Origin of the sequence: Acinetobacter sp. VT 511 (assembly GCF_001077515.1) — a bacterium.
GTDB lineage: Bacteria > Pseudomonadota > Gammaproteobacteria > Pseudomonadales > Moraxellaceae > Acinetobacter > Acinetobacter schindleri.
In genome coordinates this window covers 57,672-285,453 of the sequence record NZ_LFRE01000059.1, presented here as the reverse complement: position 1 = coordinate 285,453, position 227,782 = coordinate 57,672, and the positions used below count along the sequence as shown (strand labels likewise).

The window sequence follows — 227,782 nt, the reverse complement described above, 5'->3', positions numbered from 1 at the left end:
TGGTGGGTCTGACAAGACTTGAACTTGTGACCCCACGCTTATCAAGCGTGTGCTCTAACCAACTGAGCTACAGACCCTCAGATACATCGTCATGAAGAACAACTTGTTGTGGATTCTTACCAATCGTCAATCTTTCGTTAAGGAGGTGATCCAGCCGCAGGTTCCCCTACGGCTACCTTGTTACGACTTCACCCCAGTCATCGGCCACACCGTGGTAAGCGTCCTCCTTGCGGTTAGACTACCTACTTCTGGTGCAACAAACTCCCATGGTGTGACGGGCGGTGTGTACAAGGCCCGGGAACGTATTCACCGCGGCATTCTGATCCGCGATTACTAGCGATTCCGACTTCACGCAGTCGAGTTGCAGACTGCGATCCGGACTACGATCGGCTTTTTGAGATTAGCATCCTCTCGCGAGGTAGCAACCCTTTGTACCGACCATTGTAGCACGTGTGTAGCCCTGGCCGTAAGGGCCATGATGACTTGACGTCGTCCCCGCCTTCCTCCAGTTTGTCACTGGCAGTATCCTTAAAGTTCCCGGCATGACCCGCTGGCAAATAAGGAAAAGGGTTGCGCTCGTTGCGGGACTTAACCCAACATCTCACGACACGAGCTGACGACAGCCATGCAGCACCTGTATCTAAGTTCCCGAAGGCACCAATCCATCTCTGGAAAGTTCTTAGTATGTCAAGGCCAGGTAAGGTTCTTCGCGTTGCATCGAATTAAACCACATGCTCCACCGCTTGTGCGGGCCCCCGTCAATTCATTTGAGTTTTAGTCTTGCGACCGTACTCCCCAGGCGGTCTACTTATCGCGTTAGCTGCGCCACTAAAGCCTCAAAGGCCCCAACGGCTAGTAGACATCGTTTACGGCATGGACTACCAGGGTATCTAATCCTGTTTGCTCCCCATGCTTTCGTACCTCAGCGTCAGTATTAGGCCAGATGGCTGCCTTCGCCATCGGTATTCCTCCAGATCTCTACGCATTTCACCGCTACACCTGGAATTCTACCATCCTCTCCCATACTCTAGCTTTCCAGTATCGAATGCAATTCCTAAGTTAAGCTCAGGGATTTCACATCCGACTTAAAAAGCCGCCTACGCACGCTTTACGCCCAGTAAATCCGATTAACGCTCGCACCCTCTGTATTACCGCGGCTGCTGGCACAGAGTTAGCCGGTGCTTATTCTGCGAGTAACGTCCACTCACTTTAGGTATTAACTAAAGGAGCCTCCTCCTCGCTTAAAGTGCTTTACAACCAAAAGGCCTTCTTCACACACGCGGCATGGCTGGATCAGGCTTGCGCCCATTGTCCAATATTCCCCACTGCTGCCTCCCGTAGGAGTCTGGGCCGTGTCTCAGTCCCAGTGTGGCGGATCATCCTCTCAGACCCGCTACAGATCGTCGCCTTGGTAGGCCTTTACCCCACCAACTAGCTAATCCGACTTAGGCTCATCTATTAGCGCAAGGTCCGAAGATCCCCTGCTTTCCCCCGTAGGACGTATGCGGTATTAGCGTTCCTTTCGGAACGTTGTCCCCCACTAATAGGCAGATTCCTAAGCATTACTCACCCGTCCGCCGCTAGGTCAGTTACCAAGCAACCTCTCCCCGCTCGACTTGCATGTGTTAAGCCTGCCGCCAGCGTTCAATCTGAGCCATGATCAAACTCTTCAGTTTAAAATCAATAGTGCTTTATTCAAAACACCAAATCTGGCTCATCAATTTTCTGACATCAATTTCTCAAATAAACTTCGAGTAATTTCTACCATTCAATCAATGAAAATAATTTCGATCAATCAACCAGTAAAAATCCACACAAGTTGTTCTTCATAATCTCTTAATGATCTTCTTGCTACTTCGTCAGCAGCAAGCTAGGTCGGCTATATTACTCTCTATCTCTAGAAAGTCAACCAGTAAATCAGATTATTTTTAAACTTACTAAATAAAACCTAACTCAACCAATCTTAACTAAGTTACTGTTTTATCAGAAGTTTTAATCTTCATCACCGCCGATGGATGTGCATTCTACAGTATTTCAGAGGGCTTGCAACCCCCTTTTTCAACAAAAACCACCGTCTGTTTATTTATTCTACAGAAATCAGCTTTTTCTCTATCTTTTGACTAAAAATGGTACAGAATCAGGCACGTTACTTAATATTTTTTCTTCTTTGCTGAGTTCCTGGAAGCGCAAAGCTCGGCAATCAATGTATTCAATATAGCCCCCTTCCCCATTTTCTTGCTGATCATTAATCTTTACCTGATAGCTAAAACTACCCACATAGCCTGCCCCAAGACCAAATTTAAAATCACCTCGACTTTGTCCTTGAATTGAAATCTGAATTCCATCTTTACTTTCACAGTGCCATTCGAATTCACGTGGTAAATACATTTTCTGGCCATTTGGTGTGGTCACACTTGGATAGACCCGATGCACTTTAAAAATTACCTTTTCATCCAGCATTTGGGTCTGCTGGCTTTCCAAATCTTTATAGTAAATGCGTGACTGAATAATCTTATTAAAGCTATCTCGTACCTGAACCAGGATAATCTGTCGGTTTTGACTCAGGTTAATCATCTGATAAGTCAAGAAAGCAAATGGCAAATAGGGAAACTTGAAACTACGGGCATATTCAAAGCTACCCAGACTTTCGATTTGGTATTGTTGATCTTTATATTGAATGACACCTTCACACCAGCATGGAATCGACCAATAATCAGCCAGAGAAAATCGAAGCTGGGTAAAGTGGGTAATCAACTCGATAGCTCTAATTTTCAGATCAACACTGAGCTCGTCATCCTGGCGGGTGAAATGAAATTCCGGAAATATACTGCTCAATTGCTCACGTGTATGAAAATTAAAGTTACAGCTTTCAAAGCGACACTCATTCTGGATGGAATAATGATTCAACTGACCGACCATGTGCGGACTGGTACTACAGATTACCGTTGCTGTATCCAAGGCATCCGTATGAATGGCATCGGGATTACATAGCATCGGCACATTCGGCTGACCGATCATGCTAAAAAAATTGAAATAATGCAGTGGCGCAGGCAGATTGGGAATAACAAAACGATGGTGAATATATTTATATTTTTTATTAGGACCGTGACAGGCCAGATCGGCTTGGGCAGCAGGAGTCTGATTCAGCTGTTTCGAACGATCCAATAAATCCTGAAGAAACGCCATATCAGACTCTCCTGCATACTAGCTCACTTGTCGTTTCGCCATAAAAGTTGTAACAAAACCAGACAAAGCATAAATTACAGAGATAACCAGAATCCCGACCGGAATATTGTAAGTCATCGCTGCAAAGATAAATACGGCAATTGGCAAGACAAAAAATGGAACTCGTTTACGCTCTACCGTTTTAAAAGAATAGTATTTGATATTGGAGATCATCAGCAAACCGGTAATCACAATCGCAACGGCATTGATGATCTGAACCACTGAATCTTTAATATCGAAAATTTCCGGGAAATCTAAACCGACCCAGACCAGCGAAATAATCATTACGGCAGCAAGTGGACTCGCGACGCCAATGAAGTAGCGTTTATCAACCACACCGATCTGCACATTGAAACGTGCCAGACGGAAAGCGGCACAAGCGGTATAAACAAAACATGCCGCCAGACCAATCCGGCCCAACTCACTTAAGCCCCAGCTGTACATCAAGATAGCAGGCGCCACACCAAAGGCCAGCATATCCGATAGCGAATCAAACTGTTCACCGAACGGACTTTGCGCACCAATGGCACGTGCAACACGTCCATCTAGGCCATCAAGTAATGCTGCAATAAAAATCGCATAAATGGCTTGCTGAAAATTGCCATTCATACTGGCAATAATCGAGTAAAAACCTGCTAACAACGCTGCGGTTGTAATCAGGTTAGGCCATAGATAGATACCTCGACGCTTAATTTTCTGCCCTTCCTGAGTATGCTCTTCTTCTTCCACCTCAAAGGTGATGCCATCAAAAGGCGCTTCGGTGGAAGAGTCACGTTCCGGTTTGCTTATATTTGTCATTCTTGTCGATCCTAGCTATGACCTGATCTTTAAAAAATTATTCGCCTACTAACCAGCGAACTGCGGCGTGACCACCAGTTTCCTGCATACGTAAATGCGGGAATAACCATTGAAGTGCTTCATCAGCATCTTCAGAGAACTTCCAAGGTGGGTTAATCACCAACAGACCACAACCATTTAAACCAACAGGAGTGTCGTCTGGCCATACACATATTTCACAGATCAGCTGACGGCGAATACCGGTCTTGAACATTTTTTTCTCGAAACGCTCAATCATGGCACGGTCTTTAATTGGATACCAAACAGCAAATACGCCTGTCGGCCATTTTTTATAAGCTGCTGCAATCAACTCGACTAACTGAGGGAAATCTTTACGTTCCAGCTCATACGGCGGGTCGATCATTACCAGACCGCGTTTTTCTTTCGGTGGAATGACTGCGAGCAAACCTTCATAAGCATCACGCTCATGCAGACCAGCACGCTTGTCAAAAATATTCTGATCAAGCTGCTGGAAGACATCACGCTGCATTTCAAAAATGGTGGCTTTGTCGATTTCACGCATGCCTTCAAGGGCAAACCACGGGGAACCCGGATACGCGCCTTTACCAAAACTTTCACGCATTTTTTCAACAATTTTTAAATATTGCTGTATGCCTTCAGGGGCATTGCGCTTAATCGAATCATCCAGTTTAATCAGGCGATGAATACCGTTTAAGAACTCACCAGACTTCTGCGCTTCTGAAGTCGACAAGTCATATTTACCTGCGCCGCCATGCGTATCAATATAACGATATGGCTTGTCTTTATTATTAAGGCGAGACAAAATCTGAAGCAATAACACGTGCTTCATGACATCGGCAAAGTTGCCTGCATGGAAGTGGTGACGATAATTCATGTTTCAATTATTCCTAAGATCAATAGCTATTTTAACATGAAAAACTGATTCGTTCAGAAACGATTATTGCTCTAAAATAGCAAACCTTTTTTACCACACGCTCGAGAATTGAAAAATGGAAGCAGTTGTCATCCCAGGGGATTGGAATGTTGATCAAATCTTAGATGATTTAGATCAACATGGCTTTAGTGTTATTGACGGTGCTTATTCAATTGAATATCAACATGCGGTCAGTCAAGAATGCCTAAGTCACTTAAACGAATTTCGTGATGCCGCGATTCAAAATGGCGTAGTAAGCAACATCCGCAGTGATCATATTCTTTGGTTACAACCTAAATTTCAAATCTCTCACCAACATACCGAAACCCTGCAACAATTTTCTCAAGTTTTAAACCGCGCATTTTATTTGGGTATTAAAGATGTCGAAGCACATTTTGCCTGCTATAACGCAGGTGAATTCTATGCTCTTCACCGCGATAACCCGCAAGGTAAGAATGGCCGTATGATTTCCTCGGTATATTATCTGCATGAAGAATGGCAAGATGACTGGGGGGGTGAACTACATTTACAAGATAAAAATGGACAGTGGCATACGATTTCACCTAAGCCCAACCGTTTAGCATTCTTCCAAAGTGACTTATTGCACGAAGTATTAGTAGCCAAACATCAACGTTTATCCATTACCGCGTGGTTACGCTCAGATACCTCTTTAATCTAGTCTTTAAAAGCAGACAATCATCCTCATATACCAATCATTAAGACACGAGGACTGCGTTCATGCGACCAACCACCAAAGAGATCATTGCACGCATTGGTGAAACAGATCAGCTATTTTTAAATGGCAATACCCCTGAGCTGGCGCTTGAACGGGCTGACCTTCGCCTGCAACTGGTAGCGATCAGTCAGTTACGTCAGGAACAGGTACATTTCCTGCAAGAAGCGATTGTTCTGCTGGAACAAGGCCGAATCGAGTTTGAAGAAATGCCTCTCGATCTGTATATCAATCTGTCATTGCATTTGGCTAAAGCCTACATGATCTATTTTGAACTCACAAAAGAAAATCGCTATGCACTGATTACCCAGCAGATTTTAAAACCGATGAGCCGTTATGAGCATGCAGATATCTATTTCTTCCTGGCATATGCCTCAGCAAGCAAAAAAGAACCGGCTATGACCCGTCACTGGTTAAATAAATACAGTAAATTGAACAATTTTGATCTGGAACTGGTAGATCAACATCCAGCATTTGAAGAATACCGTCAACAGGACTGGTTTATTCAAATTCTACACAGCCGGATGCATTAAAACTGCGAAATTATTCTCATAAAAAATGCCTCATGAATGAGGCATTTTTTATAACTAGTTTTATTTTCTTAAGCCAGTCGACGGCGATCGGCATCTAAGTGTAACTGTTGATTCAGTTCATCAACCCAAATTGCCCAGTCATCGTCCTGCACCAAATGACTAATTAACAATGAACGCTGTGCTTTATTCCAGAAATGCGCATCATGCAATGAGATTTCCTTAGGTAACTGATGAGTACGTACATATAGCTCAATGGCAGCAGGACTATTCGGCAAACCAAGTTGCGAAAATAATAGGGGTAAGGATGGTTGCATTGTTCCGAGCATCTCGCCCTCCTTATATCAGTTAATTTGTAATTCTTTATACAACTAACTTATAAGATAAGACAAAAAAAACCTAGTCCTGTGACTAGGTTTGTTTGTATCTTTTTGTATAAAAGTGGACTAAGCGCTTTGCTTGTCACTCTCTACATGCAGTAATTGATTGAGCTTATCAATAATTACAATCCATTCATCATCTTGATGCCAATGTTCACGAAGAAATGCACTCTGCCCCTCACTCCAAAATTCCGCGTCTGGCAGAATAACTTCAGATGGAAGCTGATGGGTGCGGGTAAATTCATCAATCGACCTTTCGTCTGCTGGCAGGCCGAGTTGTTCAAATAATAATTCTAAAGTAGGTTGCTGTTCCAATACCATTTGATTGCTCCGTAATAGAAATAAAAAATAATTTGCTGCTAGTTTTTTAACGTTCAAGGATGTGAGGAGGTCGGCAGATCACAAGTACCTGAACCCTCTGCTTCTATATGCAATTGTTCATTCAGTACATCGACAAAAATGGCCCAATCATCATCTTGCTTCCAATGCCCAATTAGAAAGTCATGTTGGTTCTTGGTCCAAAAAGGTGCTTTATGTAATGGCACATCCATCCCGATCTGATGGGTTCTGATAAATTCATCGATTGCTTCAGGGCTTGAATCCAAGCCGAGTTGCTCAAAAAAAACTTCCATGGTAGGTCGCTGCTCTAACATCTCAGTACCTCCTCTTTTATTGATGACTCTGCTTACAAATTAAACGACTTATATACAAAGTTCAGTTGTCGCTCTTTGACAGGATGTTATTTTTTGTTCTTAGGATATTCTGAAATAAAAAAAGCACTCCATTTGGAGTGCTTTTTTTATTTAATCTTAAAAGACTAAATTAGTTAAGCATGTCAGCCACTGCTGCGCGCTCTTCTTCAAGTTCGTTCAATGTAACATTGATACGTTCACGGCTGAATTCGTCGATTTCAAGACCTTGAACGATTTTGTATTCACCGTTTTCAGTCGTTACAGGGAAACCGAACATTACGCCTTCAGGGATACCATAAGAACCGTCAGAAGGAATACCCATCGTTACCCATTTGCCGTTAGTGCCAAGAGCCCAATCGCGCATATGATCGATTGCAGCGTTTGCAGCAGAAGCAGCAGAAGACAGACCACGTGCTTCAATGATCGCAGCACCACGTTTACCAACTGTTGGAAGGAATACGTCTTTGTTCCATGCAGCATCGTTGATTTTGTCTTTCAAGCTTTCGCCGTTTACGTTTGCAAAACGGTAGTCAGCATACATCGTTGGAGAGTGGTTACCCCAAACAGTCATGTTTTCGATGTCAGAAACTGCAACACCCGCTTTTTGCGCAAGTTGAGTCAACGCACGGTTGTGGTCAAGACGTAACATTGCTGTGAAGTTTTTCGCTGGAAGATCTGGCGCAGATTTCATTGCGATGTAAGCATTTGTATTCGCAGGGTTACCCACAACAAGCACTTTAACGTCACGGCTAGCAACTTCGTTCAGTGCTTGACCTTGACCGATAAAGATTTCGCCGTTTACCTTAAGAAGGTCAGCACGTTCCATACCAGGACCACGTGGACGAGAACCTACTAACAATGCATAGTCAGCATCTTTGAATGCAACTTTAGGATCATCAGTACCGATCATGCCTGCCAATAATGGGAAAGCACAGTCGTCAAGTTCCATCATCACGCCTTTAAGCGCTTGTTGAGCTTTCTCAACAGGAATTTCTAATAATTGAAGAATAACTGGTTGGTCTTTACCCAACATTTCACCGCTAGCGATACGGAATAATAGGCTGTAACCAATTTGACCAGCAGCGCCAGTAACGGCAACGCGAACAGGTTGCTTCATGTAATTATCTCCAATTGAGAGGATAGTCAATGCGGATTAAATAGCTGTTCTATCTAATCTTAATAATCATAAACGGCAAAGATTGTACTCCAATCCTTTCGGAGATGCATGTAAAAGCGAATGAATTCCAACAAAAGTCTGATAGGAAATATAAATTAATTTGGCTGAAAAGCTTAGTATGTACCTTTAATTGTAATGTTCTGAGGGCAGGTATTTACTATACTGCTCGGACATTGCTTATATTGGCCATTGCTGCGATAGCACACCTTAACCGCAGTCAGCAGGCTGACACTACGGTTGGTCTGGCAGTTAAACCGGATGCCGCTGGCGGGTAATTGCGGATTAATCTTAAGGAATTTTGTACGCAATGTATTAATCGACATGACCATGTTTTCTTGGTCTGTCAGTTCCTGTGGTACTTTCAGACGATCCGCATAATTAATAATGGTCCGAAAATACTGGCTGGCACTCATGGGAATACACCCTCCAATACTCTGCCATAAGCGTGCCCGTGAAGCCTCGTCCGGCATGACACGAGCAACCACCTTGGCTTGTAAAGGTGGAAGTGCGGATGAAGTCTGCGTGCTGCAATCCTGTTGACTGGTTTCAGGAAATAAGCCGGAGATATTCAAGGAATAACCTTCCAGACATTTTCGCTTTTTGGCCAATTCAGGATACAGACTGCAAAGTGCGGGAACCATCTGCACATCCATGATATAGCCCGTCGGTGCCGCAAGCGCAGGAAAACTTCCTCCTGCGACTATACAAGCAGAAAGCCATACTGATACTCGACGACTATTCATTAACTTCATGAATAATTCACTATCCCTAAATCATTAATTTTTATTGTGTACTACGTAGCGGAATTGCTTGCATACGTTTCCCGATTGATTGTGCTCCCTGGCCCAATAGGATGCCATAATGTGTCGCATTGGTCATGACATGTTTCACATAATCTCGTGTTTCTAATAAAGGAATGGTTTCCGTGTACTGATCTGCTGCTAGATTCTGGACGTCTGGCTGCCAACGGCGTGCACGATTCGGTCCGGCATTATAACCTGCCGTTGCTAAAACAGGACTGTTGCTGAGCTGGCGTTGAATCGTAGACAAATAGAAGGTGCCATAACGAATATTGGTATTCATATCGCTTAATGCTGCCGGATTATAGGTTTCGCCCATCTGACGCGCGACCAGTTTGGCCGTATCTGGCATGATCTGCATCAAGCCACCTGCCCCGACATGTGAACGCGCCACAGTATTAAATCGGCTTTCCTGACGCATCAAACCATAAGCCCATGCCGGATCAACACTGGCATTCTGGCTATGGCTGACCACATAATTTCGATATGGCATTGGGAAACGGTAATCATAGTTGTGCTTATTCACTGTACGATCTGCAGCATAAATAGCACGGTCATGCCAGCCCATATCATGCGCACGTTTCGCTGCGGCAAGCAGTAGATCATCATCATGTTTCAAGTAAGCCTGACGCACGGCCCAGTTCCATTCACGGTTTACATACGCAGCTGAAGCATTGATATTACGCAAGGCAAAAGCACGGCGGAAATGAATATCCTGATTCAGGCGTTGCATGGCCTGAGCAGAAGGCTGTGCGGATTTCGGCGTACCTAAGGTTAACTGTCCTAAGCGGTCACGTGCCAGCAGGTTATGATAATCATCACCAGTGGCCAGTTTTCGATAAATATCTTCAGCTGCTTTTTTTGATGCTCGGTCTGAGCGCTGTTCACTTGCACGAGCCAGCCAGTATTGCCAGCGGTCTTCCTGTTTCTGGGTCACACTCATCGCATCAATCGCCCGAATCAGACTTTCCCAAGCGCTAAAGCGAATCGCCTGACGTGCATAAATTTCTGCTTCTTCCGGACTAAATGGCAGGCCATAACTCAGATCCAGATAATTCAGGACTTCACGATTAAAGTTGTTTTTCATCACCGTGGTGCCACCGATATAGCCGACTACACGGTACAAAGCTTTTTGGATCTGTTCAGGAGTGCCTTCAGCAGTACGTCGCACACTCGAAAATGCTGTATTCAGATCACTATCCGCCAGTCGCCCCATGGCATAAACCAGATAAGCATGATCAGCAGTGGTCGCTTTGGGTGCCGTCCATAAATAGGCTGTCGGATTGGCCTGAATGCTATTAAGCTGCGCCAAAGAAAGGTTGAGGCCGATACTCTGGGCGGTCGCAATCGCCTGTCCAGACTGACCGGCACGCAATTGTGTCCAGAGTCGTTGCTGACGGTCTTCAATGGTTAATAAGGGACTGGACAGCATCATTCGACCTAAACCGGCACAGGATTCCGGTTGAGAATTGGTGGTCAGCCAGACATCTTTATATTCGGCATAGACCAGAGGATCACCACTTTTGGCACGTACCTGAGCAATCGCGCAGCTTTCTGCCTGATCTGGATTGGTCACATATTGCAAGACTGGCTGTGCTGCTGAAAAATCGGCCTGCTTTACTTTTTCTTCAACATAGTCTGCTGCCAGCTTCTCTGCCATGGCAGATTGCGGATAACGCTGGGCAAAATTAATAATCTGACTAGCCGGCTGCATGCCAAGATTTTGATTCAGAATCCAGTATTCCGGGTAGTAACCCAAGGCATCATTTTGCATGGCTGCACGATACTGTTGTAATAATTCAATATTTCCAGCATTTGCCGCAGTGAGTGCGTCATTAAATTGTTCTTCGGCAGCTTGAACGCCCATTGAACTCAGACAGGCCATCCCTACAGTGAATAATCTTGAATATTTATGTGTACTTATAATCTGTTTCAACATTAACTTAACTTCTATCATGTAGTTCGTGCCAGACAATTTTGTTCAACATCGGTGCTAGTTTATAAATTCTAGACCGACTCTACTGTTCTCTTATGTAACCTTATGATTCAGCAATATTAATTTTCAAACATTTTCTGTCCATAAATCAATATTTTCAGGCCACCAATAAAGGCTATAAGTTTAAGCGACTTTCCTGCTAAAATATGCGACTTCCAAAAAATTCATTCTGTGAATTGAATTCTAATTGACCTGATTCGCAGATTAATAAGGTCGTCCGTTCACAATTTAAACGTATTATCCCTAGGAGCCTTCATGACGGTTCAAACCTTCATTCCGAAGAGTGCCCCAGCTGCCTCAGAAAACACTGTTACCCAGCCAGCGCACACCCCAGCCCACGATGCTACAGTCAAAAAACTGTACATTGAAACGCAAGGGTGTCAGATGAATGAGTATGACAGTCATCGTATGGCCGACCTTTTGGGCGACTCACATGGCTATGTGCTAACCACTGACCCTAAAGAAGCAGATATTCTTCTGATGAATACTTGCTCAATTCGTGAAAAAGCACAAGAAAAAGTATTCTCTGAATTGGGTCGCTGGCGCAAACTAAAAGAAAAAAATCCGGATCTGATTATTGGTGTGGGTGGCTGTGTTGCTTCACAAGAAGGTGACAACATTCAGAAACGTGCCAATTATGTTGACATGATTTTTGGTCCACAAACCCTGCACCGTTTGCCGCAAATGCTGGATCAGCATTTTGAGCAAGTAGAAAAGCCAAAGAAAGATAAAATTAAACTGGTCGATATTTCCTTCCCGGATATTGAAAAATTCGACTTCCTGCCTGAACCACGTGTTGAAGGTTATAAAGCCTTTGTATCAATTATGGAAGGCTGTTCAAAATACTGTTCTTTCTGTGTGGTGCCGTATACCCGCGGTGAAGAAGTATCACGTCCGCTGGATGATGTCCTGGCAGAAATTGCAGGTCTGGCAGAAAAAGGCGTACGTGAGATTTCACTATTGGGTCAGAACGTAAATGGCTATCGTGGTGAAACCTTTGATGGCAAGATCTGTACTTTTGCCGATCTGTTACGTTTAGTTGCAGAAATTCCAGGTATTGGCCGCTTACGTTATACCACGTCGCATCCACTCGAATTTAATGATGACCTGATTCAATGCTACCGTGACCTGCCACAAATGGTGTCACATCTGCATTTACCAGTACAAAGTGGTTCCAATGACGTCCTTCAAGCGATGAAGCGTAACCATACGATTGATGTCTATATCGAGAAAATTGCCAAACTCCGTAAAGTCCGTCCGGATATGCACTTATCTTCAGATTTCATTATTGGTTTCCCGGGTGAAACCGACGACAACTTCGAAGAAACATATCAGTTTATTAAAGATATGGACTTTGATCATTCGTACAGCTTTGTGTATTCAAAACGTCCGGGTACGCCTGCTGCGGAACTTGAAGACACTACACCTGAACAGGTGAAAAAAGAACGTCTGGCAAAAGTTCAAAAATGGATCAAGCAATCCAGTATTGAGAAAACGGATGCGATGCTTGGCACCATTCAACGTGTTCTCATAGAAAAAGTTTCTGACAAGGATCCAAATGTCCTGGTAGGCACCGCAGATAACACACGTTATGTGACATTTATCGGTGATCCTGCATGGGTTGGACGTTTTGCCGAGATTGAAATCACTGAAATAAAAACACTCAATTTAGTTTACGGTGAGCTATTGAATCTTGAGCCTGACGTGGCGTAATGTAGGGATATAAGAACCTATCTCTATAAGGAACTCTCTTTGACAGCAGCGATTCGACGTACAGTAGCTTTTCCTGGAATTTCAATGGACCGTTTACAGAGCATGCTCGGTGCTTATAACGGTCATTTGAAGCAAATTGAACAACGTTTAGACGTCAAAGTTTCCCATCGAGGCGATAGCTTTTTTATTGATGGTGAGATCGATGCCGTTGAGAGAGCGGAGTTGCTCCTACAGCGACTTCATGAAGAATCTGAACAGAGCGGTCAGATCAGTGCAGATACCCTGCACCTGATGATCCAAGGCAGCCAAACCGACCGTGAATTGCAGGACAACCTGCATGATCAGGAACATACTGGTCTGGACAATGTCTGGCTGCAGACTCGCAAAGGCCGTATCAATCCACGTGGTGCCAACCAGAAACGTTATGTACAACGCATTCTGCAAAGTGACATTTCTTTCGGTATTGGTCCTGCCGGTACAGGTAAAACCTATCTGGCGGTAGCAGCTGCAGTGGACATGCTGGAACGTAATGAGATTCAGCGTATCCTCTTGGTACGTCCTGCGGTAGAAGCCGGTGAAAAACTTGGCTTCCTGCCGGGTGATCTGTCACAAAAAATCGATCCATACTTACGTCCGCTTTACGATGCCCTGTATGAAATGCTGGGTTTCGAAAAAGTAGCCAAATTGATTGAACGTCAGATCATTGAAGTGGCACCACTGGCTTATATGCGTGGTCGTACCTTGAATCACTCCTTTGTGATTCTGGACGAAGCACAGAACACGACACCTGAACAGATGAAAATGTTTTTGACCCGCTTGGGCTTTGGCTCTCGTGCAGTGATTACCGGTGACGTGACCCAGGTCGACTTGCCACGTGGTCAGCAATCTGGTTTGGCCCATTCACTTCGTGTATTGGAAAATGTGAAAGAGATTCATATCACCCGCTTCCATTCCCGTGATGTGGTACGTCATCAGCTGGTTCAGAAAATCGTTGAAGCCTATGAGGGCTGGGATAGTGAACAACAACGTTTAAGTGCCGAAGCACGTGCCGAACGCAAAGCACGTCAGGAAGCTTTGGTCGCTGAAAATGATGCGGCAGCTGACGCCCAGCATTAATATTTACTTTTAAGGATTTGTTTTGAAACTTAGTCTTAGTCTACAACAGGATTTTCAGGCACCTGAACTCGTGATTAAGCGTGCCTATATCAAGAAAGTTGTAGAAACTGCTTTACGTCATATCGGTACGCAAATTGATTGTGAAATTGGTATTGCCTGTGTCGACAATGATGAAAGCCACAAACTGAATCTGGAATATCGCGGAAAGGACAAACCCACCAATGTGTTGTCTTTTCCAAGTGATCTTCCGGATGAAATGGCAGAAGTTTTGGATGCTTTTCCGATTGGAGACTTGGTCATCTGTATCCCAGTGGTATTGCGTGAAGCCATTGAACAAGGCAAAGCGCCTTTGACTCACTTTACCCATATGCTGGTTCATGGCACCTTGCACCTGATGGGCTATGATCATGAGACTTCAGATGAAGATGCAGAAGAGATGGAAGGCATTGAGATCGAGATTCTGGCAAAATTCGGTTTTGCAAATCCATATCTGGAAAGAGACTAAAATTTTCCGACTATAAAAAGTGAGCTTCGGCTCGCTTTTTTGTCATATATAACTGTATAAATTTACTTATATTTTTAAAATTAGAAGAATTATATATGTTAATAAAATCCCAAAAAATAACTTTATGGACTATACAACATTAAGATTTTTATAAAACACTAATTCAAGAAAAAATAGTTTATGCAGCTCTAAGTCCTGAAATTGATTCAGAATATTTAACTGGTTATGAGTGGTTAAGAAAACAAATGGATCATAAAATTGGTAAAAGACCTTTTCCTACATGTTATCCAATTTGGGCATGGTATCAATGGAATGTATTCAACAAGCAAAACCAGACTTACGATATTCATGCCACTTAAACAAAGGTACACCTGGCGTACGCCTTACTCTTCAAAAAAGATCAGAGAGGTTCTATTATCAGATTTCATCTTGTGGCATTCCCCTTATTGTTATCAATATTATATTGCTGTCGATGAATTACAAGATGAACGCTTTGAACAAAAGTTAAAAGATCTCAATTTAACAGAGAGTAACTTTGAGCAATTCCCCCATTATTTACAAAGAGAAATTGAACAAAGTTGGCAGCACATTTTCGATCTTGACTACAATTTTCCGGCCTGTACTCAGCCTTATGATTTAAAAAGTATTCAAGCTACTTTTTGGTCATTAAGTCTAGATGAAGTACTTAAAGTAGAAAAATTCATTGCAAGATAAATCTAATTCTTACCTCACTTCAAACTCTGCCTCTGCCGGATCAAAACGCCAGGTTCGGATAATTCGTAATTCTGAAATATCTTTCATGTTGGCATCAAAAGCACCAAACGGCGCAGCCTTACGTAATGAGGTTCGAGCAGCTTCATCCAATACAGTATGACCAGAAGATTCCAACAATCGAATCGCTCGAATACCCCCATTTTGATTCAGAATTACCATTAAGCGGACGTCACCCGCCAAGCGCTGTATACGGGGAGATTCAGGATAAAAACGATTCCCATAAAATTCGACTTTTTGACGGAATTTTTCCAGATAAGCTGCAGATACATCCTGCTTGGCTTGGATACCGTCAACAGTTTTAATTTTCTGCTGACGGCTAAAGTTTTTCTGGCGCTGCGTATATTGAGCTTCCAGACTCGCGACCATAGCAGCTTTGGCTTGAAACTGGCTGTTGAGTTCTTCCTGACGTTTCTTGCGCTGATTTTCTTCTGCCTGTTTCTGCCAGCTTAGGGTTGTCATCAGAACTTTTTCTTCAAAGCTCAACTCTTGTTTTTGTTGCAGCATATCTTGGCTGTTTTGAAGCATTGCCTCTTTTCCAGCTGTCTGATCCGGCATCGGCAATGGAGCATCACTGGACATACGATGCGCTTCACGGAACTGACCGGAACCTTGCTGATCTGTCTGGGCAAGAAAATCGGCATGCTCGATTTTGTCATTACTGACGCGCAGGCTAACTGCAATTTCCTTGGTCGAAGTATCCTGTTCCGATGGCATTCCAAACTGCAGCATTAAAATCATGATATGTAATAATGCAGCAATCCCTACAGCACTGCTAAAAATTGGATCTTTCCACCATGATTTAACCAAGGGCATCAGGGTCATTCTAGTCACATTTTCAGGCTCAGCCAGGAGCCTTTATCCTTAATATCTTGCAAAGAAAATTTTTCAATATACAAATATTGATATATCTTTCACTTTGAGTAGATAGTGAGAGCTATATCAAATCTTCTACGTTGTATAAACAAAACACTAAAAATGGTGCAATTTATTTTGCTAAACTGCAAGCACACGCTCTTGTATTTTTTATACTTTTCGACAAGATACATGCTATCAAAAATATAGTTGCCAGGATGCTTCCATATGCAAACCATCATTTCCAATATTTCCAGACGCATTCGCCAGGTGTATCAGAAGGCGGAAGGGTTTATTGAAGATGAACGCGAGTTTCCCCTCTCTCAGGTATTTTTGAATGCAACTTTTCAGCGTTTTGTGACTGATAACGTCAAAGCCTTAAAAGATCTGCATGCGGATCTGCATGATGACTGGTTACGCTTATATGCAACACTTGATTACAATGGCATGGTCATTACTCTGTCTGTTGACCTGAAACTGGTACAGATGGAACTGAATAAAGACCGCCAGCTGATTGTTTTTGAACAGATTAGCGATACCCAAGTAATTGATGCTAAATACCCAAATGTGTTCTATAAAATTGGCGTACGTTGTGCCCTATTTTTCTATCAGCGTATCCTGAATAAAGATCCTCTCGGTATGATTCTGGAAAAGCTGGGTGTAATTAAAGTTGTTGATGACCTACTACATTTAGATCTTAACCGCTGGCTCGGTAAAAGCCGATCAGTGATTGATACTTTGTCTAAAGTACATGTCAATCATGCTGTATTACGTGAGGCTGAACTGGTCGTTATTGGAAATGTGAATCTAGCAGCCTTGTTCAGAAAGCTGTCTCAAGAAAAAGAAGAAAGCTGGGATGATACAGATGAATTCAGTGAAAATCAGGTCACACCGATCAAGCAGAAACAAGATTCGTAAAGTGTTTAAGTTATGAAACAACAATGAAAAAAATGACATGAATGATACACTTCTGCGAATTTTATCAGTTCATTCTCCCTCCACATTTTAGTCTGATAATAAAAGCTTGGCAGAAGTGACTGACTGCCCTTTCATACAGGAAAATTCACTTATGGCACAACACTTAATTAAAACTATTGGTATGACTGCAGGACTGACTACAGCACTGGTATTCACAGGCATGTCCAGTCAAGCGTTTGCCATGAGCCCATTCCAGGCGACTTATCAGTTTAGCTATAATGGTAAGAACATGGGATCAGCAACACGAACCTTAACTAAGTCAGGTAATAACTGGACTTATGTATTTGCAGCCAAGGCTGCCGCGATTGCTTCTGCAACAGAAACTAGTCATTTTACTTTTAATAATGGCAAGATTAATTCTAGCAATTTTAGCCGTAGCAGTAAGGTATTGGTTAATAACAATACCATGAGTATCAAGTTCAATCCGTCTTCTAAAACTATTCATACTAAAAAAGATGACAAGGCACGTTCATTTGCCTGGAGAGATGGTGCCTTGGATGAATTAAATGCCGAGTTACAGATCCGTGAAGACCTAAAAGCTTCTGGTTTAAAAAGCAATTATTACATTGCAGATGCTAAAGAACTGGAAACACGTAAATTTGTTAAGCAAGGTACAGAAAATATCAGAACCAATTACGGCACCTTTAGCACCATGAAAGTCGTAATGAAACATGACAAGCCAGGACGCGAAACCATCTTCTGGTTAGCCCCAAAACTTGATTATTTACCAGTCAAGGTAGCGCATGTCGATAAGAAAACTTCCTATGGTTTGTTACTCACTGGCTATAAAGGTCCAACGAACTAAGCATTTTTAACGATTTATGCTTGATTTTTTCCGGGTGCTTTTTAAAATACGCTTTTGCTTGAAAAAGCATCTGGTCTTGAGGATTCTCCCGTGCACGCACTAGAACAGAAAATCTTAGCTGAAGGTATCGTTCTATCTGAAGAAGTTTTGAAAGTTGATTCTTTCTTAAATCATCAAATCGATCCTGTTATGATGCAGCAAATTGGTCAGGAATTTGCGCGTCTATTTAAAGATGCTGGTATCACTAAAATCATCACTATTGAAGCATCAGGGATCGCACCTGCTGTAATGGCTGGCCTTGAGCTGGGTGTTCCAGTGATCTTTGCACGCAAATATCAATCATTAACTCTGAAAGATGATCTGTATCGCTCTAAGGTATTTTCTTTCACCAAGCAAACTGAAAGTACCATTGCAATTTCTAAAAAGCACATCAACGCTGCTGATAAAGTACTGGTAATTGATGACTTTCTTGCAAATGGTCAAGCGGCTCTTGGCTTGGCAGACCTGATTCACCAAGCAGAAGCATCTGTCGTGGGTATTGGTATCGTGATTGAAAAATCATTCCAGCCGGGCCGTGACATTCTGCTTGAAAAAGGTTATCGCGTAGAATCATTAGCGCGTGTGAAATCACTAGCAAATGGTACGGTTGAATTTGTTCAAGACTAAAATTTCTCGAATTAAATTAAAGAAGAGTACTGAGGTGCTCTTTTTTTATATCCGTTTTCTTGAATTGAAATATTTTTAAGACAACTATATTCTTCTATTGCTTCGTTTTTTCCTAAAAAATTTCAATTAAAAAATAATCATTAATAGAAATTGCTTTACTTTCCGACAAGTAGACAATTTTTTTAAAAATTTTTATATAAAATAAGAGGCCTAACTATCTGCCAATAGTTAGACCTGTAAAAAAATCAAGCACAGTTATATTATTGTCCTACTGTAACAGTAATACTTCCAGTATTTACAGCACCAATCGCAGTAGTAGTAATGGTGTTGGCCACACTATTATCTACACCTTCTGCAATTGCACTTACAGAGGCATCAACTGCTCCAGCATTATAAGCAATATTCGCTACACTATAATTGCTTAAAGTTTTATTAACTTCCTCATCAAAAGTCCTATCCAGCGTTGTGCTCAATGTATCTGAAATATCCGCACTCGTTGTACTCTCCGAAATATCTTCTCCAATTGTTTCGTTATTGATTTCACCAGTTACATCAGTATATGCCCAATCTAGGGTTTCATTAAGTGTATTTGAAGTCACTGTACTCAAGCTACCTTGCGCGATTTCAATACTACCTGTATTAGCTGCACCCATTGCTGTAGTTTCAATTGTATTTTCAACTGAATTGACCACATCTTGAGTATCTGTTCCAAGATCTGATCCTAAATTGGCATAAGCCTCTGTATTAACACTTGCATTAATATCAGCACTATTGACAGCCAGATTCAGGGCAGATCCATTTTCGACCTGCTGGGAAATTGCATCCAGAGATGCCTGTAAACCGGTATCTACCTCTACATTTGTGTCTTGAGCATATGCCATACCTGCACCAGACAGGAAGGTGACGGATAAAGCGATTGTTTTGATCGTGTTTTTCATCTTTGTTTTTCCTTTTCTAGTTTTGAAGCACTCCTCGCTAAGTACTTCTTTTACTAATGGGAGCGAGCCCACTTATGAAACTATTAATCACGCAATGTGCTTGACCAATAGTTTTCAACAACTTCAGGATTGGCATCCCACAGCATGGATGTTTTCTCCTCGTCTTTTTCTTTGCTGTTTTTTTCCTGCTTCTCTTTTTCCTCTAGCATTTTGTCTGAAGAGTCTGGAGAGTGTTTTTTACTGATATATTTAATGAGATCCTGTTTACTTATTTCAGGTTCTGGATCAGGATTTTGGATTACCTCGGATTCTTTGTTTTTTGGTGCTTTGGTATCTTTACTCGGTGTATTGGTAGATTTGTTTTTCTCTTGAGATTGCTGAATATCGTCTGAGGTTAATTCCTGAACCGGGATACTTGAATCTAGATTATTTTGTTGCTGATTTTTCTTATACTTATGCAAAGCCACCGAACTTCGGGTTAAGTTTAAACGTCCAAATTCTGGTGGAATTTCTGCACGACATTTCTCGAATACTGGTGGTGGAACGACCTGGCTCAGTAATTCAAAAGTGGCCAGATTCAACATCTGACGTAAAGCAAAATTCGTCGCTTCACGCTCACCTTTTCCGATCTGAATATTTAATAAGGTACGACCGGTAAATCTTCCAGCGCTGATACCATAATCCTGTGCAGCAATCTGTTTCTGTAATGAGACATTCGCGACAACTTTACTGCTGCGTGTATCAGTTAGGGATAGATCCAAACCCACTATAATTCGGGTTTGACTGTAATTCGGTCCAACACCTGCAATCTGCATGTCCAACCCGCCACCTGGAATAAAATCCAGGCTATTAATACTGCCTGTCACATAATAATCAGAGGCCTGGATTTGTCTTGGATCACGAATCCCCCACTTGGCCTCACTCTCAATAATACGAGGATCACGCCGGTTCATTACACTGACCCCAGACTGAAATAAGGCAGATTGCACCATATCTCCTGCGCCTTGGGTCACCATTTTTCCACTACCACCATTGGTTACGACATCTTTACCTGTCTGGTCTAAAATTGCACCTACAGAAAAGCTGATGTCATTGCGTAATTGCCCCTTTAAGCAAGATAAGGCCATATCAAATGGAGTAAAAATATCAGTAATTGGCGGACCTTGTACCAGCTCTACCGGCTTTGAATTTGAAGATGCCAGGCCGGTACATCCTGTCAAGGATTGAGTAAAAATCAAAATGATACCGGCGGAAGATAAAGACCTTCCATACGGGAAATTCAGCATAGTGTTTCTCCCGGCTGATTACTCACATTTGGGCAACGTGGTGAATTCCGATTGGAATTAGAACTCACTGGAGCTTCATTGAATAATTCACTGGAAATATTTACACCATTATCTGAGCCCTCCACCGTAATATTATTGGTTGGAGTATTCACAGTGCCGATAGAATTTGAAGAGGTGTTATATACGGTAGTCCTTGCTTTTCCAAAACTTTCATAATAATCAGACTCTCTGAGTTCAATCAGATTTGCCTGTGCCAGATGCTCATTAGAACGTGCAGGTGATGTTTTCCAGCGCTGAGTCCACTCATCTGATGTAGCATAAGCGTTGCTCAAAAAAAACAAACACAATAAACCCGCATTGATGACCAATATTTTCATACCTTTAGTATCCTCTGATTTAGTATGTTTATTCGTTTTCTGCTTAATTAAGATTTAATTTATCTGACAAAAATTAGATCATATAAAAATTTAAAAATTACATTTAATTATTATTCACATACTTTCTTATTTTTAATTAAATTCAAGTTATTGTTTTAATTTAAAATAGAATTTTTAATTAATTCTATTATTTATAAAAAATATTTTATAAATATTTTCAAACTATAAATTTATTTTTTAAAAAATATTTAAAATAATATTTTAAAAGTATTTATAAAATTAGAAAAAATACTTTAATCGAGGAAATATTTATAGTGATTTTTACGATCATTTATTAATAATTTTTCATTTTATAAAAGTTTATATTTTAATCACTCTTAATAAATCACTTTATTAAGAAATATAATTAACCGATTATATGAAAGCTATTATCTAAATACATTTTTTTACTTCTTAAAAAATCTAAAAACAAAATACTCAATATAGATACTTAATACCTCTATTAAACAGTCCTTAATTTCAATTTATGATGGTCATGTTATTTAGTGTAAAAAGGTGACAAGTAAATTATTTTTTATAAGAAATAGAAAAGATGCTTTGAAGATATTATTTTTAGTATCTGTAAATTATGTGACAGCTAAAAATTTAAAAGAATTCCAAGATGGATTTCGATATAAAATAATTTACAGCACAAATACAAAGCCTTATCAAAATCTCCTCTACAATCAAATTTGCAGGAAATGTCCCTGACATCAAAATATAAGACAGACATACTGTAGAGCTGTCATATATCCACCTGATTAGGCAAAATGACAAATCATAAATAGGCTGAATATCAGCCCATAACAATCATTGATGGAATACCTTATGCAATGTCCTAAATGTGGCTCAACAGATATTGAACAACGTGATCATGAGCAAAATCTGAAAAAAATTGGCGGTCTACTCATGACCTCTGCAGGCGCAACGGCGGGAACTGTAGGTGGCGCAGCTTCAGGTGCGTCGATTGGTGCTGCGATCGGGACTGTGGCAGGCCCACTTGGTGTAATTGTCGGCGGAACAGTCGGGACTTTCGTTGGCGCAATTAGTGTTGGGATTACTGGTGGTGTAGTCGGTAACTTCTTGGGTAAAAAAGCTGGTGTAACCGTGGATCGCAACCTGTTTCTGGATTATCGTTGCCTGAAGTGCAAATATCGCTTTAATATCCAGGCAACAGCTGCTCAGGCACTAGAAGTGAATAAAGAAGATTCTCGGGAATCGAGTGATCAGGACAATAAAGCTTAAAGCTTATTGTCCTGATTGAGAATTATTAAACCTGATTTAACTTTAAAGCTATTTCTGCCAAGCGCTTACCCTGTGCTTCACATAGTACCTTTTCATCCTGGCTTAGTGCCTGATCATGGCGTGCACCACTGACATGGCTGGCGCCGTAGGGTGTACCACCCGTTTTAGTATTTGATAATGCTGGAACAGCATTACTTAGTCCCATGATCATCATACCGTGGTGGAACAACGGCGGAAGCATACTCAGTAATGTACCTTCCTGGCCGCCATGCATTGCACCAGAGGCTGTGAACACGCATGCCGGCTTAGCATGCAAAGCTCCATTCAGCCAAAGACTGGTGGTCTGATCCCAGAAATATTTCATTTCAGCAGCCATATTGCCAAAACGTGTTGGCGAACCCACTGCCAAAGCAGAACAGTTCGCCAATTCATCTAGTGTACAGTAGATATCCCCTTCCGCTGGAATACTCGCCTCTGCTTCTTTTACCACAGTGGAAAGATTCGGCACCGTTCTGATCTTCACTGCCATACCTGCGGATTCAACCCCATTGGCAATCAGATGTGCCATCTCTTTGACTGAACCATATTTGCTGTAATATAAAACAAGGACATAAGGTTGCATATGATGAATGTTCGATACTAAAAAAAGAAAACTATACGGTATTTTTCTGTTTTTTTGGGTAAGCTGAACCAGAAAATTCATGATGTATAAGAAATTGAGACAACAAGCGCATGATCGTTGAATACTTAAAGAAATTACCTTTTTATGAAAAACACTGGTTTCAATTTATTTTATTTGTACTTAGGCGCTTTGAGGCGGATCGTTGCCGTGAACAGGCAGGCTCATTAACTTATACTACTTTGTTTGCTGTAGTACCAATGCTGACGGTTTTTCTGGTGATCATCTCTTCAATTAAGGCACTAGAACCTGCACGTCAGCAACTTCAGGAAATGATCTATACCAATTTCCTGCCCAAGACCACCATTGCCTTTGATAAAGCCCTGAGTGCTTTTACTGACAAATCCAGCAATCTGACCATCATCGGGATCCTGTTCCTGTTTATTACCACCGTGATGATGCTGACCAGTATTGAGACAGTATTTAACCGGATCTGGCGTGTCACGGAAACACGTGGCGGGATTATCGGCTTTATGCGCTATTGGACCATTATTTCTTTGGGTCCAATTTTACTCGGTAGCGCTTTCGTGATTTCTTCAACTGTAGCGTCCATGAATGTACTGAGCAATAATTTTGCCGGCTACGAATTGAATGGTGCTTTTATACTGTGGCTCATTTCATTTTCTTTGACGATTATCGGCTTCTTTATCCTGAACTGGACCATTCCTAACCGCAGTGTACCGATCAAATCTGCATTCGTGGGCGGTTTATTTAGTGCAGTGGTCTTTGAACTCTTAAAGAACCTGTTTGGCTTTGTTATGTCCAATTTTACCAGTTATGAAATTGTCTATGGTGCTTTTGCAGCGGTTCCTATTTTCCTGCTCTGGATTTATCTGTCCTGGAATATTGTCCTGCTCGGGGTTGAGATCAGTTATGCAATCACTGCATTTGAATCGGGCCAAGATTGCAAAATCCATCCAATTCTGATGTTACTGGATTTACTGGAGCTGTTTTACCGCAAGCAGAAAACTGGAGAAAGTATCAGTGAAGCACAGGCACTCGAAGTTTTAGGACGAGATGAAATTGGCCGTCTGCCAAGCTATATCAGCATGTTTGAAAAACAGAATCTGATTAAACGTACGGAGGATAATGAATATGTCTTGGTACGTGATCTGGATCAGGTCAATTTCTGGGATTTCTACCTCAAACTTCCTTATGCCTTGCCACACACACATCAAATTGAAAATCTTCAGATCAATGACCTCTGGATGCAGCGACTACAACCCAAATTACGAGAAGCAGATCATTATTTAGCGGAAAATCTGGGCATTCCACTTTCAGAGCTGTTTAAGCAAAAGGAAATGCAGAATGAAACTCAAACTCCACCTAAGCCTTAAACACTTCAATAAAAATCCTCTCTTATGAGAGGATTTTTATCGGGAATTATATAAGTAAGTTTTTCAGTAAAAATTTTCACTGTGTTATTCACGTTTTTTTAAACACTATCGATAACCAATATTTTAAGGAACTACTTTTATATTTTTCGGCTTTAGCCATCCCTGCAAACTTACTAACACGACACCCAGCATGACCATGATCGTACCGATAATAAAGTTCATCTCAATTTCTTCATCCAGTAACACAATTCCAAAAATCATACCAAAAACCGGTGTTAGAAAAGAAAATACACCCAGACGTGAAGCCAAATATTTTTTCAGCATCCAGAACCAGATCAGATAACTGGCAAAAGAAATGACCACTGTATGAAAAATCAGACTAGAAATAGATAAGGTTGTCCAGTTCACCGTTGCTTGTCCTGTCATCCACGCAAGTGGTAACAGCACCATGCCGCCCATCAAGAGCTGATAGAACAAGGTTTGTGTTGCTGGAGCTTCAGCTAATCGTGTTAATCGAACACTCACAGTGGTAGCAGCCCAAAATATACCAGCCATTAAAGCCAACAAATCTCCCCAAAGCATACTGGCTTGCATAGCCTGACCAGTGTGGCTACGAAATAAGAAACTCACCACGATCCCGCTAAACGCAACGAGAATTCCACCCCACTGTAATGGAGATAAATGTTCTGAAGGAAGTTTCCAGTGCAATCCCAATGCCACAAAAATTGGTGCGGTATATAGTAATACGATGGTATGTGAAGCAGAGGTATAACGCAGTGCTTCAGCGACCAGGTAAAACTCTAAAGCGAACAATACCCCGACCAGCAAACCTGCCGGAAGATAGCTACGGCTCCATAGCTGGCGCCTTACACCTGCTTGAATCAAAAGATAAACCATTAATGCAGATAAGGCTGAACGTAATGCAATCTGCATCAAGGCTGAAATATCTGGTGCTGCCAGCTTGAGCACTACCTGCTGTAGTCCCCATAACAGACACAGGACAAACATGATTAACGAAGCTTGCGCATCAAGCGCTTTACGCTGCTCCACAATTTCAACTCTACGCAAATTATCAAAGATGCACACTATAAATCTGTCAGAAATAAAAGATATAATTTAAAACAGACAAATAATCGCATTATTCAGGCAATCTAACGTGAGAAGCAATAAAACAGTCGCTCAAGATATTAAGCAACTTAGAACCAATGATGATATTGACGCAGCTCTGTGGATTAATTTTCGTGAAGACCCGGCCCTGTCAGTCTATCCATTGCATGGTCATGCCTGGGGAGAGTTTATCTATGCTTTTAATGGCGTCATGGAAGTAAAGATTGGGCATATTGATTATATTACCCCTCCGCCTTACGGTGTATGGCTACCACCTAACTTACAGCATAGCGGTTTAAATCGTACCGATGTTTCACATGGAACTTTTTATATTCATGAAAGTTTATGTACAGCTTTACCAAATCAGCCGGGGATATTATTAACCAGTCCTCTGGTCACTTCACTCTTGCAGCATTTAAAATTACATCCGACTGATGTAAGGTCAGAAGAGCATCAACGTTTATTACACGTGCTGCTTGATCAGCTTAAACAGGCACAGGTGATTGGCAGTTATTTGCCGCATACTGAACATCCTCAACTCAGGCAAATTCTGGATTACCTACATCAAAATCCAGAGAATAACAGTACCTTGCAGCATTTGGCAGCTATGCATAACCTGACTGAACGCACCTTGGCGCGCTACTGCCAGAAGGAGCTGAGAATGTCACTCAATGAATGGCGGCAGCGTCTGAAAGTCATCAAAGCCATGTCGATGCTGAAACAGCAAAAAACTGTAGAAAATATTGCCTTTGATCTGGGCTATGCCAATGCCTCAGCCTTTATTCAAATGTTTAAGCGCTGGATGGGCTATACACCTGATCAATTCAGGAAGATTCATCAAGCCAGTTAAAAATTTTAAATAAAAATAAAGGAGCCTTTCGACTCCCTTATTTCCACGCAAGACTCAGCTTATTTCACAAAGGTGGTCCAGATATATTCCTGGTTTTTACCCTTTAAGGTCATTTTCAGCTGTTCACCGGAGTGCAATGCTGCTACACCCGCTGGTGTACCAGTCATTACCACATCCCCTTCTTCTAGGGTAAATACCTGACTGATATCTGCCAGCAATGTTCCCACATCAAAGATCAGTAAAGCAGTATCGCCTTTCTGACGCAGTGCATCATTTACATGCAGCGTATAGTGTACATCTTTCCAGTCATTTACTACGTCTTCAACTGACACCCAGTCAGAGAGCAGGCAAGCGCCATCGTAAGCCTTGGCACGTTCCCATGGCTGGCCTTTTTTCTTAAGGTCATCCTGCAAATCACGTAAAGTCAGATCCAGACCCAAAGTCACAGCACCCACTGCTTCTAAAGCTTTTGCAGGATCAGTTTCATTTTTCAGGGTACGGTCAATACGCAGGCTCAGCTCACATTCATAATGACAGCTGCCCAGATCACGATTCCATTCAATTCCTGCATCCAGATCGCCTAATGCACTTGGTGGCTTGATAAACAGGACCGGTCGATCCGGAATGGCATTACCCAGCTCTTTGGCATGATCTGCATAACTGCGGCCGACACAAACGATCTTGGATGGACGTGTACTCATGATTGACTATTTTCCCTTTTAAATATTGAAATTATTTCTTGAAAGTACGTTCGAAAATGCTTTGTTCGGTGGCATCGGCAAAGGCGCGTTTAGGTACGATCACCACAGTACGATTTTTAAGTTCCAGCATATAGGTCAGCTTGCCTTTGGCAAAGTTTTGCACTTCACTGTAATGCACGATCTTGTTGCGGCCATTATGGAAGATTTCAGCATGGTCCTGATACAGGTCAATACCCTGCTCGCTCTTGCCGAACTGGTATTTTACAAACTGGCGTTTGAACATCATCGGCAGGAACCAGTAACGCATGATGCCCTGTAAAAGCAGAAAGAATGCACCCAGTGCCACGTAATAACGCCCTACCCCATCAAAGCCCATAGAAAAGCCCCAGATGATGATTCCGACACTTACCAAAGGAGTCAGAAATCGGCTGATCTGCTTTTTGCCAAAAGTGGCCAAAGCAAATCCATCCTGAGATTCTTCTAAAGTCAGAAAATAGCGGGTCGATAAAGTCGGTGCTGACTCAGTCATAGCATCACATCAAAATATAAAAATCCTTGGCTCATACTATATCAAATTCACTGCTATCCCCATTAGCAAAATGTATTCGGAAATGAATTACATATCTTTGCTTCCGCTGGTTATAAAAATCGTTTTTAATCCACAACTATCAGAATAATAAAATGCACAACAGGACGTTGTATGAAATCACTAAAATCGTGTCTGCTTCTTTGCCTCTGCACGACTTATATTCCTTTCAGCTGGGCGAAAATTATTCCCTGGACGCCGGCACTTCCGAGCAGTATCGATGTCTTTTCCGGTAGTCCACAGCAGCTAGCGGATTTGACCGGTGACCGACTATTCATCTATGCACATCCTCGACAATCCTTACAGCTTCCGACCTTTAAGCAGGCAGCTGCTCAAAGCGTACAATTTTACAGCAGTGCGGTGGTATTACCGATTCCTGAGGCTCAGGTTAAAAAACATCTTTTAAATTATCAGGGCTATGCCGGCCTGTTTCCAGCGCTCAAATCCGCTCGGATTCTGGAGTCCCGCGGACACATCCAGCAGGTGTGTTATCAGGTACATATTCCTACGCCCATTCCAGTGCTGAATTTTAAGGAAAATGTGGTGATGCAGCATCATGTGTCAGAAAACAGTATTGAAACTTTGATTGTGGATGCCCCAATTCCTTATGGTGCTGGACGGCTGGAATGGTTTGCACTTGGAGCAAATAAAACCTTGGTCACCGTGACGCAATGGGGCGACTTAAATCAGCCGAAAGGCTTTCTGTTTAGCAAAATTTTAAATGCTTTACCTGAAGCTAAACTGGGTATTCCTGCTGGTACCAATGCGTTCCTGCTTGAAGCTTTACAGCAACGTTTTAAATCCCAGTCGAGCATTCCATTATCTGCAAGCCAGATCCCTCAAGTACATTTTAATGCCGGGCAAATTCAGAAGATCACTCAACTGAGTCAGCAGTCTGCCCAGCCTGTCAGCTTTATTCTGCCTGCACGTCAGCTCAAATATGGTCAAGCCTCAGAAAACATGCGTTTTAGTAGCAGTTTTCATTATTATCCACAACCGGTTCAGAAACTGCAGCCTTGGCTTGCAGCTGATGCCAGTCAGCAATTATTCCCACGACAGATTCGTAAAGTGGAACTCAATCCAGTGAATCGTCAGCAGATGGATGCTAACTATAAGGTATCGGTTGGGTTGGGAGTGATCCAGATTCCATTCGATTTCAAGCTTCGTTATCAACAGCCCTCACCTTTGCAAAGCCAGTTTGATGCGATTGGCGGAGATTTAAAATTTGTAAAGGCAGGAATGAAACTGCTGCCACAAGCTCATGGCACTTTATTTCAAATGACCAGCAGTATGAAGATTCATGATCAGGCCCCATTTTTATTACGTGCCATGCGCAGTATGCCTTATCACGATATTCTGCCAGCAGTTGGAGCAAATACGGTCTATACACTTAAAGTACAGCAAAAGCTGAAGTAAATTTAAAAGCAGTTATTGTTTTTTTATATCTATAAATTAAAAACTACAGACGTAAAAAAACCGCATCAATGTGCGGTTTTTTTGAGAATTTTTATCAAGATTGGTGCGCTCAGAGAGATTCGAACTCCCGACCCCTTAGTTCGTAGCCAAGTGCTCTATCCAGCTGAGCTATGAGCGCGACGTCTTGATGGGGTGCATTATATATGTTTTTCTAAACTTGTTAAGTCTTTTTTAATAAAAACCCAACCGAACGTACAGTAAATAAACGATATGGTTAAATTCAGGTTTTATAGGTGAATTTTCCTGCAGATTTATATTTAAAAGCAATTAATAGCGTATCAGTTTTCGACCTTAAGCTAGTTTAGCTATCAGATTGATAGTGGCATAGCGAAAATTAAGCGCTGGCATTTGAGCCTAATTCTAGAAAATTTCAGGCACAAAAAAACCGCAACATGTGCGGTTGATTGTTCAAGTTGGTGCGCTCAGAGAGATTCGAACTCCCGACCCCTTAGTTCGTAGCCAAGTGCTCTATCCAGCTGAGCTATGAGCGCGTAACTTGTGTGCCTAGGTTGGCAATACGTTTTTCTGCTTAACTTACTTGGTGCGCTCAGAGAGATTCGAACTCCCGACCCCTTAGTTCGTAGCCAAGTGCTCTATCCAGCTGAGCTATGAGCGCGCGACGTAAGTAAGCGTGGCGGTGAGAGAGGGATTCGAACCCTCGATACAGTTACCCGTATGCGTCCTTAGCAGGGACGTGGTTTCAGCCACTCACCCATCTCACCGTAACGTGCCGCCATAATACAAATTTCGGCATAGCACTGCAAGCAAAGCTTTAAAAAAAAGTGCAGTTTTTTGCTCAATTAAATACTTTTTAAACAATTCATCTGTTTTTCTACACTTATTGCGCGAAAAAGCTCCGCTTTCTAACCAATAGTCGAAAATCCGCCGAAAAACGGAAACTTAAACAGATTATTGCAATCATTTACGTGCAGTCTGAGCGCACATGTCTTATGCTAATCCCATCTCCTAGGAAAATTTAAAGACATGATGAAAAATTGGGTCGATCCTGAAGCAAAAGCTGAAGCTGAACGTTATGACAACCCTATCCCAAGTCGCACGCTGATTTTAGAAACCATAGAAAAGAATAATGCCCAGTCGCATGCCGACCTGGTGGAACATTTTGAAATTGCAGATCAAAAAAGTATTGATGCCCTGAGTCACCGCCTGATTGCCATGGTGCGTGATGGCCAGTTAATGAAAGATGGTTATAAATTCCAGATTGCTACTGAACAACCGGAATATGAAGCCACGGTGTATATTAATTCTAAAGGCATGGGTACAGCCAATATTTCCGGTCAGGATGATCTGTTACTGCCCGAGCGTGAATTGCGTCAGGTCTTTAATGGTGATCGCGTTAAAGTCCGCCAAACTTCAGTCGACCGCAAAGGTAAGGCCTGGGGTTTTATTACTAAAGTAGTACAACATCGTGTCAAACAGGTTATTGGTAAAGTCTGCCAGCATGAAGGTGAATATTTCGTACAACCTGCCAGCCCGAATGCGCATCAGCCGATCACCCTAGAAAAAGAACTGATTGAACATGCTCAGGTCAAAGTTGGTGATTCGATTCGTGTCGCAATTGATACCTATCCAACCAAAGAAGAATTTGCGACTGCGCATATTATCCAGTCAATGGCAGATAAAGCAGATACAGAAATCATCATTCCACAAACCATTCTGGAATATGGTCTGCCTTACGAATTCCCTGATGAAGTCATCAAAGAAGCAGAAAGTTTTAAAGAACCCAATGCTAAGGATCGAGAAGGCCGTATCGACCTGCGTGACCTGGCTTTAGTCACCATTGATGGTGAAGATGCCCGCGACTTCGATGATGCGGTGTATGCAGAAAAACGTCCTGGCGGTGGTTATCGTGTTGTCGTGGCAATTGCAGATGTGAGCCATTATGTCCGTGTTGGCAAGCCACTGGATGACGAAGCTCAGGAACGTGGTACATCGGTCTACTTCCCGCATTATGTCTTGCCGATGCTGCCTGAAGCACTCTCCAATGGCTTATGTTCCTTAAACCCTAATGTTGACCGTCTCTGTATGGTCTGCGACTTAAAACTGTCACGTGCAGGCCGTGTGACCAGTTTTGAGTTCTACCCTTCTGTGATGCATTCCAAAGCGCGTCTGACCTATAACCAGGTTGCACAGTATTTTGACGGTGACAGTAACGCGATTACTGAAGATCGTGATGTACGCAAATCACTGAATACACTGTTCCAGCTGTATCAGGTGCTGAAAGAATTGCGTGCAGATCGTCATGCAATGGAATTCGAAACTGTCGAAACCTATATGACTTTCGATGAGCTGGGTGGTATTCAAGAAATTCTGCCACGCACCCGTAATGATGCGCATAAGCTGATTGAAGAGTGCATGTTGCTCGCCAACGTGGCGGCGGCAGAATATGCGCTGAAAAATGAAATTCCAATGCTGTACCGTGTGCATCAGCCACCAGAGTTTTCCCGTATTCAGAAAGTACGTGACTTCGTCAAGCTACTCGGTCTGAAATTCCCGGAACAACCCACCCAGAAAGATTATCAGGAAGTGATTGAAGCGACCAAAGACCGTATTGATGCCCCAAGTATTCATGCAGTCCTGTTACGCTCAATGATGCAGGCCTACTACGGTGCGAAGAATGATGGTCACTTCGGTCTGGCATATGATGCCTATACGCATTTCACCTCGCCGATCCGCCGCTACCCTGACCTGTTGTTACATCGGGCGATTAAAGCACAGTTGGCACAAAAACCATATCCGATTTCGGGTGCATCGCTGGATGATGCCGGTGAGCATTTCTCTTCAACTGAACGTCGTGCTGATGAAGCTTCACGTTCTGTAACGACCTGGTTGAAATGTCACTACATGCAGCAGCATCTGGGTGAAGAATTTGTTGGCATTATCAGTGCGACTGCAGAATTTGGTCTGTTTGTTACCCTGAAAGATCTCTATGTCGATGGCATGGTACATGTCAGTCAGCTCGGTGATGATTTCTTTGTCTTTGATCAAAGCAGCCAAAGCCTGGTCGGCCAGAACCGTGGGCAAATTTTCGGGCTGGGGGATGAAGTCAAGATCAAGGTTGCCGGGGTGAATCTGGAAGAACGTAAGATTGACTTTGAACTGGTACAACAGTTAACCCATGCCGGCCGTCAAATCCGCGCCCGTGCCCCCCGTGTCGCAGAGAAAAAGCCTTTAGTCCGTCCGGAAGCGACTGAACAAGTCTTTGGCAAACATGAACGCGAGTCCAAAGCCAAAGATAATGCAGATGGAGAACAACCCATACGACGCAAAAAAGACAAAGGAAAACCCAGTTCCTACAGCAAAAAGCCTGCTAAAAAATCTGCAGGAAAGCCTGAAACAAAGGATAAAGGTAAGGTAAAGAAAAAGGCCAAAGTGAAAAAGAAAAAATCCAATGCAAAGCCAAAGGGTGAATGATTTTCACAATTAAAAAGAGCGCTACGGCGCTCTTTTTTTATTTATAATCAATATAATAACTATAAATAAAATTAGAAAAATGGATGTACTAAATATCATAACATTGGTTACTTCATTACTAGCTTTACTCGTAACCTATGCAGTATTTAAGTCAGATCAGCAACCACAAATTCTTATTTTTGCTACGCCTCATTATGGAAAAGAATCTGTAATTCAACTTCATGTTAAAAATATCGGCAAATCCATCGCTCACAATGTAAAAATCTTTAGCAATCAGCCTGTCCCTCGTGCAGCATTCGGAATTGAAAAGTTAAATTCTGATAAACAGTATTTTAATACTGGTATTTTTAAAAGTGGAATCAAAGTATTTCCACCTAAACAAAGCTACATATACGATTGGGGACAATATGGAGGCCTCAAGGAATCATTAAATAATACTCCCATCACTTTTACGGTGACATATTCTTATAAACATCCTTTAAATCTTTGGAAAACCAAAATCATTAATATCTCTACAATTGATATAAATGAACTAGAGTCGCTTCCCTCTTCCAATGGAGGCTTATTAGAACAATTGAAAAATATCAATAAATCATTAATAACCTTAAATCAAAAGATTGAGAAAAAACTATAGATATCTTGATTTCCTAGCTTAAAACCCCTACATCTAGATTTAACATAGGAAATAAATCGGCAGACCGACATGACTTTAGAAAAGGCGACTTTGCCTGTTCCACAATTTGATCAGATTACGCTAGCAGAACTGAAACAAAAGATTGAAAGCTGTATTGCTGAAGGTCAAAAATTCCTGAATGAACTTACCGAAACACCGGATTCAGCTCAGGAACAGCTTGCCATTTTGGAACATGTCGACACACTTGAAAATAATATGAGTGAGGCTTGGGGCATTCTCTCGCATCTCAATGCCGTAAAAAATAATGCGGAAACGCGTGAAGTTTATCAAGCCTTATTACCGGGTTTAAGTGAATACTATACCCAACTCGGCCAACATACGGCACTGTATCAGACTTATCAGCATGTGCATGATGCACCAGTATTTACTGATCTGCCTGCAGCACAGCAAAGCGCGATTAAATTAGCACTGCGCGACTTCAAACTTTCTGGTGTAGCGTTGGAAGGTGAAGCGAAAAAACGTTATGCAGAAATTTCCGCACGTTTATCTCAGCTGTCTTCAGATTTTTCGAATCATGTATTGGATGCGACTCAAGCCTACTTCAGACCATTAAATGAGGATGAGCTGGCAGGCTTATCGGCAAGCAATATTGAACTGCTCAAACAATATGGCAAACAGCATGAACTGGATCAGCCCGTAGCCACCCTGGATTTCCCATCCTATTTAGCCATTATGACGCATTCAGAAAACCGCAGTCTGCGTGAGGAAATCTATAAGGCCTATACCACACGTGCATCAGATCAGTCCGACAAGTCTGAATTTGACAATACAGCTGTGATGGAAGAAATCCTGAGTCTGCGTCAGGAAATGGCTGTACTCCTCGGCTTTAACAACTATGCTGAATATTCACTGGCCAGTAAAATGGCACCGAGTGTTGACGCCGTAGATGAGTTTTTACGTGATCTGGCTGAGCATGCGCGTGCGCCTGCTGAAAAAGAGATTGCCGAGCTGAAAGCAATTGCAGCAGAAGATGGTATTACCGAGCTGCAACCTTGGGATAGCAGTTATTATTCTGAAAAGCTGAAAATGCAGCAGTTCAATCTATCACAGGAAGCACTAAAACCTTATTTTCCGACCCCAAAAGTAATTCAAGGTCTATTCAGCATTGTGAACCGTCTGTATGGCATTCAGGTCATCGAACGTGAAGCTCCGCTTTGGCATCCGGATGCACATTATTTTGAACTGGAAGATCAGGGTGAAGTCATCGGTGGTTTCTACTTTGATCTGTATGCCCGTCAAGGTAAACGTGGTGGTGCCTGGATGAGTGGTTTCCGCTCTCGCATGCGTACCCATGACGGCGTACAAAAGCCCATCTGTTATATGGTCGGCAACTTTACCCCACCGGTCGGCGACAAACCTGCCCTGCTAAGCCATGATGAAGTGATTACCCTGTTCCATGAATTTGGTCATGGTCTGCATCATATGCTGACTGAAGTAGACAATATCTCTGTTGCTGGTACACATGGTGTGGCTTGGGATGCAGTTGAGTTACCAAGTCAGTTCATGGAATTCTGGGCCTGGGATCAGGACAGTCTAAATCTGCTCAGCGAGCATATAGAGACCAAGGAAGTCCTACCAGCAGATCTGTTGAAAGCGCTGCTAGATGCCCGTTTCTTCCAGTCAGGCATGCAAACCTTACGTCAACTCGAGTTTGCCCTATTCGATCTGACCATTCATCGTGCCAATCCAGCGCTGAACGCTGAACAGGTTCAGGCGACCTTGAATGAGATCCGAGACAAATATGCCGTGTTGCCAACGACACCGTATAACCGTTTCCAGCATAGCTTTAGCCATATCTTTGCAGGTGGCTATGCTGCCGGATATTATTCTTATAAATGGGCAGAAGTACTGGCCAGTGATGCCTTTGACCGTTTTGAAACAGAAGGTATTTTCAATACTGATACGGGTCATGCGTTCCGCAAGAACATTCTGGCAGTTGGTGGGAAAGACACTGCATTAGATGCTTTCGTAAACTTCCGGGGTCGTGAGCCGAAAATTGATGCCCTACTCCGTCATCAAGGTTGGACGAATACGGTAAAAAATGCTTAAACTAACGGTTTAAATTAATCAATAGGTGAGTATGATGACCATCAAGCGTCGTTTCATTGCAGGTGCTAAATGTCCAAAATGTCAGGCGATGGATCGGATTGTCATGCTGACCTCTGGCGAGAATGAATGGATTGAGTGTATTGAATGTGGCTATGAGGAAAACCGTCCAACCCACGTTGAGCAACCTGAAGTTCCTGCTGTACCTGATGAAGTGGGTGTGATTCAGTTTAAACCGCGTTAAGTATAGAAAAATAAATAAGGTTGAACATATGAGTGTAGAGCAAAGGCATAGTTCTAAACTTTTAATGGGGATTATTGGGGCTTTAGTTACTGTCGTGATTCTGGTATTTGCTTATCAGTGGTTTAGTGCATCTTCATCTCAGGGAATACCTGAACAGGAAACTGTAACAGTTACTCCTGCTCAAGAGCCTATTAAGACTGAGGCAACGGCTCAAGTAGCTCCAATTGAAACAGAAGCAAATCTTGCCAATCGATTGGTACAGGACGATCCCATTAAAGCTCCAGTACCTGAAAATCCTGCACTGGCCAAAGAGGAAATATCCCGTCTGGAAGATATCCAGTCACAGCTAGATGAGCAAAAAGCCATGCTAGATGCTCAGCACAAGGATGCCGATGAACTGATCAGGCTGAAGGAAGAACAGCTCAAGCTGCTGGAAGCCCAACTTGCAGAAAATTCATAATTTTTGATCAAAATAGTTCGCTAGAATATTCCACAATCTTCTAGCGATGCTTTCTTATGCCCAGCGCACCCCCTTCTGATCTGATTAAAGCCATCCTTCTACTCACCTGCTCGGCTTTGCTGTTCTCTATGATGGGGGTGTGTATTCGTTATGCTTCACATACGGTTGATAACGCGACTGTCGTATTTTTCCGTAATGCGGTGGGTATGTTGTTATTCCTACCTTTGCTGCTCCGTAAAGGTGTCGGTTTCTTTAAAACTGAAAAGTTATGGATGCATGTCTGGCGTTCTGTGGTGGGTTTAATGGCAATGTATGGTTTCTTCTATGCCATTGCCCATCTCAAGCTGTCTAATGCCATGGTGTTTACCTATTCCTCTCCAATTTTCATTCCGTTCATTGCCTGGCTATTTTTAAAAGAAAAGATCACCAAAGCGATGCTGCTTGCCGCTGCTATCGGATTTATTGGTGTCTTGTGTGTAACAAAGCCAGATTCGGGGCTGTTTAATCTCATGTCAGTGATTGGACTCAGTGCCAGCTTTTTAGCGGCTATGGCTTTTGTCACTGTACGTGCGCTGACAGATACTGAACCACCAGAACGGATCGTGTTCTATTTTTGCTTTATTGGCACACTAGTTTCAGTGATTCCGATGTTCTGGCACTGGCGCCCTTATCATCTGACTGAACTGGCTTATCTGATTGCAGCAGGCGTTTTAGCCAATATCAGCCAGATCCTGATGTCCAATGCCTACAAGCTGGCACCTGCCGGACAGATCGGACCTGTCAACTATGTGGCGATCATTTTTGCCGGAATTTGGGGCTATATCTTCTGGAAAGAAATCCCCGATATTATGAGCCTGCTTGGACTGGCCCTGATTTTCTCAGCCATTTTACTGTGTAGCCCCCTATTACAAAACCACTTTAAACGAAATCATCCGTCCTCTTAAAGGCAGCAATAAAAAAGCACCCGTAGGTGCTTTTTTAATATCCGATGTTAGTGATACCAGCCGAACAGCTTGAACAGGTAGGGTACATAGGCAATGATCAGCATTGCTGGCAGTAACACAATTACGGGTAGAATCCAACGCTCATAGCGGTAATAGAAGGACAAATGTCGTACCTCTGCATCTGCTTCTGCCACTTCGGCATCGCCAATCGACTGCCGGGCCAGCAGATGATTCAGTGCTACTGGTGGTGTCACATACCCCAGTTCAAAGCCAATCAGGGTAATCATCCAGAAATGTACCGGATGAATACCATATTGGTACGCTACGGGTGCTACCGTTGCGGAAATCAGAATCACGGCGCCGAACGGATCCATGATCATGCCCACAAAGATCATCAAACCAACAATCATGGTAATGACCAGAATCATGCTGTTTATATCTGTCGGGAAAGCTTCCATGATTTCCAGACGTTCCAGCAAACCGCCGACGCTGACGGACAAAGCCATCAAAATGACCAGTGCACCGATATGCCCGACCGTTTCGCTGCTGGAGATATGCATGGATTTCCAGAAACCGAACTGACGTAAGGATGAACCAGGTGACGATTCAGACTGTACCGCTGTACCACCAATTCCATTCAGATTCATATTGAGACTTTCATCCCAATGTCCTACTGGTGGTATTGGTGCAGGCTGATGGCGCAGTTTGTCATACAGTACAATCATTAACAGGATGACTGGCATCATCACTGGTGCAGTGAACTCGTTCAGATTGGTCGACAATGCGTATTTGTAGAACATCCAGATCATTACAAAGATCACGATGTATGGAATCACAGCCAGGAAGGCACGACCTGATTGTGGTGCTGCTACGCCTGCTGGGGCAATACGGAACTTGCTTTCAGCAAAAAACAGTGAAATTACCAGGAACAGGGTCGAACTTAGTAAGAATACATACACACCATAGTGATACAGCAAGTCTGTCGTTACTTCTTTATTTAATGAGGCTACAACCACAATCAATAGACATGGACGTAATACGACACCCAGAGAACCCGACATGGCAGTAGCTGCCAAGGCAAACTGACGGCGACCGCCGGCATTCCAGACTTCCTTATAGATAATCGCACCAGCAGCAATCACGAAGATCCCTGATGCCCCGGTATAAGCGGTTGGCAATGCAGCTGCCAACAGGATTAACCAGGTCAGGGTTTCCGGTGCCAGATTCCATGGACGCAGAATATTCAGGAACATATCCACGACACGGGTCTGTTTCAGCAACATGCCGGCCCAGATAAACAGCGCCAGGTTCAGGAAGATGCTAGAGAACTCGACCAGCTGACCTAGATAAATCCCTTGCCCCATTGGATAATCCATGAAGAAGGTAAAGTTAATCCCGGTACTGATGGCCATATAGGCATACAGCGGTACGCTCAGGAAAGCCAGACCAAAACTGCCGCCTTCACGGGTAGGCTTCGGCAACTTAATCACCTGGAACAAGCTGATCAGGGTTAAGGTGCTAAACAGAATCATCCACAGCCAGTAGATGTATTTCATCTCTCCCATGGCCACGCCAGAGTTCAGTACTGACTGATACTGGCTATAGGAGGAGAATGCCAGGAAAGCATTCGCGACAAGCATAGCCAGTGTATAGACCCGGAAATCAATTTTGGTGGCTGGGCTGCGCAGACCAATATGATGAGTTTTTAGGGTCGCACTAATGGCAGCAAATACCACCATAATCACCAGCAGCAACGCACGGTTTTCCACACCAAACTTGAACAGACCAAAGAAACTGGTTTCAAAGCTACGGTAAGCACGAATACTCGGATGAGCATTGATATGATTTATGGCTTGGGTATAGAAAGCATGGGACTCTTCACAAACCTGTTGCGCCTGCATGACTGCTGCACGTACATCCGCCTCGGAACGCACGCCAAAAAAATCGGCATATTCATCGGCAGCATCAGCTTTCATCTGCTGTTGGACACGGCTATCGACATCGATGTTCCGTTCACATTGCGGTCGGGTTGGTTCAGCACGTAGGAATGAATACTGCATCCCCGTAGCTGGGTCGCCATAAAGCCGTTCACCCATGCGCAGCAATTGCCCATGGATCATTTCACCCGTACCAATGACAAGAGTCAGTAACAGCAAGACCAGTACGACAAATGTCGAGATCCATTCTGTCCAGATATAACGCAACAGACCTATTCCCGATCTGTTTTCAGCATCATTTTGCATGTGTATTCCTATTGTTATTCTCTGGGAATGTCCACCATACTTGGCTTCCCTTTCCCTTTGTCTTGTAAGTCCGATTTACAGACCAATCTGATTATTATGCTTCTGACTCTGCACCAGACTGTGCAAAATGAAAATGACAATTTGCATTTTCTTTTTTGTTATTTATGCCAACTGCATCATTGATCCAGCCAGTAATTACCAATGATATATAGATTAGCTACTACAATCCCCCAGATCACACCCAGCAAATGCGCTTCAACCAGTACCGGACTACCAATCAATTGGGCCGTGCCCTCACTGCCGATGGTATTTTCCCAGACCAGCTTGGCAAAAATCAGAAACAATACCAAGGCTGCAAAACTGCGTTCTTTCTTATACAACAGATGCACACAGGCCACGGCGGCATACGCACCATGCAAGACACCCGACAGTCCAGCATAAGCCTCGATATCTGGCAGGAAATAATAAAAGCTAAGACTGATCAGCGGAGGCAAGACCAGTAGAATACTGACGAAGTTCCACACCGAAACACGTGGAAAGATAAAGGGCAAGCAGATAAAGGCCAGCATATTCAGGAAATAGTGCGTCCAGCCAACGTGCACCCAATGTGCCGTCCACAGCCGCCAGGGCTCACTTATCAGGCTAGCTTGCCAAAAGATAAAACTATCTTTAAATATCTGCAGCCATGCGCAGAAAGCAACAAAGACTGCCAGAAAGACAATCTTGTTACGAAGATAGTGATCATGCATCTGCATCGCTTAGTCCCTTAACGTATGTCAATTTAGGTCCGCCTTAACGTACGGACCTGACTGGATCAGGAATCCGCATTAAACAGATCATCAAGGTCAGATGCTGTATCCGCTTCATCCCAGAAACGTTGCATGCCATCGTCTCCAGTGCGAACGCCGGTATGCTCGGTCCAGTAACGGTCTGCAATGCCACCCACCATAATCGAAGCCATACTGTCGATCAGCTTGAATTGTGGATTGACCGGCTTTTCATCAGAACGTGCCTGTGCAAAAGTTTTCAGCGCATCACGTAACTTGGCATCATCACCTGATGCCTGAGCAGCTACGGCATAAAGTGCATGTGATAAACGCACACCTTTCTGTTCACCAATCTGGGTCGACTGTTTCAAGGTCTGATATGGATCCGGCTTGCCATCACCTGCGCCTGGCAACAAGGTCCAGATCACGGCACGTGTAGCATTTGGTGCGCCCCAGAATTTTTCATTGTTCAGACAGGTCATCCCGCGTTCTACCACAGCAGCGATGTCCTTCGGTACCTGCACCGCTCCACCCGAGTTAATATCATTGGTCATGGCTTGTAGGCCACTGAGCATGCCCAGCAGATAGACAGTCTGTTCTGTATCACCCTTCAAGGTTGGGCAACTCTCACCCAGCGCGACATTATATTTTTTCTCGTAACGCTTCTGGAACATCTGGTAACCGGTATATTGACGCTGTGCAGCCAATGCTGCCCAACGTTTCTGCTCTACGCGAGCATCCTGCGCCTCAGTAACCTGATTGGCTTTAGATGCACGCATATAGCGTAGTTCGGCATCTAGCGCTTTCTGCTCCGCACAAATACCGGCTGCAGAGTACATCAGTACTGCAACACGGGTCGGATCTGCCCCCATCTCCTTGGTTGACATGATCGCTGGTGTTAAGGCATTGCCTGAATTACACACCATTTCTGCATCATCCATCGCCAGAATTGGTGGCACTATATGTTTTTCAGTGAAACCCAGCGCCACATTGGCACCCGTTTTAACCACCTGTGAGCAACCTGTTAAAGCCGTTGTTGTTATTACTATGGCCGCCATACCCTGGCATATTTGTTGGACTTTTGACATTTTCCTGTCCTCTATAATTGTGATTATGTCCATGCTGCTAAACATAGCAGATGAACTATATGAATTAAAGAGTATTTACTCTAAATTAGATGAGTCACTTTGCCATTGATTACCGGTTCTGCAATTGACTTGATCGAAAGAAATACTGAATTTTGGGCAAAAAAAAGTAGCATTGCGACGGTTCAGCACATGCTACTTATTAACTGGGAAAGCTTTAACTTATCGTTTTAGCTTGTTAATGTGATTGAGTTGAAATTTGTTCCCTAACTATAGTGCCGAGTCGTCCAATGACCAGTGCCAGAATTACCGCGATTACTGGAAATATCCACGTTGGAAATTCCATATTAATCTCCTCTGTTGACTTCGGTGATTCAAATGTACCTGTTTAAAATAAAAGCAATTAAGAAAATTGTCAGACAATTCAAATATTTTCCAAAGAATTATGTGAATTGTCTGACAAAGGATCAGTATATAAAGATAAGAATTTGAAAAATATATAATTTTAATTTTAATTTTGATGAAAATACCGATTGTCTGGCAATCAGATCATTTTCGTAAGGACTTTCAATGACTTCCATTGTTGTGTTGGTAACTGGTCACACCAGATCAGCAATGGCGGTACTTTGGCATGCTGAAAATACACCACCAGATAAGCTTGGTGATCAATCACATGACTGATCTGGGCACGCTGTATGCGCTGATCATGATGGGTAATGGTCCATTCCCGACCATCCAAATATTCAAACTGGGCGATCTGCGGACGCTTGCGATAAAACAGATGATAGATGATCAGTCCTGCAACCAGACAGATTCCCCATAGCCATAAGGGCAATAACTGGTACATCACAAACATCAACACAATAAAAATGAAAAACTGAAACGCAAGTGCAAGCAGGCTGCGTTTCAGCTGATAACAACGATTATCCATGAACGTAGTGTTTAAGCTTGTTAATAAACTCACGTAATTCAGGGCGTGGCGGTTCGGATACTTCCATAAACCAGTCCAGCAGGTCCGGGTCTTCTTGCGCTACGAGTTCAGCAAACATTTCTTTTTCAAATGGGTCTGCTGTCAAATAGCAGTTTTTGACATAGGGATCAAAATACACATCCAACTCTTTAAGACCACGACGTGCGCGGTAAATCACTTTACGCTCTTCCAGGCTGATGTCTTCAGTCATCATATTTCCCCAACGTGTTAAAAACATGAGTAGTTTACCTAAGCGCCAAGTAATTTTCGAGGGAATTGGCGGAAAGCATCAGCATTATCTGTATTTTGTACATTTCGCACATTGTCCCCAGATAGACCCTGCCCTTATGTTCATGAGAACAATAACCAGAACAAGGAATCCTGATCATGCAATCTGCTGCGATTCGACCACTGCCGCATCTTTTACCGCGTACTTTGTTTAATGCTGAGCATGATGCTTTCCGCGAGACGGTGCGCAAATTCTATGAAAAGGAAGTCATTCCGCATACCGAACGCTTCGAACAGCAACAACACGTAGATCGCAAGCTGTGGAATAAGGCAGGAAGCCTAGGGCTACTTTGCCCGACTTTACCAGAACAATATGGTGGTTCAGGTGGGGATCGGCTTTACAGTATGATTCTGATTGAAGAACAAGCTTATGCCGGTGATTCAGCGACCGGTTTTTCCCTACATTCCGATATCGTCGCGAATTATATTCTGAATTTCGGCAATGAAGCCCAGAAACAGCAATGGCTAGCAAAAATGGCCAGTGGCGAAGTGATTACTGCGATTGCGATGACTGAACCCGGCACAGGTTCAGATCTTCAGGCTGTACGCACCAGTGCCGTGTTGGAGGGTAATGAGTATGTGATTAATGGCTCGAAAATATTTATCACCAACGGTTATCTTTGCGATATGGCAATTGTGGTGTGTAAAACAGGCGATAGTGACAAAGGCTCAGCCAATCTTTCATTGATCATGGTGGAAGCTGACCGTGCTGGTTTTAGTAAAGGCAAACCGCTGAATAAAATCGGCATGAAAGGCCAGGATACCTGTGAATTATTCTTTGATAACGTGCGTGTTCCTAAAGAAAATTTATTGGGTATGCCCGGTATGGGTTTTATGATGCTGATGAAAGAACTGGCTTGGGAACGCCTGATTGTGGCAATGATCTGTCAGGCAGGCGCTGAAGCTGCTTTTGCGCATACGGTGAAATACACTAAGGAACGTCAGGCTTTTGGCAAACCTATCTCAGCATTTCAGAATACTCGTTTTAAGCTGGCTGAACTACGTACTGAAATCGAAATCTGTCGAGCTTATCTGGATTGTTGTATGCAACAACAGTTACAGCAACAGCTAGGCGTAGATGCAGCTGCTGCCGCAAAATACAAAATTTCAGAAATGTTCAGTAAGGTAGTCGATGAATGTCTGCAACTGCATGGTGGATATGGCTATATGCTGGAATATCCAATTGCTCGTGCCTACATCGATCATCGTGCGAACCGTATATATGCTGGAACCAATGAAATCATGAAAGAATTGATCTCACGAGCAATTTAATTCAGATCATATAAACAGATAACAAAAGGAGCATTTAATGCTCCTTTTCTATAGGTTCAGATATTAAGATACCAGACGTGGTTTAACTTTTTTGCCGTTAACTTTTCCCTGTTCAACTTTAGATTTAAACTGAAGAATATCATCCTCGAAAGTTGCAGTTTTAAGATCTTTACGGTCAGCTAAATAATTATTGCTGACACGCCAAGGGCCATGCTTACCTTGTTTTGGCATGACGTTTGCGGCACGGGCAATATAACCTGAGGTCAGGCTACCCATCACCGTATCTTCGAGTAACTCTGCAGCATTACCTTCTGGTAATACCTCATCAAAACCGTTCATATCCATATAGTTCAGCAGACGGCAGATATATTCGGCTGCGATGTCTACTTTCAGTGTCCAAGATGCATTGATATAGCCAATAATCAGCGCCATATTCGGAATATCACTCACCATCACGCCACGATACAGCATATGTTTGGAAGTATCGATGGGCTTGCCATCGATGGAAGCCTGCATCCCGCCCAAAATCTGAATATTTAATCCTGTTGCTGATACGATAATATCGGCATCAAGATGTTTACCGGATTTAAGCTGAATACCGGTTTCAGTAAATCTCTCGATATGGTCAGTTTCTACCGATGCACGACCTTCACGTAAAATTTTGAATAAATCTCCATCCGGTACCACGCACAGACGCTGATCCCAAGGCTCATAGTCCGGGGTAAAGTGTTTCATATCCACCTTACCCTTAAGTTGGAACTTCACCGCATTTAAAAGCAGCTTTTTAAGCAATTTCGGCTGTTTTTGTGCCAGCGCATAAATCCCGCGCTGCATACCAATGTTTCGTGCACGGGTAAGCTTATAAGCCATATCTTCAGACAGATATTTACGCATCTTGTCATAGACCATATCAATGGAGGGTACAGAAGCAATATAGGTCGGTGAACGCTGCAACATAGTCACATGGCCTGCTCCACCTTTGACCATCGCTGGAACTAACGTAATAGCAGTTGCACCACTACCAATAATTACCACTTTTTTACCGCTATAATCGAAGTTCTCAGGCCAATGTTGCGGATGAATAAAAGTTCCTTTAAATGCATCCTGATTTGGAAATTCTGGTTGAAAACCTTGGTCATAATTATAATAACCAGTACAACCCAAAACAAAATTCGCTACCCAAGTTTCAGTCTTACCTTGAGCATTTTCGATTTTCACTGACCATTTATGCGTATGCGTATCATAATTGGCATTTAAAACACGGTGCTGATAATGAATTCTGGATTCAAGTTGGCATTCTTCTACTACTTCAGACAGATAGTTCTTAATTGATGCACCGTCAGCCAACACGCTGGCTTTTTTCCAAGGTTTAAAATTAAAGCCGAAAGTCGACATATCAGAATCTGAACGGATGCCCGGATATTTAAATAAATCCCAAGTACCACCTACGCTTTCCCGACGTTCAATAATTTCAAAAGAACGCTTCGGACAATTTTTAGAGAGATGTGCTGCTAAACCAATTCCCGAGATACCTGCACCCATAATTAAGATATCAACCTGTTTTTCCATATTCTTCTTTTAACCCAAGTTTGGAATTTATTTTATTAAAGCACAAAACTGACAATACTCCATGTCAAGTTTGTATGTTTGCCCTATTTTTTTTATCTTTTGGGGACATTTTTATAGCTAAACCGATAATCAATTTATAAAAAGATAAATTTTAGGCATTAAAAAAGGCCGGTTTATACAACCGACCTTTCCGAACAACGTTTGCTGCTCTTCACGAAATTAGTTAACTTCGCGATCTACTAGCTCAACGTAAGCCATCGGTGCAGCATCACCTGCACGGAAGCCCGCTTTAAGAACACGTAGATAACCGCCGTTACGCTCTTTGTAACGAGGGCCAAGAACGGTAAATAATTTACCAACAGTTGCAGCTGAACGAGTACGAGCAAACGCCAAACGACGGTTTGCTACTGTATCGACTTTAGCTAAAGTGATTAAAGGCTCAGCAACACGGCGTAATTCTTTTGCTTTAGGCACAGTTGTTTTGATCAACTCGTGCTCGAACAAAGAGTTAGCCATGTTTTGGAACATCGCTTTACGATGACTGCTTGTACGGCCTAATTTCACACCACTATTACGATGACGCATGGTGATAGTCCTACTTAATTAACGGCTACGATAGGCGAAACGATCGTCCATACGGAGACTAGCTGGTGGCCAGTTCTCTAAACGCATGCCGAGTTGTAAGCCTTTAGAAGCCAGAACATCTTTGATCTCAGTAAGCGATTTTTTACCCAGGTTAGGAGTTTTAAGCAACTCAACCTCAGTACGCTGTACAAGATCACCAATGTAGTAAATGTTTTCTGCTTTCAAACAGTTAGCAGAACGAACAGTTAGCTCTAGATCATCTACTGGACGAAGCAAAATCGGATCAACTTCTTCACGAGGTTCTTGAGCAACAGGAGCTTGATCTTTCTGAAGGTCAACAAAGATTGCAATTTGTTGTTGCAAGATTGTTGCCGCTTTGCGGATTGCTTCTTCAGGATCAACTGTACCGTTAGTTTCAAGATCAATGATCAGTTTATCAAGGTCAGTACGTTGTTCTACACGAGCATTTTCAACTGTGTAAGACACACGTTTGATCGGGCTGTAAGAGGCATCTAACTGTAAACGACCCACTGGGCGAGTCTCGCCTTCTGGGAAACGTGAGTCAGAAGTCTCGTAGCCACGGCCTTGAGCCACTTTCAGGCGCATCTTAAGATTGCCTGAAGCACTTAATGTGCCGATCAAGTGTTCAGGGTTAACCACTTCAACATTATGAGGTAAACGAAGGTCAGCCGCAGTTACATCGCCTGGACCTTGTTTCTCTAATGTTAAATAAGCTTCATTTTGATCGAACAGCTTAATAGACAATCCTTTTAGGTTCAGCAAGAGCTCGACGATGTCCTGCTGCAAGCCTTCCAAAGTACTGTACTCGTGCTCAACACCTTCAATCTCAACTTCAACCACAGCAGCGCCAGGCAAAGAAGACAGAAGGATGCGACGTAAAGCATTGCCCAGAGTATGACCAAAGCCACGCTCTAAGGGTTCTAGAATAACTTTTGCCGAGGTCCCGCTTGCCGCTTCGACCTTGATCGCTTGCGGAGTTAGAAACTCATTTGCAGTACGCGTCATATTGCTACCTCAAGGATTATTTAGAATACAATTCTACAATCAAGCTTTCGTTGATTTCAGCAGGTAAATCAGAACGATCCGGTGCAGCTTTGAACGTACCTTCTAGTTTAGAATGATCTACTTCCATCCAAGAAGGAATGCCACGTTGAGCAGCTAATTCAATTGCGTTTTTGATACGTAATTGTTGTTTAGCGCCTTCGTGAACTGCAATCACGTCACCAGCTTTAACTTGGATAGACGCGATGTTAACGCGACGGCCATTTAAAGTGATTGAACGGTGAGATACTAACTGACGAGCTTCAGCACGTGTAGAACCAAAACCCATGCGATAAACAACGTTATCAAGTCGGCTTTCAAGTAACTTTAACAAGTTCTCGCCAGTTGCGCCTTTAACACGAGCTGCTTCTTTATAGTAGTTACTAAATTGACGCTCTAAAACACCGTACATACGACGTACTTTTTGTTTTTCACGTAATTGTAGTGAGTACTCAGATTGTTTGCTGCCACGCGCACCACCGTGTTGGCCAGGCGCTTTAGCATGTTTTTTAGTCTTAACGTCAAATGGTTTAACGCCAGATTTTAATTGCAGGTCTGTCCCTTCGCGGCGAGAGAGTTTGCATTTTGGACCAATATAACGAGCCATGAATGTTTCTCCTTACACGCGACGTTTTTTAGGTGGACGGCAACCGTTGTGAGGAATTGGAGTCACATCGGTAATGCTATTAATTTTATAACCCACTGCACCTAAAGCACGAACCGCAGATTCACGACCTGGACCAGGGCCTTTAACAAGGACGTCCAAGTTTTTCAAACCGTAATCCAAAGCTGCTTTACCAGCAACTTCAGCAGCTACCTGAGCAGCGAACGGAGTTGATTTACGTGATCCACGGAAGCCTTGTCCACCTGAAGTGGCCCAAGCCAGTGCATTACCTTGACGATCGGTAATAGTCACAATGGTGTTATTAAAAGAAGCGTGAATGTGTGCAACACCTTCAGAGACGGTACGAGTGACCTTCTTGCGTGTGCGAGTATCTTTAGCCATCTTTTAGCTTCCAGAAATCTTATTTCTTAATTGGTTTGCGCGGACCTTTACGGGTACGTGCGTTAGTTTTGGTGCGTTGACCGCGGACAGGCAAGCTGCGACGATGACGAAGACCGCGGTAGCAGCCTAAATCCATTAAACGTTTGATGTTCATGGAAATTTCGCGACGTAAATCACCTTCGGTCGGAACCTTGGCAACTTCTGCACGAATCGCATCAAGCTGAGCGTCATCTAATTCACGGATCTTAGTCGTTGGAGCAATACCTGCAGCAGCTAAGATAGCTTTTGAAGTATGGCGACCAATACCAAAGATATACGTTAGAGAGATAACAGCATGCTTGTTATCCGGAATGTTTACACCGGCAATACGAGCCATTCAATTTTCTCCAAAAAGGCAGTAGAGATAATCAACCGCCCCACAAAAATCTTGAGGGGCGGATAATAACCTAATTCGCCTACTGAAATCAACAGGTCTTGATCAGATTAACCTTGACGCTGCTTATGACGAGGTTCTGCGCTACAAATTACGCGGATAACCCCATTACGACGGATAACTTTACAGCTACCACAAATTTTCTTTACAGAAGCTTGTACTTTCATGATGAAACCTCTAAGTGCGCTATCCCTTAGGATGAGCAGTCGTTTTTCTCATTAATGTTTGATTGTCATACTGATGCGAAGTGAGATGTGCTTGTAGCTGAGCCATAAAGTCCATCACCACCACTACCACGATTAGCAACGATGTTCCGCCCAAGCTGAATGGAATACCAAAAGAGCTCTGCAAGATCATCGGCATTAAACAGATGACAGTGATGTAAATCGCGCCAATGAAGGTCAAACGATTGAGAATATGATCTAAGTAACGAGCAGTTTGCTCACCTGGACGAATACCAGGCACGTAAGCTCCGCTGCGTTTCAAGTTTTCTGACACTTCTTTCGGGCTAAATACTAGCGCAGTATAGAAGTAACAGAAAAAGATAATTAACGCACCAAAGAGCACCAAATACAACGGCTGACCAGGCGACAACACCAATGCCAAATCTTGCAGACTACGCTTGATAATTCCTGCATCAGGATCTGCACTGCCAACCCACTGACCTAAGCTCGCTGGGAACAAAAGCAATGAACTTGCAAAAATTGCAGGAATCACACCGGCCATATTAATTTTTAATGGCAAATGTGTCTGCTGTGCAGTAAATACGCGACGACCCTGCTGCTTCTGAGCATAGTTGACCGGAATACGACGTTGCGCCTTCTCGATAAACACAATTGCTGCAAGCACGGCGATGGATAACAATGCAAATATCGCCAGACCAATAAGACTAGACTGACCATTATCGACAGAAGTCAGGGACTGCATAACCAAAGTTGGCAGACCTGCAACAATACCTGCGAAGATGATCATGGAAATACCATTCCCCACCCCACGCTCGGTAATCTGTTCACCCAACCACATCAGGAACATGGTCCCCGCAACCAATGAGGTTACCGCAGGAACATAAAAAGCCAGACCAGAGGTCAGGGTAATTCCCTGGCTGATCAAGCCCGCGCACATACCGACCGCTTGCACAAATGCAAGGAACAGTGTGCCCTGTCGTGTGTATTGATTTATTTTACGTTTGCCTTGCTCGCCTTCTTTCTTTAAAGCTTCCAGCGAAGGAACGACTGTTGACATCAGCTGCACGATAATCGATGCAGAGATGTATGGCATAATCCCAAGAGCAAGAATAGACATTCGCTCCAATGCACCACCAGAGAACATGTTAAACAAACCAAGGATCGTACCTTGGTTTGCATTAAACAAATTCTCCAGCGCAGCATTGTTAATGCCCGGTACTGGAATATGTGCTCCCAGTCGAAACACCAACAACGCACCAATGAGAAACATCATTCGACGAATAATTTCACGGTATTTCACATGAAATGGTTGGCCTTTCATCATGTTGACATGACCTGAAGAACTAGGAGACATAGACACTGGAGATTACTCCTCGACTTTACCGCCAGCAGCTTCAACAGCAGCTTTAGCGCCTTTAGTCAACACAACACCTTGTACAGTGAATGCGCGAGTAATTTCACCAGAAAGTACGATACGTGCACGAGTCATGTCTTTACGTACAACGTTCGCAGCTTTTAAAGTTTCTAGAGACACGATATCACCTTCAACTTTAGCAAGCTCAGATAAACGTACTTCAGCAGTTTTCAAAGCCTGTTGGCTAGTGAAACCGAATTTAGGCAAACGACGATAAAGTGCTGTTTGACCGCCTTCGAAACCTGGACGAGTACCACCGCTCTTACGTGAGTTTTGACCTTTGACACCACGGCCACCGGTCTTACCAACGCCAGAACCGATACCACGGCCTAGACGCAGGTTGTCACGCTTAGCACCTTCTGCAGGTGCAATAGAATTTAAACGCAGAGTCATGGCTTATTCCTCTACACTAACCATATAGTAGACTTGGTTGATCATACCACGGTTAGATGGAGTGTCTAACACTTCAACAGTATGACCAATACGACGCAGACCTAAACCTTTAAGGCTCAGCTTGTGATTTTTCAAGCGATGCGATGCAGATTTAGTCTGGGTAACTTTAATCGTTTTCATGATTATTACCCTTGAATTTGTTCTACTGAAAGACCACGTTTCGCAGCAACTTTCTCAGGAGAAGTCATGTCACGCAGACCTTTGAAAGTCGCGTTAACTACGTTAGCAGCGTTAGTAGAACCGTAACATTTAGCAAGTACGTTGTGTACACCAGCAGCTTCAAGAACGGCACGCATAGCGCCACCAGCGATTACGCCAGTACCTTCAGAAGCAGGCTGCATGTAAACACGGCTTGCACCGTGACGAGCATTCACAGGGTGTTGTAAAGTCGTACCAGCAAGATCTACAGTGATCATGTTGCGACGAGCAGCTTCAAGTGCTTTAGAAATAGCAGCTGGAACTTCACGTGCTTTACCACGACCAAAACCTACGCGACCATTACCATCACCTACCACAGTTAATGCTGTGAAAGAGAAGATACGACCACCCTTAACAACTTTGGCTACACGATCAACGGCAACCAGCTTTTCAACAAGACCTTCGTTTTGTTCAACTTTAGCCATGATTAGAACTCCAAGCCGTTTTCACGAGCAGCATCAGCCAAGGCTTTGATACGACCATGATATTTGAAACCAGAACGGTCAAATGCAACTTTAGTTACACCAGCTGCCTTAGCGCGTTCTGCGATTAAAGCACCTACTTTTTGAGCTGCTTCAACATTACCAGTTGTACCAGCACGTAGAGTAGCGTCTAGTGTAGAAGCTTGCGCTAATACTTTGCCACCATCTGCTGAGATAACTTGAGCATAGATGTGACGCGGAGTGCGGTTTACACACAAACGAGTCGCACCCAATGCACGGATGTGCAAGCGTGTGCTTTTCGCACGACGCAAACGGGATTGTTTCTTTTCGTTCATAAGAACCTCGCGCCTTATTTCTTCTTAGCTTCTTTACGAAGTACAACTTCGTCAGAATAACGAACACCTTTACCTTTATACGGCTCTGGTGGACGGTAACCACGGATTTCCGCAGCAACTTGACCTAATTTCGCTTTATCAGCAGATTTTAGGATAATTTCAGTCGCTGTAGGAGTTTCTGCAGTTACACCTTCAGGAAGGTTGTAGTCAATCGGGTGAGAGAAACCAAGGTTAAGGTTAACAATGTTACCTTTAACCGCAGCTTTATAACCAACACCGATAAGTTGTAACTTACGTTCGAAACCTTCGCTAACACCTTTAACAAGGTTGTTAAGCACAGCGCGAGCAGTACCAGCCTGCATCCAAGCGTCTTTAGATTCAGCTTTAGGAGCAATAACTAGAGTACCGTCTTCCTGTTTTAGCTCGACCAGCGCATGCAGGTTGAAAGACAATGTACCTTTAGTGCCTTTCACTTCGACCTGCCGGCCGTTCTGAGTAACTGCTACACCGTTAGGTACAGTTACTGGGGCTTTAGCCACACGAGACATGAGGAATCACCTATTAAGAAACAAAAGCAATAACTTCACCACCAATGCCTGCAGCACGTGCAGCGCGATCAGTCATGATGCCTTTGCTTGTAGAAACAATTGCAATACCTAAACCTTGCTTAACGCTTGGAAGTGCATCTTTACCGCGATACTGACGTAGACCTGGACGGCTTACGCGTTTCACAGTTTCGATAACTGGTTTGCCTTCAAAATATTTTAACGTAATTGTTAAAGTTGCTTTGCCTTCAACATCAGCAACTTCTACGTTTGAAATGTAACCTTCTTGTTGAAGAACATTTGCAATAGCAACCTTCAACTTAGAATTAGGCATAGAAACAGTTTGTTTCTTCGCCATTTGTGCGTTACGAACACGTGTTAGCATGTCGGCAACGGTATCTTGCATACTCATTTATAGTGCTCCTTACCAGCTTGCCTTAACAACGCCAGGTACATCACCTTGCATTACTTTTTCGCGTACCATGTTACGGCTTAAACCGAACTTACGGAAGTAACCATGAGGACGACCAGTTAAACCACAACGGTTACGTAGACGTACTGGAGATGCATTACGTGGTAATGCTTGTAATTTCATCATCGCTTCGAAACGTTCTTCGTCTGATGCATTTACATTAGCAATAACAGCTTTTAATTCAGCACGTTTTGCAGCGTATTTAGCAACAGTAGCTTCGCGTTTCAATTCGCGATTAATCATACCTTTCTTAGCCATTTCGACCTCTTATTTGAACGGGAAGCCGAATGCACGCATAAGCGCACGGCCTTCGTCATCGGTGCGAGCAGTCGTAGTGATGGTAATGTCCATACCACGAATACGGTCAATCTTGTCAAAATCGATCTCAGGGAACATGATCTGTTCTTTAAGACCCATTGAGTAGTTACCACGACCATCAAATGATTTCGCTGAGAAACCACGGAAGTCACGGATACGAGGAATCGCAATAGAGATCAAACGGTCTAAGAATTCGTACATGCGTTCGCCGCGTAAAGTAACTTTACAACCAATCGGCCAACCATCACGGATTTTGAAACCAGCGATAGATTTACGAGCTAACGTAAGTACTGGTTTTTGACCAGCGATAGCTTGCATATCAGAAAGAGCACCATCAAGGAGTTTCTTGTCAGCAGCAGCTGCGCCAACACCCATGTTGATAGTGATTTTAGTGATGCGAGGGATCTCCATCACATTCTTAACACCCAATTGTTCTTGTAATTGAGCTTTAAGTTCGTCGTTGTAACGTGCTTTAAGTCTGGCCATTGCCTTTTTCAACCTATTACTTCGCTACCGCCACTGATTCACCATTTGATTTGAATACGCGAGTTTTCACGCCATCAATCACTTGGTAACCAACACGGTCAGCCTTTTGGGTTGTAGCATTAAAAAGTGCCACGTTTGAGATGTGAAGAGAAGCTTCTTGAGTTACGATGCCGCCTTCAGCGCCAGTAGCTCGGTTAGGCTTCTGATGTTTCTTAACTAGGTTAAGACCTTCTACCTTCACTTGGTCATTTGAAACAGACAGAACAGTACCCTGTTTGCCTTTTTCTTTACCTGCAATCACAATTACTTGATCGCCTTTTTTAATCTTAGCCATGATTGCCTCTTATAGAACTTCAGGAGCCAATGAAATAATTTTCATGAACTGTTCAGTACGAAGTTCACGAGTCACTGGTCCGAAAATACGAGTTGCAATCGGCGCTTTGTTGTTGTTCAAAATAACAGCAGCGTTATCGTCGAAACGAATCACTGAACCATCTGGACGACGGATGCCGAATTTAGTACGAACCACAACTGCATTCATCACGTCACCTTTTTTAACACGTGCGCGTGGAATTGCTTCTTTTACAGTAACTTTAATAATGTCGCCAACAGAAGCATAACGACGATGTGAACCACCAAGTACTTTAATACATTGTACGCGGCGAGCACCACTGTTGTCTGCTACGTCGAGCATAGTTTCGGTCTGAATCATTGCCCTACTCCAAAACCGAGCATCACCGGTCGCAAATTCGAAAGGCTCAAAGAGTACTCGAATTTGACCGATGATGCAACAAGAACGTTAATTACTCAGCAGCTGCTTCAATAACTTCAACTAGAGTCCAAGACTTAGTTTTAGAAATTGGGCGGCTTTCTTTGATTGTTACAACATCACCAGTTTTAGCTGTGTTGTTTTCATCATGAGCATGTAATTTTGTTGAACGGCGGATTGATTTGCCATACAACGGGTGTTGAACACGACGTTCGATAAGCACAACAATAGACTTGTCCATTTTGTCGCTTACTACTTTGCCTGTTAACGTGCGGACTGTTTGTTCACTCATTGTCCGTTCCCCTGTTTTTCGGTAAGGAGGGTCTTGATACGAGCAATAGTCTTGCGAGTTAATTGCACTTCGTGCGATTTACCCAATTGACCAGTTGCTTTCGCCATACGAAGACGGAATTGGTTAAGCTGTTGCTCATCAAGCAAAGCTGTCAACTCTTCTACCGACTTTTCACGTAGATCTTTAGTTTTCATTACATTACCGTCCGAGTCACGATAGTGGTTTTAAACGGAAGTTTAGCAGCTGCAAGCGTAAATGCTTCGCGAGCTAATTCTTCGTTAACACCATCAATTTCGTACAAGACTTTACCTGGTTTGATTTGGCAAACCCAGTATTCCACAGAACCTTTACCTTTACCCATACGAACTTCAAGAGGTTTAGAAGTAATAGGTTTGTCTGGGAAGACACGGATAAAGATCTTACCACCACGTTTAATACGACGGCTGATAGTACGACGCGCTGCTTCAATTTGACGCGCAGTCATTTGACCACGTTCAATTGATTTAAGAGCGATTGTACCGAAAGATACTGAACTACCGCGGTGTGCAAGACCAGTGTTACGGCCTTTTTGCACCTTACGGAATTTCATACGTTTAGGTTGCAACATGGATTATTCTCCTTTTTCAGCAGAACGATCATTGCGACGACCACGACGCTCTTGACCTTCACCACGACCGCGACCGCGTTTAGCTGGACGTTCTTCAGCTGGAGCCGGGTTCATGACTTGTTTCATGCCGCCCAAGATCTCACCACGGAAGATCCAAACTTTAACACCAATCGTACCGTAAGTAGTTTCAGCACGCATAGTAGCATAGTCGATGTCTGCACGAAGTGTATGTAGAGGTACACGACCTTCACGATACCACTCAGTACGAGCGATCTCAGCACCACCTAAACGGCCTGAAACTTCAACTTTGATACCTTTAGCGCCAGCACGCATTGTGTTTTGAACCGCACGCTTCATAGCACGACGGAACATTACACGTTTTTCTAATTGAGAAGCGATAGCTTCAGCAACAAGACGTGCGTCTAAGTCTGGACGATCGATTTCGTTGATGCTTACTTGCGCAGGAACACCCATGATAGATGTTAATTCGCGTTGTAATTTCTCAATGTCTTCGCCTTTTTTACCGATAACGATACCAGGACGAGCAGTGCTAATAGTTACTTTAGCAGCGCCTGTAGGACGTTCGATAAGAATATTGCTGATCATTGCATTCTTAAGTTTTTTAGTTAAAAACTCACGAACTTGCAAATCTTTAAGCAAGTATTCAGCGTATTGTTTCGGACTCGCATACCAGTTAGCGTTATGACGTTTCACAACACCTAGGCGGATACCGATTGGATGAACCTTCTGACCCATATCAAACCCCTACCTTAACGGTAATGTGACAAGTACGCTTAGTAATACGATCTGCACGGCCTTTAGCACGTGGCATAATACGTTTCAGGCTCATGCCTTCATCAACGTAGATCGTAGAAACTTTAAGGTCGTCTACATCTAAACTGTTATTGTGTTCAGCGTTTGCAATTGCAGACTCTAACGCTTTCTTAACCAGGACTGCAGCTTTTTTGTTGCTGAAGTTCAAAATGTTAAGTGCGTGCGCAACAGATTTGCCGCGGATAAGATCTGCAACCAAACGAGCTTTTTGTGCCGAGATAGCGGCACCGCGTAATTTAGCAGTTACTTCCATCATAGCACCTATTAACGTTTAGATTTCTTGTCAACACCGTGACCACGGTAGGTACGAGTCGGTGCAAATTCACCAAGCTTGTGTCCAACCATATGTTCAGAGATGATCACTGGAACATGGTTACGGCCATTGTGTACAGAAATTGTTAAACCAACAAAATCCGGGAGGATCATCGAACGACGCGACCAAGTTTTGATCGGCTTACGGTTATTAGCCGCGATAGCCGCTTCAACCTTAGCGAACAAGTGCGCATCGACGAATGGGCCTTTTTTCAGAGAACGAGGCATTGTCAGATTCCTTTACTTGTTACTTAACGCGACGGTCGCGAATAATCATCTTAGTCGTACGCTTGTTGGTACGTGTCTTGTACCCTTTAGCTTTTTGACCCCATGGGCTTACAGGTTGAATACCTTTGCTACGACCTTCACCACCACCGTGCGGGTGATCTACCGGGTTCATCGCCATACCACGAACGGTAGGACGAACGCCACGCCAGCGCGCTGCACCAGCTTTACCCAATGAACGAAGGTTGCTTTCTGAGTTAGATACTTCACCTAACACAGCGCGACATTCAACGTGTACTTTACGCATCTCACCTGAACGAAGACGGATGATAGCGTATGAACCGTCACGACCCAACAATTGAGCAGATGTACCAGCAGAACGTACTAACTGTGCGCCTTTACCGATTTTAAGCTCGATGTTGTGAAGAGTAGAACCGATAGGCATGTTACGAAGTGGTAAGCAGTTACCTGGACGAATTGGAGCATCGTTACCAGATTGTACTGAATCACCAGCGCGTAAACCTTTAGGCGCGATGATGTAGCGACGTTCACCGTCAGCATACTTCAACAACGCAATGTGCGCAGAACGGTTTGGATCGTATTCGATACGCTCAACTACAGCTGGGATGCCGTCTTTGTTACGTTTGAAGTCTACGATACGGTAGTGTTGCTTGTGACCGCCACCAACGTGACGAGTCGTAATGTGACCGTTGTTATTACGGCCGCCAGTACGTTTTTTAGCTTCAACTAGTGGAGCATAAGGAGCACCTTTGTGAAGATGGTCGTGAACGACTTTCTCTACAAAGCGACGTCCTGGAGACGTTGGCTTACATTTTTGAATAGGCATAGTTTTCGTCCTTATTCCGCTGCGCTTTCAGCGGCATCGCCCAAGTCAGCCATTTCTACATCTTGGCCAGCTTTCAGGGTGACGTATGCTTTTTTAACATCAGAACGACGTCCGATAGTTTTACCAAAGCGTTTAGTTTTACCTTTAGTGATCGTAGTGTTAACTTTAACAACCTGAACACCAAACAATTGCTCAACTGCTTTTTTGATTTCAAGTTTAGTTGCATCAGTGGCAACTTTAAAAACTTGAACACCAGCAGTTTCACCTAAAACTTGTGCTTTTTCTGAGAAAACAGGTCCTTGCAGGACTTGATATAAACGTTCGTTGTTCATCCGAGTTCTACCTCAATTTTCTTAGCAGCAGCTACAGACATAACAACTTTATCGAACGCGATCAAGCTAACAGGATCGATTGCAGTCGCATCAACCACATCTACGTGTGGAAGGTTACGAGCAGCTAGATACAAGTTCTCATCAACAGCATCAGTAACGATCAATGCACGAGTCGCATTTAAGTCGTTAAGTTTTGCAAGCAATTCTTTAGTTTTTGGAGCTGCAACAGCAAACTCTTCAACTAAAACTAAGCGATCTTGACGAACAAGTTCAGCCAGGATGCATTGCATAGCACCGCGGTACATTTTACGGTTTACTTTTTGAGACCAGTCTTGTGGACGAGCAGCAAAAGTTTTACCACCGCCAACCCAGATTGGGCTACGAATAGAACCAGCACGAGCGCGGCCAGTACCTTTTTGACGGAATGGTTTTTTACCACCGCCAGAAACGTCTGCGCGTGATTTTTGAGCTTTAGAACCTTGACGACCACCAGCTAGGTAAGCTGTAACAACTTGGTGTACAAGAGCTTCATTAAATTCACGACCGAACGCAACTTCTGATAATTCAACAGCAGAGCCGGAAACAGTATTTAAATTCACGTTATTTCCCCTCAGGCCTTGATCGTAGGACGAACAGTTACGTCGCCACCAGTAGCACCAGGAACCGCGCCTTTAACCACTAGAACTGAACGTTCAGTGTCGATAGCAACGATTTCAAGACCCTGTGTAGTTACGCGTTCAGCACCTAAATGGCCAGCCATTTTTTTGCCTTTGAACACGCGACCAGGAGTCTGGTTTTGACCTGTAGAACCTAGAACACGGTGAGAAACAGAGTTACCATGAGTAGCATCTTGAGTACGGAAGTTCCAACGCTTAACACCACCTTGGAAACCCTTACCTTTAGAAGTACCAGTTACGTCAACGATTTGACCTACTTGGAACAACTCAACAGTAAGCGTACCACCAACTTCACGACCTTCAAGCTCAGCTTCTGAAACGCGGAATTCTTGAACCAGACGACCAGCAGCAACACCCGCTTTAGCGAAGTGACCTTTCTGAGCGTTAGTTACGCGAGATTCGCGACGTTCACCAGTAGTGATTTGAATCGCTTGATAACCATCAGTTTCAAGCGTTTTGATTTGAGTGATGCGGTTAGGATCAACCTCAATCACTGTAACAGGCACAGAAACACCAGCATCTGTAAAGATACGTGTCATACCGCACTTGCGACCGACTAAACCAATAGCCATGTGCATAAACCTCTAAAAAAGCGGCCTAATTAACTTAGAGCGTTAATTAACCCGAAAGCCTTAACCCAATGCGATCTGAACATCAACACCAGCTGCAAGATCTAACTTCATCAATGCATCTACAGTTTTGTCTGTAGGTTGAACGATGTCGATCAAACGCTTGTAAGTACGAATTTCGTACTGGTCCCGCGCGTCTTTGTTTACGTGTGGTGATGTTAAAACGTTAAAACGTTCAATGCGTGTAGGCATTGGAATTGGACCACAAACTTGTGCGCCAGTACGTTTTGCTGTTTCTACGATTTCTTGAGCTGATTGATCAATTAGACGGTGATCAAAAGACTTAAGACGGATACGAATTCTCTGGTTAGACATACCAGTAAACTCCAAGCCAAATATATAAAGAATCACTCTTGACGCATCTCACCCCACTAATTTTTGAGGTAAGTGTCAAGAGCAGTGAATTATCACTAAGGTCATGATCGATGCCACGACTGTAACGATAGTTAACTACTTTCTTCGCAGTTAACATCCTTCCTATCGAAGGGTGGCCTATTATAGCCATTGTTTAATGCATAAGCAAATGCCTTTTATGGTTTTCGTCTGCAATCAATTTGGTTGCTAAATCAAGAGTTTGTTTTTCACCCTTCAGGCAGATTTCTCTATCACATATTCGATTGCGCGATTTAGCATTTGATTTCCTTCAATAAAATTAGATTTTGGACTTTTTCTGAGCTCATGCACAGGTTGCACATATTTTCCTGAAAATTTTAGCAACTCCTCTTCATCTTCTAAAAACAGGGCCAAGGTTTCCGGGGTTATTTCTGGATGGAACTGGAAACCGAGAACATTTTTGCCCAATTGATACATCTGGTTGCGACAGGCTTCATTTTCTGCCAGATGTACCGCCCCTTTGGGAATTTCAAAGGTCTCGCTATGCCACTGCATGATCCGGAATTGCTCAGGCAAACTAAAACAGTCTGCTGGCACATTGGCCACTTTACTGACAGACATCCACCCCAGTTCCTGTTCTGGATTATAACTGACTGCTGCCCCCAAGGCATTGGCAATCAGCTGTCCGCCTAGACACAAACCAATCGCTGGCTTCCCCTGGGACAAGTAACGACGTAACCAGCGTTTTTCTATTTTCAACCAGGGGAAATTTGCTTCATCATTTACACTCATGGTCCCGCCCATAATAATGAGCAAATCTACTTCTTCTACTGCAGGTAGCGCTTCTATTTCCAAAGGACGATCCACAGGTAAAGCAAAGAATTCAGTCGCTGTAATTTGCGCCTGATGCTGCTTTAAAAAATCAATACAACTACCAAAACCTTCACCAGCAATATGCTGAAAATAATGTACTCGTAAATGCGACTTCATGCGCTCGAACCTGTTCTTGTATCTATATAGGCTAGGTTTTGCAAAAATGAAGCCAACTTTTTATTTTATGTGAGGTTTTTAAACAATTGATAACGCAAGTAGCACTAAAGCAAAGATTCTCTTAAGCTAAAGCTGTTTTTGACTCCAGATATGAGCTGCAGCATGAAAAAAAATCCTCAAACCGCCCTGATTCATGCACCACGAAAGGCCCCTCAGTACATTTCGACGGTTCAACCTCCCCTCTATCGTGCATCAACCATTATTTTTAACAATACCGATGCCCTGTTTAATCGCCATTGGACCGATGATTATGACTATAGCTATGGCACACATGGTACCCCAACCACATTTACCTTAGGCGATAACATTGCCCAGCTCGAAGGTGGGCTCTATCACCTGCTTGCACCTAGCGGTTTATCTGCGATTAATCTCGTGAATTCCTGTTTTTTAAGTCAGGGAGAAGAAGTTTGGGTACCGGACAATATTTATGGCCCAAACATGGAGCATCTACGCAACCTGGAAACACGTTATGGCATTCAGGTACAAGTTTATAATCCATTATGCCTGGAAAGCTTTAATCCTTCAGATAAAGCCAAACTGATCTGGCTGGAAGCAGCTGGCTCAGTCACACTGGAATTTCCGGATTTAAATGGCCTCGTGAAGAAAGCTCAAGCACACAATATTCTGACTGCACTGGACAATACCTGGGGCGCGGGTCTGGCCTTTAATGCCTTTGATTTTGGTGATGAACACCTAAGTGTAGATTTATCCGTACATGCGCTGACCAAATATCCAAGCGGTGGTGGTGACATTCTGATGGGTTCAGTGGTCACGCGTGATAAAGAACTGCATCACCAATTGTTCCGCGCACATGCCATTCAAGGCATTGCTGTCTCAGGTGATGACGTTGCTCAGGTGCAACGTAGTCTTGCTTCCATGCAACTGCGTTATGCACATCAATCCAGTAGTGCACTCAACATTCTCACCTGGTTAAAACAGCAAGCGGAGTTTGTGCAGGTACTGCATCCAGCCGATCCGCATAGCGCAGGTCATCAATATTGGAAAGAAATTTGCAAGGAAGGTCATAGTGCCGGCCTGGTCAGTGTAATTTTTGACAGTAAATATGAACTGCAAGATATCCGCAATTTTTGTGACAACTTAAAACTATTTAAGCTTGGTTTTAGCTGGGGTGGTCCTGTTAGCTTGGTCATGCTATATAACTTAAAAGATATGCGTGTGCTTGAACATTCACATTTGAAAGAAGGCTTCCTGGTGCGCTTCTGTATTGGATTAGAACATCCGGAAGATCTGATTGAAGACATTCAACACGCACTACAAAACATGAAAAAAGTTAAAAATGAATAAATAACAAATAGGAAATTATATGGGTACACCAATCGTAATCGCTAAAAAAACCGCCGATACCACCCAGGATATCGTGCTGCATTCTCAGCTTGCCAACCGTCATGGCCTGATTGCCGGTGCAACCGGTACCGGTAAGACCGTAACATTAAAGGTACTGGCAGAAAGTTTTTCCCGAATTGGTGTACCGGTATTTTTGGCCGATGCCAAGGGTGATGTTTCCAGCTTGGCGAAAGCCGGGGAAAACAACCCCAAATTTGATGAACGCATTAAAAGCCTGAATATCGAGTCCATCCCTTTTTCAGCGTCGCCTGTGGTGTTCTGGGATTTATTTGGCGAGCAAGGCCATCCGATTCGCACCACCATTTCCGAGATTGGCCCCCTCCTTCTTGCCCGTATTTTGAATCTGAACGACACTCAGGAAGGTGTGCTCTCAGTCATTTTCCGTATTGCTGATGATCAAGGCCTATTACTGATCGACTTTAAAGATCTAAAGGCCATGATTAGTTATGTCAGCGAACATGCCGCAGATTTTAAAGCGGACTATGGCAATCTGTCTCCTGCCAGTCTGGGCGCGATTCAACGCAATCTGCTTGCCTTGGCTGATCAAGATGGTGAGCAATTCTTTGGTGAACCAGCGCTGGATCTGATGGATTTTTTACAAACCGACAGTCAAGGTCATGGCAATATCAACTTGCTTGCTGCTGACAAGCTGATGAACACACCTAAGCTGTATGCCACTTTCTTGCTATGGATGCTTTCAGAGCTGTTTGAACAGTTACCGGAAGTCGGCGACCTGGATAAACCCAAACTGGTGTTCTTCTTTGATGAAGCCCATTTGCTATTTGATAATACTAGCCCTGCCTTGCAAGAAAAGATTGAACAGGTGGTGCGTTTGATTCGTTCTAAAGGTGTGGGGATTTACTTTATCACCCAGAATCCACTCGATTTACCAGAAAGCGTTTTAGGTCAACTCGGCAATCGGGTTCAGCATGCTTTACGTGCTTTTACCCCTAAAGACCAAAAAGCGGTAAAAACGGCGGCAGATACTTTTCGAGCTAATCCAGAGTTTAAAGTTCAGGATGCCATTACCGAACTGGCTGTCGGTGAAGCACTGATTAGCTGTCTGGATGAAAAAGGCACACCGCAAATTGTAGAACGCGGCTGGGTGATGCCGCCACACTCCTCTTTTACCCCCATTTCTCCTGAAGAACGCAAAACTTTAATGCAACAAAGCATTGTGGCTGAGATTTATGAACAGCAAGTTGATCGTGACAGTGCGCATGAAATGCTGCAAAACAAAGTCACTGAACGCCAGCAACAGCTTCAGGCTGCGGAACTTGCCAAACAGCAAGCCAAAGAACAAGAAGCGTATGCCAAACAAGTCGCAAAAGAGCAGGAAACATTTGCTAAGCAGCAAGCCCGCGAACAGGAACGTCTTGCACGCGAACAGCAGAAAGAAGCTGAACGTGCAGCGAAACAGCGTGAAAAGTTCACCCAAGACATTGTTGGCACCTTTGCTAAAAGTGCCGCACGCACTTTGGGTAGCACTACCGGCCAGAAAATTGTCCGTGGTTTATTAGGGTCATTATTTGGTAAGAGATAACCCTTCTTTCTCCGATTATTTTCTTTATTTTTATGGGATATTTTAATATCCCATAATTTTTTCATGGTTTTTACTTAAAGATGTATTGTGAATATATCTTTAAAGATGTATTTTAAATACATCTTATAAATAACAGCCATGAGAGATCTGCTATGACTCCACAGCAAATTGACCTAGTAAAAGCTACAGTACCTGTGCTTCGTGAAAATGGGGTTGCTTTAACCGGTTATTTTTACAACCGCATGTTAAACAATAACCCAGATCTAAAAGAAACCTTCAACATGGGTCACCAGCGTAGCGGTGCTCAGGCGCAAGCCTTGGCAGGTGCAGTTTTAGCATATGCTGAAAATATCGAAGATCCTTCTGTGTTATTACCTGTGGTTGAACTCATTGCGCATAAACATGTCAGCTTAAATATTAAAGCACCTGATTACGGCATTGTTGGGGAAAACCTGCTGCATTCAATCAGTGAAGTACTCAATATTTCTATGGATGATCCACTGATTGATGCGTGGGCTACTGCATATGGACAATTAGCAGACCTGTTCATTGCGACTGAAAAAGCGATTTATGATCAACATGAACAGACTAAAGGTAGCTGGTTAGGCTGGCGCAATTTCAAGATTGCCAAGAAAGTAGTAGAAAGTGAAGAGATCACTTCGTTCTACCTGGCACCAGTCGACGGCGGACCATTACCGAAGTATGAAGCAGGTCAGTATATTTCTGTACGTGTGTTTGTGCCTGAACTGAATTTGAGACAACCACGTCAATATACGCTTTCAACTTGTCCTCAAGATGAATACCTGCGTATTTCAGTAAAGCGTGAAGATCAAAAAGGTGATTTGGTTCCAGGCTGGGTATCTAATACTTTACATAGCTTGGCAGAAGGCTCAGAAATTGAAGTGTCTGCACCAACAGGTAATTTCTACCTGATTGATCCAAACAAACGTAATGTATTTATCAGTGGCGGTGTGGGCTTAACTCCAATGGTAGCCATGCTAAATCAGTTGGTAACTCTGGATATGCCACAACCTGTGACTTTCATTCATGCCTGCCGTAGCAAACAGGTGCATGCCATGAAACAGCACATTCATGATTTGAAAGCCAAATATCCACGTTTAAGCACACTGACTGCTTACGAATTCCCACACCAAGGTGACAAACTGGGTGAAGACTATGATGTAGCAGGCCGTCTGGATCTGAGTACAATTGATCGTGCTTTATTACCAGAAAATGCTGATTACTATCTATGTGGCCCAATGCCATTTATGGCAGAACAACACAAAGCGTTGGTTGCACGAGGCATTCCTGCTGAGAATATTCACAGTGAAGCCTTTGGTACTGGTGGCGTTCGCCACTAAGCAGTCAGCTTAAACTGAAATCAAGCAAGGGCTAGTCTGGCTGTGTTAGACTAGCCCTGCTTTGTATGAAAACTCTAGATTTATAATGCAGTTAAATAAATTTACCGATTACGCCTTACGGATTCTTATGTACATCGCTCAGCCGAAAGAAATGCCGTATACCATTGCGGAACTCGCGAATGAGCTGCAGGTGTCAGAGAACCATGCCATGAAAATCGTACATTTTATGGCAAAGCAGGACTGGCTCATCACTACTCGTGGGCGAGGCGGCGGCATTCGCATGAATCCGCTCACCTTAAAAATACCATTGGGTCAAGTCGTGCGTATCCTGCAACAGGATAGCCAAGTGGTAGAATGCAATACCCCACCCTGTGTGCTGCGTAAAAATTGTGGTTTAAAAGGCATTTTAGATGATGCCGTAGAGCAGTTTTATGCCAGCCTGGATCAATACACGCTCAGTGAAGTGGTAACACCACTGCAAGGCCATTACAGCATCCAGTCACCAATCGGCCTGATCAATCTATAGTTTTCACTTTCTGCTTACCAAGTCTTGCATTGAAAGTTCGCTTGCCCAAGCGACTTCCTTTATAATAGCTGCTTGTAAATTTAAGTTTGAAGTTGAGCCATGCACCACAGCAGAGGAAAATCGAAAAACAGTAAGGCAGCTGCTGCCCCAAAGCAAAAGATTAGCTATACCAAAAAAGTCGATCCTGCGATTACTGAATACTCTGTGCGCTCGCTCAATTGGCTGCGCAAAGCTGAATTTTTAATGAGTGCACCCAAACTTAACCTGTGTGTTGAAGATACAGGTTATGAAGTTGCATTCGCCGGTCGCTCCAATGCGGGTAAATCCAGTGCCATCAATGCCCTGACCAATCAGAAACAGTTGGCCCGTGCCTCCAAAAAACCAGGCCGTACCCAGATGATCAACTTCTTTAGCCTTGGCAATCCGGATCAGCGTCTGGTCGATTTACCGGGTTATGGCTACGCAGCTGTCCCAGAAGCCATGAAAATTGTCTGGCAGAAAGAACTGGAAAACTATCTGATTCACCGTAAGAGCCTGCAAGGTCTGGTGCTGCTGATGGATATCCGTCATCCGCTACAACACTTTGATGTGATGATGCTGGAATGGGCCTATTCACGTCACCTGTTCGTGCATGTCTTGTTGACCAAATCAGACAAGCTGAATCGTGGTCCTGCGTCCAAAGCCTTGCAGGAAGTCAAAGCAACATTAAATAAAATGAAGCTGAACTTCTCGATTCAATTATTTTCCTCTTTAAATAAAGAAGGTCTGGAAGAACTGGCAAGTGTGATGGCCGGTCGTCTGAACTTTACCTTGGATCAACCAACGGAATTTGATCTGGATAGTATTCCAGAAGCGTCAATCCATGATTTAAACGAAGCTGATGAACCGATTGAATCTGTTGAACTAGAAGATGAAACTGACTCAGACCCAGATCATGAAATTACTGCGAGTGAATTAAATAATCTGGATGAGCCGGTTGAAGCTGATCAAACAGAGATTGTCGAACAAGAACAGCCAAAATAAGTCTGATGTGATCTAAGTGACAAAATAATGTCTCGTATTGCCTGCAGCGATTCGGGACATTTTTTCCATACTGTATTGATCAAGCAGTGATGGATCCACCCATGTCTTTACTCTCACGATTTAAAATAACAAAAATAGGCTCTTCAATTTCCTATTTTATCCAACCACGCAAAGTTAAGTTTGAATGGCAGGCTACCCCAATTGACTGGATTCCAAATCAGCCTTTCGCCAGTTACTTTGTGAATGAAATTAATAATATTCTGCCGGCCGGTGAATTGTGGTTCTGTCGCCTGTATAACAAGGTTCTCGCTCAGATCACCGATGAAAAATTAAAGCATGATGTACAGGCTTTTATCCGTCAGGAAGCCATGCATGCTCAGGCACATAATTCGGCCAATAAAGAGTATCTATCTGAACGTCAGATTGATATCCAGCGCAATCTGGACATTATGGATTTCCTGTTCAATCAATTGCTGGCTGATCAGCCGCTTGGTCTGAAAATTCCTGAAATCGCAGAACATCAATGGGATCTGTTCCGGCTTGGTATCGTCGCAACTGTAGAGCATATGACCTGTGTCCTTGGAAAATATGCGCTCTATAACACCGAATGGGAACGGCTTGGTGCTGATGCGAATATGCTAGATCTGGTGAAATGGCATGGCGCAGAAGAAATTGAGCATCGCAGTGTGGCATTTGACTTATATCGTCATCTTGGTGGAGGTTATATTGCCCGCTACTATTTAAGTGTGGTGGTGATTATTGGAGTGATTGGTCTGTGGGTTGACGGTGCAGCACGTTTGTTGGCACAAGACCCTCGTTTTAAGCAGCTGAAACCCGCGGTGTATAAACCCTGGATCTGGAAAGAATGGTTGCGTATTTCACAGCAGGACAATCGTTTGCTACCCAATCCCCTATGGCTGGTTTCTCAGCAACTCGGCTATCTGATGCCATGGTATGACCCGGTGCATGAAGGCAGTACCGATGATGCGCTGTATTATCTTGAGCATTCCCCTGCGGCCAAACGGGCAGGTTTAAAAGTCGCCTAAGCTCTCCTCTTATTACAATTTCTAACAGCAGGGATCATTTCCCTGCTTTTTATTTGACCTAAGATAAAGCTATAGACATGACCATAAGGATGAGCTCATGCAAGCACGGATTTCAGTGATTACACTCGGTGTTCGCGACCTGGAAGCTGCACTACGCTTTTATTGTGATGGGCTGGGCTTTCCCAGTAAAGGCATTGTTGGCAAAGAATTTGAATGTGGCGCAGTCGCATTTATTGAACTACAGGCTGGATTAAAACTGGCTTTATGGCCGCAAAGCAGCATCCAGCATGATACCGGACTCGAACCGAGCCCGATGTGTCCCACCCAAATGACCTTGGGACACAATGTGTATAGCCCATTAGATGTCGATCAGGTCATGACTCAGGCTGAAAAAGCTGGAGCCAAGATTGTAAAACCTGCACAGGCCACATTTTATGGCGGCTATGCAGGCTATTTTCAGGATCCAGATGGACATCTGTGGGAGGTGGTTTTCAATCCTCAACTAGAGATGGACTGATCCAGCTGCGGTTCACGAGTATGTCGGTCAACCACGACACTGATCATCATATCACCCTGCACATTCACCACAGTCCTGACCGTATCGAGTAGTCGGTCAATCGGCAACAGGATCGCAATGGCTTCTGCCGGTAGACCCACTGATTGCAGTACCATGATCATGGTCACCATCCCGGCACTTGGAATACCCGGTGCGCCTAAAGATGCAATCATTGCTGTGGCACACACGACCAATTGCTGCCCCAACGTCAGATCAAGTCCCATGAGGTTGGCAATAAACAAAGCTGCTGCGGCTTCATACAGTGCCGTACCATCCATGTTTAGCTGAGTCCCAAGCGGAATGACAAAGCCTGCCGTATGTGGACGTACTCCCAGATTTTCTTGGGCACATTTCATGGATAATGGCATGGTTGCAGAACTGGAACTGGTCGCAAAAGCGGTAATCAAGGCTGCCCGAGTGCCTTTGAAAAAGGTAATCGGGTTCATTTTCCCGAAGATCCACAACAATAATGGTAGAACTACCAGACCGTGGAAAATGGTGGTGCCTGTTACTACCGCAGCAAACTCTGCCAGACGGCTCAGCACCGAAATATCTTCAGTGGCAATCAGCTTGGCCAGTAACGCAAAAATCCCGAATGGCGCTAGTTTCATGACCCAGCCAATCATCAGCATCATGATGTCAAAGAACTGTATACTGAGCTTACGTACCGTCCGGAACTTGTCTCCCCCTGCCACCAGTGCCACACCGACAAAGAGTGCAAAGACCACCACTGCCAGCACATTACCATCGGCAAAGGCCTTAAACGGATTGATCAGGGTATTCTGAATAAAGTTGGTAAAGAATGAAGACGGCGTTAAGGTATCCGGAGTTTTATGCTGAGCCATGGCATCCTGAAACATTACTACATCGACACCCTTGCCCACATCAAACAGATGGGCACAAGCCAATCCCAAGATTAAGGCCAAGGTGGTCGTGGTGACACAGCATGCCAAGGTAATTTTCCAGGTTCGGCTCAGCTGACCACCAGCTTGCAGATTCGATACTCCAACCACAATCGAGCTAAAGATCAGTGGAACCAGCAACATTTTTAGCAAACCAATGAAGATGCTGCTCATGATACCCAGACTATACAGGCTGAGCTCTTCAAACGTGGTTTGCGGGAAAATATTTAATAAAAAACCAAACAGGACACCCAATACTGCGGCAACTAGAATTTGCGTATTTAAGCTCATCTTCATGGACATTTTAATATTGAACTTATCCGGCACTATGCCATGCAAGTTTCGGATAATCGAGTAAAATTTTATAAACGCTTTACAGCAAAATATCTTTTATTATTCATTTAATCCATATGGTGATGTACCGAATTTTGGCACGCAATGTGCTTAATCAGTGCAATAAACTGGTTTTATACAAAGGAAATATACGTTCATGAAAAAAATGATCATTGCTGTTGCACTCATTTGCAGCATCGGGCAGGTTTTTGCACATTCTTCGGGCGGTAAAGAACAGCAAGGTTGCCATAAGCATTCAAGCAATGATGTGCCACATTGCCACTAACTTCAAATCACACCCATAAAAAAAGCCGGAACTCTAATCCGGCTTTTTTTATTTTAAATCTTACTGGGTTTCAATTTCCCGCAGACGGATGAGACCTTCCTGGGTTGTACTACAGACCAGTTCTCCATTCTGCCACATACGACCGAAGTTCAGGCCACGTGAGCTGGCACTCACTGTCGCATCCATGTCGTAAAGCATCCATTCATCGGCCCGGAATGGCTTATGGAAATACATGGCATGGTCGATGCTGGCACATTGCAGGTTTGGTGAAATATAGCTCAGACCATGTGGACGCAATGCTGTCGTCATCAAGGTAAAGTCTGAGTAGAAGGCAGCAATCGCCTGATGCAGCGAAACCTCATCAACTTCCGGAGCGACTTGGCCATGGGTACGGATATAGTGCGCATAATTTGGCGCTTCCGGTTGCGGCTGGAATGGATTCACCGGCATCACAGGACGAATTTCTACATGGCGATCACGCATAAATGAAGCACGGACATTTTCCGGTACGAATTCAACAATCTGATGCTTCAGTTCTGCCTCATTTTTCAGGCTGTCGACTGAGGGATATTCTGGTTCAGAAATCTGATAGTTCAAGCCTTCTTCTGGTTCGGCAAAAGACACCATACACATAAAGATAGTACGGCCATGCTGAATCGCACGCACCTGACGACTGGCAAAACTCTTGCCATCACGAATACGATCTACTTCATAGATAATCGGTGCATTGACATCTCCTCCAAACAGGAAATAGGCATGCAATGAATGTGCTGGACGATCTGTCGTATAGGATGCAGCACGCAAAGCCTGTCCTAATACCTGCCCACCGAATACGCGCTTGCCTACCAGGTTACGGCTAATTCCACGGAAAATATTCTCTTCCAGCTTTTCCAGGCTAAGCAATTCAACCAGTTCTTGTGTTAAGACATTCATAGGCAACCTATACGATGTTCGGGATATCCAAAATTGGAAAAATAACAATGTGCTTCATTTCTGGTAATATTCTGCCATAAATTCTGAGTAAATCCCTAGAGATTGACTGACTGACCTGTCATTCACTTTGTAGATGTTCCGATAAAAAAAACGTTTTTTCACGTTAAAATCAAAGAACTTTTGTAGAATTTGTTAGAAAATGACATATTGTTTTCAAATACAATCTATCAAAATAGATCCCCCTCAGAAATCCTGTGGTTCCGGTCAGTAAAATTAGGAGTAGGTATGTCCAAGAGTGGCTTTGGTCAAATGTATCGCAAGCTTTCAAGTAAGATGCTTGAACTTGTGGTTACCCCGCATGTACTTGGGGAAGTACCAACGGAAGTCCCTGCTCCAGCGGCTGACCAGCAAGATCAGAAAAAGATTGTCTGCTATGTTCTGCAAAACCATTCTCGCAGTAATGCGCTGGTGGTAGACGGTGAAACCCGTCGTCTCAAATTGCCTGCTGCACTTGATCCAATGGATTTAGGTACGCGCCGGGAAAAAGCTTCGGTATTGTTCCTGCAATATCATGATGAAAGCAATCTGCTGAGCTCGCCGCCACATGCTTTTCCACCACGCCTGCTGCGTCTGATTGAAGTACTGGAACAGAATCCAGAACTGGATGTGGAACTGATTCCGGTGACCGTACTATGGGGCCGTGAACCAGAGAAAGAAGATTCCTGGTTCAAATTGTTATTTACCGATACCTGGTCAACACCAAGTAAGATGAAACAGCTGGTGAATATTGGTCTGCATGGTCGTCAGTCTTATCTGGAGTTCCATGAAGCACAGTCTCTGCGTGCACTCATTGATCATGCCAAAGTGACACATCCGAACCTGTCTCCAGCAACTTATATTGTCAGCACCTTGAATGACTATCTGGATGCCCAACGAGAAGTAGTGCTGGGACCTGACCTTTCAGATCGCCGTAATGTGATGCAGGGTCTGATCAAATCTCCAGATGTGCAGGCGGCTATCCGTAATGAAAGTATCCGCAGCAAGATCAGTGTGGATGAAGCTGAACGCCGTGCCATTGGTTATTTAAATGAAATCGTATCAGATTACTCCAACTCAACCGTACGTTTTGCCGATAAGGCCCTGACCCGTCTCTGGACTCAGCTCTACGACGGCATTGATGTACATAACTTCAGTACGGTACGTGAACTGGCGAAAGACTATGAAATTGTCTATGCACCATGTCACCGTAGTCATATCGACTACCTGTTATTATCTTATGTGATTTATCGTCGTGGTTTGATGGTGCCGTACATCGCAGCGGGTGATAACCTGAACATGCCATTTGTTGGCCAGATCTTGCGTGGCGGTGGTGCCTTCTTTATCCGCCGTACTTTCCGCGGTAATGCACTCTATACGACAGTTTTCAAAGAATATCTGTATAGCGTTCTGTCACGTAATACTCCACTGGAATACTTTATTGAAGGTGGCCGTTCACGTACCGGTCGTCTGTTGCCACCGAAAACCGGCATGCTGGCAATGACCGTGCATGGTCATTTGCGTGGCAAAGCGAAGCCTATCGTATTTGTACCCACCTATATCGGCTATGAACGTCTGATGGAAGGTGCAACTTATGTGGGTGAAATGAACGGTAAGGAAAAAGAAGCAGAATCTATTTTTGGCATTCTAAAAACCTTGCGCAAGATTGAACGTATTTTCGGTAAGGTACATCTGAATTTTGGTGAACCCGTGTTTCTGGATGACATGCTGAAACAGCATGGTGCAGATGAAATCAAGATTGAAAAGAATGATGATCCAATCCCGCCAGCAGTATCTGAAGCAGTGAATAGTTCTGCACAGGCGATTCTGGAAAATATTAACCGTGCAGCCGTCATTAACCCGGTATCCCTGCTGTCACTCATTTTATTAGCAACACCAAAACACACGCTGGATGAGGCGATTTGTATCAAACAGTTAGATACTTATCGTAATCTGCTGACGTCTTTGCCATATGATGAACGTATGCAAGTGACGCCGTTGTCCGGGAAAGAAATCATTGCCTATGCAATGAAGTTGAAACTGATCAAACGCGTCAATCATGTGCTGGGCAATATTATCGCCATCGAAGATAATCAGGCGATTTTACTGACCTATTTCCGCAACAATATTGTGCATGCCTTTGTATTACCGTCACTGGTAGCCGCCCTGGTAAATCATAATGGCATTATTCGCCGTGATGATCTGGTAAATATCAGCAGCACCTTATACCCATTCCTGAAAGCTGAACTGTTCCTGAAATGGCATGAAGATGAAATCAAGGCACCAGTAAATACTTATATTGATGCCTTGATTGCAGCGAAGCTAATTGCACAGGATGGTGAAAATCTGGTGGCACCTACACCAAACAGCGAAGCGCATCATCAGCTAGAAGTTTTGGCTGCACCTGTCATGCAAAGTATCGAGCGCTATTACATGACGCTGGCACTGATTACCCAACGTGGTTCAGGCAATATCTCCACCCGTCAAGTTGAAGAATTAAGCCATCTGGTAGGTCAGCGTTTGTCTGTACTGTATGAATTCAATTCACCAGAATTCTTTGATAAGGCGCTGTTCCAAAGCTTTATCAAAACGTTAACTCAAAAAGGTTATATCAGTACTAATGAAGACAATGCAATTGTCTTTGATGAAAGCTTCAAAAATATCGCTCAGTATGCGGATCTGGTATTGGACGAAGTGAAGCTGCAAATGCTTCATAACCTTACAGCCTTTACTGATGAAGAATTGAAAGAAGCTTTAGATGCCTTGGCAGCTGAACAAGCCAAGAAGCGTGCGAAACGGAAGAAAAAGTAAGATTATTGAAGCTCCTTCTCCCTCTGGGATGAGAAGCACTGCTTCGTGAGAGGGATGAGAGAAAATATTTAAAAACTTACCTCTCCCTAACCCTCTCCTAAAAGGAGAGGGAACTCAACTTTATTCAAGATGAGTGGATAACTTCATCAATTCTAAATAATCCTCATAACAGTCCGGATGCTTTAACTCATATCCCATTTTTTGCATACGGGTAGCATATAGTTTCTTCCCCGTCACCTGCTCACTTTCTACCTTTAATAAAGGCAATCTCATCTGCTGCTGAAACCATTGCAGAACTTCATGCAACAGTTGTGGCTGGTTATTGGTCAAAATATATGAAGATTCAAGATGTTCCACGTGAATCATCTCAGCCATAAAACGTGACAAGTCTTCAATATGAATCCGATTCGACCAATGCAAATTTGGATAACTGGTCATAGATCGTGCCATTTTTTCCAAGCGTGCAACTGAAGTTCCATAAATCCCACTTGGGCGGATGATCGTACATTGGTCTGGATAAGTAGCTAAATAAGTCTGCTCCATTTGATGCAGGACTTTGCCTTGCGGATCATTCGGATAAATTGCACTGTCATCACCCACCTGCTCTCCGGCATTCTCGCCATAGACCCGGGTAGAAGATACGACAACCAGACGTTGTATCGGATGGGATTTTAGCGCAGTCACAATTGGACCGACTGAGTCCAGAGAAGTCTGCTGATAAGCTTCGAGCGTACTCTGATCAGGACTGAGCAAGACGTAGACCCAGTCAATCGGTGCAAGGCTGCTTAAATCGAGCTGATGCACATCCTGAACATGATGAGTGGCGCAGGAATGTGTTTTCGCACTGCGACTGATTGTGCTAATTTGATGACCTTGCTCAAATAATTGTTTAGCTATGCGTGCGGATGTTTTACCATAACCGATAAATAAAATATGCATTCAGCACCGAATCACAAAACCTGGTTGAGGGGACATGGCTGCAGTCCATCAGTTACAAGGTGTCGGCAATGCCGCCGCCCCATTACTTGAAAAATTAAATCTGTTCACAACTGATGATTTGCTCTTTCATCTGCCACGTGACTACGAAGACCGTAGCACGATCATTCCCATGAATCAATTGACTGTGGGACGTAGCTATTTGCTGGAAGGTATTGTCAAAGGCGTAGATTTTCCACCAGGTAAACGCAAGTCCATGGCCGTACTGCTGGATGATGATTGCGGCAAGGTGACCCTACGTTTCTATCATATCTATAAGGGCATTACCGACCGCTGCAAAGTTGGTGCAAGATTAAGAGTCTTTGGCGAAGTGCGTGTTGGTGCCCGTGGCCTGGAAATGTATCACCCCGAACTACAGGTCATTACTGAACATACCCCACTTCCACAGACACAACTTACCGCGATCTATCCGGCAACTGAAGGCCTGACCCAATCCAAATTACGTGAATATATCAAGCAGGCGCTCGCCCTACACAGTGATGATCTGCCGGAATTGCTACCGGCTCAATTCAGCAATGGCTATGACCTGAAGCAGGCACTAGAATATATCCATCACCCTCCAGTCGATGCCAATATGTTGCAGCTGGCACAGGGTTCCCACCCAGCCCAGCAGCGTCTGATCTTTGAGGAACTGGTCGCGCATCAGATCAGTTTACTGACCCGCCGTGCCTTTATTCAGCAGATTGAAGCGCCTGCATTTTCACCAAGTAAGCGCTATGCCAAACAGTTGCTCGCGGGTCTACCTTTTGAAATGACGGAGGCGCAAAAACGTGTTTCACGAGAAGTTGCCCATGACATGAAAGGCAACAAACCGATGTTGCGTCTGGTACAGGGCGATGTCGGTGCAGGTAAAACACTGGTTGCTGGTGTGGCAGCCTGTCATGCTCTGGAAGAAGGCTGGCAAGTGGCCCTGATGGCACCAACTGAAATTCTGGCAGAACAGCATTATTTAAATTTTAAAAAATGGTTTGAGCCACTGGGACTGACTGTTTCCTGGCTATCTGGCAAGCAAAAAGGTAAAGCCCGTACTGCGGCAGAACAAAGCATTAGAGATGGTAGTGCCAATCTGGTGGTCGGCACCCATGCCTTGTTTCAGGAAAATGTCGAGTTTGCCAAATTGGGGCTGGTAATTATTGATGAACAGCATCGCTTTGGTGTGGATCAGCGTCTGGCTCTACGCAATAAAGGGCTGGATGGTATGTCCCCACATCAACTGGTCATGACGGCGACACCAATTCCACGTACCTTGGCCATGTCTGCGTATGGTGATCTGGACACTTCAGTTATTGATGAACTGCCACCAGGTCGTACCCCGATCCAAACCGTCACTATCCCACTGGATCGCCGTGAAGAAGTACTACAGCGTATTGCCACTAACTGTGCTGAAGGCAAGCAAGCGTATTGGGTCTGTACTCTGGTCGAACAGTCAGAAACTTTAGATGCCCAAGCAGCAGAAGCCACTTTTGCCGAAATTAAGGAACGCTTCCCGGAAATCAATATCGGTCTGGTCCATGGCAAGATGAAGCCTGATGAAAAGCAGGCGGTGATGCAACAATTTAAAAATAATGAATTGCAGCTATTGATTGCCACGACCGTGATTGAGGTGGGTGTCGATGTACCGAATGCTTCTCTGATGGTGATTGAGAATGCCGAGCGTCTCGGACTCTCACAACTGCATCAGCTGCGTGGACGTGTTGGTCGGGGTGCCAAAGCCAGTTTCTGTGTACTTCTGTATAAGCATCCCCTTTCTCAGAATGGTCAGGAACGTTTGCGTATCATGCGTGAAACCAATGACGGATTTATCATCGCGGAAAAGGATCTGGAACTGCGTGGTCCAGGTGAACTGCTTGGCACCAAACAAACCGGAGATATGGGTTTCCGGGTAGCCAAACTGGAACGCGATGACCACCTGCTCAATCAAGCACATTATGTGGCGCAGCAGATGTTAAAGGATTATCCAAAACAGGCTGATGCGTTATTAAAACGCTGGTTACCTGAGGCACCACGATATGCCTATGTCTAAGCTGATTCAGCAAGGCAAGCATTGGCTGGGCAAGTTACAGCCCTGCCAGCTTTGTCATAACGATTATCAAACAATTTATTCAGTATGCCAGGATTGCTGGAACCAGCTACCCTGGGCACATCAGACCATCCAGCGCCAGGAAATGCAGGTACAGATTGCCTGCCATTATGATTATCCGATGGATCGTCTGATTCAGTTGTTCAAATATGAGCAGAAGCTTTATCTGGAAAACTTGTTAGCAGGCACGCTTATCAGTTTAAAACTTCCAAAAGTCAGCGCAGTCGTTCCGATGCCAATCTCCACAGACAAACTGGTACAGCGCGGCTATAACCAGTCCTTACTGCTGGCTAAACAGGTCGCAAAGCATCTTCAAGTTCCAGTATGGCAACCAGTGAGCCGGCTCAAACAGCATTCACAAAAAGGCTTAAGCCGCCTGGAACGGATTGAAGATATTGAAGCACAATTTCAGATCAGTACATCATCAAAATTGCGTTATCGTAAAGTACTGATTATTGATGATGTGGTAACAACTGGCAGTTCAATTCGTGCACTTAATCAGAAGCTCCAAGAACTTGGCTGCCAGCAAATTTATACAGCCTGTGTCGCAGGTGCAAAGCTTTAAATTAAGCTTGGGCCAATAGATTTGACTTCACCCATGGAATCACAATTTCTGTGGTTAACGGGGCCAGTGCTAAGTCTTGTTCATTGAGATCAATCCATTTCATCTCAGCAATCTCCGCCTCAATTTTTGGCATTTGATCCAGTTTGACCAGATATACATAACTGACCAGTTGGTGGTCAGGTTCATTCGCGGTCTTCGTTTCAAAACGACCCACAAATTGCTGTACTTCAGCCTGACAGCAGATTTCTTCCTGGATTTCACGAACAATCGTCTCTTCAGGTGCTTCATTCGGTTCCAGCTTGCCACCCACCTGCATAAAGCAGCTGGTGCCTTTCTTACGTACAACCAATAATTGCTGTGCTTCATTCAGTACAATGCCGGCGGCAACAGTAATAACTTTCATAACAACTCAAATTTAAAAATGATCAATCGGCTTATTTCACGAGATCTTGCTGATCAACCATCCCCCATTTCGCTTGCGGTGGTTGATAATTCTCAAAAGCATCCAGAATTGCTTCAATTTCTTCACTGACAATAAGTTTTTCGGTAAAACGTGCCTTGGTAAAACCCTGTTCAGTCGTGTGCTGAATAAAATGAATCAAACCGGTATAGAAGTTTTCTGCATTTAAAAATGCACATGGCTTTTCATGAATACCGAGCTGTGCCCAGGTCCATTGCTCAAAGATTTCTTCCAGTGTTCCTACACCACCCGGTATCGCAATAAAACCATCTGCCAGTTCTGACATTTTGGTTTTGCGCTCGTGCATATTTTCAACAATATGCAGTTCAGTCAGACCAGGATGGGCCAGTTCACGGTCTACCAGTTGCTTTGGAATCACCCCAATCACTTGGCCGCCCGCAGCCAGAGTACTGTCCGCAACAATTCCCATCAAGCCTGAACGCCCACCACCATAGACCAGTGTTTGCTGTCTAGCTGCCAGCGTCTGGCCGACTTTTTCAGCAATCTCGGTATAAACAGGTGCATTCCCCAGTGCGGAACCACAAAAAATTGCGATAGAATTCATCATTTTTCACCATTTAGTTCTAGCTGTATCGCAAGGAATCCCTGATCGAAGCTTTTTTTGAAAAAATAACTGTTCAATCAGTGTTTTTATTCAATTCCTTGTCTAAAATACACCCATTCCAATTTACATACTGCGCAAGGGAGAAAAGACAGCATGCTTGAAGCCTTTTATGCCACAGAGCGCGGTAGCCTAGAAGATGCCACTATTAATGGCGACTTTGATTTACATCAAGATTTGGTTTGGGTTGATCTGATTGCTCCTTCACAGGAAGAGCAGCAATGGATCATGGACGCTTATGAGCAAAATCTTCCTACGCTCAAATCATTAGAAGACATTTCATCCAGTGCCCGATTTTACCGCGATGATGACGGTATTTTGCATATCAGCACTTATTTTTTAACGAAAAATAAAAACTATCAGGTCGAAGAAGATACTGAAGATCAATCCAGCATTTTAGCCACGGTGCAAACCGTCGCCTTCATTCTGCATAAAGATCGGCTGTTTACCTTGCGTGGGGAAAAACTAGTCGCGTTCCGTGCCTTTCGTGCTCGTGCGCGCCGCAATGATTATGAGATTGATTATAAGGATCCGACCTGGATTCTACTTGGCCTACTTGAAGCCAAGCTGGATGAGCTGGCGGATATTCTGGAAGATGTGCACAAGGATCTGGAAAAATACTCAACCGAGGTTCTGAATAACCGCCATCGTGAACAGATTCTGGATCTGGATGACATGATTACCCGTCTGGCACAGCTCGAGGATATGCTTGGAAAAGCCCAGCTCTGTCTGATTGATTTACGCCGGGTACTGACCTTCCTGTCCCGTCCACGGGCGCTCGGTAGTCATATCTACGATGCGGACATTCGAGAGCTTAGTGAAGATGTACGCTCTCTGGTTGAGCATGATGCGTTCCTGTTCCAAAAGGTGCGATTCCTGCTTGATACTACTTCCGGATTCATTAATACCGAACAGAATGACACAATCCGTCGATTCTCGATCTTGCCAAGTATGCTTGCGCCGCCAATGCTGATTGCGAGTATTTATGGAATGAACACAGAAGTTCTGCCTTTTGCACATGGCACCACCAGCTTTATTATTGTCGGGCTGATTCTGGTCGCATTCTTCATTGGACCATTGATTTACTTTAGATGGAAGAAATGGATTTGAGCGAGCTTTGAGGCATTGCTTCAATGCAAAGCGCAAGAAATCTCTGTATTTAATTTATATCTATTTAATCCCTCGTCAACTTCTCTCTAAAAAAGTGAAGAAAATTCCCCCCCTTTTCCAAAGGAGGAGTTAGATGAGGATTTTCACCCTCTCTTTAACTCTCCCTGAGAGAGAGGACTTGCAATCTATACTTAGATCTATTTGATTTTCATTATTTTTTTAAAATCTAATCACAATAAAAAAGCACCTTTCGGTGCTTTTTCTTTTTACTGAATGATCTGTAAATCATTCTCTAGGTGACAGGACTGTATGATCTTCATCACTTTTGCAGGAACGGCTTTAAACTGCAATCCTTTGGCTTGTGGCGTCTGACGTAACCATCTGACCAATATCGCTAAAGCCAAAGTACTGCCGCTTTCAAGCTCAGCCAGATTTACCACAATAGGAAAACCTGTCTGTGACTGAATTTCACGCAGCCCCTGTTCATAGTATTGCTGCGCATTGTTATAGTCGATTTTGCCTACAACATGCAGTTCCTGATTACTGAATTTGATCACAGTTCACCTATCTTATTTTTTCTTTTCAACCGCTGCTTCTGCATCTGGCTTGAAGTTTGCAATTGCTTTATCCAAGTTACCGCCATTACGTTTTACAGTCGCTGCAAACTGGTTACGGAACTGTAAACCTAGATCAATACCAGACACGTTGATATTACGGATTTTCCATTGTGAACCTTTATCGGCCAACTGGAAAGAAACCGGAATTTTCTCGCCATTATTATGGAAATCAATGGTTACAACTGGATTTTTGCTACCCGTGTCTTTGTACGGACGCATGCTATAAGACTGGTTGGTATATTTGGCAAATGCTGAACCATAATTTTCAGTCAGCGTTTCACGGAAATTACGTTCAAACTGAGCACGCTGTGCAGCAGAGCTATACTGATTAGTTGCATACGTTCCCATCACAATGCGGGTAAATGCTTGTGAATCGATATATGGATCAAGATTCTGACGAATAATAGTTTTCACCAGTGCCGGATTGCTCTGCAACTTGCTATGGTCTGCTTTCAGACGAGCCACCAGATTGTCTGCAACTTTCTTGATAAATGCAGGTGGTGCTTCAGCCGGTGCAGCGAAAACACTTCCCATCGCCATAGTAGATAGAATGCATGCTGCAAGGGTTTGCTTTACTAAAATATTCACTCAAATTTCCTCAATCATTATTCAACAAATGCAGGTTCTGCATCTGTAGCTTCAGAAGTTACTGCATCACCAGATGCCTCCTGAGTTTCTGATGACTTACTGCCTGCTCCACCTGTCACGAATTTGGTAATTAAATCTTCAATTTCCATCGTGCCTTGGGTATTGGCAATATGATCACCACGTTTCAAATAATTCAGACCGCCGCCTGGAATAATTTTCAAATACTTTTCACCCAACAAACCATTGGTTGCTACCATAATGTAAGCATCTTCATCAATATTGGTAATGGATGTCATGTTGTCTAAGAGTTGCTTTTCCATTGCTTTTTGTTGCGCAGGTGCCGCAGCTTCATAGTCAGTGCTGTAACGTAACTCATCTAAGGCTTCTTGCTGTACTTTCTTTAACTGTTCAGCATTAAATGATGTCAGTGAACCATCTAGCGTCATATGTACAGTGGCTAATCGGGTGACTGGATCAAGTGTAATCGTATCGACCTGACCGACTTTCACACCGCTTAAAGCCACTTTGGCACGTGGCTTAATGCCATTTACATTTTCGAAAGTTGCTGTCATTTTATAGCTATCGGCAATATTGGTTCCGACCAAACCACTGACACGCATTGCCAGGAAGAAAATTGCAATTCCAAACAGAATGACAAAAACACCAACGGCCAGCTCACTGGTACGTGATTTCATTAAACACCTCCGAACATGACCGCAGTCAACACGAAATCAAAACCTAAAACACACAACGATGAATACACCACAGTACGTGTTGTGGACGTTGCAATCCCTTCAGATGTCGGTTCACAGGCATAACCCTGATAGACCGCAATCCATGTACAAATCAATGCAAATACAAAACTTTTAATGATGGTACCGTTAAAGATATCCTTGTAGAACTGCACGGTACTTTCCATACCGCTCCAGTACGCGCCTTCATCTGCGCCAAGGAAATCTACACCGACCATTTTACCGCCCATAATCCCCACGGCAGCAAAAATTACGGACAGCATTGGCAGACTGAAAATCCCCGCCCAAAGACGTGGTGAAATGACCCTTTTCAGCGGATCAACCCCAATCATCTCCATACTGGATAACTGTTCAGTGGCTTTCATCAGACCGATTTCGGCTGTCAATGCAGAACCGGCACGACCGGCAAACAGTAAAGCGGCCACAACCGGTGCCAGTTCGCGTAATAAGGTTAGAGCTACTGCGGTACCTAACATGGCTTCACTGCCAAAGGTCGCCAGAATGGTATACATCTGCAAACCGAGGACAGCACCAATAAACAGACCTGAAACTACGATGATCAGTAAAGAGAGCACCCCAACACGGTACATCTGGTAGACAAATAGCTTAAAGCCAAGCCAGGTCGGTACAGAGAAGAGAATTTGAAGCAGCATTAAAGTCGCAACCCCAATCCCGCGCACACGTTCTATGACACGTCTACCCAATAAGGCAATTGCATTCATGAACGCACCTCATCACTTAAATAAGCCGCATGACTAAACTGATAATCCACAGGTCCCTCAACTGAACCCGTCAGGAACTGCTGAACAAATGCAGAAGGATGTGCTTTTAATTCTTCAGGTGTACCTTCGCCCTGGATCTTCCCTTCTGCCACTACGTAAATGTAGTCCGCAATGGATAGAGTTTCTGCTACATCATGCGAAACGATAATTGTAGTCAGGTCTAATGCTTCACGCAGGGAACGAATCAGACGTGTTAATACGCCCATCACAATCGGGTCTTGCCCGGCGAATGGTTCGTCATACATGATCAGCTCTGGGTCAAGTGCAATCGCACGTGCTAGAGCCACACGGCGGTTCATACCACCTGATAATTCAGAGGGCATCATCTGCTCTGCACCGCGCAGACCGACAGATTCCAGCTTGAGCGCCACGATTTCTGCGATCAAGTGCTCAGGCAATTTGGTATGTGCACGAATCGGGAAAGCGACATTTTCATAGACACTCATATCTGTAAACAATGCACCGCTCTGGAATAACATACCCATACGTGCACGTGCAGCAAATAGCTCGTGACGTGACATGCGTGCGATATCCTTGCCATCCAGCAACACCTGTCCCTGATCTGGCGTTAGCTGTCCGCCAATAAGACGTAATAATGTAGTTTTACCGGTACCAGAAGGTCCCATAATGGCAGTGATCTGACCACGTCGAATGTTCAGGCTGACATTCTCATAAATCACACGTTCGCCTCGCTTGAAGCTCAAACCTTTCACTTCTATGAGTGATTGAGTCTCAAACGCTGTTTGATTTTTCATAGCTAAGCGTTTTCCTGCATTTTTTCAGCATGCGTACTATAAAGGATTAACTCTCTAAATGTTACCTTTTGATCGGAATGTTACAATGGCAAAAAGGCAATATCTGAATGAAAAAAATGAGAAAGCATGATTTATTTTTATAATTTTATCGCTTGCTTATATGTTCAATAATCATTCAATTATAAAAATTATAGAGAAAGAGAATGATGTTACATAAGATCAGGATCAGCGCAATATAAGGCATAATAACCTCATGGATATAACGAGCCAAGTGTGATTTTTGAGGATTAGTTATCATAACCGATTCAAATTCAGAAATGGCACACACTTTACCTAAAACTTTAAAAAAATGCATCCATAAAAAAACCAGCGTTATCGCTGGTTTTTTCTGGCTAGATTCAATTAGTCATTAAATTTGCGACGTGGACGGTCTTCACCGAACGAACGCTCACCACGTGGTTTGTCATCGAAGTTACGGCGTGGACGATCACCACCGAAATCACGTTTAGGACGGTCATCACCAAATGAACGTGCTGGACGGTCACCGAAGCCACCTTCACGACGTGGCGCCGGACGATCACCGAAATCACGTTTAGGACGATCCCCAAAACCACCCTCACGACGTGGCGCCGGACGATCACCGAAATCGCGTTTAGGACGGTCACCGAAAGAACCTTCACGACGTGGTTTGTAATCTACGCGGTTGCCACGGTTATCATCAGAACCTTCGAAACGAGGACGGTCGCCAAAATCACGTTTTGGACGGTCACCGAAACCACCTTCACGACGTGGAGCTGGACGATCACCGAAGTCACGTTTAGGACGATCACCGAAACCGCCTTCACGACGTGGACGATCGCTGTTGAAGTCACGACGTGGGCGATCTTCGCCACCGAACGCAGGACGTTCGCCACGAGGTTTGTCATCAAAGCTACGACGTGGACGGTCATCACCACCATCACGACGTTTGAAGTTACCTTCACCTTCAAAACGACGACCACCGCCGAAGCCACCACGGCCGCCACGACCGCCATCACGACCACGACCACGACCAGCGCCATCACGGCTACCGCGTGCAGGAGGTGGAGATGGCTCAAGACCTTCGATTTCAGATACTTCTAAACGAGCATCCAGGTAGTCTTCAAGCGCACGGATTTTACCGCGTTCACGGTAAGTCGCTAAAGTAATCGCTTTACCAGTACGGCCCGCACGACCTGTACGACCAATACGGTGTACATAGTCCTCGTTCTTCATTGGAAGACCGAAGTTGATGACGTGAGAGATTGTTGGTACGTCTAGACCACGTGCTGCAACGTCAGTTGCAACCAAGATTTTTGCACGACCTTCACGGATGCTGCGTAGACGACGGTTACGAACTGTCTGTGGCATTGCACCGTGAAGTGCTACTACTGATAGACCTGCTTCAGCAAGTTCTTCAGCCAGCATATCGGTATCTTCTTGCGTAGAAGCGAATACAACTGCCTGATCAACGTCTTCTTCGTTTAACCAGTGAGTCAGTAATTTTTTCTTGTGCTCAAAGCCATCAGTCCAGTGCAAAGTCTGAGTGATGTCAGTATTCGTAGAGTGACCAGTTTCGATCGCAATACGCTCTGGCTCATTCATCATGCGTTCAGCAAGCGTGATGATACGCGGTGCAAATGTTGCAGAGAACATCAAAGTCTGTTTACGATTCGCCGCCAAGTCACCGATTGCCTCAAGGTCTTCAGAGAAGCCAAGGTCTAACATACGGTCAGCTTCGTCGACGATTAACGCATCAACTTTGTCCAGTTTAATCTGGCGACGGTTAACAAGATCAAGTAAACGACCTGGTGTCGCAACTACAACTTGTGCACCTTTTAATTGTTGGATTTGTTTACCAAATGGCATACCACCCATGATTGCAGCAATACGAACACCTTTCATGTGACGTACAAATGCAATCGCATCCTGACAAACCTGTTGTGCAAGTTCACGTGTTGGTGAAATTACCAGGATATTCGGTTGAGTTACCGCTTTCATGCGTTCTTTGAACGGAACGAAAGTATCTTCAGTTGCAAGGCCATTCAATGTAGGGAGAAGGAAGGCTGCAGTTTTACCAGAACCAGTCTGGCTTGACACTAGAAGGTCTTTACCTTCAAGCGCCGCAGGAATAGATAGTTCCTGTACAGGTGTAGGCGCAGTAAAGCCTAGTGCTTGTAAAGCTTGTTGTAAGGTTTCGTGTAGAGGAAAATCAGCAAAAGTTTTGCTCATAGAGTCTTTCACCCGGAAATTGGGTGCTCCATTAAAAATAAAGTCAAATGAACATCGACAAAAAGCGGTACAGCAATATACGCTGAAAATAAGAGATCATTCAGCGGCGATCCGAGTAACGACGATGTGATATAACGCACGCATGATTACGGCATAACCTGAAGGAATCGCTTTAGCGATTGGGGCGCGAGATATCGTCCTCTCTTTGGACCGCACGCGCATACACAATGATAAGAAGAGAAATGTTCAGGTAACGAACAGAAATTAAGTGCGTGCGCGGATTATAGCAGGATTTAAAATAATGTCATTAAGTTTTATTGTTATTTTGTATTAATCTAAAATTAGTTGATATTTTAACCATATTTAGCAGAAAAAAATATTATCCACTCATAAAAAAGGCATCCCTTAGGATGCCTCTTATATGTTTTAAACCAAAATGTCTAAACCCGATTATTTAGCTGCCTCGCCCCATGCAGGAACAACTGCCTGCATTAAAGGTTTCAGCATTTTCATAGAGCAGGCAATGACCTGACCTTTTTCCATAGATTCGCTGCCACCACGTGCATCAACCACTGTACCGCCCGCTTCTTTCACAATCAGTTCACCAGCAGCGATATCCCAAGGTTTCAAACCAAGTTCAAAGTAACCATCTAAACGACCTGCCGCAACATAAGCCAGATCCAGCGCAGCAGAACCTGCACGGCGGTATTGAGCACCTGCTTCAGTGACGTTTAATAGTGATTCGAAATGGTTTTTTGCATAAGACACCACTTCACCGCCACGTTGAGCGCGGTAAGCATGACCGACTGCCAGGAAAGAATTCTGCAAGTTGTCTTTCACATTTACACGGATACGACGCTGGTTCAGCATCGCACCACGACCACGACTTGCAGAGAATAGCTCGTCTTTCACAGGGTCATAGATCACACCGTGTTGGGTTACGCCTTTGTGCTGAACAGCAATAGAGATACAGAAATGCGGGAAACCGTTGATGAAGTTCAGTGTACCGTCAAGAGGATCAATCACCCAACACCATTCAGCGTCGTGACCTTTACCTTCTTGCAAACCAAACTCTTCACCAAGGAAGCTGTGGTTTTTATAACTTTTACGCAGCGTATCGATAGTCAGTTGTTCCAAGTAACGGTCAACACGCGTTACAGGACCATCAATGCCTTTTTCTTCGACTTGTAGATCGAGTTTATGACGATTTTGATGCGCTTTTAAAAGCTCTTGACCAACTAATTGAGCCGCACGCGCAGCCATCACCACCATAGGTTCCATTGAACACCCACTACAAATTTGAAGATATTGATAAAGAATAATGCATAAAAGCCCCTACATTTTAGCAAATCTAAGGGCTTTTTGGGAAAAAAATGTGTCTAAAATTTTGAAGACGTTGTTTCAGACTGGCTGAGTAAGTGAAGACCAAGCTTGATTCATTGACTTTTCAATGCCTTGAGCATCAAGTCCTGCCTGTTGCAGCATCTGTGCATGGGTCGCTTGCGCCATAAAGGTATCAGCAAGACCAAGATTTAAAATTGGTTTTACGATCTGCGCTTCAGCCAGATATTCATTGACTGCACTGCCCGCACCTGCCATCACTGCATGTTCTTCGACTGTCACGAACAAAGTGGAACTTGGCGCAATATCATCCAGCATTTGGGTATCCAGTGGTTTGATGAAACGCATATTTACCACGCGTACACCCACGTCATGCTTGCTCGCAAATACCTGAGCGGCTTCCACTGCGGCTTGAACCCGACTACCGAATGCCAGAATAGAAACATATTCGTCATACTGTTCGTTCAGGCTGAGCAATAATTCTGCCTGACCGATCTGCATCTCGGTCATGGTTTTCTGGATTTCCACACCCAGTCCATTCCCGCGCGGATAACGTACTGCTGCCGGACCTTTATAGAGATACGCAGTATGTAGCATCTGGCGACATTCATTTTCGTCTTTTGGCGCCATGATCACCAGATTCGGAATGGTACGCATATAAGCATAGTCATATGCTCCGGCATGGGTCGGACCATCTTCACCAACCAGACCGGCACGGTCGATCCCAAACGTCACATCCAGATTTTGTAGCGCCACATCATGTACTAACTGGTCATAACCACGTTGCAAAAACGTTGAATAGATCGCTACAACTGGCTTCAAACCTTCGCAAGCCATCCCCGCTGCTAGCGTTACCGCATGCTGTTCTGCAATCGCGACATCAAAGAAACGCTCAGGATATTGCTTAGCAAATTCCACCATGCCTGAGCCTTCACACATGGCTGGGGTAATGGCCAGCAAGCGGTCATCTTTCGCCGCTTCATCACACAACCACTGACCAAAGACATCAGAATATTTTGGTGCTGGATTTGCAGTAGATCCTGCATTTAAACGACTAATCGCGTGATATTTAATTTGTTCTGCTTCTGCCGGAGCAAAGCCTTTGCCTTTTTTGGTATAGACATGAATCAGACGTGGACCTTTACGCTTTTTCAGTGCATTAAACACATGCACCAATTGACTCAGATCATGACCATCATAAGGACCAAAATAATCAAAACCAATCGCCTTAAACAGGTTATCGGCAGCATCAGTCGCAGCACAATGCAGACGTGAGTTATACACCCATTCTGGATGCGGCTGAACGAAGGCTTCACCCTCTTCAGTAATATTCACCGACTCACCACGTTCCCACAGTGCAGCGAGATGCTTGGCAAAACCGCCAGTGCTGCAGGAAATCGACATGTCATTATCATTCAGCACCACCATCAGATCCGCATTGTGTGCGACGGCGTCATTCATGGCTTCAAAGGCCATACCTGCCGTCATTGCACCATCACCAATAATGGACACCACTTCACATGGATTGTTTTGATAGCGACGCGCCAAGGCCATGCCCAAGCCTGCTGAAATCGCAGTGGAAGAATGCCCTACCCCGAAAGTATCAAATTCAGATTCATCACGCGCAGGGAATGCGGCCAAGCCATCTTTGGCACGAATCGTGGTTAATTGCTCACGACGACCGGTTAAGGCTTTATGCGGATATGCCTGATGACCTACATCCCAGATCAGGCGGTCGTCTGGCGTATTGAAGCAATAGTGCAAAGCTACAGTCAGCTCAATCACCCCCAGATTGGCACCAAAATGCCCACCACTTTGTCCTGCAGCATACAAAATGTACTGACGTAACTCATCGGCCACCTGCTCAAGCTGATTTTGCTCAAGTGAACGCAATTGCTCTGGATGATCGATCGCATCAAGCAACGGTGTTACAGGGCGTTGAGTTGGTATTTCTGTATACAGCATAAATGGCAAAGCCTTCAAAAGCCTGGCAAATCCTAAGCTAGGTCTGTCTATGGGGAGTCCCGATCATATAGTCGAATTGTAGCAGCTTCAATTGACTAAAGCTGTTAACGGCGCAATATTAAACAATGAGCTTGATCAGGGTAAAATTTGCAGAATACGATTATCCTGAATAATCTTACTGTTTATCAACTATTATCGTTCGCTTTATACAAAAAAGAAAATGTTCTCCAGAAAATCATCTATGCAACCCTACTAATGTCCAATCATTACGCTATACTTTGAGCAATTTCAGGATTTAACGGGTTCAGCTGTGCCTATCGAGTTTGTCGCAACATCAAGATTACCTACCGCTCATGGTGAATTTAAAATTACTGTTTTTCAAGACCCTAAGACTGGCGAAGAACATGTCGCGTTATCTAAAGGACTGGAAGAATCGAGTGATGAACCCGTGCTGGTACGTGTACATTCTGAGTGTTTGACGGGTGATGCTTTTGCCTCACTGAAATGTGATTGTGGACCACAACTTCAGGCGACACAAAAGCTGATTAATGAAGTCGGTCGTGGTGTGATTCTATACTTGCGTCAGGAAGGCCGCGGGATTGGTTTGACCAATAAAATCCGGGCCTATGCCCTGCAGGATCAAGGTCATGACACCGTAGATGCCAACCTAATGCTAAACCTGCCAGCCGATGCACGCCAATACGATATGTGTAGCATCATGCTGGATCATTTAGGTGTAAAAGCAGTACGCTTGATTACCAATAACCCTACAAAAATCAATGCACTTAAAGATTTGGGCATTAATGTGGTGGATCGTGTACCGCTGACGGTTGGTCTAAATCCATTTAATGAACAGTATCTTAAGACCAAGCATGAACGTATGGCGCATCTGTATCGGAAGGATGATTTTTAGCTTTCATACAAATCCACCCCAACCCTCCTTTGCTAAAGGAGGGAGTTCCTCCCCTTTCTTAATGAGGGGGAAAAGCCTCCCTAAGCAAGACTTAAGCACTGCTTTAAGTTGAAGTGTAAGAAAGGGAGGATTGAAGGGATTTCTAAATCGTCATCGAAAAAATCCGGTTCTCCGGCATTTTACGTTTTAATCTCAGGTCAAAAGCCATACAGATATTACGTACAAAAGGTTTCCCTTTCTCCAAAATTGTGACTGATGAGTCTACAATTTTAATCAACTGATCCTGTGACATTTCTTTGAGCTGTTCTAGTACTTCGTCAATTTCAGCAAATTGCATGTCCTCATCTGCCCAAGAAGTGGTGAAACTGCACATCAGATTCAGGATATGCTTACGGATGATTAAATCTTCCTGACTTAATACATGCCCTTTAACTACTGGAATCTCATTCTGTTCCAGACATTCATAATATTCTTCAATGGTTTTTATATTCTGGGCAAAACTGTACCAGCTATCACTGATTGATGAAATCCCCAGTCCAATCATGACTTGGGTTTTAGATGCGGTATAACCCATGAAGTTACGGTGTAAAGAACCCTCCTTAAAAGCCTGATACATGTTGTCACTTTCTAGCGCAAAATGATCCATGCCAATTTCATGGTAGCCATGTGCCAATAGTTTCTTCTTGCCTTCTTCATAGCACTGGCGCTTGATTTCATCTTTAGGCACATCGGCATCTTTAAAACCGCGCTGGCCATTGCCCTTGATCCATGGCACATGCGCATAGCTATATAAGGCTAAACGGTCCGGCATTAAGGTATTGGTTTGACCAATGGTAGTCAGTACATCCTCCACGCTCTGGAATGGTAAGCCAAAGACCAGATCATGCGAAATCGAGGTATAACCTATTTCACGCGCCCATTCGGTGACCTGTTTGACATTTTCATAAGGCTGGATGCGGTGAATGGCTTTCTGCACAGTTTCATTATAATCCTGCACGCCATAGCTGACCCGGCGGAAACCTAAGTCATACAAGCCTTGCAAATGTTCATAAGTGGTATTGTTCGGATGGCCTTCAAAACTGAATTCATGCTCAGGTGCAATTTCAGCCTTAGCCAAGATACCTTTAATCAGTTGAGTTAAGTGCTCAACCGAGAAAAAAGTCGGTGTACCACCACCAAGATGGATTTCCTTGATCATTGGCTTTTCTTCCAATAATTCACAGTACAGGTCCCATTCCTTCAGCACCGCCTGAATATAGGGTTGCTCAACTTCATGCCGTTTGGTGACACGTTTATGGCATCCACAGAAAGTGCACAGGCTTTCACAAAATGGCAGATGGATATATAGACTGATGCCTTCTTTCTGATTCGATTCAGCAAAAGAGCGCTTTAAAGTCTGTTTCCACTGTTTCAGAGAAAAGTACTGTTCTTCCCAATACGGTACAGTTGGATAACTGGTATAGCGTGGACCTGGGACATTGTATTTTTGAATGAGGGAAGTAGCCTGAACCGACATAATATCCACCTATGACCATTGAAAATTTACCCAAGCATGGGCCATCTAAAGCTATTGTGTGGGGCTCGGAAAAAGAATTCAACCTAGCATCTCGGTCGGATTTAATACGCTACCCTGCTTTAATTTACTGGAACAGAAAGTCTTTTTAGATCATCAGTATCGGCAAATACATCTTAATTTTTATGCCATTTTATGCTTTGATGTAGAAAGTCTTTCTTTCTCCCCATGAGGGCTTTGATGCAGCATCCAACTTCTGCGGATATTCAACGCGTACGCGAATTCCTCCTCGACTTACAGACGCGCATCTGTGCGGCTCTCGAACAACAAGAACGTGCTGGTAGTGGCTCAGCTGAGTTTATCATTGATGACTGGGAGCGACCTGAAGGTGGGGGTGGCCGTTCACGTGTGCTGCAAAATGGGACAGTGATTGAAAAAGGCGGGGTGATGTTCTCGCACATCAATATTTCTAAACTACCGGCTTCAGCCACTGAACGTCATCCACAAATTGCCGGGGCTAAGGCACAGGCGATGGGCGTCTCACTGGTGATCCATCCCAAAAATCCCAATGTGCCGACCTCACATGCCAATGTGCGCCTATTTGTTGCTGAAAAAGAAGGTCAAGATCCGATCTGGTGGTTTGGCGGTGGTTTTGACCTGACACCGTTCTATCCGAATGATGAAGATGTGCTTTCATGGCATCAGACGGCGCATGACCTGTGTGCGCCATTTGGCGAAAAAGTTTATGCACAGCATAAAAAATGGTGTGATGATTATTTCTACTTAAAGCACCGTGATGAACAGCGTGGTGTCGGTGGCCTGTTCTTTGATGACCTGAACCAATGGGATTTTGAAACCTGTTTTAAATACATGCAGGCGGTAGGCAATGGTTACTTAGATGCCATCATTCCGATTTTCCAGCGCAATCAGAACAAACCTTATAGCGAAGCACAGCGTGAGTTTCAACTGTATCGTCGTGGTCGTTATGTTGAATATAATCTGGTCTATGACCGTGGCACTTTGTTTGGCTTACAGACCGGTGGCCGGATCGAGTCCATTCTAGTGAGTCTGCCCCCACTCACTGGCTGGTCTTATCGTCCGGAATGGGCCGAAGGTTCACCAGAGAAACAACTCACCGATTATTATCTAAAGCCACGAGATTGGCTAAAAGAGTTAAAGAAGTAAGTGTACGCTTAACAAAAATGCTCTCAGTTTGAGGGCATTTTTTATAAAACTGTTCCAATTATTTTTTGCTTACAGTACCTCTAATTTTTTTCTCCTGAAAACTTCATGCAATTAATTCGTTCCCAAATTTACAAAACTAATTCTTCAAGACTATTAATTTGAACGAAAAATTTTCCTATAAACATTTAGAAACTTTTCTTTATATAAATAAGCAGAAATGTCCTCACTTCGTCACAAGCTCTGCTGTATAGTAAAATCTTAAAAAATATTGGGTAAAAATATATGCAGCTACGACATTTCAAAAGTCATGTGCTGATGATGTGGGTATTTCTGGCCGTTACAGTCAGTGCAATTACCACAACATTCTTAACCAAGGATCTTATCTTGGACAGTCTGGCAATCAGTGTCAGCATTATTATGATTATCGGTATTATCTTAAGTGGTGCCCTGCTTCTGACTGAACGCATTATTAAAACCTGTAATTCCTAAAATAAGCCCCTAGAATTAGACCTTTCAATACTTTAGTCCCTACCTGTTTTCACGTATATTGTTGAGCATTTCAGCACATGGACACTGTGAAATGAGCAAACAATTTGCTGTTGTTGGCAACCCGATTGAACAATCACGTTCTCCAGAATTGCATCATGCATTTGCCGCTAAAACCGGTATTGATCTCACCTATAGTAAACGTCTGGCTCCGCTGGATGGCTTTGAAGCCAATATTCAGGACTTCTTTGCCCAAGGCGGTATCGGCATGAATGTCACGGTTCCGTTTAAAGAACAAGCTTATGCACAGTGTCAGGTGCTGACTGAACGCGCTCGTATTGCCGGTGCAGTAAATACACTATGGATGGAAAATGGCCTCCTGCATGGTGATAATACCGATGGTCAAGGTCTGGTTGAAGCTATTCGTGCTTTAGACTGGAACCTGGAAAATACCGATATTCTGATTATTGGCGCTGGTGGTGCGACTCGTGGCGTGATCTATCCGCTGGTACAGGCAGGTGTGAAGAAAATTGTGATTGCCAATCGTACCCTCGCTCGTGCCGAACAGCTGATTGCGGATCTAAAAAATGCATTACCACAAGCTGAACTGCAAGCGATTGCCTTGACTGATCTGGCGGGTGATTTCGATATTATCATCAATGCAACTTCTGCCAGCTTGAGTGGTGATGCCTTAATCCTGCCGGAAGCACTGCAGTTTAAACATGCTTATGAAATGGCCTATGGCAAACCATCTACTTTCTTAGATCAAGCCCGTGCGCGTGGTGTTCCTAGCGCTGAAGGTTTTGGCATGCTGGTGGGTCAAGCGATTGAATCTTTCTCGATCTGGAATGGGGTCAAGCCACAGCTCAAAGATTTCCTTTAAGCCCGTTTAAGCTTTTAATATGATTCAAGAGTCTCTACGGAGGCTCTTTTGATTTTCCGACAGAAGGCAATATACAGAGCAATAAGTGGATTTAATGACAGCACTTCTGTTTATTTTCGAACAATAACATTTGTGTACAATTCACCCAAAAAATCACCTAGACAAACAGAATAATTATCTATTAAAGTCGTTTCATATAAGTCTTTTTTATTTTTCAGCTATTTATTATTAGCCCATATCTTTAACCTGAATCACCCTAATTTTCCTATCTCCTCGATTCGCCTTTCTGACATTTTTATTTGCTTGCCTTATCAATGTATTTTTAGCCGCAATGTGAATAATCAAAGAATCGATACAGATAATCCAAAACTATTAATCAGGATTAAAACGCATGCCAGCATATAAAGCCCCGTTACGTGACATTCGCTTCCTTATGAATGAAGTGCTTGATTACCCTGCACATTACCAGACACTATCAAATGGTGAATATGCCGATGCTGATACCGTGGACATGATTCTGGAAGGTGCAGCAGATTTCTGTGAAAATGTACTGTCTCCATTGAATCAAAGTGGTGATCTGGAAGGCTGTCATTTTGAAAATGGTGAAGTCACTACGCCTAAAGGCTTCAAGGAAGCATACGAACAGTTCGTACAAGGCGGCTGGCAAGGTCTTTCTTATCCTGAAGAATTTGGCGGTCAAAACCTTCCACAATCTTTGAATCTGGTTAAGTCTGAAATGATGGGCACTGCAAACTGGTCCTTCCAGATGTATCCAGGTTTAAGTATCGGCTGTATCAATACCATTATTCAATTTGGTTCAGATGAGCAAAAAAATCTTTACCTGCCTCACCTGGTAGCAGGTACATGGTCTGGTACCATGTGTTTGACTGAGCCGCAATGTGGTACCGACCTGGGCCAGGTAAAAACCAAAGCTGAGCCAAATGCAGATGGCACGTATGCTATTTCAGGTACCAAGATCTTCATCTCGGCGGGTGAACATGATCTGACTGAAAATATCATTCATATCGTACTTGCACGCCTGCCAGATGCACCTGCAGGCACTAAAGGTATTTCCCTGTTCATCGTACCGAAATTCATTCCGGCAGCTGATGGCGGCATTGGTGAACGCAATCCGGTTACTTGTGGTTCGATTGAACACAAAATGGGAATCCGTGCATCTGCAACAGCTGTACTGAACTTTGACAATGCGGTTGGTTACCTGATTGGTGAAAAGAATAAAGGTCTGCATGCAATGTTTACCTTTATGAATACGGCACGTATCGGTACTGCAGTTCAGGGTATCTGTCATGCAGAACTGTCTTTCCAAGGTGCCCTGCCTTATGCCAAAGAGCGTATGTCGATGCGTGCCCTTTCTGGCAAGAAAGATCCAGAAAAAGTAGCTGATGCCATCATTCACCATGCTGATGTTCGCCGTATGTTATTAACACAAAAAGCAATTGCTGAAGGCGGTCGTGCAATGATTTATCATGCAGCACAAATTGCAGACAAAATGAATGATGCTCTGGTTCGTGGCGATACAGCAGCTTTCGAGGCGCATGATGATCACTTAGGTTTCTATACCCCTATTCTGAAAGGTTTCCTGACTGAACTGGGCTATGAAGCAGCCAATCACGGTATGCAAGTCTTTGGTGGTCATGGCTATATCAAAGAATGGGGCATGGAACAAATCGTACGTGACTCGCGTATCTCTACTCTTTATGAAGGTACAACAGGTGTACAGGCACTAGATCTGATTGGCCGTAAAGTACTGTTAACTTCTAAAGGCAAAGTGATTCGTGATTACACGGCAGAAATCCTGAAATTCTGTGGTCAACATGCACGTAACAAATACATGCGTCGTTTTGCTTGGGACTTAACCAAACTTTGCGCACAATGGAATGCATTAACGGTTCGTATCATGCTGGCTGCACGTAAGGACCGTGATATCGTTTCTTCTGCATCTGTAGATTTCCTGATGTTCTCAGGCTATGTGATGATGGCGTACTTCTGGGCACAACAGGCTGCGGTAGCTTCCGCAAAACTGGCTGAGGGCAACGGTACTGAAGTTCCTGAGTTCTATAAGGCAAAAATCAAGACAGCTGATTTCTACTTTGAGCGCATGTTGCCGCGTACTCAAGGTCATGCTGAAGCCATGGTCAACCCATCTAAAACGATGATTTCACTGGCATCTGAGCACTTCAGTTTCGATTACTAAGTTTTCACTGACTTTGAAAGTCAAATAACAAAAAGAGCGCCACGGCGCTCTTTTTGTTAAAGCATATTAAGTCCTTGATTTTTTAATGCTGTATAATTTTTCTACAATTTTATTTTGAGTGATATCAACTGCATAAAAAATAATAGTGATATACAGCTTGAATATCTCTGAATTCAGGGTATGATGGTTGCAACTAGAAAAATTCTTGTTTTGGTTAGTCTTCTTTAAGTATCGCAGTTTTAGTCATAAACCTCCGTTTTTATAGATCAAAAGCTCCATCCAGTCTATTTTTCCAAGTTACATCTTAGTCATCCCATAGATTGACTATAAATCAATAAAACTCAATAGGTTATATTATGTCTAATACAGTTACTGGTACAGTAAAGTGGTTCAACGAAACTAAAGGTTTTGGCTTCATTCAACAAGACAACGGTCCAGACGTTTTCGCTCACTTCAGCGAAATCCAAGGTTCAGGTTTCAAAACTTTAGCTGAAGGCCAAAAGGTTTCTTTCAGCGTTGCTCAAGGTCAAAAAGGCCCTACAGCGACGAACATCACTGCAATCTAATCGTTGCTAAGATGAAAAAGAGCACTCATTAGAGTGCTTTTTTTGTGCCATAAATAAATAGATATTTATCTTAGGTCCATTAATTAAGGTCTTACTTTTCTTTAATCCCTGGTCTTTTAATTTAATATGAATAAAAAAGGGTTTTTGTGCTCTTTTTATTTTTCCTAACAAGTGCTTGTGGTATAAAAATATAAGGCTTAAAACAATTATTTTGAATTACCTTTGCTATGATCGATCAAAATACAGTACAAATAATCGAAGATGATCCCAAACGTACGTTTGATGGCAAAGTAATTTACCCGCACCTATTAACTCCTGGTATTCATAAAATCTCCTTAAATAAATTAGAGGAAACACTACTAGTACCATTTGAAGATAAAAGAACACGCACCTATCTTTGCAATAGATTCAGAGTTCTTTTTGAAGAGTTAAAAAGTTATAAAGTAGAAATGATTATCTGGATTGATGGTTCAATTTGTTCAATCAAGCCTCATCCTAGCGATATTGATATGGTTATTTTTTTAAATGAAAATGACCTTTCCGATCTACCTTCAAATTTATATGACAAACTCTTAAGTCTATTAGAAAATCGTGATGAGATTAGAGCACGTTATGGATGTGACCTATACTATGAAAAAATGTCAGATGATAAACAACGACATTATTGGCGAAGTATTTTTAGCTATAACCAATTGCTAGAAGTAAAAGGTTTTATCCAACTTAGAGTATCCCCTCATGAACATCTCTATTCTTGAACGCCAAATAGAAACTGCTGAAAATGCCTTAGCAGAAAAGAAAAAGAATTTAGATGAAAGTGATCGTTTTCAAATTGCTTCATTGAATTCTTTTTCAGAACATATAAAAACTTTAAGAAAACAGCTCTATGATCTACAAATACGAAGAGAAAAAGAAATCTTAGAAGTTAGATTTATTGGGAATAAAGCTCATAATGGATCTCTTCCTTTAATGCTACACTCCATATTATCAAAGGGGTTAGCAGAAAGCCTTATCACAATATCTACAAAAGTTAGAAAACCTAAAAAAAATGCTGAATATATTAATCAAACTGAATTAGATTTAAGATTAGCCAATATTGTTTCAGGTTCAACAAAATTTATTCTTACTTTAGAGATTGAGCCCGATATATTTGGATGGAGCTTATCTCAAAATACGCTTAATCAATGGTTCCAATTCTTTTCATCTTTAGATGATCCCGAAAATAATAGTGATGCCATTTCCTTTATGGGCTTGAAAGGAATTTCTAGTATTAAAACAATGCTATCAGCTTTAAAGAAAAATAATCTAGATTTCGAGTTATGTTGGAATTCTCACCAAGATAAAAAATATTATTGGATGGGAAACTCTCAAAAAATTGAATCAGCTATCAACTTTCTAAATAATCTTAAAATTGAAAAACCTGTTGAATGTATAATTTCAGGCATCGTTCAAAATTTGGATCGTTCAGGCAAAATAACACTGATTGATGAAGATAGAAAAAATTATAAAGTGCGTTTAGATAAATCAGTCTTGACTGAAATTGAGAAATTGCGCATAAATCAATTTATAGCCTTACGAGTAATAAAAAATGTTAGTACCCATCCTACATTTGAACGGGTACTAGAACACTATGACTTTATTGAAGTAGTTTAAAGAAACTCTTCCAATACTGAATTTAAAAATACATGCCCCTGCTCGGTACAAGCCAGACGTTCTGGATCCTCAACCATGAGTTTACGTTGACGCAGTGAAGTCAATAATTCATTCAGACCATCCAGACTAAGGCCAGTACGCTCTGCATACAACTTTGCTGTTACACCATTATTTAAACGCAAGGCATTCATCATAAATTCAAACGGCATATCTTCAGCTTCAATCCGTTTAAACTGTAAATGCTCTGCTGGTACTTTGGCTAAATAATCTTTCGGCAAACGGGTTTTCTGGAAACGATAGACCCCATCAGCTTGGGTGACTTTCCCATGTGCCCCTGCACCAATTGATAAATAATCACCAAACTGCCAGTAATTCAGGTTATGTGCTGACGGTAACTCTTTACGCCAAGCCGAGACTTCATAATTAATAAAGCCCTGAGCTTTTAAATAAGCCTCACCCTGTTCCTGAATATCTTCCAAGACCTCATCCATAGGTAAAATGGGCTGCGTACGGAAAAACACCGTATTGGGTTCAATAGTGAGCTGATACCAGGAAATATGAGTCGCTCCATTTTCCACAGCTAATTTCAAGTCATTTAAAGCCTGTTCTAAAGTCTGTTCTGGTAATCCATGCATCAGATCAACATTAATGCGCTCAAAACCTGTCTCTTTCGCATGCGCAATTGCCGAGATCGCATCTTCATTACTATGAATACGCCCCAGCTTTTTCAAATGCTCAGTATTAAAGCTTTGTACACCGATCGAAAGACGGTTAATACCCGCTGCCAGGTAACCCGCAAATGGATCATGCTCTACTGTGCCTGGATTGGCTTCCAAGGTGATTTCACAGCGTTCTTCAAAAGGAAGTAGTGCTTTTAATTGACTAAATAACCACTGATAACCTTGAGCAGAAATGAGAGATGGTGTACCCCCACCAATAAATACACTATGAATCTGACGTCCGTGTGCAAAGTCAAGCTGGGTCTTAAAGTCCTCAACCAAGGCATGCAAATATTCCTGCTCAAGATCCAGAGACAGCTTGCCATCTGGTACCGCATGCGAATTAAAATCACAATATGGACATTTACGCACACACCATGGCATATGAATATACAGGGACAAGGGAATAGCGGCAGGATTTAAATCAGTCAAGGACAGTGCTCAGAACATCAGATGAATTTTGTTGTATTTTAGCATGACAAAAGTACTCTGCTTATGAATTCTCACCCGCTTTACAGTAGACTCATTTTAACTCAACAAAAACAAGACCCTGAGAATGAAAATATCTTCCGAGATCCTGCTGTTTATCCCTTTGGCAATGGCAATTGGTATTGCTTTAAGTTTTCAGACCGGTATCAATACCCAGCTACGGGAATATTTATATTCTCCCTTACAAGCTGCCCTTTTCTCCTTTCTGATTGGTACAATATTGCTTGCTGTGTTGGTATTTTTTCAACAGGTGGATAAACCGAGCCTCAGTACATTTACGCAATTGCCCTGGTATTTATGGCTGGGCGGTGTCATCGGTGTCTATGCAATTAGCATGAGCATCTATAGTGCGCCTAAGCTTGGGCTACTGACTTTGTCTGCATTGGTGATTTTTGGACAGCTGGTCTCTTCCATGATCATTGATCATTTTGGCTGGTTCGACAGTGAAAAAATACAACTCAACTGGCAACGTCTTCTGGGTGGCGTGGTGATTTTTATTGGTGTGCTTCTCACTTTACAACGCTAAACCTTCTATCTAAGCACATGATGAAAGATGAGTATTTTTTGTGTCGAATGTTTCGTCAGCCACAACCCTAAGCTTTGAATTAAAACGACTGTTCACCTTAATGTTGCCCATTTTGATCACCCAGTTTTCCCAAGCTGGTCTTGGTCTGATTGATACCATTATGGCAGGGCATCTGTCTGCAACTGATCTGGCAGCCATTGCAGTCGGGGTCGGGTTATGGATTCCGGTGATGTTATTATTTAGTGGCATCATGATTGCTACTACTCCTTTAGTGGCTGAAGCTTACGGTGCTCGCACTCCCGAGAAAATTTCAACGATTGCCCGTCAATCCCTTTGGGTGGCTTTAGTACTTGGGGTGATCGCAGGGCTAGTTTTGCAGATTTTACCTCTAACCCTACCTTTGCTAGGTGTACCGGAAAGCCTGCAGCCTAAGGCCGGCCTGTTCCTGCATGCCATTGGTTTTGGTATGCCAGCGGTGACCATGTATGCAGCACTGCGTGGCTATTCCGAGGCAATCGGTTATCCACGCCCAGTCACTGCAATCAGTCTATTGGCTCTGCTGGCATTAATACCACTCAACTTTATTTTCATGTATGGTTTCGGTCCAATTCCTGCATTGGGCAGCGCTGGTTGTGGTTTTGCTACAGCGATTCTGCAATGGCTGATGCTGATTACGCTTGCGATTTATATTTTAAAAAATAAGTCCTATCAGGCAACCCAACCCTTCACTCACTGGGAAAAAATTAATACTTACTGGCTCAAGCGTATTCTCAAGTTAGGCTTACCGATTGGTCTGGCAATTTTCTTTGAAGTGAGCATTTTCAGTACGGCAGCGATTGTCCTTAGTCCACTCGGTGAAACCATTGTCGCGGCACATCAAATTGCGATCTCGATTACATCGCAGCTATTTATGATTCCAATGTCTTTAGCGATTGCTTTGACGATCCGTGTTGGAACCTATTATGGCGAGAAAAACTGGGTCGCGATGCGTCAGGTGCAATGGCTGGGTTTAGCCACTGCTACTGTACTTGCCGTATTAACCATGCTGCTGCTGTGGTTCTTTAAGCATGAGATTGTGGCGCTCTACACCTCAGAAATGCAGGTCTCCCAGATCGCAGTGTATCTGGTACTATTTGCAATTGCCTATCAGCTGATGGATGCTTGGCAGATCAGTGCGGCAGGTTGCTTACGTGGTATGCAAGATACCAAAGGCCCGATGTGGATCACCATGATTGCCTATTGGGTGATTGCCTTCCCGGTCGGTGTCTATCTGTCCAGATTTACGGATATGAGTGCGGCCGGTGTCTGGGTGGGGCTGATTGTCGGCCTGAGTGTGGCCTGTGTGCTACTGCTGATGCGCCTTTATGGCAACAATAAACGTTTAATTCAGCAGGCTTAAAAGAATTAAAAAGGATGAATTTTCAATCCTATATTCAATTAACTCTCCAACGACATGGATGTCGCCGTTGATCAGTCATCTTGCGCAACGCTTTAAAGCAGTGCTTAAAGCGTGCTTAGGATAAAGCATCAGATTAATAAAAGGGTTTTATTACTTTTGCCGCTGCGAAAGTAAAAACCACCTACACAATAAGATAAAAATGCGAATGAAACATTGAGGGCATGATCATTCAGAACTCTAGTTCGCTTCTAAAGCTGCTTTTAAACCCTGTGGAATCTCAGACTCATCTGCTACTTCTTTAATGACGACCTGGCCCACAATCACTTCTGTTCCATTAAAAGTCATGGTTGGTGAACCATACAGTTCATAGCCTTCATTTAATGCCTTGGTGACACGGGCACAAAAATGCACATCATCCTTACCGGTAAAATAACGATAAACTTTCATGGAATAGTCTTAGCTTAAATCATGCTGACTATTCTAATCTCATCAATGCATAAAAACTCAGAATTAATGGTGAACCCAATCACTCTAAATAATGAATCAAAGCGGTATTGGCACAGTTTTTGGAAGATTATTGAAGAAATTGTAAAGTATGAGATTGGGCTGGCAACACAACCTCTACAATTAGTTATAGGCATTTACGCCTTTGTCGCCTATGATCAAAGACAGCATTAAAAAGATGATTTTGAGGAATTCCGCATGGCAAAAACGGCTAGCACACCCGGTCGTCGCTTTATGAAACTTGCCGGTATGACAGCAAGTATCGCCAGCAAAACATTATCAAATTCTATTAAAAATTTAACTGCCGACGAAGAGCAGAAAAATGCAGCGCGCAGCAAACTTTTTCAGGATATTGGTGTACAGATTGCCGATACCCTTGGAGAAATGAAAGGCGCAGTGATGAAAGTCGGTCAGATCGCTTCTCAATATAAAGATATTTTTCCGCCTGAAGTCGCACGTGCCATTTCCAAGTTGCAACGTCAGGCGCCAGCCATGCCGTTTAATGTGATTAAAGCACAGGTTGAAAAAGAGCTTGGCAAACCGCTGGAGCAGATTTTCCAGGATTTTGAACCTAAACCTTTTGCGGCTGCCTCGATTGGTCAGGTGCATAAAGCCACCTTGCCGAATGGTCAGCAAGTCGTGGTGAAAGTGCAATATCCGGGTGTAGAAGAAGCTTGTGAAAGCGACCTAAAACAGGTCCGTCTGGCGTTACGTCTGATGGGGGTATTGAAAATTGACCGTAAACTGCAAGATCAGCTGTTTAAGGAAATTCAGCACAGTCTGGACGATGAGCTGAACTATGAAATCGAAGCACAAAATTTAGAGGTTGCTCGTGCTTTCCACGAAACACTGGATAGCAAGATTGTAATTCCACAAGTCTATCCGGATTATTCGTCACGGCATATTCTGACTTTAAGTCTGGAACATGGTGAAAGCATTGAAACTGCCAGTACTTGGCCGGTGGAAATCCGTAATGATCTGGGCCGTCGCCTGTTCCGTGCCATTGGCCAGGAAATTTTCTATCTGCGTCGTTTCCACTGTGACCCGCATCCGGGTAACTTCGCCTTCCGTGAAGATGGCACAGTGATTATTTACGATTTCGGTGGTGTAAAAACTTTATCTACTGAAGTGATTGGTCATTTTAGAGAGTTAGTACATGCAGCTCGGGAACAGAATATTCCGATGATCGAGCAGCAGCTAGACTCGCTTAAGTCACTTACAGAACTTGGAAAATTCCCTCAGGAACTGTATGAACAGTGGCTGGAAGTACTGTTACGCCCACTAAATGGCTATTATGATTTTGAGGAAAACTCGGCGCACCATGACGGTATAGAGCTGATCAAGCCATCCTTGAAATATTGGGACGTATTTAAACCTTCTCCAGATACGTTGATGGTAAACCGGACCATTTCAGGACAATACTGGAACCTGATTCATTTAAAAGTTAAAGATGATCTCAGTGATGTATTTGAGGAGCTGGTACCGAAACGTGCCTAAGCTTTAACAAGAGTTACACCTGGATACACATCGTTACCCGGCTTATATTGAAAATAATATTGTTATATTATAACATAACATTAAATCTAATCATTGTTGTTCAAGCAAGGTAAAAAATATGCGTCCAGATATCCATCCAGAGTATCGTGAAGTACTATTTCATGATACCAATGCCGATGTTTATTTCATTATTGGCAGCACCATGAATTCCAGCCAGACCCGTGAATACGAAGGCAAAACTTACCCTTATGTCACTCTCGATATTTCAAGTGCGTCTCACCCCTTCTATACCGGTGAACAGCGTCAAACCAGTAATGAAGGCCGCGTAGCAAGCTTCAATAAACGTTTTGCACGCTTTAAACGCAGTTAAACCTTAATGTCTCATTTCTAAATCCTCTATTGTCAGGAAATCTCCCTAGTTTCCTGACTTTTTTATGCCTGCGCTAAAGCCAGCTGAGTCAGATAGAAACCAATTCCCAGCAGCAGTACACCGACAATCACACTGGATACGACATAACTGATAGCAATTGTTAGCGCTCCCTGTTTAAGCAGCTGAAAAGTTTCCAAACCAAAACTGGAAAAAGTAGTAAAACCACCCAAGATCCCCACCATAAATAACAGCCGTGCTTCATTCTGTAGAAAGCTGTATTTCTGGCTAAAGGCAAAGAAGATCCCCGCACATAAACAACCGATAATATTGATCCACCAGGTCGGCCAAGGAAATAACATCTGCGGCTTGAAAATCAGCATGCCTGTTGCATAACGCAGTGTCGCCCCGATTGCGCCGCCCATTGCCACCAAAAGCCAGTTCATGTCCTCTCCGTTATCCTTCAATCCTGAATACGTCATCAGCCCTTATATTGGGCGAGAATAATGAATAACATCATGCACCTAAAATTGCACAATGAACATGGATCTTTGCCAAAAAATTGGTATATTCGACACCATTCATATTTATTTAAGTTCTAGAGGGAAACCCCATGGCTCAGGAATTACTGGCTCAATTGGCTGCTGGCGAAGCAAAATTTGCTGATGTAATTGCATTCATTGATGCACGCTATCAGCACACACCAACAGCTTTTAAAAATGGTCAACAAGCCAATGCCGCTACTGAAAACCAGGGTAGTGCAAAAGTATTCTCTTTTGCTAAATTGAATGGTCTGGATCAGGCGCAAACTTTGAGTCTGTTTGCTGAACACTATGCCGCAGTACTGGCAACGCCTGAAGCGACCGACCACCAGAATATCCGTCAGTTCATGCTCAATGGCTGGGATGGGATTCAGTTTGAAGGCGAAGCGCTAGCTGCTAAATAAATGCTCAATCAAGCTATAAAAAAACCGCTCCTTTGAGCGGTTTTCTTTTCCTATAAATTGCCATGAATGAACTTTTATCACTAACTACGTTGTACCTTTTCAATCCACTGAATTGAATTAACACGAAACACTTCACACGCGCCATCACCTGTATCGGTCGGAGTCAATGATGAGGTCCATACCAGATCTTTATCTCGCACTTCAACCAGCTCGCCTTTCAAACGGACCAGATCACCACGTTTGACCTGTTTAATGGCTTTGGCAATCTGCGGATTGGCAGGAATGATATGCATATTGGATACCATCTGCATGGCTTGTGCTTTAGGCACTGGAATACGATCCATTTTCCAGTTCAGATAGCGGTCATACTGGTTTACCGTGATATGCCGGGCAATTTCCGGTTCAGCAAATAGTCCCCAACTTACTGCATAATCAATTGGAGAAAATTTGGCCTGCGGATCATTATTATAAATTTTTGAACCCAAGATCCGGAAATCACCTTTAAACGGCTGCAATACCGAAATTGACTGGCCTTTTGCCACGGGTGGCAAGCCTTTGGCAATATTATGTTCTACGGATGCTTGTGACAGCACCGGTAACATCAGACCCAGACACAGGGCAATATGCTTCATGCTTTTCAACCTCATCTTGCTTTTATCCCAACCATCTCAGTTCATCTGTTTACCAAATATCTTAGCGCGAACTTATGAAGGAAATAGTTGAAATTGGTAACAATGTGCTATGAATGAGTCGTACTAAAAATTATATTTACCGAGGAATTTTCGGTTAAGCTAAGCGCAATCCAGCAATAAATTGAACCTAAAATCATGCTGTATAAACTTTATCAAAAACACATTTTCCCGCATCTGCTAAATCAGGTCATGCAAACCGCATCACTCATGGATCTGCGCCGTGAACTGCTACTTGGGGTTTCTGGTGAAGTTCTGGAAATCGGTTTCGGTACCGGGCTGAATCTACCCTTCTATCAAGGCGTCCATACCGTCTATGCCTTAGAGCCTAATCTCGAAATTTTTAAATTAGGCCAAGAGCGGATTCAGACGACGCCTTTTGTGGTTGAGCACATTCTTGCCAGTGCTGAAGCATTACCTTTTGATCGTGATCAGCTGGAAAATGTAGTTTCAACCTGGACTCTCTGCAGTATTCCTGATCTGTATCAAAGCCTGAAGGAGATTTATCGGGTACTGATGCCGGGTGGAACTTTGCATGTAGCAGAACATGTACTGAATCGGCAGAATCTGAACATACAACGTTTACAGCATTTATTGACCCCGATTCAGAAAAAAGTCGCGGATGGCTGCCATCTTGATCGGGATATTGAAACTGCTTTACTTGAAGCTGGTTTTGAACTGGATGAAGTAAAATATGTCGATGCCGCTGGTATTCCAAGTATTGGACAGCGTATGTTGCTGGCCCGGGCACGTAAGCCTGTTTGATGCATTAAATAAAATCAATTCACCTGAATAGCATGCACTTTAAGCAACTGACATTGGGCGCGATGTTTCGACCCGATTCCTGCCTGAAAAGCCTGACCTGTAGTACCCGACTGTACAGTGACAATGTTACCCTGAAGATGAACCTGCTGCCCTGATTTCAGACGGCGAATCTGATTGGCAATATTTTCATTGGCGGCAATCAGGCTAAAGTGCTGTACATGGGTTTTAATGGCTTCCTGCTCCGCTGTATTGATTGTACCTTCAATCTGGAAGCAGCGTTTTGGCTGATCGAGCTGCAGTTTAGCCTGCATAGTAGTGGGCAAAGGCTGAATCGCCAGCAAGATATCAATATTACTGACATAGGCCAGATCATTAAAACTGCCCACAAAGGGACTGGCCTGATGCAAGACCCGACGGTTTGGTTTGATAAACGATTTATCCAGCACTGTATACGTTGCTGAAACAGGCTGCACCGCTTCTACCTTAAAATTCTTGAGAACGCCGCTTTCTTCCAGATGAGGGATAGCGCGAAAATACTCTGACCAGACCCAGATCCCAAATGCGAATAGTGCTGCGGTGATCAGTAATTTATCCATATGATCTTTTCCTAATCCTCGAATTCTTCAAAATCGATACGGATGGTTTCAAAGCGTACCCGTCCTTCCTGAATTGCCCGGGCAATTGCCTGTTGCCCTTTGCTCAGCCTTGCGCCACCACTCTTGATATCAATCAGCACCACTTCAATATCTTCGGCCAGACCATCACCATCACGGAAGTCGGTATAACCATCAAAAACTACATAATCTACCGGATCACCCAGGAACTTGGCATCACTGGGTAAATACTGAAATTCAGGCATAATCGGTGCTAACTGTTCGGCCATTTTCCCCTTGAGTACAGCACGGCTGGTATTTACGCTACGCTTCTGGGCGGCCGTCAGAGCCTGCTGATGTTCCAATTCCAGCTCGGCAATATACTGTTCATATTCTGCCTTGATGCGGCCATTACGGCTTTGCCCCAGAATGAGTGTGGTTAGCACAATCCCGATACACGCTCCTATTAACATTGCCATCCATATGGACATTCAATCTTCCTTAATTTTCACTTAAGTTATGGTTAGATTCGACTGAAGTCGAGGTTTTCCGCCATCTGCCGATCAGAAAAGAATGATATGCTAGCAATGTACATAAATAAATCACCCCCACTCATGAAAACAATTTTAGTTGCAAATCAGAAAGGTGGTTGTGGCAAGACAATGACTGCCATCAGCCTAGCATCAGCACTGGCCCAAAAAGGTTACAAGGTTGCGCTTGCTGATGCCGATAACCAGAAATCTGCACTGCAATGGCTAAAACATCGCCCTGAAAATGCTGCTCCGATTCAGAGTCTGGACTGGCGTAGTACCAAATCTATTGGCGATGCACCCAAGAAAATCGAATACCTGATCATTGATGCGCCAGGCGCTTTAAATGGTGAGCATGCGGAACAACTGGTCAGTGAAGCACATGCCATTATCATTCCTTTACAGCCTTCATTTTTTGATATCGATTCGACCCGCCGTTTTCTGAAACATCTTCAGGAAATCAAGCGGATTCGTAAAGGTAAAGTCCAGATTCTGCTTCTGGCAAATCGTAACAGGCCGAATGCAGCATCGAATCAGGAAATTCAGCAGTTCTTTGACCGTATTGAACAGCAGCCGGTGGCATGGATTTCTGAACGTGCACCGTATGGACGTCTGGCGATGGAAGGTCTGTCGATTTTCGATAAACCACAAAAAATGTACCGGGAAATGCAGGCACAATGGCAACCTGTATTAAATGCCATTATCGATGATCCAGCCCAATGGTTCTAAACTCGCAGCGTACGATATCTTTTTTTTGATAAAAGAATCCGTATAACTTTGTCAGTGTACATTTGCGCCCGGCTTTTTTTCAGTTAATATGCCTGACAGACCTAAGGAATGAGTCATTGAATTCAGTGCAACAATACGCGCCTACATTACAAAAAGTTTTATTGTTTGGATTATTTTTTATCCTGCTTTATTTGAGTTTTAATGTACTCAAATACTTTATTGTACCTGTAGTTTGGGCAGCCATTATTGCCTATATGACTTGGCCTCTGTATCAGTCTATCAAACGCTCTGTCGGTTCAAGACCGAACCTGAGTGCGATTATCATGATGATTATGGTAACGCTGGTGGTCGGTATTCCACTAACATTTGCCATCTTCCTGCTGCAACATGAAGGTCGTAGCCTGTATTACGAATTACAGAAACAGGTCTTTTCTGGTCATCTCAATGTTCCAGACTTTATTCGTAATCTGCCCCTTGTAGGTAAGGAAATTTCCCGTACCTTGCGTGATATCAATAACGACCCAAACAGCATTGTCCAGAATATTTCCATCTGGATTCAGGGGCACCTGAACTACGGTAAAGTGGTATTTAATGAAATCAGCAAAAACCTGATTAAGTTAGGTTTTGCGATGCTGTCTTTGTTCTTTTTCTACCGTGATGGCGAAATCATTCTGAAACAGGTCAGCAAAGCCTTAGAAAAAGTGATTGGTCCACGTGTGCATCATTATCTGGATACCATTTCTGATACCACGCGTGCCGTGGTCTATGGTGTTGGACTGACTGCAATTGCACAGGCCCTCCTTGCGGGTGTAAGTTACTTTGTCGCAGGTGTGCCAAACCCGATGGTTCTGACCATTATTACTTTTATTTTTGCCCTGATTCCGTTTGGCCCACCTATGGCGTATGGTGCAGTATCCCTCTGGCTATTTTCACAAGGTCAAACTATCGAAGCGATTGGCGTGATGGCATGGGGCGTCTGTATCGTCAGCACGGCCGATAATGTAATTCGTCCATTGGTCATTTCCGGCGCAACCCAGATTCCATTCCTGCTGATCATGTTTGGTGTACTTGGCGGTATTGCCAGCTTCGGTCTGATTGGGGTATTTATCGGTCCAGTGATTCTGGCTGTACTACTGGCAATCTGGCGTGAATGGCTGCATGAAAATGGCCAGAATGAACCGCTAATGATGCCGAAAGCCACGCTGGCCTATGATCTGGAAGAAGAAAAGAAAGATCCACCAACATCGTCACTTTAAGTGGTGTTGGCAGCGCTTATATCGCATTACAAAGCTAAAACATTTAAGTGCTTAATCCATATAGAATTGTCATAAATTCTCTGTTTCAATGAGGACACAAAATCAAAATAAGTATGGGATGCCATATCATGTCTGCATTGTTTAAGTCATCAATGTTCAAGTTATCTGCACTGGGTATTATCAGTGCGGCCCTGTTCACTGGTTGTGCAACCTCCTCGACTCAACCAAGTATCGACAATATGAAAGCGGTTACGGTAAATGCTGTATCTCCACAAGGTGTGGGTCAGTCGATTGGTATGGTTTACCTGGCTGATAGCCCGGCAGGACTGGTGATTCGTACCAATTTAAGCAACTTGCCTGCGGGTGAACGTGGTTTCCATATTCATGAAAATGGTTCATGTGCTCCTGCTGAAAAAGACGGTAAAGTCGGCGCTGCAATTGCTGCGGGCGGTCACCTGAATACCAATCAGGCACCGAATCACGGTACGCCAATGAGTGGTCACCTCGGTGACTTGCCAGCGCTGAAAGTAGCTGCTGATGGTACTGCGAAAGTGACTGTGGTTGCACCACGCTTAAAGCTGGCTGATGTTCAAGGCCGTGCCATCATGGTTCATGCTGGTGGTGATAACTACTCTGATTCACCTAAACCACTTGGCGGTGGTGGTGACCGTATTGCCTGTGGCGTGATCTAATTCATTGAATACAGCAAAGCACCTTCCCGGAGGTGCTTTTTTATATCTTATAAATCATACAGATCATTTTACCAATATAAAAACACAGCTAAAACCAACCATACAACTCTGAATTATTTATTTTAAATACAATTACTTATAGTTATAAAGCCTATTTATTCTGCTACTTATATCGGCTACACTCGTAGAGTTTCCAAATATTCTGACTTGCTTATGAACATCAAAACCCTACGCCTTATTGGCCTGATTGAAGGTATTTCTTTCCTGCTGTTGTTATTTATTGCCATGCCGGTGAAGTACATGATGGACAATCCTGTTTTGGTGAAATATATCGGCATGGGGCATGGCGTGTTATTTATTCTTTTTATAGTAGTGCTGTTTGCGGTATGTGAAAAACAGAAATGGGCACTCAGTATGTTTATTATGGGCCTGATCGCTTCAATTCTGCCATTTGGGCCATTTATCTTTGATATGAAATTAAAAAAGCTGGAGCAGCCGGCTGAAGCTTAATTTTGGGATTGCAATCATTATCAAATGGTAATGGACATTCCCTCTCCTTTTAGGAGATGAGCAGTACTGCAGCACAAGGGGAAGATTATTTTATTAATATTTCCCTCTCTCTAACTCTCTCGCAGAGGGAGAGAGAACATTCAATACATTTTATCAAAGGGATATAAAGTAAATACCTTCATTTATATAAAAATTTAAAAAGGAGAGGCTTAAAACTCCCCTCTTTCCTTTCTTTCTGCTATCAGTGTTTTTAAACATGCTCTTGGAATGCCAAACCACAGTGCAATCAGCACAGCACAAGAAATACTATAACCCCCAATATTATAAGCTTCATAAATCACCCGTACCAGTTCAATCACAGCGAAGAAGCTCAGCATCATTAGTACAGATAATGCAGCCGCTACGGTGCCCTTAGACACTTCAGAAGACATCAAAGCAAAACGGTAAATAACCGAAAAACTCAAGCCTTCACCGAAACTGATTAGAGTCATGCCCAGAATCAGGCAGTGTACAAAATATTCTGGAATAAACAGCCCCGCGACGATGACCAATGTCCCAATAAACATCAGCGGGACGGCACGGATGACGGTATGACCTAATGGCATTTTGTCGATGATTTTTAGCAAGACCAGATTACCTGCTATCAGGCCGCCCAAAACTGGAATCTGGGCCAAACCATACTGCATACTGGTCAGGCCCAAATGCTCGACCAGCATAACTGGGGATAATGCAATCCACAACATTAACGGCATGCAGATGGTGGGCAATGACATGGTTAGTGTCACAAAGCGCTTATTCTTTAGTACTTCTTTGAAGTCATCCCAGACATAACTCAGCGGCTGTTTAACCCGACTGATTTGAGGGTCAGGCATTTTGGCTTTAAGACCAAACCAGCTCAAAAAAGCCAAGAAGGCAATCCCGATAAAACCCCAATGCCAGGATACATGCTCAATCATAAAGGCACCGAGCACAGGCCCCAACAATGGCGCGAGCAAAGACACATTTGCCATGAGTGCCATAACTTTAATGGCATCACGTTCTTCAAAGGTTTCTTGAATTGCGGCATAACCTACTGCACCGATCACAGATAGGCCGAAGCCTTGTAAAAAGCGCAGTGCAATAAAGCTTTCAATATTCGGAGCAAACAGAATTGCCAGACAAGTTATAACAAAGAAAGCCACACCGCCAAGTAATACGGTTTTACGACTGAGTCGATCAGATAAAGGGCCAAGCACAGCCGCAATAAATGCCCCACCCAATAAATAAAAAGACATGGACGACGGCGCCCAGGTACTGCTCACACCAAACTCTTTGGTAATAGCGAGCATGGCGGGTTGTACCAGGTCATTGCCGATATAGACGGAGAACTCAAACAGTACCAGCGCCAATGGGAACATAATGGTGGCACGGGTGAGTTTTGTCGTTTGAATATTTTGCATGGAAGAGTTAAGGCTCATTTACTCTTTTTAGAATTTTAAAAGAGCTGAATTTGGAAAAATTTAGCAAAGTGTAGCAGAGTTTATTGTTTAAAGCTTTTTGGGTTAAGTCTATCTAAATATAACTATTTAATAACTTCTATAAGTTGCGTATTTATAAATTTAAAATAAATTAAGCCATTCTTAAAAAAAGAAAAAAGCGCATCCTTAAAATACGCTTTTAACTAAGACCTGTTTAAAGAGCAAACAATATTATGGACACGGCTCTTGCTGGAATTTTTTCTTATCATTTCCCCGCAAGCATTGATAAGCTTTCTGAGTATTGACCAGCTCCCACTGACGACCATCCAGCTTAAAGTGATAAATGGTTTGAATGGCTTTTACCGAATCATCTTTCAGCCCGGTTTCTGTCACTTTCACCTGACCTGCAGTAGGTGACTCTACATTATTAAAGAATTGACGTAGTTCCACTGTTGCAAGGTTCTCACGCAGTTCAGGGCGCAATTTTAAAACCTGCTCTAGTGGGGTATCTGGTGACTGTAATTTAAAAATTGTATCCTGCGTCGTTGCACAACCACCTGTTACAGCCACACCCAAAGTCAAAGTTGCCAATAAAATTATTCGTAGCATGGTCTTGTTTCCATTGTTGTCTTTATTATCAAAAACTATGATGCCGGGCTTTCTTTTTACCGACTATTGAGACAATGTAAGTACGATTACACAACAATAAAAAAAGCGCACCTTTCGATGCGCTTTTGTAAATTTGACCAGATTAAAGATCGAATAATTTACCCGGGTTCATGATGCCTTTCGGATCGAACACTTTTTTCAGGGCTTTCATATATTCGATTTCTTCAGCTGAACGTGAATATTCAAGATATGGCTTTTTGGTCATACCTACACCATGTTCCGCAGAAATTGAACCGTCATATTTTTTCACGGTATCAAACACATACTTGTTTACGACCTGACATTTGGCAAAGAATTCATCTTTAGACAAATCAGCAGGTTTTAAGATGTTTAGGTGTAAGTTACCGTCACCGATATGACCGAACCAGCAGATCTCAAAGTCAGGATAGTTCTCAGAAACAATCGCATCAATTTCCTTAATAAATGCAGGAACGTGCGTGATTAGAACTGAAATGTCATTTTTGTATGGAATAAACGGCGCGATTGACTCAGAGATGTCTTCACGTAAACGCCACAAACTTTCCACCTGATCCAGACTCTGGCTCATCACACCGTCCAGCACCCAACCCTGTTCCATACAGTGTTCAAAGATTTCCATCGCCTTGTCCATAATCGGCTCAAATGGCGCTTCAAACTCAAGCAATACATAGAATGGGCATTCAGTTTCAAATGGGCGCTGTACATGTCCATTGGCCAGGACTTTTTGCATTGCCAGTTCACCAAAGAACTCGAACGCTGTTAAATCAATTTTTGCCTGGAAAGCGTGGAGCACTGGCATCACTGCTTCAAAGTCAGGCACACCCAGTACCATCACTTGCAGGTCTTGTGGCTGACGTTCAAGCTTGATTTCCGCTTCCGTCACCAGACCCAGCGTGCCTTCACCACCAATAAATAAATGTTGAAGCGCATAACCGGTTGCATTCTTGATCATGCCCTTGTTCAGACGTAATACATCACCTTTACCCGTCACCACAGTCAGGCCAAGCACCCAGTTACGGGTCATGCCATATTTAATCACTTTAATGCCGCCAGCATTAGTCCCGATGTTACCGCCAATTTGCGATGAACCTGCTGAAGCAAAGTCGACTGGATAATACATCCCCTGTTCTTCAGCATAGTTTTGCAACTGTTCAGTCACGACACCTGCCTGCACGCGTACCATACGGTCTGCCGGGAAGAATTCCAGAATCTGGTTCATCTTGTCCATGCTGACTACGATCTCGCCGTTGGCAGCCACTGCACCTGCCGAAAGACCAGTACGACCACCTGATGGTGTCACTGCAACGTTAAATTGGTTCGCCAATTTTACGATGTCTTGAACCTGCTCAGTGGTTGATGGGAAAACGATGACTGACGGGTTTGGATCAAAGTGCTTAGTATGATCGCGACCCCAATTCTGGAGGCTGTCCGTATCGGTTTTAATACGGTTTTCACCTACAATTGCAGTCAATTGGGTCAATAACTCAGGGGTTAAAGCGACTGGAGCATTCATCGTTTGCAGACCTAGCATGAAGTAAACAAGAGAAAGGTCGTCTGTTTATTTGCATATTTTTCAGGCATCAAGGCCTGTATGAAATTCAGACGATACATGACCATTAAAGCATCAAAACGGGCTGCTTTAAAAGCATGGCGCAATATTATAAGCTATTTTTAGGCGATTCCCTGAAAAAATGACAATTTAGCTAATATACCTTTGAAAATGATAGTTTAATTCAACCAGAATCATCATTTTCACCAATATCACTTGCAAAAATACCTGATATTCACGTCACGAAGGAAATGTAAATCAGGTACTTTCCTATGCTATTATACCGCGACTAAATTTGGCCTTTGTAGCGGAGCCGTAATGAGCCAACATCTATCTCTACCTAAAGATAAAATCCGTTTTCTATTGCTAGAAGGCGTTCACCAGAACGCAATCGACACATTGAATGCAGCTGGATATACCAACATCGACTATCGCAAAACGGCGCTTGAGGGTGAAGCACTGAAAGAAGCGATCAAAGATGCGCACTTTATTGGTATCCGTTCCCGTACTCAGCTCACTGAAGAAGTGTTTGAAGCTGCGAACAAACTGATCGCGGTAGGATGTTTCTGTATCGGTACCAACCAGGTAAATCTGGATGCAGCAATGCGTCGTGGTATTCCGGTATTCAACGCACCCTATTCAAATACTCGTTCGGTTGCTGAACTTGTACTTGCTGAAGCAATTCTTCTTCTTCGCCGTGTACCTGAAAAATCGACAGATACACATGCAGGCGGCTGGAACAAATCTGCTGTAGGTTCATTCGAAACACGTGGTAAGACTTTAGGTATCGTAGGTTACGGTTCAATCGGCTCACAACTTTCTGTGCTTGCTGAAAGCATGGGTATGAAAGTCATCTACTTCGATACAGTGACTAAATTGCCTTTAGGTAATGCACGTCAGGTCGGTTCATTAGGTGAACTTTTGGCAAATGCTGACGTGGTATCTCTACACGTGCCAGATGTTCCGTCTACACGTAACTTCATGACCAAAGACCAGTTCGCGCAAATGAAAGAAGGTTCTATCTTCATTAACGCGGCACGTGGTACCTGTGTTGTGATCGAAGACTTGGCGGATGCACTGAAAGCAGGTCACCTTGCAGGTGCCGCGGTTGACGTATTCCCGAAAGAGCCGAAAGCGAACGGTGAAGAATTCGTTTCTCCACTGCGTAACATTCCAAACGTGATTCTGACTCCACACGTGGGCGGTTCTACTATGGAAGCTCAGGCGAATATTGGTTTGGAAGTTGCTGAAAAATTCGTAGCTTATTCTGACAAAGGTATGACACTTTCTGCGGTGAACTTCCCAGAAATTGCGCTTCCATTGACTGAAGGCAAACACCGTCTGCTTCACATCCACAAAAACATCCCGGGTGTTCTGTCTAAGATTAACAATCTGTTTGCTGAACACGGCATCAACATCTCTGGTCAGTCACTGATGACTAAAGGCGATGTCGGTTACCTCGTGATGGATGTAGATGCGACTGCATCTAAAGAAGCACTTGATACGCTACACGAAGTTGAAGGCACGATTCGCGTACGCGTATTATTCTAATTCAACTACTGAAAAAACCGCAGGCTTCGGTCTGCGGTTTTTTTATTTTTTAGGGATTTATTTTCCCTGAGTACAGTCCGCTCCTGTGCGCAGTATTCGATTACTTCGAAGCCAAATTTAGTCATGCCAGATTTTAAAATTGCACCGATGGTGCAAGCGCCACTGATTTTGCTGATCGCCATGATCAGCATGCAAAGCAGTGGTTCCTTTGCCAAATATCTGTTTGGCCAGTTCCCGATTCTGACAGTTTCAGCCATGCGCCTACTCTTAGGTGCAGCCGTGTTGGCGTTGATTTTTAAAATCTGGCAAATCAATTTCCGTCAGGTGAAATGGTCAGCGATTATCAGTTATGGCTTAGCGCTGGCTGGCATGAATATGCTGTTCTATCTGGCGATTGATCGCCTGCCACTTGGTATTGCAGTTTCTTTTGAATTTATTGGGCCACTCAGTGTGGCGCTTTTTCATGCCCGGCAGAAGTTTGATTTTATCTGGGTCGGACTGGCAATTCTAGGGCTGGTGCTGCTGTTTCCCTTTGATCAGGCCGCACAGCCGCTTGATCCGATTGGTATTCTATTTGCCTTGAGTGCAGGTGCCTGCTGGGCACTGTATATCGTCGCGGGACAGAAGCCTTCCGGGGTTTCCGGCAACCATACCGTGTGCTTAGGCATGTTTGTCGGTATGCTGGTACTGATGCCAATTGCACTCTTTGCAGGAATGCCAGCTCATACTTTCGAACCGATCAGCCTGATGTACTTTTTAGCTCTGGCAATATTGGCCAGTGCACTGCCCTTTACCCTGGAAATGATTGCACTTAGAAATTTAACCGCTTTGAGTTTTGGAACCTTGATGAGTCTGGAACCTGCAATTGCAGCATTTTCCGGTTTTATCTTTTTGGGTGAAACTTTATTGTGGACCCAATGGCTGGCACTAGGCACAATCATTAGCGCTTCAATTGGCTGCACGGTGACCATGCAAAAGCGCAAAAATAAAAATATTTAAATCATTAATTATTTTGTACTGTAGGAATTTTTAAATTCAAAGTTTTGCGCAGTGATTTTTACACTTTGAATTTAAAATTTTCTGGTCATTTATGGAGCTTAAAAATTTAAATTCATTTGCTTTAAATTTAAGGCAACGGTTCACAAAATATTCTCTCCGCCTACTCATCAAAAATTAGCCAGTTTGCTATAATCTGCCTTTCTCCCTGACCTGAATTCTGTGCCTGCCTGGCATATCAAACTCCCATGCCAAACGCCCAACTCCTTGCTGTGTTGTACATGGTTTTATCCATGACTTCATACCAGATCAGTGCATCCTTTGCGAAGCAATTATTTACTGTACTGGACCCGCTGACAGTAACCATTTTGCGTCTATGTTTTGCCGCCATTATTGTCTGTGTGATGTTCCGTTCCTGGAAAATTATCTCGCGACTGCCCTATCTCAAATGGAAAGATTTACTCTGCTACAGTGCAGCACTGGGCCTGATGAATATCCTGTTTTATATGTCACTGGGCAGACTGCCTCAAGGGATTGCAGTCGGCCTGGAATTTGTAGGACCGCTAGGGCTGGCACTGTTATCGATTAAAAATCGCAGTGATTATATCTGGGTAATTCTGGCCATTTTAGGAATCGCATTGATGGTGCCATGGGGACAAGCTGCCAATCATCAGTTTGACCTGCTGGGTGCTGCCTGTGCATTAGGTGCTGGTCTATGCTGGGCCTTCTATATTTTCTTTGGTCAGCGTGTGGTACAGCAGAATATGGGTATGCATGCCCTGACCATTGCCATCAGTATTTCTGCGCTATGTTTACTTCCATTCGGACTATATCACAATGCTGCAGCAGTCCTCGATACCCAACATTGGGGCAAAGCCATTACCATTGCAATTCTGGCAACAGCAATTCCCTATGCACTGGATCTGAAAGCACTTAAACAGCTGAACAAGATGAGCTATGGCACCCTGTCCAGCCTTTCTCCTGCGCTGGCAGCCTTAACCGGTTTTATCCTGCTTGGTGAACGTATCGGCGTATTACAATGGATTGCTTTGGCCTGTATTATGCTGGCTTCCGTCGGGGTCACATTGCGTGCTGCACGTCAGGCCAGGAAGGCAAAAACAGCTTAAATATCTCTTAAAAAAGATGGCTGTTCAGCCATCTTTTTTTGCAATATAGTTTTTGAATTTAAAACTTAACTTTGTACCAGCATGTCTTTTTTCATGTCTTTATAACGCTGATATTCATTCTTGTACTGCACAGCTAAAGCGGTCTTTTGCTCTTCTCCAAGAATTTTACCTGCCTGCTGAAAGAAGCCATGTTCTTCTTCTTTTAAGTGATGATGAACCTTTTCTGAAAGTCTTTTGGCAATCGCAATCCAGCCCGGATTACTAAATTCGGTTGCAGTCAGCTCTTCAATCATCTCATCCATTTCATGATGTTCTGCCAAGGCATGACGGGTAATATTCAATCCCGAATCAGTCATCATCAATGGAATATAGAAATAGCGGTCTTCTGCGGTTTCATGGGCAAAGAGTTCGTTTTTAAGTTGCTTGAACAACTCACGGCGTTCTGCCGTATCCCCGGAAGTTTGTAATAATTTTTCAGCGAGATCACGCTGAATTTCATGACTTTCCCTGAGTGCTTCAAAAATGGTGGTCATGTAATTTTTCTCCTGTTTTTGTCATGCCTTTTTGCATCATAAAGAGGAAATGGCTTGGATTCAGGAGGTTTTATAAGTAGAAATTGTATAAAAAACTTTAATATCGAGAATGGTTTACATCTATTTTTTAAATCAAAAACATCTGATAGGCCATCCGGCAGATTAGTAAACTGACCAGTATGAGAAACAGAATCCGGATAAAACCACTGCCATATTTAAAGGCCAGTTTCACCCCAACAATCGAGCCTGCAATATTCGCCACCGCCATCATGGCACCAACCATAAACAGCACATGACCTGTTGGAATAAAGAAACTCAGTGCAGCCAGATTCGTAGTGAAATTGGCAATTTTCGAAAGTGCTGACGCATGTAAAAAATCCACGCTCAGATAACGGATAAAGAAAAATATAAAGAAACTGCCCGTGCCCGGACCAAAAATTCCGTCATAAAACCCGATCATCAAGCTACCAATGGCAGCGAACATCAGCATTTTCCGTGTCAATTTTTGCTCGACATGTACCCGGCCGAACTGTTTTTCCATGAAAGTATAGACCGCGATCACGATCAGCATGACCAGCACAAAAGGCTTGAGAATATCGACCGGAATTAGCGTGACACTGGCCGCGCCAGCAAAAGAACTGATATAGCTACATAAGGCAACCACGCCGAGCAAAGCCCACGGCAATTTTACCTGTCGCAAATAGGAAAGTGCCGCAGAGGCTGTGCCGAAAATGGAAGCCAGCTTATTGGTGCCGAACACGGTCGCTGGCTGCAGATGCGGTAGGCTGCTCATAATCGCTGGAATCTGGATCAGACCACCACCACCGACGGCGGCATCAATTGCCCCTGCCATAAAGGCAAAGCCAATCAGACTGATGATGATCTCGATGTCCATATCAACTTTCTCTTAATATCTACTAGAGATTTAACACACGCTTCGGCACCAGACGCTTACGATCGGTAATTTCTGCCAAGCCCAGACATTTCTCACCCTCAAATACCAGCACTTGTGGCTCTGCCGGATGGTCAATATTACTTTCCATACCATGGCTAAAATATTCAGCACGGCCTTCTGGGGCTTGAACCTGCGGAAAATGCTGCACTGGCGCATAAGCCGGTAGCAATAAAGCTTCACGCTCTTCTTCGCTCAGGCTTTCCAGATATTCAATGGTATAACTTGGAATGATGTCAAAATGACCCGTTTGCGTACGATGCAAATAAGTCAGATGACCATAAGTACCCAATGCCTTGGCAATATCTTCACCCAGTACACGGATATACGTGCCTTTAGAACAGGTCACGTCCAGCGTGATGCTATTTTCAGTAAAAGATAAAAGTTCGATGGCATAAATGGTAATTGGACGCGCTTCACGCTCAATTTCAATACCTTTACGCGCCAGCTCATACAACGGACGACCTTCTTTTTTAAGCGCTGAATACATCGGTGGTACTTGCTGGATTTCCCCAACAAATTGGGCAATCGTATCCTTGATTAGCTGTTCATTCAGTTCAGGAACAGCTTGTTCAAGCAGGATTTCCCCCTCGACATCACCGGTAATCGTGCTATGACCTAGAAAAATAGTCGTTTGATAACGTTTGGTGGAATCCAGCAGATAATGCGAAAACTTGGTCGCTTCTCCCAGACAGACTGGCAATAAACCAGATGCCAATGGATCCAGCGCACCTGTGTGTCCGGCTTTTTGCGCACGATACAGCCAGCGTACTTTTTGCAGTGCAGCATTTGAGCTGATGCCTAGAGGCTTATTTAACAGGAACACACCGCTGATATGACGACGCTGAATTTTAGGAGATGAAGATTTCATGGCAAAAAATCAGACAATTTTTAAGTTGGCGCAATGGTAAAACCCTGGTCAATGTTTTACAACTTTTCTATGCTATTCAATCTGTATTTATGGCATATTGAGCCGATTCATTTCTTGATAATAATTGAAGAAAAACAAAATAAAGGTGCATAGGACATGCAGAAATATAAAATATGGATCATTGTTGCTTTAGTGATCCTGTGTCTGGTCACGCTGTTACTGTGGCTTTCCCCTCAGGATGAAAAGCAGACTTCGAATGAACCAGATAGCGCTCAGCCAGCCATACTAGATAGGGAAGCAAACGCCCTGAATGTCAGTGCCCAGAACAATACTTTTTTTGCCAGTGCCAGCCAGCAGGATACCGAAATCAACTGTCAGATGCAGCTGGATAGCAGTAATCGCCTGATCGTGAATGAACAGACCCGCAACTGTTTTGAATATTTCATTACGCAGTACGGTGAAAAAACTATTGAACAGATTCAGCAGGACTTTAAGACCTATATTTCTCAGAACCACAAAGAGCCTGCCCTGTCCCAGATTCTGGATCTGTGGGATCGTTATATGCAGTATCGTCAAAGTCTTGGTGAAATAACCCCACCTGCCGGTCTGAATCAGGAAGATCCTGCCTATTACCGCAGTATCTATACCAGCACCCAGAATCTGCGTAAACGATTTTTCTCTAATTATGAAATTGAAGGACTGTTTGGTACCGAAGATACTTATCATGAATATACGCTGGACCGTATGGCAGTTCTGGCAGATAAGAACTTAAGTGAAACTGAAAAAGCACAGAAACTGAAAGAACTATTTCAGCAGTTACCGGAAGATTGGCAGGAAAATCTGGAGCAGTTAAATAAATTAGAAGATTTACGTAAACTGACCGCAGATATTAAAGCGCGTGGTGGCTCGACTGAAGAAATCCGCCAGATGCGTTTAAATCTGGTTGGTCCTGAAGCCACACAACGTCTGGAAAATCTGGATAGTAAACGCACGAGCTGGAAGTCCAGTGTGACCAGCTATTTAAATGAGCGTGATAGCATCATGCAAAGCGGCCTGAATGACAGTGCCAAGCAAAAAGCAGTTCAAGAGCTTCGTGCGCAGCATTTCAAAAAACCGGAAGAGCGCCTACGTGTAGAAACTTTTGAACAGGTACATGATCAGGGAGGTAAGCTACCCTTCGCAGATTAAGCCTGAAAGCCATCACCTGTTGATGGCTTTTTTATCACTGCCATTTGGACAATTTTGTACTTGGACTTAAAGGAGCTACTTCTCTGATTGTTTCAAAATATTTTCTTTTACATAAATTTACTTAAGCAAATTATAAATATTTCAAAGACTTTTTATTTAAATACATGTGTATATAAAACATACACTTAAAATTAAACTTCCTTCTGTCAAACATGTCCCCAAATGACATGGTTTTAGACAGCTAAAATGAAAAAATACCGCTACTTACAAAGAAAAATGGCTCAGCCACTCAAGGCTAAGACCGTATTTTATTTTAAAACGTCTGATGGTGTGGGCTACATCACTCTAGAAAAGCAATGATTGCTTGAATAACGATAAAATTAAAAAGGGACGGTTATGCGTACTTTCAACAAGACAGCACAGTTACTGACTGTGACTTTAGCAGCGGCTTTGGGCTTAAGCTTTGCTGCACAAACCCAGGCAGCGGCAAGTGCCACACAAGTCATCGAAAAGACCAAGTCCGATTATGCCAAAACCAAATATCCGATCTTGATGGTACATGGCTGGCTAGGCTGGTCACGCATTGGTACCGATAGTATCGGACTGGATTACTGGTATCAGATTCTGCCGGATATGGCTCGTAATGGTTCGACCGTATTTGCTGCACAATTGTCTCCGGCAAATACCACGATGCATCGCGGTGAACAACTGATTCATCAGGTTGAAGATGTTCTGGCCATTACCGGCAAGAAAAAACTGAACTTGATTGGTCATTCCCATGGTGGGCCGACGGTACTCTATGTTGCAGCGACCCAACCGCAGTATATCGCTTCGATTACCGGCGTGGCAGGCACCTATCACGGTTCCAAAGTCGCAGATGATATCCAGAACAATAGCCTGAACCGTACCGCCTTCAACATTCTAGGTGATTATATTGTTGGACCTTTGATTGCACTCGGTCAGTTGAAGCCGGAACTGGAAATTGATTTTGATGCTTCCATGAAATCTCTGACCCAGACCGGATCTAATACCTTTAATGCCACCGTGGCACAGCAAATGGTGAAAGATGGTGTACTGGCTTCCACCGAAAACTGTAATAAAAATTTAAAACAGCAAGACAGTAAAGGCATTCATTACTATTCCTGGACAGGCGTAGCCCAAGCCACCAATGCTCTGGATATTGATACGATCCTGATGCAGTTAGGTCCTTTATCGTATGGCAATAAAGACAATGATGGCATGGTGTCACGTTGTAGCGCGTTCATGGGTAAAGTCATCCATGACCAGTACAAACTTAACCATACTGATCTGGCCAATATGATGTTTGGCCTGAAAGGAATGTTTGCACCTGATCCAGTTGCTCTCTATCGCCAGCACGCCAACCGACTCAAATTACAGGGCTTATAACGCGAGTGCCTATATTTCCAGTGAAATATAGGCTTTTTTTTCTGATTCTTTTTTTATTTGGCTTACCATGATCTAAAAGCTGTAATGGAAAAATAATAGATCACTTAAGTTTTTGCTGTGGGTTTCCCGATTGGCTGACCCTTATTTTTTAATCAAGCACCACCTTTATAGCCGTAACAGCATAGAAAACTGAGTTCCTGCGATAAGGGAACTTTGCACAACGGGATGAGGATCATCCGGTTAAAACAACAAAGTGAGGAAAATATAATGAAATGTAGAGTACTAATCACTGGTCTGCTGCTGGCGGGTTCATGTCTCAGCACTCAGGCATCCACCCAAGCCAGTCAGGTCACTGCAAAAGCCAGTTCCAGCTATGCGAAAACCAAATATCCAATTGTTTTTGCACATGGCATGGCGGGCTTTATTCAGATCGGTACCGATCAGTTTGGCTTAGATTACTGGTACCAGATTCTGCCAGATCTGGCGCGTAACGGTGCCAATGTCTGGGCAACCCGTGTTTCACCATTCAATTCTTCCGAAATCCGCGGTGAACAACTTCAACATCAAGTTGAAGAAATTCTGGCGATTACCGGTGCAGAAAAAGTCAACTTGATTGGTCATTCTCACGGCGGTCCAACCATTCGCTATGTCGCAGGTGTAGCACCGGCTCTGGTTGCTTCTCTAACTTCAGTCGGCGCACCACATAAAGGTTCTCCTGTTGCAGACCTGATCCTGCAAGCAGAAGGAACACCTGTACAAGGTCCTTTAGTGGAGGGAATCAATCTGGTATCTAAAGCCATTACTTGGGCACAAGGTCTGGATCCAAACAGTTTCCCACATGACTCTCTGGCGGGTGGTAGCAGTCTAACCCTGGCAGGCTCTGCGAAATTTAATCAGAAATATCCAATTGGTATGCCAACTACAGCTTGTGGTGAAGGTGCCTATCAACAGAAAGGCATTTACAACTATTCATTCACAGGTGTTGGTCAAGTCACGAACCTGCTTGATCCTGATTCAGCACTTAAAGTCACTGCCCTGCTCATTGATGGTGGCAAAGAAAATGATGGGCTGGTATCACGCTGTAACGCCAAGTTCGGTAAAACCATTCGTGATAATTACAACTGGAACCATCTAGATGAAGTGAATATGGTGCTTGGCTTGAAAAACCTGTTTGCTCCAGATCCGGTGGATGTTTACCGTCAACATGCCAACCGGTTAAAACTACAAGGCTTATAAAGCAATTTGTATGATCAGCCCTAGTCAACATGAGTAGGGCTTTTTCATATCTTCTTAAAATGGAACTTTATGAAACTTAATATTGCATTGATGCTATTAGCCATGACATCAACCTTGAATGTTCAAGCCAATATCTCTCATCTCCAACAAGCAGAAACAAAATTTATCATATCAAGCTATGCAAAAACCCAATATCCGATTGTCTTTGCACATGGACTTCTCGGCTTTAATCGCTTAGCAACAGAAAATTTAGAAATGGATTATTGATATCAAATCCTGCCTGATTTGGCACGAAATGGTTCCACCGCTTTTGCAATACGTATGTCCCCATTTAAGCGAATTACGTGGCGAGCAATATGTGGCTCAACTTCATAAAGTCCTAGCCATTAGAAGTACGAAAAAACTCAATTTAATTGGGCATAGTCATGGTGCACATGCGGTACGTTATGCTGCGGGTGTGATGTCTAAGCAAATTGCATCGGTACTAATGGTAGGGTGTCAATCAAGGCACGGTTGTCGCATCTGATGTTATGAAAATAGCGAATAGCACAGGCACTGCTGAACTACTAAATGTACTAATTAATACCTTCGGAAATGTACTGCTGTGGGCACAAGGGCTAGATGGACAAACGTTCCCATACAGCGCATTGGCAGCCGGTCATAGCACTTCTATGGAAGGAACAGCCGAATTTAACCAGCGTTTTAATACGGGACCATTCTTAAAGAAATGTGGTGAAGGAAAATATCAAGAGCACTATATTCAATCACCGGTAATCAGCCTGCAACCAATGCTTTAGATATAAGTGATGTGGTTATCAAAGCCTTAAATAGATTATCTGCCTATAAGGAAGGTGCCAATGAGGGCATCGTATCGATGTGTATTACAAAATTTGGTAAAACTATCCATGATGATTATCCATGGAATCATTTAGATGAAATTAACCTGATGTTTGGCATCAAAGGGACTTTTGCACTGGATCCTGTCAATGTCTACCGCCAACATGCCAACCGTTTAAAACTGCAAGGTTTATAAACCTAAAATTCAGACATAAAAAATGCGCCGAAAGGCGCATTTTTTTGCTTGGAAGCAAGGCTAAAATTAACCTTGTTTACGAGCTGGCAACTTTTCACGAATACGTGCAGCTTTACCAGAAAGTTCACGTAGGTAGTAAAGTTTAGCACGACGAACATCACCACGACGTTTCACTTCAATCTTAGCAACGATTGGAGAGTGAGTTTGGAATACACGCTCAACGCCAACACCGCTAGAAATTTTACGTACTGTGAACGCAGAGTTCAGACCACGGTTTTTCTTAGCGATTACAACGCCTTCAAACGCCTGTAAACGTTCACGGTCGCCTTCTTTTACTTTTACTTGGACAACTACTGTGTCACCTGGTGCAAAAGCTGGGATGTCTTGTTTAAGCTGAGCATTTTCAACAGCTTGAACTAAAGGATGCTTACCGCTCATGGGGTATCTCCAATATTGTGGGTCAGAAGAGGTCTGAGATCCACTGGGGCTAGAGGCTAAAGCGCATAGACCCGATTGACTTTCCCTTTATGCTTGACCGCTTCAATGCATAAAGAGTCTATTTAAGTGTGGCAAAAAAGCGAAGCTTCTTGCCTTTTGCGCTCGGAGAATAAATTAAGATCTATTTCCTTGCAAATCTTTTAGCCATTTTTTTTGTTGCTTTGTCAGTTCGACTTGTTCGACCAATTCAGGTCGACGTTCAAGCGTACGCTGATAACGCTGCAAAAAACGCCATTTTTCAATATTGGCATGATGTCCCGATTTTAAAACGTCTGGCACATCCATACCCTCAAAATGGTCTGGCTTGGTATATTGTGGGCAATCTAAAAGACCATCCACAAATGAGTCTTGCACATGGGATTGTTCATCCGACATCGCACCCGGAAGTCTCCGGATAATACTGTCCAATAAAACCATCGCAGGGAGTTCACCACCCGACAACACGTAATCTCCAATCGACCATTCCTGATCAACATATTTCCGGATCAAACGCTCATCAACACCTTCATAACGTCCGCACAATACGATCAGTCCGTCATATTTAACGAAATCCTGTACAGCAGGTTCATTTAAGGTTTTCCCTTGTGGTGACATATATACCACAGGAACATGAACTGCACCCGCTTGCACTGCAAGCTCTTTGGCACGATGAATTGCTTTCGCTAATGGCTCAGCCATCATCACCATACCGGGACCACCACCAAATGGACGTTCATCCACCCGTTTGTAATTCCCTTCAGCAAATTCGCGTGGATTGATGCAATGAATTTGCATCAAATCACGTTTTGCTGCGCGCCCGCTAATACCGTAGGCTGTAATCGCTTCAAACATTTCAGGAAAAAGCGTAATGACTGCAAAGAACACCGCAGACTCCTCATTTTCCTGCTGCGTTAATCCTGTTAAAGATTAATAATCTACGCCCCAATTTACGTAGATACGACCAGCTTCGAGATCAACGCGTTGTACCACATCTTTATGCCATGGAATCATTCGCTCTTCGCCATCAACGCTATCAGCAGTAGCGCGAACTACCATCACGTCGTTGGCACCTGTTTCAAACATTTCGTGGATTTGACCGAGATTGACTTCCTGTTCATCATCATCCAAACCTAATACGATTAAGCCTTTCAAATCTGACCAGTAATACTCGTCCACGCCTGGTTGAGGCAGTTGCGATTTTGAAATCCAGACATTTGCACCAACCAATTCGTCCGCCCCAGTGCGGTCAACCACACCTTTCAGCGAAACAACCAAGCCTTTGCCATGCGGTTTCCAACGTTTTACATCAACAATTTGCCAACCTGCTTTGGTCTCAATGTACCAAGGCAGATAGTCAAATATGTTGCTCATAGGTTCTGTATTGGAATAGACCCAGAGCCACCCATTTAATCCATATGCTGAACGTAGCTGTCCAATCTGAATACGATCTTCGGGAACATTCTGTGTTGGTGTCATGGGCTAGCTACTACCGTATTAAACAGCAGCTGCAGCTTTTTTAGCTTGAGCAGCTAAAGAAGCAACACGATCAGAAGGCTGCGCGCCTTGAGATACCCAGTGAGCAAAACGGTCAGCATCCAAACGAAGTTTTTCTGCTTTACCTTGAGCTGTAGGGTTGAAGAAACCGATACGTTCGATGAAACGACCGTCACGTGCATTACGGCTATCAGTCACAATGATTTGATAGAACGGACGTTTTTTAGCACCACCGCGTGCAAGACGAATAACAACCATGATAGAACCTTATAGTTTTTACGGATTATCCTTGTACCGACCATCGATACAGCTCAAACCCCTTTCATAGAGGGCAATATTTTACGCGAAGTTTGCCCTGAATGAAAGATCAAAAATTGGTTGGCTACAATTTTAGGTTTGGATTAGCGGCCGTCCCAATTTGAATTTACTGCTAAAGCACTACCACAGGCACTGGCAGTCGCTGTTACTTTTGACCAGTAACGTTGACCAGTATCATCCAAACAACTTACCCCATCATTCTTCTGACTTCCTGTGGGTGAAGGTATAGCACTTAGCACCCAGCTTGTTGCTGCTGTATTAAAACTTAAATTAAGTGTATACAAACCATTTTGAGATAAAGGAGTAGCTGAAGAAAAGCCTAGCTTAGTTAAATCAATCGCAGTTGTTGGATTAATCTTATAGTTAAAATTAGTTGACTTGTATTGTTGCAATCTACTTGCTATGTCAATTAACTCGGCCTGTACCTCAGTCCGCTTTGTTTTTCTTACATGCTCCTGATAAGAAGGAAAAGCTACTGCTGCAAGAATAGCGATAACAGCTACCACTAACATCAGTTCAATAAGAGTAAATCCCAACTTGTTTCTTACCACGTATTCACTCCTCCTGTGCCACACCCTGTATAAGATACATTTGCTCTAGTCTGATTTTTACACTGGATTCCTGTACTCGTCATAAGAAAGGTAAAATTATTCGGATCTTGGCTTTCTGCTTTAATAGCCCATCTTTGTCCTAAAGCGGTAGTATTAGTTAAAAGTTTAGTAGTATCTGTACCATCTCGAACAGAAACAATATATTTAACTGCGGTTCCTGAACTATTTAATGGCAGGTTTAGCTGCGCATTAGTTGTACTATAACCAATTAAATTTCCACTATTATCTTTATACAAATAGCTAGGATCAAAACCTAAATAGCTGAAATTTTTACCTTTATGACGCTCCAACTGCTCCGCTAGCTTTTGTATTTCCTGCTGGGCTTGACCAGCGATTGCCTTTCGGGTATGAGTCTGATAGCTCGGGATTGCAATCATGGCAAGAATAGCCACAATTGCAACCACCACCATTAATTCAATTAATGTAAATCCTTGTTGCGGCATACGCATAGTCCAATGATTATTGTGCATATTTTTCATACCAACGATTTGGAATAAAACGTAAGGAACCACCCGTTTCTAGGAACTTTTCATTTGTTCCACATGCTGTACCTTTACATGGGCTACAGTTAGGTCCCGAGCAAACATCATTTGGATCAGGTACCACCAGACTCCGTTTATTTGGATCACTATCTGTGCTACCTACATTTAGATTTACAATGCCTGATCCTAAATTATAAGTGTAATTCGCATCCTGCTTACATACACCCGTTGGCAGACATAAACGTTGTGTAAAACTATGTCCTTTTACCCCTGCACCGCAGCTTGAAGTAGTACCATTATTAGATGCGTCGTATTGAGTAACATATAGGCTACCCTCTAAAGCAATTGGAGTAGTTAAACCTTTAATAATGTTTGCTGCTGCTTCACTATTATCAAACTTTTTATTAAACACATAATACCAGCCTCCCCATCCACTATTTCTATTGACTGTGGTTGAAGACGTAGCATTATTGACATATCTTAGCTGGGTAGGGACTGGACTGGTAGCAGAGCTACTCGCCAATGTTCTTGCTTCCATATTTGAAGTTGGATAACGTCCTTCAGCAGTACTTGGATAAACATCATAATCATAGATCGCATAGGCGGCATCGTATTGTAAACCTAGAGGATCTTTCTTCTGTGCCGAATCTACTGTACCTACCAATGGCGAACTCTGATTACCAGACACAAAGGTAGCAACTACAATATTTCCGCCATAAATAGCATTACTACCTGCGCTATAGTGAGCCGTGAAGGCTGGCATCGTATAAAAACGCGGACTCGTACCATTATTTTGATTCAGATTTAAAATCCTGTTAGCTTGTGCAGTAAATGTCGTCGCACCATCATTCTTGAAATCCACCCTAAACGCTTGTCCCGCAAGATCACCAAAATATAAATGGTCAATCACCCCATCATTATTACGGTCTACAGTACGGATTTGACTTACAATACTGTACTTTAAATGTTCATTAGTGCCAGAGTCTGCGTTCCACAACAAGTCACCAGTATCAGCATCAAATATATAAACGCCAGCGCCAATTTTATTATTTTGAACATAGTTATAAGTTTCATAACCTGCATAACCTGTACGGATACCTTGAATTTTCAAACCATCTCCATCAGCTCCGCCCGCATCGTACCCCCCTCCGACAATCATGACGAATTTACGTTTACCTTGCCAGTTAATATAGCCAAGGCTTGGTTTAGACCAGCTCTGGCCCATTTTACTTAATGCACTAAAAGACTTACCGGCAGGATTTTTTTGCGAATATACTTTGCCTGTGCTTGGATCAATATGGAATTTAATTTTTGGACTATTAATATCGGTCAGATCCAGGGCGTAATAGCTACGTCCACCCATTCTCATGCCGCCATATACCCATTGCTTACCACTTAGATTTTCTGTATTCCCATCCAAATCAGTACGAGAAGAACCTTTTACCGTTAATGTTCCATCACTTTTACTGACATACTCAGTATGTGCTGTCCATTCACCATCTATACCGTAATACAGAGCATCTTTCCCCCCTGCCAGATTTCCACCTTCATTTTTAAACGTCTCTGACTGGTTTTCTATAATTTCTTTAGGCACAAAAGAAAACTTTTCTATACCAGATTCTGCATTTACTACGTGCACTAGACCTTGAGTAGTACCAAACAGGACATAATCTTCACGATTTTCACTTCCGATACTAACTTTACCCGTATTAGGGTCTTTCACGGCTACCGCTTTACCTTGCTGCGTAATCAGGATAGGTCGGGAATGTAGAACACTTCCCATTTGTCTTACGGTAGCTGTATAGGTAGAAAGATCCAGATCATTTGTAGAAATATCACTCGGAATATTAAAACCAAGTAAGCTCATCAATGCTCTTGAATAAGTACCATCTGTTTTAGTCTTCGCATTAGTTGTATAAGTGTAATCAATTTTGACTAGATCTAAATTACGAGAAACTTGCTCAGCTACCGGTTTAGTTCCATCATAACTATAGTCAGTTAAAAGAGTTCTCGCAGTTACTGTATTACCCGCTGTATTAGTCCCGAGCCCCAAAGGAAGCTGACTTAAAGCCCCGCCCTTTTTAAATATTGGTGCATTCTCTGGATAACTAATCCCAGCTTTGGCCCAGATATCCGCTAAATCTTGCAATTTACTTTTTTTCACCACCACGGTTAAATCGCTAGGCGTTTTACTTGCATAAACTCCATTGTTCACTACATGGAATTTTTTCAAATTACCAAACCAGATCTGCTGACGGTCTACCGGATTCACTTTTGGCTCAAACTGAGGGAAATAAGAATAAGGTTGTACAATCGCAGGATTCAAATCATCCAATGGAATCGTTGATGAACCGGTACTCATAGATGGAATATCTTTATTCAGCTCTTCAACAAATTTATTAATACTGTCTGAAATATCTTTAGAGTTAGAACCAGCTTTCCAGCCACCGCCACCCAGTATTCCCCAATCTTTAGCATCTTGCACATCAGGATTGCTATCCCCACTAAAATCGCTACCAAACCCTACAACAGCAGTTTTAATTTTTAAACCGACCGGATTTTTTGCAGGATCTAGTAAAGCTTGTGCATATTTACCAACACATGCCCATCCATTTCTGGAATCCATGTAACCGCTACGATTTCCCAAAGGACTTACAGAGCAATCAAATTGAGTTCCTTTATTCCCCAAGGACGTTGACATTAAAGTATAGGCTGTACCGCTTTTACCATCCCAGCCCATCGCTGTACCACCAGGCTGCGGTTCACCATCAGTCAAGAAATAAATCCCTTGACCGCTGCATTCTCGTTTTTCTGGATTATTAACTTGGCCGCTAATGGATTGAGGTGCCAAATAAGTACGAGTCTTACTCGTATCTTTTGCATCTCCTACTGATAGGCTAAAACCACTATAAGTACTGTTGCTTGTAGCCTGCCCCATTAAATATGCTGCAGCTTCTGAATAAGCATAAGGTGTAGGTGTACCACCACTTGCCTTGAGATCTTTAATCGTTTCTAGCAGCAAGTCACGCTGGGTCACATTTTTAGTGACATAACGGACTTTTTCTACGGGACGAGTTTTAATGACTGTTTCATAAACAGGTACTTCACGTGTACCTTCCTTATTTCTCTCATAAAAAATTACGCAATCATTGTTATTACCAGCTGTACAGGTAGTAGTAGGAAGAGTATCACTAAATCCTGAAGGACGTGTTTCGGTACGTGTCCCCCATGAGCAGGTATTATTAGTCCAGGTACAGGTTTGATAATAAGTTCTTTTGACATTAGATCCTCCCCAGCAGAAACCAAAAATACAGGTTTGATTCTCTAGTCGTGTTTCCGAATATCTTGTCCACCGTGGCAAGTCATAATAATATTTTTCTTGCGTCGTCCCCGTTTGAACCCTTTCCTCATATTCTTCTTGATCAATATAGGTTTCTGCTACTTGGTAAGAACGGATTACTTCACTCAAAGGACGTGCAGGCACACGGATATAACCATTATCTCCAGCAAAGGTAGATAGGCCTAACACGATTTTATCACTCACCCGAGGTACAGTAGGAGTGCCCTGTAAGATTTCTCTCAACCCATCTTTTAAACGGGTCAAACGATCGTAACAACGATAGTTACCGTTTGCTTGTTTTTCACAACCCGTTTGAGGATCCTTGACTTTAGAACTAGCTGCACTAGCAGAAACTGGACAATAATAACGTGAATAAAGAGGGGTTGTTGTTGTATCTTCTACTACACTACTTCTTGATCCTACACATACACCATAATCATCCTGGATACTCATGGACGTATTACTGTATCCTGCCCCATACCCCATACTGCCTGACAAGTCGAGCATCAGCATTAAAGTCGTACTACCCACACTATCTTCAGGCACTTTATAAATTTCGATGTCGCTTGCATAACTCATAGGGAGCGCAGCACATAATAAAGCAGTTAATACTGTAGAGATTCCCGCTACTTTAAATTTAGAGACAATCGTTTTTCGGAAAAATGGTGTCATATTCACTTGTTTTTTTATATATTTCATCATTAGCATTCCTTTACGATGTTCCTTTTACAGGTCTTAGGGTGTATTGCATTTCCTGATCGCTATAAGGCACATTATGATCCTTTAAACACTCTGCTACCGTCTTATTGGCGGCCAAAGAATCATAAAAACTTGTGTAATTGGATAAGCAGTTTTGGATATCTGTTGCAGAGCTTTCACTTAAATTTGGAATAATAGAAATAACGTTGACTGCCACTTTCTGGATCTGTTGAGTTTTTGATAGCTGGGCATCATCTCCTTCTAACAAGTGCTCCCAATCCAGACCAGAACTATCCGCTCGAATGCCCACTCGCGTCATTACTGCTGAACGGCCACTAATGAAGTCTGATTTACGAGAAATTTTGCAAAAGCCGATATTTCCCAGTTGAGAATTTTTAATTTGACTACCTTCCCAATAGACAGCACTTGCATTCCGGCTCCCCTCCAGAGTATTCGCATCCCCCCCACGAATACAGAATACAAGTTCTTTATCCTTATTTTCCGGTCTTAATACATAAGCCAGCATTCCATCCCCAATCCTCATATTGGTTAGCGCAAAATCATCAGAAGTCTGATTTTCCAAGCTAAAAAATATGGCATCAGAGGCTTGCTGAAGCAGGGCCTGTGCCTGCGTATTCGTAGCAATATTTAAGGAGGTTAAGCTTCCTCTGATTGCCCAGGTTCCCACTAAAGTTAATAGGATGAGCATAACCAGAACTACAATTAAAGTAGCTCCTCGCTGTATAGATAAAGCTTTCATTGAGGATTCTCCTGAATACCAAATCCATTTCTCAGTGCTACTGTTTGGGTAACTACTTGCCTCATATACAAATTATTTTTATTGTCAGCAATTAAAGGCTTATTAATATCAAAAATTTGATAGTTTTTATTTGGGTCAACAGCACTATTATTCCCCACACTATCTGGTGAACGCACCAGCATCCCTAATTGAAGAGATACAATCTGAGGTTTAGTTGCCAAAGCTAAATAATTAGGAATACTAATGTAGCCAAAACGATCCAGTACCCCATCTTGGCCTGCAACTGCTGGTGATTTGGTAGCATCAACAGTGTCACTGGCGACACCTAATAAAATGTGTAAATGGTCGACTCGAGGAATAATGACCTCACCGTTCCCATTTAAGTTATCAAGTTTAAGATCATTATCACCAGAATAGCTGGTAGCTTTACAGGCTAATGCTAAAGCAGCATTTGGATCATTATTTACCTTGCTATCTGCTCTTAAAAAATAACGTTCGACTACATATACATTTCTAGCAATTTCAGTACCTTCACAGTCATATTTATTATTAATAGTATTGCGATACTGGATCACCAGTTGATCGCTTTTTAATCCCTGTAAATTTGAAGGTCCGATATTTCCTGCTGTCATGAGGTTATTACTCGCATCAGCTCCAGTGATCTTAAACGTTGAATTGGTACTAAGATTAGCCCTATCTAAGACAATCCCCCCATGTAATATCGAGGGATCCATAATCGGTTTACCTGAGTTTAAATTCGCTAGACGTATATTGCGCAACATATATTCCAGGCCAAAACTGGCACTATTCTGCAAATTAGCTGCGCCTTGTTGTATAGCCATATTTTTTTGAGCGGTAATATAAAGTTGTATAGCTGCGGCTGTAATAAGTAATCCCAGCACAAGGGAAATCATGAGTTCGATAAGTGTAAAGCCAGATTGTGGTTTCATCCTTAATATGCCTCCATTACTAGGCATTGTGCGCCAGCTTTATATACTCCATTAGCCATACATGTAGAAATATCATCTTTTGTAATGGCTGTTTTTCCCCATGCAATATAAATACAGGTGCGACTGCTTCCTTCACACTGCTTCATCACAATCGTCTGCCCCAAACTTTCTGCCTTGCTTAAAATCTGTGTCGCATCATATTTGGCTATTTTTTGGCCATCACATGCAGGTACATAGGTAGAGCTACTTCCTAAACAGCCTGTTTCTGACTGTTTGGTGTTGATAGCAGTTACATAATGATTTAAAGCTAAACGATTAATGCGCATACGATCGGTCAAATCGCGAGCCACTGTCATGGCCATTGTTCGGTCAGTTGCTTCCGTCATCGCCTGAAGTGCACGGAGCTGCAATACCGAGAAACCGACTACTCCTACAGCTAAAATAAAAAGTGCTACCAATACTTCCATTAGTCCAACGCCATATTGTGATTTGATCATCAACATGCCCCTGCTTTATTTTCAATTTTTTCAATCACGCCTGTTCTAGAAATACTGATTTCCTTTGAGGTAGCCAATTTCGTACTGCATACTGTAAAAACGAGTGGAACTACTTGATCAATTTTCTTAGGATTAGTAGTGTTATTTTCAGGTAAAAGTGGATTAAAGCTAGGATTATCAATTTGCTTGTTTCTTTTAGTGACTAAGCCTATGGGCTGGAATACCACATCTGTTGTATCACTGGTAAGCCTTATATCACTATATTTAGAGGTCCAATAAAAAGTAGTTGCATCATTAGTGCCACTGGTAAATTTTATAGTTACCTGTTTACGCAGTGCAGCAGATTGAGCACGAGCTTGACCGAATAAATATGCAAGCTCTTTAGCAGTATTATTTAACTGTTGTTTTTTTATAGCATTTCCAAAAGAAGGAGCTGCCATTATCGCAACAATCGACACCACCGCAATTGTCACCATCAGCTCAATTAATGTAAATCCTTTTACTTTTTGCATCCTGCCCTCAAACCAGCGAAACTTTACCTCATTAAAAATAGTATCTAATTAGATTACAAAACCCACACAAATAGAGATGAATGGCATAAAAAAACAGATAACTGCAAAAATCAGTTATCTGTTTTTTTTAAATTACAAATCAGGTGATAAGTGCGCCACATCTTAAGCTTGAGTGACTGGAATACGTAACTCTTTGGGTAGGCTAAATGTAATATTCTCTTCTCGTCCATCCAACTCTTTAGGCGCTTGTGCACCCCACTCCTGTAAACGCTGAATGACTTGTTTAATCAGAATTTCCGGTGCAGATGCTCCTGCTGTTACCCCAATCTGGACATTTCCTGCAAACCATTCCTGCTTTAGCTCATCGGCATTATCGACCAGGTAAGCAGCTTTACCCATGCGTTCAGCGAGCTCACGTAAACGGTTTGAATTTGAAGAGTTTGGAGAACCTACTACTAGAACCACATCACAACGTTCAGCCAAGTCGCGCACTGCATCCTGACGGTTTTGCGTGGCGTAGCAAATATCGTCTTTACGTGGGCCTTGAATCAGCGGAAATTTCTGGCGAAGAGCATCAATCACTTTCGCCGTATCGTCAATTGATAAAGTGGTTTGCGTGACAAAAGCTACTTTTTCAGGATTGCGTACCGTTAAAGCAGCCACATCTTCTTCATCTTCAACCAGATAAATCTCACCACCATTTTTTTTGTCATATTGCCCCATGGTGCCTTCAACTTCTGGATGTCCTTCATGACCAATCAGGATCGCTTCAACCCCTTCACGAGCATATTTGGTCACTTCAATATGCACCTTGGTTACCAAGGGGCAAGTGGCATCAAAAACTTTCAGACCACGGCGTTCAGCCTCTTGCTGGACTGCTTTAGAAACGCCATGTGCACTAAAAATCACAATATTATCATCAGGAACTTCATCCAGTTCATCAACAAAAATTGCACCGCGCTGGCGTAAGTCATCTACAACAAATTTGTTATGCACGACTTCATGACGCACATAGATCGGTGGATTGAAACATTCTAAGGCACGATTCACGATCGCAATGGCACGATCCACACCGGCACAGAAACCACGCGGGTTGGCTAAAACAATTTCCATAGAATCCTCAATACTCACTCAATTTATGCTGCAACAATTGAAATAAATGTAAAACAATCGACGTACAACTATTTAGTTTAAAGTCGCTCTACTCTAAAATAGAGAAGATATTTTATCATATCAGGAAAAATATCATGTCGGGTCTCTTGTTTGTCGTTTCTGCTGCGTCTGGAACAGGCAAAACATCCCTCGTTAAAGCATTACTTGAACGTGTCAATAATCTTCATGTTTCTGTTTCTCATACGACACGCGGTCAACGACCTGGCGAACTCGATGGTGTGCATTATCACTTCTCTACCAAAGAAGATTTTCTCAATCTAGTCAATGAAGGTGGCTTTATTGAATATGCTGAAGTCTTTGGTAACTATTATGGTACTGCGCAAGCGACTGTAAAGGAACAACTGGCTAAAGGTCATGATGTCCTGCTCGAGATTGACTGGCAGGGTGCACAGCAGGTCCGTCGCTTATTTCCTGAATCTAAACAAATTTTCATTTTGCCGCCGAGTCAGTTTGACTTGCGTCAACGTCTATCTAACCGCGGTACAGATTCTGTTGACGTGATTGAGCATCGTTTGAGCTGTGCGGTAGAAGATATGCAGCAATATGTGAACTTTGATTATGTCATTATCAATGATGACTTCAACAAAGCGCTGCATGATCTGGAAGCCGTGATTATTGCCAACCGATTGGCACTTCATCAGCAAGCTAATCGTCATGAAAAACTGATTCAGGCTTTAATTACGCCAAGCGAAGAGTGATTAAAACTTGAGTCTACAGGCAAAGCCTTTTATACTTCGCAGTCTGTTAAAATATTATTCAAACGAGAATTCTTATGGCACGCGTAACCGTTGAAGATTGTTTAGACCATGTAGACAACCGCTTTGAGCTTGTACTAGTGGCAAGCAAACGCGCGCGTCAATTGGCACGTCAAGGCATTGAACCAACTGTAGAATGGGACAATGACAAGCCAACCGTTGTTGCTCTACGTGAAATTGCAGTAGGTCATGTATCTAAAGACATCCTGAAGCAACGTGACCAGGACTACCAGACTTCTAGTCTAGACCTTGCACTTTCAGCAAATAACCTGAATCTGGACGGTTTTTCTTTCCAATAAGAAACCCTTCCTATAAAAAGCCTAGTTTTCAACTAGGCTTTTTTTGTTTTGTGACTTTTATATTCTGTCTAGAACGGTTATAACATAAGGTCGAGTTATCAAGTTTATGCGGTTTTTCCGTGAATAGAAACGGAATAAATTGACAAACTTTGCGATTTGCTTTTCATTAAAAGTATTCGCGCATTTTTAGTAAAGAATTCAGTTTTAAAGGTGTTTTATGCCAGGCCCACAGGTCAGTCAAGCCAAGCAACAGCTTAATATCATCATCGACGCTTATTTGAGTGCCAGTGAAGTCGAGCGTGTGCTTGCCGCCTGTGATTATGCGGATATTGCCCATGATGGCATTACCCGTAAAAGTGGCGAACCCTATATCCTGCATCCGATCGCTGTGAGCAGTATTCTGGCGCATATGCGTTTAGATGCCGAAACCCTCATGGCAGCCTTACTCCATGATGTGATTGAAGATACGGATTTCAATAAGGACGATATTGCTGAAAAATTCGGCAAGACGGTAGCTGAACTGGTGGACGGCGTCACCAAACTAAGCCAATCCAGTGATAAGGAATATAATAAAGCCGCTTCTTTCCGGAAAATTCTTCAGGCTACCCTACAGGACCCACGTGTCATTATTGTGAAACTGGCAGACCGTTATCACAACATGACTACCTTAGATGCCTTACGCCCAGATAAACGTGCACGTATTGCCAAAGAGACTTTTGAAATTTTCGTACCGATGGCCCGGCTGGTTGGTATGAATGAGATGGCCGATAATCTGGAACATCTCTGCTACCAGAACCTGGATCTGGACATGTACAATAATGTCCAGACTGCCCTACAGCAAACCAAATCCAAACGCTGTGAATATCAGGCGATCTGGGAAAGAAAACTGAATGAATTACTCCATCAGTATAATATCCAAGGCCGAATCAAAAAGAAAAATAATAATATCGAGTTGCTACGTCACTTTGTTAAGAATGATATTAACCTGCAGGAACTCACTCATAGTCACGCCTTTGAAATCATTTTACAAAGTATTGCTGACTGTGACCGCTTTGCAGAACTCTTGGAAGATAGTTTCCAGGTGTTGAGTTTTGCCGATCATATTCGTCGCCCGTTGCCGGGTGGTAACCAGTCGCTGAGTATGCGTATCAAGGGTGAAAAGACGACACTTTCCCTAACCATTCAAACCGAACTGATGCGTAAGGCAGCACGTTTTGGTGTAGTACTGGGTGAAAATGCACCTCAAGCCTGCCGTTCTGCGATTCAGGCTTCTATGCAGAATCTGAATGTTCTGGTGGATGGTGATTGTGCCAAGACCACTTTTAATGAATTACTGGATTATCTGCATCAGGAAAAAATCTGGGTTTATACTCCTCATGGTCAGCTACATGAATTACCTCAAGGCGCGACCGTAGTGGATTTCGCCTATTCTGCCAGTCTATTTCTAGGTAACCACGCGGTTGGTGCCAAAATTAATGGCGACACCAAACCGCTTTCTACGCCTTTAAGCAGTGGTCAAGTCATTGAAGTGATCACTGATGTACTCGCCTCACCAAATCCAGACTGGCTCAGCTTTATTAATACCCAAAAAGCCCGTCGTGCGATTCAAAACATCCTGCGTGATCAGGATATTGACGAGCAGCGTATGGTCGGTGAACAGGCTTTAAATCGTGCTTTAAAATTATTTAATCGTTCTATTCAGGATTTAACTGACGAGGACTGGGCCAATATTCTGCAATGGCGTCATATTCCGACTCAGGAACGTCTATATGAACAGATTGCAGTCGGTGATTTATTACCTCAATTGGTCGCCAATCACCTCTTTGCTCAGGATGCAGAAACTGGCTCCAACTCGACTCGTTTAATTCAGGGTACAGAAGGGGTCGATGTCAAATACGCGCACTGCTGTAATCCGGTACTGGGTGATCCGATTCAAGGTCATCTGACCCGCCGTGGTCTGATCGTGCATCGTGCACGCTGCCATAACTTGCTACACGAACAAAACCTGCATCCAGAAAATATGATGCCATTGCAGTGGACCTCTGAGGACATTGAAGATATCAGCTTTACCGCTTATCTCTGCATTGACCTGTCCATGGATGATGAACAGATTTCCGAACTGATCTATGAATGTCGTAAAGCCAAGTCTGGTGTAGAGTCGGTACGTAGTTACGAAGGTAAGACTTATGTCAACGTAGTCGTACATAACCGTAAGCAGATTGCCCAGCTGATTCGAGACTTGCGTATGCATTACGGCTTCCCGCGAATTATCCGTCTGCCCCAGCCAATAAGCATTTCAGAAACCACATCGAAGGCGAGTTAATCATTTAAAACGATAATGCTTTTGCCCATGGCAATGATCTAATATGATGTATGTTGATGATAAAAGGAGAAATTGATGTCCCGCCAAGTGATCCATACTGAAAATGCCCCTGCTGCGATCGGTACTTATTCGCAAGCGATTCTTGTTGGCAATACCTTGTATCTTTCAGGTCAAATTGGTCTAGATCCATACAGCATGGAACTGGTTGAAGGCATCGAGGCTCAGATTCGTCGTGTATTTGACAACTTGAAAGCAGTTTGCGAAGCAGCTGGAGGCTCTCTGGCAGATATTGCCAAGCTCAACATTTACCTGACTGACCTTTCTCACTTCCAGCTGGTTAACCAGATTATGGGTGAATATTTTGCCCAGCCTTATCCAGCACGTGCAGCACTCGGTGTTGCCAGCCTGCCAAAAGATGCTCTGGTCGAGATGGATGGCGTTGTTATCATTCAGCAATAATTTTTAAAATTTATTTCATACCTAAACTTCTATATTTCGTTTGCAATCATGAATCACTCAAGCAAAAACCCGAGCAATAATCGGATTTTTGCTTGAGTGATATTTTTTTATCTAAATCACCAATCACAATAAAAGCTATTTCAAATGATTTTTATTGACAAACGATAACAATTATCAATAATATTACTTATCTTATTTAAACACTGTGGTTGTGTCCTATGTACGTTTGTTTATGCCGTGGCATTACAGATCAAGACATTAAAGAAGCTGTGGCCAATGGGGCTGAAAGCTATCGTGAAGTACGCGAAATGCTCGACCTGGGCACGTGTTGTGGTCGCTGTGCACCAGAAGCCCGTATGATCATCAGTGATGAAGTTTCACAAATTGCAGCACGACTGGCCGTTGCAGCATAAATTCAAAATATTTCTCCTTATAAGCATAATGAAAAACAATGATCTTCGATCATTCCTCCTCCCCCGCCTTTGACTCTGGCGGGTTTTTATTGCCATTCATCTGAGTCTGGATCGATTCGATGTCGATTTTCATTTGCTGTTCTATAAATTACTCGCCATTTGCCCCTGACTTGCTTTACTATCAGGATTAGAGTGCTTTCTTAGAAAGATAAAACAGGTTCAAATGGAGTTATGTGATGAAAGGCAATCGTGATGTGATTAATCAGCTCAATCAGGTGTTGTATCACCACTTAACTGCCATTAACCAGTATTTCCTGCATTCGCGCATGTTTAATGACTGGGGCATTGAGAAACTGGGCTCGGCAGAATATAAAGAATCGATCGTGCAGATGAAACATGCCGATAAAATTATTGAACGGATTTTATTTTTAGAAGGTCTGCCGAATCTGCAACATCTGGGCAAACTGTATATCGGCCAGCATACTCAAGAAGTGCTGCATTGTGATGTACGTAAAGTCAAAGAGAATATTGAAGCGATTCAAAAAGCGGTAGTTTTGGCAGAGCAACAACTGGACTATGTAACTCGTGATTTGGCTCAGGAAATTCTAGAGAAAGAAGAAGAGTACTTAGACTGGGCAACGACACAGCTTGATTTGGTTGAAACTGTGGGTATTGAAAACTATATTCAAAGCCAACTCTAACTTTAATCTGCCAGATAGAACAAAAGACTGGTTTTCCAGTCTTTTGTGTTTTTAATTTCCCTTGTTTAAGCATCATTTCACATGATGTTTAATTACTTAGCACAGTAAACATCCCCACATTAGCGCTGCTCTGCTTGATCTAACAAAGTTGCATAATCTACATTGACCTGCCACAAAGTGCTTAACAACCATAATTGCTTTTTAGCTTCTGCTTCATAGCCATTAAACGCCAAGACCCGCGCATATTTCAATAAATCGTAAGTGGTTGGATAGTTCAATACAATTTCCTGAATACCCTGCAATTGTTCAGGCGTTTGCTGAGTGTATGGATTTAAACGAATCCACGCAATGCGGCGGTTAAATTCTTCCAGTACAAAAATACGATCTTGATGGGTGATTTTTTCAGGTGTGTGTTCGTAGCGTACCGACTGATTCAATTTAGGCACCATCATCTCATAATCACGATAAATCAGCACTAGTAACAATGCACCCACCACAAAAGTGCTGCGTAAATATAGTGGAGATAAAGTAAGACCTTTCACTACGCGCTGTGACTGAACCATACCGATAATAAAACCTACAGGCAGCAAGAAGTAGGCATAGTTTTGTGGAAATTCCAGCATGGCATGTACACTAAATGCACCGAGCATTAAAATCCCCACAACCGATTCCACCGATTGGGTATATTTATGCAACTGGTAAGCCCAATAGCCCAAATACGCTAAAAATGGCACGCCGAGTATCACACCATTCCAAAGTAAAAAATCCAAAATAAAATTGTGTGCGCTACGAATCCACACAGGACCTTGCACAATTTCGCTAATCGTGACATACGCCACACTGGTTTGATGCCAACCATAGCCCCACCACGGTTGATGTTCAATCGCAGCGAGCATTTGCTGCCAAATGGCCAAGCGTGACATATCACCTGTGGCGCGCTGTACCACATCAGGAGATTGCACCGAGAGGTCTGCACTTTGTGAGAGCAATTGACTGAACGCAGGTGCGATAAAAATTAACCCGATAAATGCGGCAAACCACAGTAAGCTATAGTGCCATTTAATCCGCATCACGCCACGGTATTGCTGATAACCCAAATAGGTCAAGAGACACAACGATGCCAACCATGACGTCCGCGACTGGCTCAGAACCACACCCACCAAAATCATGGCAGCTACAATCACAATCCACACGGTTTTAATTTTTTGTTTTTCGTATAAATATAGGCATGCCATGAGTGACATCACTAAAAAGGTCGCCATGTTATTGGGTTGGGCGAAGTTGGCGTAAGGGCGTTGTCCAATTTTTATATCCACCATCATTGGCAGGTATTGATCTAGTGTGAGCCACTGGCAAATTGCCATGAATGCGGTGATACTTCCCACGCCAAGTAGCACATAACTAAAACCTGCGAAGATGCGTTCACGTTCGCTGTTGTTTTGCGTGAGGTGATAGCCAAAAATGATTGCTAACCAAAAACTGAAGATATACACGCTGCTGAGCAAGGCTTTGTCAAAGAAATAGACTAAGCCTAAACTCCACTGAATGAGTGGAACACTGCACAGTGCCAGTAAGGGCAGGCTAATTTTGGGTATTTGTAATTTTTCTTTAAAAAGACAGGCTGCAAGGGCAAACAGGGCAAAAAATGCGTAGAGTTCGCCTGTATAAGTCACCCACGGGCGGTAGTGAATGGGTAAGAGCCATGCAAGGGAGATGAGTATGGCAGCCAAAAATAGCAATGCAGATTTCATAAGAAAACTAGACTAAAAAACTGGCTCTATCTTATATTTTTTTAGGCAGGATGATAGTGCTTTGTGTAGTAAGTTTGATTGGAATTCTGCCAGTTTTGCAATGGAGTGATTGCGTGGGGAATACTTAGATTCCCCATTTTCAACTTAAGATATTATTTCCATGGTCTTAAATCTACTATTTTGATGATAGATGCAGATTCTTTATTGATTAACACCGCCATATCTACTGCATTGGCTTTTAAAGGCAACCACGCATCTGCTCTTGGATATTTGGCTAAAGTTTTTTTAACTTCTGTTTTTGAGTTGTACTGTTCCAATGCTTTAAGCGGTAATGCACTATTAAGTTTTTAGTCGAACAACAATATTCAAACGATTCAATTGAGATAGCCACTAAATTTTGCAACTTAGAAACCTTAAAGTTCAAAAATTATTCTTCTATTTCTATAGCACTTTCATTAATTTTAAGAAAATCAGCAATATATTTTTTTAGCGTATCAATATCATGAAATTCAGTATTATCAACTAGATCATTATGATTTGTTTCATTTCCTTGTTCATCTTCTGAGATAACACGACCAACACGCAAAACTCCATTCATACACTCTGAAACATCGTCATCTAAATATATTCTAACGCATGCAATTGACATAATATTTTTTCCATTTTTAAATATTTATAAAAACGCATCCAAATTGGACGCGTTTTAAAGTACTAAATTAAAGACCAGTACAAGATTTTGGCAAATACTTTTGATCCATACCAGTTGCACCTGTTGATTCACAAGCAAAATTAAAAGATGTACTGTCTGCGGTAAGATCTTGTGGTGGCGTTAAAGTAATAGTTTTACCTGCTACACGACCATTGACCTCTCCAGCGGCTTTCATTGTAACGGTAATAATACCAGTATCAGCCGCTACCTCAGCATCGGCATAAGTACCTTCTACTTTCAAACTAGCCGCTGTTGGCTTAGTACCTGCTCCAGGATAAGCCCCATTATTTTGAGCATATTCAGCAATTGCTGTTTTTTGAGCAGCTGTCATTGCAAATGCTTCAGACACTTGTGAGCGAGCAATATAATCTTGATAAGCAGGAATCGCAATTGCAGCCAAAATACCAATAATAGCGACAACTATCATCAACTCGATCAGCGTAAAGCCTTTTTGAGCGTTCATAAACATTCTCCACAAATGTTGTTAATTTAATTATAAGCTTTGTAAGCTATTTTATACTTAGCACTAAACGTGCCAACTTTTATTATAGACAATTCTCACAAAAAAACAGCACCTTGCACATAAAAAATTTAGAACCTTTAATTTGACTGTATATTTTTGTTAAAAAGTGACAAATTTTGTCAGGTAAAAACATGAATTTAACAAACTTTGTCAATTTTAATGCAATGCATCACAGTTTTTAATTTTCAAAAAAATCCATCACAAAATTATTTTAATTTTTGATCTAAATTTCAGCAAATTTAACTTGTGTGGGGTGCTTATCTTTTGTATTCATGAGACATCCCCTTTTTGAAAAAGTGAGCCAAATGTAGTGAAAGCTACCCATATTTAAAAATCTCTCCTATGCTCTTTTTAAAAAACAGAAGAATTAAAAAAGAGAAAAACACCAACAACCCTCACCCCAAAATAATCGGCGCATTGCTCAATTCATTTTGCTGATCTAGCAACTGGCGGTCATAAAACGCATCCAAAATTTCACCAATTTCTTGTACACCTGTTATTACTGCTTGCCGAAACTGCTGCTGTGCCAACCCCTGCACAATATGCGCACAGACTTCATCCCATACCTGTTGCGTGGTCGCGGTTTTAATACCACGGTCAATCACAATTTCCACCTTGCGCTCACACAAATTCAGGTACAGTAAAACCCCGCTGTTCAGTTCAGTATCCCAAACACCCAATTCAGCAAATAATTGGCGTGCGCGGGTATGCGTATCTACCGCATATGCCAACCGCGAGGGTAAACAGCCTTCAATCACCACCTGAATTTCACCCACATGCCCATGCTCGGCAGCAGTCACTGCTTCTGCAATGGCATGCTGATCTTGCGCATTAAAAAAACGTTTGGTGGCAGGTAAAAAAAAGAAATGCTTCAGCCAGCGCTTTACACTCGGACGCGCTGCAATGTCCATTTTTGGTTGAGTAATAATTTCTGTTGTATCTGTTGTAGTTACCATGATCCTGATGCTCCTCCCCCACCAAAGCCACCGCCGCCGCTATAGCCGCCCCCACCACCAAAACCGCCTCCGCCACCACGCCCCGCAGAGGACAAGAAAATTTGGAAAATGGTTTGTGCAATGGCAGTGATGAGTAAAAAGAAAATTCCCGCGCCAATCATTAAACTGGTGATTAAGCCTGCACCATTGACCAAACCTGCCACTGTACCTGCTACGGCAGCGGTTGAAGCACTTAAGCGTTTTCCGACAATCAGTGAGCCAATCACCCCTGCAATTAAAATAAATAAAGCACTGCTCAAGGTTTTTTCACGTGCCTGTTGTTCTTGCAACGCTTGTTCCTGACGCTGTTTCAGTTCTTGCGCAGCCTGTGCAGCAACTTCGGGGTCTAGGTTTAAAATCCGTTCAATTTCTGCCACGCCTGCATCTATGCCTTGTGCATATTGGGCTTGTTTAAAATAGGGGGTAATGCGTTGGTTAATAATCCGACTGACCACAATATCGGGCAGCACGCCCTCTAAACCATAACCCGTTAAAATCTGAATACGGCGGTCATTGACTGCAATTGCCATCAACACACCATTATCTTGCTTGGCAGAACCGAGCTGCCATTGTTCTGCGACCCGCATGGCAAAATCAAAAATATCTTCCTGCCCTGTGGTCGGTACAATCACCACCCCAATTTGTGCTTTGGCGTGTTGATGTAAATTTAAAATTCGCTGGCTGATTTGCTGTTTTTCTGCAGCAGTGAGCAAATTAGCTTGATCGACCACGGGCTGATTCAAGGTCGGTAAAGCACGGATAGATTCACCCTCTGCCATATCATGGGCAATTTGCGGTTGCTGAACAGGTGATCCTACAGGCGCTTGCTGAGTGCTCGATGTAGACTGACCTGAGTTTGCAAGATCCGGAATAGGGTTTACATTTTGAGGATGCGGTTGCTGCACAATTTTACCCAGCACCACAGCTTCGGCGGTTTCATCCGTTGCTGTAGCAACTTCACAATATGCCAAGCCACTAAAACACATGACAACCATCAGCAGCAGCATGTGCGCTAGACTCATGTGGGTCTTGCTGTGCAATTGCAGCATCCAGACATCCTCCTAGGCGTTATTCAAACGAAACTTTCGGTGCTGTTTGTGCGCTTTGTTCGGCACTGAAGTTTGGTTTGGTGTCCATACCAATGACTTTTGCGGTCATCACTTGCGGGAATTGACGTGCATAGCTGTTAAAGTCTTGCACTGTGCTGATGTAACGGTTACGCGCCACGGCAATACGGTTTTCTGTGCCTTCTAGTTGTACTTGTAAATCACGGAATTGCTCATTGGCTTTTAAGTCTGGATAGTTTTCAGACACCGCAATTAAACGTGATAAGGCACTGGTCATTTGCGCCTGTGCTTCTTGATATTTCTGGAATAACGCAGGGTCTTCCAATACCGACTTATCCACTTTTAAGCCTGCGACATTGGCACGTGCCTGAGTGACTTCAGTCAAGACTTGTTCTTCATGTTTGGCATAGCCTTTCACTACATTCACCAAGTTTGGTACTAGGTCGGCACGGCGTTGATATTGGTTTTGGACTTCTGACCAAGCCGCTGTTACGGCTTCATCTTTCACTTGTAAGGTGTTATAGCCACAACCGCTTAAAGTCAAGGTACTGCTTAAAGCCACTGCAAGCATGGTTTTTTTTGTGAAATTCATACATTAACCTCTAAAATTTCTTGGTATTTATTTGAAATGATATCATTCTAACGTGAAATTCTGACCTGTTTGTGTATTTTGTTTAATCGAGCGAATCACCAAACTGTTTACATCAAACAATAACCTTGCGCAGTAGATTAAATTGATATTGCGGTTTCTGCGCTTAGGCCATATAAGGCTCAGGGATGGCAATATATTCCACAAGAAGATGAGCTGGATAAAATATTCAATAAAAAAGGACTGAATTCCTTAAAACTCAGCCCTTTCAAGATCTAAGCAAAGCAAACTCGTTTAGACCTCTAAATAATCTAAAATACCTTCTGCCGCCTGACGACCTTCCCAAATTGCGGTCACGACCAAATCAGAACCACGTACCATATCGCCCCCTGCAAAAATTTTCGGGTTAGACGTTTGGAATTTAAATGTTTGCTGTTCTGCTGCAACCACGCGACCTGAACCATCTACCCCAATATTGGCAGTGCTAAACCAATCCGCAGGGCTGGCACGGAAACCAAAAGCAAGTAACACTGCATCTGCAGCTAAAACTTCTTCTGAACCTGGTACAGGCTCTGGGCTGCGACGACCACGGCTGTCTGGCTCACCCAATTGAGTGGTCACCACTTTTACACCTGTGACCTTGCCATTTTCTCCAACAATTTCAATCGGCTGACGATTAAATAAGAAGTTCACGCCTTCTTCACGTGCATTGGCCACTTCACGGCGTGAACCTGGCATATTAGCTTCATCACGACGATAAGCACAGGTCACTTCCTGCGCACCTTGACGAATAGAAGTACGGTTACAGTCCATGGCAGTATCCCCACCACCCAGTACAATCACTTTCTTGCCTTCAACACTGATGTATTCAGCCGGATCTTTTTCCCAGCCCTGACAACGATTGACATTCGCAATCAGGAAATCCAGTGCATCATACACACCATCCAGATCTTCACCGGCAAAACCACCTTTCATATAAGTATAGGTGCCCATGCCCATGAATACCGCATCATAATCTGCAAGTAACTGGTCGATGGTCACATCTGTACCAATCTCAGTATTCAGACGGAATTCCACCCCCATACCGGTGAAAATTTCACGGCGGCGTTTCATCACATCTTTTTCCATCTTGAATTCTGGAATACCGAAAGTCAGCAACCCCCCAATTTCTGGACGTTTATCAAAGACCACAGGTTTTACCCCGTTACGCACCAAAATATCCGCACAGCCAAGTCCTGCAGGACCTGCCCCGATAATCGCGACTTTTTTATTGGTCCATTGCACATTGGACATATCTGGACGCCAGCCCAAAGCAAAGGCGGTATCATTGATATATTTTTCAGCATTACCAATAGTCACCGCACCGAAACCGTCGTTCAGGGTACACGCCCCTTCACACAGACGGTCCTGCGGACAGACACGACCACAAACTTCCGGCAAAGTATTGGTCTGATGACACAGTTCAGCCGCCTGGAACAAACGGCCTTCAGACACCAGTTTTAACCAGTTTGGAATGTAGTTATGTACCGGACATTTCCACTCACAGTACGGGTTACCACAGCCTAGGCAGCGATGCGTCTGATTGGCTGCAATTTCCGCTGTATAAGGCTTATAAATTTCCACAAATTCTGCTTTGCGGACATCAATCTCTTTTTTCTCTGGATCTTGGCGTGCGACATCCAGGAATTGAAAGTCATTATTCAGGCGTTCTGCCATGTCTCTCTCCGTGGGTAGATGTAAGGGGTTCACAGTTGCCTTACATCTCCCTATGTTTCTGCAGTAGTGGAATTATTGTGGATCAGCTTGAGTTGTTTTTAACAGCGTTTGCAAGTTGGCTGCTTTTGGTTTTACCAACCAGAACTTGCGGCTGTAGAAGTCAAACTCGTGGCGGATCTTGTACGCCCAAGCACTACCTGTTTCTTTAATATGTTCATCGAGAATACGACCCAAGAAGGCTTTATGCTCCTCCATCGCTTCGGTGGAAATACGGTTCAGCTCAATCAATTCGTGGTTATAATGATCAACGAAGTCATTATCCAGATCAAGTACATAAGCAAAACCACCAGTCATACCCGCACCGAAGTTATGCCCAACTTTACCCAGCACCGTCACAATACCGCCGGTCATATATTCACAGCAGTGATCACCTGCACCTTCAATCACGGCAAATGCACCCGAGTTACGCACCGCGAAACGCTCGCCCGCTGTACCCGCTGCATATAACTTACCGCCAGTCGCACCATACAGACAAGTATTCCCAATAATCGCGGTATTTTGCGTCTGGAATGGCGAACCTTTTGGCGGGAAGATCGAGATGCGACCACCGGCCATACCTTTACCGACATAGTCATTGGCATCACCTTCCAGGCTGATATGCAAACCACCGGCATTCCAGACACCCAGTGACTGGCCTGCAGTACCATTCAGGTGAACTTTCACCGGATGGGCTTCCATGCTCAGGTTGCCATAACGTTTCGCAATTTCACCAGACAGACGGGCACCAATCGAACGGTCACAGTTACCAATCGTAAAGCTATATTCACCGCCAGTTCCTGCTTCGATGGCAGGTAGAATCTCATCTACCATTTTCTCTGCCAGAATACCTTTATCAAACGGTGCATTGCCCTGAACTTCACAGTACTGTGCTTTACCTTCAGCTGCCGGATGCGACTCTAGCAGTTTGCTTAAATCAAGGTGTGCATGCTTTGCAGTTTCACCTGGCAAGACTTCCAGCAGATCCGTACGGCCAATCAGGTCTTTCAGACTCGATACACCGAGTGCCGCCAACCATTCACGGGTTTCTTCAGCAATAAAAGTGAAGAAGTTAATCAGCATTTGTGGCTCGCCAATATAATGCTCTTGACGTAAATGATCTTGTTGAGTCGCAACACCGGTTGCACAGTTATTCAAGTGGCAGATACGCAGGTATTTACAACCTAATGCGATCATCGGAGTCGAACCAAAGCCGAAGCTTTCAGCACCCAGAATTGCTGCTTTGACAACATCCAGACCGGTTTTTAAACCGCCGTCTGTCTGTACGCGAACTTTACCACGCAGGTCATTCACACGAAGAGCCTGATGTGCCTCAGAAAGACCCAGTTCCCACGGTGAACCTGCATGATGAATTGAAGAAAGTGGAGAAGCCGCTGTACCGCCATCATAACCAGAAATGGTAATGAAATCGGCATAGGCTTTCGCTACACCTGCCGCGATCGTACCGACACCTGGTTCAGAAACAAGCTTAACTGACACCATCGCCTGTGGGTTAACTTGTTTTAAATCAAAGATCAACTGTGATAAATCTTCAATTGAATAGATGTCATGATGCGGTGGTGGCGAAATGAGGGTTACACCTGGTACAGAGTAACGCAAACGAGCAATGAGACCGTTTACTTTACCGCCCGGCAACTGGCCACCTTCACCTGGTTTTGCACCTTGCGCGACTTTAATTTGCAGGACTTCTGCTGAAGTTAAGTAAGCAGGAGTCACACCAAAACGGCCCGATGCAATTTGTTTGATTTTCGAGTTACGAATAGTGCCGTAACGCGCTGGATCTTCACCGCCCTCACCTGAATTTGAACGACCACCAATTGTGTTCATGGCAATCGCAATCGCTTCGTGTGCTTCAGGCGACAAAGCACCTAAAGACATACCCGCAGAGTCAAAGCGAGGCAGGATCTCTTCTACAGATTCCACTTGATCCAGTTCAATCGAATTGTCTGTTTTCAGTTTGAATAGGTCACGGATCGTTGCGATCGGACGATTATTCACAAGTTCTGCATATTCTTTAAAATCAGCATAATTACCAGAACGTACTGCTTTATGCAGTGAATTAATTACATCCGGGTTAAATGCATGGTATTCCTTACCGAATACAAATTTCAGCAAGCCACCTTGATCAATTGGTTTACGGTTTTTCCACGCGATATCAGCCAATTGTTTCTGGTCATTTTCAAGATCAACAAATGTTGCACCCTGAATACGGCTTGGTACACCAACGAAGCATGTGTTCACGACTTCATTGGATAAGCCCACTGCTTCAAACAGCTGACCGCCACGGTAAGAAGCAACCGTTGAAATACCCATCTTGGACAGGACTTTCAGCAAGCCTTTTTCAATACCCTTACGGAAGTTGTTTTGCGCGTATACCGGATCACCCAGCAATTCACCTTTCGCCACCAGATCATTGATCACGTCATACGCCAGGTATGGATAGATCGCTGTCGCACCAAAGCCTAGAAGTACAGCAAACTGATGTGGATCACGAGCAAAACCGGTTTCGATAATCAGATTCGCATCGGTACGCAGACCTGTATTAATCAGGTGATGATGCACCGCACCAGTGACCATCACAGCATTAGCTGGCAAGAAGCCTTCACGGATTTTCTTGTCTGAAAGTACCAGTAAAGTCTTACCATCACGAATCGCTTGAGCAGATTCTTCACAGATACGTGCAATCGCCGCTTCAAGACCTTCCGCTTCTGGATAGTTCAGATCGATGTCCGCAATTTCATAACCTTTACGACCAATCGTGCGGATCTGATGCATTTTTGAATTCGTCAGCACTGGGCTGGATACGATCAAACGGTCTGCATGTTCTGGGCTTTGCTCAAATACATTCTGTTCACGACCGAAACAGGTTTCCAGTGACATCACGATCGATTCACGTAATGGATCGATCGGCGGATTAGTAACCTGCGCAAACTGCTGACGGAAGTAATCGGAAACGTGACGGACCTGACGTGATAACACGGCCATTGGCGTATCATCACCCATTGAACCTACAGCTTCCTGACCGCTTTCTGCGATTGGACGTAATAACTGGTCACGTTCTTCAAAAGTCACCATGAACATTTTCTGTGCCGCTTTCAGGCTATCGCCTTTTAAGCCTTGATCGCACAGATATTCTTCCAGCTCAGGGCTACCCTGTAGACGTACTGAATTTTCACGCAGCCATTCACGGTATGGACGCATACGTTTCAGGTGGTTATTGACATCCTGAGTATCTAATACTTTACCAGTCAAGGTATCCACAACCAGAATCTGACCTGGACCTACACGACCTTTAGATACTACATCTTCAGGCTCATACCCCCATACACCGATCTCAGACGCCAGGGTGATATAACCATTTTTAGTCACGACCCAACGCGCAGGACGTAAACCATTACGGTCCAGCATACAGATCGCATGACGACCATCCTGAATTACAAGTCCTGCAGGACCATCCCATGCTTCCATATGCTTAGAGTTAAATTCGTAGAATGCACGTAAGTCAGCATCAAGTGTTTCAACATTCTGCCAAGCGGGTGGAACCAGCATACGTAGCGCACGGAACAGGTCCATACCACCACCTATGAGGATTTCCAGCATGTTATCCAGACTAGAAGAATCCGAACCGGTACGGTTAACAATCGGGTTCAGTTCAGTCAAGCCTGGCAGTAATGGATTTTCGAATTTAGGTGTACGCGCCAGCGCCCAGTTACGGTTTGCAGTAATGGTATTGATTTCACCATTATGCGCCAGATAACGGAATGGCTGAGCCAATGGCCAGCGTGGCAAGGTATTGGTAGAGAAACGTTGGTGGAACACCACAATATGTGACGCCAGACGCTCATCAGCCAGGTCAGTATAGAAGTCAGCAATTGCTGCTGGCATCATCAAACCTTTATAGCTAATCACAGTTGAGCATAAGGTAGTTACATAGAAGTATGAATCATTGATCAGTTTCTGCTCGGCACGACGACGCGCCAAGAATAACTTACGGTTAAATTCAACCTCAGTGACACCGATTGGGCAGTTAACAATGACCTGTTCAAAAGCAGGCAAAGACTGCATCGCGATCTCGCCTAACGCGCCATTGTTGGTTGGTACCACACGCCATGCGATAACGCGGCAACCTTCTTCTTCAATTTCTTTGGTTAATACTTGTTTTGCGTGTGCTGCAAGTGCAGGATCCAGGTTCAGGAAGATCGTACCTACAGCAAAAATTTCGCTTAAGGTAATATCACTTAAACGCTTTGCTTCTTCACGAAAGAATTCCTTTGGCATTGCCAAAAGCAAACCACAACCATCCCCGGTCTTACCATCTGCGGCAATACCACCACGGTGGGTCATACAACTTAAACTATGAATTGCGGTCTTGACGAGATCATGGCTTGCATCACCCTGCATATGGGCGATCAAACCGAAACCACAGTTATCTTTAAACTCATCCGGTTGGTATAAACCTTGAGCGGGAGCTACATTATTAGGCGATGGCATGTGCATAGCGTACCCTTCTTATCACAAAGCCCTGGCGGGCTGTTAAACAATCTAAATCCGTCTTTGCGATGGCGTCCAATTTACTTTCGAGGAAATTTCTATTAGCAGAGTAAAACTTTTCTTCACACTTTGAAGATAAACCTTTTCAGATTAATACGCATGAAAAATAAAGTTTAAAAGACTCAGAAATCACATAAAAATAACGACTAAATATGACGCTTACGCATAATCATCGAATCATTTTCGCGCCAAAACAGGGAGATTAATTCAATTCATGCACCAATAAAGCAAAGAACATGCCAACTTGATGCACTAAGACAGAAACAATACCAATGACAAAGATTTAGCAAATATTAGGAACAGAGTGATAATTTTTATTGTGTATTTTTTGCACCAAAAACGCACATTTATAGTATTTTTTCATACAGGGTGCGCTATTTTAGCCCGCACCCAAATTTGTATTAGTTAAAAGGATCACTTATCTCTTGCTCTTCAGCACGTTGTTGACCATTAGGTTGAGCACGTGGCGTTGACGGTACAGTGCTTTCAGACTTCTGCACATCTACTACATTCCCCGATGGATCACGACGAACAATAGTTGTACTGGTGGTACTTGACGTATTTGATGAGGGCTGGCTCTGCGGTTTAGGAACTACTATTTCCTCTACTTTTGGTAGAGGCACATTTTTTAATCGTACTTGATAGAGTTTCTGGTTAGACGTCAGCTCATCAGAACCTAAGTTATTCACATAAGGTTGATAATCCTGAATTTGCTGCACAGCTGGTTTGACTGATTTCGGCAAATCCATATTCAAATGATCCAGTGCCTGCTTTGCTTGATTGGCTGATTTATAAGAACCATAGAGTAAAACATATTGCTCAGGCATATTTTCGCCTGACAGACGCAAGTATATGAATTTATTACGATCTATCTGTTTTCTTAAGAAGTTTTTAATAATAATTTCATCAGAGACCCGAAATAGCTCAATCGCATACTGATTTTTAAATTGAGTAACATATTTGGTACCACGAAACTCGGCTTCATGGTTTGCATTTACAATGGTGCGTGTGGTCATATCCAGCGGATGAACTTCCTCATTTAATGCACCAAGATGGGTCATTGAAGCGACTTTTTCTGGTTGAATCAGTAGTTCAACCTCTGTTTCAGGCTTTTTCTCTACAGGAGTGACCTGATCCTTATCTGTAATTGCCCAAAAAATGAGCGCAACAAAAAGACAGCCTACCGCAGTCACCAGCCAAAAATAATGCTGAATCTTTTGCCATGGCGTATGGAGTGCTGTCATTTTCTAAAATTACCTATGCCTGATTGGCCAGAATGGCCTGCTTCATTAATTCTACATCAAAGTCTCGGGTGATAATCGCTTGTCCTAATTGTTCCAGCAATACCAGACGTAACTGTCCATTTAAGACTTTTTTGTCATGTGCCATATATCCCAGGAAATCATCCAGAGGAATTTTAGGGCAAACAATCGGAAGTTTGGCACGAGAAATGATTTTTTTTGTACGCGCGAGATCTGCTTCGGAAATCCAGCCCATACGCTGTGATAAATCAGCGGCCATGACCATACCGGTTGCTACCGCTTCACCATGCAGCCATTCACCATAGCCCAGATAAGACTCGATGGCATGACCAAAGGTATGACCGAGGTTGAGTAAAGCACGCTCACCTTGCTCTTTTTCATCATTCGCCACGATACGGGCTTTATGGGCGCAGGAACGATAAACAGCTTCAGCCAGCAACTGCTCATCACGAGCAATCAGACCTTCCATATTGGCTTCCAGCCAAACCAGGAAGTCCTTATCACCGAGTAATGCATATTTAATGACTTCAGCAAGACCTGCTGATAATTCACGATCTGGCAAGGTTGATAACTGGGACATATCCGCCAGCACGACTTGTGGCTGCTGGAAAGCACCAATCATGTTTTTACCGAGTGGATGGTTGATCCCGGTTTTACCACCGACACTGGAATCCACCTGCGAAAGCAAAGTTGTTGGCACTTGAATAAAGTACACACCACGCTGGAAACAGGCTGAAGCAAAACCAGCCATATCGCCAATCACGCCACCACCCAATGCCAATACAGTACAATCCCGGTTAAAACCCGCTTCAAGCAACGCATCAAAAATCAGGTTTAAATATTGAATATCCTTATATTTTTCACCATCAGGCAAAATACAGGTCGCTACTGTTTTACCCAGGTTTTCCAAGGCTGTCTTATAGTGTTCCAGATATAGTGGTGCTACCGTATCATTACTGACAATCATCACCTGTTTACCATGAATATAAGGTTCTAACAGCTGCTGAGGATTTAAATCGCTACCAATAAAAATTGGGTAACGACGTTCACCGAGTTCGACATGTAAGGTTTGCATGATGGGGTAACCACTTTTTTACTGAGCTTATTTTTTCGGAAGGATGAGATGCAGAATACGCTGTGCCAGATCGCGTGCAGCGCCCTGATTGGTCTCAATAATATGGTGTGCGACTTCCCGATACAGCGGATCCCGAATTGCAAGCAGATCTTTAAGTTTCTGTTCCGGATTTTCAACTTGTAATAAGGGACGGTTTTTGTCGCGATAGGTTCGTTGGAGCTGGATTTCTACAGGAGTGTAGAGATAAACAACGATGCCTCGCTGTTTCAGATATTCGCGGTTAGGCGCCTGAGTCACCGCACCACCACCTGTGGCCAAAACCAACTGGGGTCGTGAAGTTAACTCATCGATGACAACCGTTTCACGACTACGAAAGCCCTGCTCACCCTCTTTTTCAAAGATCCAGGGAATCGTTGCACCTGTTTTACGCTCAATTTCATGATCACTATCCAGAAATTCTCGTCCTAACAATTCTGCTAAATGCCGTCCTACTGTTGTCTTTCCCGCCCCCATCGGCCCTACCAAATAGATATTTGGCAGGGATTCAAACTCTTTGCTTGGCAAGGAGTCACCTATTCATTTTGTTAATTTCAAAATATATTAATGATTTCTTGAAACACTGTCATTAACAATTCGAGGTGTAACAAAAATCAGGAGCTCACGCTTATTGTCAGATTTAAGATCTCTACGAAATAAATGACCTAAATATGGAATATCTCCCAAGAAAGGTACTTTAGTTTGTCCATTCCGTGTTTCTTGCTCAAAAATCCCCCCCAAAACTACCGTTTCTCCATTATCAACCAGCACATTAGTGCTAATTTGATTTTTATTAATCGTTAATTGACCCGTTGGAGTCGGGTTTCCAGGAGTATCACTGGTAATATTGAGCAGCATCTGAACTTTACCGTCAGGTGTAATACTAGGAGTTACATCTAAGCTGAGGGTTGCATCAATAAATTCAGTAGTTGAAACTGCATTTGCACCACCCCCTTCTGAAGATTGATACGGAATTTGTGTACCTGATGAAACTTTAGCCGCCTGCTTATCTGCTGTTAAAACTTTAGGTGTTGAGATCACTTCACCATAACCATCTGCTTGTAAAGCAGAAAGCTCCAGATCTAACATAAAGTCAGATAAGCTAATCAAGCCAAAAGCAATTCGACCAGCAGGGTTTGCAACACCCAAGTCAACATTCAAATTATCTGGGCGTTGAATATCATAGGTATATCCACCTAAATCACTTTCTTGAGGATCACGCAAATCCCAAAGTGTAGTGTCACTTCCACCCACTAATAGATTATTATTATTAGTAATGCCCTGAGAAAGAATTCCCCATTTCACCCCGATTTCTTTGGTGAATTCAGTCGATGCACGCACAATACGTGCTTCAACCATGACCTGCTTTACCTGTACATCAAGCAGATCCACCATATTGCGGATTTTATCGATAAAAGGCTGAGTATCATTTACAATTAAAGTATTGGTACGTGCATCAATAGAAATAGAACCACGTGAACTCAGTAGACTCTCCTTATCATCTCCACTTGTACTGCCTGTATTAGAACCGGCACTTGAGGCCCCTTTATTCTGCGTGATGAGCTTTTCAATATCAGCTGCTTTGGCATAACTGAGTTGCATATATTCTGTCTGAATAGGAGCAAGCTTTACACTTTGTGCAAGTGCTTTGGCTTCTTCTTCTTCAGCTTTAATGAGCTCAGATACAGGCGCTATCCAGATTACATTACCATTACGACGCTTATCCAAATTCTTAGTCTTTAAAACAATATCTAAAGCCTGATCCCAAGGCACTTCCTTAAGACGTAAAGTAATATTGCCTTGTACGCTGTCTGCTGCAACCATATTAATGTCAGTGAAATCTGCTAGTAGCTGTAATACTCGGCGAACTTCAATATCCTGAAAATCTAAAGAAATTTTCTTACCAGTATAATGCTGAGCAGCTTTTGGACGTAATGGATTTTTCTCTTCTGGGCGTTTTAAACTAATTGTCAGTTTATTATCGGTTTGATAAGCCATGTATTCATAGCTATCTGAAGTTTGAATGGTAATCACTCCAGAGCCATTCTGGTTGACTGCATCTACTGTCGAAACAGGTGTAGCAAAATCATTCACATTCAGACGACGCGTTAAATGAGTAGGAATCTTGGAGCCTAATGCTCGTACAATAACTTTGGTGCCTTGCTGTTGCACATCAACCGGTGTATTACCACTCGCCAGATCAATCACGACCTGACCTTCACCTTTCGCCCCGCGCTGGAACCCAATATTAGTAATACCTTGAGTATTTTGTTGTACGACTGGCTGTACAGGGATAACTGGATTGGTTGAATTGATTTTTAGAATAAAGGTATTGCCTTCAACACGCGTGGTAAATGCACCCGCATCAGCCAGATTCACAGTTAAACGCGCACGCTGGGCATCTGAAGTCACATCTACAGAACTTGCTTCTTTCGTTGCAACAGCAATATTGCTCTGTTTTAAATTCTGCTGTGCTTTATCAAAATCCAGAATCAGACGTGATGGTGATTCTAATTGATAAGCTTGTGGTTGAGGTGGCAAGCCATTAAACATCACGCGAATTTCAGTACCTTGTCCTGGAATCTGCATTGGCACCACATTGGTCATCGAAACCTGTGCACTTGCCGCCTGCATTACAGCAATAGCAACTGCCCCCATTGAAAACTGACGAAACACATGATTCATTGTATTAGCATCCCCAAAAATAAATTCTTTAAAACTTTTATTCATTGTTATTCCCTTTAACTTATGGCGCAGGCCCAATCAGGACCATACTGCGAGGGCGTTCCACATAGCCATCGCGTCCATCTGGAATAATCTCGATCAGATCAATTTGTGTCGGTGTGATATGGATCACCCGACCATGATTAAGTCCCATATAACTGCCACGCTGTACACGTTCAATTTCCCCATCTGGCGTATTAATTAAAGCCATAATCTGTCCAGCCTGGTTTTTGAGACTTCCTTTCATGGTCAAAGTTTCAAGCGGATAACTTTCTAAAGGTTGCAATTGACGTGATAGGTTTGGATAAACCCGTTTCCCTGCCATAATCTTCAGTTCTGCTGCCAATGAACTTGGCAAGAAAGGACTTTTTAGCTGATGTGCTGCATAACTAAAAGTTTCAACCGGAGCAAAATCGGGTGCTGGCTCAATGGGCAATGCGGGTTGATTGCGGATATTGGCCATTTCCTGATTCACCACATCAATACGTGATTCACAACCTGCCAGGATTAATCCGGCAGTAAGTGCTGAAGCAATTTTGATCATCTTCATTACTGTGCCCCCTGACTATTCGCAGCTGTTGTATCTGCCGATGCTGAGTTCGCACTACCGACATAACGATAGGTTTTTGCCTTCAAGGTATAATCTACAACCGGGATATCTGTTTTCTTCTCTTTATTTTCAGTACCCGTAATCGTAAAATCGTGTAGCGTCACGATACGAGACAATCCTGCAATACCGCTGACAAATGAACCAAAGGCATGATAATCACCCGTTGCTTCAATAGAAATTGGCTGTTCAATAAAGAACTCTTGCTTTACTTCAGGTTCAAGACGGATATTCTTAAACTTCAGTCCGGCATTGACACCACTCAAATTAATATCTTCAACCAGGCCTGGGATTTCAGTTTCCTTTGGTAACTGTTCAAGCTGCTGGTTAAAGCTTGCTTCCATATCCTGAAGTTGCTGTTGGTATTGTTGCAAATTACGCAGTTTGGAATCTTTCTCACGAAATTCATTTAACAGATTCTGTTCTTGTGCATTGGCCTGAGTAATTGATTCAATCTTGCCTCGAATCAGACCGAAATAAGCCAGCATCAAAACCAGGAAAACAATAAATACCCAGCAGGTAATCTTTACAGCCAGTGGCCAGCTACCATAGTTATTTGGATCGAGGGTATTAAATTGCTGAAAAAACTTTTCTACCGTCATTTTATTTTTTGGTACAACAACAGCTTCCTGACCTAATTCATCAAATTGTTCGCTCATGATGTCGCCCCTCCTGCTGCTGCAGCTGCTTGCGGCTGTTGTTCTGAAAGCACCGGTTGAGCAATCTGGTCCAGATCCACTGTCACTGTAAATGTGCCATAAGATTCTTCAACACGTGGAATAACAGAGCTTGGCGCCTTGTCCTTATTCTCTTCCGCCACTAGGAATGCATTCATGAAAGCATTACGGTACCAGGTAGAAGCTTCGAGATTACGCAATAATTCTGCAACCGTATTTGGACTTGCTGCTTTACCTTCAATGGTGAACTTATCACCGACACGGTCAAACTTGGTGATATACATATCACTTGGGGTTACACGTACAATCTCGTCAATAAGATGTACGGCAATTGGACGCTGGGTTTGTAAACCTTGAATCAGTTTCATGCGTTCCACAATCGCATTACGCTGTTCCTGTAAACCTTCCAGAGATTTTAGCTGTACATCCAGATTCTGATTGGTACTGATGATGAGTTGGTTGGCTTGTTCTTGATCCTGTAATTTTTGATCATAGTAGAACCAGCTTCCTCCAGCTGCTGTTACCCCTAGCAACAAGGCCCCGATGCAATATGCGACAAATTCGTTATTTCTTTTTATCCTGAGCTCATCACGCCAAGGAAGTAAGTTAATTTTTGCCATTAATCAAAACTCCTCAATGCCAAACCACATGCAACCATGAGTGAGGACGCGTCATTTTCAATTTTTTTAATATCAATTTGAGGAGAAAAGCCCATTTGTAAAAATGGATTCGCGATCGTGACACGGTAACCAAGCTTTTGCTGTAATAATTTTGCCAGACCCGGAATATTGGCATTCCCTCCTGCCAACAGGATATGGTCAATTTCATTAAACTGAGAAGATGAGAAGAAAAACTGCAATGAACGAGCTGCCTGTTGCACCACAGCATCCAAGAATGGCTCCAAGACTTCAATATCATAGTCATCTGGCAATGCACGTGTTTTCTTGGCGCGTCCCGCTTCTTCAAAAGACAGACCATAACGATTCTGGATTTCCTGAGTCAGCTGCTTGCCCCCAAACACCTGCTCACGAGTATAAATAATCTTGTTGTTCCGCATGACTGATAGAGTTGTCATGCTATGACCAATATCCAGAATACCGACAGTATTTACGCCCATTGGTAAAGTATCGGCAAACACCCTGAAAGCATTTTCCAATGCAAAGCTTTCTACATCTGCAATCTTGGGTGTGATCCCCGCGATTTGCAGTACTTCAGACCGGGCTTCGACATTTTCAATACGGGTTGCGACCAACAGAACATTGACACGATTTGGATTAGACAATCGATCAGGCAAGACTTCAAAGTCAATGCTGGCTTCATCGAGTGGGAATGGAATGTATTGTTCGGCATCTTCACGAATTTGAACTTCGCGTTCATCACTTGTCATATCTGCATCCATTTCGATCGTTTTGGTGATCGCCATAGACGTAGGAATCGCAAATGCAGCCTGGTTAGATTGGGTATTGGCCAAGTTAATAGCACGAGCCAAAGCATCACCGACGGCTTCTGGATTTAAGATGTTTTTTTCAACAACACTACCTTCTGGTAATGGGACCAAAGCATAGCTTTCTACCCAGTACCGTCCGCTTTTCATAGAGAGTTCCAAAACTTTAACAGAAGTCGAGCTGATGTCGACGCCTATTAACCCCTTGTTTGGCTTACGATATAACCTGCGCACAATATCATTCCTATTATTTTTTTATCCCCAAAAATAAAGTAGCCTACTAGGTATAATCGGTCTAATAATTTTATCTAGATACAATAAGTCATCTAACATTATGTATATCTAAAGGATATACTGACCGCTCACTTAGTTTGCCATTAGCTCTTATTAAAACTTACTTGTTATGAAAAAGCTATCCAGTTCAGGCCTTGTTCATCCATTTTTTTTGATCATTATCATAATTATGATCTCAATTCCGATGGGCTTTTATGGCATGTACCTTTATATTGCTCCATCTTTGCCTGAAATGTCTATCCTTAAAAAGGCACCTTTACTTAAGCCTTTACAAGTATTTAGTTCCGATCAAGAGTTGATTGCAGAATATGGCGGCAAACTTTCTGTGCCTGTAGAATATGATCAGATTCCACCAGAATTTATTCATGCTTTCCTCGCTGCAGAAGATTCCAGCTTTTTCGAACATAGTGGCATCAGTTTTAAAGGCTTGGGCCGGGCATTAAGTGAAAGCGTCACAGGTTCCGATGTACAGACCGGTGGTTCGACCATCACTATGCAGGTGGCAAAAAACTATTATCTCAGTCCAGAACGAACACTGAAGCGCAAATTGACTGAAATTTTCCTGGCACGTAAAATTGAGCAAAACCTGACTAAAGAAGAAATTTTAACCCTCTATGTGAATAAGATTTTCTTGGGTAAAAATGCTTATGGCATCGCAGCAGCGGCTAAAATCTATTACAACAAAAGCCTGGAAGAACTTTCTCTTGCCCAGATGGCGATGATTGCCGGTTTGCCGAAAGCCCCTTCCAAGTACAATCCGGTCGCCAATCCCAAACGTGCTCTTGAACGTCGCAACTGGATTCTGGGGCGTATGCTGCAGCTTGGTTATCTGAATCAGACACAGTATCAGCAAGCGATTGCGGAACCAATCAATCTGGATATGCCGGATCGTAGCACTCGCAATAAGTTTCCCTATGTTGGAGAGATGGTTCGTTCTGAACTGATCCAGAATTTTGGTGCACAGGCCATCGATTCTGGCTATAAAGTCTATACCACGATTAATAGTCAACGTCAGGCGTATGCTGAGCAATCGGTACAAGAAGGCCTTGAAGCCTATGACCGGCGTCATGGCTGGCGCGGTGCTGAAGCAAATGATCAACCCTTAAAAAAATTCCAGCCTTTTGCCAATACTTACCCTGCTCAAGTCACTAAAATCAACCCAAATAGTTTCGAAGCCTTAATGCAGGATGGAACAACCGTCACCGTTCCCTGGTCAGGAATGTCATGGGCGCGCCGTTACCGAAACGCCAATAGTGTTGGCGCTGCACCCAAGCGTGCGGCGGATATTGTTAAGCTGAAAGATATTGTCCGTTTACGTCCTAATGCACAAAAAACTTCCTGGGCACTGGTACAGATTCCTAAAGTTCAAGGTCAGCTGATTGCCATCAATCCAAATAATGGTGCCATTGAAGCAGTGGTGGGTGGCTATAATTTTTATCAATCGACTTTTAACCGTGCCATTCAAGGCTGGCGTCAGCCGGGTTCGACCATCAAGCCTTTTGTTTATGCACTGGCATTGGAACGCGGCATGAGTCCGCATACCCTGGTGAATGATGCGCCGATTACGATTGGTAAATGGACTCCTAGAAACTCAGATGGTCGTTATCTGGGCATGATTCCTTTACGTCGTGCCTTATACCTTTCACGTAATACCGTTTCTGTGCGCTTGCTACAAACGGTGGGGATTGAGCGCACCCGACAATTATTGATGGATTTTGGTCTGGAAGACAAACAGATTCCACGCAACTACACCATTGCCCTTGGTACGCCGCAAGTACTGCCTATTCAGATGGCAACCGGTTATGCCACCTTCGCCAATGGCGGTTACCGTATCCAGCCGCATTTCATCAGCCGTATTGAAGATGCTTATGGTAAGACGATTTTTGAAGCAAAACCTGAATATGCCTGCATTTCCTGTATTAATCAGGAAGAACAAACGATTGCATCTGCTGACGTGGTGACGCCAGATGATGAAGTGATCGAAATGAATAACCGCTCACTGGAAACCAAAGCAGTAGCACCGAAAGTTTCGGCTGAACATAGCAATTACCGTCAGGCACAGCGTATTCTTAAATCCAGCTCTGCCTACGAAATGGCTAATATTTTACGTGATGTAATCCAGCACGGTACTGGCCGTGCAGCTTTACGCATTGGGCGTAGTGACCTGGGGGGAAAGACAGGTACTACTAACGATGCCAAGGATGCCTGGTTTGCTGGCTTTAATGGTAAGCTGGTAACAGTAGCCTGGGTCGGCTTTGACCAGCCAACAACTTTAGGTCGCCGTGAGTATGGCGGTGTAGCTGCCCTGCCAATCTGGACCGACTTTATGGCCAATGCGCTAAAAGGTACACCAGAATCCTGGGTGCGTCTGGATCGTAAAGCCAAAGCCCCAGTTAATCGTACTAAAGTCATCAATCAGGATTTAGAAGAAGTACAAGAAGACCACTCTTCTCCACCAATGGCCACTCCACTGTATCGTCCAGCCCCAGTCGTTATACCTAGACGTGAGCAAAATGATTTTGAAGATCTACCGGGTGAAGAATTGACTGTACCTGGTGAAACACCAGCAACGCAGGAACAACCATTGCAGCCAAAGAAAACAGATTCTCTTGATAGTCTGATTGAACAGGTTCAGTAACTTTCCCGATTAAGCAGTCAAATAAAAAGCCCTCAAATGAGGGCTTTATATTATTTAGAATAATGATCGGTATTATTTCTTTTGAAAAAGATAAATCTGGTATTGTGCCATTAATTCAAATTGTTCTTGCTGTTCAAGTGCCAGACGGCGTTCCGGTTTAGCCTTATAAGCATATGGCGTCATCGCAATCAGGTTTTTCAAGTCTGCTTGTGGCAAATTCATAGGCGCTTCAACAATCTGTTCACTCACCAAATCAAATGCATCTTGCAACTGCTCGACAAACTTTTGTGGTTCATGCGGTTTAACTTCCTCAAATAAGGCTTCGCGCATGGCATACAAATGCTGTGGTGCAGGAGTCACAACCATTAAATAAGATTTCGGCTTGAGTACACGCAGAATTTCCTGTTTCGGAATCGGGCTAAACAGGCTGGTACATAGATCTATTGATTCATCTAATACAGGCAAAGTTGCGCCTGTACCTACTACCCAAGTAATCTCTTTATTCAGCTTCGCTGCTACCTGAATCGCATTTTTGGCAATATCCACGCCTACACACTGCAGTACTTCCTGTTGCATGGCATCAGTGTAATACCCTTCCCCACAGCCAATATCCAGCAGATTTTCAATACGCAGTTCACGAATCTTTTGTACCACTGCTTGTTGCAACGGAGCATAGTGACCTGCACTTAAAAATGCGCGGCGCGCCTGTACTGATTCAGGTGTATCACCGGGATTTTTACTGTGTTTATGCTGAACCACATGCAGGTTCACATAGCCTTGTTTGGCGACATCATAGCTATGCTGATTGTCACAGCGCCACGTGCGTTCGTTTAATTTGAGCTGCTCACGACAAACAGGACACATCAGTAGGTTCATTTTATAGTTTCTCCAAAACAAAAAAGCCGGCATGCGCCGACTTTTTCAAATGCATTTCTTAGCGTAATTTTAAAGTCATTAGACCCAAAACTACCAGCATAATCGTGATAATCCAGAAACGGATCACCACCTGGGTTTCACGCCAGCCTTTCTTTTCATAATGATGATGCAATGGTGCCATCAGGAATACGCGTTTATTGCGCATTCTTAAAGAACCGATTTGCAGGAATACCGAAATCGCTTCCACCAGAAACACACCGGCCATAATCGCAAATACAATTTCCTGACGTACCATCACCGCAATCGTACCCAGCATCGCACCGAGTGATAAAGCACCGACATCACCCATAAATACCTGCGCAGGATGGGCGTTGTACCAAAGGAATGCCAGACCGGCACCAATCATCGCGGCACAGATCACCACCAGCTCAGATGAATATTTTACATATGGAATATGCAGATAGTTCGCAAAACGTACATCACCCGCAAGATAAGCAAAAACACCTAGACCAGCAGCCACCAGTACGATCGGCATAATCGCCAGACCATCCAGACCATCCGTCAGGTTAACGGCATTCGATGCGCCATTAATCACGAAATAAGTAAAGATAATAAAACCAATACCGAGTGGAATCATTGAGAGTGGAATCGTGTGATCCTTAAAGAATGGAATCAGCACATCCAGCATGTTGGCTGTCACGACCGGATTCGGTTGTTGCTGTGCAATCACATAAAGCGCAATACCGGCACCAATTGAACCTACAGAGGTCCAGAAAAACTTCTTGCGTGCAGGCAAACCGGCATTATCCTTATAACGGATCTTGATCCAGTCATCTGCCCAGCCGACGGCACCAAAAATCACCATCACTGCAAGTACAATCCACACGTATGGATTCGATAAATCTGCCCAGAGTAAGGTCGAAATACCAATTGATAGCAGAATCAGCACACCACCCATGGTGGGTGTACCCATTTTTTTGGCATGGTTTTCCGGTGCAAATGAACTTACCGCCTGACCATATTTCAATGCCTGTAACTTGCGAATCATCACAGGGCCCAGCACCAAACCAATGGTCAATGCCGTCAAGACACTGAGCAAAGCACGTAATGTTAAATAACGAACCACCTGAAACGTGCTGTCATAGCCCGCCAGTTGTTCAAATAGCCATAACAGCATTTAGAGTTTCTCCATCAATGCAGCCATCAATGTTTCCATATGGGTAAAACGCGACCCCTTAAACAGGAATGACATCGGCTGAGGTTGATGTGTTTCAATCAAACGAATTAAAAACGGTAATGCCTGCTCCTGATTCAGGAAAGCCTGCATTTTTTTACCATATTGTGTACTACGCGCGCCTTCTTGTGCGGCAGGTGCAAATTCACCGACTGCCACCACAAAGTTCAGGCCTTTTACCGAAACCAGATCGCGACCCAGCTTATAATGCTCAATCGCGGCTGATGCACCTAACTCGCCAATATCACCCATTACCATGACACGGATACCTTCCTGCTGTGCTAAAACGTCAGCGGCAGCACGCATCGAGTTTGGGTTGGCATTATAGGTATCATCAATAAACAAAAATTCTTTGTGCTTGATGAAGTTAAGACGACCTTTGGCACCTACTGCCTCTTCCAGGCCAGCCACAATATCATCTAAGCTGATACCAAGGGCTAAAGATAAGGCTGCAGCAGCAGTTGCATTCTGCACATTATGCTCACCAGCAAATGGCAGGTTTACTGTTTTATTACCTTGAGGTGTATTCAAGATAAAGCTTGCAGACTGCGGATGTAATTCCACTTCAGTTGCGTAGACCTCTCCACCCTGACCAAAACTTAAGGTCTTTTCGGTTTTTACAGCAGCTCGAATCTGCTCGGCATAATCATCCGCTGCAGGGATAATAGAGGTTTCAGAAATATGCGAATAAATTTCTGACTTGGCACGGCAAATCCCATCACGACCACCGAACTCACCCAGATGTGCAGTCCCGATGTTAATAATACCGGCCACGTGCGGCTGTACCAGACCAGCAGTATAGTCAATTTCACCCTGATGGCTGGCCCCCAGTTCCATCACTGCATATTGATGCTCTGGGCGCAGCTCCAGCAACATGACAGGCACACCGAGATCATTATTCAGGTTACCGCGCGTCACCAAAGTTGGTGCCAGACGAGACAAGATACTACCCAGCATTTCCTTGGTAGTGGTTTTACCGCTACTGCCAGTCAGGGCAATGACTTTGAGTTGTGGATTTTGCTGACGACGGAAAGCCCCTAGACGCCCCAGCGCCTGACGGGTATCGTCCACAACCAATTGGCAGATTTCAGCATCAACCGGATGATCGACAATGGCAATCTGGCAACCGTTTGCCGCCACTTGTGCTACGAAATCGTGTGCATCAAAGCGTTCACCTTTCAAAGCCAGAAAAGCATCACCAGCTTCAGCATCACGAGAATCCATCAGGATACGTTTAATTTCGCCTTCAGGCTGCTTGTCATTCAGCCAGTAACCCTGAGTCGCCTGTTGTAATTGTGCTGCAGTCCAAGGTACCAAAGGCACAGTACTGGTAGTTGAAGTATGCATAAATTCGTCCTATTACTGCGCTGGATATGCTGAATCAGAGTTGCAGTGCTGCGCATCAATGGCCGCCTGTACTTCGACAACATCATCAAACCAATGGCGAACGCCATCGATTTCCTGATAATTTTCATGCCCTTTGCCTGCAATCACGACAATATCACCCGCTTGCGCATGTTTCACTACAAACTTGATCGCTTCACGGCGGTCATGAATTTCCTGATAAGTTTTACCAGCGAAATCGATACCTTGCTTCATATCCGCAAAAATCTGCTCTGGATCTTCAGTACGCGGATTGTCAGAGGTTAAAATCGCAATATCCGAACCATTGAGAGCCGCTTGTGTCATCAATGGACGTTTACCACGATCACGGTCACCACCACAGCCAAATACCGCCCAGAGCTTGTTATTGACATGGCGTTTTAAAGTCACCAACACCTGCGTCAAAGCATCTGGCGTATGTGCATAATCCACTACAAACAAGCGCTCACCATCACGCAGTACCTGCATACGACCCGGTGCGCCTTTAAGCTGGGGCACAGTTGTAATCAAACTTTCCAAGTCAAATCCGGCCTGTTCCGCCATGATCAGACTCGCCACCAGGTTTTCAATATTGAAATGACCCAATAGCGGGCTGTGTACGGTGAATGTACCCTGCGCAGTGATCAGTTTAAATTCTGCACCAGAAATCCGGTATTGAATATCCTGTACCTGATAGTCAGCAGCTTGCGACAATGAATAAGTCAAAATTTTCGGCTGTGCTGGATTGGCCTGAGCCGCCTCAATCATCACCTGAGCATGTGCGTCATCCAGATTAATGATCGCAACTTTCAGAGATTCAAATTTGAATAAACATGACTTGGCCTCAGCATAAGCTTCCAGCGTACCGTGATAATCCAGATGGTCACGGCTCAAGTTGCTATAAGCTGCAATTTCAATATCACAGCCGTTCAGACGACCTTGTTCAAGACCATGCGAACTGGCTTCAATCGAAGCAAATTCTGCACCCGCTTGCGCATAACCATGTAAAGCATTTTGCAGGTGCAGCGCATCCAGTGTGGTATGCGAAGAGGCTTCCAGATTTGGCAAAATTCCATTACCCGTGGTGCCCATCACCGCGCAAGGTTTACCTTGCAGCATCAGGAGTTCTGCGACCAAACGGGAAATGGTGGTTTTTCCATTGGTTCCAGTCACGGCCAGAATACGTGCAGCCTGTACTGGCTGGGTCGCTTGCAGATAACGTTTCTGCCACTCCCCCATTAGATGCCGTACATTTGTCACAACTAATGCAGGAGAGATTCCGAGATCCTGTTCAGAAATGACTGCCAGTGCTCCTAGAGATAGCGCTTTTTTCGCATATTCCACAGTTTTCTCAGGTTGAGACAGACTGGTCAGGGCAATAAAAATTTGCCCTAATTTTACTTTTCGGCTGTCCAGCTCAAAGCCCTGAAAGGATTGTCGCATCCATTCAGCACTATCTTGAACGGCGTAGAGATCTTGAAATGTTATCGACATTGATCACCTGTTTACTGGACTTGGGGAGATTCTAAAGGTTTGTCCAATGGGACATTCAGCAAGCGTAAAGACTCTTGCATTACACGCGCAAAGACCGGCGCAGATACCGTACCACCATAGTAGGTGCCTTGCGGGTTTTCTACCACCACCACCATAGCGATCCGTGGGTCACTGACTGGTGCCACGCCGGCAAATAAAGCACGGTATTCATTGGTCGAATAACCTTTACGGTCAGCACGCAATTTATGCGCAGTCCCTGTTTTACCTGCAACCCGATAACCTGGCACTGTCGCACGAGTAGCGGTACCCCCTGGCAAGGTTGCAGTTTCCATCATCAGCAGAACCTGGTCTGCAATTTTCGGATCAATCATCTGCTCGCCTTTCGGCTGCTCTTCTAATTTATACAGGCTTAGTGGGACTTTTACGCCCTTGTTAGCCAGCATGGCATAGGCATCAGCCAGTTGTAGCACCGTCGCATTCAGACCATAACCATAAGACATAGTCGCCACTTCAGACACGTTCCATTTACTAGGTGGCAGAATCAGACCGGCACTTTCACCCGGGAATTTCACGGCAGAACGCTGACCAAAACCAAGGCGTTTATAGAAAGTCGGCAAGGTTTCATAAGGCAGTGATAACGCCAGTTTGGCGACACCAACGTTAGAGGATTTCTGGATAATACCACCCAAGGTTAATTGCCCATAATTGTGGGTATCCCGGATTGTGTGATTCCCGACCCGCATACTCCCCGGGGTCGTATTCACCACTGAATTGGCTGTATATTTACCACTTTCCAGCGCCATCGCTACAGTCAGCGGCTTCATGGTTGAACCCGGCTCGAAAGAGTCGACCGCACCGCGGTTACGCATCGCATCTTTGTTCAATAATCCGTTTTTATCATTCGGGTTATAAGCTGGCCATGAAGTCATCGCCAGAATTTCACCAGTCTTCACATCCACCGCGATTGCGGTTGCAGAACGGGCATTATTTGCAACACCTGCTGCAGTCAGTTCACGATACATAATGTACTGCAAGCGTGAATCGATGCTAAGCGTGATGTTTTCTCCTGCTTCAACTTCTTTAATAATTTCAGGGTCTTTAACGCGGTTGCCCTTCTTATCACGTACTATCTGCTGCTCGCCGTCTACACCTGACAGACGGGTATTCAACTGCATTTCCAGGCCTTCAATGCCCACGCTCTCACTATTGGTCAAGCCAATAATCTGTGAGTTCGGTTGTGGCTGCGGATAGTAACGCTTATAGTTTTTCTCGGTGTATACACCCTGGAAATTACGCTTCATAATCAGCTCAGCCTGTTGAGGCGGAACTTCTTTTTTCAGGATCAGATACCGGGAACGCGGACGCGCTTCCATTTTCTTGCGCAGGTCGGCACGATCCATACCCACAGCATCAGCCAGTTCATCCAGGTTCAGGTTTTTATCCGGTAACTGACGTTTCAGCTTGCGATTATTCGGATCCTTTTCCAAAGCCTGAATCGTTTCATCATAGAGTTTTTTATTATCAAAATAATCACGTGGATCAATCACCACCCGCATAATTGGAGTACTTATCGCCAGTGGCACGCCATTACGGTCATAAATCACACCACGCATGGCTTTAATTTTGTCGGTTCTTAAAATCTTGGCATTGGCCTTGTTCTGCAGGAATTCTTTATTAATCACCTGTACATAGAAAGCGCGCCCGATTAAAGCCAGAAAGCACAGCAGTACCACGGCCCACATAATATAAAAACGGCTAATATCAACGCTTAAAGCATTTTTTGTCGTCACGGACTGTTTTTTACGTGCCACTTGCTTGGTTTTCTTGTCTACCATGTCTGAGCGCTAGCCTTATTTTTTTACATCTGAAGTTTGTGGCAATGAAATCACCACGGTCTGTGAAACAGGAGGAGAATACATTCTGAGCTGGGTCACGGCACGTGTTCCAATCTGGGCGGTTGCACCAAAGGTCTGCTGCTCGATCAGCAAACGTCCCCACTCTGCATTGAGATCATCACGCTCACGCAGATAGCTGCTCAGTTTTCTATAATCCTGACGATATTCAAAGACTTGAAATACCACAAATACCGCACTGATGAAAACCATCATCAACAGAATGCCGTAAGTAATGGCTTTCTTCATCCCTGACTGATTCAACTTCCTTTCGACCACTTCAGTTTTCATTATTTGCCTATTAAGCTAAACGTTCTGCAACTCGGAGCCATGCACTACGTGAACGAGGATTGGCTTTCACTTCCTCATCACTTGCCTTGATACGGGATACTTTTTTCAGTCGACGTGTATCCTTGCGTTGTTGCGGCATCCCCCAGCCCGAGTCTTCCTCTAAGGTAGATTCTTTTTGAATAAATTGTTTAATTAAACGGTCTTCCAATGAATGGAAGCTAATAACCGCCAAACGACCATGAGGTTTAAGTACTTCAACGGCTTGTGGCAGGAAAACTTCAATATCTTCTAATTCTTTATTAATAGCAATACGAATCGCCTGGAAAGTTCGAGTTGCCGCATGTTTATTTTTTTCCCATTTCGGGTGTGCCACTTTGACAATTTCTGCCAGCTTGGCTGTCGTATCAATATATCCGGCAGCCTTGATCGCTTTGGCAATCCGGCGGCTATATCGCTCTTCGCCATACTGGAAAATGATATTGGCCAAAGCTTCTTCTTCAATATTCACCAGCCACTCAGCTGCGGTCGGGCCTTGTGAATTGTCCATACGCATATCCAGCGGACCATCTTTCATAAAGCTAAAGCCACGTTCAGCCTGATCCAGCTGTGGAGATGACACGCCTAAATCCGCCATCACGCCATCCACGCTTTCTATACCATGCTCAGCAAGTGCTTCTTTAAGGTCAGCAAAGCTGGCATGAATAATTTTAAACCGGGGATCTTCCTGTTCCAGGATCGCAGCTGTTTCAAGTGCCTGGGGGTCTTTATCAAAGGCATAAACACGGGCATTTTCATCTAATTTAGATAATAAAAGACGCGTATGGCCACCACGGCCGAAAGTTCCATCCACATAAATTCCCGTATTTCGATCAGCCACCAGGGCATCAACGGTTTCGTGAAGCAATACAGAAATATGGGACATAAAAACTCAATCAATAGGGCGAAAAATTTAACTGCACATTATCACTCTGTTTAGCTAAAGCTCCAAACGACTTTTTGTAGATAAATATTATTTTCCATAGAGAAAACCGTTTTTATTTTTACTCAAACGATAAAAAAAGCTTCCTTGGAGGAAGCTTCTTTATTTATAAAATTAAATTTTAAATCAACAGATTAACGTTTTGAGTTATAAATCTGATCAAAGAGCGCCCCATTCACGAAATGAGTTTTCTGTGCATTGGCCCAGCCACCGAATACTTCATCAATGGTAAAAGTTTTAATTTTCGGGAACTGCTTCGAGTATTTCGCTAGAACTTCCTGATTACGTGGGCGGTAATAATGTTTCGCTGCCATTTCCTGACCGAGTGGAGAATATAAATAATTGATATAGCCTGTTGCCAACCATTTATTGCCATTTTTCTCAACAGTACGATCCACAATTGCCACAGAAGGTTCAGTCAGAATCGTCAGAGATGGGTAGATAATGTCAAACTTGTCTTTACCCAATGTCTTTTGCGTTACTAAAGCTTCATTTTCCCAGGTCAGCAATACATCACCAATATTACGCTCTGCAAAGGTAGTCATCGATGCACGTGCAGCTGAGTCCATGACTTTTACGTTTTTATAAAGCTTGCCCACAAACTCTTGAGCTTTGGCCTTGCTGCCACCCGGTTGTTTTTCTGCATAACCCCAAGCTGACAAATACACCCAACGTGGCAGACCACCAGTTTTCGGGTTTGGTGTAATAATTTCCACGCCCGGTTTAGTCAGATCTTTCCAGTCTTTAATTCCTTTAGGGTTACCCTTACGCACCATAAATACAATAGTCGAGGTATATGGTGCAGAGTTATATGGGAATTCCTTTTGCCAACCCGCTTTGATCTGACCGGATTTTACAATTTCTTCGATGTCATTGGCTAAAGCCAGCGTCACAACATCGCCTTTCAGACCATCAACAACCGAACGTGCCTGTTTACCAGAACCACCATGCGACTGTTTAAAGTTCACATTAATACCAGTACGGCTTTTCCAGTAAGCACCAAAAGATTTATTGAATTCGTCATAGAACTCGCGGGTTGCATCATAGGAAACATTTAAAAAATCACGGTCAGCTGCTTGCGTAGCCGTTGCGGTAAAGGTCAAACCTGTTGCCAATAAGGCAGCGCTAAATATTGATTTTAACTGAGTTTTCATGAGAGCACAGGGAGGATTATCTTGTATTCATATAACTATATGAAATAAAGTTATTTTTCGCAATTCAGCAAACAAAGTGTATACAGGGTAATATTCTGTTATTTTTTGTTTTAATATCATGTTTTATATAATAAAAATTTTAACAATATAGAGCTATGCAGGTTTTATAGCATTTTATTCTTTAAATATGAAAAAAACGGATAAGCAATTTATCCGTTTTGCCGTCTTATCAAGTATTTAGAAAAACATGGCAAATTAGCGGTTTTCAGCAGAAATCTGGTCATAGATTGCACCATTTACGAAATGAGTTCTCTGTGCCTTAGCCCAACCACCAAACACTTTATTAATTGTAAAGGTTTGAATTTTTGGAAATTGTTTTGCATACTTTGCAGCCGCTTTTTGGTCACGCGGACGGAAATAATATTTCGCTGCCAGTTCCTGTCCCTTCGGTGAATACAAGTAGTTCAAATAACCTTTAGCCAGATTCGCACTACCATTTTTCGCGACACTTTTGTCGACAATCGCCACCGATGGTTCAGCCAAGATCGAGATAGACGGATAAACAATTTCGTATTTGTCTTTACCTAAACCTTGAGTCGCCAGCAAGGCTTCATTTTCCCAAGACAACAACACGTCACCGATGCCACGCTCAGCAAAAGTGGTTAAAGATCCACGCGCACCTGAATCTAGCACTTTGACATTGCTATATAATTTTTTCACCAGTTCTTTGGCCTGAACATCATTACCACCCGGCTGTTTCAGCGCATACCCCCAGGCAGACAGATAAATCCAGCGTGGTGCGCCACCGGTTTTCGGATTTGGGGTAATAATTTCGACCCCTGGCTTGGTTAGGTCATTCCAGTCTCTAATCTGTTTTGGATTACCCTTACGCACCAAGAAGACAATAGTCGAAGTATAAGGTGCTGAGTTATTCGGAAACTCTTTTTGCCAGCCTTTATTAATCAGACCAGCATTGACAATTTCTTCAATGTCATTGGCCAGTGCCAGTGTTACGACATCTGCTTGTAAACCATCCACTACGGAACGGGCCTGTTTACCTGAACCCCCATGTGACTGCTTAAAGTTAACCGTTTGTCCGGTTTTTTGTTTCCAGAATTTGCCGAATTCTTCATTATATTCCTGATAGAACTCACGGGTTGGATCGTAGGAAACATTCAGGAAATCTTTGGCTATTGCCAGCTGTGCACTTACCCCCGAAAACACTGCGAAAAATGCAGATACAATTATTTTTTTCATTACAATAGCTCTTTTGTTTATCTAAAAAACACTATATAAACTTGAAATATATTTAACAATCATATGCTTATAATAATAATTTTAAAGATTTTCTTATTTTTAGATATCTTATAAATGACAATTCTCTGCATTTTTTATACTTATTGCCTATCAATTGATTACTTTAGGATATGATCTTCATAGTCTCTTCATAGTCCTGTGCTAAAAATAGCGCCGTTATGAGGTGATCTCTGATTTTTCTCAATTTTCCATTGTCATATTTATTTTTTTTGTAAATTTTGTGACTTGGTTCTACTTTTTAGGGGTTAAATGTGATTGAATTGTATTCAACACAACAAAAACCCTAAGACTATAAATCCAGCACCACAACAAGAGAGGGAGTTTGGACATGAAATTTGCAACGTTCAAGACCGGCATCCTGAGCCTATCCATTTTATTTACCGCACAATTCAGCAACGCTGTTGTTGCGCACCCTGAGCTAGTTAATAATCCGGCTGCACTAACAGCTGCTGCCTCTAAACCAGCAGTAACAGTGACTAAGTCATCTCCTATTGTAAAGGCAATTCAGCAGCAAAAAACTGAAAAATCTCTGCATCCTGAAGAAAACCTGAAAGTTTTGACTGCAATTAAAGTACGTCCATCACAAAACTTTTTTGCCGATCAAAACCAGAGTTTTACTCGTTTTCTGCAAAATTTTTTCTTTAGCAGCAATTCCTAATGATCAGCTGACAGCTCGCAACATTTAAAACTGCTTCTGATCTAAAGCCATATCATTCAATGTTGAATTAAGCATTAAGTGATGTGGCTTTTTCGTTATAATAGCCAGAAATTTATATTTAGATTCCATCCGACTATGACTGTTCGTACTCGTATTGCCCCTTCTCCTACAGGTTTTCCTCATGTAGGAACTGCCTATATTGCCTTGTTTAACCTGTGCTTTGCCAAGCAGCACGGTGGTGAATTTATTCTTCGTATTGAAGATACTGATCAGCTGCGCTCTACCCCTGAATCAGAGAAAATGATTCTGGATTCTTTGCGCTGGTTAGGCCTGAACTGGTCTGAAGGTCCGGATATTAGTGGTCCACATGCGCCATACCGTCAGTCAGAACGTATGAGCATCTATAAAAAATATGCTGAAGAGCTGGTAGATAAAGGTCATGCCTTCTACTGTTTTGCGACTGCGCAAGAGTTAGATGAAATGCGTGCTGAACAGCAGGCACGTGGTGAATCACCACGTTACGATGGCCGTGGTTTGAAACTCTCTAAAGAAGAAGTCGCACGTCGTCTGGCAGCTGGCGAACCGCATGTGATTCGTATGAAAGTGCCAACTGAAGGTGTATGTACCTTCAATGATATGTTGCGTGGTGAAGTAGAAATTCCATGGGCGCAAGTCGACATGCAAATTCTGTTAAAAACAGACGGGCTGCCAACCTATCATTTGGCAAACGTGGTCGATGATCATCTGATGCAAATCACCCATGTGATTCGCGGTGAAGAATGGATTCCTTCTGCACCTAAACATCAGTTGCTTTACAAATACTTTGGTTGGGATATGCCAGTGCTGTGCCATATGCCACTACTGCGTAACCCGGACAAATCAAAACTGTCTAAACGTAAAAACCCGACGTCTATTAACTACTATAAAGACATCGGTGTATTGCCAGAAGCCCTGTTGAATTACTTGGGTCGTATGGGCTGGTCAATGCCAGATGAGCGTGAAAAATTTACGCTGGCTGAGATGATTGAACACTTTGACATTAATCGTGTTTCTCTTGGCGGCCCGATCTTTGATGTTGAAAAATTAAATTGGCTGAATGGTCAGTGGATTAAGGCACTTTCTCCAGCTGAGCTTCTGGATACCTTGCTGACCTGGAAAGCTGATCGTGCCAAATTAGAAGAAATTGCTGCTGCGATTCAACCACGTATCAACCTGTTGTCAGAAGCGGTGAACTGGTCAGCGCATTATTTCAACCATTTCCCTACGCTGTCTAAAGAACAGTTTGAAAGCAAAAAACTGACTGAAGAACAGGTACGTCAAAGTTTGCAGTTTGCAATTTGGCGTCTGGAAAGCCTGTTTACTTGGAATAATGATACGGTCAGCCAAACCTTGATGGATCTTGCGAACCAGATGGGCATCAAGCTACGTGATTTTATGCCAGCTTTCTTTATTGCCATTGCCGGTTCAACTGCATCTACGCCCGTGATGCAAACCATGGTGACGATTGGACCTGACCTGACCTTTGCCCGTCTGCGTCATGCCCTGGAAATTGTCGGTGGTCCAAGCAAAAAAGAGCTGAAAGTCTGGGAAAAACTCAATGAAAGCTTAAAATTGCCGAAAAATGATGCAGTTGATGAAGCTTAATTAAATTTTTAGTTGACGTGTGAACGTTATATCCATAATATAGCGCTCACACAGACTGGGGTCATAGCTCAGTTGGTAGAGCGCTACAATGGCATTGTAGAGGTCAGGAGTTCGATCCTCCTTGACTCCACCAAAAGTCTTGCTTTATTTGTGTATTTGCCTCATTTGTCCCTATCGTCTAGAGGCCTAGGACATCGCCCTTTCACGGCGGTAACCGGGGTTCGAATCCCCGTAGGGACGCCATATTCAAGATCACCCTAATACATTAGGGTGATCTTAATAAAAAACCCAAGCATTGCGACTTGGGTTTTTTATTGTCTGAAATTTATTATGATAACTTTGAGCCACTTTTGGCTTTCTGTATGATTAAGATTAAAATAGACAAAATTGAAAAATTCTGGAGTTGCAATGCAATACCGTTGTCCAAAATGTCAAAGTCCTAAAATTATGCCGCTTGCACAACCAGGTCAGCCAGCAGCACGTCCAGTCGTGCCGAAAAGCTTGGTACTTCTTGTACCTGCCCTATTTGTCTTACTTCTGCTGGTGATCATCAGTATTGGTATGTGGATTTTTGGTGACGGCGCAGGCACTACCCTACAGACTGCGACAGTGATTGTATTCGTGATCTGTCTGATTGCAGGCTTTATGTTCTATAAAGACTTGCCTGACTTTAAAATTTCTATGCAGGCATTCATGCAAAGCCAGAAAAAATGGAAATGCCGTGAATGTAATCATGAATGGGAAATCTGATTTTTCTCTTTCGTATTTAAGGCTGCTTCGGCAGTCTTTTTTATGCCTTTCATTAGATTAGTTTTATCGGATTATCTAAAAATTTAAAAACATCATCAGACAAACTGGTGTAATTTATTCTTATAAAAAAGGATTCCAATTTATTGCAGGGATGCAACATAAAGGAAGAATAAAAATGCTTAAAAAAATTATAAATTTTCTATTTTCTTGTAATGATCCACCTATTCCATTCATTGAGGAGCAGCCCAGTGAAGCAGATACTTATTATTTGCAGGCTTTGCAATATGAGTCACTGTGCATGACCCTGCAACAACTACAGGCTATACCAGAGATTAGCCAACGCCTAACCCCAAAACACATCTATCAACGCAATGCTGTCTGGAACTACCTGAGTGCAGGGTTAAGAGGACATATGGAAGCACAATATCGACTTGGCGTGTATTATTTGCATGGGAAACTAGGTCTAGATCAAAATGATGAACAGGCCAGATTATGGTTAGATAAAGCCAGACAGCAAAATCATAGTAAGGCTGCACAACTTTTATCAGAAATAGAAAGCTGAATAACTTAAGAATAGAGGATAAAAAACCAGCCCTAGGGCTGGTTTTTTTGCGCTTTAGTTAAGCACCAATTTTGCGGTATTTCTGACGTTTCGCAACCAGGTCATCACCATCGCGTTTACGACGGTATTCTTCGAATTCTGCATAGTTACCGGTAAAGAATTCAGGTGTTTCACCTTCGAATGACAAGATGTGCGTTGCAATACGGTCAAGGAACCAACGGTCATGCGAGATCACCATCACTGTACCCGGGAAGACAAGAATCGCGTCTTCCAGTGCACGTAAAGTTTCGATGTCCAAGTCGTTCGACGGTTCATCGAGTAAGATTACGTTAGCGCCCATTTGCAGGATTTTTGCAAGCTGTAAACGGTTACGCTCACCACCGGACAACTGACCGACACGTTTTTGCTGATCTTGGCCTTTAAAGTTAAAACGGCCGATGTACGCACGTGATGCAATTTCGTATTCACCAATACGCAAGATATCTAAACCGCCAGAAACTTCTTCCCAAACAGTTTTGTTGTTATCTAAGGTATCACGAATCTGACCTACATAAGCAACTTTAACTGAATCACCTAAAGTTACTGTACCCGTATCAGGTTGTAATTCGCCTGTCATCATACGGAAGAGTGTAGTTTTACCCGCACCGTTTTCACCGACGATACCCACAATCGCAGCAGGCGGTACAACAAACGATAAATCTTTATAGAGCGTACGATCACCAAACGATTTGCTGATACCTTCAACTTCTACAACCTTGTTACCTAGACGTGGACCAGGTGGAATGTAGATTTCAGACGTTTCGTTACGTTGCTGGAATTCGCGCGAGTTAAGCTCTTCAAAGCGTTCCATACGTGCTTTGTTTTTCTTTTGCTGGCCTTTGGCATTAGAACGAACCCATTCAAGTTCTTTCTTAAGCGCTTTAGCAAAAGATTCTTCTTGCTTCTGTTCCTGCTCTAAACGGGCATTTTTCTGCTCTAACCAAGAAGAGTAGTTGCCTTGGTATGGAATGCCCATGCCACGGTCAAGTTCAAGAATCCACTCTGCTACGTTATCCAGGAAGTAACGGTCATGCGTGATCGCAACGATGGTACCTGGGAAATCTTTCAAGAAACGCTCTAACCAGGATACAGATGATGCATCCAAGTGGTTCGTCGGTTCGTCTAGAAGTAACATGTCTGGCTTAGACAGAAGCAGACGGCAAAGTGCAACACGACGGCGCTCACCACCAGACAATTTAGTTACATCAGCATCCCAAGCTGGCAGGTTTAATGCAGCTGCCGCCTGTTCAAGTTGGTTGTTCAGGTTATGCGCATCCCAAGTTTGAATAATCGCTTCTAGCTTTTCTTGCTCTTTTGCAAGTGCATCGAAATCTGCATCTTCTGCTGCATATTCAGCGAAAACTTCATCCAAACGTGCCAAAGCATCAAGTGCTTCACGTACGCCATCTTCAACATTACCACGAACGTCTTTGGTTTCATCCAAAGGTGGTTCTTGCTCCAGATAACCGATTTTGATACCCGGTTGCGCACGAGCTTCACCAGAGAAATCTTTATCTACGCCCGCCATAATACGAAGCAAAGTAGATTTACCCGCACCGTTCAGACCAAGCACACCAATTTTTGCGCCTGGGAAAAATGATAAGGAGATATCTTTGAGGATTTCGCGCTTCGGCGGAACCATCTTGGATACTCGGTTCATCGTATAAATATATTGGGCCACGTAGGACTCCTCAATTGAAAAACCAGATGGGGAAAAAATGAATTTCCCCTGCTCAATCATGAGCGAAAAAATAATCGGCTATTATACGCAGAATGTCTCCAAAACATAAGCCATTCCGGTGAAGTTAATGCCTTGTTACAAGTTTAATCCTGTTTATTTTTCAAACAGAATTTTTAGTACCTGAACTTGCATTATTTTGTTGATGTTATATCGTTAATTAAGATATTCATCTGAATAAATATGCACTTTTCTTCATATTTCAAGTGCTAATATTTGAGCAACTTTATTAAAGCAAAACACAAAGAAGACTAACGATCATGACTTATAAAGCAGAAACTTTAGCAATTCACGCAGGTTATAGCCCGGAACCCACCACCAAAGCTGTCGCGGTGCCAATTTATCAAACCACCTCTTATGCCTTTGACAATACCCAGCATGGTGCAGACCTGTTTGATCTGAAGGTCCAGGGCAATATTTATACCCGTATCATGAATCCGACCACAGCAGTGTTGGAACAGCGTATTGCTGCGCTAGAAGGTGGTATTGGCGCACTGGCATTAGCATCCGGCATGGCTGCGATTACCTATGCGATTCAGACCATTGCTGAAGCCGGAGACAATATTGCTTCAGTGTCTACTTTATATGGTGGCACCTATAACCTGTTTGCACATACCCTGCCAAAGCAAGGCATTGAAGTCCGCTTCTTTGACTACCAAAACCCGGAAGCACTGCGTGGTCTGATTGACGACAAAACCAAACTGGTTTTTGTGGAATCAATTGGTAACCCACTCGGCAATATTATCGACTTAGAAGCGATTTCAAAGATTGCGCATGAATACGGCGTACCCGTGATTGTCGACAACACTGTAGCAACTCCCGTCTTGCAAAAGTCTTTTGATTTCGGTGCCGATATCGTGGTGCACTCACTGACCAAATATATTGGCGGGCATGGCAATTCGATTGGCGGCATTATTGTCGATAGCGGCAAGTTTCCATGGGGCAAACATGCAGCACGCTTCTCTACCCTGAATACACCTGACCCAAGCTACCACGGTGTCAACTATGTCGAAGCTTTGGGTGAAGCAGCCTATATTGCCCGTGCCCGTGTGGTACCACTTCGCAATACTGGTGCAGCAATCAGCCCGCAAAATGTATTTTTAATTTTGCAAGGTTTAGAAACTTTAAGCCTGCGTATGGAACGTCATACTGAAAATGCACTTAAAGTTGCGGAATATTTGCAGCAGCATCCAAAAGTAAAATGGGTCAATTACGCTGGTCTGAAAGATCATCCTCAGCATGCTTTGGCGCAGAAATATGTGAAAGGGAAACCGTCTGCCATTCTGACTTTTGGTGTTGAAGGTGGTCGTGAAGGCGGTGCTCGTTTTATTGATGCCCTGCAGCTGTTCACCCGTCTGGTCAATATTGGGGATGCCAAGAGTCTGGCCTGTCATCCGGCCACTACGACTCATCGCCAGCTTAATCCAGAAGAACTTAAATCGGCTGGCGTGAGTGAAGATATGGTTCGTCTTTCTATCGGGATTGAACACATTGATGACCTGATTGCTGATCTGGAACAGTCACTCGCAGCCGTTTAAGCCTTCTTTTAAAGCAAAAAACTCCATCATTTCTGATGGAGTTTTTTTATCTGGCTTTACTTTTCATGAGCTTTATCTTATGGTTAGATCACAATAAAAATCAATTGAAACATAGTTTAAAAATAGAGCAATTACTCTAAAATTTCTCTTATTTTCAACAACTTAATCTCTGGATTTTCCTGCATAATTCGTTATCATATACAGACTTCATTGTGTACGAACTTCCGTGCATACCTACGTACAAACCAAATAAGAAAAAACGTAAACCTACAGCATATTTCAGGAATAACAAACGTGAAATCCAGACTACAGAAACATCTACTGAAACGAGTTCAAGGCAAAACCATCCTCATTACAGGTGCATCCAGCGGCATTGGCCTGACAGCAGCACACCGTCTGGCAGATGCAGGTGCACATGTCCTGCTAGTAGCACGTACCAAAGAGACTCTGGACCAGGTAAAAGAAGAAATTGAAGCAAAAGGCGGCATGGCAACAGTTTTTCCGTGTGACCTGAATAATCTGGACGCCATTGATGAAGTATCCAAACAGATTCTGGCTTCTGTTGATCACATTGATATTCTGATTAACAATGCCGGTCGTTCGATCCGTCGTGCGGTACATGAATCTGTAGACCGCTTCCACGATTTTGAACGTACCATGCAGCTGAACTATTTCGGTGCTGTGCGTCTGGTGATGAACATCCTGCCACATATGATGATTCGTCGTCAGGGTCACATCATCAATATCAGTTCGATTGGGGTATTGGCAAATGCGACCCGCTTCTCTGCTTATGTGGCATCGAAAGCAGCCTTGGATGCATTTAGCCGCTGTCTGTCTGCAGAAGTCAATTCACATAAGATCGCGATTACTTCCATCTATATGCCATTGGTACGTACGCCAATGATTGCACCAACCAAAATCTATAAATATGTTCCAACGCTTTCTCCTGAAGAAGCGTCTGATCTGATAGCACATGCAATTGTGAAACGACCGAAAAAAGTTGCTACCGGTTTGGGCCGTCTAGCTTCAATTACTTATGCAATTGCACCAGACATTAACAATAAACTGATGTCGATCGGCTACAACCTGTTCCCAAGTTCATCTGCCTCTGTAGGTCAGCCACAGAAGTTGAACTGGGTACAGAAAGCATATGCACGTATCTTCCCGGGTGAGCACTGGTAAGTCCAGGCGAGAATGCACTTTGAACCAAGCCGCCTGCTGGCGGCTTTGTTATTTTGATCGGTCATCAATCAAGATACCCTGAGTTATCACGACAGATCCTGTCATTTCAGATACAGATTTTTGCCGCAAATGATCTCAGATCACGTACACTATCGGACGGATATTTGATCCGCATGTATTAAACATTTAGATATTGATTCAACAAATGGACACCCTTATGAATAACCTGCAATGGCTCGATGAAGTAAAATTTAACGAACAAGGACTTGTACCTGCCATTGCACAGCATCATCAAACCGGTCGTGTATTGATGGTGGCGTGGATGAACCGTGAAGCACTGGTACTGACAGCTGAAAAAAATCAGGCCGTGTATTTCTCTCGTTCCCGCAGCAAGTTATGGCATAAGGGCGAAGAATCTGGTCATTTCCAGACAGTGCATGAAATCCGCCTGGACTGTGATGCTGACGTGATTGTGCTGCAAATCGAACAGCATGGTGGAATTGCCTGTCATACTGGTCGTGAATCTTGTTTCTATCGCAAACTGACGCCGAATGGCTGGGAAATTGTCGATGCTCAAATCAAAGATCCTGCAGCGATCTATGGTGAAAAATCCACTAACCCGCATACCATGGCGATGAATGCTTCTAATGCCCAATCAGAACAGGTTGAGGTCTTGTCTTATCTGGGTCAGATGATGACTGAACGTAAGCAGGCTGATCCCGATTCATCTTATGTTGCCAAGCTCTATCACAAAGGCTTAAACAAAATTCTGGAAAAAGTCGGTGAAGAAAGCTTTGAAACCGTAATTGCTGCCAAAGACTTTAAAGCTGAAGCAACCGAAGACAATAAAAATGACCTGATCTATGAAGTGGCAGATCTGTGGTTCCATACCATCGTGATGCTGGGCTATTTCGACCTTGATCCACAACTGGTTTTAAATGAACTGGCACGTCGTCAGGGCTTATCCGGTCTGGTTGAAAAAGCCAACCGCTCACACTAAATTTTGAATTTACCTGTGTCTGAGCCAATTAAACCGACCGCAACCTATGAGCAGGCCACTGCGATTGATAACGCACGTCTGGGCAAATCTTTTAAAGTGATTGCCTATGCCGGCACAGGTAAAACCACAACTTTACAAATGATCAGCGATGCCATGCCGCAGCGGCGTGGCATGTATCTGGCATTTAACAAATCCATTGCTGCGGAAGCACAGAATAAGTTTCATCGTGGTGTGGACTGCCGGACTTTCCATTCACTAGCCTATCGCAGTGTTCCACGTGGAGTCACGGATAAACTGCGCCTGCCCCGTCTCAGTCCAAGCTTCATTGCCAAGGAATATCGCCTTGAGCCGATGACCCTGCGCCGCATGATGGGTGGCCGTTATGAAAAATATGTCATGATGCCTTCGCGTCTGGCCAGTCTGGTTGCGAATGCGGTCGGTTATTTCTGTTCAACCAGTTCTCAATACCCTGCTCCACGGCATATTCAGGCACCAAGCTGGTTACATCCGGACGATGTCGAAGCCCTGCAAAAGAAACTCTATCCTGCGGTTGAGCGTCGCTGGCTGGAATCGATTGATCCGAATCATCAGGCCGGAATCGGACATGATATTTATCTGAAACTTTGGGCATTGTCAGAACCGAATATTCCAGCGGATTATGTACTGTTTGATGAAGCTCAGGATGCTGACCCCCTGATGTTGGGTATTTTGCTAAAACAGCGCAGCACCCAGGTGATCTATGTCGGGGATGCGCATCAGCAGATTTATGCCTGGCGTGGTGCAGTCAATGCCATGCAGCAACTGCCATTACCAGAATCCCGCCTGACCACCTCATTCCGTTTTGGTCCTGAAATTGCCCTGAATGCCAATGCAATTTTGGGAGCCTTGAATGAAACCGTGCCCTTACTCGGTAATCCGCATCTGAATTCTAAAGTAGTGAATAAACCACATACTAAAATGCGTGATGCGATTTTATGCCGTACCAATGCCCGAGCAATGGAACTTCTGCTTGCTGGACTTGTGCGTGGTGAAAAGGTCAGTTTGCAGGCCGACCATGTCAAGCTGAACCGTTTTGTCGAAGCGGCTGCCATGTTAAAACAGGGCAAACGCGTGGTGGATGTACCTGAACTGGCCTGGTTTAACTCCTGGCATGATGTACATGAATATTGCGAGACCAATGAAGGCAGTGACATTAGACCTTTGGTGAAACTGGTCGATGAGCATGGGACTGATCCGCTAAAAACTGCGCTGGCCAAGATCACGCCAATCGGACAGGCCGACTACATCATCTCCACTGCCCACAAAGCCAAAGGGTTGGAATGGGACCGGGTCCATATTGAAGATGACTACCAGTTTAAATTAAATGAAAAAGATCACAAGATTAGTGATGAAGAGTTAAGACTGCTTTACGTGGCCTGTACACGTGCTAAAGTAAGCTTAAATATTCACCACATTTATGACCTGATTCAGCAGCTAAAAATTAAAATGCCTCTATCATTACGGCAGGCAGCAGGCTAGTACAGCATGGATGTAGGCATCACGATACAGGTGGTCTATGCAAGTCGAATCCATACAACTCAAACATACCCTGCACTTTTCTGATATCCAGCTTGATTTTAAATATCATAAACTGCCCGTTACCTTAATTCTCGGTGATCAGGGTTCTGGTAAAACGGCGCTGCTGCGTAGCACCTATCAGGCACTGACCTGGTTCGCTGCGCGCTATCGTGACCTGCGTACTGCCGGCATGGTGATGCTGGATCAGGACATCATGCAACATCGTCTGCAATCCAAGGTCAATATTCAGGTCCGTTTTCCTGAAGAAATTGGCTCTTTTGCAGAAAGTAGCGATCAACAGCAATCTTCTACCCAGCAGTGCAGCTGGCAGCTTTATAAAACTTTAAATAGTCAGGGTGTGGGACTGAGTAAGGTAGATACATCGCAACTCGAAGCGATGGTCACGTTGTATCAGAAAGCCCTCGCCAAAGATCCAATGCTGGGCTTACCGCTGATTGCCTATTATCCGGCTGAGCGTTTTGTCAATGAAATCAATCTGCTCAGTAAAAACAATCCGGCGATTTTACAAACGGTGTATGCCTATGAAATTGCAGCTATTCCCTTCACGACTTTTACCCGTTTTTTTGAATGGTTCCGGGAAATCAGCGACATTGAAAATGCGCAAAGTGCGCAGATTCTAGAGCAGATCCTGAGCCGCGCTTCGCAGCAGGATAAAAAACACAATATGGATGAACTGGTCAAGCATATTGAACATGCCCAGATTCAGGTGAATACTCCGAGTTTAAATAGCTTGCGTGAAGCTTTGTCGATCGTTCTGCCTGAAGTCAGCAATCTCTATTTGCAGTACCAACCTAAAATGCAGCTGATGGTGAGCTACCAAGGACAAACCCAGACTTTACAGCAATTACCGAATAGCATCCGCAACTGGATTGCCTTTGTTGGAGATATTGTGCGTCGCCTGTGTCTGCTCAATCCAAAAAGCCTGTTTCCATGCAAGGAAGGCAGTGGCATTCTACTGATTGATACGATTGATCATCAGCTGGATCAGGACATGGCAGCAGTCATTCTGTCTCGTCTGCATCAAGCCTTTCCTGAACTGCAAATCATTGTGACAGGTAACCGTCCTGAGTTACTGGAACAGGCAGCGGATTTTCAATGTCTGTGTCTTGAAGATAAACAACTCTATCCAGTTCAAGTTGATACAGTCCCAGCGCAATTTGATCAACTCTATGCCAATTTAGGCCTGGGTCAAGAAACCTTGAATACTGAAGAAATCACACTGATTGACCCCGAACTTGAACAAGTAACGCCACTTTCAATCTTGCAACTGATTCAGCAAACATTGAATGAAGAGCATCAACAGGAGTTGCTACGTTTACTGAATCAGAATGACCGGAAAATTCCTCAAATTCCGTTTTAAGCGAATAAGCTGGCTCTTGAATTAACTTGATTTAGTTTTTCTGAATGCCTCCTCATTGAGTCGGGTCTTCAAGGCTGTCCATTTTTTTCAATAGACTCTTCAAGTTTGATCTTTATTTTCAGTTCAATCCGGTCGATGTGCTCAAGCATGCGCCCCATGCTTTCACGGGGTCATCGTATAATTGTTAAGTCGTACACAAAAAGATTGATGTTGTTGTTATCCTGTAATATGATCGGAATTACTTGCATTTTTCATTGTAAAATCGGAATTTGCTATCGTTTATAAGTTGCGCAATACAACTGTTTTTTATTCTTTGAATACGATTTGGCTTTCAAGATTGAGAAATTTGGGCTGCTCCTTGCATTCCTGTAATCCTTGAAAGATAAAGATTCACCCTAGGTTCATGACGACCTAACTCACGACAATGGATACGAGTGTGCTGCCGATTATTATATTGTTACCGTTAGTATTAGGCACAACCCTTGTCTCGTGGCTGAAAAGATTTTCGCGCGGGGTAACGGCCTTAGGGGCCATTGGTGTCAGCCTCAGCAGTTTTGCATTATTACTCAGCCAGGCACCTGCGGTGCTAGATGGCGCAGTCATTAGCGAAAGCTGGTCATGGCTGCCTCAACTTGGTATTGATTTCAGTTTCCGCCTGGATTCTCTGGGGCTGTTATTTGCTCTGCTGATCAGTGGCATCGGCACCCTGATTTTTATTTATGCCTACTATTATTTAAGTCCGAAGAACTCCCTCAGCAAACTTTATATCCTGCTGATGCTGTTCATGGCAGCCATGCTCGGCATTTCCTTGTCGAATAACCTGATTATTTTATTAATTTTCTGGGAACTGACCAGTATCTCCTCGTTCTTGCTGGTTGGTTACTGGAGCAATTATGAAGTGGCCCAACGTGGCTCGCGCATGGCGTTGACCATTACCGGCATGGGTGGTCTGGCAATGCTCGGTGGTTTCGTTTTACTGGGCGAGATCACAGGAACTTATCAGATTGATCAGATCCTTGGGATGACCGAGCTGATCCAATCGCATAGCCTGTTTGTACCTACCCTGCTGCTGATTTTGCTGGGTGCCTTTACCAAAAGTGCGCAGTTTCCTTTCCATTTCTGGCTGCCAAATGCCATGGCAGCACCGACACCGGTATCTGCTTATCTGCATTCTGCCACGATGGTAAAAGCGGGCTTATTTCTGGTCGCACGCTTGTTGCCAATTTTTGCTGGTGCGGCACTTTTCCATAATATTGTTACGTTTATCGGTCTATTTACCCTGTGCATCGCAGCCTTTTTTGCCATCTTTAAGGAAGACCTGAAAGGCTTGCTGGCCTATTCAACCATCAGTCATCTTGGCCTGATCATGTGTCTGCTGGGGATTGGTTCACCACTCGCGGTGGCTGCTGCAATTTTCCATATCATTAACCATGCAACCTTTAAAGCTGCACTGTTTATGATTGCCGGCATTATTGACCATGAATCGGGTACACGCGACTTACGCAAGTTGTCCGGCTTATGGCAATTACTGCCTTTTACTGCAACACTTACCATGATCACTGCTGCCTCAATGGCAGGTGTCCCATTAACGAATGGTTTCCTGTCCAAGGAAATGTTCTTTACTGAACTGCTGGCCAACCTAAGTGGTCCAGTGATGATTGGCTCTGCCATTGTCGCGACTTTAGCCAGTATTTTCGCGGTAGCCTATTCGATTCGTCTGGTTCACGGCGTATTCTTCGATGGTCCAATTGGACGCCATGTACCGAATAAAAATGCGCATGAACCCCCATTTGGCATGCGTGCGCCAGCAACTTTACTGGCAACCTTATGTATTCTGGTCGGTATTTTGCCTGCCTTACTGGTTGAGAAAATTGTTAATAGCACTACCCGGGCTGCCACACAAAACCTGGCATTTGAAGGCACCCACCTTGCCATCTGGCATGGTTTTAACGCACCACTTTTAATGAGCGTAATCGCCCTGATTGGCGGAATCTTGTTCTATTTCTCGCTGGCCAAAGGTGGCTTGATTCGTGAAATTGATCTTGATCCAAGCTTGGGCAAATTTCAGGGCCGGATTTTATTTGATCTGTTCTTAAAATCATTATTGCTAAATTCACGTCATTTCCGCCGTGCCACTGAAAATGGCAAACTGCAAAGCTATCTGCTGTGGATTGTGATCTTTACCATCGGTCTGGTTGCTGTACCTTTGCTGACCCATCAGATTGGTACTGGCGCACGTGAACTGACTCATGCACCGGCTTTAGCGATTATCTTATGGCTGCTATTATTCTCAGCCTGCTGGATGATGCTGTGGTTCCATCACGAGCGGATTAAAGCCGTACTGATCAGCGGTGCAGTAGGTCTGGTCGTGACCATGATCTTTATCGGTTTCTCGGCACCAGATTTGGCCCTGACCCAGATTACCGTTGATGTAGTTACCACAGTATTGCTGCTGATGAGCCTGTCTCTATTACCACAGCTTACCCCTTATGAATCCAGCCCGACCCGACGCTGGCGCGATGCCATTATTGCAATTACGGGTGGTCTGAGTATTGCCTGGGTAGCCTGGCTCGTCATGACCCGAGATCATAATTCAATTTCCTGGTTCTTTGCCCAGCAGTCAATACCGCTCGGCGGCGGGACCAATGTGGTGAACGTGATTCTGGTGGATTTCCGTGGTTTCGATACCTTTGGTGAAATCACTGTACTCGGTATTGCGGCGATTGGCGTATTGAGCCTGATGGATGGTATGCGTGCCCATGGTACTACCATGACTCAAGGTTTGACTTATCGTTTTAACCCCTCCCCGCTGATGCTGCGAATTACTGCTTCCTGGATTTTGCCAGTTGCGCTGGTGGTGAGCTTGTATATTTTCATGCGCGGCCATAACCAGCCTGGCGGTGGTTTTATCGCAGGCCTGGTGACTTCTTTAGCCTTGATTATTCAGTACATTGCCATCGGTCAGGATCATGCAGAAAAAATGCTGGGTGCCAAATCTGGTCGTCTCTATGAAATCTGGATTGGTAGCGGTTTGATGTTTGCTGGCCTAACTGGTGTTGCTGCATGGTTCTGGTCACGTCCATTCCTGACCAGTGCGCATATTTATGTCCATCCCCCAATACTGGGCGATATGCATCTGGCTTCTGCAGCGCTGTTCGACGTCGGGGTTTATGTCACCGTGGTCGGCGCGACCATGTTAATGATTTCTGTGCTTGGGGATTCACGTCACTCGTCTATGACTGGCCCGGTACCAAGAGGATAATGCAATGATCAGTCTAGAATTTTTATTGGTCTCTGCAATTGGACTCCTGACAGCAACCGGGATCTACCTGATCCTGCGTGCCCGTACCTTCCCTGTAGTATTGGGTCTGGCAATGATCGGTTATGCCGTCAACCTGTTTCTGTTTGCCATGGGACGTATTCAGCTCAATGCACCTGCAGTCCTTACAGAAACCACCAAAACTACGGACCCACTGCCACAGGCATTGGTACTGACTGCTATTGTAATCGGATTTGCCACCACGGCATTCATTGTTCAGCTGGCACTTCGCAGCCGTTATGAATCAGGGACAGACCACGTTGATTCCAAAGAAGAAATACCAAACCATGACCCACGTGAGGATGAGCCTTAATGACTGATCTTTATAATTTCTGGGTCCAACATACACCTATTTTCAGTATTCTCCTGCCAGCATTCACTGCATTCATTCTGCTGTTATTAGGCAATCCTGGTGCAGGTTCACTAGCGACAGACTGGCGTCAACCTTGGCGTCGTGGCATCAGCCATGTCTCGACGCTGCTCGGCCTGGTGGTTTCGATCAGTTACTTGATAAGCACCAGTCAGGGACAAATCAGTGTTTATACCCTAAGTGAATGGTCTGCTCCATTTGGAATTGTACTGGTTCTGGATCAGCTGTCTGCCTTGATGCTGGTACTGACCTATGCACTGGCTGTGCCGATTATCTGGTATGCCAGTCGTGACTGGGACATGCGCGGACGTTATTTCCATGCCATGATGCATTTCCTTTTGATGGGACTCAGTGGAGCTTTCCTAACAGGTGACTTGTTCAACCTGTTTGTATTCTTTGAAATCCTGTTGATGGCATCTTATGTCCTGCTTCTGCATGGTCAAGGCAAGGCTCGTTTCCAGCTGGGTATTCACTATGTCACAATTAACCTGCTGGCTTCTGCCCTGTTTCTGATTGGCTTAGGCATGATCTACGGCAGTGTTGGCAGCCTGAATATGGCCGACGTTGCCCGACTGATGCCAACGCTGGAAAACGATCAGCATAAAATTGCAGTTGCTGGTGCGCTGCTGTTATTTGTGGTGTTTGGGATCAAGGCTGCCATGCTGCCTGTCGGATTCTGGCTCCCGAAAACGTATGCAGTGGCAACAACACCGGTAGCGGCCCTGTTTACCATCATGACCAAGGTGGGTATTTATGCCATCCTGCGGGTCAATGGTACGGTCTTTGATGATGAATACAGCCATCAGATTCTGATGAACTGTCTGATGGTCATCGGTCTAATCACCTCCTTATATGGTGCTGTGGCTGCTATTGGCACAGATCGTTTGCGTCGCTTTATTGGTTTTATGCTGCTGTCTTCAGTGGGTACTATTCTGATTGCAATTGCCTTGAATAATTCAGCAGCTTGGGCTGGTGGTTTGTACTATATGGTGCACAGTACCGTGATTGCTGCTGCTTTCTATATGCTTAGCGGCTGGATCACCTCTCAGCGTGGTGAATTTAAAGATCATTTTAAAATCGCACCACAGATGAAACAGAATACCCTGGTATCGATAGTCTACTTTATCATTGCCTTGATGATGGCCGGTCTGCCACCATTTAGTGGTTTCTTCGGTAAGGTCTTTATCTTGCAGGCTACGACAGGCTCGCCTTATCAGATGATCATCATTATTACGGTGCTACTGGTTAGCTTGCTGAGTATTCTAGCCTTTACCCGGGTTGGTTTTATCCTGTTCTGGCGCGCCAGCAAACCGGATGATAATGTCCATTCTGAAGCCTTTACCCAGTACGAAACCCTGCCAAGCCGGGCACCTTTGCGTAATGATAAGGTGATTTACCTGTTGCTCGCCGGACTGACAGCCTATGTGGTATTTGCTTCACCTGTCTATAATTATGTGTATCGCACTGCTGTACAAATTAAAGATAATCCAGTCTATGAAGCGGCATTATTGAAACGTGATGCTGAAGGCAAGGTCATTAGCGTACAGCCATTTGATCCGGAATATTTGCCTGAAACCAAATATGGTGGAGAAAATCCAGATCCAAATGCACATCTGATTCCATATGTAATTTCACCGGCAACTTTAGAAGGTGAAAATATTTCTGAATTCAAACAGCGTCAGATCAATGAACAGTATATTGAACAGAAAAATGCGCCAAGCGATAACCAGCTTAAACCGCAGGAGGGACCATAATGAAAGCATCGTTCTTACGCCGCTGGTTCCCTCATCCACTGGTTTCCGTCATTGTCGGAGTAAGCTGGTCTTTACTCAATCATAGTCTAGATGCCGGTACACTAGTCACCGCATTAGTCCTTGCAGTACTAATCCCACGAATGGTATTCCGGTTTATTGACTACACACCGAATATTCACTGGCTACCCGCCATTCGTCTGTTCTTTGTGGTGATCTGGGACGTTATTGTTGCCAATATTAAAGTCGCTATTCTGGTCTTAGGACCAACCAAGAATTTGCATCCCAAATGGTTCCGTGTTCCTTTGGATACTGAACATGAAGAAGTAAATGCCTTACTGGCAATGATCATTACCACAACGCCAGGTACGGTATCTGCCGGAATTGATCAGGATCGTGGCGACATTCTGGTGCATGCCTTAAGTACCGACGATGAAGCTGCTGAGATTGAAGTTATCAAACAGCGCTATGAACGTCCACTGATTGAGATTTTTAGCGCTCAGACTGGAGAAAATGCATGACGATTTTGCCTTATGCCTTACTGATTTGTCTGGGTGCCGTGACCATTTCCATGTTCCTGTGTCTGGCACGTCTGGTCATAGGACCCTCAATTGTGGACCGACTATTGGCTCTGGATACCCTGTTCCTGAATGCTACCTGTCTGGTCGTCATCCTCGGTATTTACTGGGCCAGTACCTTTATGTTTGAAGGTGCTTTACTCGTGGCAATGTTAGGTTTCGTCTCTACGGCTGCGCTGGCACGTTACTTTACCACTGGCCATGTGATCGATTAGGAGTTCTCAGATGCAATTATACCTAGAAATTCTGATCTCGATTTTCCTGCTGATCGGTTCATTCTTTATGCTGGTCGGCGGGATTGGTATGGTTCGATTACCCGACCTGTTTATGCGCCTGCATGCACCGACCAAGTCGAGCACCTTGGGCCTCGGTAGCTTCCTGATTGCTGCCATGATCTATTCTGCAAGCTTTGGTCGTTTTGGTTTTGCTGAAGTACTGATTACCCTGTTTGCCTTTATTACAGCACCCGTTTCGGCCAACCTGATGGCTCAGGCAGCACTGCACTTACGTTTGCGCTCGATGAGTGGTGAAGTACCGGAAGCACTGGAACGTCCCCTACCCTGGCAGAAAACCCGTCGTCGTGCTTTTTTTGAAAAGAAAAACTGCGATGATGATTTAAAATAGTAAGCGCTTTCATTTCCCTCTATTTTCCTTCTGGAAAAAAAATAAAAAGAGGGTATAAATAAGCGAAACTCCTTTTTCTTTATTCCTCTGCCCAATAAAAAAGCCACCCGAAGGTGGCTTTTTTATTGCACTTGATCAGTGCTTATTCTTCATCTTTTTTGTCTTCAGCTGGAGGTAAATCCTTCACAGCTTCAGCAATCAGACCAAACATATAGTTACCATATGCATTGGTTTTGTCGTAATGGAAACGCAGACGTGGCGTAATACGTGTCTTGATACGACGGCTTAGTTCGTGGCGCAAGAAACCAGACGCTTTGTTTAATACATCCAGCGTTTCTTTATTTGCCGCTTCACTTTGCTCATCACCCAGTTCACGACCCATTACAGTCACATAAACTTCAGCATAGCCTAAATCAGGGCTGACTTTCACCGCCGAGATGGTCACCAGACCACCCAGACGTGGATCTTTAAGCTCCTGACGAATCAGTTCAGAGAGTTCTCTCTGAACTGTATCAGCCATACGCTTAAGACGCTGACTACCCGCCATTAAAGACTCCGTTTAATCAGTTGAACATCATACACTTCGATCTTGTCGAGAGGTTTGATGTCTTTATAGCCTTTCACTGCAAGACCACATTCCATACCCGCACGAACTTCTTCAACCACTTCTTTATAGCGACGTAGAGATTCAAGTTCACCTTGGAACACAACTACGTCATCACGTAATACGCGAATCGGTTTGTTACGGTGTAAAGTACCCTCAAGTACCATACAGCCCGCAGCTGCACCAAATTTACTAGAGTGGAATACTTCACGTACTTGCGCAACACCAAGAATTGTTTCACGGTGTTCAGGTGCAAGCTTACCGCTCATGGCTGCTTTCACATCGTCGATCAACTGGTAGATTACTGAGTAGTAACGGATATCGATACTGTCAGCATCTGCTTTTTGACGGGCAGTGTTGTCGGCACGAACGTTAAAGCCTAGAAGTACAGCTTCAGAAGATTCAGCAAGTGTTACGTCAGACTCGGTGATTGCACCGACACCTGAACCAATAATACGTACTTTAACTTCGTCGGTTGCAAGGTCAGCAAGCGCAACGTGTAATGCTTCCAATGTACCACGTACATCAGTTTTCAGAACCACATTCACAATCGGCACATCTTTCTTGCCCATTGATGCCATGATGTTTTCAAGGCGCATTGCAGATTGACGCTCAAGACGCTTTTGACGTTCACGATCCATACGCGCATCAGCAACTTCACGTGCTTTTTTCTCGTCATTCACAACAAGAACTTCGTCACCTGCCATTGGCGCTTCTGGAAGACCCAAGATTTCTACTGGAATCGAAGGACCTGCAGATTGAATACGTTTACCGTTTTCATCTGTCATGGCACGAACGCGGCCGTATGATGAACCTGCAAGAACAAGATCACCTACTTTCAAGGTACCGTTTTGTACAAGGATCGAGGTTACTGCACCACGAGAGTTATCAACACGTGCTTCAATAACGACACCTTGTGCAGCACCTTCTTCAGAAGCTTTAAGCTCTAGAAGTTCAGCCTGAATTAAAATCAGATCAAGAAGCTCGTCGATACCGGCACCTGTGTGCGCAGAAACCATTGCCACAGGAACGTCACCGCCCCACTGTTCAGGTACGATTTCTTTGGTCGTCAATTCATTCAATACGCGATCTGGATCAGCAGATTCTTTATCCATTTTATTGATCGCAACGATGATTGGCGTACCCGCAGCACGCGCATGGTCAATTGCTTCAGCAGTTTGTGGCATTACACCATCATCTGCCGCCACAACTAACACCACGATATCAGTCGCTTTCGCACCACGTGAACGCATTGCTGTAAATGCTGCGTGTCCCGGAGTATCCAAGAAAGTAATGATGCCTTTATCAGTTGTTACGTGGTAAGCACCGATATGCTGTGTGATACCACCCGCTTCACCCGCAGCCACTTTGGCACGACGGATACGGTCAAGCAGCGATGTTTTACCATGGTCAACGTGCCCCATGATAGTAACAACAGGTGCACGTGTAGATTGCACACCACGCGCCTCTTCAGCTTGTTCCATCAGCGTATCTTCTGCTGCAGTTTCAGAAACCAGTACCGGATGATGGCCCATTTCTTCAACGATCAGCGCAGCAACTTCCTGGTCAATGGCCTGGTTCTGAGTAACCAATTCACCCATTTTCATCAGTGATTTGATAACTTCACGAACTTTAACTGCCATTTTCGCAGCCAGGTCAGCAACGACAATCGTTTCACCGATTTCAACGTCATAAACTTGTTTCTTAACAGGTTTTTCGAAGCCATGTTTGTTCGATTGACTTGTTTTCAGACCACGTTTATGTGAGTTATCACGGAAAGATTGCTCTTCACCACGACGACCGCCTTTCTTAGATGAGCGAGTATTATTCGTGTTCGTACCACGTTTAATTTCACGGTCTTCTTTTGCGAAAGAGTCTTCGTATGCTTGACCAACCAGACCAGCAGCAAGAGGAGAATCATCAACAACACGAATCGTTGCTGTTGTATCTTCCGCTGTGTACTTAGACGCCATTTGACGCATTTGTTCAAGCGTACGTTGTTGCGCTTCTTCAGCAGCCTTACGACGTGCAGCTTCTTCAACAGCTTTGAGTTGTGCTGCTTGCGCTTCACGTGCTTTTTTCTGTTCAGCAGTTTCAGTCGGTTTAACAACCTGCTTCACAATTGGTTTGTTTGTAGATTTGCGTTTTACAACTACAGCCGCTTTAGAAACTTCTTGCTTGTCGCTGGTTTGTTTTGCAGCAGCACGCATGGCTTCTAATGCTTTGCTGGCATTGTTTGCACCTGATTTTGGTGCATCAGCTGGCTTCGGCGCTGCTGGTTTTTGCTCAGCTTCAGCTTTTGCTTGCTGTTCAGCTTGCGCTTTTGCCAGTGCTTCTGCCTTGATTTGTTCTGGATCAGGCTTAGTAAATGTATGTTTCTTGCGAACTTCTACATTAATGGTTTTTGCCTTACCCGAAGTACTGGCTACTTTAGCCGTACTGGTCGTTTTACGTTTCAACGTGATTTGTCCTGCATGACCATCCGAACCTTGTGATTTTTTCACATGGCTCATCAGGTGATCTTGTTGTTCGGCGGTAATAATTTCGTCAGATTTGCTCTGTGGTAAACCTGCCTCACGAACCTGTTCCAGGAGCTTCTCAACTGGGCGACCCAATTTGAGGGCTAACTCTTTAATCGACTTGTCCGTCATATACTACCTCCTAGTTAAACCATGATTCGCGCGCTTTCATAATGAGCTGACCCGCTTTTTCAGCGCCTAAACCTTCAATATCTGCGATATCGTCAGTTGCCTGATCTGCAAGGTCATCCACTGTTACCACACCACGAGCTGCTAGAGCTTGCGCGATCTCTGCTGTCATGCCATCCATTGCAACAAGTTCTTCACTTGGCGCTTGTACGTTTTCTTGCTGTTGTAATGCATCAGCAAGTGCAACTTCTTTTGCACGGCTTTGCAGTAGTTCAACCAGTTCCGCATCCAGTTCGATTTCATCAAACGTTTCTGCAGGTACGTATGCAATTTCTTCAAGCGAGGTGAAGCCCATTTCTACCAACGCCATAGCCAAATCTTCAGCAATATCCAGACGTGTTACAAACATGTCTAGATATTTTTGCGCTTCGCTTTGTTGACGTGCGTAGTATTCTTCTTCCAGCATCATATCCAGCTTGTAGCCAGTCAGTTCTGATGCCAGACGAACGTTCTGACCCTGTGAACCAATCGCACGAGCCAACTGATCACTCGTTGCGAAAATGATGTCTGCAGTACGTGCATCTTCATCGATAACAATACTGGATACATCTGCTGGTTCAAGTGCGCTTGCGATGTACTGAGCAGGATCATCTGACCATACTACGACATCAATACGCTCACCATTGAGTTCCTGTTGGACTGCCTGGATACGTGTACCACGCATACCAATACAAGCACCAACCGGATCAATACGGTGGTCATTTGTTTTCACTGCAATTTTGGCACGTACACCTGGCTGGCGTGCGGCTGCCTTGATTTCAATGATTTCTTCCGAGATTTCTGGAATCTCTTTTTTCATCAATGCGATCAGCATTTCAGGTTTAGCACGAGAAAGCTGTAGCTGAGCACCACGACCTTCACGGTTGACATTGAAAAGAATCGCATTCACGCGTTGTTTCGGGCGAAGGATTTCCTTCGGAATCATTTCTTCACGTGCAAGATATGCTTCAGCATTATCCCCTAAGTCAATAATGAAACCGTCTTTGGTTTGTTTTTTCACTTCACCGTAGATCAGCTCACCGACTTTAGATTCATAAGCATCAGCAACCAGTGCACGTTCTGCTTCACGAATCTTTTGTACAATCACCTGTTTAGCAATCTGTGCAGCAATACGACCGAAATCGATTGACTCAACTTCCAGCTCACGAATGTCACCGATTGACCATTTTGCCGGATCAACATCAGAGATGGCATCCTGACAAGCTGGCATTTCATGATCTTCGTCTGCAACCACTTCCCATTGACGGAAAGTACGGTAGTCACCAGTTTTACGATCGATTTCTACACGTAAACGTGCTTCTTCCGAGTTGGTTCCTTCGTAGAACTTTTTCTTGGTCGCTGCAACTAAAGCTTGTTCTAGTGCTTCAAAAATTGCTTCACGAGGTACACCTTTTTCGTTACTAACCGTTTCAACGACGGTAAGAATTTCACGTGCCATATGTCACCTATTCGTTCAGATTCTTATTGATTTAGTTAATCTTGATAGACCAAATTTGCTTTATCGATATTGTGACTGTCGATGTCCAGAACCTGCTGCTTTTCTACTTCTACCTGAATCATTTCATTTTCAAGGTCGACTGCAACCAGTTTTGCCTGGAATTTACGACGGTTGTCCACCGCACTAATCAGACGTAAGGCAACGGTCTGACCGATATAATCTGCCATTTGCTGAAGCTGGAAGAATGGACGGTCCCAGCCTGGAGACGACACTTCAAGTGCATATTCACCTGAAATCGGATCATGTACGTCTAGCATCGCGCCCACCTGTTGGGTAACGCGTACGCAGTCCTGCACACCAATTCCGCGGCCCTGCTCCACTTCACCGTCTTCATTGATGACCGGTTCAGCAGTTGCATCGACTGGCTTGTCGATATAAATACGTAATAGAGAACGTTTACCCTGAGGAACAAATTCGATTCCCCAAAGATCTACATCACAGGCTTCAACTGCAGGTGCAATCAAGTCCTGAAGTGCTTGAGTTTTATTTGATAGCTTCATTTACTCTCGTCATCTGGTGCGATTTTATGATCTATTTGACCACTACAAACCAATACAAACTATAGTAGTAGTGAAACATGGAGATATGACCAAATTTTGTCGACACTACACGATAGCCAATAAAAAAGGGCGTAAATCGCCCCAATTAATGCACAATTTCGGATTTTTTCAAATCCCACTGTGCAAAAAGGCCCACCATAGTTGTGAGCCTCTTTTAAGAAACTTGGTAGCGGGAGCTGGATTTGAACCAACGACCTTCGGGTTATGAGCCCGACGAGCTACCAGACTGCTCCATCCCGCATCAACGTGCAAAAATTATATACAAAAGACGATAAGTTTTCAATCAAAACTATCTCTATCGATATGTTGGTCTTTTGTCGCTGAAAAATTGGTAGCGCTCACTGGACTTTAATCCAACGATCTTCGAGATTTTATAAAGAGTTGAGCCCGACGAGCTTGCAACTGATTAAAATAACGAAACCACACTTTCCAAAAAGTGGTAGCGGGAGCTGGATTTGAACCAACGACCTTCGGGTTATGAGCCCGACGAGCTACCAGACTGCTCCATCCCGCATCAGCATACAAAAAGCTTTTCAGTTCATAGAACTGCCTTTAAAGTTTGCATCTTTAAAGGATTGGTAGCGGGAGCTGGATTTGAACCAACGACCTTCGGGTTATGAGCCCGACGAGCTACCAGACTGCTCCATCCCGCAACAACATGCAAATAACTCTTCTCAACTTAAAACTAGTTTCAAGTTGCCTCTTTAAAGTTTGCATCTTTATAAAAGGATTGATTGGTAGCGGGAGCTGGATTTGAACCAACGACCTTCGGGTTATGAGCCCGACGAGCTACCAGACTGCTCCATCCCGCAACAACAGAAGTTTTTTAGCTGCATACACCAACTTATGTTCTGGATTATAAGTTGGTGCGGAAGGGGGGACTTGAACCCCCACGCCCGAAAGCACTACCACCTCAAGGTAGCGTGTCTACCAATTCCACCACCACCGCAGCTGCAGGCATTCTATTCGCATCATGCACAAAAAGAAAGCCTTTGGCGAAATTATTCACCAGTTTTTGGTGCAGTTGGTGAAGTTTCAGTCGATTGAGCAGGTGCAGTCTGAGTCGTTGGAACGCTATTCAGAGTATAAGCATCTGTGGTCTGCTTTTTGGCAAATACCGCTAAAGTCAAGCTGGTAATAAAGAACAATGCCGTAAATACTGCAGTCAAACGGGTCAGGAAATTACCTGAACCTGAAGCACCAAAAACAGTCGCAGCACCGCCACCACCGAAAGATGCACCAGCATCTGCACCTTTACCATGCTGAACTAAAATCAAGACAATCATCAAAATCGCTAAGATAATATGTACTACCAGCACAAAAGTTTGCATGCTGAACTCCTAATTATTGTGTATTTGCAAATGCCTGGGCAATTTTATGAAATGACTCGGCATTGAGTGACGCACCACCCACCAGTGCCCCATTGATATCAGGACAGGCTGCCAACTCTACTGCATTTTCAGGTTTAACACTACCACCATACAGAATTGCAGTGGTTTCACCATAACCAGTAATCTGTTTTAGACCTTGACGGATCTGAGCATGCATCGCTTGTGCATCTTCCGGAGAAGCAGTTTTACCAGTACCAATCGCCCAGATCGGTTCATAGGCAATTACAATATTCTTCCATTGCTCTGCTTCAACTACAGCCGCGATATCACAGATTTGCTGCAATACCACAGCTTCCGCCTGACCGGCTTCACGCTGTTCCAGACTTTCACCTACACAATAAATCACAGTCAAACCGGCATTTAAAGCATTTTTGATTTTGGTATTGAGAATCTCTCGTGACTCACCAAAGATTTCACGACGCTCAGAGTGTCCTACCAGAACATAACCAATACCACTGTCTGCCAGCAGTTCTGCACTCACTTCGCCCGTATAGGCGCCCATGCCTGCAATACGAGATACATCCTGAGCAACGGCATAAACCGGACGAACGGCGGAAGCCATTTCAGCCTGAACCTGAGTGAGTGCAATTGCTACAGGGGCTACGCCTAAATGACACTTTTCTGCTGAAATCGGTGTAGATTCAAGTAAATCTTTCACCCCACGAAGCAATGTCTGCGCATCTGTCTGCAGCGGGTTCATTTTCCAGTTACCCACTACCCATGGGGTAATCGTCGACAACGACATAAACAACCTATTCTGAATACCTATCTTTAATTGGGCACATTCTACACGGAATTAGAAAATTTGAAGAAGAGTTTTCTTGCGGCATTTTCAGTGCCAGGTCTGTTCAAACTGCTCATTTTTTGTTATCACTTAAGATTATGGGGATCACTTCTTAGGATTCATTCAGTATTTTGAATATTAATGCGAAGAAGGCAGCATTTTACGCTATGGTAATTTTACGCAAGCAACGTATAATTTTGATAAAGCAATTAAAACAATTTTGATTCACGGGCATATTAGAGCATGACAGCAATTCAGGGATCTCCAAGATTTACGGGGTTTATTCGTCGACTTGTCGATGAAGGAGTTATATCTGCAGAAGATATGCAGGGTGCTTTGAGCAGTGCCAAAAAAGATAAAATTGATATTGTTCCCTATCTGATTGAACATCACCGCCTCTCGCCAACCAAAATCGCAGAAACGATTTCTCTTGAATTCGGTGAACCGCTATTTGATATCAGTGCCTATGATCCTGCCCTGATCGTACGCGAAGATTTTGATGAAAAGATCATTACCAAACACCGCGTGCTGCCAATCTTTAAAAATAGCAATATTCTGTTTATCGCGACCAGCAATCCGACCAATATCGAAGCAATTGATGCTGTCCGTTTTGCGACCAAACTCAATATTGAAACCATCATTGTTGAACATAATAAACTCGAAAAACTGATCGAGCAGAATTTTACTGAAGAAAGCACCTTTGACTTTGATGATGATTTTGATCTAGATGTTGATATCGATAACTCTGACCCGAATAAAGATGATGAGGATGACAATAAAGGTGATGAAGCACCCATTGTTAAATATATTAATAAGTTACTGATTGATGCAATCCGTATGGGTGCATCTGATTTACACTTTGAACCTTATGAAAAAATGTACCGTGTGCGTTACCGTGTCGACGGGGTCTTGCGTCAAATCGCCACGCCACCTTTACAGCTTGCAACACGTTTGGCTTCACGTCTTAAAGTTATGTCACAAATGGATATTTCCGAGAAGCGTGTGCCTCAAGATGGCCGGATCAAGTTAAAACTCTCTAAAAATAAGGCTATCGATTTCCGTGTCAACTCACTCCCCACCCTGTTTGGGGAAAAACTGGTACTGCGTATTCTGGATCCATCGAGTGCCATGCTTGGAATTGATGCTTTGGGGTATGAGCCTGATCAAAAAGCCTTATTTATGGAGGCACTAGATAAGCCTCAAGGTATGCTGTTAATTACCGGTCCGACAGGCTCTGGTAAAACTGTATCTCTTTATACCGGTTTAAATATCCTGAATCGTGAAGACACCAATATTTCAACTGCTGAAGATCCAGTTGAAATTAACTTGCAAGGGATCAATCAGGTTAACGTCAATAATAAAGTTGGCCTAACCTTCTCTGCTGCATTGAAATCATTCCTGCGCCAGGATCCTGATATTGTCATGGTCGGTGAGATCCGTGACCTGGAAACTGCAGAGATTGCAATCAAGGCAGCACAAACAGGTCATATGGTGATGTCAACACTACATACCAACAGCGCACCAGAAACCCTGACCCGTTTACGTAATATGGGTGTGCCATCATTTAACATTGCCACCTCGGTGAATTTGGTTATTGCTCAGCGTTTGGCGCGTCGCCTTTGTCCACATTGCAAAAAACCGGCAGATATTCCACGTCAGAGCCTGCTTGAAATGGGCTTTAGCGATGATGATTTACAGAATCCGGAATTTAATATTTTTGAACCTGTCGGATGTAACGAATGTCGTGAAGGGTATAAAGGTCGAGTCGGTATTTATGAAGTCATGAAAGTGACACCAGAGATTTCACGTATTATTATGGAAGATGGCAATGCAATTGAGATTGCCGAAGCTTCCGCACGCGCAGGTTTTAACAATTTACGCCGATCAGGGTTATTAAAGGTAATGCAGGGGGTGACTTCTCTTCAGGAAGTCAATCGTGTTACCAGCGAATGATCAGGTGCTGCTATAAAATAAGGATAAACTCATGGCTTCAGTGAAAAAAGGTCAAATGATGCCGACCTTCACCTATGAAGGGGTAGACCGTAAAGGTATAAAGATTAAAGGGGAAATACCTGCACGTAACCTCGCCTTGGCCAAGGTCACATTGCGTAAGCAGGGTATCAGTATCAAGAGTATTCGAGAAAAAAAGAAGAATATTCTTGAAGGCCTGATGAAGAAAAAAGTGACCACACTGGATATCACCATTTTTACCCGTCAGCTTGCTACCATGATGAAAGCCGGTGTACCACTCGTACAAGGCTTTGAAATTGTGGCGGAAGGCCTTGAAAATCCTTCAATGCGCGAGGTTGTACTCGGGATTAAAGGTGAGGTTGAAGGCGGAAATACCTTTGCAGGTGCACTGCGCAAGTATCCTCAATACTTTGATAAGCTATTCTGTTCGCTGGTTGAATCCGGTGAACAATCCGGTGCTTTAGAGACCATGCTGGATCGTGTTGCGATTTATAAAGAAAAAAGTGAACTGTTAAAGCAGAAAATTAAAAAAGCGATGAAATACCCAGCAACAGTGGTTGTTGTTGCAATTATTGTTACGATTATTTTGATGGTTAAAGTCGTTCCAGTTTTCCAGGATCTCTTCTCGTCATTTGGTGCAGACTTGCCAGCATTTACAAAAATGGTAGTCAATATGTCTGAATGGATGCAGAAATACTGGTTCCTGCTGATCATTGGGATTGGTGTAGTCATTACTGCTTTCCTGGAAGCAAAAAAACGCAGTAAAAAATTCCGTGATTTCTTGGATAAGGCTGCACTAAAAGCGCCTATCTTTGGTGATCTGGTTTATAAAGCGATTATTGCCCGTTATAGTCGTACTCTGGCAACGACTTTTGCTGCTGGTGTTCCATTAATTGATGCACTGGAATCAACTGCAGGCGCTACAAATAATGTAGTTTATGAAGATGCGGTAATGAAAATTCGTGAGGATGTTGCTACTGGCCAACAACTGCAATTCGCCATGCGTGTTACCAATAAGTTTCCTTCTATGGCCGTGCAAATGGTCTCGATTGGTGAAGAATCTGGTGCACTAGATGCCATGCTGGATAAAGTTGCGACCCATTATGAAAATGAAGTCGACAATGCCGTTGATGGTTTGACCTCTATGATGGAGCCATTGATTATGGCCGTTCTTGGTGTGCTTGTAGGTGGTCTTGTTATTGCAATGTACCTGCCAATTTTCCAGATGGGTTCCGTGGTTTAATGCAAGATCTTATTTTATATTTCACTCAAAACCCGACTGCGCTCTATATTGCAGTCGGGCTTTTTAGTCTCTGTATCGGTAGTTTCCTGAATGTCGTAATTTACCGCACCCCTAAAATGATGGAACAGGAATGGCGTAACGACTGCCAGCTGTTTTTACACCCTGATCAACCGATCATTGATGAAAGCAAGCTCACATTAAGTAAACCTGCGTCGACCTGTCCAAAATGTCATACATCAATTCGCTGGTATCAAAATATCCCCGTGATCAGCTGGTTAGCCTTGCGTGGTAAATGTGCGAACTGTCAAAATCCAATTAGTGCCCGTTATCCATTCATTGAAATTCTAACAGCAGTTTGTGCATTGACCGTTTTGGCTGTATTTGGTCCTACAATACAAATGTTGTTCGGTCTGGTGCTGACTTATATTCTCATTGCACTAACCTTTATTGACTTTGATACCCAGCTGCTTCCAGATCGCTATACCCTTCCACTTGCAGCTTTAGGCTTAGGGGTGAATAGCTATGCAATTTACACCTCACCAACTTCAGCCATCTGGGGTTATATCATCGGCTTCCTGTGTTTATGGGTCGTGTACTACCTGTTCAAAATAGTAACTGGTAAAGAAGGCATGGGTTATGGTGACTTTAAATTGCTGGCTGCTTTAGGTGCCTGGATGGGACCGTTAATGTTGCCACTAGTTGTATTATTGTCATCACTCGTTGGTGCAATTATTGGCATTATTCTGTTAAAAGTACGTAAGGAAAATCAGCCTTTTGCTTTTGGTCCTTATATTGCCATTGCCGGCTGGATCGCTTTCCTGTGGGGCGAGCAGATTATGAAAGTCTATTTAGGTCAATAATTTGAAATTTACACTAGGTCTGACAGGTGGTATTGGCAGCGGCAAATCTGCTGCCAGTCAATGGTTTGAACAGCATGGTATTGTGGTCGTGGATGCTGATGTTGTGGCACGCGAGATTGTCGAAGTCGGTCAGCCAGCACTGCTACAAATTCAGCAAGCTTTTGGTGACTGGGTATTACAGAAAGATGGAACCTTAAACCGTCGTGCTTTACGCGAACATATTTTCCAATCCAATGATGCCCGTAGAATCTTAGAAAGCATTACTCATCCCGCAATTCGCCAATCGATTATTCAGCAATTACAGGATGCACAAAGTCCTTATGTGATTCTGGTGTCTCCCCTGCTGTTTGAAACCAATCAGCATGAACTTACCGACCATACCTTACTGATTGATGCTTCGATTGAGTTACAGATCCAGCGTGCTGCACAGCGTGATGGTCAAAATATTGAACAGATTCACCGTATTATTGCTGCTCAGATGCCCCGTGAACAAAAACAGCAACTGGCGGATGATATCGTATTAAATGATGGCCATCTGGAACACTTATATGCGCATCTACAGCCTCTACATGAACAATATTTGCAAAGAGCTCTGAACTAACAAAAAAAGCAGTCATCAAGACTGCTTTTTTTGTTCTTCAAGTTTAATGGCCAAACTGTCCTGATGTTGCAGCCAGCGCCATGGCTGCAAGGCACCGATTGCCATCCCGATCAGACCACAGACCATTGCCAGACTCAGCGTTTCATTCAACAAGGGCACTGCCAGAATTGCCGCAATAAAAGGTGCCAGATTGGTAATACTGCCTGCTTTAAATGCGCCAAGCCGCTTAATCGCTTCCACATAGGTTAGGGTTGCAATGATGACTACAAACACCCCGTGGAAAAGTGTTTGAAACAATAAATGTTGTGGCTCAGGTACAGTTAAATTTTTAGGTAAGAACAGTAAATAAATCGGCACATACACCACAGCCGACCAAATTGCCACGCCACACATGGCTTGCCAGGCAGACAGTTGATATTTACGTAACAACACCGTAAATATCCCCCATAAAATCGCACTGATGAAAAACAGGACATCCCCTGCCCCAAAGGCCACACCTGTTTCCTGATACATTAGTACGCTCATCAGACACAGCACCCCGATCATAATGCTCAGACTGATCCAGGTATGTTTATCAAAAGCCTGATTCATCAGAAAATAAGCCATCACTGCGGTACACAACGGTATGCAGCCATTCAAGAAAATGGCGGCATGGGCAGTCGGCGCGTAATGGAATGCGCTATAAGCAAACAGGCAATATACCACTCCACCGATCATAGCCAGGATAAAAGATTCTTTTTTCAGTAAAAAAGAAGCCTCTTTACGATAGATTAAAATCGGCATGAGAATCAGAAAAGCCAGAGAGAAGCGTAGTGCGACGATATCCCAGGCACTGATCTGCCAGATTGCATTCAGGCGAGCGGTTAAAGTAAAACCACCCCAGATACACATGGTCGTTAAGAGGAAAAAATAACCTTGTGCACGTGTGGATAATCTCATCAGGGATTAAGCATTACGCTGACGGCAAGCTTCATATAAAGCCATACCTGTTGCCACACTGACATTTAAACTTTGCAAGTTGCCTGCCATCGGAATATAGACCGTTTGATCACATTGACTTTGCGTAATTGGACGCAGACCGGTATCTTCCGCCCCCATTACCACGCAGACACCAGTACCAGTAAAATCAAATTGCTGAATTGGTAATGCTTTCTCATCCAGCATAGTCCCCACAACGCGGACATTAAAGTCATCTTTGATCTGCCCCAGAGTACGTGCCAGATTAGTGACCTGAATAAATTTAACTTTCTCGGCACCACCGGCTGCGACTTTACGCGCTGTCGGTGTCAAACTTGCAGAACGGTCACGTGGCACGATTACAGCCACGACACCCATGGCTGCTGCTGTACGGATACAGGCACCGAGATTATGCGGATCAGTAACCTGATCAAGTGCCAGCAAAAGTGCTTGCGAATCTTGTTTTAAAAGCTCTTCTAAATCTTTTTCATTTAAAGTTGGATGCGGACGCACTGCTGCTACCACCCCCTGATGGAACGGCAAACCTGCCAGTTTTTCCAGTTTGTCGCGACTAGCCTGTTGCACACTAATCCCAAATGGCTCAGCAAGCTCTAATACACGCTTTAAGCGCTGATCATCACGACCTTTCAGAGTAAACAGCGTCAGGACGCGTTCAGGCTCAAGCTCCAGTAATGACTCAACTGAATGTACGCCATAAAAATACTCAGGTTTAGCCATGAACGACCTCTAAATTAATTTGGGAAATATGCTGCAAAAGAAAAATCCTGCAAAGCCAGCTTCACAGGATTCCTGTATAAATGAAGTTTAACCGATTCGGCAGAAAATTTCCTGATCAGCTTCAGTCCGGTTAGGGAGATGAAATAATAAAATCAGCCTTCAAAATGACAAACGTAATCTAATACATCATCAGTTTCGATTTTAAAACGGCTATTGCCTGGCACGTAGAAAGACTGACCAGCACGGAACAGTTCGCTTTCTTCACTATCTGCAATCTGCACACGGCACTCACCGGAAATGATTTCCATACGCTCAGGTACATGTGTTTCAAATGTAAGTGGGGTTTCAGTCGGTAGAATGACTCCCAGGGTTTTTTTCGTACCATCTTCAAACTGAACCACATGGCTGATGCACAGACCGCCAAAATATACATTTGATTTCTTAAGTACTGAAACATGGTCAAACTGAGCTGACATCCGTTTATCTCCAGAGCACGGGTTTTATAATATTGGAATGGCTGTAGTTTAAATGCGCATTCCTAACTAATCAATCGAAGTTTGCCTAGCTCAGCTTAAAATTTTCTGTATATATTTTGTACATATATTCAATAAGCAAATATATAAAATAAAGTGATTTAAAGGAGGATGAACAATTCTGCAATGCAAAATCAAATTTAGTAGGATTCGCTGAACTGTAGGGAGTAATCACTTTTATGGGAAGATTGACCTGCTTTAGTCGTGCATACTGACAATACTACAAAATCTGCTTGTATCATTGACCATAATATAAGATAGAATCAAAGGGTTTCATCCTGATTTATAATGACATACATGATCTGATCCATATCAGATCCTACTTGATTTCAATCAAACTTTTCGCAGCTTGGATGCGTGTATGCTGACACATTTAACTCTGATCAATTTTGCCTTAGCTGACCACCTGGCCATTGATATTCATCAAGGTTTTAACGTGCTCACCGGCGAGACCGGCGCTGGTAAATCTTTGTTGCTGGACGCCCTCTCGGCCTGTCTGGGTGAACGCACCGATACCAACTATGTGCGCTATGGTTCAGAAAAAGCCGATGTGACAGCAACCTTCAGTTATCAGGATAATAGTCCCGAAGCGCTTTGGCTAAAAGAACATGAACTGGATGATGAGTCGGGTGAAATCCATCTACGTCGGGTGATTTTTGCTACGGGACGTAGCAAGGCATGGATTAATGGCCGTCCAAGCAGCCTGTCTGAACTGAAAGAAATTGGCCGTTTGCTGGTACAACTGTATAGCCAGCACAGCCAGCAACAGCTACTGGAGCCGCCTTACCCGAAACACTGGTTGGACCGTTATTATAATTTTTATGAGCCCGCCCAGGCAGTTCGTGATGCATACAGTACCTGGCATAAAAATATCCGCCAGCATCAGGCTGCGCTTGATGCTCAAGCCACCCGTAAACAGCGCATGGAAACACTGGAACTGCAGCTCGAAGAACTTGAAGATGTAGTACAGATTGATTATCAGGAAATTGAACAGGAATTTGATCGTCTCTCTCATCATGAAGCGATCATGCAGGACTGTGTCTATAGTCTGAATGGCCTGGATGAAGCGGAACAGAATATTAATCAGGAGCTTTCCTCTATCCTGCGTCGTGTAGAATCCCATGCTGGTCGCAGTGAGCAGCTTTCTGAAATCCACACTTCTTTGCTCAATGCGCAGAGTGAAATTGAAGATGCTACAGCCAACCTGCGTCATTTTATGGATCGTCAAAGTTTTGATCCTGAACGTATGGAAGAGCTGAATTCACAACTTGAAGTGTTTCACCGTCTGGCACGTAAATACCGTACCCAACCCGAATTATTGAAGGAAGAGTATGAAACCTGGCAGGCTGAACTAGCGCAATTGCATCAACTCGAAGATCCAGAAACATTAGCGGAACAAGTTGAACTTTCTTATCAGGAGTTTTTGGCCAAAGCACAGCATCTGGATGAGATTCGTCGTGAAGCAGCTGGTCCATTGGCGAAACAACTGACGGAACAGGTCAAACAGCTCGCCCTGCCAGAAGCCTATTTTGAATTTAAATTTGAACCGCTCGATGAACCAAACAGTGAAGGCTTGAGCTTTATTCAGCTGCTATTTACTGCCAATAAAGGTATTCCGGCACAGCCACTGGCACGTGTGGCATCCGGTGGTGAACTGTCCCGTATTGCACTGGTAATGCAAGTGATGAATGCTGAAAAAACTGAAGCTGAAGTTCTGGTCTTTGATGAGATTGATGTCGGCATCAGTGGGGGTACGGCGGAAATTGTGGGACGTCTGTTGGCCGATCTGGCGCAGCATGTACAAATTCTGTGTATCACCCATCAGGCACAGGTCGCAGCACAGTCTGATCAGCATCTGCTGGTGAAAAAGCAGCAAACCGATCCGGCTAGCAGCACAATTCTTGATCTAGAAGAAGATGAACGTATTCAAGAGCTTGCACGAATGACAGGCGGTGTGGAAATTAATGAAACAACACTGCAACACGCGCGTCAGTTACGTCAGCTAAAGTTTCAGCATGTTTAAAAATATTACAATGCTCACAAAAAACTGTTGGTGAATTAACAAAGCTCTAGTAAGTTAAAGGTGAAGATCACACGATTTCTTTGCCAAGAAATTGATTTTAAGGAGAAGCTTTTCGGTGAACAAACAATATTTGACACACCGTTGTCTGATTGCTCCACCAGAAATGCGTGACGATTTTTTTGCCAACACGGTCATTTATCTCGCACGACATGACGAAGATGGAGCGCAAGGCATCATTATCAATCGACCTGCAGGCATTCAGATCAAAGAATTATTGAATGATCTTGAAATCGAAGCAGATAATGTCAATCCTCATGAAGTGTTGCAAGGGGGCCCATTGCGACCTGAAGCCGGTTTTGTGCTGCACACCGGTCAGCCTACCTGGCATTCTTCAATTGCCGTCGGTGAAAATGTCTGTATTACCACATCCAAGGATATTCTAGATGCCATCGCCCATAACCAAGGTGTCGGACGTTACCAGATTGCACTTGGCTATGCCAGCTGGGGTAAAGGCCAATTGGAAAAAGAAATTGCCAAAGGTGAGTGGCTGATTTGTGAATCGGATATGGATTTAATTTTTAATTTACCTTATGACGACCGTTGGGATGCTGCCTATAAAAAGATGGGCGTAGATCGAAACTGGTTGTCTTCTGAGATTGGACATGCCTGATGTAAACGCGCCACAGATGATTATGGCGTTTGACTTTGGTACACAAAAAATGGGCATGGCGGTTGGACAATCCCTGATTGAAAGTGCCAATCCTCTTGCCTTGTTCCCGATGAAAGATGGAATTCCCAACTGGGATACATTACTGAAAATCGTCAAGCAATATCAACCGACTTTATTTTTAGTCGGTCTACCGCTGAATATGGATGATACAGAATCTGAACTTTCTGCGCGTGCACGCAAATTTGCCCGCCGTTTACGTCATCAAACCAATATTGAAACCTTGATGGTCGATGAACGTCTTACTACACGTGAAGCGCGGGATGAATTAGAGAGTTATCAGACTCAAGGCCGGGCTAAAAAGTTAGCGGCTGACAGTATTGCAGCAGCGCTATTTATTGAAAGCTGGTATCGACATCCGGTCGGAGTGAATCCTTAAAATAAAAAGCATCCAAATGGATACTTTTCTAAATGGATAGGCGAAACAAGAAATCTTAAATAAATACGCATGTAATCTTGCTCCTTCTATATCTCTAATTTTCGGGATAAAAATAGCGAAAGGTCAGATTGATCCGTGGTGTAATGACTTTAGTGGTCTTGGTAATCTGATGTTTCCAGAACTGCTGGGTTTGCCCACGCATCACAATCAGCTGCCCACTTTGAAGCAGCAACTCTACCAGATTCCCAGTATAGTTATGCTTAAAACGCATTTTCCGGGTAGCACCAAAACTTAAAGAAGCAATGACAGTTTCATGCTGTCTTGACATCAAACTGGCTTCATTATCACTATGCCAGCCCATGCCCTGCTGACCATGTTCATACAGGTTGGCCAGACAGGAATTAAAGGGATGACCTACCTGCTGTTCAATATGCTGTTTCAATCTCAATAATGCTGGCTGCCAGATATGGGCTTTCTTCAAGCTGCCCGAATAATGGTATTGGTAATTTGCATCACCATACCAGGCAATTTTACGGGCAGTGACATGGTGCTTGCCAAAAAGGAAAACCTCATCCTGCTCCCAAGCCAGATGCTGCAAAAAATAGTCGAGATATTTCTGACTTTGCTCTCCATTTAAAATCAGACCATGGTCTTCTACTACCCCGTCACAGGGCAAAAGATTGGTTTGAGGCTGGGGCGAAAACAAATCCAGTGTCATGTCAGTTTCATTCTCTTTAGAGCTTTTATCCTGTCATTTTCGCTTTCTGCACACAACTAAAATTGCACAAATCAATACAAATCAGCTTCTTGTGAATGATCATTCAGGGGCATAAACTTGTTTTAACTTTCACAATAAAAATAATACTGCATGGATCTTTGGCAACTCTTTCACAAGCTGCGTCCCTTTGTCCGTCCTTACCGGCTGCTGGTGATTGCGACCCTGATATTGACCCTGATCGGTTCATTTACCGCTCAGGTCAACGCGATCACTTTGCAATATGCAGTCGACAGTATCAATAAGCTGCTTGAAGCAGGTGAAGGACTGAATGAGGGCTGGCATATCCTGATTACCATTTCAGCGATCTTGCTGGTGAAAGAAGTGATTAATGCTTTCGTCCAGTTTGGACAAAAATTCTATGGGGAAAAGTTGCGAATTTTTGTATCTCAGGATCTGGCACAAGGCATTATTGAAAAGTTTCTGACCTATCGATTGGCTTTTTTTAATCAGGACAATAACCAGGCCGGCAAATTGCAAACCCGTATTGACCGTGGTATTAGCTCACTGACGCGTCTGGTGCAGATCTTCTTTATTGATATCCTGCCGCTATTTACCAGCGCGATTGTAGCTTTGGGCCTGATGTACTATGCCAATATTTATGTGGGGATGGTAGCCACGGCGATTGTACCAATTTACTTCTGGCTGACCTACAAACAGGCACAAAAACTGGGCGGCTGGCGCCGTAGTTTAAGAGACGGTCGCGAGAAAAAGAGTCAGGGCATTCTCAGTATTATTAACTCGATAACCGTAATTAAATCCTTTAACCGTGAGTCGATTGAGTCCGAAAAGCAGCTCGGCCTACAGCGTGAACTGACCGATAATCAGATGAAAACCCGTCAAACCAGTTTTCTGTTTGATGGTCTGAAAACCTTTATTGAGCAGATTGGCATCGTCCTTATCATTATTCTGACCGCTTATTTTGTGCTTGCTGGTCAGATGAGTATTGGCATGATCATGTATCACGTGCTGCTGTTTAATAATGTCTCGGCACCGATCCGTTCATTGCACCGGATTTATGATGAAGTTAATGATGCCATGATCTATTCCGAGAGCTTCTTTAATATTCTGGAAGCAGATCATGAAATTGAATCCAGTGGACAGCAGAAACCACCTGTTCAGGGCAAATTTCAGCTGAGCCATGTCGAATTCTATTATCCGAATGGACACCATGCCCTAAAAGATATCAACATGGAAATCCGCCCTAACAAGATCACTGCGCTGGTCGGTTTATCGGGTGCGGGTAAATCGACTTTGATTAGTTTACTGGATAAATTTTATGAACCGCAGCAAGGCAAGATCACCTTGGATGGTATTGATCTTCAGGATTATGACACCCAGTATTTACGTGATCATATTGGCTTGGTTCTACAGAAAAATCATATTTTTCAGGGCACGATTTTTGACAATATCCGTTATGGCAAGATCAGTGCCAGTATGCAAGATGTCATTGAGGCCGCACAGAAAGCTTCGATTCATGAACAGATCTTACAGTTGCCCAATAGTTATGATTCCGATGCCTTGCAGCTTTCTGGTGGACAGCAGCAGCGCATTGCCTTGGCACGCATGTTCCTGAAAAATCCGCCGATTATTTTTCTGGATGAACCGACTGCCAGCCTGGATGCCATTGCTGCTGAACAGATCAAGCAGAGTCTGGATCAGATCAAGCAAGGTCGTACCGTGATTATTATCTCGCATAGCCTGTCGCAGATTATTGATGCGGATTATACCTACGTGATGAAAGAAGGCGCGATTGCTGAACATGGCGAGCATGATCAGCTTTATCATCAGGACGGCGTGTATAAGCAAATCTTTGACGCGATGGCAAAGAGCCTCAATATTGAAAAGATTGCGAGGACCTTTGAGGAAGATGCAGAAGAGGAAACACATAGTTAAAAAGCTGAAAAAGTTCTATTCCCTCAAACATAGATCTAAAGAAAAAGCGGCCTAATAGACCGCTATTCAGCAAACCAGTTCACTTTGCCTAAAAGCGTAAAATCCACTCACCTCGAACATAACGATAGTTATAATCTGGCCCATAGAAAGAAGCACTGCGGTTATATCCGGCATTCAGGCGTAAAAACTGCTCACTACGTACAGGACTTTGTAAGTTCAATTCAAATAATCGTGTGTTCTGACTAGCATCATCATTAATTTTTTCACGGCCTAGCCCGGCAGTAATACCGGTGGTCCATCCGGAAATACGTTTACGCCAGCCGATAGCAAACATACTTTCTTGATAATCTTTCGGATTGAAGTACTCGCCCCCTACATCCGTCTCACTACTGCGATAAGTGCGATATCGGGCTTGCAATGTCAGGCCTAGGTCAAGTGAAGGCTGATAGATAAGCCTAACTCGGCCATGATCACGGCGGTTATCATCTGAAAAGAGCTGTGAACCCGCTACTCCTACTACGGTGACATGATCTCCCAGACCTTGATCCAGTGCAGCGCCCACAAAAGTAAAATGTGTTCCATGTTCTAAAGCAGCTTGGGTTTCAACCCAATCTCGGTTAGCAAAAACTTCAATAGCTGTCTTTTCTGCAAGAAGCGTACGATAACTACCATCGAAGGCTAATAAAGTATGATCACCTTGCTCGAATAGCCCCGCTTCTAAGACCCAGCCATTAGCGGTAGCAGATTCAATATCACGTCCAATAAATGAGATCTTCTGACCATCTTGTTTCCAGTCATCAGCTCTATATTGATAAGCACTGCCACGTACCCCTAAATAATGATCAGCATCTTCATATTGAGGCAAAAATTCTGCTGATAATTTACGAGTCTGGAAACCTTCGCTATCGTCACTGAAAAAGAATTCAGTTCCAGCCGCATGCTCTTTTCCAATTTTCTCTTCTTGTAATACATCTGCATAATTACTGGTACTCGTCATACTAATGATTAAAGCAACACCATACAGACAGATTTTATAACTTCTCATTTTATTTTGTCCCCCAGGTTTTTCTTGTTCTGAAAACTTCATCCAGATATCCTAAAATACTGGCGGGTTGTAGCAAAAAACTATAGGTCAGCACATACAGTAAGAAACCAACAAAATTTTTTCTTACTTTGAGATCTAAATCTTTAAACATGCTCCGCTCAATCTTGTAATTAAGTAGACCAAGTAGGAATGCCAGTGGCAATAGTGCAAGAGTCATAATCCCAACGATCCAATAGTGTCCAAAGCATGCCAAGATGAGCCCCGGGATAAAGCCAAAAGTAAAAGCAATATCTAACCAGGGAAAAAATAAATTCCAATGAATAAAAAATGTAGACAATCTTGGTTTAATTAAAATAGTGGGATGTTTAATAAAGGCTTCGATCATACCACGTGCCCAACGCTGACGTTGTTTGACAAAGACTTTAAGAGTCATGGGTGCATTGGTAAATAAACAGGCATCCTCACAATGCCCAACACGATAGCCTGCTTTTAATAAAGCCCAGGTCAGCACAATATCCTCACCTACACATTCAGGCCACCCTCCCACCTCAATTAATGCATCACGGTCATAAATAGAAAAAGCACCTTGAGCAACTAGGGTTCCTTGATATAAAGATTGCAAACGTTTAGTAGCAGCGATGCCCAGAAAATAATCCCATTCCTGCACCTTGGTAAGCATATTTTCACGAGAATTACGCACCAGAATCTTGCCAGCCACAGCACGTGTATTAGGGGGATCTAACTTGTAACGCTCAACAATATTAATCAATGCCACTTTATGTAAATAAGAGTCAGCATCAACGGTAATGATAAGAGCATGTTCGGCAATTTTTAAACCTTGATTTAATGCATTGGCTTTACCTGCATTTTTCTTTAAATCCAGCAAGGCTAGCCAAGGATATTTGGCTTCAGCCTGTCGAACAATATCTGCTGTATTATCTTGGGAGCCATCATTGATAACGATTACTTGTAATGGTCCTGGATATTTTTGCAGAGCAATACTGACCAGTGTATCTTTAATTGAGGCAGCTTCATTATAGGCAGCAACCAGCATTGTAATCCCAGGATAAACGGGTAAAGGTTCTCGCTTCGGTCTTCGATCCATCAGCAGACTAAAAGCTGCAAATGAATTCATAAAACCAGGAATAATAGCTATACCATATACGAAAAAATAGCCGCAAATTGACCAATATAATTACTCAGATCATCTATCCAATCTTGAGCGATCCATATTGAAAATCCTGCCCAGAAGCAGGCACCAATAAATGCTACAACGAACTTAAGCTGTACAGTAAAGTAAAGCCCAGACCCTGCTTTTTTATTTTCATCTATGATCATAGATTTTTTCTTCAATGCGTGAATTTGCTTAATAGGATGCCTAAACCATCCTAAATAGAATTGATTATGTGATCAGAAGAAATGCGGGTATTTTTCTTATATAAATATCTGCTGCATTAAATATGCCTGCGTGAATTCAAGAACTACTTCACACTTTCAAGGGAGATTGGATCACATTTCGCACAATTGTACGCTTTTTTGTATTATTTTTTATTAAAAAATATATTTTTTGTAACTTTTACATTGGTTTATTGCTTAAAAATTATTAACATTTAAATGATTCACTATCTTAAACAAATAATTAGGATTTCATTTTTATTAATTTATAATAAAAATTTACTATAAATCGACATCTCATTATAGCTTTATTTACCTAGAAAATTAACGCTGCATCGAACCGTATTAGAGAGAAATCCCCCCTGTCCTAAAGCACTGCAATAATGAAAGTAGGGTGGCAATCTATTCAAAAGAGCTTGCTAGATTTTAGTTATATTCTACTAGCCAGGCATTCATTTCCGCTAGCTGCTGTTCATTGAGCTGCCCTACTGAGGCCTGCAACTGCAGCACATGAATCAGGTAATCATACTTAGCATTCAGATAATCAGTTTTGGCAGAAAAAGCATTACGCTGTGCCAGCAGCACATCCACCATAGCTTTCAGCCCTTCCTGATATTGTGCTCGGGATGCTTGGGAAACAATTTCTGCTGATTCCATTGCCGCCTTGCGGGCATTCAGCTTGGCTTCATCTGTTTCCACCTGTAGATAAGACTGTTTCACATCGGTATTGGCTCTACGCATCGCAGCATCCAGCTGGGCATCGCTACGCTGCACCAGCACCCCTGCTTTTTGGATATTCTTGCTGGTACGGCCACCGCTAAACAGATTCCAGTTGACCTCTACTCCGACCTGATCAAAGTCTCCATTAGAAGATAAAACGGTTTCTGGCGTCTGTTTCAAATAACCATAAGTTGCCACTGCTTCAACTTGCGGATAGCGTGCTGCTTCTTCAACACGTTTGGCATCTTCGGAATAACGTTTTTGCAGACGAGCCTGTAGAATTTCCAGGTTCTGGCTTTGTGCCAGTTCGGTCCAGGACTGGATATTGGCTGGTAATGGTTTCTGGAACTGGAAATCATTGCGTAGGACCGCCAGATTATCCTGATAAGGACCAATTAACTGCGCCAGTTGCTCCTGTGCCAACACCAACTGTACTTGTGTGGCGATTCGGTTGGCTTGGGCACTTTGATATTGGGCATTGGCTTCGCTGACATCACTGCGTGCAACCAGACCTTCTTTGAGTTTGGCATTCATCATGCGCAACTGTTCAGCCAGCGCCTGCTCTTCCTGCAAATATGCACCAGTGAGGGATTGCTGACGCAGTACATTAAAATAAGCTTCCGCTACCTGCAAAATATGCTGCTGCTTCTGCAGACGCAAATTGACTTCACTCAGTTCTACTGAGGTTTTGACCTGCTTGTAGCCTTGCCAGGCATCCCAGCGAAACAAAGGTTGACGCGCAGTCACAGCAATCTGTCGGGTGGTTGTACTTGAACCCTGTAATTCCCCAAATTCCGCAGGCAAGCCTTGTGTTCCAGAATTATCAGTCGACTGGTTTTTTCGGGTCACATTTCCCGACAGGCTTACAGTTGGAAGTAAATTGCCGCTGGCAATTCCAAGATTCAGCTGGTCGGCTTCATATTGCAGTACATTGGCCTGCCAGTTTGGATCATTTTGTTTGGCACGTTCATACGCCTCAACCAAGTCCAGTGCCCATCCGGCAGAACTTGAACACAATAGGCTGGCACTAAGGATGAATTTTATCTTCATTTATAATGTGAATCCCTAACTGCTGTATCGTCATACATAACGAAATATAGCCAAATGCTTGAATCTTAAAGTGATACAAATATTACTTGTCTATTCCTAAACTTACGTATGATTTTTATTAATTTTTTTAATTCAAATAAGTGAACTTATCCTATATTGATTCACATTTTTGAATCGATGACAACAGCTTAACAAACAGCTTCACAATACTAAACAGTCTGTTGGCACAAGATGTATACAATAGGCGCATTCCCCGCTGTTATTCATTATTTGTATCAGAGCATAGAGTTATAGTGTCTACACGTTTTTCCTCAATTTTAGTTGCCAGCTGCCTTGCCCTGTTGCTGTTGCTGATGCTTGCCTGTCAGCAGCCCAAACAGCCGCAGGTCGAAATTGAGCCTGCTGAAACCAGTGTCAAGAAAAATACTGCAACTCAAGATTTTAGCCTAATGTGCCAGAATATTGAAAAACAGATGGCTGAAATTGATGACCAGCGCACGACTTTTGCGCTTGAGCAGATCAATCAGAATCTTAAAGTGTGTCTGCCACTGTTAGAGCATAAACAGCAAAAAAACCTGATGCGTCATGCCAATGCCATGTATAGCCGTTTCCTGAAAGTTGAAAGAACACCAGCCCAGCAACGTGCATTTGAACAATATGCGCTGGAAATGGCTCAACATCCGACCATTCAGCAAAGTCATTTTGTTGAACTGACTGCACGTGACCAGTACCTGCTTAAACATAAGGGACAAGCATATGTCGAAGTGGTGGAGCAAGGAGAACAGCAACTGACTTATCGTCGTAGTCCTGAATATTTGGCTCGTATCTTTGCACCTTATCTCCCGGCAGCAGAACGTGCTTTTATTGAAACTTTATCTCAGCAGAATCTTGAACCAGTATTCACGCAACAACGCTTAATGATTGAACCTGCTGAAATTGCTGCGCGTATTCTGGACTGGGAGGATTATCTCAAGCGTTTTCCGCAAAGCCCTTACCAAAAGGATGCTGAATATCTGCTACAGCAATATAATTATTTCCTGTTTCATGGCATGAATAGTGCGCCAATTTCCCAGGATTATCGGGATCGTTATGCCGTTGATCATAGCCATCTGGAAACCATTATCGGTCTGTCTAAAGGCAATGAAGGTGGCATCACTTCCAAGGCACAACGCTTTCTAGAATTTCTGGATATGAATGAAGAGCAGCGCAAACAGGTGCTTGACAGCGAATATCAGAACCGTTCAACCTGGGAACAGATTGCACATTATTCCGGAATTCAGATGCCAGCCCAAGACTATAAAAAAGACTGTTTCAGGGACGCCATCTGTTTATAACAGCCTTTTTCCCTGAAATCTTTACTGCATATTTCTGCTAGAAAGTAGCGAATCACGTCTACTTTTTATCCCCTAACTATTATATGATCGCCTGAGCTTGACGGAGCGCGAGTAATCACTCGCTGAGATCACCAAAATAGCCTTTTAGAGTGCAATTTGATGGTGAGTACCGTTGAACCTGATCAGGTTAAGACCTGCGTAGGAATCAAGCCTCTAAAAACTTAAAGCCCTCTTTCTATCTATAAGATAGATCCGCCTGCGTTTTTGGTCGTGCTTGATTCGTTGATGTCATTCTAAGGATCATTGCCATGAACCAATTAACGAATCTCTCCACTCCCGCAACCGATGCTCATCATGAGCAGGAAGCTCGAGATCTCACCCGTATTTTACCAGCTTCCCGCAAAGTCTATATTCAAGGTTCACGCCCTGATATTCAGGTGCCAATGCGTGAAATCTCACTGACAGATACGCCGACTGGCCTGGGCGGTGAAAAAAATCTACCTTTAATGGTGTATGACACGTCTGGTGCTTATACCGATCCTGCAATCACGATTGACCTGAACAAAGGTCTGCCGCATGTACGCGAAAGCTGGATTGAACAGCGTGGTGATAGCGAAGTACTAGAAGACTTAAGTTCCGAATTTGGTCGCCAGCGCCTACGCGATATCCGTACTGCCAATATCCGCTTTGCACATATTCAAAAACCCCGTCGTGCCAAACGCGGTCACAATGTCAGCCAGATGCACTATGCCAAGCAAGGCATTATTACACCGGAAATGGAATACATCGCCATCCGTGAAAATCTGCGCCAGCGTGAAGGTGTTGATATGCGCCAGCATGCCGGACAGAACTTTGGTGCGAAAAACCTGACTGAAATCACACCAGAATTCGTGCGTCAGGAAGTTGCAGCGGGTCGTGCCATTATTCCAGCCAATATCAACCACCCTGAATGCGAACCGATGATCATCGGGCGTAATTTCCTGGTCAAGATTAATGCCAACATCGGTAACTCGGCACTGGGTTCATCGATTGAAGAAGAAGTTTCAAAAATGACCTGGGCAACCCGCTGGGGTGCTGACACGATTATGGATTTGTCTACAGGTCAGAATATTCATGAAACCCGCGAATGGATTATCCGTAACTCCCCTGTGCCAATCGGTACTGTGCCAATTTATCAAGCGCTGGAAAAAGTGAATGGCGTAGCCGAAGACCTGACCTGGGAAATCTTTAAAGATACCCTGATTGAGCAGGCCGAACAGGGCGTGGATTACTTTACGATTCATGCTGGCGTGTTATTACGTTATGTCCCACTGACTGCGAACCGTCTGACCGGGATTGTATCCCGTGGTGGTTCAATCATGGCGCAGTGGTGTCTGGCCCATCATCAGGAAAACTTCCTGTACACGCACTTTGATGAAATCTGTGAAATCATGAAAGCCTATGATGTCTCATTCAGTCTGGGTGATGGTCTGCGTCCGGGCTGTATTCAGGATGCCAATGATGAAGCGCAATTCTCCGAGCTACGTACTTTAGGTGAACTGACCCATCGTGCCTGGGAACATGATGTACAGGTGATGATCGAAGGTCCAGGCCATGTGCCAATGCATATGATCAAGGAAAATATGGATCTGCAACTGGAAGTCTGCAAAGAAGCGCCTTTCTATACATTGGGACCACTGACCACCGATATCGCTCCGGGATACGACCATATTACTTCAGCCATTGGTGCCGCGATGATCGGCTGGTATGGCACCGCGATGCTATGTTATGTGACGCCAAAAGAACATTTGGGTCTGCCAAATAAAAAGGATGTGAAAGACGGTATCATCACCTACAAGATTGCCGCGCATGCAGCGGATCTGGCCAAAGGCCATCCGGGTGCACAGGCACGTGACAATGCCCTATCCAAAGCCCGTTTTGAGTTCCGTTGGGAAGACCAGTTTAACCTGAGTCTGGATCCGGATACGGCGCGCAGCATGCATGATGAGACCATGCCGAAAGAGGCACACAAGTCAGCGCATTTCTGTTCGATGTGTGGTCCGAAATTCTGTTCGATGAAGATCACCCAGAATGTGCGGGATTATGCGAATAATCAGAAAAATGCACAGCAGGCAGCAGAGCTCGATCCAGAGGTTGAAGCAGGTCTTAACAGCATGAAAACCAGCTTCATTGAAAGTGGTCGAAATTTATATCATAAAGTCTAATTCCCACTGAAAATCAGTTGTTTTTGCTAAAAACTCAGATAGGATGAAATAAATGTTTTCATCCTTTTCTGATTTATGAAGATTATTCAGCAAGCGTCCTATAACTATAATGATGTCGACCTGCAACAGCGCGAATATCTGTATCAAGGATTCGTGAAAGTCGAAAAAGTGCAGCTGAGTCATCGTCTTTTTGAGAGCAAGGAATATATTCCTCCGATTCAGCGTGAACTGATTGCGCGGCGTCCTGCAGCTGGGGTGCTGATTTATAATGACCAACAACAAAAATTTGCCTTGATCGAGCAGTTCCGTATTGGTGCACTGGATGATACCGATTCCCCATGGCAGTTAGAAATCATCGCCGGGGTTTTAGATGGTGATGAATCTCCAGAGCACTGCATCCGTCGTGAAGCACTGGAAGAATCTGGCTGTGAAATCCAGGAGTTGCAACATCTGTATAGTTTCTATCCTTCAGCGGGTGCCTGCTCTGAACTGTTCCACCTTTATGTGGCTCAGGCAGAACTGCCTGAACATGGCGGTGTACATGGCATGCCGGATGAAGGGGAAAATATCCAGCTGCATATTTTTGATTATGCCCACCTTCCAGAATTATTCCGTTATAACCGCCTCAAAAATGCGCCCGTCATTATGGCATTACAATGGTTACAGCAACATATCTCAACAGCCTATCCAAAGGAGTAGATCAGATGACACAGACCTCTACTCCTGCATCTGAAAAAGTCTGGACGCTCATCCAGATTTCAGACACGCATCTGATGGACCAGCCTGAGCTTGAATTTGCCCGCATGAATCCGGAGCAAAGCTTTTTAGAGGTCGTACACGACATTCAGCACCGTTTTCCGCATATTGATGCGGTGGTACATACCGGAGATCTGGCCCAGGTTGCAGCAGAATCTACCTATCAACGTTACTTACAATTTATGCAGGCCTGGAATGTGCCGCATTATCAGATTCCGGGTAATCATGATGATTATCTCGCTATTTTCCCTTTTTATAAAAATAGTGATGAAGCGCATGCGATTAGCTTTGGTTGCTGGACGTTAATTCTGCTCAACAGTGCTGTAAAAGGCCGGGTCGATGGCTGGGTAGAACAAAAACAGCTGGATCAGCTGGAACAGTTATTGCTTGAACATAGCAAGCAGTATGTGATCGTGGCCTGTCATCATCATCCTTTTGCGATGCAATCACACTGGATTGACCAGCATCGGCTGAAAAATTCAGAAGCATTGAAAGATGTGATTGCACGACATACCAATGTCAAAATGGTGCTATTTGGACATGTGCATCAGGATTCTGAAAATGAATGGCAGGGCGTACGCTATCTGTCTACCCCTTCAACCAGTGTACAGTTCAAACCCTTGAGCGAAAATTTTGCCTTAGACCAGGCGCAGCCCGGCTATCGCGTATTACAATTAAAAGACAATGGTGAGTACCAGACTTACATTCAAAGGGTAGTTTTAAAGCAAGCTAAAATTAATACTGAAATTTCAGGTTATTAACTTTTCAATTTGTTTTTTTTGCTTTACTTTATTGCTCTTAAAGGAAACGTGATATCTACAATCCCGCCATCAAAGACTATCAAAACGCATAAAAAGTCTATATGATGACGACCCCCATAGGAGGATAATCCTTCTTCGGGGTGGATAAAAATTTGCATATCACCATATTTTTTGCGTAGTTACCTACGCATATGATGAGGAATGCCCTAAATGGCGAATGACAACCAAAATCAAGTCTTAGATGAACAAACTGATGTGGTAGATGAAAAAGCTACAAAACGTGTGCGCAAATCTAAGCCAAAAACGACTGAAGGTGGTTCTACTGCTAGCTTATTTGGTATCGAACCTTATCAACCGAAAAAAAATGAAGAATACATGTCTGAAGGTCAGCTTGAGCACTTCCGCCAGATTCTGCTGGCTTGGAAAGCTGAGTTGATGACTGAAGTTGACCGTACGCTGAATACCATGCAAGACGAAAATACGGCACTTCCAGATGTAAACGACCGTGCAACACAAGAAGAAGAATTTGCGATTGAACTACGTACCCGTGATCGTGAACGTAAACTGATCCGCAAAATCGAACAGTCTATCGAAGCAATCAAAAATGATGACTACGGTTTCTGTGAAACTTGTGGTATCGAAATCGGTCTGCGTCGTTTAGAAGCTCGTCCAACTGCGACTTTGTGTATTGACTGTAAGACCCTTGCTGAAATCAAAGAGAAGCAAAATAACGGTTAATCGTGACTGTTGAGAATTCCTCAGCCGAGCACAGCTCCCTTGCGGAGCATGCTCCTCATGCGCAGCGGCGAAACGATGTTTCGCTAACTCGCTACTCAGGTCGGTTCGCGCCATCGCCAACCGGCCCTTTACATTTTGGTTCCCTCATTACTGCAGTCGCCAGCTACTGCGATGCCCGTGCCCATCAGGGTCAATGGCTGGTTCGTATTGAAGATACCGACATTCCCCGCATTTATCCCGGTAGTGAAGATCATATTCTTCGTGCCATGGATGTCTTTGGTTTCGATCCCGATGCCGCAATCATTTTTCAGAAAGACCGCCTGGACATTTATGATGCTGTGATTGAACAGCTACGTCAGCAGGGTCTAGTTTATGCCTGCCAATGTACGCGCAAGATGCTCGGTTCCAATCATATCTATCAGGATACCTGTCGTGATTTAGGCTTAGCTTTCGGACATCAGGCGATTCGCTTAAAAGTTGAAGATGTCGAAATCTGTTTTGATGATCCGTTGCAAGGTCATCATTGCTCTAATCTTAAGCATGATCTGGGAGATTTTGTCCTGAAGCGCCGTGATGGCATCATTAACTATCAGCTGGCAGTCGTGGTGGATGATTACCTGCAAGGCATAACTCATGTGGTACGTGGCGCGGATCTGCTGGATAATACCGAACGTCAGATTTATCTAGGCCAATTGCTCGGCTACCCTCGTCTGCAGTATATGCACCTGCCACTCGCAATGAATGATCAGGGTCAGAAACTCTCTAAACAGAATCTGGCGCAAGCACTGGATTTAACTCAGGCGCCGCAATTATTAAAACAGGTACTTAAAGCTTTGCACCAGGCTGAAGTTGAACTGGACACTCCGGAAAAAATGCTGAAACAGGCAGTGGCACAATGGAATATCGAACGGATTCCACACACAACTGAGCTACAAGGCTACTATTTATAAAGGGCTGTTTTGGCTTAAGCTAAAGAAAAATTCAGGTGGAAGTCAGTCTATGTTTTTTATTTTTGGTGTTGGACCGAAAACCAAAGTCATCGAAAAAAGTCAGTTCTTATGTCCAGTGTGCCGAACCCGAGCCGGTTACGAGCTGAGACAGCAGCGTAATTATTTTTCCTTATTCTTTATTCCCTTGATTCCCCTGTCGAAAGCCAAGGATGCTTTTGTGCGCTGCAATCACTGCGGTACGGTCATGCCAAGCACAGTTCTCGACCATGCCCAGCCTGACTCGAACCGTCAGTCTAATCTAGAAGCTTGATTCCTCACGGCTTGGATTACTTTCACGAGTCGTGGCATCAATCTTGAGAATCAGGCTGATCATCATGGCACACATAATCAGCGAAGAACCACCATAACTGATAAATGGCAGGGTCAAACCCTTGGTTGGCAGCATGCCCATGTTCATGCCTGCATTCACCAAAACCTGTAACAGGAAAATAATACTGATGCCATATGCTAGATAGCCAGCACGCAGGTAATGATTTTTCAGGGCACGATGACCAATGCGAATACAGCAGACAATCATGCTGAAAGACAGAATCAGAACGATCGCAATGCCCAGAAAACCGAATTCCTCACCCAGAATTGCCAGCATAAAATCGGTATGCGCTTCAGGTAGGTAAGACATTTTCTGAATACTGTGTCCCAGACCGACACCCGTCCATTCTCCACGACCAAAAGCCATGAGCGCATTGGATAGCTGATAACCCGTACCCAGCGGATCTTCCCAAGGATTCGAGAAAGACAGGAAACGCTGCAGACGATATGGCTCAAAAGCAATTGCAGCGATCAACGCGCCAATAATGACGCCGAAGGCCAGACCAAACTGGTTCCACGGTGCACCTGCCAGGAAGAATACCCCAAGCATGGTTAACGTGATGACCACAGTTGCCCCCAAGTCCGGCTCAAGCATAACCAACAGGATGGTTGCCCCCATGATGATACTTAAGCGTCCCAAACCGGAAATCTTGTTACGTACCTCTTCAGCACGACGTACTACGTAGTCTGCGGTGAAGATTGCCATCATTACCTTCGCTACTTCGGAAGCCTGTAAGGTAAAGCCAGCAAGACGAATCCAGCGCTTGGAACCATTGACTTCAGTACCGACCAGTAATACTGCCAATAGCAGCAGAATGGTCACAAACCATAAAAAGAAAGTACTGTTAAACCAGCGATTTAAAGGAATCTTATAAGTAGCATAGGCGACTGCTGCCCCAGCCCCGATCGAGATGGCATGTCGGGTAATATAGTGAAAGGCATTGCCATTAATTCGTTCTGCATACGGCATCGAAGCGGATGCCACCATGATTGAACCAATACACAGCAAAGCCAATACACAGAAAATCAGCACATTACGTGGATTAACTTCAGCGGGTAACTTAGGTAGCCACTGCTCGTAGATTTGAGTAATTTTATTGATCGCAGTCTGAGCAAACTCAGCCATATCACGAATCCTTGTTGTTCTTAATTAAGTGCGTTGACATACGCAACGAACTGATGGCCACGCTCAGGATAGCCTGAGAACATATCAAAACTTGCACATGCCGGAGACAATAGCACGACATCATGTGGCTGGGTATTGCTCTGGCAGATTTCTACTGCTTCCTGCAGGCTTTCCGCATGCACAAGTGTCGTGGTTCCTTCAATTGCTGCTTCAATGATTGGACGATCTACACCAATCAATACCGCTACCTTCGCGTATTTAGACAATGAATTACGTAAAGCAGTGAAGTCCTGGCCTTTGCCCTCGCCACCAAGAATGATTGCCACTTTCCCACCTTGTGCTTCGATCGCCGCACCTAGACCGTCTAAAGCTGCCAGAGTCGCACCGATGTTGGTACCTTTAGAGTCGTTATAATAACGCACACCATTAACTTCTTTGACAAATTCACAGCGATGTTCCAAACCTTTAAAGGTTTTTAGTGTTTCCAGCATGCTGTCTATTGGCAAGCCAATTGCTTCACCTAAAGCCAAACAGGCCAAAGCATTCGCGACATTGTGCGTGCCTTGAATATACATGTCAGAACTTTTCAATAAACGTTCGCGTCCACGCGCTAACCAGATCGTGCCATCCGTGTCACGTAACACGCCGTACTGGTTTATATCAGGTGCATTTAAACCAAAGCTTTGCATTGGCGTTACATCCGGAACCAGTGGACGAGTCAGTGAATCATCGCGGTTATACACCACTTTTTTGACACCCTGGAAAATACGGTGTTTTGCTGTGTGGTAGCCCATCATGTCACCGTGACGATCCAGATGGTCTTCACTCATATTTAGCACGACTGCCACTTCAGCATTCAGATTCGACGTGGTTTCCAGCTGAAAACTTGAAAGCTCTAAAATATAAAGTTCAGGATTATCTTTGGTCAGATCCAGCGCAGGACGGCCAAGGTTGCCACCAACGGCCACTTTCTTACCTACATCTGCGGCCATCAGGCCAATTAATGTGGTGACGGTACTTTTGGCATTTGAACCGGTAATCGCAACAATGGGTTTATCGGTAGAACGGCGCAGAATCTGGATTTCACTCACCACCGGAATACCTTTGGCAATCGCTGCCTGAATTTCAGGAAGTTTCGGATCAAGCCCCGGACTGATGACGATTTCTTCTGCTGATAGCAATAATTCCTGGTCAAATTTACCAAAGCTGGTTTGTACTTCGGCAGGAATCTGGTCATGCCCCGGTGGATTTGCCCTGGAGTCTGTTACTGCAACGCGGTAGCCCTTGTCATGTAAGAAATTGACTGCTGCAACACCTGAAATTCCAAGTCCTGCAACGACCTTAAGTCCACCACGTTGTATTAACATTTTTGCCTCATGTTCTGGTCTAATTTGAAACTTTTGAAATGTTAGCACTTTGCCGTTTTGAATGCTTTTTCTGTTTCATCTTTCTGCAGATTTTTTTGTATATTGCATAAAAAAGCCATCATAAAAATGATGGCTTTTTCACTTTTAATTTTGCTGGAAAATTATTTCCATTTCACTGCTTGCTGAGCAGGCTTTTTCTCTGCTGGCTGCTCGGATGCCGGACAGGCACAATTGCCTCCACAGCCACTGGCCATCGCAGGTTTTAACCATTTCGCCAGCTTATGCCAGCCTTGGGCTTCACAAGCATTGGATAGCTTCAGGAAGACCGAGCGTGAAGTATTCGGAAATACCTTCTTAAATACCACCACTGCACTCCAAAGCACCAGTGCCGTCACAATCAGAATTTCAATCATCTCAATCTCCCCTTCACTGTGCTGTTTCAGTCAGTATTAACCGAAATAGTGTGAAGCAATCTGATAAGTCAGGAATGACATGATATATGCCAGACCAAACAGATAAACTGTCATAAAGCCCACAGTTTTCCATGAACCTGTTTCACGTTTTACTGTTGCCAGAGTTGCCAGACAGTGTGGTGCATAGATAAACCAAACTAGTAACGATAAACCGGTTGCCAGTGTCCAGCCTAATTCACCGCCACCGCTAATCAAAGCTGCAAGCCCTTCAGACATCGCATCTTCATCAACTGCTGACAAGGCATAAACTGTACCCAGTGCGGCCACAACCACTTCACGAGCTGCCATTGCTGGAATCAGCGCAATACAGATCTGCCAGTTAAAGCCCAACGGTGCAAAGATCGGCTGGATAAAATGACCAATCATCCCGGCAAAGGAATAATCAATATCTGGTAACGTGGCACCTTCAGGCGGTTGCGGGAAGGTACACAGGAACCACAGCAGAATCGACAATGCGAAGATGATGCCACCCACACGCTTCAAGAAGATCTTGCCGCGATCCAGCAGACCAATCCAGACGTTCTTGATATCTGGAAAACGATAACTTGGTAGTTCCATTAGCAGCATATGCTCTGATTTGTCTTTGCTGAAAAACTTCAACACAAACGAAACAATCAGCGCACTTAGAATGCCTGCCATATACAGAGCAAACAGCACCAAGCCTTGCAGGTTAAAAATACCCCAGACCGACTGTGATGGAATAAATGCGGCAATCAGCAATGCATATACCGGCAGACGAGCCGAACAGGTCATCAAGGGCGCTACAAAAATTGTGGTCAAACGATCTCGTGGATCACTAATGGTACGTGACGCCATGATGCCCGGGATTGCACAGGCAAAGCTGGACAATAATGGAATAAAGGCACGACCGGAAAGACCGGCTTTATACATCAATTTATCCAGCAGGAATGCAGCACGTGGCAGATAACCGGATTCTTCCAATACCAAGATAAAGAAGAACAGGATCAGAATCTGAGGCAGGAATACCACAACGCCGCCGGCACCGGCAATAATCCCATCTACGAGCAGACTATTCAGCAAAGGATGGGCAAT

At 43.6% G+C, this 227,782-nt stretch carries 230 protein-coding genes, 12 tRNA genes, 1 rRNA gene, 2 pseudogenes and 1 riboswitch (1 of these 246 running past the window's edge); of the genes and pseudogenes, 99 read left to right on the top strand and 146 right to left on the bottom strand.

Translation table 11 applies throughout. The features are described from left to right. From ACS72_RS08655 to ACS72_RS08635, 5 genes are all read right to left on the bottom strand, one after another. Positions 1 to 77 (bottom strand) — tRNA-Ile (locus ACS72_RS08655). Between the two features lie 61 nt (positions 78 to 138). Then, a 16S ribosomal RNA gene (locus tag ACS72_RS08650) occupies positions 139 to 1,676 on the bottom strand. 433 nt (positions 1,677 to 2,109) lie between these two features. Continuing rightward, on the bottom strand, positions 2,110 to 3,186 hold the full coding sequence (locus ACS72_RS08645) for a DUF6670 family protein (protein ID WP_008307097.1): 1,077 nt from the start codon (positions 3,184 to 3,186) through the stop codon (positions 2,110 to 2,112). A gap of 18 nt (positions 3,187 to 3,204) precedes the next feature. Next, the gene (pssA, locus tag ACS72_RS08640; protein ID WP_004809697.1) at positions 3,205 to 4,023 is read right to left on the bottom strand and encodes a CDP-diacylglycerol--serine O-phosphatidyltransferase; all 819 of its coding nucleotides are present in this window, start codon (positions 4,021 to 4,023) and stop codon (positions 3,205 to 3,207) included. 37 nt (positions 4,024 to 4,060) lie between these two features. Next, a complete protein-coding gene (locus tag ACS72_RS08635; RefSeq protein WP_004809698.1) occupies positions 4,061 to 4,918 on the bottom strand; it encodes a 23S rRNA (adenine(2030)-N(6))-methyltransferase RlmJ in 858 nt (285 codons plus the stop codon). Between the two features lie 115 nt (positions 4,919 to 5,033). Here ACS72_RS08635 and ACS72_RS08630 point away from each other — a divergent pair, with 115 nt between their 5' ends. After that, the gene (locus tag ACS72_RS08630) at positions 5,034 to 5,636 is read left to right on the top strand and encodes a 2OG-Fe(II) oxygenase (protein ID WP_008307096.1); all 603 of its coding nucleotides are present in this window, start codon (positions 5,034 to 5,036) and stop codon (positions 5,634 to 5,636) included. A 59-nt stretch (positions 5,637 to 5,695) separates the two neighbouring features. Beyond that, the gene (locus ACS72_RS08625) at positions 5,696 to 6,223 is read left to right on the top strand and encodes a hypothetical protein (protein ID WP_008307094.1); all 528 of its coding nucleotides are present in this window, start codon (positions 5,696 to 5,698) and stop codon (positions 6,221 to 6,223) included. 68 nt (positions 6,224 to 6,291) lie between these two features. Here the strand turns inward: ACS72_RS08625 and ACS72_RS08620 are convergent, their stop codons facing one another. The 6 genes from ACS72_RS08620 to ACS72_RS08595 form a co-directional block, all read right to left on the bottom strand. After that, positions 6,292 to 6,549: a DUF2789 family protein gene (locus ACS72_RS08620; protein WP_004809704.1), complete on the bottom strand. Its 258-nt coding sequence runs from the start codon at positions 6,547 to 6,549 to the stop codon at positions 6,292 to 6,294. A gap of 117 nt (positions 6,550 to 6,666) precedes the next feature. After that, positions 6,667 to 6,921: a DUF2789 family protein gene (locus ACS72_RS08615; protein ID WP_004809708.1), complete on the bottom strand. Its 255-nt coding sequence runs from the start codon at positions 6,919 to 6,921 to the stop codon at positions 6,667 to 6,669. A gap of 53 nt (positions 6,922 to 6,974) precedes the next feature. After that, entirely contained in the window at positions 6,975 to 7,253 is a 279-nt protein-coding gene (locus ACS72_RS08610; RefSeq protein ID WP_004809710.1) for a DUF2789 family protein, read from the bottom strand. A gap of 169 nt (positions 7,254 to 7,422) precedes the next feature. Continuing rightward, on the bottom strand, positions 7,423 to 8,409 hold the full coding sequence (locus tag ACS72_RS08605) for a malate dehydrogenase (protein ID WP_004809714.1): 987 nt from the start codon (positions 8,407 to 8,409) through the stop codon (positions 7,423 to 7,425). A 173-nt stretch (positions 8,410 to 8,582) separates the two neighbouring features. After that, on the bottom strand, positions 8,583 to 9,221 hold the full coding sequence (locus ACS72_RS08600; RefSeq protein ID WP_034592366.1) for a ribonuclease I: 639 nt from the start codon (positions 9,219 to 9,221) through the stop codon (positions 8,583 to 8,585). Positions 9,222 to 9,252: 31 nt separating this feature from the next. Further along, entirely contained in the window at positions 9,253 to 11,154 is a 1,902-nt protein-coding gene (locus ACS72_RS08595; RefSeq protein ID WP_227499336.1) for a lytic transglycosylase domain-containing protein, read from the bottom strand. 366 nt (positions 11,155 to 11,520) lie between these two features. Between ACS72_RS08595 and miaB the strand changes: the two genes are divergently transcribed. From miaB to ACS72_RS18705, 4 genes are all read left to right on the top strand, one after another. Beyond that, positions 11,521 to 12,978 carry a tRNA (N6-isopentenyl adenosine(37)-C2)-methylthiotransferase MiaB gene (miaB, locus tag ACS72_RS08590; protein ID WP_004809718.1) on the top strand — a complete coding sequence of 486 codons (1,458 nt, stop codon included), beginning with the start codon at positions 11,521 to 11,523 and terminating at the stop codon, positions 12,976 to 12,978. Between the two features lie 39 nt (positions 12,979 to 13,017). Beyond that, positions 13,018 to 14,094, top strand: coding sequence for a PhoH family protein (locus ACS72_RS08585; protein ID WP_048881843.1), 1,077 nt, complete (start codon positions 13,018 to 13,020; stop codon positions 14,092 to 14,094). Positions 14,095 to 14,116: 22 nt separating this feature from the next. Next, the gene (gene ybeY / locus ACS72_RS08580; protein WP_048881842.1) at positions 14,117 to 14,599 is read left to right on the top strand and encodes an rRNA maturation RNase YbeY; all 483 of its coding nucleotides are present in this window, start codon (positions 14,117 to 14,119) and stop codon (positions 14,597 to 14,599) included. A gap of 348 nt (positions 14,600 to 14,947) precedes the next feature. Next, positions 14,948 to 15,313: a DUF3841 domain-containing protein gene (locus ACS72_RS18705; protein ID WP_228156253.1), complete on the top strand. Its 366-nt coding sequence runs from the start codon at positions 14,948 to 14,950 to the stop codon at positions 15,311 to 15,313. 9 nt (positions 15,314 to 15,322) lie between these two features. Here ACS72_RS18705 and ACS72_RS08570 read toward each other — a convergent pair whose 3' ends face one another. Then, positions 15,323 to 16,186: an energy transducer TonB gene (locus ACS72_RS08570; RefSeq protein ID WP_212771687.1), complete on the bottom strand. Its 864-nt coding sequence runs from the start codon at positions 16,184 to 16,186 to the stop codon at positions 15,323 to 15,325. Between the two features lie 267 nt (positions 16,187 to 16,453). Here ACS72_RS08570 and ACS72_RS08565 point away from each other — a divergent pair, with 267 nt between their 5' ends. The 3 genes from ACS72_RS08565 (at position 16,454) to ACS72_RS08555 (ending at position 18,674) form a co-directional block, all read left to right on the top strand. Continuing rightward, on the top strand, positions 16,454 to 17,143 hold the full coding sequence (locus ACS72_RS08565; protein WP_048881840.1) for a hypothetical protein: 690 nt from the start codon (positions 16,454 to 16,456) through the stop codon (positions 17,141 to 17,143). 151 nt (positions 17,144 to 17,294) lie between these two features. Continuing rightward, positions 17,295 to 18,008, top strand: a complete 714-nt coding sequence (locus tag ACS72_RS08560) for a DUF3108 domain-containing protein (RefSeq protein WP_048881839.1) — start codon at positions 17,295 to 17,297, stop codon at positions 18,006 to 18,008. A 90-nt stretch (positions 18,009 to 18,098) separates the two neighbouring features. Then, a complete protein-coding gene (locus tag ACS72_RS08555) occupies positions 18,099 to 18,674 on the top strand; it encodes a xanthine phosphoribosyltransferase (protein WP_004809732.1) in 576 nt (191 codons plus the stop codon). A gap of 260 nt (positions 18,675 to 18,934) precedes the next feature. Here ACS72_RS08555 and ACS72_RS08550 read toward each other — a convergent pair whose 3' ends face one another. The 3 genes from ACS72_RS08550 to ACS72_RS08540 form a co-directional block, all read right to left on the bottom strand. Continuing rightward, the gene (locus ACS72_RS08550) at positions 18,935 to 19,612 is read right to left on the bottom strand and encodes a hypothetical protein (protein ID WP_048881838.1); all 678 of its coding nucleotides are present in this window, start codon (positions 19,610 to 19,612) and stop codon (positions 18,935 to 18,937) included. Positions 19,613 to 19,695: 83 nt separating this feature from the next. Beyond that, positions 19,696 to 20,898, bottom strand: a complete 1,203-nt coding sequence (locus tag ACS72_RS08545; RefSeq protein ID WP_048881837.1) for a CsgG/HfaB family protein — start codon at positions 20,896 to 20,898, stop codon at positions 19,696 to 19,698. Continuing rightward, on the bottom strand, positions 20,892 to 21,275 hold the full coding sequence (locus ACS72_RS08540) for a hypothetical protein (RefSeq protein WP_048881836.1): 384 nt from the start codon (positions 21,273 to 21,275) through the stop codon (positions 20,892 to 20,894). The genes ACS72_RS08545 and ACS72_RS08540 overlap by 7 nt, the downstream gene beginning before the upstream one ends. A gap of 855 nt (positions 21,276 to 22,130) precedes the next feature. On the opposite strand from ACS72_RS08540, the gene ACS72_RS08535 reads away from it, so the two are divergent. Next, on the top strand, positions 22,131 to 22,559 hold the full coding sequence (locus ACS72_RS08535; RefSeq protein WP_167367454.1) for a hypothetical protein: 429 nt from the start codon (positions 22,131 to 22,133) through the stop codon (positions 22,557 to 22,559). Between the two features lie 25 nt (positions 22,560 to 22,584). Here the strand turns inward: ACS72_RS08535 and wrbA are convergent, their stop codons facing one another. Next, entirely contained in the window at positions 22,585 to 23,181 is a 597-nt protein-coding gene (wrbA, locus tag ACS72_RS08530; protein WP_005223327.1) for an NAD(P)H:quinone oxidoreductase, read from the bottom strand. Between the two features lie 110 nt (positions 23,182 to 23,291). Between wrbA and ACS72_RS08525 the strand changes: the two genes are divergently transcribed. Further along, a complete protein-coding gene (locus tag ACS72_RS08525) occupies positions 23,292 to 24,575 on the top strand; it encodes a YihY family inner membrane protein (protein WP_004809745.1) in 1,284 nt (427 codons plus the stop codon). A gap of 123 nt (positions 24,576 to 24,698) precedes the next feature. Here ACS72_RS08525 and ACS72_RS08520 read toward each other — a convergent pair whose 3' ends face one another. Continuing rightward, the gene (locus tag ACS72_RS08520; protein ID WP_004809746.1) at positions 24,699 to 25,625 is read right to left on the bottom strand and encodes a DMT family transporter; all 927 of its coding nucleotides are present in this window, start codon (positions 25,623 to 25,625) and stop codon (positions 24,699 to 24,701) included. Between the two features lie 106 nt (positions 25,626 to 25,731). Between ACS72_RS08520 and ACS72_RS08515 the strand changes: the two genes are divergently transcribed. Next, on the top strand, positions 25,732 to 26,532 hold the full coding sequence (locus ACS72_RS08515) for a helix-turn-helix domain-containing protein (protein WP_048881835.1): 801 nt from the start codon (positions 25,732 to 25,734) through the stop codon (positions 26,530 to 26,532). 59 nt (positions 26,533 to 26,591) lie between these two features. Here ACS72_RS08515 and ACS72_RS08510 read toward each other — a convergent pair whose 3' ends face one another. Together ACS72_RS08510 and ACS72_RS08505 are read right to left on the bottom strand one after the other, a co-directional pair. Continuing rightward, on the bottom strand, positions 26,592 to 27,233 hold the full coding sequence (locus tag ACS72_RS08510; RefSeq protein WP_048881834.1) for a fumarylacetoacetate hydrolase family protein: 642 nt from the start codon (positions 27,231 to 27,233) through the stop codon (positions 26,592 to 26,594). A 31-nt stretch (positions 27,234 to 27,264) separates the two neighbouring features. Then, a complete protein-coding gene (locus ACS72_RS08505) occupies positions 27,265 to 27,762 on the bottom strand; it encodes a YcxB family protein (RefSeq protein ID WP_004809751.1) in 498 nt (165 codons plus the stop codon). Positions 27,763 to 27,933: 171 nt separating this feature from the next. Between ACS72_RS08505 and ACS72_RS08500 the strand changes: the two genes are divergently transcribed. Next, on the top strand, positions 27,934 to 29,235 hold the full coding sequence (locus ACS72_RS08500; RefSeq protein ID WP_048881833.1) for a hypothetical protein: 1,302 nt from the start codon (positions 27,934 to 27,936) through the stop codon (positions 29,233 to 29,235). A 101-nt stretch (positions 29,236 to 29,336) separates the two neighbouring features. Here the strand turns inward: ACS72_RS08500 and ACS72_RS08495 are convergent. From ACS72_RS08495 to ACS72_RS08480, 4 genes are all read right to left on the bottom strand, one after another. After that, positions 29,337 to 29,413: transfer RNA gene (locus ACS72_RS08495), tRNA-Arg, on the bottom strand. 296 nt (positions 29,414 to 29,709) lie between these two features. Next, positions 29,710 to 29,786, bottom strand: a tRNA-Arg gene (locus ACS72_RS08490). 48 nt (positions 29,787 to 29,834) lie between these two features. After that, positions 29,835 to 29,911: transfer RNA gene (locus tag ACS72_RS08485), tRNA-Arg, on the bottom strand. A 16-nt stretch (positions 29,912 to 29,927) separates the two neighbouring features. After that, a tRNA-Ser gene (locus ACS72_RS08480) sits at positions 29,928 to 30,017 on the bottom strand. Positions 30,018 to 30,279: 262 nt separating this feature from the next. Here ACS72_RS08480 and rnr point away from each other — a divergent pair. From rnr to ACS72_RS08450, 6 genes are all read left to right on the top strand, one after another. Beyond that, positions 30,280 to 32,727, top strand: a complete 2,448-nt coding sequence (rnr, locus tag ACS72_RS08475; protein WP_048881832.1) for a ribonuclease R — start codon at positions 30,280 to 30,282, stop codon at positions 32,725 to 32,727. A 79-nt stretch (positions 32,728 to 32,806) separates the two neighbouring features. Continuing rightward, on the top strand, positions 32,807 to 33,361 hold the full coding sequence (locus ACS72_RS08470; RefSeq protein WP_048881831.1) for a hypothetical protein: 555 nt from the start codon (positions 32,807 to 32,809) through the stop codon (positions 33,359 to 33,361). 69 nt (positions 33,362 to 33,430) lie between these two features. Further along, complete coding sequence (locus ACS72_RS08465; RefSeq protein ID WP_048881830.1) at positions 33,431 to 35,470, top strand: M3 family metallopeptidase; 2,040 nt, start codon at positions 33,431 to 33,433, stop codon at positions 35,468 to 35,470. 40 nt (positions 35,471 to 35,510) lie between these two features. Then, positions 35,511 to 35,711: a YheV family putative zinc ribbon protein gene (locus ACS72_RS08460; RefSeq protein ID WP_171056624.1), complete on the top strand. Its 201-nt coding sequence runs from the start codon at positions 35,511 to 35,513 to the stop codon at positions 35,709 to 35,711. Between the two features lie 28 nt (positions 35,712 to 35,739). Continuing rightward, positions 35,740 to 36,171, top strand: a complete 432-nt coding sequence (locus ACS72_RS08455; RefSeq protein WP_048881829.1) for a hypothetical protein — start codon at positions 35,740 to 35,742, stop codon at positions 36,169 to 36,171. A 56-nt stretch (positions 36,172 to 36,227) separates the two neighbouring features. Next, positions 36,228 to 37,115: a DMT family transporter gene (locus ACS72_RS08450; RefSeq protein WP_048881828.1), complete on the top strand. Its 888-nt coding sequence runs from the start codon at positions 36,228 to 36,230 to the stop codon at positions 37,113 to 37,115. A gap of 47 nt (positions 37,116 to 37,162) precedes the next feature. On the opposite strand, the gene ACS72_RS08445 is transcribed toward ACS72_RS08450, so the two are convergent. From ACS72_RS08445 to ACS72_RS08425, 5 genes are all read right to left on the bottom strand, one after another. After that, entirely contained in the window at positions 37,163 to 39,358 is a 2,196-nt protein-coding gene (locus ACS72_RS08445) for a TRAP transporter large permease subunit (RefSeq protein WP_048881827.1), read from the bottom strand. Positions 39,359 to 39,534: 176 nt separating this feature from the next. After that, a complete protein-coding gene (gene rrtA / locus ACS72_RS08440) occupies positions 39,535 to 40,107 on the bottom strand; it encodes a rhombosortase (RefSeq protein WP_048881851.1) in 573 nt (190 codons plus the stop codon). 65 nt (positions 40,108 to 40,172) lie between these two features. Continuing rightward, on the bottom strand, positions 40,173 to 41,213 hold the full coding sequence (locus tag ACS72_RS08435; RefSeq protein WP_034592054.1) for a hypothetical protein: 1,041 nt from the start codon (positions 41,211 to 41,213) through the stop codon (positions 40,173 to 40,175). 541 nt (positions 41,214 to 41,754) lie between these two features. Beyond that, positions 41,755 to 42,141, bottom strand: coding sequence for a hypothetical protein (locus ACS72_RS08430; RefSeq protein WP_048881826.1), 387 nt, complete (start codon positions 42,139 to 42,141; stop codon positions 41,755 to 41,757). After that, on the bottom strand, positions 42,134 to 42,391 hold the full coding sequence (locus ACS72_RS08425; protein WP_008302635.1) for a succinate dehydrogenase assembly factor 2: 258 nt from the start codon (positions 42,389 to 42,391) through the stop codon (positions 42,134 to 42,136). The genes ACS72_RS08430 and ACS72_RS08425 overlap by 8 nt, the downstream gene beginning before the upstream one ends. 176 nt (positions 42,392 to 42,567) lie before the next feature. On the opposite strand from ACS72_RS08425, the gene ACS72_RS08420 reads away from it, so the two are divergent. Next, complete coding sequence (locus tag ACS72_RS08420) at positions 42,568 to 43,740, top strand: acyl-CoA dehydrogenase family protein (protein ID WP_048881825.1); 1,173 nt, start codon at positions 42,568 to 42,570, stop codon at positions 43,738 to 43,740. Positions 43,741 to 43,803: 63 nt separating this feature from the next. Here the strand turns inward: ACS72_RS08420 and ACS72_RS08415 are convergent, their stop codons facing one another. The 30 genes and pseudogenes from ACS72_RS08415 to ACS72_RS08275 all read right to left on the bottom strand — a co-directional run bounded on the left by ACS72_RS08415 (position 43,804) and on the right by ACS72_RS08275 (position 60,091). Further along, positions 43,804 to 45,309 carry an NAD(P)/FAD-dependent oxidoreductase gene (locus ACS72_RS08415; RefSeq protein WP_048881824.1) on the bottom strand — a complete coding sequence of 502 codons (1,506 nt, stop codon included), beginning with the start codon at positions 45,307 to 45,309 and terminating at the stop codon, positions 43,804 to 43,806. Between the two features lie 219 nt (positions 45,310 to 45,528). Beyond that, positions 45,529 to 45,894, bottom strand: coding sequence for a 50S ribosomal protein L17 (gene rplQ / locus ACS72_RS08410; protein ID WP_004786886.1), 366 nt, complete (start codon positions 45,892 to 45,894; stop codon positions 45,529 to 45,531). A gap of 18 nt (positions 45,895 to 45,912) precedes the next feature. Further along, on the bottom strand, positions 45,913 to 46,920 hold the full coding sequence (gene rpoA / locus ACS72_RS08405; RefSeq protein WP_004809777.1) for a DNA-directed RNA polymerase subunit alpha: 1,008 nt from the start codon (positions 46,918 to 46,920) through the stop codon (positions 45,913 to 45,915). A gap of 16 nt (positions 46,921 to 46,936) precedes the next feature. Continuing rightward, entirely contained in the window at positions 46,937 to 47,563 is a 627-nt protein-coding gene (gene rpsD, locus ACS72_RS08400) for a 30S ribosomal protein S4 (RefSeq protein ID WP_004809780.1), read from the bottom strand. 12 nt (positions 47,564 to 47,575) lie between these two features. Next, positions 47,576 to 47,962, bottom strand: coding sequence for a 30S ribosomal protein S11 (rpsK, locus tag ACS72_RS08395; RefSeq protein WP_001040166.1), 387 nt, complete (start codon positions 47,960 to 47,962; stop codon positions 47,576 to 47,578). A 19-nt stretch (positions 47,963 to 47,981) separates the two neighbouring features. Next, positions 47,982 to 48,338: a 30S ribosomal protein S13 gene (gene rpsM, locus ACS72_RS08390; RefSeq protein WP_004281492.1), complete on the bottom strand. Its 357-nt coding sequence runs from the start codon at positions 48,336 to 48,338 to the stop codon at positions 47,982 to 47,984. A gap of 107 nt (positions 48,339 to 48,445) precedes the next feature. Then, positions 48,446 to 48,562, bottom strand: a complete 117-nt coding sequence (gene rpmJ / locus ACS72_RS17385; protein WP_000867907.1) for a 50S ribosomal protein L36 — start codon at positions 48,560 to 48,562, stop codon at positions 48,446 to 48,448. A 19-nt stretch (positions 48,563 to 48,581) separates the two neighbouring features. Next, positions 48,582 to 49,901, bottom strand: a complete 1,320-nt coding sequence (gene secY / locus ACS72_RS08385; RefSeq protein ID WP_171056626.1) for a preprotein translocase subunit SecY — start codon at positions 49,899 to 49,901, stop codon at positions 48,582 to 48,584. Between the two features lie 45 nt (positions 49,902 to 49,946). Then, positions 49,947 to 50,387 carry a 50S ribosomal protein L15 gene (gene rplO / locus ACS72_RS08380; RefSeq protein WP_048881823.1) on the bottom strand — a complete coding sequence of 147 codons (441 nt, stop codon included), beginning with the start codon at positions 50,385 to 50,387 and terminating at the stop codon, positions 49,947 to 49,949. 3 nt (positions 50,388 to 50,390) lie between these two features. Next, complete coding sequence (gene rpmD / locus ACS72_RS08375) at positions 50,391 to 50,567, bottom strand: 50S ribosomal protein L30 (RefSeq protein ID WP_004809788.1); 177 nt, start codon at positions 50,565 to 50,567, stop codon at positions 50,391 to 50,393. 5 nt (positions 50,568 to 50,572) lie between these two features. Continuing rightward, the gene (rpsE, locus tag ACS72_RS08370; RefSeq protein WP_004657688.1) at positions 50,573 to 51,070 is read right to left on the bottom strand and encodes a 30S ribosomal protein S5; all 498 of its coding nucleotides are present in this window, start codon (positions 51,068 to 51,070) and stop codon (positions 50,573 to 50,575) included. 2 nt (positions 51,071 to 51,072) lie between these two features. Further along, positions 51,073 to 51,423, bottom strand: a complete 351-nt coding sequence (rplR, locus tag ACS72_RS08365) for a 50S ribosomal protein L18 (RefSeq protein WP_004281497.1) — start codon at positions 51,421 to 51,423, stop codon at positions 51,073 to 51,075. A gap of 14 nt (positions 51,424 to 51,437) precedes the next feature. After that, positions 51,438 to 51,971 (bottom strand): 50S ribosomal protein L6, encoded by a 534-nt coding sequence (gene rplF, locus ACS72_RS08360; RefSeq protein ID WP_004809790.1) that lies wholly within the window; start codon positions 51,969 to 51,971, stop codon positions 51,438 to 51,440. A 13-nt stretch (positions 51,972 to 51,984) separates the two neighbouring features. Further along, positions 51,985 to 52,380 (bottom strand): 30S ribosomal protein S8, encoded by a 396-nt coding sequence (rpsH, locus tag ACS72_RS08355; protein WP_004809793.1) that lies wholly within the window; start codon positions 52,378 to 52,380, stop codon positions 51,985 to 51,987. A gap of 12 nt (positions 52,381 to 52,392) precedes the next feature. Beyond that, positions 52,393 to 52,698, bottom strand: coding sequence for a 30S ribosomal protein S14 (rpsN, locus tag ACS72_RS08350; RefSeq protein ID WP_004809795.1), 306 nt, complete (start codon positions 52,696 to 52,698; stop codon positions 52,393 to 52,395). A gap of 9 nt (positions 52,699 to 52,707) precedes the next feature. Continuing rightward, complete coding sequence (rplE, locus tag ACS72_RS08345; protein WP_004809796.1) at positions 52,708 to 53,244, bottom strand: 50S ribosomal protein L5; 537 nt, start codon at positions 53,242 to 53,244, stop codon at positions 52,708 to 52,710. Positions 53,245 to 53,260: 16 nt separating this feature from the next. Continuing rightward, positions 53,261 to 53,578, bottom strand: coding sequence for a 50S ribosomal protein L24 (gene rplX / locus ACS72_RS08340; RefSeq protein ID WP_004809797.1), 318 nt, complete (start codon positions 53,576 to 53,578; stop codon positions 53,261 to 53,263). A gap of 9 nt (positions 53,579 to 53,587) precedes the next feature. After that, positions 53,588 to 53,956 (bottom strand): 50S ribosomal protein L14, encoded by a 369-nt coding sequence (rplN, locus tag ACS72_RS08335; RefSeq protein ID WP_001982634.1) that lies wholly within the window; start codon positions 53,954 to 53,956, stop codon positions 53,588 to 53,590. A gap of 91 nt (positions 53,957 to 54,047) precedes the next feature. After that, entirely contained in the window at positions 54,048 to 54,305 is a 258-nt protein-coding gene (rpsQ, locus tag ACS72_RS08330; RefSeq protein ID WP_004809803.1) for a 30S ribosomal protein S17, read from the bottom strand. Beyond that, positions 54,302 to 54,499, bottom strand: coding sequence for a 50S ribosomal protein L29 (rpmC, locus tag ACS72_RS08325; RefSeq protein ID WP_004786915.1), 198 nt, complete (start codon positions 54,497 to 54,499; stop codon positions 54,302 to 54,304). Before rpmC ends, rpsQ begins: the two co-directional genes overlap by 4 nt. After that, positions 54,499 to 54,912, bottom strand: coding sequence for a 50S ribosomal protein L16 (gene rplP / locus ACS72_RS08320; RefSeq protein ID WP_004809805.1), 414 nt, complete (start codon positions 54,910 to 54,912; stop codon positions 54,499 to 54,501). The genes rpmC and rplP overlap by 1 nt, the downstream gene beginning before the upstream one ends. Continuing rightward, positions 54,891 to 55,668 (bottom strand): annotated as a pseudogene (rpsC, locus tag ACS72_RS08315) (30S ribosomal protein S3). Before rpsC ends, rplP begins: the two are co-directional and overlap by 22 nt. A gap of 1 nt (position 55,669) precedes the next feature. Then, positions 55,670 to 55,999, bottom strand: coding sequence for a 50S ribosomal protein L22 (gene rplV / locus ACS72_RS08310; protein WP_001982638.1), 330 nt, complete (start codon positions 55,997 to 55,999; stop codon positions 55,670 to 55,672). An 11-nt stretch (positions 56,000 to 56,010) separates the two neighbouring features. Then, positions 56,011 to 56,286, bottom strand: a complete 276-nt coding sequence (gene rpsS / locus ACS72_RS08305) for a 30S ribosomal protein S19 (RefSeq protein WP_004673001.1) — start codon at positions 56,284 to 56,286, stop codon at positions 56,011 to 56,013. 19 nt (positions 56,287 to 56,305) lie between these two features. Then, positions 56,306 to 57,130, bottom strand: coding sequence for a 50S ribosomal protein L2 (gene rplB / locus ACS72_RS08300; protein ID WP_004809807.1), 825 nt, complete (start codon positions 57,128 to 57,130; stop codon positions 56,306 to 56,308). Positions 57,131 to 57,141: 11 nt separating this feature from the next. Beyond that, complete coding sequence (gene rplW / locus ACS72_RS08295; RefSeq protein WP_004809809.1) at positions 57,142 to 57,462, bottom strand: 50S ribosomal protein L23; 321 nt, start codon at positions 57,460 to 57,462, stop codon at positions 57,142 to 57,144. Beyond that, positions 57,459 to 58,061, bottom strand: a complete 603-nt coding sequence (rplD, locus tag ACS72_RS08290) for a 50S ribosomal protein L4 (protein ID WP_004786925.1) — start codon at positions 58,059 to 58,061, stop codon at positions 57,459 to 57,461. Before rplD ends, rplW begins: the two co-directional genes overlap by 4 nt. Before the next feature lie 11 nt (positions 58,062 to 58,072). Further along, a complete protein-coding gene (rplC, locus tag ACS72_RS08285; RefSeq protein WP_004809812.1) occupies positions 58,073 to 58,711 on the bottom strand; it encodes a 50S ribosomal protein L3 in 639 nt (212 codons plus the stop codon). A 60-nt stretch (positions 58,712 to 58,771) separates the two neighbouring features. After that, entirely contained in the window at positions 58,772 to 59,083 is a 312-nt protein-coding gene (rpsJ, locus tag ACS72_RS08280) for a 30S ribosomal protein S10 (RefSeq protein WP_000070912.1), read from the bottom strand. Positions 59,084 to 59,356: 273 nt separating this feature from the next. Continuing rightward, a complete protein-coding gene (locus tag ACS72_RS08275) occupies positions 59,357 to 60,091 on the bottom strand; it encodes a type 1 glutamine amidotransferase (RefSeq protein ID WP_048881822.1) in 735 nt (244 codons plus the stop codon). 162 nt (positions 60,092 to 60,253) lie between these two features. Between ACS72_RS08275 and ACS72_RS08270 the strand changes: the two genes are divergently transcribed. The 7 genes from ACS72_RS08270 (at position 60,254) to ACS72_RS08240 (ending at position 67,532) form a co-directional block, all read left to right on the top strand. Beyond that, entirely contained in the window at positions 60,254 to 61,456 is a 1,203-nt protein-coding gene (locus tag ACS72_RS08270) for a PLP-dependent transferase (RefSeq protein WP_048881821.1), read from the top strand. 19 nt (positions 61,457 to 61,475) lie between these two features. Continuing rightward, a complete protein-coding gene (locus ACS72_RS08265; RefSeq protein WP_048881820.1) occupies positions 61,476 to 63,059 on the top strand; it encodes a helicase HerA-like domain-containing protein in 1,584 nt (527 codons plus the stop codon). Positions 63,060 to 63,211: 152 nt separating this feature from the next. Then, positions 63,212 to 64,420, top strand: a complete 1,209-nt coding sequence (gene hmpA / locus ACS72_RS08260) for an NO-inducible flavohemoprotein (protein ID WP_004809822.1) — start codon at positions 63,212 to 63,214, stop codon at positions 64,418 to 64,420. Between the two features lie 85 nt (positions 64,421 to 64,505). Then, positions 64,506 to 64,946 carry an Rrf2 family transcriptional regulator gene (locus ACS72_RS08255; protein WP_048881819.1) on the top strand — a complete coding sequence of 147 codons (441 nt, stop codon included), beginning with the start codon at positions 64,506 to 64,508 and terminating at the stop codon, positions 64,944 to 64,946. A 99-nt stretch (positions 64,947 to 65,045) separates the two neighbouring features. Further along, positions 65,046 to 65,969, top strand: coding sequence for a ribosome biogenesis GTP-binding protein YihA/YsxC (gene yihA / locus ACS72_RS08250; protein WP_005223354.1), 924 nt, complete (start codon positions 65,046 to 65,048; stop codon positions 65,967 to 65,969). Between the two features lie 101 nt (positions 65,970 to 66,070). Next, complete coding sequence (locus tag ACS72_RS08245; RefSeq protein WP_048881818.1) at positions 66,071 to 67,015, top strand: metal-dependent hydrolase; 945 nt, start codon at positions 66,071 to 66,073, stop codon at positions 67,013 to 67,015. A gap of 97 nt (positions 67,016 to 67,112) precedes the next feature. Beyond that, positions 67,113 to 67,532, top strand: a complete 420-nt coding sequence (locus ACS72_RS08240; RefSeq protein ID WP_004809829.1) for a VOC family protein — start codon at positions 67,113 to 67,115, stop codon at positions 67,530 to 67,532. On the opposite strand, the gene ACS72_RS08235 is transcribed toward ACS72_RS08240, so the two are convergent. After that, the gene (locus ACS72_RS08235; RefSeq protein WP_048881850.1) at positions 67,514 to 68,764 is read right to left on the bottom strand and encodes a dicarboxylate/amino acid:cation symporter; all 1,251 of its coding nucleotides are present in this window, start codon (positions 68,762 to 68,764) and stop codon (positions 67,514 to 67,516) included. The genes ACS72_RS08240 and ACS72_RS08235 overlap by 19 nt on opposite strands. 199 nt (positions 68,765 to 68,963) lie before the next feature. Here ACS72_RS08235 and ACS72_RS18885 point away from each other — a divergent pair, with 199 nt between their 5' ends. Then, positions 68,964 to 69,092, top strand: a complete 129-nt coding sequence (locus tag ACS72_RS18885) for a hypothetical protein (protein WP_005223361.1) — start codon at positions 68,964 to 68,966, stop codon at positions 69,090 to 69,092. A 60-nt stretch (positions 69,093 to 69,152) separates the two neighbouring features. On the opposite strand, the gene ACS72_RS08230 is transcribed toward ACS72_RS18885, so the two are convergent. After that, positions 69,153 to 70,025 carry an acyl-CoA thioesterase II gene (locus tag ACS72_RS08230; RefSeq protein ID WP_004809832.1) on the bottom strand — a complete coding sequence of 291 codons (873 nt, stop codon included), beginning with the start codon at positions 70,023 to 70,025 and terminating at the stop codon, positions 69,153 to 69,155. A 285-nt stretch (positions 70,026 to 70,310) separates the two neighbouring features. Between ACS72_RS08230 and plsB the strand changes: the two genes are divergently transcribed. Beyond that, complete coding sequence (gene plsB, locus ACS72_RS08225) at positions 70,311 to 72,872, top strand: glycerol-3-phosphate 1-O-acyltransferase PlsB (protein ID WP_048881817.1); 2,562 nt, start codon at positions 70,311 to 70,313, stop codon at positions 72,870 to 72,872. A gap of 120 nt (positions 72,873 to 72,992) precedes the next feature. Here the strand turns inward: plsB and ACS72_RS08220 are convergent, their stop codons facing one another. Then, positions 72,993 to 73,811, bottom strand: coding sequence for an NAD-dependent epimerase/dehydratase family protein (locus tag ACS72_RS08220; protein ID WP_048881816.1), 819 nt, complete (start codon positions 73,809 to 73,811; stop codon positions 72,993 to 72,995). 34 nt (positions 73,812 to 73,845) lie between these two features. Here ACS72_RS08220 and recG point away from each other — a divergent pair, with 34 nt between their 5' ends. Together recG and ACS72_RS08210 are read left to right on the top strand one after the other, a co-directional pair. Next, entirely contained in the window at positions 73,846 to 75,891 is a 2,046-nt protein-coding gene (gene recG / locus ACS72_RS08215; RefSeq protein WP_048881815.1) for an ATP-dependent DNA helicase RecG, read from the top strand. After that, on the top strand, positions 75,878 to 76,513 hold the full coding sequence (locus ACS72_RS08210; protein WP_048881814.1) for a ComF family protein: 636 nt from the start codon (positions 75,878 to 75,880) through the stop codon (positions 76,511 to 76,513). Before recG ends, ACS72_RS08210 begins: the two co-directional genes overlap by 14 nt. A gap of 1 nt (position 76,514) precedes the next feature. Here ACS72_RS08210 and ACS72_RS08205 read toward each other — a convergent pair whose 3' ends face one another. Next, positions 76,515 to 76,916 carry an NUDIX domain-containing protein gene (locus ACS72_RS08205; RefSeq protein WP_048881813.1) on the bottom strand — a complete coding sequence of 134 codons (402 nt, stop codon included), beginning with the start codon at positions 76,914 to 76,916 and terminating at the stop codon, positions 76,515 to 76,517. 31 nt (positions 76,917 to 76,947) lie between these two features. Next, positions 76,948 to 77,538 (bottom strand): TIGR00730 family Rossman fold protein, encoded by a 591-nt coding sequence (locus ACS72_RS08200; protein WP_048881812.1) that lies wholly within the window; start codon positions 77,536 to 77,538, stop codon positions 76,948 to 76,950. Positions 77,539 to 77,691: 153 nt separating this feature from the next. Here ACS72_RS08200 and ACS72_RS08195 point away from each other — a divergent pair, with 153 nt between their 5' ends. Then, positions 77,692 to 78,705, top strand: coding sequence for a CorA family divalent cation transporter (locus ACS72_RS08195; protein ID WP_004809844.1), 1,014 nt, complete (start codon positions 77,692 to 77,694; stop codon positions 78,703 to 78,705). Between the two features lie 266 nt (positions 78,706 to 78,971). Here ACS72_RS08195 and ACS72_RS08190 read toward each other — a convergent pair whose 3' ends face one another. The 8 genes from ACS72_RS08190 to dxs form a co-directional block, all read right to left on the bottom strand. After that, positions 78,972 to 79,262 carry an STAS domain-containing protein gene (locus ACS72_RS08190; RefSeq protein ID WP_048881811.1) on the bottom strand — a complete coding sequence of 97 codons (291 nt, stop codon included), beginning with the start codon at positions 79,260 to 79,262 and terminating at the stop codon, positions 78,972 to 78,974. 12 nt (positions 79,263 to 79,274) lie between these two features. Beyond that, positions 79,275 to 79,910 carry a phospholipid-binding protein MlaC gene (locus ACS72_RS08185; RefSeq protein WP_048881810.1) on the bottom strand — a complete coding sequence of 212 codons (636 nt, stop codon included), beginning with the start codon at positions 79,908 to 79,910 and terminating at the stop codon, positions 79,275 to 79,277. Positions 79,911 to 79,927: 17 nt separating this feature from the next. Then, positions 79,928 to 80,605: an outer membrane lipid asymmetry maintenance protein MlaD gene (locus tag ACS72_RS08180; protein ID WP_048881809.1), complete on the bottom strand. Its 678-nt coding sequence runs from the start codon at positions 80,603 to 80,605 to the stop codon at positions 79,928 to 79,930. Further along, on the bottom strand, positions 80,605 to 81,384 hold the full coding sequence (mlaE, locus tag ACS72_RS08175; protein ID WP_004896168.1) for a lipid asymmetry maintenance ABC transporter permease subunit MlaE: 780 nt from the start codon (positions 81,382 to 81,384) through the stop codon (positions 80,605 to 80,607). Before mlaE ends, ACS72_RS08180 begins: the two co-directional genes overlap by 1 nt. Beyond that, complete coding sequence (locus ACS72_RS08170; RefSeq protein WP_048881808.1) at positions 81,381 to 82,199, bottom strand: ABC transporter ATP-binding protein; 819 nt, start codon at positions 82,197 to 82,199, stop codon at positions 81,381 to 81,383. Before ACS72_RS08170 ends, mlaE begins: the two co-directional genes overlap by 4 nt. A gap of 402 nt (positions 82,200 to 82,601) precedes the next feature. Continuing rightward, entirely contained in the window at positions 82,602 to 84,449 is a 1,848-nt protein-coding gene (locus ACS72_RS08160; RefSeq protein WP_048881807.1) for a DEAD/DEAH box helicase, read from the bottom strand. 450 nt (positions 84,450 to 84,899) lie between these two features. Further along, on the bottom strand, positions 84,900 to 85,730 hold the full coding sequence (locus tag ACS72_RS08155; protein WP_004809859.1) for an inositol monophosphatase family protein: 831 nt from the start codon (positions 85,728 to 85,730) through the stop codon (positions 84,900 to 84,902). Between the two features lie 120 nt (positions 85,731 to 85,850). Continuing rightward, entirely contained in the window at positions 85,851 to 87,755 is a 1,905-nt protein-coding gene (dxs, locus tag ACS72_RS08150; RefSeq protein WP_048881806.1) for a 1-deoxy-D-xylulose-5-phosphate synthase, read from the bottom strand. A 310-nt stretch (positions 87,756 to 88,065) separates the two neighbouring features. Between dxs and ribA the strand changes: the two genes are divergently transcribed. Further along, positions 88,066 to 88,668 carry a GTP cyclohydrolase II gene (gene ribA / locus ACS72_RS08145; protein WP_048881805.1) on the top strand — a complete coding sequence of 201 codons (603 nt, stop codon included), beginning with the start codon at positions 88,066 to 88,068 and terminating at the stop codon, positions 88,666 to 88,668. A 142-nt stretch (positions 88,669 to 88,810) separates the two neighbouring features. On the opposite strand, the gene hemN is transcribed toward ribA, so the two are convergent. Continuing rightward, entirely contained in the window at positions 88,811 to 90,184 is a 1,374-nt protein-coding gene (hemN, locus tag ACS72_RS08140) for an oxygen-independent coproporphyrinogen III oxidase (RefSeq protein WP_048881804.1), read from the bottom strand. A 237-nt stretch (positions 90,185 to 90,421) separates the two neighbouring features. On the opposite strand from hemN, the gene hemF reads away from it, so the two are divergent. The 7 genes from hemF (at position 90,422) to ACS72_RS08105 (ending at position 97,166) form a co-directional block, all read left to right on the top strand. Beyond that, positions 90,422 to 91,366 carry an oxygen-dependent coproporphyrinogen oxidase gene (gene hemF, locus ACS72_RS08135; RefSeq protein ID WP_048881803.1) on the top strand — a complete coding sequence of 315 codons (945 nt, stop codon included), beginning with the start codon at positions 90,422 to 90,424 and terminating at the stop codon, positions 91,364 to 91,366. A gap of 282 nt (positions 91,367 to 91,648) precedes the next feature. After that, complete coding sequence (locus ACS72_RS08130; protein WP_004809869.1) at positions 91,649 to 91,855, top strand: hypothetical protein; 207 nt, start codon at positions 91,649 to 91,651, stop codon at positions 91,853 to 91,855. 91 nt (positions 91,856 to 91,946) lie between these two features. Continuing rightward, positions 91,947 to 92,735: a shikimate dehydrogenase gene (gene aroE, locus ACS72_RS08125; protein WP_048881802.1), complete on the top strand. Its 789-nt coding sequence runs from the start codon at positions 91,947 to 91,949 to the stop codon at positions 92,733 to 92,735. Positions 92,736 to 93,126: 391 nt separating this feature from the next. Continuing rightward, on the top strand, positions 93,127 to 94,950 hold the full coding sequence (locus ACS72_RS08120) for an acyl-CoA dehydrogenase C-terminal domain-containing protein (protein WP_048881801.1): 1,824 nt from the start codon (positions 93,127 to 93,129) through the stop codon (positions 94,948 to 94,950). A 356-nt stretch (positions 94,951 to 95,306) separates the two neighbouring features. After that, complete coding sequence (locus ACS72_RS08115; protein WP_004786992.1) at positions 95,307 to 95,516, top strand: cold-shock protein; 210 nt, start codon at positions 95,307 to 95,309, stop codon at positions 95,514 to 95,516. A 227-nt stretch (positions 95,517 to 95,743) separates the two neighbouring features. Continuing rightward, the gene (locus ACS72_RS08110; protein WP_048881800.1) at positions 95,744 to 96,271 is read left to right on the top strand and encodes a hypothetical protein; all 528 of its coding nucleotides are present in this window, start codon (positions 95,744 to 95,746) and stop codon (positions 96,269 to 96,271) included. After that, positions 96,252 to 97,166, top strand: coding sequence for a hypothetical protein (locus ACS72_RS08105; protein WP_048881799.1), 915 nt, complete (start codon positions 96,252 to 96,254; stop codon positions 97,164 to 97,166). Before ACS72_RS08110 ends, ACS72_RS08105 begins: the two co-directional genes overlap by 20 nt. Here the strand turns inward: ACS72_RS08105 and hemW are convergent. Then, the gene (gene hemW / locus ACS72_RS08100) at positions 97,163 to 98,317 is read right to left on the bottom strand and encodes a radical SAM family heme chaperone HemW (RefSeq protein ID WP_048881798.1); all 1,155 of its coding nucleotides are present in this window, start codon (positions 98,315 to 98,317) and stop codon (positions 97,163 to 97,165) included. The genes ACS72_RS08105 and hemW overlap by 4 nt on opposite strands. A gap of 124 nt (positions 98,318 to 98,441) precedes the next feature. Here hemW and ACS72_RS08095 point away from each other — a divergent pair, with 124 nt between their 5' ends. Further along, positions 98,442 to 98,900, top strand: coding sequence for a DMT family transporter (locus ACS72_RS08095; protein WP_048881797.1), 459 nt, complete (start codon positions 98,442 to 98,444; stop codon positions 98,898 to 98,900). 40 nt (positions 98,901 to 98,940) lie between these two features. Beyond that, the gene (locus ACS72_RS08090; RefSeq protein WP_048881796.1) at positions 98,941 to 100,299 is read left to right on the top strand and encodes an MATE family efflux transporter; all 1,359 of its coding nucleotides are present in this window, start codon (positions 98,941 to 98,943) and stop codon (positions 100,297 to 100,299) included. Between the two features lie 237 nt (positions 100,300 to 100,536). Here ACS72_RS08090 and ACS72_RS08085 read toward each other — a convergent pair whose 3' ends face one another. Continuing rightward, on the bottom strand, positions 100,537 to 100,746 hold the full coding sequence (locus ACS72_RS08085; protein WP_004809883.1) for a DUF1737 domain-containing protein: 210 nt from the start codon (positions 100,744 to 100,746) through the stop codon (positions 100,537 to 100,539). Between the two features lie 255 nt (positions 100,747 to 101,001). Here ACS72_RS08085 and ACS72_RS08075 point away from each other — a divergent pair, with 255 nt between their 5' ends. Beyond that, positions 101,002 to 102,300, top strand: a complete 1,299-nt coding sequence (locus ACS72_RS08075) for an AarF/ABC1/UbiB kinase family protein (protein ID WP_048881795.1) — start codon at positions 101,002 to 101,004, stop codon at positions 102,298 to 102,300. 118 nt (positions 102,301 to 102,418) lie between these two features. Beyond that, positions 102,419 to 102,670 carry a type B 50S ribosomal protein L31 gene (locus ACS72_RS08070; RefSeq protein ID WP_048881794.1) on the top strand — a complete coding sequence of 84 codons (252 nt, stop codon included), beginning with the start codon at positions 102,419 to 102,421 and terminating at the stop codon, positions 102,668 to 102,670. A gap of 62 nt (positions 102,671 to 102,732) precedes the next feature. Here the strand turns inward: ACS72_RS08070 and crcB are convergent, their stop codons facing one another. Next, the gene (gene crcB, locus ACS72_RS08065; protein WP_004896190.1) at positions 102,733 to 103,113 is read right to left on the bottom strand and encodes a fluoride efflux transporter CrcB; all 381 of its coding nucleotides are present in this window, start codon (positions 103,111 to 103,113) and stop codon (positions 102,733 to 102,735) included. Positions 103,114 to 103,280: 167 nt separating this feature from the next. Between crcB and ACS72_RS08060 the strand changes: the two genes are divergently transcribed. Continuing rightward, positions 103,281 to 103,613, top strand: a complete 333-nt coding sequence (locus ACS72_RS08060; RefSeq protein WP_004896192.1) for a HopJ type III effector protein — start codon at positions 103,281 to 103,283, stop codon at positions 103,611 to 103,613. Between the two features lie 80 nt (positions 103,614 to 103,693). Here ACS72_RS08060 and ACS72_RS08055 read toward each other — a convergent pair whose 3' ends face one another. Then, positions 103,694 to 104,245 (bottom strand): hypothetical protein, encoded by a 552-nt coding sequence (locus ACS72_RS08055; RefSeq protein WP_004809895.1) that lies wholly within the window; start codon positions 104,243 to 104,245, stop codon positions 103,694 to 103,696. 195 nt (positions 104,246 to 104,440) lie between these two features. Between ACS72_RS08055 and ACS72_RS08050 the strand changes: the two genes are divergently transcribed. Beyond that, complete coding sequence (locus ACS72_RS08050) at positions 104,441 to 105,067, top strand: class I SAM-dependent methyltransferase (protein ID WP_004896194.1); 627 nt, start codon at positions 104,441 to 104,443, stop codon at positions 105,065 to 105,067. A 14-nt stretch (positions 105,068 to 105,081) separates the two neighbouring features. Here ACS72_RS08050 and ACS72_RS08045 read toward each other — a convergent pair whose 3' ends face one another. Continuing rightward, entirely contained in the window at positions 105,082 to 105,663 is a 582-nt protein-coding gene (locus ACS72_RS08045) for a hypothetical protein (RefSeq protein ID WP_048881793.1), read from the bottom strand. An 11-nt stretch (positions 105,664 to 105,674) separates the two neighbouring features. After that, positions 105,675 to 106,151 (bottom strand): Holliday junction resolvase-like protein, encoded by a 477-nt coding sequence (locus tag ACS72_RS08040; protein WP_004809901.1) that lies wholly within the window; start codon positions 106,149 to 106,151, stop codon positions 105,675 to 105,677. Positions 106,152 to 106,274: 123 nt separating this feature from the next. Here ACS72_RS08040 and ACS72_RS08035 point away from each other — a divergent pair, with 123 nt between their 5' ends. From ACS72_RS08035 to ACS72_RS08020, 4 genes are all read left to right on the top strand, one after another. Further along, positions 106,275 to 106,919, top strand: coding sequence for a ParA family protein (locus ACS72_RS08035; protein WP_004809903.1), 645 nt, complete (start codon positions 106,275 to 106,277; stop codon positions 106,917 to 106,919). Between the two features lie 116 nt (positions 106,920 to 107,035). Beyond that, positions 107,036 to 108,175, top strand: a complete 1,140-nt coding sequence (locus ACS72_RS08030) for an AI-2E family transporter (protein ID WP_004896196.1) — start codon at positions 107,036 to 107,038, stop codon at positions 108,173 to 108,175. 128 nt (positions 108,176 to 108,303) lie between these two features. Continuing rightward, entirely contained in the window at positions 108,304 to 108,867 is a 564-nt protein-coding gene (sodC, locus tag ACS72_RS08025) for a superoxide dismutase family protein (RefSeq protein ID WP_004809907.1), read from the top strand. A gap of 213 nt (positions 108,868 to 109,080) precedes the next feature. After that, positions 109,081 to 109,377: a DUF3817 domain-containing protein gene (locus ACS72_RS08020; RefSeq protein WP_004896197.1), complete on the top strand. Its 297-nt coding sequence runs from the start codon at positions 109,081 to 109,083 to the stop codon at positions 109,375 to 109,377. Between the two features lie 209 nt (positions 109,378 to 109,586). On the opposite strand, the gene ACS72_RS08015 is transcribed toward ACS72_RS08020, so the two are convergent. The 3 genes from ACS72_RS08015 to ACS72_RS08005 all read right to left on the bottom strand — a co-directional run bounded on the left by ACS72_RS08015 (position 109,587) and on the right by ACS72_RS08005 (position 112,995). Next, the gene (locus ACS72_RS08015; protein WP_048881792.1) at positions 109,587 to 110,816 is read right to left on the bottom strand and encodes an MFS transporter; all 1,230 of its coding nucleotides are present in this window, start codon (positions 110,814 to 110,816) and stop codon (positions 109,587 to 109,589) included. Positions 110,817 to 111,065: 249 nt separating this feature from the next. Next, a complete protein-coding gene (locus ACS72_RS08010) occupies positions 111,066 to 111,443 on the bottom strand; it encodes a hypothetical protein (RefSeq protein ID WP_004896201.1) in 378 nt (125 codons plus the stop codon). 142 nt (positions 111,444 to 111,585) lie between these two features. Further along, positions 111,586 to 112,995 (bottom strand): FAD-binding oxidoreductase, encoded by a 1,410-nt coding sequence (locus ACS72_RS08005; protein ID WP_026056737.1) that lies wholly within the window; start codon positions 112,993 to 112,995, stop codon positions 111,586 to 111,588. Between the two features lie 354 nt (positions 112,996 to 113,349). Here ACS72_RS08005 and serA point away from each other — a divergent pair, with 354 nt between their 5' ends. From serA to ACS72_RS07990, 3 genes are all read left to right on the top strand, one after another. Then, a complete protein-coding gene (gene serA / locus ACS72_RS08000; RefSeq protein ID WP_048881791.1) occupies positions 113,350 to 114,582 on the top strand; it encodes a phosphoglycerate dehydrogenase in 1,233 nt (410 codons plus the stop codon). 123 nt (positions 114,583 to 114,705) lie between these two features. After that, positions 114,706 to 115,581, top strand: a complete 876-nt coding sequence (locus tag ACS72_RS07995) for a DMT family transporter (RefSeq protein WP_048881790.1) — start codon at positions 114,706 to 114,708, stop codon at positions 115,579 to 115,581. 245 nt (positions 115,582 to 115,826) lie between these two features. Further along, a complete protein-coding gene (locus ACS72_RS07990; RefSeq protein WP_004809922.1) occupies positions 115,827 to 116,705 on the top strand; it encodes a DMT family transporter in 879 nt (292 codons plus the stop codon). Between the two features lie 65 nt (positions 116,706 to 116,770). Here the strand turns inward: ACS72_RS07990 and ACS72_RS07985 are convergent, their stop codons facing one another. The 3 genes from ACS72_RS07985 to truB all read right to left on the bottom strand — a co-directional run bounded on the left by ACS72_RS07985 (position 116,771) and on the right by truB (position 119,061). Further along, entirely contained in the window at positions 116,771 to 117,238 is a 468-nt protein-coding gene (locus ACS72_RS07985; RefSeq protein WP_004809925.1) for a hemerythrin domain-containing protein, read from the bottom strand. Between the two features lie 127 nt (positions 117,239 to 117,365). Continuing rightward, positions 117,366 to 118,133 (bottom strand): TSUP family transporter, encoded by a 768-nt coding sequence (locus ACS72_RS07980; RefSeq protein WP_048881789.1) that lies wholly within the window; start codon positions 118,131 to 118,133, stop codon positions 117,366 to 117,368. A gap of 22 nt (positions 118,134 to 118,155) precedes the next feature. Then, positions 118,156 to 119,061, bottom strand: a complete 906-nt coding sequence (gene truB / locus ACS72_RS07975) for a tRNA pseudouridine(55) synthase TruB (protein WP_048881788.1) — start codon at positions 119,059 to 119,061, stop codon at positions 118,156 to 118,158. Between the two features lie 156 nt (positions 119,062 to 119,217). Here truB and ACS72_RS07970 point away from each other — a divergent pair, with 156 nt between their 5' ends. The 7 genes from ACS72_RS07970 (at position 119,218) to ACS72_RS18695 (ending at position 123,925) form a co-directional block, all read left to right on the top strand. Further along, positions 119,218 to 120,249, top strand: coding sequence for a lipase secretion chaperone (locus ACS72_RS07970; protein ID WP_048881787.1), 1,032 nt, complete (start codon positions 119,218 to 119,220; stop codon positions 120,247 to 120,249). Between the two features lie 396 nt (positions 120,250 to 120,645). Continuing rightward, a complete protein-coding gene (locus ACS72_RS07965) occupies positions 120,646 to 121,656 on the top strand; it encodes a triacylglycerol lipase (protein WP_048881786.1) in 1,011 nt (336 codons plus the stop codon). A 267-nt stretch (positions 121,657 to 121,923) separates the two neighbouring features. Beyond that, the gene (locus ACS72_RS07960; protein WP_048881785.1) at positions 121,924 to 122,892 is read left to right on the top strand and encodes a triacylglycerol lipase; all 969 of its coding nucleotides are present in this window, start codon (positions 121,924 to 121,926) and stop codon (positions 122,890 to 122,892) included. 69 nt (positions 122,893 to 122,961) lie between these two features. Continuing rightward, the gene (locus tag ACS72_RS07955; RefSeq protein ID WP_048881784.1) at positions 122,962 to 123,159 is read left to right on the top strand and encodes a hypothetical protein; all 198 of its coding nucleotides are present in this window, start codon (positions 122,962 to 122,964) and stop codon (positions 123,157 to 123,159) included. A gap of 43 nt (positions 123,160 to 123,202) precedes the next feature. Continuing rightward, positions 123,203 to 123,418 carry a hypothetical protein gene (locus ACS72_RS17380; RefSeq protein WP_249888268.1) on the top strand — a complete coding sequence of 72 codons (216 nt, stop codon included), beginning with the start codon at positions 123,203 to 123,205 and terminating at the stop codon, positions 123,416 to 123,418. 4 nt (positions 123,419 to 123,422) lie between these two features. Further along, positions 123,423 to 123,689, top strand: a complete 267-nt coding sequence (locus ACS72_RS18700) for a hypothetical protein (RefSeq protein WP_048881783.1) — start codon at positions 123,423 to 123,425, stop codon at positions 123,687 to 123,689. Positions 123,690 to 123,700: 11 nt separating this feature from the next. Continuing rightward, positions 123,701 to 123,925: a hypothetical protein gene (locus ACS72_RS18695; protein WP_048881782.1), complete on the top strand. Its 225-nt coding sequence runs from the start codon at positions 123,701 to 123,703 to the stop codon at positions 123,923 to 123,925. A 66-nt stretch (positions 123,926 to 123,991) separates the two neighbouring features. Here ACS72_RS18695 and rplS read toward each other — a convergent pair whose 3' ends face one another. The 12 genes from rplS to ispH form a co-directional block, all read right to left on the bottom strand. After that, a complete protein-coding gene (rplS, locus tag ACS72_RS07940) occupies positions 123,992 to 124,363 on the bottom strand; it encodes a 50S ribosomal protein L19 (protein WP_004787066.1) in 372 nt (123 codons plus the stop codon). Between the two features lie 174 nt (positions 124,364 to 124,537). Further along, positions 124,538 to 125,287, bottom strand: a complete 750-nt coding sequence (gene trmD / locus ACS72_RS07935; RefSeq protein WP_048881781.1) for a tRNA (guanosine(37)-N1)-methyltransferase TrmD — start codon at positions 125,285 to 125,287, stop codon at positions 124,538 to 124,540. Between the two features lie 42 nt (positions 125,288 to 125,329). Further along, entirely contained in the window at positions 125,330 to 125,878 is a 549-nt protein-coding gene (rimM, locus tag ACS72_RS07930) for a ribosome maturation factor RimM (RefSeq protein WP_048881780.1), read from the bottom strand. An 18-nt stretch (positions 125,879 to 125,896) separates the two neighbouring features. Continuing rightward, on the bottom strand, positions 125,897 to 126,154 hold the full coding sequence (gene rpsP / locus ACS72_RS07925; protein WP_005013161.1) for a 30S ribosomal protein S16: 258 nt from the start codon (positions 126,152 to 126,154) through the stop codon (positions 125,897 to 125,899). A gap of 143 nt (positions 126,155 to 126,297) precedes the next feature. Continuing rightward, a complete protein-coding gene (locus tag ACS72_RS07920; protein ID WP_048881779.1) occupies positions 126,298 to 126,765 on the bottom strand; it encodes a type IV pilin protein in 468 nt (155 codons plus the stop codon). Then, positions 126,759 to 127,274: a type IV pilin protein gene (locus ACS72_RS07915; RefSeq protein WP_048881849.1), complete on the bottom strand. Its 516-nt coding sequence runs from the start codon at positions 127,272 to 127,274 to the stop codon at positions 126,759 to 126,761. Before ACS72_RS07915 ends, ACS72_RS07920 begins: the two co-directional genes overlap by 7 nt. 10 nt (positions 127,275 to 127,284) lie before the next feature. Beyond that, positions 127,285 to 131,349, bottom strand: a complete 4,065-nt coding sequence (locus ACS72_RS07910; protein ID WP_048881778.1) for a PilC/PilY family type IV pilus protein — start codon at positions 131,347 to 131,349, stop codon at positions 127,285 to 127,287. 10 nt (positions 131,350 to 131,359) lie between these two features. Next, positions 131,360 to 132,106 carry a PilX N-terminal domain-containing pilus assembly protein gene (locus ACS72_RS07905; protein ID WP_048881777.1) on the bottom strand — a complete coding sequence of 249 codons (747 nt, stop codon included), beginning with the start codon at positions 132,104 to 132,106 and terminating at the stop codon, positions 131,360 to 131,362. Continuing rightward, complete coding sequence (locus ACS72_RS07900; RefSeq protein WP_053215401.1) at positions 132,103 to 133,056, bottom strand: PilW family protein; 954 nt, start codon at positions 133,054 to 133,056, stop codon at positions 132,103 to 132,105. Before ACS72_RS07900 ends, ACS72_RS07905 begins: the two co-directional genes overlap by 4 nt. A 2-nt stretch (positions 133,057 to 133,058) precedes the next feature. After that, entirely contained in the window at positions 133,059 to 133,553 is a 495-nt protein-coding gene (pilV, locus tag ACS72_RS07895) for a type IV pilus modification protein PilV (protein WP_048881848.1), read from the bottom strand. Continuing rightward, entirely contained in the window at positions 133,553 to 134,065 is a 513-nt protein-coding gene (locus tag ACS72_RS07890) for a Tfp pilus assembly protein FimT/FimU (protein ID WP_048881775.1), read from the bottom strand. Before ACS72_RS07890 ends, pilV begins: the two co-directional genes overlap by 1 nt. A gap of 162 nt (positions 134,066 to 134,227) precedes the next feature. Continuing rightward, positions 134,228 to 135,178, bottom strand: coding sequence for a 4-hydroxy-3-methylbut-2-enyl diphosphate reductase (gene ispH / locus ACS72_RS07885; protein ID WP_048881774.1), 951 nt, complete (start codon positions 135,176 to 135,178; stop codon positions 134,228 to 134,230). 134 nt (positions 135,179 to 135,312) lie between these two features. Here ispH and gmk point away from each other — a divergent pair, with 134 nt between their 5' ends. From gmk to bfr, 6 genes are all read left to right on the top strand, one after another. After that, complete coding sequence (gene gmk, locus ACS72_RS07880; protein WP_004896246.1) at positions 135,313 to 135,936, top strand: guanylate kinase; 624 nt, start codon at positions 135,313 to 135,315, stop codon at positions 135,934 to 135,936. Positions 135,937 to 136,010: 74 nt separating this feature from the next. Further along, positions 136,011 to 136,292 (top strand): DNA-directed RNA polymerase subunit omega, encoded by a 282-nt coding sequence (gene rpoZ, locus ACS72_RS07875; protein WP_004896248.1) that lies wholly within the window; start codon positions 136,011 to 136,013, stop codon positions 136,290 to 136,292. 217 nt (positions 136,293 to 136,509) lie between these two features. Continuing rightward, entirely contained in the window at positions 136,510 to 138,615 is a 2,106-nt protein-coding gene (locus tag ACS72_RS07870; protein WP_048881773.1) for a bifunctional (p)ppGpp synthetase/guanosine-3',5'-bis(diphosphate) 3'-pyrophosphohydrolase, read from the top strand. 75 nt (positions 138,616 to 138,690) lie between these two features. Further along, complete coding sequence (locus tag ACS72_RS07865; RefSeq protein WP_048881772.1) at positions 138,691 to 139,074, top strand: RidA family protein; 384 nt, start codon at positions 138,691 to 138,693, stop codon at positions 139,072 to 139,074. A gap of 218 nt (positions 139,075 to 139,292) precedes the next feature. After that, positions 139,293 to 139,487, top strand: a complete 195-nt coding sequence (locus tag ACS72_RS07860) for a bacterioferritin-associated ferredoxin (protein WP_005223443.1) — start codon at positions 139,293 to 139,295, stop codon at positions 139,485 to 139,487. A 236-nt stretch (positions 139,488 to 139,723) separates the two neighbouring features. Then, positions 139,724 to 140,188 (top strand): bacterioferritin, encoded by a 465-nt coding sequence (gene bfr, locus ACS72_RS07855; protein WP_048881771.1) that lies wholly within the window; start codon positions 139,724 to 139,726, stop codon positions 140,186 to 140,188. A 119-nt stretch (positions 140,189 to 140,307) separates the two neighbouring features. On the opposite strand, the gene ACS72_RS07850 is transcribed toward bfr, so the two are convergent. The 17 genes and pseudogenes from ACS72_RS07850 to ACS72_RS07775 all read right to left on the bottom strand — a co-directional run bounded on the left by ACS72_RS07850 (position 140,308) and on the right by ACS72_RS07775 (position 160,205). Continuing rightward, positions 140,308 to 141,939, bottom strand: a complete 1,632-nt coding sequence (locus ACS72_RS07850) for a PglL family O-oligosaccharyltransferase (RefSeq protein WP_048881770.1) — start codon at positions 141,937 to 141,939, stop codon at positions 140,308 to 140,310. Between the two features lie 152 nt (positions 141,940 to 142,091). After that, positions 142,092 to 142,271, bottom strand: a pseudogene (locus tag ACS72_RS17370) (type IV pilin accessory protein); the annotation flags it as partial. Positions 142,272 to 142,366: 95 nt separating this feature from the next. Continuing rightward, positions 142,367 to 142,588: a hypothetical protein gene (locus ACS72_RS07845; protein ID WP_048881769.1), complete on the bottom strand. Its 222-nt coding sequence runs from the start codon at positions 142,586 to 142,588 to the stop codon at positions 142,367 to 142,369. A 67-nt stretch (positions 142,589 to 142,655) separates the two neighbouring features. Further along, positions 142,656 to 143,111 carry a pilin gene (locus ACS72_RS07840; protein WP_081405840.1) on the bottom strand — a complete coding sequence of 152 codons (456 nt, stop codon included), beginning with the start codon at positions 143,109 to 143,111 and terminating at the stop codon, positions 142,656 to 142,658. 455 nt (positions 143,112 to 143,566) lie between these two features. Further along, positions 143,567 to 144,127 (bottom strand): TPM domain-containing protein, encoded by a 561-nt coding sequence (locus ACS72_RS07835; RefSeq protein WP_048881768.1) that lies wholly within the window; start codon positions 144,125 to 144,127, stop codon positions 143,567 to 143,569. After that, the gene (locus ACS72_RS07830) at positions 144,121 to 145,215 is read right to left on the bottom strand and encodes a YgcG family protein (RefSeq protein ID WP_048881767.1); all 1,095 of its coding nucleotides are present in this window, start codon (positions 145,213 to 145,215) and stop codon (positions 144,121 to 144,123) included. Before ACS72_RS07830 ends, ACS72_RS07835 begins: the two co-directional genes overlap by 7 nt. A gap of 19 nt (positions 145,216 to 145,234) precedes the next feature. After that, positions 145,235 to 145,825 (bottom strand): LemA family protein, encoded by a 591-nt coding sequence (locus ACS72_RS07825; protein WP_048881766.1) that lies wholly within the window; start codon positions 145,823 to 145,825, stop codon positions 145,235 to 145,237. A 291-nt stretch (positions 145,826 to 146,116) separates the two neighbouring features. Further along, positions 146,117 to 147,538 carry an FAD-dependent oxidoreductase gene (locus ACS72_RS07820; RefSeq protein ID WP_048881765.1) on the bottom strand — a complete coding sequence of 474 codons (1,422 nt, stop codon included), beginning with the start codon at positions 147,536 to 147,538 and terminating at the stop codon, positions 146,117 to 146,119. Positions 147,539 to 147,610: 72 nt separating this feature from the next. Further along, entirely contained in the window at positions 147,611 to 152,086 is a 4,476-nt protein-coding gene (gene gltB / locus ACS72_RS07815) for a glutamate synthase large subunit (protein ID WP_155858019.1), read from the bottom strand. 461 nt (positions 152,087 to 152,547) lie between these two features. Next, on the bottom strand, positions 152,548 to 153,390 hold the full coding sequence (locus ACS72_RS07810) for a hypothetical protein (protein WP_048881763.1): 843 nt from the start codon (positions 153,388 to 153,390) through the stop codon (positions 152,548 to 152,550). Positions 153,391 to 153,403: 13 nt separating this feature from the next. Then, a complete protein-coding gene (gene aroB / locus ACS72_RS07805; protein WP_048881762.1) occupies positions 153,404 to 154,483 on the bottom strand; it encodes a 3-dehydroquinate synthase in 1,080 nt (359 codons plus the stop codon). Positions 154,484 to 154,510: 27 nt separating this feature from the next. Next, complete coding sequence (gene aroK, locus ACS72_RS07800; RefSeq protein WP_004896271.1) at positions 154,511 to 155,047, bottom strand: shikimate kinase AroK; 537 nt, start codon at positions 155,045 to 155,047, stop codon at positions 154,511 to 154,513. A 36-nt stretch (positions 155,048 to 155,083) separates the two neighbouring features. Continuing rightward, the gene (gene pilQ, locus ACS72_RS07795; RefSeq protein WP_048881761.1) at positions 155,084 to 157,249 is read right to left on the bottom strand and encodes a type IV pilus secretin PilQ family protein; all 2,166 of its coding nucleotides are present in this window, start codon (positions 157,247 to 157,249) and stop codon (positions 155,084 to 155,086) included. A 16-nt stretch (positions 157,250 to 157,265) separates the two neighbouring features. Then, positions 157,266 to 157,793 carry a pilus assembly protein PilP gene (locus ACS72_RS07790; protein ID WP_004810006.1) on the bottom strand — a complete coding sequence of 176 codons (528 nt, stop codon included), beginning with the start codon at positions 157,791 to 157,793 and terminating at the stop codon, positions 157,266 to 157,268. Beyond that, positions 157,793 to 158,512: a type 4a pilus biogenesis protein PilO gene (locus tag ACS72_RS07785; protein ID WP_026056744.1), complete on the bottom strand. Its 720-nt coding sequence runs from the start codon at positions 158,510 to 158,512 to the stop codon at positions 157,793 to 157,795. Before ACS72_RS07785 ends, ACS72_RS07790 begins: the two co-directional genes overlap by 1 nt. Continuing rightward, the gene (locus tag ACS72_RS07780) at positions 158,506 to 159,147 is read right to left on the bottom strand and encodes a PilN domain-containing protein (RefSeq protein WP_048881760.1); all 642 of its coding nucleotides are present in this window, start codon (positions 159,145 to 159,147) and stop codon (positions 158,506 to 158,508) included. Before ACS72_RS07780 ends, ACS72_RS07785 begins: the two co-directional genes overlap by 7 nt. After that, positions 159,147 to 160,205 (bottom strand): pilus assembly protein PilM, encoded by a 1,059-nt coding sequence (locus ACS72_RS07775; protein WP_004810013.1) that lies wholly within the window; start codon positions 160,203 to 160,205, stop codon positions 159,147 to 159,149. The genes ACS72_RS07780 and ACS72_RS07775 overlap by 1 nt, the downstream gene beginning before the upstream one ends. 169 nt (positions 160,206 to 160,374) lie before the next feature. Between ACS72_RS07775 and ponA the strand changes: the two genes are divergently transcribed. Beyond that, positions 160,375 to 162,903: a penicillin-binding protein PBP1a gene (gene ponA, locus ACS72_RS07770; RefSeq protein ID WP_048881759.1), complete on the top strand. Its 2,529-nt coding sequence runs from the start codon at positions 160,375 to 160,377 to the stop codon at positions 162,901 to 162,903. Positions 162,904 to 162,975: 72 nt separating this feature from the next. Here the strand turns inward: ponA and ACS72_RS07765 are convergent, their stop codons facing one another. The 9 genes from ACS72_RS07765 to ACS72_RS07725 form a co-directional block, all read right to left on the bottom strand. Continuing rightward, positions 162,976 to 163,779 carry a putative RNA methyltransferase gene (locus ACS72_RS07765; protein WP_048881758.1) on the bottom strand — a complete coding sequence of 268 codons (804 nt, stop codon included), beginning with the start codon at positions 163,777 to 163,779 and terminating at the stop codon, positions 162,976 to 162,978. Between the two features lie 58 nt (positions 163,780 to 163,837). Beyond that, positions 163,838 to 164,956, bottom strand: a complete 1,119-nt coding sequence (gene mraY / locus ACS72_RS07760; protein ID WP_048881757.1) for a phospho-N-acetylmuramoyl-pentapeptide-transferase — start codon at positions 164,954 to 164,956, stop codon at positions 163,838 to 163,840. Continuing rightward, positions 164,957 to 166,360, bottom strand: coding sequence for a UDP-N-acetylmuramoyl-tripeptide--D-alanyl-D-alanine ligase (gene murF / locus ACS72_RS07755; RefSeq protein ID WP_048881756.1), 1,404 nt, complete (start codon positions 166,358 to 166,360; stop codon positions 164,957 to 164,959). A gap of 12 nt (positions 166,361 to 166,372) precedes the next feature. Then, the gene (locus ACS72_RS07750; RefSeq protein ID WP_048881755.1) at positions 166,373 to 167,869 is read right to left on the bottom strand and encodes a UDP-N-acetylmuramoyl-L-alanyl-D-glutamate--2,6-diaminopimelate ligase; all 1,497 of its coding nucleotides are present in this window, start codon (positions 167,867 to 167,869) and stop codon (positions 166,373 to 166,375) included. Between the two features lie 11 nt (positions 167,870 to 167,880). Beyond that, entirely contained in the window at positions 167,881 to 169,704 is a 1,824-nt protein-coding gene (gene ftsI / locus ACS72_RS07745) for a penicillin-binding protein PBP3 (RefSeq protein ID WP_004896283.1), read from the bottom strand. Positions 169,705 to 169,719: 15 nt separating this feature from the next. Then, positions 169,720 to 170,052: a cell division protein FtsL gene (locus ACS72_RS07740; protein WP_004810026.1), complete on the bottom strand. Its 333-nt coding sequence runs from the start codon at positions 170,050 to 170,052 to the stop codon at positions 169,720 to 169,722. A gap of 10 nt (positions 170,053 to 170,062) precedes the next feature. Then, positions 170,063 to 170,974 carry a 16S rRNA (cytosine(1402)-N(4))-methyltransferase RsmH gene (rsmH, locus tag ACS72_RS07735; protein ID WP_004896284.1) on the bottom strand — a complete coding sequence of 304 codons (912 nt, stop codon included), beginning with the start codon at positions 170,972 to 170,974 and terminating at the stop codon, positions 170,063 to 170,065. Between the two features lie 191 nt (positions 170,975 to 171,165). Then, complete coding sequence (locus tag ACS72_RS07730; RefSeq protein ID WP_005223477.1) at positions 171,166 to 172,185, bottom strand: sulfate ABC transporter substrate-binding protein; 1,020 nt, start codon at positions 172,183 to 172,185, stop codon at positions 171,166 to 171,168. 255 nt (positions 172,186 to 172,440) lie between these two features. Further along, positions 172,441 to 173,442: a sulfate ABC transporter substrate-binding protein gene (locus ACS72_RS07725; RefSeq protein ID WP_048881754.1), complete on the bottom strand. Its 1,002-nt coding sequence runs from the start codon at positions 173,440 to 173,442 to the stop codon at positions 172,441 to 172,443. Between the two features lie 388 nt (positions 173,443 to 173,830). Here ACS72_RS07725 and ACS72_RS07720 point away from each other — a divergent pair, with 388 nt between their 5' ends. The 6 genes from ACS72_RS07720 to ACS72_RS07695 all read left to right on the top strand — a co-directional run bounded on the left by ACS72_RS07720 (position 173,831) and on the right by ACS72_RS07695 (position 177,116). Then, a complete protein-coding gene (locus ACS72_RS07720) occupies positions 173,831 to 174,160 on the top strand; it encodes a hypothetical protein (protein WP_004810034.1) in 330 nt (109 codons plus the stop codon). Between the two features lie 135 nt (positions 174,161 to 174,295). Beyond that, positions 174,296 to 175,804 carry a glutamate--tRNA ligase gene (gene gltX / locus ACS72_RS07715; RefSeq protein ID WP_048881753.1) on the top strand — a complete coding sequence of 503 codons (1,509 nt, stop codon included), beginning with the start codon at positions 174,296 to 174,298 and terminating at the stop codon, positions 175,802 to 175,804. 57 nt (positions 175,805 to 175,861) lie between these two features. Then, positions 175,862 to 175,937 (top strand) — tRNA-Ala (locus ACS72_RS07710). A gap of 34 nt (positions 175,938 to 175,971) precedes the next feature. Beyond that, positions 175,972 to 176,047: transfer RNA gene (locus tag ACS72_RS07705), tRNA-Glu, on the top strand. Positions 176,048 to 176,212: 165 nt separating this feature from the next. Continuing rightward, positions 176,213 to 176,554 (top strand): hypothetical protein, encoded by a 342-nt coding sequence (locus tag ACS72_RS07700; protein ID WP_004810038.1) that lies wholly within the window; start codon positions 176,213 to 176,215, stop codon positions 176,552 to 176,554. Between the two features lie 175 nt (positions 176,555 to 176,729). Beyond that, a complete protein-coding gene (locus ACS72_RS07695; RefSeq protein ID WP_004810040.1) occupies positions 176,730 to 177,116 on the top strand; it encodes an SEL1-like repeat protein in 387 nt (128 codons plus the stop codon). Between the two features lie 58 nt (positions 177,117 to 177,174). Here the strand turns inward: ACS72_RS07695 and ettA are convergent, their stop codons facing one another. Continuing rightward, positions 177,175 to 178,836 (bottom strand): energy-dependent translational throttle protein EttA, encoded by a 1,662-nt coding sequence (gene ettA, locus ACS72_RS07690; RefSeq protein ID WP_004810042.1) that lies wholly within the window; start codon positions 178,834 to 178,836, stop codon positions 177,175 to 177,177. Positions 178,837 to 179,153: 317 nt separating this feature from the next. On the opposite strand from ettA, the gene ACS72_RS07685 reads away from it, so the two are divergent. The 11 genes from ACS72_RS07685 (at position 179,154) to ACS72_RS07635 (ending at position 192,193) form a co-directional block, all read left to right on the top strand. After that, positions 179,154 to 180,431 (top strand): O-acetylhomoserine aminocarboxypropyltransferase/cysteine synthase family protein, encoded by a 1,278-nt coding sequence (locus ACS72_RS07685; protein ID WP_004810044.1) that lies wholly within the window; start codon positions 179,154 to 179,156, stop codon positions 180,429 to 180,431. A gap of 294 nt (positions 180,432 to 180,725) precedes the next feature. Continuing rightward, complete coding sequence (locus ACS72_RS07680) at positions 180,726 to 181,613, top strand: SDR family NAD(P)-dependent oxidoreductase (protein WP_004810045.1); 888 nt, start codon at positions 180,726 to 180,728, stop codon at positions 181,611 to 181,613. A 217-nt stretch (positions 181,614 to 181,830) separates the two neighbouring features. Beyond that, on the top strand, positions 181,831 to 182,613 hold the full coding sequence (hisIE, locus tag ACS72_RS07675) for a bifunctional phosphoribosyl-AMP cyclohydrolase/phosphoribosyl-ATP diphosphatase HisIE (RefSeq protein ID WP_048881752.1): 783 nt from the start codon (positions 181,831 to 181,833) through the stop codon (positions 182,611 to 182,613). Between the two features lie 15 nt (positions 182,614 to 182,628). Then, positions 182,629 to 184,131 (top strand): UvrD-helicase domain-containing protein, encoded by a 1,503-nt coding sequence (locus ACS72_RS07670; RefSeq protein WP_048881751.1) that lies wholly within the window; start codon positions 182,629 to 182,631, stop codon positions 184,129 to 184,131. 37 nt (positions 184,132 to 184,168) lie between these two features. Then, a complete protein-coding gene (locus tag ACS72_RS07665; protein ID WP_048881750.1) occupies positions 184,169 to 185,551 on the top strand; it encodes an AAA family ATPase in 1,383 nt (460 codons plus the stop codon). Positions 185,552 to 185,975: 424 nt separating this feature from the next. Continuing rightward, positions 185,976 to 188,813 (top strand): monovalent cation/H+ antiporter subunit A, encoded by a 2,838-nt coding sequence (locus ACS72_RS07660; protein ID WP_048881749.1) that lies wholly within the window; start codon positions 185,976 to 185,978, stop codon positions 188,811 to 188,813. Positions 188,814 to 188,817: 4 nt separating this feature from the next. Beyond that, positions 188,818 to 189,183, top strand: a complete 366-nt coding sequence (locus ACS72_RS07655; protein WP_004896306.1) for a Na+/H+ antiporter subunit C — start codon at positions 188,818 to 188,820, stop codon at positions 189,181 to 189,183. Continuing rightward, positions 189,183 to 190,994: a monovalent cation/H+ antiporter subunit D gene (locus tag ACS72_RS07650; RefSeq protein ID WP_048881748.1), complete on the top strand. Its 1,812-nt coding sequence runs from the start codon at positions 189,183 to 189,185 to the stop codon at positions 190,992 to 190,994. Before ACS72_RS07655 ends, ACS72_RS07650 begins: the two co-directional genes overlap by 1 nt. Further along, positions 190,994 to 191,512: a Na+/H+ antiporter subunit E gene (locus tag ACS72_RS07645; RefSeq protein WP_004896311.1), complete on the top strand. Its 519-nt coding sequence runs from the start codon at positions 190,994 to 190,996 to the stop codon at positions 191,510 to 191,512. Before ACS72_RS07650 ends, ACS72_RS07645 begins: the two co-directional genes overlap by 1 nt. After that, complete coding sequence (locus ACS72_RS07640) at positions 191,509 to 191,784, top strand: monovalent cation/H+ antiporter subunit F (RefSeq protein ID WP_004810060.1); 276 nt, start codon at positions 191,509 to 191,511, stop codon at positions 191,782 to 191,784. Before ACS72_RS07645 ends, ACS72_RS07640 begins: the two co-directional genes overlap by 4 nt. Positions 191,785 to 191,794: 10 nt before the next feature. Next, positions 191,795 to 192,193: a Na+/H+ antiporter subunit G gene (locus tag ACS72_RS07635; protein ID WP_004810062.1), complete on the top strand. Its 399-nt coding sequence runs from the start codon at positions 191,795 to 191,797 to the stop codon at positions 192,191 to 192,193. A 142-nt stretch (positions 192,194 to 192,335) separates the two neighbouring features. Here ACS72_RS07635 and ACS72_RS07630 read toward each other — a convergent pair whose 3' ends face one another. The 11 genes from ACS72_RS07630 to tpiA form a co-directional block, all read right to left on the bottom strand. After that, positions 192,336 to 192,740 (bottom strand): ribosome-binding factor A, encoded by a 405-nt coding sequence (locus ACS72_RS07630; protein ID WP_004810065.1) that lies wholly within the window; start codon positions 192,738 to 192,740, stop codon positions 192,336 to 192,338. Next, positions 192,740 to 195,448 (bottom strand): translation initiation factor IF-2, encoded by a 2,709-nt coding sequence (infB, locus tag ACS72_RS07625; protein WP_048881747.1) that lies wholly within the window; start codon positions 195,446 to 195,448, stop codon positions 192,740 to 192,742. Before infB ends, ACS72_RS07630 begins: the two co-directional genes overlap by 1 nt. A gap of 10 nt (positions 195,449 to 195,458) precedes the next feature. Further along, positions 195,459 to 196,943 (bottom strand): transcription termination factor NusA, encoded by a 1,485-nt coding sequence (nusA, locus tag ACS72_RS07620; RefSeq protein ID WP_004810069.1) that lies wholly within the window; start codon positions 196,941 to 196,943, stop codon positions 195,459 to 195,461. 35 nt (positions 196,944 to 196,978) lie between these two features. After that, a complete protein-coding gene (gene rimP / locus ACS72_RS07615) occupies positions 196,979 to 197,503 on the bottom strand; it encodes a ribosome maturation factor RimP (protein WP_004896325.1) in 525 nt (174 codons plus the stop codon). A 224-nt stretch (positions 197,504 to 197,727) separates the two neighbouring features. Further along, positions 197,728 to 197,804 (bottom strand) — tRNA-Met (locus tag ACS72_RS07610). A 196-nt stretch (positions 197,805 to 198,000) separates the two neighbouring features. Then, positions 198,001 to 198,077: transfer RNA gene (locus ACS72_RS07605), tRNA-Met, on the bottom strand. 62 nt (positions 198,078 to 198,139) lie between these two features. Further along, a tRNA-Met gene (locus ACS72_RS07600) sits at positions 198,140 to 198,216 on the bottom strand. Between the two features lie 82 nt (positions 198,217 to 198,298). Continuing rightward, positions 198,299 to 198,375, bottom strand: a tRNA-Met gene (locus ACS72_RS07595). Positions 198,376 to 198,427: 52 nt separating this feature from the next. Next, positions 198,428 to 198,512: transfer RNA gene (locus ACS72_RS07590), tRNA-Leu, on the bottom strand. Positions 198,513 to 198,564: 52 nt separating this feature from the next. Continuing rightward, positions 198,565 to 198,894, bottom strand: coding sequence for a preprotein translocase subunit SecG (secG, locus tag ACS72_RS07585; protein WP_004810073.1), 330 nt, complete (start codon positions 198,892 to 198,894; stop codon positions 198,565 to 198,567). A 13-nt stretch (positions 198,895 to 198,907) separates the two neighbouring features. Next, on the bottom strand, positions 198,908 to 199,699 hold the full coding sequence (tpiA, locus tag ACS72_RS07580; RefSeq protein WP_004896332.1) for a triose-phosphate isomerase: 792 nt from the start codon (positions 199,697 to 199,699) through the stop codon (positions 198,908 to 198,910). 282 nt (positions 199,700 to 199,981) lie between these two features. On the opposite strand from tpiA, the gene pilB reads away from it, so the two are divergent. From pilB to coaE, 4 genes are read left to right on the top strand one after another with little or no spacing between them, the layout of a single operon-like run. Then, positions 199,982 to 201,691 carry a type IV-A pilus assembly ATPase PilB gene (gene pilB / locus ACS72_RS07575; RefSeq protein ID WP_048881746.1) on the top strand — a complete coding sequence of 570 codons (1,710 nt, stop codon included), beginning with the start codon at positions 199,982 to 199,984 and terminating at the stop codon, positions 201,689 to 201,691. A 31-nt stretch (positions 201,692 to 201,722) separates the two neighbouring features. After that, positions 201,723 to 202,952 carry a type II secretion system F family protein gene (locus ACS72_RS07570; protein ID WP_004810078.1) on the top strand — a complete coding sequence of 410 codons (1,230 nt, stop codon included), beginning with the start codon at positions 201,723 to 201,725 and terminating at the stop codon, positions 202,950 to 202,952. Further along, complete coding sequence (locus tag ACS72_RS18880; protein ID WP_004896340.1) at positions 202,952 to 203,812, top strand: A24 family peptidase; 861 nt, start codon at positions 202,952 to 202,954, stop codon at positions 203,810 to 203,812. The genes ACS72_RS07570 and ACS72_RS18880 overlap by 1 nt, the downstream gene beginning before the upstream one ends. 1 nt (position 203,813) lies before the next feature. Beyond that, positions 203,814 to 204,413, top strand: coding sequence for a dephospho-CoA kinase (gene coaE, locus ACS72_RS07560; RefSeq protein WP_048881745.1), 600 nt, complete (start codon positions 203,814 to 203,816; stop codon positions 204,411 to 204,413). Positions 204,414 to 204,428: 15 nt separating this feature from the next. Here coaE and ACS72_RS07555 read toward each other — a convergent pair whose 3' ends face one another. From ACS72_RS07555 to ACS72_RS07545, 3 genes are all read right to left on the bottom strand, one after another. Then, positions 204,429 to 205,352 carry a DMT family transporter gene (locus tag ACS72_RS07555; protein WP_081405839.1) on the bottom strand — a complete coding sequence of 308 codons (924 nt, stop codon included), beginning with the start codon at positions 205,350 to 205,352 and terminating at the stop codon, positions 204,429 to 204,431. Positions 205,353 to 205,358: 6 nt separating this feature from the next. Then, a complete protein-coding gene (gene rlmB / locus ACS72_RS07550) occupies positions 205,359 to 206,108 on the bottom strand; it encodes a 23S rRNA (guanosine(2251)-2'-O)-methyltransferase RlmB (RefSeq protein ID WP_004810085.1) in 750 nt (249 codons plus the stop codon). A gap of 152 nt (positions 206,109 to 206,260) precedes the next feature. Continuing rightward, positions 206,261 to 206,584, bottom strand: a complete 324-nt coding sequence (locus ACS72_RS07545) for a pyrimidine/purine nucleoside phosphorylase (protein ID WP_004810087.1) — start codon at positions 206,582 to 206,584, stop codon at positions 206,261 to 206,263. A 418-nt stretch (positions 206,585 to 207,002) separates the two neighbouring features. Between ACS72_RS07545 and recN the strand changes: the two genes are divergently transcribed. From recN to ruvX, 3 genes are all read left to right on the top strand, one after another. Beyond that, positions 207,003 to 208,664: a DNA repair protein RecN gene (gene recN, locus ACS72_RS07540; protein WP_048881744.1), complete on the top strand. Its 1,662-nt coding sequence runs from the start codon at positions 207,003 to 207,005 to the stop codon at positions 208,662 to 208,664. 115 nt (positions 208,665 to 208,779) lie between these two features. After that, positions 208,780 to 209,334, top strand: coding sequence for a YqgE/AlgH family protein (locus tag ACS72_RS07535; protein ID WP_004810091.1), 555 nt, complete (start codon positions 208,780 to 208,782; stop codon positions 209,332 to 209,334). Next, a complete protein-coding gene (ruvX, locus tag ACS72_RS07530) occupies positions 209,327 to 209,770 on the top strand; it encodes a Holliday junction resolvase RuvX (RefSeq protein ID WP_004810094.1) in 444 nt (147 codons plus the stop codon). The genes ACS72_RS07535 and ruvX overlap by 8 nt, the downstream gene beginning before the upstream one ends. A gap of 94 nt (positions 209,771 to 209,864) precedes the next feature. On the opposite strand, the gene ACS72_RS07525 is transcribed toward ruvX, so the two are convergent. Further along, positions 209,865 to 210,488: an alpha-ketoglutarate-dependent dioxygenase AlkB gene (locus ACS72_RS07525; protein WP_048881743.1), complete on the bottom strand. Its 624-nt coding sequence runs from the start codon at positions 210,486 to 210,488 to the stop codon at positions 209,865 to 209,867. Between the two features lie 150 nt (positions 210,489 to 210,638). On the opposite strand from ACS72_RS07525, the gene ACS72_RS07520 reads away from it, so the two are divergent. Beyond that, a complete protein-coding gene (locus ACS72_RS07520) occupies positions 210,639 to 212,441 on the top strand; it encodes an ABC transporter ATP-binding protein (protein ID WP_048881742.1) in 1,803 nt (600 codons plus the stop codon). Between the two features lie 88 nt (positions 212,442 to 212,529). Here ACS72_RS07520 and ACS72_RS07515 read toward each other — a convergent pair whose 3' ends face one another. From ACS72_RS07515 to ACS72_RS07500, 4 genes are all read right to left on the bottom strand, one after another. Continuing rightward, positions 212,530 to 213,486, bottom strand: a complete 957-nt coding sequence (locus ACS72_RS07515; RefSeq protein WP_249888266.1) for a hypothetical protein — start codon at positions 213,484 to 213,486, stop codon at positions 212,530 to 212,532. A gap of 1 nt (position 213,487) precedes the next feature. Beyond that, positions 213,488 to 214,621, bottom strand: coding sequence for a glycosyltransferase family 2 protein (locus tag ACS72_RS07510; protein ID WP_227499361.1), 1,134 nt, complete (start codon positions 214,619 to 214,621; stop codon positions 213,488 to 213,490). 17 nt (positions 214,622 to 214,638) lie between these two features. Continuing rightward, the gene (locus ACS72_RS07505) at positions 214,639 to 214,824 is read right to left on the bottom strand and encodes a hypothetical protein (RefSeq protein WP_008306839.1); all 186 of its coding nucleotides are present in this window, start codon (positions 214,822 to 214,824) and stop codon (positions 214,639 to 214,641) included. Positions 214,825 to 215,307: 483 nt separating this feature from the next. After that, a complete protein-coding gene (locus tag ACS72_RS07500) occupies positions 215,308 to 216,651 on the bottom strand; it encodes a TolC family outer membrane protein (RefSeq protein WP_048881740.1) in 1,344 nt (447 codons plus the stop codon). A gap of 293 nt (positions 216,652 to 216,944) precedes the next feature. Here ACS72_RS07500 and ACS72_RS07495 point away from each other — a divergent pair, with 293 nt between their 5' ends. The 7 genes from ACS72_RS07495 to ACS72_RS07465 all read left to right on the top strand — a co-directional run bounded on the left by ACS72_RS07495 (position 216,945) and on the right by ACS72_RS07465 (position 223,704). Continuing rightward, the gene (locus tag ACS72_RS07495) at positions 216,945 to 217,985 is read left to right on the top strand and encodes a hypothetical protein (RefSeq protein WP_048881739.1); all 1,041 of its coding nucleotides are present in this window, start codon (positions 216,945 to 216,947) and stop codon (positions 217,983 to 217,985) included. Positions 217,986 to 218,076: 91 nt separating this feature from the next. Then, positions 218,077 to 218,207, top strand: a riboswitch (TPP riboswitch). An 86-nt stretch (positions 218,208 to 218,293) separates the two neighbouring features. Beyond that, the gene (gene thiC, locus ACS72_RS07490) at positions 218,294 to 220,189 is read left to right on the top strand and encodes a phosphomethylpyrimidine synthase ThiC (RefSeq protein WP_004810108.1); all 1,896 of its coding nucleotides are present in this window, start codon (positions 218,294 to 218,296) and stop codon (positions 220,187 to 220,189) included. A gap of 75 nt (positions 220,190 to 220,264) precedes the next feature. Then, a complete protein-coding gene (locus ACS72_RS07485; protein WP_004896367.1) occupies positions 220,265 to 220,888 on the top strand; it encodes an NUDIX domain-containing protein in 624 nt (207 codons plus the stop codon). A 5-nt stretch (positions 220,889 to 220,893) separates the two neighbouring features. Next, positions 220,894 to 221,706 carry a 3',5'-cyclic-AMP phosphodiesterase gene (gene cpdA, locus ACS72_RS07480; protein ID WP_008306841.1) on the top strand — a complete coding sequence of 271 codons (813 nt, stop codon included), beginning with the start codon at positions 220,894 to 220,896 and terminating at the stop codon, positions 221,704 to 221,706. A gap of 210 nt (positions 221,707 to 221,916) precedes the next feature. Continuing rightward, on the top strand, positions 221,917 to 222,444 hold the full coding sequence (gene dksA / locus ACS72_RS07475) for an RNA polymerase-binding protein DksA (protein ID WP_004810113.1): 528 nt from the start codon (positions 221,917 to 221,919) through the stop codon (positions 222,442 to 222,444). A 2-nt stretch (positions 222,445 to 222,446) separates the two neighbouring features. Next, a complete protein-coding gene (gene gluQRS, locus ACS72_RS07470) occupies positions 222,447 to 223,394 on the top strand; it encodes a tRNA glutamyl-Q(34) synthetase GluQRS (RefSeq protein ID WP_048881738.1) in 948 nt (315 codons plus the stop codon). Between the two features lie 49 nt (positions 223,395 to 223,443). Further along, a complete protein-coding gene (locus ACS72_RS07465; RefSeq protein WP_004896373.1) occupies positions 223,444 to 223,704 on the top strand; it encodes a zinc ribbon domain-containing protein in 261 nt (86 codons plus the stop codon). Here ACS72_RS07465 and ftsW read toward each other — a convergent pair. The 4 genes from ftsW to ACS72_RS07445 all read right to left on the bottom strand — a co-directional run. Next, positions 223,693 to 224,889: a putative lipid II flippase FtsW gene (gene ftsW / locus ACS72_RS07460; protein ID WP_004810120.1), complete on the bottom strand. Its 1,197-nt coding sequence runs from the start codon at positions 224,887 to 224,889 to the stop codon at positions 223,693 to 223,695. The genes ACS72_RS07465 and ftsW overlap by 12 nt on opposite strands. 20 nt (positions 224,890 to 224,909) lie before the next feature. Then, on the bottom strand, positions 224,910 to 226,256 hold the full coding sequence (gene murD, locus ACS72_RS07455; protein ID WP_048881737.1) for a UDP-N-acetylmuramoyl-L-alanine--D-glutamate ligase: 1,347 nt from the start codon (positions 226,254 to 226,256) through the stop codon (positions 224,910 to 224,912). A 161-nt stretch (positions 226,257 to 226,417) separates the two neighbouring features. Beyond that, positions 226,418 to 226,669, bottom strand: coding sequence for a DUF6587 family protein (locus tag ACS72_RS07450; RefSeq protein WP_004896377.1), 252 nt, complete (start codon positions 226,667 to 226,669; stop codon positions 226,418 to 226,420). A gap of 36 nt (positions 226,670 to 226,705) precedes the next feature. Further along, positions 226,706 to 227,782: the 3' portion of a ferrous iron transporter B gene (locus ACS72_RS07445; RefSeq protein WP_048881736.1), read on the bottom strand. It continues 780 nt past the right edge of the window; the window shows 1,077 of its 1,857 coding nt (coding positions 781-1,857); its start codon lies off the right edge, out of view; its stop codon occupies positions 226,706 to 226,708.

Bases quoted from the DNA above. Each gene is read 5' to 3' on its own strand.
- rsmH (WP_004896284.1), bottom strand. From the start codon at position 170,974: ATGTCCCATATTTCTGTATTGCTTCACGAAACCGTTGATGCCCTGGTG.
- ACS72_RS07510 (WP_227499361.1), bottom strand. From the start codon at position 214,621: ATGAATTCATTTGCAGCTTTTAGTCTGCTGATGGATCGAAGACCGAAG.
- pssA (WP_004809697.1), bottom strand. From the start codon at position 4,023: ATGACAAATATAAGCAAACCGGAACGTGACTCTTCCACCGAAGCGCCT.
- rplW (WP_004809809.1), bottom strand. From the start codon at position 57,462: ATGAACAACGAACGTTTATATCAAGTCCTGCAAGGACCTGTTTTCTCA.
- ACS72_RS08445 (WP_048881827.1), bottom strand. From the start codon at position 39,358: ATGCAAAATGATGCTGAAAACAGATCGGGAATAGGTCTGTTGCGTTAT.
- tpiA (WP_004896332.1), bottom strand. From the start codon at position 199,699: ATGTCGTTGTCGACGATTACCCCATGGGTAGTGGGTAACTGGAAAATG.
- rplQ (WP_004786886.1), bottom strand. From the start codon at position 45,894: ATGCGTCATCGTAATAGTGGTGTGAAATTAGGCCGTACAAGCAGTCAT.
- ACS72_RS07485 (WP_004896367.1), top strand. From the start codon at position 220,265: ATGAAGATTATTCAGCAAGCGTCCTATAACTATAATGATGTCGACCTG.
- ACS72_RS08240 (WP_004809829.1), top strand. From the start codon at position 67,113: ATGCAAGCACGGATTTCAGTGATTACACTCGGTGTTCGCGACCTGGAA.
- rplF (WP_004809790.1), bottom strand. From the start codon at position 51,971: ATGTCTCGTGTGGCTAAAGCCCCAGTAACTGTACCTAACGGTGTAGCA.
- ACS72_RS08435 (WP_034592054.1), bottom strand. From the start codon at position 41,213: ATGTCAAAAGTCCAACAAATATGCCAGGGTATGGCGGCCATAGTAATA.
- truB (WP_048881788.1), bottom strand. From the start codon at position 119,061: ATGAAATCTTCATCTCCTAAAATTCAGCGTCGTCATATCAGCGGTGTG.
- ACS72_RS07860 (WP_005223443.1), top strand. From the start codon at position 139,293: ATGTACGTTTGTTTATGCCGTGGCATTACAGATCAAGACATTAAAGAA.
- ACS72_RS08210 (WP_048881814.1), top strand. From the start codon at position 75,878: ATGCCTATGTCTAAGCTGATTCAGCAAGGCAAGCATTGGCTGGGCAAG.
- ACS72_RS08130 (WP_004809869.1), top strand. From the start codon at position 91,649: ATGCAGCTACGACATTTCAAAAGTCATGTGCTGATGATGTGGGTATTT.
- secG (WP_004810073.1), bottom strand. From the start codon at position 198,894: ATGCAAACTTTTGTGCTGGTAGTACATATTATCTTAGCGATTTTGATG.
- recG (WP_048881815.1), top strand. From the start codon at position 73,846: ATGGCTGCAGTCCATCAGTTACAAGGTGTCGGCAATGCCGCCGCCCCA.
- ACS72_RS07635 (WP_004810062.1), top strand. From the start codon at position 191,795: ATGCAATTATACCTAGAAATTCTGATCTCGATTTTCCTGCTGATCGGT.
- ACS72_RS07465 (WP_004896373.1), top strand. From the start codon at position 223,444: ATGTTTTTTATTTTTGGTGTTGGACCGAAAACCAAAGTCATCGAAAAA.
- ACS72_RS07780 (WP_048881760.1), bottom strand. From the start codon at position 159,147: ATGGCAAAAATTAACTTACTTCCTTGGCGTGATGAGCTCAGGATAAAA.
- ACS72_RS07500 (WP_048881740.1), bottom strand. From the start codon at position 216,651: ATGAAGATAAAATTCATCCTTAGTGCCAGCCTATTGTGTTCAAGTTCT.
- ACS72_RS07740 (WP_004810026.1), bottom strand. From the start codon at position 170,052: ATGAAAACTGAAGTGGTCGAAAGGAAGTTGAATCAGTCAGGGATGAAG.
- ACS72_RS08450 (WP_048881828.1), top strand. From the start codon at position 36,228: ATGCCCAGCGCACCCCCTTCTGATCTGATTAAAGCCATCCTTCTACTC.
- ACS72_RS08070 (WP_048881794.1), top strand. From the start codon at position 102,419: ATGCGTCCAGATATCCATCCAGAGTATCGTGAAGTACTATTTCATGAT.
- gltX (WP_048881753.1), top strand. From the start codon at position 174,296: ATGACTGTTCGTACTCGTATTGCCCCTTCTCCTACAGGTTTTCCTCAT.
- dxs (WP_048881806.1), bottom strand. From the start codon at position 87,755: ATGCTGTATACAGAAATACCAACTCAACGCCCTGTAACACCGTTGCTT.
- ACS72_RS07750 (WP_048881755.1), bottom strand. From the start codon at position 167,869: ATGTCGATAACATTTCAAGATCTCTACGCCGTTCAAGATAGTGCTGAA.
- miaB (WP_004809718.1), top strand. From the start codon at position 11,521: ATGACGGTTCAAACCTTCATTCCGAAGAGTGCCCCAGCTGCCTCAGAA.
- ACS72_RS08270 (WP_048881821.1), top strand. From the start codon at position 60,254: ATGAAAAAAAATCCTCAAACCGCCCTGATTCATGCACCACGAAAGGCC.
- ftsW (WP_004810120.1), bottom strand. From the start codon at position 224,889: ATGGCTGAGTTTGCTCAGACTGCGATCAATAAAATTACTCAAATCTAC.
- ACS72_RS08540 (WP_048881836.1), bottom strand. From the start codon at position 21,275: ATGAAAATATTGGTCATCAATGCGGGTTTATTGTGTTTGTTTTTTTTG.
- ACS72_RS08110 (WP_048881800.1), top strand. From the start codon at position 95,744: ATGATCGATCAAAATACAGTACAAATAATCGAAGATGATCCCAAACGT.
- rnr (WP_048881832.1), top strand. From the start codon at position 30,280: ATGATGAAAAATTGGGTCGATCCTGAAGCAAAAGCTGAAGCTGAACGT.
- ACS72_RS07720 (WP_004810034.1), top strand. From the start codon at position 173,831: ATGAAATTTGCAACGTTCAAGACCGGCATCCTGAGCCTATCCATTTTA.
- ACS72_RS07870 (WP_048881773.1), top strand. From the start codon at position 136,510: ATGCCAGGCCCACAGGTCAGTCAAGCCAAGCAACAGCTTAATATCATC.
- ACS72_RS08630 (WP_008307096.1), top strand. From the start codon at position 5,034: ATGGAAGCAGTTGTCATCCCAGGGGATTGGAATGTTGATCAAATCTTA.
- ACS72_RS08565 (WP_048881840.1), top strand. From the start codon at position 16,454: ATGCAAACCATCATTTCCAATATTTCCAGACGCATTCGCCAGGTGTAT.
- mraY (WP_048881757.1), bottom strand. From the start codon at position 164,956: ATGCTGTTATGGCTATTTGAACAACTGGCGGGCTATGACAGCACGTTT.
- rpoZ (WP_004896248.1), top strand. From the start codon at position 136,011: ATGGCACGCGTAACCGTTGAAGATTGTTTAGACCATGTAGACAACCGC.
- ACS72_RS08050 (WP_004896194.1), top strand. From the start codon at position 104,441: ATGCTGTATAAACTTTATCAAAAACACATTTTCCCGCATCTGCTAAAT.
- ACS72_RS08035 (WP_004809903.1), top strand. From the start codon at position 106,275: ATGAAAACAATTTTAGTTGCAAATCAGAAAGGTGGTTGTGGCAAGACA.
- ACS72_RS07730 (WP_005223477.1), bottom strand. From the start codon at position 172,185: ATGAAAACTCAGTTAAAATCAATATTTAGCGCTGCCTTATTGGCAACA.
- plsB (WP_048881817.1), top strand. From the start codon at position 70,311: ATGTCCAAGAGTGGCTTTGGTCAAATGTATCGCAAGCTTTCAAGTAAG.
- ACS72_RS08195 (WP_004809844.1), top strand. From the start codon at position 77,692: ATGCTTGAAGCCTTTTATGCCACAGAGCGCGGTAGCCTAGAAGATGCC.
- ACS72_RS08455 (WP_048881829.1), top strand. From the start codon at position 35,740: ATGAGTGTAGAGCAAAGGCATAGTTCTAAACTTTTAATGGGGATTATT.
- ACS72_RS08525 (WP_004809745.1), top strand. From the start codon at position 23,292: ATGATCGTTGAATACTTAAAGAAATTACCTTTTTATGAAAAACACTGG.
- ACS72_RS08220 (WP_048881816.1), bottom strand. From the start codon at position 73,811: ATGCATATTTTATTTATCGGTTATGGTAAAACATCCGCACGCATAGCT.
- ACS72_RS07570 (WP_004810078.1), top strand. From the start codon at position 201,723: ATGGCTTCAGTGAAAAAAGGTCAAATGATGCCGACCTTCACCTATGAA.
- ACS72_RS08605 (WP_004809714.1), bottom strand. From the start codon at position 8,409: ATGAAGCAACCTGTTCGCGTTGCCGTTACTGGCGCTGCTGGTCAAATT.
- ACS72_RS18885 (WP_005223361.1), top strand. From the start codon at position 68,964: ATGAAAAAAATGATCATTGCTGTTGCACTCATTTGCAGCATCGGGCAG.
- ACS72_RS08430 (WP_048881826.1), bottom strand. From the start codon at position 42,141: ATGGATAATCGTTGTTATCAGCTGAAACGCAGCCTGCTTGCACTTGCG.
- ACS72_RS08085 (WP_004809883.1), bottom strand. From the start codon at position 100,746: ATGAAAGTTTATCGTTATTTTACCGGTAAGGATGATGTGCATTTTTGT.
- rpmJ (WP_000867907.1), bottom strand. From the start codon at position 48,562: ATGAAAGTACAAGCTTCTGTAAAGAAAATTTGTGGTAGCTGTAAAGTT.
- thiC (WP_004810108.1), top strand. From the start codon at position 218,294: ATGAACCAATTAACGAATCTCTCCACTCCCGCAACCGATGCTCATCAT.
- ACS72_RS08420 (WP_048881825.1), top strand. From the start codon at position 42,568: ATGCAATCTGCTGCGATTCGACCACTGCCGCATCTTTTACCGCGTACT.
- recN (WP_048881744.1), top strand. From the start codon at position 207,003: ATGCTGACACATTTAACTCTGATCAATTTTGCCTTAGCTGACCACCTG.
- ACS72_RS18880 (WP_004896340.1), top strand. From the start codon at position 202,952: ATGCAAGATCTTATTTTATATTTCACTCAAAACCCGACTGCGCTCTAT.
- ACS72_RS08265 (WP_048881820.1), top strand. From the start codon at position 61,476: ATGGGTACACCAATCGTAATCGCTAAAAAAACCGCCGATACCACCCAG.
- sodC (WP_004809907.1), top strand. From the start codon at position 108,304: ATGTCTGCATTGTTTAAGTCATCAATGTTCAAGTTATCTGCACTGGGT.
- ACS72_RS08075 (WP_048881795.1), top strand. From the start codon at position 101,002: ATGGCAAAAACGGCTAGCACACCCGGTCGTCGCTTTATGAAACTTGCC.
- rplB (WP_004809807.1), bottom strand. From the start codon at position 57,130: ATGCCTATTCAAAAATGTAAGCCAACGTCTCCAGGACGTCGCTTTGTA.
- rplO (WP_048881823.1), bottom strand. From the start codon at position 50,387: ATGACTCTGCGTTTAAATTCTATTGCACCTGCAGAAGGTGCTAAGCGT.
- ACS72_RS07850 (WP_048881770.1), bottom strand. From the start codon at position 141,939: ATGAAATCTGCATTGCTATTTTTGGCTGCCATACTCATCTCCCTTGCA.
- ACS72_RS07555 (WP_081405839.1), bottom strand. From the start codon at position 205,352: ATGAGATTATCCACACGTGCACAAGGTTATTTTTTCCTCTTAACGACC.
- rplE (WP_004809796.1), bottom strand. From the start codon at position 53,244: ATGGCCAGACTTAAAGCACGTTACAACGACGAACTTAAAGCTCAATTA.
- ACS72_RS08115 (WP_004786992.1), top strand. From the start codon at position 95,307: ATGTCTAATACAGTTACTGGTACAGTAAAGTGGTTCAACGAAACTAAA.
- rpsN (WP_004809795.1), bottom strand. From the start codon at position 52,698: ATGGCTAAGAAAGGTATGATTAATCGCGAATTGAAACGCGAAGCTACT.
- ACS72_RS08015 (WP_048881792.1), bottom strand. From the start codon at position 110,816: ATGCAAAATATTCAAACGACAAAACTCACCCGTGCCACCATTATGTTC.
- rplS (WP_004787066.1), bottom strand. From the start codon at position 124,363: ATGAGCGGTAAGCATCCTTTAGTTCAAGCTGTTGAAAATGCTCAGCTT.
- ACS72_RS07665 (WP_048881750.1), top strand. From the start codon at position 184,169: ATGCAAGTCGAATCCATACAACTCAAACATACCCTGCACTTTTCTGAT.
- ACS72_RS08120 (WP_048881801.1), top strand. From the start codon at position 93,127: ATGCCAGCATATAAAGCCCCGTTACGTGACATTCGCTTCCTTATGAAT.
- pilV (WP_048881848.1), bottom strand. From the start codon at position 133,553: ATGATCAAATCACAATATGGCGTTGGACTAATGGAAGTATTGGTAGCA.
- ACS72_RS08615 (WP_004809708.1), bottom strand. From the start codon at position 6,921: ATGGTATTGGAACAGCAACCTACTTTAGAATTATTATTTGAACAACTC.
- ACS72_RS08500 (WP_048881833.1), top strand. From the start codon at position 27,934: ATGAAATCACTAAAATCGTGTCTGCTTCTTTGCCTCTGCACGACTTAT.
- ACS72_RS07655 (WP_004896306.1), top strand. From the start codon at position 188,818: ATGATCAGTCTAGAATTTTTATTGGTCTCTGCAATTGGACTCCTGACA.
- ACS72_RS07525 (WP_048881743.1), bottom strand. From the start codon at position 210,488: ATGACACTGGATTTGTTTTCGCCCCAGCCTCAAACCAATCTTTTGCCC.
- ACS72_RS08560 (WP_048881839.1), top strand. From the start codon at position 17,295: ATGGCACAACACTTAATTAAAACTATTGGTATGACTGCAGGACTGACT.
- ACS72_RS08005 (WP_026056737.1), bottom strand. From the start codon at position 112,995: ATGAATGCTCCAGTCGCTTTAACCCCTGAGTTATTGACCCAATTGACT.
- ACS72_RS18705 (WP_228156253.1), top strand. From the start codon at position 14,948: ATGCCACTTAAACAAAGGTACACCTGGCGTACGCCTTACTCTTCAAAA.
- cpdA (WP_008306841.1), top strand. From the start codon at position 220,894: ATGACACAGACCTCTACTCCTGCATCTGAAAAAGTCTGGACGCTCATC.
- ACS72_RS07645 (WP_004896311.1), top strand. From the start codon at position 190,994: ATGAAAGCATCGTTCTTACGCCGCTGGTTCCCTCATCCACTGGTTTCC.
- dksA (WP_004810113.1), top strand. From the start codon at position 221,917: ATGGCGAATGACAACCAAAATCAAGTCTTAGATGAACAAACTGATGTG.
- rpsM (WP_004281492.1), bottom strand. From the start codon at position 48,338: ATGGCTCGTATTGCCGGTGTAAACATTCCGGATAACAAGCATGCTGTT.
- ACS72_RS07965 (WP_048881786.1), top strand. From the start codon at position 120,646: ATGCGTACTTTCAACAAGACAGCACAGTTACTGACTGTGACTTTAGCA.
- ACS72_RS07890 (WP_048881775.1), bottom strand. From the start codon at position 134,065: ATGCAAAAAGTAAAAGGATTTACATTAATTGAGCTGATGGTGACAATT.
- ACS72_RS08060 (WP_004896192.1), top strand. From the start codon at position 103,281: ATGGCTCAGGAATTACTGGCTCAATTGGCTGCTGGCGAAGCAAAATTT.
- ACS72_RS08550 (WP_048881838.1), bottom strand. From the start codon at position 19,612: ATGAAAAACACGATCAAAACAATCGCTTTATCCGTCACCTTCCTGTCT.
- rpoA (WP_004809777.1), bottom strand. From the start codon at position 46,920: ATGACGCGTACTGCAAATGAGTTTCTAACTCCGCAAGCGATCAAGGTC.
- rpmD (WP_004809788.1), bottom strand. From the start codon at position 50,567: ATGAAAACGATTAAAGTTACCCAGACTAAATCTGCATCGCATCGCTTG.
- hisIE (WP_048881752.1), top strand. From the start codon at position 181,831: ATGAATAACCTGCAATGGCTCGATGAAGTAAAATTTAACGAACAAGGA.
- rpsK (WP_001040166.1), bottom strand. From the start codon at position 47,962: ATGGCTAAAGATACTCGCACACGCAAGAAGGTCACTCGTACCGTCTCT.
- rlmB (WP_004810085.1), bottom strand. From the start codon at position 206,108: ATGGCTAAACCTGAGTATTTTTATGGCGTACATTCAGTTGAGTCATTA.
- ACS72_RS07650 (WP_048881748.1), top strand. From the start codon at position 189,183: ATGACTGATCTTTATAATTTCTGGGTCCAACATACACCTATTTTCAGT.
- ACS72_RS08625 (WP_008307094.1), top strand. From the start codon at position 5,696: ATGCGACCAACCACCAAAGAGATCATTGCACGCATTGGTGAAACAGAT.
- ruvX (WP_004810094.1), top strand. From the start codon at position 209,327: ATGCCTGATGTAAACGCGCCACAGATGATTATGGCGTTTGACTTTGGT.
- hmpA (WP_004809822.1), top strand. From the start codon at position 63,212: ATGACTCCACAGCAAATTGACCTAGTAAAAGCTACAGTACCTGTGCTT.
- ACS72_RS07955 (WP_048881784.1), top strand. From the start codon at position 122,962: ATGAAACTTAATATTGCATTGATGCTATTAGCCATGACATCAACCTTG.
- ACS72_RS08200 (WP_048881812.1), bottom strand. From the start codon at position 77,538: ATGAATTCTATCGCAATTTTTTGTGGTTCCGCACTGGGGAATGCACCT.
- ACS72_RS07545 (WP_004810087.1), bottom strand. From the start codon at position 206,584: ATGTCAGCTCAGTTTGACCATGTTTCAGTACTTAAGAAATCAAATGTA.
- ACS72_RS07970 (WP_048881787.1), top strand. From the start codon at position 119,218: ATGCAGAAATATAAAATATGGATCATTGTTGCTTTAGTGATCCTGTGT.
- ACS72_RS08415 (WP_048881824.1), bottom strand. From the start codon at position 45,309: ATGGAAAAACAGGTTGATATCTTAATTATGGGTGCAGGTATCTCGGGA.
- ACS72_RS07700 (WP_004810038.1), top strand. From the start codon at position 176,213: ATGCAATACCGTTGTCCAAAATGTCAAAGTCCTAAAATTATGCCGCTT.
- ACS72_RS07960 (WP_048881785.1), top strand. From the start codon at position 121,924: ATGAAATGTAGAGTACTAATCACTGGTCTGCTGCTGGCGGGTTCATGT.
- ACS72_RS07905 (WP_048881777.1), bottom strand. From the start codon at position 132,106: ATGAAAGCTTTATCTATACAGCGAGGAGCTACTTTAATTGTAGTTCTG.
- ftsI (WP_004896283.1), bottom strand. From the start codon at position 169,704: ATGGTAGACAAGAAAACCAAGCAAGTGGCACGTAAAAAACAGTCCGTG.
- ACS72_RS08235 (WP_048881850.1), bottom strand. From the start codon at position 68,764: ATGAGCTTAAATACGCAAATTCTAGTTGCCGCAGTATTGGGTGTCCTG.
- ACS72_RS07990 (WP_004809922.1), top strand. From the start codon at position 115,827: ATGCCAAACGCCCAACTCCTTGCTGTGTTGTACATGGTTTTATCCATG.
- rrtA (WP_048881851.1), bottom strand. From the start codon at position 40,107: ATGCATGATCACTATCTTCGTAACAAGATTGTCTTTCTGGCAGTCTTT.
- ACS72_RS08160 (WP_048881807.1), bottom strand. From the start codon at position 84,449: ATGAGCAAAACTTTTGCTGATTTTCCTCTACACGAAACCTTACAACAA.
- aroB (WP_048881762.1), bottom strand. From the start codon at position 154,483: ATGCAAACCTTACATGTCGAACTCGGTGAACGTCGTTACCCAATTTTT.
- ACS72_RS07515 (WP_249888266.1), bottom strand. From the start codon at position 213,486: ATGAGAAGTTATAAAATCTGTCTGTATGGTGTTGCTTTAATCATTAGT.
- ispH (WP_048881774.1), bottom strand. From the start codon at position 135,178: ATGGAAATTGTTTTAGCCAACCCGCGTGGTTTCTGTGCCGGTGTGGAT.
- rpsD (WP_004809780.1), bottom strand. From the start codon at position 47,563: ATGGCTCGTTATATTGGTCCAAAATGCAAACTCTCTCGCCGCGAAGGG.
- ACS72_RS07765 (WP_048881758.1), bottom strand. From the start codon at position 163,779: ATGAACCTACTGATGTGTCCTGTTTGTCGTGAGCAGCTCAAATTAAAC.
- ACS72_RS08595 (WP_227499336.1), bottom strand. From the start codon at position 11,154: ATGGCCTGTCTGAGTTCAATGGGCGTTCAAGCTGCCGAAGAACAATTT.
- ACS72_RS07825 (WP_048881766.1), bottom strand. From the start codon at position 145,825: ATGAATTTCACAAAAAAAACCATGCTTGCAGTGGCTTTAAGCAGTACC.
- ACS72_RS08610 (WP_004809710.1), bottom strand. From the start codon at position 7,253: ATGTTAGAGCAGCGACCTACCATGGAAGTTTTTTTTGAGCAACTCGGC.
- rplN (WP_001982634.1), bottom strand. From the start codon at position 53,956: ATGATTCAGACCGAAACTATGCTCGACGTAGCAGACAACAGTGGTGCT.
- ACS72_RS07835 (WP_048881768.1), bottom strand. From the start codon at position 144,127: ATGGTAACTACAACAGATACAACAGAAATTATTACTCAACCAAAAATG.
- ponA (WP_048881759.1), top strand. From the start codon at position 160,375: ATGAAAAAGCTATCCAGTTCAGGCCTTGTTCATCCATTTTTTTTGATC.
- yihA (WP_005223354.1), top strand. From the start codon at position 65,046: ATGCACCACAGCAGAGGAAAATCGAAAAACAGTAAGGCAGCTGCTGCC.
- ACS72_RS18700 (WP_048881783.1), top strand. From the start codon at position 123,423: ATGAAAATAGCGAATAGCACAGGCACTGCTGAACTACTAAATGTACTA.
- ACS72_RS08470 (WP_048881831.1), top strand. From the start codon at position 32,807: ATGGATGTACTAAATATCATAACATTGGTTACTTCATTACTAGCTTTA.
- ACS72_RS08095 (WP_048881797.1), top strand. From the start codon at position 98,442: ATGAAAATATCTTCCGAGATCCTGCTGTTTATCCCTTTGGCAATGGCA.
- serA (WP_048881791.1), top strand. From the start codon at position 113,350: ATGAGCCAACATCTATCTCTACCTAAAGATAAAATCCGTTTTCTATTG.
- rplR (WP_004281497.1), bottom strand. From the start codon at position 51,423: ATGAACGAAAAGAAACAATCCCGTTTGCGTCGTGCGAAAAGCACACGC.
- pilQ (WP_048881761.1), bottom strand. From the start codon at position 157,249: ATGAATAAAAGTTTTAAAGAATTTATTTTTGGGGATGCTAATACAATG.
- ACS72_RS07640 (WP_004810060.1), top strand. From the start codon at position 191,509: ATGACGATTTTGCCTTATGCCTTACTGATTTGTCTGGGTGCCGTGACC.
- ACS72_RS08255 (WP_048881819.1), top strand. From the start codon at position 64,506: ATGCAGTTAAATAAATTTACCGATTACGCCTTACGGATTCTTATGTAC.
- ACS72_RS07790 (WP_004810006.1), bottom strand. From the start codon at position 157,793: ATGAAGATGATCAAAATTGCTTCAGCACTTACTGCCGGATTAATCCTG.
- ACS72_RS08535 (WP_167367454.1), top strand. From the start codon at position 22,131: ATGGAATACCTTATGCAATGTCCTAAATGTGGCTCAACAGATATTGAA.
- ACS72_RS08570 (WP_212771687.1), bottom strand. From the start codon at position 16,186: ATGCCCTTGGTTAAATCATGGTGGAAAGATCCAATTTTTAGCAGTGCT.
- ACS72_RS08620 (WP_004809704.1), bottom strand. From the start codon at position 6,549: ATGCTCGGAACAATGCAACCATCCTTACCCCTATTATTTTCGCAACTT.
- ACS72_RS08635 (WP_004809698.1), bottom strand. From the start codon at position 4,918: ATGAATTATCGTCACCACTTCCATGCAGGCAACTTTGCCGATGTCATG.
- ACS72_RS08055 (WP_004809895.1), bottom strand. From the start codon at position 104,245: ATGAAGCATATTGCCCTGTGTCTGGGTCTGATGTTACCGGTGCTGTCA.
- ACS72_RS07505 (WP_008306839.1), bottom strand. From the start codon at position 214,824: ATGATCATAGATGAAAATAAAAAAGCAGGGTCTGGGCTTTACTTTACT.
- ACS72_RS08245 (WP_048881818.1), top strand. From the start codon at position 66,071: ATGTCTTTACTCTCACGATTTAAAATAACAAAAATAGGCTCTTCAATT.
- rpsH (WP_004809793.1), bottom strand. From the start codon at position 52,380: ATGAGTATGCAAGATACCGTTGCCGACATGCTAACACGTGTTCGTAAC.
- rpsJ (WP_000070912.1), bottom strand. From the start codon at position 59,083: ATGTCTAACCAGAGAATTCGTATCCGTCTTAAGTCTTTTGATCACCGT.
- bfr (WP_048881771.1), top strand. From the start codon at position 139,724: ATGAAAGGCAATCGTGATGTGATTAATCAGCTCAATCAGGTGTTGTAT.
- ACS72_RS07910 (WP_048881778.1), bottom strand. From the start codon at position 131,349: ATGATGAAATATATAAAAAAACAAGTGAATATGACACCATTTTTCCGA.
- ACS72_RS07840 (WP_081405840.1), bottom strand. From the start codon at position 143,111: ATGAACGCTCAAAAAGGCTTTACGCTGATCGAGTTGATGATAGTTGTC.
- ACS72_RS08170 (WP_048881808.1), bottom strand. From the start codon at position 82,199: ATGAAAAATCAAACAGCGTTTGAGACTCAATCACTCATAGAAGTGAAA.
- ACS72_RS07725 (WP_048881754.1), bottom strand. From the start codon at position 173,442: ATGAAAAAAATAATTGTATCTGCATTTTTCGCAGTGTTTTCGGGGGTA.
- rplP (WP_004809805.1), bottom strand. From the start codon at position 54,912: ATGTTGCAACCTAAACGTATGAAATTCCGTAAGGTGCAAAAAGGCCGT.
- ACS72_RS08010 (WP_004896201.1), bottom strand. From the start codon at position 111,443: ATGCTACGAATAATTTTATTGGCAACTTTGACTTTGGGTGTGGCTGTA.
- ACS72_RS07865 (WP_048881772.1), top strand. From the start codon at position 138,691: ATGTCCCGCCAAGTGATCCATACTGAAAATGCCCCTGCTGCGATCGGT.
- hemN (WP_048881804.1), bottom strand. From the start codon at position 90,184: ATGTCGGTTCAGGCTACTTCCCTCATTCAAAAATACAATGTCCCAGGT.
- ACS72_RS07915 (WP_048881849.1), bottom strand. From the start codon at position 127,274: ATGCGTATGCCGCAACAAGGATTTACATTAATTGAATTAATGGTGGTG.
- rpsE (WP_004657688.1), bottom strand. From the start codon at position 51,070: ATGGCTAAAGTTGAACAAAACGAAGGTCTTGTTGAAAAGCTGGTTGCC.
- rplV (WP_001982638.1), bottom strand. From the start codon at position 55,999: ATGGAAGTAACTGCTAAATTACGCGGTGCCGCTATCTCGGCACAAAAA.
- rimP (WP_004896325.1), bottom strand. From the start codon at position 197,503: ATGAAGCTATCAAATAAAACTCAAGCACTTCAGGACTTGATTGCACCT.
- nusA (WP_004810069.1), bottom strand. From the start codon at position 196,943: ATGGCACGTGAAATTCTTACCGTCGTTGAAACGGTTAGTAACGAAAAA.
- ACS72_RS08155 (WP_004809859.1), bottom strand. From the start codon at position 85,730: ATGGAACCTATGGTGGTGATGGCTGCGCGTGCGGCTCAATTAGTTGGT.
- murF (WP_048881756.1), bottom strand. From the start codon at position 166,360: ATGCATACTTCAACTACCAGTACTGTGCCTTTGGTACCTTGGACTGCA.
- ACS72_RS08275 (WP_048881822.1), bottom strand. From the start codon at position 60,091: ATGAAGTCGCATTTACGAGTACATTATTTTCAGCATATTGCTGGTGAA.
- ACS72_RS08105 (WP_048881799.1), top strand. From the start codon at position 96,252: ATGAACATCTCTATTCTTGAACGCCAAATAGAAACTGCTGAAAATGCC.
- ACS72_RS08510 (WP_048881834.1), bottom strand. From the start codon at position 27,233: ATGAGTACACGTCCATCCAAGATCGTTTGTGTCGGCCGCAGTTATGCA.
- ACS72_RS08600 (WP_034592366.1), bottom strand. From the start codon at position 9,221: ATGAAGTTAATGAATAGTCGTCGAGTATCAGTATGGCTTTCTGCTTGT.
- ACS72_RS08045 (WP_048881793.1), bottom strand. From the start codon at position 105,663: ATGGATAAATTACTGATCACCGCAGCACTATTCGCATTTGGGATCTGG.
- ACS72_RS08180 (WP_048881809.1), bottom strand. From the start codon at position 80,605: ATGAAATCACGTACCAGTGAGCTGGCCGTTGGTGTTTTTGTCATTCTG.
- ACS72_RS07985 (WP_004809925.1), bottom strand. From the start codon at position 117,238: ATGACCACCATTTTTGAAGCACTCAGGGAAAGTCATGAAATTCAGCGT.
- ACS72_RS07660 (WP_048881749.1), top strand. From the start codon at position 185,976: ATGGATACGAGTGTGCTGCCGATTATTATATTGTTACCGTTAGTATTA.
- ACS72_RS07980 (WP_048881789.1), bottom strand. From the start codon at position 118,133: ATGGACATCGAGATCATCATCAGTCTGATTGGCTTTGCCTTTATGGCA.
- rimM (WP_048881780.1), bottom strand. From the start codon at position 125,878: ATGACACCAACACAGAATGTTCCCGAAGATCGTATTCAGATTGGACAG.
- infB (WP_048881747.1), bottom strand. From the start codon at position 195,448: ATGACGGACAAGTCGATTAAAGAGTTAGCCCTCAAATTGGGTCGCCCA.
- wrbA (WP_005223327.1), bottom strand. From the start codon at position 23,181: ATGCAACCTTATGTCCTTGTTTTATATTACAGCAAATATGGTTCAGTC.
- rplX (WP_004809797.1), bottom strand. From the start codon at position 53,578: ATGGCTAAGATTAAAAAAGGCGATCAAGTAATTGTGATTGCAGGTAAA.
- ACS72_RS07995 (WP_048881790.1), top strand. From the start codon at position 114,706: ATGCCAGATTTTAAAATTGCACCGATGGTGCAAGCGCCACTGATTTTG.
- rpsP (WP_005013161.1), bottom strand. From the start codon at position 126,154: ATGGTTGTTATTCGTCTTGCACGCGGTGGTGCTAAAAAACGTCCGTTC.
- secY (WP_171056626.1), bottom strand. From the start codon at position 49,901: ATGAAAGGCCAACCATTTCATGTGAAATACCGTGAAATTATTCGTCGA.
- ACS72_RS08505 (WP_004809751.1), bottom strand. From the start codon at position 27,762: ATGACTGAGTCAGCACCGACTTTATCGACCCGCTATTTTCTGACTTTA.
- ACS72_RS08545 (WP_048881837.1), bottom strand. From the start codon at position 20,898: ATGCTGAATTTCCCGTATGGAAGGTCTTTATCTTCCGCCGGTATCATT.
- ACS72_RS07685 (WP_004810044.1), top strand. From the start codon at position 179,154: ATGACTTATAAAGCAGAAACTTTAGCAATTCACGCAGGTTATAGCCCG.
- ACS72_RS08425 (WP_008302635.1), bottom strand. From the start codon at position 42,391: ATGACTGAAGACATCAGCCTGGAAGAGCGTAAAGTGATTTACCGCGCA.
- pilB (WP_048881746.1), top strand. From the start codon at position 199,982: ATGACAGCAATTCAGGGATCTCCAAGATTTACGGGGTTTATTCGTCGA.
- aroE (WP_048881802.1), top strand. From the start codon at position 91,947: ATGAGCAAACAATTTGCTGTTGTTGGCAACCCGATTGAACAATCACGT.
- ACS72_RS07630 (WP_004810065.1), bottom strand. From the start codon at position 192,740: ATGGCGGGTAGTCAGCGTCTTAAGCGTATGGCTGATACAGTTCAGAGA.
- gltB (WP_155858019.1), bottom strand. From the start codon at position 152,086: ATGCCATCGCCTAATAATGTAGCTCCCGCTCAAGGTTTATACCAACCG.
- ACS72_RS07830 (WP_048881767.1), bottom strand. From the start codon at position 145,215: ATGCTGCAATTGCACAGCAAGACCCACATGAGTCTAGCGCACATGCTG.
- ACS72_RS08040 (WP_004809901.1), bottom strand. From the start codon at position 106,151: ATGTCCATATGGATGGCAATGTTAATAGGAGCGTGTATCGGGATTGTG.
- ACS72_RS08645 (WP_008307097.1), bottom strand. From the start codon at position 3,186: ATGGCGTTTCTTCAGGATTTATTGGATCGTTCGAAACAGCTGAATCAG.
- ACS72_RS08230 (WP_004809832.1), bottom strand. From the start codon at position 70,025: ATGAATGTCTTAACACAAGAACTGGTTGAATTGCTTAGCCTGGAAAAG.
- ACS72_RS07810 (WP_048881763.1), bottom strand. From the start codon at position 153,390: ATGACAGCACTCCATACGCCATGGCAAAAGATTCAGCATTATTTTTGG.
- mlaE (WP_004896168.1), bottom strand. From the start codon at position 81,384: ATGAATGCAATTGCCTTATTGGGTAGACGTGTCATAGAACGTGTGCGC.
- ACS72_RS07695 (WP_004810040.1), top strand. From the start codon at position 176,730: ATGCTTAAAAAAATTATAAATTTTCTATTTTCTTGTAATGATCCACCT.
- ACS72_RS07845 (WP_048881769.1), bottom strand. From the start codon at position 142,588: ATGTCAATTGCATGCGTTAGAATATATTTAGATGACGATGTTTCAGAG.
- murD (WP_048881737.1), bottom strand. From the start codon at position 226,256: ATGTTAATACAACGTGGTGGACTTAAGGTCGTTGCAGGACTTGGAATT.
- ACS72_RS07900 (WP_053215401.1), bottom strand. From the start codon at position 133,056: ATGAAACCACAATCTGGCTTTACACTTATCGAACTCATGATTTCCCTT.
- rpmC (WP_004786915.1), bottom strand. From the start codon at position 54,499: ATGAAAACTAAAGATCTACGTGAAAAGTCGGTAGAAGAGTTGACAGCT.
- ACS72_RS07450 (WP_004896377.1), bottom strand. From the start codon at position 226,669: ATGATTGAAATTCTGATTGTGACGGCACTGGTGCTTTGGAGTGCAGTG.
- gmk (WP_004896246.1), top strand. From the start codon at position 135,313: ATGTCGGGTCTCTTGTTTGTCGTTTCTGCTGCGTCTGGAACAGGCAAA.
- rpsS (WP_004673001.1), bottom strand. From the start codon at position 56,286: ATGCCTCGTTCTCTGAAAAAAGGCCCATTCGTCGATGCGCACTTGTTC.
- crcB (WP_004896190.1), bottom strand. From the start codon at position 103,113: ATGAACTGGCTTTTGGTGGCAATGGGCGGCGCAATCGGGGCGACACTG.
- rplC (WP_004809812.1), bottom strand. From the start codon at position 58,711: ATGGCTATTGGTTTAGTCGGTCGCAAGTGCGGTATGACACGTATCTTT.
- ACS72_RS07520 (WP_048881742.1), top strand. From the start codon at position 210,639: ATGGATCTTTGGCAACTCTTTCACAAGCTGCGTCCCTTTGTCCGTCCT.
- ACS72_RS07820 (WP_048881765.1), bottom strand. From the start codon at position 147,538: ATGGCAGAACGCCTGAATAATGACTTTCAATTCCTGGATGTCGCACGC.
- hemF (WP_048881803.1), top strand. From the start codon at position 90,422: ATGCAGCATCCAACTTCTGCGGATATTCAACGCGTACGCGAATTCCTC.
- rpsQ (WP_004809803.1), bottom strand. From the start codon at position 54,305: ATGAGTGAACAAACAGTCCGCACGTTAACAGGCAAAGTAGTAAGCGAC.
- ACS72_RS08205 (WP_048881813.1), bottom strand. From the start codon at position 76,916: ATGAAAGTTATTACTGTTGCCGCCGGCATTGTACTGAATGAAGCACAG.
- ACS72_RS08020 (WP_004896197.1), top strand. From the start codon at position 109,081: ATGAACATCAAAACCCTACGCCTTATTGGCCTGATTGAAGGTATTTCT.
- ACS72_RS08465 (WP_048881830.1), top strand. From the start codon at position 33,431: ATGACTTTAGAAAAGGCGACTTTGCCTGTTCCACAATTTGATCAGATT.